This is a genomic window from Nocardioides sp. cx-173 (genome assembly GCF_021117365.1).
GTDB lineage: Bacteria > Actinomycetota > Actinomycetes > Propionibacteriales > Nocardioidaceae > Nocardioides.
Window position 1 is genome coordinate 567,185 of record NZ_CP088262.1, and the last position, 225,123, is coordinate 792,307.

At 72.3% G+C, this 225,123-nt stretch carries 210 protein-coding genes and 2 tRNA genes (2 of these 212 only partly in view); 117 read left to right on the forward strand and 95 right to left on the reverse strand.

The genetic code is table 11. The features are described 5' to 3' along the window. The 7 genes from rsmI to LQ940_RS02665 form a co-directional block, all read left to right on the forward strand. On the forward strand, nt 1–718 hold the 3' portion of the coding sequence (rsmI, locus tag LQ940_RS02630) for a 16S rRNA (cytidine(1402)-2'-O)-methyltransferase (RefSeq protein WP_231244795.1). The gene continues 146 nt to the left of window position 1, outside the view; only the last 718 of its 864 coding nucleotides appear in the window; its start codon lies off the left edge, out of view; it ends in the stop codon at nt 716–718. After that, nucleotides 715–1,554 (forward strand): alpha/beta fold hydrolase, encoded by an 840-nt coding sequence (locus LQ940_RS02635; protein WP_231244796.1) that lies wholly within the window; start codon nt 715–717, stop codon nt 1,552–1,554. The genes rsmI and LQ940_RS02635 overlap by 4 nt, the downstream gene beginning before the upstream one ends. Next, the gene (locus tag LQ940_RS02640) at nt 1,551–2,396 is read left to right on the forward strand and encodes a TatD family hydrolase (RefSeq protein ID WP_231244797.1); all 846 of its coding nucleotides are present in this window, start codon (nt 1,551–1,553) and stop codon (nt 2,394–2,396) included. Before LQ940_RS02635 ends, LQ940_RS02640 begins: the two co-directional genes overlap by 4 nt. A 209-nt stretch (nt 2,397–2,605) precedes the next feature. Further along, on the forward strand, nt 2,606–3,751 hold the full coding sequence (locus LQ940_RS02645; RefSeq protein ID WP_269217228.1) for a resuscitation-promoting factor: 1,146 nt from the start codon (nt 2,606–2,608) through the stop codon (nt 3,749–3,751). A 30-nt stretch (nt 3,752–3,781) separates the two neighbouring features. After that, nucleotides 3,782–4,645, forward strand: a complete 864-nt coding sequence (gene rsmA / locus LQ940_RS02655; protein WP_231244798.1) for a 16S rRNA (adenine(1518)-N(6)/adenine(1519)-N(6))-dimethyltransferase RsmA — start codon at nt 3,782–3,784, stop codon at nt 4,643–4,645. Further along, the gene (locus tag LQ940_RS02660) at nt 4,642–5,556 is read left to right on the forward strand and encodes a 4-(cytidine 5'-diphospho)-2-C-methyl-D-erythritol kinase (protein WP_231244799.1); all 915 of its coding nucleotides are present in this window, start codon (nt 4,642–4,644) and stop codon (nt 5,554–5,556) included. Before rsmA ends, LQ940_RS02660 begins: the two co-directional genes overlap by 4 nt. Continuing rightward, nucleotides 5,549–7,318 (forward strand): ABC-F family ATP-binding cassette domain-containing protein, encoded by a 1,770-nt coding sequence (locus LQ940_RS02665; RefSeq protein ID WP_231244800.1) that lies wholly within the window; start codon nt 5,549–5,551, stop codon nt 7,316–7,318. Before LQ940_RS02660 ends, LQ940_RS02665 begins: the two co-directional genes overlap by 8 nt. A gap of 15 nt (nt 7,319–7,333) precedes the next feature. On the opposite strand, the gene LQ940_RS02670 is transcribed toward LQ940_RS02665, so the two are convergent. Continuing rightward, entirely contained in the window at nt 7,334–7,819 is a 486-nt protein-coding gene (locus LQ940_RS02670) for a MarR family winged helix-turn-helix transcriptional regulator (protein WP_231244801.1), read from the reverse strand. Between the two features lie 64 nt (nt 7,820–7,883). Between LQ940_RS02670 and LQ940_RS02675 the strand changes: the two genes are divergently transcribed. Both LQ940_RS02675 and LQ940_RS02680 read left to right on the forward strand, forming a co-directional pair. Beyond that, nucleotides 7,884–8,654: a trans-aconitate 2-methyltransferase gene (locus LQ940_RS02675; RefSeq protein ID WP_231244802.1), complete on the forward strand. Its 771-nt coding sequence runs from the start codon at nt 7,884–7,886 to the stop codon at nt 8,652–8,654. Then, nucleotides 8,651–9,055 carry a VOC family protein gene (locus LQ940_RS02680; protein WP_231244803.1) on the forward strand — a complete coding sequence of 135 codons (405 nt, stop codon included), beginning with the start codon at nt 8,651–8,653 and terminating at the stop codon, nt 9,053–9,055. Before LQ940_RS02675 ends, LQ940_RS02680 begins: the two co-directional genes overlap by 4 nt. 95 nt (nt 9,056–9,150) lie before the next feature. On the opposite strand, the gene LQ940_RS02685 is transcribed toward LQ940_RS02680, so the two are convergent. Together LQ940_RS02685 and LQ940_RS02690 are read right to left on the reverse strand one after the other, a co-directional pair. Further along, complete coding sequence (locus LQ940_RS02685; protein WP_231244804.1) at nt 9,151–10,191, reverse strand: phosphotransferase family protein; 1,041 nt, start codon at nt 10,189–10,191, stop codon at nt 9,151–9,153. Continuing rightward, nucleotides 10,188–11,300: a TIGR03857 family LLM class F420-dependent oxidoreductase gene (locus tag LQ940_RS02690; protein ID WP_231244805.1), complete on the reverse strand. Its 1,113-nt coding sequence runs from the start codon at nt 11,298–11,300 to the stop codon at nt 10,188–10,190. The genes LQ940_RS02685 and LQ940_RS02690 overlap by 4 nt, the downstream gene beginning before the upstream one ends. A 76-nt stretch (nt 11,301–11,376) precedes the next feature. Here LQ940_RS02690 and LQ940_RS02695 point away from each other — a divergent pair, with 76 nt between their 5' ends. Continuing rightward, nucleotides 11,377–11,856, forward strand: coding sequence for a hotdog fold domain-containing protein (locus LQ940_RS02695; RefSeq protein WP_231244806.1), 480 nt, complete (start codon nt 11,377–11,379; stop codon nt 11,854–11,856). Nucleotides 11,857–11,858: 2 nt separating this feature from the next. Here the strand turns inward: LQ940_RS02695 and LQ940_RS02700 are convergent, their stop codons facing one another. From LQ940_RS02700 to LQ940_RS02715, 4 genes are all read right to left on the reverse strand, one after another. Continuing rightward, nucleotides 11,859–12,722 carry an amino acid ABC transporter permease gene (locus tag LQ940_RS02700; protein WP_231244807.1) on the reverse strand — a complete coding sequence of 288 codons (864 nt, stop codon included), beginning with the start codon at nt 12,720–12,722 and terminating at the stop codon, nt 11,859–11,861. Continuing rightward, the gene (locus tag LQ940_RS02705; RefSeq protein ID WP_231244808.1) at nt 12,719–13,408 is read right to left on the reverse strand and encodes an amino acid ABC transporter permease; all 690 of its coding nucleotides are present in this window, start codon (nt 13,406–13,408) and stop codon (nt 12,719–12,721) included. The genes LQ940_RS02700 and LQ940_RS02705 overlap by 4 nt, the downstream gene beginning before the upstream one ends. Nucleotides 13,409–13,473: 65 nt before the next feature. Then, nucleotides 13,474–14,373 (reverse strand): glutamate ABC transporter substrate-binding protein, encoded by a 900-nt coding sequence (locus LQ940_RS02710; RefSeq protein ID WP_231244809.1) that lies wholly within the window; start codon nt 14,371–14,373, stop codon nt 13,474–13,476. A gap of 12 nt (nt 14,374–14,385) precedes the next feature. Then, nucleotides 14,386–15,162 carry an amino acid ABC transporter ATP-binding protein gene (locus LQ940_RS02715; protein ID WP_231244810.1) on the reverse strand — a complete coding sequence of 259 codons (777 nt, stop codon included), beginning with the start codon at nt 15,160–15,162 and terminating at the stop codon, nt 14,386–14,388. 113 nt (nt 15,163–15,275) lie between these two features. Between LQ940_RS02715 and LQ940_RS02720 the strand changes: the two genes are divergently transcribed. From LQ940_RS02720 to LQ940_RS02730, 3 genes are read left to right on the forward strand one after another with little or no spacing between them, the layout of a single operon-like run. Next, entirely contained in the window at nt 15,276–16,127 is an 852-nt protein-coding gene (locus LQ940_RS02720; RefSeq protein WP_231244811.1) for a class I SAM-dependent methyltransferase, read from the forward strand. A 28-nt stretch (nt 16,128–16,155) separates the two neighbouring features. Then, nucleotides 16,156–17,628 (forward strand): tRNA (N6-isopentenyl adenosine(37)-C2)-methylthiotransferase MiaB, encoded by a 1,473-nt coding sequence (miaB, locus tag LQ940_RS02725; protein WP_231244812.1) that lies wholly within the window; start codon nt 16,156–16,158, stop codon nt 17,626–17,628. Further along, entirely contained in the window at nt 17,628–18,356 is a 729-nt protein-coding gene (locus LQ940_RS02730; RefSeq protein WP_231244813.1) for a peptidase E, read from the forward strand. Before miaB ends, LQ940_RS02730 begins: the two co-directional genes overlap by 1 nt. A gap of 132 nt (nt 18,357–18,488) precedes the next feature. On the opposite strand, the gene LQ940_RS02735 is transcribed toward LQ940_RS02730, so the two are convergent. Genes LQ940_RS02735 through LQ940_RS02755 form a run of 5 tightly spaced genes read right to left on the reverse strand, consistent with a single transcriptional unit; the run spans nt 18,489 to nt 19,896 of the window. Beyond that, complete coding sequence (locus LQ940_RS02735) at nt 18,489–18,773, reverse strand: hypothetical protein (RefSeq protein WP_231244814.1); 285 nt, start codon at nt 18,771–18,773, stop codon at nt 18,489–18,491. Beyond that, complete coding sequence (locus tag LQ940_RS02740) at nt 18,770–19,054, reverse strand: hypothetical protein (protein ID WP_231244815.1); 285 nt, start codon at nt 19,052–19,054, stop codon at nt 18,770–18,772. The genes LQ940_RS02735 and LQ940_RS02740 overlap by 4 nt, the downstream gene beginning before the upstream one ends. Next, nucleotides 19,047–19,538, reverse strand: a complete 492-nt coding sequence (locus LQ940_RS02745; protein WP_231244816.1) for an NUDIX hydrolase — start codon at nt 19,536–19,538, stop codon at nt 19,047–19,049. Before LQ940_RS02745 ends, LQ940_RS02740 begins: the two co-directional genes overlap by 8 nt. Further along, nucleotides 19,535–19,696 (reverse strand): hypothetical protein, encoded by a 162-nt coding sequence (locus tag LQ940_RS02750; protein ID WP_231244817.1) that lies wholly within the window; start codon nt 19,694–19,696, stop codon nt 19,535–19,537. The genes LQ940_RS02745 and LQ940_RS02750 overlap by 4 nt, the downstream gene beginning before the upstream one ends. Beyond that, on the reverse strand, nt 19,693–19,896 hold the full coding sequence (locus LQ940_RS02755; RefSeq protein ID WP_231244818.1) for an antitoxin: 204 nt from the start codon (nt 19,894–19,896) through the stop codon (nt 19,693–19,695). The genes LQ940_RS02750 and LQ940_RS02755 overlap by 4 nt, the downstream gene beginning before the upstream one ends. Before the next feature lie 47 nt (nt 19,897–19,943). On the opposite strand from LQ940_RS02755, the gene miaA reads away from it, so the two are divergent. From miaA to LQ940_RS02780, 5 genes are all read left to right on the forward strand, one after another. Then, entirely contained in the window at nt 19,944–20,861 is a 918-nt protein-coding gene (gene miaA, locus LQ940_RS02760; protein ID WP_231244819.1) for a tRNA (adenosine(37)-N6)-dimethylallyltransferase MiaA, read from the forward strand. Between the two features lie 98 nt (nt 20,862–20,959). Further along, a complete protein-coding gene (locus LQ940_RS02765) occupies nt 20,960–21,886 on the forward strand; it encodes a helix-turn-helix domain-containing protein (protein WP_231244820.1) in 927 nt (308 codons plus the stop codon). Beyond that, nucleotides 21,886–22,437, forward strand: a complete 552-nt coding sequence (locus LQ940_RS02770) for a dihydrofolate reductase family protein (protein ID WP_231244821.1) — start codon at nt 21,886–21,888, stop codon at nt 22,435–22,437. The genes LQ940_RS02765 and LQ940_RS02770 overlap by 1 nt, the downstream gene beginning before the upstream one ends. Then, complete coding sequence (gene dapF / locus LQ940_RS02775; RefSeq protein WP_231244822.1) at nt 22,434–23,225, forward strand: diaminopimelate epimerase; 792 nt, start codon at nt 22,434–22,436, stop codon at nt 23,223–23,225. The genes LQ940_RS02770 and dapF overlap by 4 nt, the downstream gene beginning before the upstream one ends. Nucleotides 23,226–23,248: 23 nt before the next feature. Then, nucleotides 23,249–24,025 (forward strand): SDR family oxidoreductase, encoded by a 777-nt coding sequence (locus LQ940_RS02780; RefSeq protein ID WP_231244823.1) that lies wholly within the window; start codon nt 23,249–23,251, stop codon nt 24,023–24,025. Here the strand turns inward: LQ940_RS02780 and LQ940_RS02785 are convergent. Both LQ940_RS02785 and LQ940_RS02790 read right to left on the reverse strand, forming a co-directional pair. Further along, the gene (locus tag LQ940_RS02785; RefSeq protein WP_231244824.1) at nt 24,006–24,635 is read right to left on the reverse strand and encodes a nucleoside/nucleotide kinase family protein; all 630 of its coding nucleotides are present in this window, start codon (nt 24,633–24,635) and stop codon (nt 24,006–24,008) included. The two genes, LQ940_RS02780 and LQ940_RS02785, sit on opposite strands and share 20 nt — an antisense overlap. A gap of 10 nt (nt 24,636–24,645) precedes the next feature. Beyond that, nucleotides 24,646–25,188: a TIGR03086 family metal-binding protein gene (locus LQ940_RS02790; RefSeq protein WP_231244825.1), complete on the reverse strand. Its 543-nt coding sequence runs from the start codon at nt 25,186–25,188 to the stop codon at nt 24,646–24,648. Between the two features lie 49 nt (nt 25,189–25,237). Between LQ940_RS02790 and LQ940_RS02795 the strand changes: the two genes are divergently transcribed. From LQ940_RS02795 to LQ940_RS02805, 3 genes are read left to right on the forward strand one after another with little or no spacing between them, the layout of a single operon-like run. Further along, nucleotides 25,238–26,080 (forward strand): helix-turn-helix domain-containing protein, encoded by an 843-nt coding sequence (locus LQ940_RS02795; protein ID WP_231244826.1) that lies wholly within the window; start codon nt 25,238–25,240, stop codon nt 26,078–26,080. Nucleotides 26,081–26,138: 58 nt separating this feature from the next. After that, nucleotides 26,139–27,620 (forward strand): GTPase HflX, encoded by a 1,482-nt coding sequence (hflX, locus tag LQ940_RS02800; RefSeq protein ID WP_374229554.1) that lies wholly within the window; start codon nt 26,139–26,141, stop codon nt 27,618–27,620. Between the two features lie 51 nt (nt 27,621–27,671). Continuing rightward, nucleotides 27,672–28,391: an SGNH/GDSL hydrolase family protein gene (locus LQ940_RS02805; RefSeq protein ID WP_231244827.1), complete on the forward strand. Its 720-nt coding sequence runs from the start codon at nt 27,672–27,674 to the stop codon at nt 28,389–28,391. Here the strand turns inward: LQ940_RS02805 and LQ940_RS02810 are convergent. Next, entirely contained in the window at nt 28,347–29,210 is an 864-nt protein-coding gene (locus LQ940_RS02810; protein WP_231244828.1) for a sugar phosphate isomerase/epimerase family protein, read from the reverse strand. The genes LQ940_RS02805 and LQ940_RS02810 overlap by 45 nt on opposite strands. A 288-nt stretch (nt 29,211–29,498) precedes the next feature. Here LQ940_RS02810 and LQ940_RS02815 point away from each other — a divergent pair, with 288 nt between their 5' ends. Continuing rightward, on the forward strand, nt 29,499–30,656 hold the full coding sequence (locus LQ940_RS02815; RefSeq protein WP_231244829.1) for an ROK family transcriptional regulator: 1,158 nt from the start codon (nt 29,499–29,501) through the stop codon (nt 30,654–30,656). A gap of 50 nt (nt 30,657–30,706) precedes the next feature. Then, on the forward strand, nt 30,707–32,677 hold the full coding sequence (locus tag LQ940_RS02820) for an ATP-dependent DNA helicase (RefSeq protein WP_231244830.1): 1,971 nt from the start codon (nt 30,707–30,709) through the stop codon (nt 32,675–32,677). A 68-nt stretch (nt 32,678–32,745) separates the two neighbouring features. Here the strand turns inward: LQ940_RS02820 and LQ940_RS02825 are convergent, their stop codons facing one another. Continuing rightward, nucleotides 32,746–34,299, reverse strand: a complete 1,554-nt coding sequence (locus tag LQ940_RS02825; protein ID WP_231244831.1) for an MXAN_6640 family putative metalloprotease — start codon at nt 34,297–34,299, stop codon at nt 32,746–32,748. Between the two features lie 10 nt (nt 34,300–34,309). After that, nucleotides 34,310–35,023 carry a transcriptional repressor LexA gene (gene lexA / locus LQ940_RS02830; RefSeq protein ID WP_231244832.1) on the reverse strand — a complete coding sequence of 238 codons (714 nt, stop codon included), beginning with the start codon at nt 35,021–35,023 and terminating at the stop codon, nt 34,310–34,312. 410 nt (nt 35,024–35,433) lie between these two features. On the opposite strand from lexA, the gene LQ940_RS02835 reads away from it, so the two are divergent. Further along, complete coding sequence (locus tag LQ940_RS02835) at nt 35,434–35,694, forward strand: LysM peptidoglycan-binding domain-containing protein (protein WP_231244833.1); 261 nt, start codon at nt 35,434–35,436, stop codon at nt 35,692–35,694. Between the two features lie 95 nt (nt 35,695–35,789). Here the strand turns inward: LQ940_RS02835 and LQ940_RS02840 are convergent, their stop codons facing one another. Then, on the reverse strand, nt 35,790–36,143 hold the full coding sequence (locus LQ940_RS02840; RefSeq protein ID WP_231244834.1) for a hypothetical protein: 354 nt from the start codon (nt 36,141–36,143) through the stop codon (nt 35,790–35,792). 114 nt (nt 36,144–36,257) lie between these two features. On the opposite strand from LQ940_RS02840, the gene LQ940_RS02845 reads away from it, so the two are divergent. From LQ940_RS02845 to LQ940_RS02885, 9 genes are all read left to right on the forward strand, one after another. Then, nucleotides 36,258–36,767: a mismatch-specific DNA-glycosylase gene (locus LQ940_RS02845; protein ID WP_231244835.1), complete on the forward strand. Its 510-nt coding sequence runs from the start codon at nt 36,258–36,260 to the stop codon at nt 36,765–36,767. Between the two features lie 288 nt (nt 36,768–37,055). Further along, nucleotides 37,056–37,562, forward strand: coding sequence for a transcriptional regulator NrdR (nrdR, locus tag LQ940_RS02850; protein WP_231244836.1), 507 nt, complete (start codon nt 37,056–37,058; stop codon nt 37,560–37,562). Between the two features lie 156 nt (nt 37,563–37,718). Continuing rightward, a complete protein-coding gene (locus LQ940_RS02855; RefSeq protein WP_231244837.1) occupies nt 37,719–40,631 on the forward strand; it encodes a vitamin B12-dependent ribonucleotide reductase in 2,913 nt (970 codons plus the stop codon). 251 nt (nt 40,632–40,882) lie between these two features. After that, a complete protein-coding gene (locus LQ940_RS02860; protein ID WP_231244838.1) occupies nt 40,883–41,170 on the forward strand; it encodes a transposase in 288 nt (95 codons plus the stop codon). Nucleotides 41,171–41,217: 47 nt separating this feature from the next. Beyond that, nucleotides 41,218–42,069: an IS3 family transposase gene (locus LQ940_RS02865; RefSeq protein WP_231244839.1), complete on the forward strand. Its 852-nt coding sequence runs from the start codon at nt 41,218–41,220 to the stop codon at nt 42,067–42,069. 290 nt (nt 42,070–42,359) lie between these two features. Continuing rightward, nucleotides 42,360–42,605, forward strand: a complete 246-nt coding sequence (locus tag LQ940_RS02870) for a DUF2188 domain-containing protein (RefSeq protein ID WP_231244840.1) — start codon at nt 42,360–42,362, stop codon at nt 42,603–42,605. A 12-nt stretch (nt 42,606–42,617) separates the two neighbouring features. Further along, complete coding sequence (locus tag LQ940_RS02875) at nt 42,618–46,226, forward strand: KAP family P-loop NTPase fold protein (protein WP_231244841.1); 3,609 nt, start codon at nt 42,618–42,620, stop codon at nt 46,224–46,226. A 423-nt stretch (nt 46,227–46,649) separates the two neighbouring features. After that, nucleotides 46,650–47,921, forward strand: a complete 1,272-nt coding sequence (locus LQ940_RS02880) for an ATP-binding protein (protein ID WP_231244842.1) — start codon at nt 46,650–46,652, stop codon at nt 47,919–47,921. 163 nt (nt 47,922–48,084) lie between these two features. Continuing rightward, entirely contained in the window at nt 48,085–50,991 is a 2,907-nt protein-coding gene (locus LQ940_RS02885) for a M36 family metallopeptidase (RefSeq protein ID WP_231244843.1), read from the forward strand. 71 nt (nt 50,992–51,062) lie between these two features. Here the strand turns inward: LQ940_RS02885 and LQ940_RS02890 are convergent, their stop codons facing one another. The 3 genes from LQ940_RS02890 to LQ940_RS02900 all read right to left on the reverse strand — a co-directional run bounded on the left by LQ940_RS02890 (nt 51,063) and on the right by LQ940_RS02900 (nt 54,048). Then, entirely contained in the window at nt 51,063–51,635 is a 573-nt protein-coding gene (locus tag LQ940_RS02890; protein ID WP_231244844.1) for an AAA family ATPase, read from the reverse strand. Further along, the gene (locus LQ940_RS02895; protein WP_231244845.1) at nt 51,632–52,108 is read right to left on the reverse strand and encodes a ParD-like family protein; all 477 of its coding nucleotides are present in this window, start codon (nt 52,106–52,108) and stop codon (nt 51,632–51,634) included. The genes LQ940_RS02890 and LQ940_RS02895 overlap by 4 nt, the downstream gene beginning before the upstream one ends. Before the next feature lie 83 nt (nt 52,109–52,191). After that, nucleotides 52,192–54,048, reverse strand: coding sequence for an FUSC family protein (locus LQ940_RS02900; protein WP_231244846.1), 1,857 nt, complete (start codon nt 54,046–54,048; stop codon nt 52,192–52,194). Between the two features lie 149 nt (nt 54,049–54,197). On the opposite strand from LQ940_RS02900, the gene LQ940_RS02905 reads away from it, so the two are divergent. Continuing rightward, the gene (locus tag LQ940_RS02905) at nt 54,198–56,294 is read left to right on the forward strand and encodes a phage holin family protein (RefSeq protein ID WP_231244847.1); all 2,097 of its coding nucleotides are present in this window, start codon (nt 54,198–54,200) and stop codon (nt 56,292–56,294) included. On the opposite strand, the gene LQ940_RS02910 is transcribed toward LQ940_RS02905, so the two are convergent. Next, entirely contained in the window at nt 56,268–57,050 is a 783-nt protein-coding gene (locus tag LQ940_RS02910; protein WP_231244848.1) for an MBL fold metallo-hydrolase, read from the reverse strand. The two genes, LQ940_RS02905 and LQ940_RS02910, sit on opposite strands and share 27 nt — an antisense overlap. Nucleotides 57,051–57,121: 71 nt before the next feature. Here LQ940_RS02910 and LQ940_RS02915 point away from each other — a divergent pair, with 71 nt between their 5' ends. Beyond that, nucleotides 57,122–58,240 carry an oxidoreductase gene (locus tag LQ940_RS02915; protein WP_231244849.1) on the forward strand — a complete coding sequence of 373 codons (1,119 nt, stop codon included), beginning with the start codon at nt 57,122–57,124 and terminating at the stop codon, nt 58,238–58,240. A 5-nt stretch (nt 58,241–58,245) separates the two neighbouring features. Here LQ940_RS02915 and LQ940_RS02920 read toward each other — a convergent pair whose 3' ends face one another. The 3 genes from LQ940_RS02920 to LQ940_RS02930 all read right to left on the reverse strand — a co-directional run bounded on the left by LQ940_RS02920 (nt 58,246) and on the right by LQ940_RS02930 (nt 65,292). After that, nucleotides 58,246–59,817 (reverse strand): MDR family MFS transporter, encoded by a 1,572-nt coding sequence (locus LQ940_RS02920; protein WP_231244850.1) that lies wholly within the window; start codon nt 59,815–59,817, stop codon nt 58,246–58,248. Nucleotides 59,818–59,824: 7 nt separating this feature from the next. Continuing rightward, entirely contained in the window at nt 59,825–64,681 is a 4,857-nt protein-coding gene (locus tag LQ940_RS02925; protein ID WP_231244851.1) for a DUF7507 domain-containing protein, read from the reverse strand. A gap of 131 nt (nt 64,682–64,812) precedes the next feature. Then, nucleotides 64,813–65,292 (reverse strand): universal stress protein, encoded by a 480-nt coding sequence (locus LQ940_RS02930; RefSeq protein WP_231244852.1) that lies wholly within the window; start codon nt 65,290–65,292, stop codon nt 64,813–64,815. Between the two features lie 101 nt (nt 65,293–65,393). Here LQ940_RS02930 and LQ940_RS02935 point away from each other — a divergent pair, with 101 nt between their 5' ends. Beyond that, on the forward strand, nt 65,394–66,086 hold the full coding sequence (locus tag LQ940_RS02935) for a SprT-like domain-containing protein (protein ID WP_231244853.1): 693 nt from the start codon (nt 65,394–65,396) through the stop codon (nt 66,084–66,086). A gap of 3 nt (nt 66,087–66,089) precedes the next feature. Here the strand turns inward: LQ940_RS02935 and LQ940_RS02940 are convergent, their stop codons facing one another. From LQ940_RS02940 to LQ940_RS02955, 4 genes are read right to left on the reverse strand one after another with little or no spacing between them, the layout of a single operon-like run. Further along, entirely contained in the window at nt 66,090–66,734 is a 645-nt protein-coding gene (locus tag LQ940_RS02940; protein WP_231244854.1) for a hypothetical protein, read from the reverse strand. Between the two features lie 37 nt (nt 66,735–66,771). Beyond that, entirely contained in the window at nt 66,772–67,290 is a 519-nt protein-coding gene (locus LQ940_RS02945; RefSeq protein WP_231244855.1) for an AsnC family protein, read from the reverse strand. Continuing rightward, entirely contained in the window at nt 67,277–67,528 is a 252-nt protein-coding gene (locus LQ940_RS02950; RefSeq protein WP_231244856.1) for a hypothetical protein, read from the reverse strand. Before LQ940_RS02950 ends, LQ940_RS02945 begins: the two co-directional genes overlap by 14 nt. Nucleotides 67,529–67,559: 31 nt before the next feature. Beyond that, nucleotides 67,560–68,135 carry a hypothetical protein gene (locus LQ940_RS02955; RefSeq protein ID WP_231244857.1) on the reverse strand — a complete coding sequence of 192 codons (576 nt, stop codon included), beginning with the start codon at nt 68,133–68,135 and terminating at the stop codon, nt 67,560–67,562. A gap of 94 nt (nt 68,136–68,229) precedes the next feature. Here LQ940_RS02955 and LQ940_RS02960 point away from each other — a divergent pair, with 94 nt between their 5' ends. The 3 genes from LQ940_RS02960 to LQ940_RS02970 are packed head-to-tail and all read left to right on the forward strand — an operon-like array spanning nt 68,230 to nt 72,052. After that, on the forward strand, nt 68,230–70,875 hold the full coding sequence (locus LQ940_RS02960) for a class F sortase (RefSeq protein ID WP_231244858.1): 2,646 nt from the start codon (nt 68,230–68,232) through the stop codon (nt 70,873–70,875). Between the two features lie 53 nt (nt 70,876–70,928). After that, nucleotides 70,929–71,720, forward strand: coding sequence for a hypothetical protein (locus LQ940_RS02965; protein ID WP_231244859.1), 792 nt, complete (start codon nt 70,929–70,931; stop codon nt 71,718–71,720). Beyond that, nucleotides 71,717–72,052 carry a TraR/DksA family transcriptional regulator gene (locus tag LQ940_RS02970; RefSeq protein ID WP_231244860.1) on the forward strand — a complete coding sequence of 112 codons (336 nt, stop codon included), beginning with the start codon at nt 71,717–71,719 and terminating at the stop codon, nt 72,050–72,052. Before LQ940_RS02965 ends, LQ940_RS02970 begins: the two co-directional genes overlap by 4 nt. Before the next feature lies 1 nt (nt 72,053). Here the strand turns inward: LQ940_RS02970 and LQ940_RS02975 are convergent, their stop codons facing one another. Continuing rightward, nucleotides 72,054–74,330, reverse strand: coding sequence for a catalase (locus LQ940_RS02975; protein WP_231244861.1), 2,277 nt, complete (start codon nt 74,328–74,330; stop codon nt 72,054–72,056). A 128-nt stretch (nt 74,331–74,458) separates the two neighbouring features. Here LQ940_RS02975 and LQ940_RS02980 point away from each other — a divergent pair, with 128 nt between their 5' ends. From LQ940_RS02980 to LQ940_RS02990, 3 genes are read left to right on the forward strand one after another with little or no spacing between them, the layout of a single operon-like run. After that, complete coding sequence (locus LQ940_RS02980) at nt 74,459–74,938, forward strand: DUF4383 domain-containing protein (protein ID WP_231244862.1); 480 nt, start codon at nt 74,459–74,461, stop codon at nt 74,936–74,938. Between the two features lie 50 nt (nt 74,939–74,988). Beyond that, a complete protein-coding gene (locus LQ940_RS02985; RefSeq protein WP_231244863.1) occupies nt 74,989–75,618 on the forward strand; it encodes a hypothetical protein in 630 nt (209 codons plus the stop codon). Nucleotides 75,619–75,622: 4 nt separating this feature from the next. Continuing rightward, complete coding sequence (locus LQ940_RS02990) at nt 75,623–76,306, forward strand: alpha/beta hydrolase (RefSeq protein WP_231244864.1); 684 nt, start codon at nt 75,623–75,625, stop codon at nt 76,304–76,306. Here the strand turns inward: LQ940_RS02990 and LQ940_RS02995 are convergent. Beyond that, nucleotides 76,296–76,916, reverse strand: coding sequence for a hypothetical protein (locus LQ940_RS02995; protein WP_231244865.1), 621 nt, complete (start codon nt 76,914–76,916; stop codon nt 76,296–76,298). The two genes, LQ940_RS02990 and LQ940_RS02995, sit on opposite strands and share 11 nt — an antisense overlap. Nucleotides 76,917–76,934: 18 nt before the next feature. Between LQ940_RS02995 and LQ940_RS03000 the strand changes: the two genes are divergently transcribed. Continuing rightward, the gene (locus tag LQ940_RS03000; protein WP_231244866.1) at nt 76,935–77,093 is read left to right on the forward strand and encodes a hypothetical protein; all 159 of its coding nucleotides are present in this window, start codon (nt 76,935–76,937) and stop codon (nt 77,091–77,093) included. Here the strand turns inward: LQ940_RS03000 and LQ940_RS03005 are convergent. From LQ940_RS03005 to glgA, 6 genes are all read right to left on the reverse strand, one after another. Then, entirely contained in the window at nt 77,084–77,434 is a 351-nt protein-coding gene (locus LQ940_RS03005) for a hypothetical protein (RefSeq protein ID WP_231365067.1), read from the reverse strand. The two genes, LQ940_RS03000 and LQ940_RS03005, sit on opposite strands and share 10 nt — an antisense overlap. Before the next feature lie 374 nt (nt 77,435–77,808). Continuing rightward, on the reverse strand, nt 77,809–78,336 hold the full coding sequence (locus LQ940_RS03010; RefSeq protein ID WP_231244868.1) for a DUF6318 family protein: 528 nt from the start codon (nt 78,334–78,336) through the stop codon (nt 77,809–77,811). Nucleotides 78,337–78,438: 102 nt separating this feature from the next. Continuing rightward, nucleotides 78,439–79,740, reverse strand: a complete 1,302-nt coding sequence (locus LQ940_RS03015) for an HNH endonuclease (RefSeq protein WP_231244869.1) — start codon at nt 79,738–79,740, stop codon at nt 78,439–78,441. Nucleotides 79,741–79,786: 46 nt separating this feature from the next. Continuing rightward, on the reverse strand, nt 79,787–80,833 hold the full coding sequence (locus LQ940_RS03020) for an IS30 family transposase (RefSeq protein WP_442939763.1): 1,047 nt from the start codon (nt 80,831–80,833) through the stop codon (nt 79,787–79,789). 172 nt (nt 80,834–81,005) lie between these two features. Then, nucleotides 81,006–81,425, reverse strand: a complete 420-nt coding sequence (locus LQ940_RS03025; RefSeq protein WP_231244484.1) for a hypothetical protein — start codon at nt 81,423–81,425, stop codon at nt 81,006–81,008. Nucleotides 81,426–81,491: 66 nt separating this feature from the next. Beyond that, entirely contained in the window at nt 81,492–82,679 is a 1,188-nt protein-coding gene (gene glgA / locus LQ940_RS03030; protein WP_231244483.1) for a glycogen synthase, read from the reverse strand. Nucleotides 82,680–82,724: 45 nt separating this feature from the next. On the opposite strand from glgA, the gene glgC reads away from it, so the two are divergent. Then, complete coding sequence (glgC, locus tag LQ940_RS03035) at nt 82,725–83,960, forward strand: glucose-1-phosphate adenylyltransferase (RefSeq protein WP_231244482.1); 1,236 nt, start codon at nt 82,725–82,727, stop codon at nt 83,958–83,960. Nucleotides 83,961–83,973: 13 nt separating this feature from the next. Here glgC and LQ940_RS03040 read toward each other — a convergent pair whose 3' ends face one another. Continuing rightward, complete coding sequence (locus LQ940_RS03040) at nt 83,974–84,576, reverse strand: mismatch-specific DNA-glycosylase (RefSeq protein WP_231244481.1); 603 nt, start codon at nt 84,574–84,576, stop codon at nt 83,974–83,976. 57 nt (nt 84,577–84,633) lie between these two features. Here LQ940_RS03040 and LQ940_RS03045 point away from each other — a divergent pair, with 57 nt between their 5' ends. Further along, nucleotides 84,634–85,152: a hypothetical protein gene (locus tag LQ940_RS03045; RefSeq protein ID WP_231244480.1), complete on the forward strand. Its 519-nt coding sequence runs from the start codon at nt 84,634–84,636 to the stop codon at nt 85,150–85,152. Here the strand turns inward: LQ940_RS03045 and LQ940_RS03050 are convergent. The 3 genes from LQ940_RS03050 to LQ940_RS03060 are packed head-to-tail and all read right to left on the reverse strand — an operon-like array spanning nt 85,149 to nt 88,982. Beyond that, on the reverse strand, nt 85,149–86,393 hold the full coding sequence (locus tag LQ940_RS03050; RefSeq protein ID WP_231244479.1) for a phosphodiester glycosidase family protein: 1,245 nt from the start codon (nt 86,391–86,393) through the stop codon (nt 85,149–85,151). The genes LQ940_RS03045 and LQ940_RS03050 overlap by 4 nt on opposite strands. Before the next feature lie 19 nt (nt 86,394–86,412). Then, nucleotides 86,413–88,005, reverse strand: a complete 1,593-nt coding sequence (locus tag LQ940_RS03055) for an alpha/beta hydrolase (protein WP_231244478.1) — start codon at nt 88,003–88,005, stop codon at nt 86,413–86,415. A 56-nt stretch (nt 88,006–88,061) separates the two neighbouring features. Next, the gene (locus LQ940_RS03060; protein WP_231244477.1) at nt 88,062–88,982 is read right to left on the reverse strand and encodes a matrixin family metalloprotease; all 921 of its coding nucleotides are present in this window, start codon (nt 88,980–88,982) and stop codon (nt 88,062–88,064) included. Nucleotides 88,983–89,020: 38 nt separating this feature from the next. Between LQ940_RS03060 and LQ940_RS03065 the strand changes: the two genes are divergently transcribed. After that, entirely contained in the window at nt 89,021–90,205 is a 1,185-nt protein-coding gene (locus LQ940_RS03065; RefSeq protein ID WP_231244476.1) for a site-specific DNA-methyltransferase, read from the forward strand. A gap of 3 nt (nt 90,206–90,208) precedes the next feature. Here LQ940_RS03065 and LQ940_RS03070 read toward each other — a convergent pair whose 3' ends face one another. Continuing rightward, nucleotides 90,209–91,123 carry a LysR family transcriptional regulator gene (locus LQ940_RS03070; protein ID WP_231244475.1) on the reverse strand — a complete coding sequence of 305 codons (915 nt, stop codon included), beginning with the start codon at nt 91,121–91,123 and terminating at the stop codon, nt 90,209–90,211. Nucleotides 91,124–91,205: 82 nt separating this feature from the next. Between LQ940_RS03070 and LQ940_RS03075 the strand changes: the two genes are divergently transcribed. Then, a complete protein-coding gene (locus LQ940_RS03075; protein ID WP_231244474.1) occupies nt 91,206–92,069 on the forward strand; it encodes an EamA family transporter in 864 nt (287 codons plus the stop codon). Here the strand turns inward: LQ940_RS03075 and LQ940_RS03080 are convergent. After that, on the reverse strand, nt 92,037–93,434 hold the full coding sequence (locus tag LQ940_RS03080) for a WS/DGAT/MGAT family O-acyltransferase (protein ID WP_231244473.1): 1,398 nt from the start codon (nt 93,432–93,434) through the stop codon (nt 92,037–92,039). The genes LQ940_RS03075 and LQ940_RS03080 overlap by 33 nt on opposite strands. 181 nt (nt 93,435–93,615) lie before the next feature. Between LQ940_RS03080 and LQ940_RS03085 the strand changes: the two genes are divergently transcribed. Genes LQ940_RS03085 through LQ940_RS03095 form a run of 3 tightly spaced genes read left to right on the forward strand, consistent with a single transcriptional unit; the run spans nt 93,616 to nt 96,137 of the window. Beyond that, nucleotides 93,616–93,936 carry a hypothetical protein gene (locus tag LQ940_RS03085; protein ID WP_231244472.1) on the forward strand — a complete coding sequence of 107 codons (321 nt, stop codon included), beginning with the start codon at nt 93,616–93,618 and terminating at the stop codon, nt 93,934–93,936. A gap of 12 nt (nt 93,937–93,948) precedes the next feature. Continuing rightward, a complete protein-coding gene (locus tag LQ940_RS03090; protein ID WP_231244471.1) occupies nt 93,949–95,058 on the forward strand; it encodes an FUSC family protein in 1,110 nt (369 codons plus the stop codon). Continuing rightward, a complete protein-coding gene (locus LQ940_RS03095) occupies nt 95,055–96,137 on the forward strand; it encodes a DNA polymerase IV (RefSeq protein WP_231244470.1) in 1,083 nt (360 codons plus the stop codon). Before LQ940_RS03090 ends, LQ940_RS03095 begins: the two co-directional genes overlap by 4 nt. Here LQ940_RS03095 and LQ940_RS03100 read toward each other — a convergent pair. Together LQ940_RS03100 and LQ940_RS03105 are read right to left on the reverse strand one after the other, a co-directional pair. Further along, nucleotides 96,134–97,612 carry a gamma-glutamyltransferase gene (locus LQ940_RS03100; RefSeq protein WP_231244469.1) on the reverse strand — a complete coding sequence of 493 codons (1,479 nt, stop codon included), beginning with the start codon at nt 97,610–97,612 and terminating at the stop codon, nt 96,134–96,136. The genes LQ940_RS03095 and LQ940_RS03100 overlap by 4 nt on opposite strands. Before the next feature lie 2 nt (nt 97,613–97,614). Continuing rightward, a complete protein-coding gene (locus LQ940_RS03105; protein WP_231244468.1) occupies nt 97,615–98,742 on the reverse strand; it encodes a glutamate--cysteine ligase in 1,128 nt (375 codons plus the stop codon). A gap of 41 nt (nt 98,743–98,783) precedes the next feature. On the opposite strand from LQ940_RS03105, the gene LQ940_RS03110 reads away from it, so the two are divergent. Then, complete coding sequence (locus tag LQ940_RS03110; RefSeq protein ID WP_231244467.1) at nt 98,784–100,127, forward strand: threonine/serine ThrE exporter family protein; 1,344 nt, start codon at nt 98,784–98,786, stop codon at nt 100,125–100,127. Here the strand turns inward: LQ940_RS03110 and LQ940_RS03115 are convergent. Genes LQ940_RS03115 through LQ940_RS03125 form a run of 3 tightly spaced genes read right to left on the reverse strand, consistent with a single transcriptional unit; the run spans nt 100,124 to nt 102,938 of the window. Continuing rightward, on the reverse strand, nt 100,124–100,672 hold the full coding sequence (locus tag LQ940_RS03115; RefSeq protein ID WP_231244466.1) for a DUF402 domain-containing protein: 549 nt from the start codon (nt 100,670–100,672) through the stop codon (nt 100,124–100,126). The genes LQ940_RS03110 and LQ940_RS03115 overlap by 4 nt on opposite strands. After that, complete coding sequence (locus LQ940_RS03120; protein WP_231244465.1) at nt 100,669–101,487, reverse strand: SDR family NAD(P)-dependent oxidoreductase; 819 nt, start codon at nt 101,485–101,487, stop codon at nt 100,669–100,671. The genes LQ940_RS03115 and LQ940_RS03120 overlap by 4 nt, the downstream gene beginning before the upstream one ends. Beyond that, complete coding sequence (locus LQ940_RS03125; protein ID WP_231244464.1) at nt 101,484–102,938, reverse strand: flavin-containing monooxygenase; 1,455 nt, start codon at nt 102,936–102,938, stop codon at nt 101,484–101,486. The genes LQ940_RS03120 and LQ940_RS03125 overlap by 4 nt, the downstream gene beginning before the upstream one ends. 48 nt (nt 102,939–102,986) lie before the next feature. On the opposite strand from LQ940_RS03125, the gene LQ940_RS03130 reads away from it, so the two are divergent. Next, nucleotides 102,987–103,586, forward strand: coding sequence for a TetR/AcrR family transcriptional regulator (locus LQ940_RS03130; protein ID WP_231244463.1), 600 nt, complete (start codon nt 102,987–102,989; stop codon nt 103,584–103,586). A 30-nt stretch (nt 103,587–103,616) separates the two neighbouring features. Here the strand turns inward: LQ940_RS03130 and rocD are convergent, their stop codons facing one another. From rocD to LQ940_RS03145, 3 genes are all read right to left on the reverse strand, one after another. Then, a complete protein-coding gene (rocD, locus tag LQ940_RS03135; RefSeq protein ID WP_231244462.1) occupies nt 103,617–104,843 on the reverse strand; it encodes an ornithine--oxo-acid transaminase in 1,227 nt (408 codons plus the stop codon). A gap of 63 nt (nt 104,844–104,906) precedes the next feature. After that, nucleotides 104,907–106,292, reverse strand: coding sequence for a sensor histidine kinase (locus LQ940_RS03140; protein WP_231244461.1), 1,386 nt, complete (start codon nt 106,290–106,292; stop codon nt 104,907–104,909). After that, nucleotides 106,289–107,008 (reverse strand): response regulator transcription factor, encoded by a 720-nt coding sequence (locus LQ940_RS03145; RefSeq protein WP_231244460.1) that lies wholly within the window; start codon nt 107,006–107,008, stop codon nt 106,289–106,291. Before LQ940_RS03145 ends, LQ940_RS03140 begins: the two co-directional genes overlap by 4 nt. A 166-nt stretch (nt 107,009–107,174) precedes the next feature. Between LQ940_RS03145 and LQ940_RS03150 the strand changes: the two genes are divergently transcribed. Further along, on the forward strand, nt 107,175–107,666 hold the full coding sequence (locus LQ940_RS03150; RefSeq protein WP_231244459.1) for a hypothetical protein: 492 nt from the start codon (nt 107,175–107,177) through the stop codon (nt 107,664–107,666). Nucleotides 107,667–107,706: 40 nt separating this feature from the next. Here the strand turns inward: LQ940_RS03150 and LQ940_RS03155 are convergent, their stop codons facing one another. Continuing rightward, nucleotides 107,707–109,236, reverse strand: coding sequence for an FAD-dependent oxidoreductase (locus LQ940_RS03155; RefSeq protein WP_231244458.1), 1,530 nt, complete (start codon nt 109,234–109,236; stop codon nt 107,707–107,709). A gap of 61 nt (nt 109,237–109,297) precedes the next feature. Here LQ940_RS03155 and hrpA point away from each other — a divergent pair, with 61 nt between their 5' ends. The 4 genes from hrpA (at nt 109,298) to LQ940_RS03175 (ending at nt 115,834) form a co-directional block, all read left to right on the forward strand. Further along, nucleotides 109,298–113,095 (forward strand): ATP-dependent RNA helicase HrpA, encoded by a 3,798-nt coding sequence (gene hrpA, locus LQ940_RS03160; protein WP_231244457.1) that lies wholly within the window; start codon nt 109,298–109,300, stop codon nt 113,093–113,095. 10 nt (nt 113,096–113,105) lie between these two features. Beyond that, a complete protein-coding gene (locus LQ940_RS03165; RefSeq protein ID WP_231244456.1) occupies nt 113,106–113,702 on the forward strand; it encodes a hypothetical protein in 597 nt (198 codons plus the stop codon). 201 nt (nt 113,703–113,903) lie between these two features. Next, complete coding sequence (locus tag LQ940_RS03170; protein WP_231244455.1) at nt 113,904–114,353, forward strand: type II toxin-antitoxin system PemK/MazF family toxin; 450 nt, start codon at nt 113,904–113,906, stop codon at nt 114,351–114,353. 89 nt (nt 114,354–114,442) lie between these two features. Next, on the forward strand, nt 114,443–115,834 hold the full coding sequence (locus tag LQ940_RS03175) for an ABC transporter substrate-binding protein (RefSeq protein ID WP_231244454.1): 1,392 nt from the start codon (nt 114,443–114,445) through the stop codon (nt 115,832–115,834). On the opposite strand, the gene LQ940_RS03180 is transcribed toward LQ940_RS03175, so the two are convergent. Together LQ940_RS03180 and LQ940_RS03185 are read right to left on the reverse strand one after the other, a co-directional pair. Next, complete coding sequence (locus LQ940_RS03180) at nt 115,835–117,169, reverse strand: ribonuclease D (protein ID WP_231244453.1); 1,335 nt, start codon at nt 117,167–117,169, stop codon at nt 115,835–115,837. It lies immediately after the preceding gene. After that, entirely contained in the window at nt 117,169–117,795 is a 627-nt protein-coding gene (locus LQ940_RS03185) for a DUF3000 domain-containing protein (protein ID WP_231244452.1), read from the reverse strand. Before LQ940_RS03185 ends, LQ940_RS03180 begins: the two co-directional genes overlap by 1 nt. A gap of 71 nt (nt 117,796–117,866) precedes the next feature. Here LQ940_RS03185 and hemE point away from each other — a divergent pair, with 71 nt between their 5' ends. Next, entirely contained in the window at nt 117,867–118,913 is a 1,047-nt protein-coding gene (gene hemE, locus LQ940_RS03190) for a uroporphyrinogen decarboxylase (protein ID WP_231244451.1), read from the forward strand. A gap of 3 nt (nt 118,914–118,916) precedes the next feature. Here the strand turns inward: hemE and LQ940_RS03195 are convergent, their stop codons facing one another. Both LQ940_RS03195 and LQ940_RS03200 read right to left on the reverse strand, forming a co-directional pair. Further along, nucleotides 118,917–119,690 (reverse strand): NYN domain-containing protein, encoded by a 774-nt coding sequence (locus LQ940_RS03195; protein ID WP_231244450.1) that lies wholly within the window; start codon nt 119,688–119,690, stop codon nt 118,917–118,919. Between the two features lie 42 nt (nt 119,691–119,732). Beyond that, the gene (locus LQ940_RS03200; RefSeq protein ID WP_231244449.1) at nt 119,733–120,689 is read right to left on the reverse strand and encodes a DUF4349 domain-containing protein; all 957 of its coding nucleotides are present in this window, start codon (nt 120,687–120,689) and stop codon (nt 119,733–119,735) included. 111 nt (nt 120,690–120,800) lie between these two features. On the opposite strand from LQ940_RS03200, the gene LQ940_RS03205 reads away from it, so the two are divergent. The 5 genes from LQ940_RS03205 to hemQ all read left to right on the forward strand — a co-directional run bounded on the left by LQ940_RS03205 (nt 120,801) and on the right by hemQ (nt 125,159). Continuing rightward, entirely contained in the window at nt 120,801–121,961 is a 1,161-nt protein-coding gene (locus LQ940_RS03205) for an LLM class flavin-dependent oxidoreductase (protein ID WP_231244448.1), read from the forward strand. Further along, nucleotides 121,958–122,479, forward strand: coding sequence for an NAD(P)H-dependent oxidoreductase (locus LQ940_RS03210; RefSeq protein ID WP_231244447.1), 522 nt, complete (start codon nt 121,958–121,960; stop codon nt 122,477–122,479). The genes LQ940_RS03205 and LQ940_RS03210 overlap by 4 nt, the downstream gene beginning before the upstream one ends. Beyond that, nucleotides 122,476–122,985, forward strand: a complete 510-nt coding sequence (locus LQ940_RS03215) for a flavin reductase family protein (RefSeq protein ID WP_231244446.1) — start codon at nt 122,476–122,478, stop codon at nt 122,983–122,985. Before LQ940_RS03210 ends, LQ940_RS03215 begins: the two co-directional genes overlap by 4 nt. Before the next feature lie 87 nt (nt 122,986–123,072). After that, nucleotides 123,073–124,452, forward strand: a complete 1,380-nt coding sequence (gene hemG, locus LQ940_RS03220; RefSeq protein ID WP_231244445.1) for a protoporphyrinogen oxidase — start codon at nt 123,073–123,075, stop codon at nt 124,450–124,452. Further along, nucleotides 124,449–125,159, forward strand: coding sequence for a hydrogen peroxide-dependent heme synthase (gene hemQ, locus LQ940_RS03225; protein WP_231244444.1), 711 nt, complete (start codon nt 124,449–124,451; stop codon nt 125,157–125,159). Before hemG ends, hemQ begins: the two co-directional genes overlap by 4 nt. A gap of 69 nt (nt 125,160–125,228) precedes the next feature. Here the strand turns inward: hemQ and msrB are convergent, their stop codons facing one another. Beyond that, nucleotides 125,229–125,639 (reverse strand): peptide-methionine (R)-S-oxide reductase MsrB, encoded by a 411-nt coding sequence (gene msrB, locus LQ940_RS03230; protein WP_231244443.1) that lies wholly within the window; start codon nt 125,637–125,639, stop codon nt 125,229–125,231. A gap of 79 nt (nt 125,640–125,718) precedes the next feature. On the opposite strand from msrB, the gene LQ940_RS03235 reads away from it, so the two are divergent. The 5 genes from LQ940_RS03235 to LQ940_RS03255 all read left to right on the forward strand — a co-directional run bounded on the left by LQ940_RS03235 (nt 125,719) and on the right by LQ940_RS03255 (nt 130,616). After that, nucleotides 125,719–126,789, forward strand: coding sequence for a ferredoxin reductase (locus LQ940_RS03235; protein ID WP_231244442.1), 1,071 nt, complete (start codon nt 125,719–125,721; stop codon nt 126,787–126,789). 92 nt (nt 126,790–126,881) lie between these two features. Further along, complete coding sequence (locus LQ940_RS03240) at nt 126,882–128,123, forward strand: fatty acid desaturase family protein (protein WP_231244441.1); 1,242 nt, start codon at nt 126,882–126,884, stop codon at nt 128,121–128,123. Beyond that, nucleotides 128,123–128,533: a hypothetical protein gene (locus LQ940_RS03245; RefSeq protein ID WP_231244440.1), complete on the forward strand. Its 411-nt coding sequence runs from the start codon at nt 128,123–128,125 to the stop codon at nt 128,531–128,533. Before LQ940_RS03240 ends, LQ940_RS03245 begins: the two co-directional genes overlap by 1 nt. 9 nt (nt 128,534–128,542) lie before the next feature. Continuing rightward, nucleotides 128,543–129,622, forward strand: a complete 1,080-nt coding sequence (locus LQ940_RS03250; protein WP_231244439.1) for a DNA polymerase domain-containing protein — start codon at nt 128,543–128,545, stop codon at nt 129,620–129,622. 10 nt (nt 129,623–129,632) lie between these two features. Beyond that, nucleotides 129,633–130,616 carry a sulfotransferase family protein gene (locus tag LQ940_RS03255; RefSeq protein WP_231244438.1) on the forward strand — a complete coding sequence of 328 codons (984 nt, stop codon included), beginning with the start codon at nt 129,633–129,635 and terminating at the stop codon, nt 130,614–130,616. On the opposite strand, the gene LQ940_RS03260 is transcribed toward LQ940_RS03255, so the two are convergent. From LQ940_RS03260 to LQ940_RS03285, 6 genes are read right to left on the reverse strand one after another with little or no spacing between them, the layout of a single operon-like run. Further along, nucleotides 130,613–133,261, reverse strand: coding sequence for a stealth conserved region 3 domain-containing protein (locus tag LQ940_RS03260; RefSeq protein ID WP_231244437.1), 2,649 nt, complete (start codon nt 133,259–133,261; stop codon nt 130,613–130,615). The two genes, LQ940_RS03255 and LQ940_RS03260, sit on opposite strands and share 4 nt — an antisense overlap. Continuing rightward, on the reverse strand, nt 133,258–133,926 hold the full coding sequence (locus LQ940_RS03265; protein WP_231244436.1) for a hypothetical protein: 669 nt from the start codon (nt 133,924–133,926) through the stop codon (nt 133,258–133,260). Before LQ940_RS03265 ends, LQ940_RS03260 begins: the two co-directional genes overlap by 4 nt. Continuing rightward, on the reverse strand, nt 133,923–136,607 hold the full coding sequence (locus LQ940_RS03270; RefSeq protein WP_231365068.1) for a stealth conserved region 3 domain-containing protein: 2,685 nt from the start codon (nt 136,605–136,607) through the stop codon (nt 133,923–133,925). Before LQ940_RS03270 ends, LQ940_RS03265 begins: the two co-directional genes overlap by 4 nt. After that, nucleotides 136,607–137,452 carry a hypothetical protein gene (locus tag LQ940_RS03275; protein WP_231244434.1) on the reverse strand — a complete coding sequence of 282 codons (846 nt, stop codon included), beginning with the start codon at nt 137,450–137,452 and terminating at the stop codon, nt 136,607–136,609. The genes LQ940_RS03270 and LQ940_RS03275 overlap by 1 nt, the downstream gene beginning before the upstream one ends. 28 nt (nt 137,453–137,480) lie before the next feature. Next, entirely contained in the window at nt 137,481–138,023 is a 543-nt protein-coding gene (locus LQ940_RS03280) for a hypothetical protein (RefSeq protein ID WP_231244433.1), read from the reverse strand. Continuing rightward, nucleotides 138,016–139,170, reverse strand: coding sequence for an ATP-dependent DNA ligase (locus LQ940_RS03285; protein ID WP_231244432.1), 1,155 nt, complete (start codon nt 139,168–139,170; stop codon nt 138,016–138,018). Before LQ940_RS03285 ends, LQ940_RS03280 begins: the two co-directional genes overlap by 8 nt. A 77-nt stretch (nt 139,171–139,247) precedes the next feature. On the opposite strand from LQ940_RS03285, the gene LQ940_RS03290 reads away from it, so the two are divergent. From LQ940_RS03290 to LQ940_RS03305, 4 genes are all read left to right on the forward strand, one after another. Continuing rightward, on the forward strand, nt 139,248–139,904 hold the full coding sequence (locus tag LQ940_RS03290) for a hypothetical protein (RefSeq protein WP_231244431.1): 657 nt from the start codon (nt 139,248–139,250) through the stop codon (nt 139,902–139,904). Continuing rightward, nucleotides 139,901–140,998, forward strand: a complete 1,098-nt coding sequence (locus LQ940_RS03295) for a hypothetical protein (RefSeq protein ID WP_231244430.1) — start codon at nt 139,901–139,903, stop codon at nt 140,996–140,998. Before LQ940_RS03290 ends, LQ940_RS03295 begins: the two co-directional genes overlap by 4 nt. Nucleotides 140,999–141,012: 14 nt before the next feature. Continuing rightward, a complete protein-coding gene (locus LQ940_RS03300; RefSeq protein ID WP_231244429.1) occupies nt 141,013–141,555 on the forward strand; it encodes a hypothetical protein in 543 nt (180 codons plus the stop codon). Between the two features lie 22 nt (nt 141,556–141,577). Further along, a tRNA-Gln gene (locus tag LQ940_RS03305) sits at nt 141,578–141,656 on the forward strand. Nucleotides 141,657–141,744: 88 nt separating this feature from the next. On the opposite strand, the gene LQ940_RS03310 is transcribed toward LQ940_RS03305, so the two are convergent. Continuing rightward, nucleotides 141,745–143,649: a fibronectin type III domain-containing protein gene (locus tag LQ940_RS03310; RefSeq protein ID WP_231244428.1), complete on the reverse strand. Its 1,905-nt coding sequence runs from the start codon at nt 143,647–143,649 to the stop codon at nt 141,745–141,747. 178 nt (nt 143,650–143,827) lie between these two features. On the opposite strand from LQ940_RS03310, the gene LQ940_RS03315 reads away from it, so the two are divergent. The 4 genes from LQ940_RS03315 (at nt 143,828) to LQ940_RS03330 (ending at nt 148,681) form a co-directional block, all read left to right on the forward strand. Further along, nucleotides 143,828–144,808, forward strand: coding sequence for a hypothetical protein (locus LQ940_RS03315; RefSeq protein WP_231244427.1), 981 nt, complete (start codon nt 143,828–143,830; stop codon nt 144,806–144,808). A gap of 96 nt (nt 144,809–144,904) precedes the next feature. Further along, the gene (locus LQ940_RS03320; protein WP_231244426.1) at nt 144,905–146,011 is read left to right on the forward strand and encodes a ScyD/ScyE family protein; all 1,107 of its coding nucleotides are present in this window, start codon (nt 144,905–144,907) and stop codon (nt 146,009–146,011) included. A 163-nt stretch (nt 146,012–146,174) separates the two neighbouring features. Beyond that, complete coding sequence (glmU, locus tag LQ940_RS03325; protein ID WP_231244425.1) at nt 146,175–147,641, forward strand: bifunctional UDP-N-acetylglucosamine diphosphorylase/glucosamine-1-phosphate N-acetyltransferase GlmU; 1,467 nt, start codon at nt 146,175–146,177, stop codon at nt 147,639–147,641. Nucleotides 147,642–147,700: 59 nt separating this feature from the next. Further along, nucleotides 147,701–148,681 carry a ribose-phosphate diphosphokinase gene (locus tag LQ940_RS03330; RefSeq protein WP_442939783.1) on the forward strand — a complete coding sequence of 327 codons (981 nt, stop codon included), beginning with the start codon at nt 147,701–147,703 and terminating at the stop codon, nt 148,679–148,681. Between the two features lie 16 nt (nt 148,682–148,697). Here LQ940_RS03330 and LQ940_RS03335 read toward each other — a convergent pair whose 3' ends face one another. From LQ940_RS03335 to LQ940_RS03345, 3 genes are read right to left on the reverse strand one after another with little or no spacing between them, the layout of a single operon-like run. Then, nucleotides 148,698–149,660, reverse strand: coding sequence for a hypothetical protein (locus LQ940_RS03335; protein WP_231244423.1), 963 nt, complete (start codon nt 149,658–149,660; stop codon nt 148,698–148,700). Then, a complete protein-coding gene (locus LQ940_RS03340; protein WP_231365093.1) occupies nt 149,657–151,336 on the reverse strand; it encodes a M1 family aminopeptidase in 1,680 nt (559 codons plus the stop codon). The genes LQ940_RS03335 and LQ940_RS03340 overlap by 4 nt, the downstream gene beginning before the upstream one ends. Beyond that, on the reverse strand, nt 151,270–152,088 hold the full coding sequence (locus LQ940_RS03345; protein ID WP_231244422.1) for a hypothetical protein: 819 nt from the start codon (nt 152,086–152,088) through the stop codon (nt 151,270–151,272). Before LQ940_RS03345 ends, LQ940_RS03340 begins: the two co-directional genes overlap by 67 nt. Nucleotides 152,089–152,281: 193 nt before the next feature. Here LQ940_RS03345 and LQ940_RS03350 point away from each other — a divergent pair, with 193 nt between their 5' ends. The 4 genes from LQ940_RS03350 (at nt 152,282) to LQ940_RS03365 (ending at nt 154,976) form a co-directional block, all read left to right on the forward strand. Beyond that, nucleotides 152,282–152,965, forward strand: a complete 684-nt coding sequence (locus LQ940_RS03350; RefSeq protein ID WP_231244421.1) for a 50S ribosomal protein L25/general stress protein Ctc — start codon at nt 152,282–152,284, stop codon at nt 152,963–152,965. Between the two features lie 83 nt (nt 152,966–153,048). Then, nucleotides 153,049–153,642 (forward strand): aminoacyl-tRNA hydrolase, encoded by a 594-nt coding sequence (gene pth, locus LQ940_RS03355; protein ID WP_231244420.1) that lies wholly within the window; start codon nt 153,049–153,051, stop codon nt 153,640–153,642. Nucleotides 153,643–153,702: 60 nt separating this feature from the next. Next, nucleotides 153,703–154,512 (forward strand): 3'(2'),5'-bisphosphate nucleotidase CysQ, encoded by an 810-nt coding sequence (locus tag LQ940_RS03360; protein WP_231244419.1) that lies wholly within the window; start codon nt 153,703–153,705, stop codon nt 154,510–154,512. Nucleotides 154,513–154,568: 56 nt separating this feature from the next. After that, nucleotides 154,569–154,976, forward strand: a complete 408-nt coding sequence (locus tag LQ940_RS03365) for a VOC family protein (protein ID WP_231244418.1) — start codon at nt 154,569–154,571, stop codon at nt 154,974–154,976. Nucleotides 154,977–154,988: 12 nt separating this feature from the next. On the opposite strand, the gene LQ940_RS03370 is transcribed toward LQ940_RS03365, so the two are convergent. The 3 genes from LQ940_RS03370 to LQ940_RS03380 form a co-directional block, all read right to left on the reverse strand. Further along, nucleotides 154,989–155,747 (reverse strand): AfsR/SARP family transcriptional regulator, encoded by a 759-nt coding sequence (locus LQ940_RS03370; protein ID WP_231244417.1) that lies wholly within the window; start codon nt 155,745–155,747, stop codon nt 154,989–154,991. 77 nt (nt 155,748–155,824) lie between these two features. Continuing rightward, nucleotides 155,825–156,529, reverse strand: a complete 705-nt coding sequence (locus LQ940_RS03375) for a LuxR C-terminal-related transcriptional regulator (RefSeq protein WP_231244416.1) — start codon at nt 156,527–156,529, stop codon at nt 155,825–155,827. After that, complete coding sequence (locus tag LQ940_RS03380) at nt 156,508–157,416, reverse strand: sensor histidine kinase (protein WP_231244415.1); 909 nt, start codon at nt 157,414–157,416, stop codon at nt 156,508–156,510. The genes LQ940_RS03375 and LQ940_RS03380 overlap by 22 nt, the downstream gene beginning before the upstream one ends. Nucleotides 157,417–157,765: 349 nt before the next feature. On the opposite strand from LQ940_RS03380, the gene LQ940_RS03385 reads away from it, so the two are divergent. Beyond that, complete coding sequence (locus tag LQ940_RS03385; protein WP_231244414.1) at nt 157,766–159,190, forward strand: exopolysaccharide biosynthesis polyprenyl glycosylphosphotransferase; 1,425 nt, start codon at nt 157,766–157,768, stop codon at nt 159,188–159,190. Here LQ940_RS03385 and LQ940_RS03390 read toward each other — a convergent pair. Further along, nucleotides 159,156–159,887 (reverse strand): LuxR C-terminal-related transcriptional regulator, encoded by a 732-nt coding sequence (locus tag LQ940_RS03390; RefSeq protein ID WP_231244413.1) that lies wholly within the window; start codon nt 159,885–159,887, stop codon nt 159,156–159,158. The two genes, LQ940_RS03385 and LQ940_RS03390, sit on opposite strands and share 35 nt — an antisense overlap. Further along, nucleotides 159,797–161,293, reverse strand: a complete 1,497-nt coding sequence (locus LQ940_RS03395; protein ID WP_231244412.1) for a sensor histidine kinase — start codon at nt 161,291–161,293, stop codon at nt 159,797–159,799. The genes LQ940_RS03390 and LQ940_RS03395 overlap by 91 nt, the downstream gene beginning before the upstream one ends. A gap of 337 nt (nt 161,294–161,630) precedes the next feature. Here LQ940_RS03395 and LQ940_RS03400 point away from each other — a divergent pair, with 337 nt between their 5' ends. After that, nucleotides 161,631–162,305, forward strand: coding sequence for a response regulator transcription factor (locus tag LQ940_RS03400; RefSeq protein WP_231244411.1), 675 nt, complete (start codon nt 161,631–161,633; stop codon nt 162,303–162,305). Nucleotides 162,306–162,314: 9 nt separating this feature from the next. Here LQ940_RS03400 and LQ940_RS03405 read toward each other — a convergent pair whose 3' ends face one another. After that, nucleotides 162,315–163,355 (reverse strand): LCP family protein, encoded by a 1,041-nt coding sequence (locus tag LQ940_RS03405; protein WP_231244410.1) that lies wholly within the window; start codon nt 163,353–163,355, stop codon nt 162,315–162,317. Nucleotides 163,356–163,626: 271 nt separating this feature from the next. Here LQ940_RS03405 and LQ940_RS03410 point away from each other — a divergent pair, with 271 nt between their 5' ends. Both LQ940_RS03410 and LQ940_RS03415 read left to right on the forward strand, forming a co-directional pair. Further along, entirely contained in the window at nt 163,627–166,926 is a 3,300-nt protein-coding gene (locus tag LQ940_RS03410) for a LamG-like jellyroll fold domain-containing protein (protein WP_231244409.1), read from the forward strand. Between the two features lie 10 nt (nt 166,927–166,936). Next, nucleotides 166,937–168,442 (forward strand): polysaccharide biosynthesis tyrosine autokinase, encoded by a 1,506-nt coding sequence (locus LQ940_RS03415; protein WP_231244408.1) that lies wholly within the window; start codon nt 166,937–166,939, stop codon nt 168,440–168,442. Nucleotides 168,443–168,450: 8 nt separating this feature from the next. Here LQ940_RS03415 and LQ940_RS03420 read toward each other — a convergent pair whose 3' ends face one another. From LQ940_RS03420 to LQ940_RS03450, 7 genes are all read right to left on the reverse strand, one after another. Beyond that, nucleotides 168,451–170,214, reverse strand: coding sequence for a right-handed parallel beta-helix repeat-containing protein (locus LQ940_RS03420; RefSeq protein ID WP_231244407.1), 1,764 nt, complete (start codon nt 170,212–170,214; stop codon nt 168,451–168,453). A gap of 75 nt (nt 170,215–170,289) precedes the next feature. Beyond that, the gene (locus tag LQ940_RS03425) at nt 170,290–171,795 is read right to left on the reverse strand and encodes a glucosamine inositolphosphorylceramide transferase family protein (RefSeq protein WP_231244406.1); all 1,506 of its coding nucleotides are present in this window, start codon (nt 171,793–171,795) and stop codon (nt 170,290–170,292) included. Continuing rightward, nucleotides 171,792–172,436, reverse strand: a complete 645-nt coding sequence (locus LQ940_RS03430; protein WP_231244405.1) for an arsenate reductase/protein-tyrosine-phosphatase family protein — start codon at nt 172,434–172,436, stop codon at nt 171,792–171,794. Before LQ940_RS03430 ends, LQ940_RS03425 begins: the two co-directional genes overlap by 4 nt. Further along, nucleotides 172,433–173,665: a hypothetical protein gene (locus LQ940_RS03435; protein WP_231244404.1), complete on the reverse strand. Its 1,233-nt coding sequence runs from the start codon at nt 173,663–173,665 to the stop codon at nt 172,433–172,435. The genes LQ940_RS03430 and LQ940_RS03435 overlap by 4 nt, the downstream gene beginning before the upstream one ends. 8 nt (nt 173,666–173,673) lie before the next feature. Continuing rightward, a complete protein-coding gene (locus LQ940_RS03440) occupies nt 173,674–174,954 on the reverse strand; it encodes a hypothetical protein (RefSeq protein ID WP_231244403.1) in 1,281 nt (426 codons plus the stop codon). Next, nucleotides 174,951–176,105: a DUF1972 domain-containing protein gene (locus LQ940_RS03445; RefSeq protein ID WP_231244402.1), complete on the reverse strand. Its 1,155-nt coding sequence runs from the start codon at nt 176,103–176,105 to the stop codon at nt 174,951–174,953. Before LQ940_RS03445 ends, LQ940_RS03440 begins: the two co-directional genes overlap by 4 nt. After that, nucleotides 176,106–176,903 carry a CDP-alcohol phosphatidyltransferase family protein gene (locus tag LQ940_RS03450; RefSeq protein ID WP_231244401.1) on the reverse strand — a complete coding sequence of 266 codons (798 nt, stop codon included), beginning with the start codon at nt 176,901–176,903 and terminating at the stop codon, nt 176,106–176,108. Between the two features lie 180 nt (nt 176,904–177,083). Between LQ940_RS03450 and LQ940_RS03455 the strand changes: the two genes are divergently transcribed. Beyond that, nucleotides 177,084–178,256, forward strand: a complete 1,173-nt coding sequence (locus LQ940_RS03455) for a glycosyltransferase family 4 protein (RefSeq protein ID WP_231244400.1) — start codon at nt 177,084–177,086, stop codon at nt 178,254–178,256. On the opposite strand, the gene LQ940_RS03460 is transcribed toward LQ940_RS03455, so the two are convergent. Beyond that, nucleotides 178,213–178,665: an adenylyltransferase/cytidyltransferase family protein gene (locus LQ940_RS03460; RefSeq protein WP_231244399.1), complete on the reverse strand. Its 453-nt coding sequence runs from the start codon at nt 178,663–178,665 to the stop codon at nt 178,213–178,215. The two genes, LQ940_RS03455 and LQ940_RS03460, sit on opposite strands and share 44 nt — an antisense overlap. A gap of 186 nt (nt 178,666–178,851) precedes the next feature. Here LQ940_RS03460 and LQ940_RS03465 point away from each other — a divergent pair, with 186 nt between their 5' ends. The 4 genes from LQ940_RS03465 to LQ940_RS03480 all read left to right on the forward strand — a co-directional run bounded on the left by LQ940_RS03465 (nt 178,852) and on the right by LQ940_RS03480 (nt 184,593). Then, nucleotides 178,852–179,601: a siderophore-interacting protein gene (locus LQ940_RS03465; RefSeq protein WP_231244398.1), complete on the forward strand. Its 750-nt coding sequence runs from the start codon at nt 178,852–178,854 to the stop codon at nt 179,599–179,601. Nucleotides 179,602–179,700: 99 nt separating this feature from the next. Continuing rightward, nucleotides 179,701–183,243, forward strand: coding sequence for a transcription-repair coupling factor (gene mfd / locus LQ940_RS03470; protein WP_231244397.1), 3,543 nt, complete (start codon nt 179,701–179,703; stop codon nt 183,241–183,243). 35 nt (nt 183,244–183,278) lie between these two features. Further along, complete coding sequence (locus tag LQ940_RS03475) at nt 183,279–183,974, forward strand: hypothetical protein (RefSeq protein ID WP_231244396.1); 696 nt, start codon at nt 183,279–183,281, stop codon at nt 183,972–183,974. Nucleotides 183,975–183,978: 4 nt separating this feature from the next. Beyond that, a complete protein-coding gene (locus LQ940_RS03480) occupies nt 183,979–184,593 on the forward strand; it encodes a MazG family protein (RefSeq protein ID WP_231244395.1) in 615 nt (204 codons plus the stop codon). Here the strand turns inward: LQ940_RS03480 and LQ940_RS03485 are convergent. Next, nucleotides 184,590–185,108, reverse strand: a complete 519-nt coding sequence (locus LQ940_RS03485; protein WP_231244394.1) for a MarR family winged helix-turn-helix transcriptional regulator — start codon at nt 185,106–185,108, stop codon at nt 184,590–184,592. The two genes, LQ940_RS03480 and LQ940_RS03485, sit on opposite strands and share 4 nt — an antisense overlap. Further along, entirely contained in the window at nt 185,105–185,986 is an 882-nt protein-coding gene (locus LQ940_RS03490; protein ID WP_231244393.1) for an alpha/beta hydrolase, read from the reverse strand. The genes LQ940_RS03485 and LQ940_RS03490 overlap by 4 nt, the downstream gene beginning before the upstream one ends. Before the next feature lie 157 nt (nt 185,987–186,143). Here LQ940_RS03490 and eno point away from each other — a divergent pair, with 157 nt between their 5' ends. The 12 genes from eno (at nt 186,144) to arr (ending at nt 196,788) form a co-directional block, all read left to right on the forward strand. After that, a complete protein-coding gene (gene eno, locus LQ940_RS03495) occupies nt 186,144–187,421 on the forward strand; it encodes a phosphopyruvate hydratase (RefSeq protein ID WP_231244392.1) in 1,278 nt (425 codons plus the stop codon). 9 nt (nt 187,422–187,430) lie between these two features. Further along, a complete protein-coding gene (locus LQ940_RS03500) occupies nt 187,431–188,021 on the forward strand; it encodes an FtsB family cell division protein (RefSeq protein WP_231244391.1) in 591 nt (196 codons plus the stop codon). Beyond that, nucleotides 188,018–188,512 (forward strand): DUF501 domain-containing protein, encoded by a 495-nt coding sequence (locus LQ940_RS03505; RefSeq protein WP_231244390.1) that lies wholly within the window; start codon nt 188,018–188,020, stop codon nt 188,510–188,512. The genes LQ940_RS03500 and LQ940_RS03505 overlap by 4 nt, the downstream gene beginning before the upstream one ends. Further along, a complete protein-coding gene (locus LQ940_RS03510; RefSeq protein ID WP_231244389.1) occupies nt 188,505–189,431 on the forward strand; it encodes a Ppx/GppA phosphatase family protein in 927 nt (308 codons plus the stop codon). The genes LQ940_RS03505 and LQ940_RS03510 overlap by 8 nt, the downstream gene beginning before the upstream one ends. After that, complete coding sequence (locus LQ940_RS03515; RefSeq protein ID WP_231244388.1) at nt 189,428–190,129, forward strand: uracil-DNA glycosylase; 702 nt, start codon at nt 189,428–189,430, stop codon at nt 190,127–190,129. Before LQ940_RS03510 ends, LQ940_RS03515 begins: the two co-directional genes overlap by 4 nt. Nucleotides 190,130–190,512: 383 nt before the next feature. Then, the gene (locus LQ940_RS03520) at nt 190,513–191,739 is read left to right on the forward strand and encodes an HNH endonuclease signature motif containing protein (RefSeq protein ID WP_231243186.1); all 1,227 of its coding nucleotides are present in this window, start codon (nt 190,513–190,515) and stop codon (nt 191,737–191,739) included. 52 nt (nt 191,740–191,791) lie between these two features. Continuing rightward, a complete protein-coding gene (locus LQ940_RS03525; RefSeq protein ID WP_231243187.1) occupies nt 191,792–192,823 on the forward strand; it encodes a GNAT family N-acetyltransferase in 1,032 nt (343 codons plus the stop codon). Nucleotides 192,824–192,891: 68 nt separating this feature from the next. Beyond that, nucleotides 192,892–192,965: transfer RNA gene (locus LQ940_RS03530), tRNA-Leu, on the forward strand. Between the two features lie 103 nt (nt 192,966–193,068). Beyond that, nucleotides 193,069–194,217 carry a zinc-dependent alcohol dehydrogenase gene (locus tag LQ940_RS03535; RefSeq protein ID WP_231243188.1) on the forward strand — a complete coding sequence of 383 codons (1,149 nt, stop codon included), beginning with the start codon at nt 193,069–193,071 and terminating at the stop codon, nt 194,215–194,217. A gap of 11 nt (nt 194,218–194,228) precedes the next feature. Further along, a complete protein-coding gene (locus LQ940_RS03540) occupies nt 194,229–194,804 on the forward strand; it encodes a hypothetical protein (RefSeq protein WP_231243189.1) in 576 nt (191 codons plus the stop codon). A gap of 72 nt (nt 194,805–194,876) precedes the next feature. Continuing rightward, the gene (locus tag LQ940_RS03545; RefSeq protein WP_231243190.1) at nt 194,877–196,244 is read left to right on the forward strand and encodes a GntP family permease; all 1,368 of its coding nucleotides are present in this window, start codon (nt 194,877–194,879) and stop codon (nt 196,242–196,244) included. 82 nt (nt 196,245–196,326) lie between these two features. Further along, the gene (gene arr, locus LQ940_RS03550) at nt 196,327–196,788 is read left to right on the forward strand and encodes an NAD(+)--rifampin ADP-ribosyltransferase (protein ID WP_231243191.1); all 462 of its coding nucleotides are present in this window, start codon (nt 196,327–196,329) and stop codon (nt 196,786–196,788) included. Here the strand turns inward: arr and LQ940_RS03555 are convergent. Beyond that, complete coding sequence (locus LQ940_RS03555; RefSeq protein WP_231243192.1) at nt 196,785–197,900, reverse strand: acyltransferase family protein; 1,116 nt, start codon at nt 197,898–197,900, stop codon at nt 196,785–196,787. The two genes, arr and LQ940_RS03555, sit on opposite strands and share 4 nt — an antisense overlap. 74 nt (nt 197,901–197,974) lie before the next feature. Between LQ940_RS03555 and LQ940_RS03560 the strand changes: the two genes are divergently transcribed. Further along, nucleotides 197,975–198,772, forward strand: a complete 798-nt coding sequence (locus LQ940_RS03560) for an aminoglycoside phosphotransferase family protein (RefSeq protein ID WP_231243193.1) — start codon at nt 197,975–197,977, stop codon at nt 198,770–198,772. Here the strand turns inward: LQ940_RS03560 and LQ940_RS03565 are convergent. The 4 genes from LQ940_RS03565 to LQ940_RS03580 all read right to left on the reverse strand — a co-directional run bounded on the left by LQ940_RS03565 (nt 198,752) and on the right by LQ940_RS03580 (nt 202,602). After that, the gene (locus LQ940_RS03565) at nt 198,752–199,462 is read right to left on the reverse strand and encodes an alpha/beta fold hydrolase (RefSeq protein WP_231243194.1); all 711 of its coding nucleotides are present in this window, start codon (nt 199,460–199,462) and stop codon (nt 198,752–198,754) included. The two genes, LQ940_RS03560 and LQ940_RS03565, sit on opposite strands and share 21 nt — an antisense overlap. Before the next feature lie 71 nt (nt 199,463–199,533). Further along, a complete protein-coding gene (locus LQ940_RS03570) occupies nt 199,534–200,094 on the reverse strand; it encodes a DUF1989 domain-containing protein (protein WP_231243195.1) in 561 nt (186 codons plus the stop codon). Nucleotides 200,095–200,231: 137 nt separating this feature from the next. After that, the gene (locus LQ940_RS21705) at nt 200,232–201,800 is read right to left on the reverse strand and encodes a hypothetical protein (protein ID WP_269214710.1); all 1,569 of its coding nucleotides are present in this window, start codon (nt 201,798–201,800) and stop codon (nt 200,232–200,234) included. A 97-nt stretch (nt 201,801–201,897) separates the two neighbouring features. Then, nucleotides 201,898–202,602, reverse strand: coding sequence for a hypothetical protein (locus LQ940_RS03580; protein WP_231243196.1), 705 nt, complete (start codon nt 202,600–202,602; stop codon nt 201,898–201,900). A 245-nt stretch (nt 202,603–202,847) separates the two neighbouring features. Between LQ940_RS03580 and LQ940_RS03585 the strand changes: the two genes are divergently transcribed. Next, a complete protein-coding gene (locus tag LQ940_RS03585; RefSeq protein ID WP_231243197.1) occupies nt 202,848–203,303 on the forward strand; it encodes a MarR family winged helix-turn-helix transcriptional regulator in 456 nt (151 codons plus the stop codon). Nucleotides 203,304–203,961: 658 nt separating this feature from the next. After that, nucleotides 203,962–206,748 (forward strand): NACHT domain-containing protein, encoded by a 2,787-nt coding sequence (locus LQ940_RS03590; RefSeq protein WP_231243198.1) that lies wholly within the window; start codon nt 203,962–203,964, stop codon nt 206,746–206,748. A 204-nt stretch (nt 206,749–206,952) separates the two neighbouring features. Here the strand turns inward: LQ940_RS03590 and LQ940_RS21860 are convergent, their stop codons facing one another. Together LQ940_RS21860 and LQ940_RS03595 are read right to left on the reverse strand one after the other, a co-directional pair. Further along, nucleotides 206,953–207,483 (reverse strand): DUF5956 family protein, encoded by a 531-nt coding sequence (locus LQ940_RS21860; protein ID WP_374229527.1) that lies wholly within the window; start codon nt 207,481–207,483, stop codon nt 206,953–206,955. 12 nt (nt 207,484–207,495) lie between these two features. Beyond that, nucleotides 207,496–208,452, reverse strand: a complete 957-nt coding sequence (locus tag LQ940_RS03595) for an alpha/beta fold hydrolase (protein ID WP_231243199.1) — start codon at nt 208,450–208,452, stop codon at nt 207,496–207,498. Between the two features lie 180 nt (nt 208,453–208,632). Here LQ940_RS03595 and paaK point away from each other — a divergent pair, with 180 nt between their 5' ends. Continuing rightward, nucleotides 208,633–209,955, forward strand: a complete 1,323-nt coding sequence (gene paaK, locus LQ940_RS03600; RefSeq protein WP_231243200.1) for a phenylacetate--CoA ligase PaaK — start codon at nt 208,633–208,635, stop codon at nt 209,953–209,955. A 78-nt stretch (nt 209,956–210,033) separates the two neighbouring features. Next, nucleotides 210,034–210,525 carry a DUF1203 domain-containing protein gene (locus LQ940_RS03605; protein ID WP_231243201.1) on the forward strand — a complete coding sequence of 164 codons (492 nt, stop codon included), beginning with the start codon at nt 210,034–210,036 and terminating at the stop codon, nt 210,523–210,525. Here LQ940_RS03605 and LQ940_RS03610 read toward each other — a convergent pair. Then, nucleotides 210,522–210,815, reverse strand: a complete 294-nt coding sequence (locus tag LQ940_RS03610; protein ID WP_231243202.1) for an EthD family reductase — start codon at nt 210,813–210,815, stop codon at nt 210,522–210,524. The two genes, LQ940_RS03605 and LQ940_RS03610, sit on opposite strands and share 4 nt — an antisense overlap. Then, nucleotides 210,815–212,851: a phenylacetic acid degradation bifunctional protein PaaZ gene (gene paaZ / locus LQ940_RS03615; protein WP_231243203.1), complete on the reverse strand. Its 2,037-nt coding sequence runs from the start codon at nt 212,849–212,851 to the stop codon at nt 210,815–210,817. The genes LQ940_RS03610 and paaZ overlap by 1 nt, the downstream gene beginning before the upstream one ends. An 86-nt stretch (nt 212,852–212,937) precedes the next feature. On the opposite strand from paaZ, the gene paaA reads away from it, so the two are divergent. From paaA to paaE, 5 genes are read left to right on the forward strand one after another with little or no spacing between them, the layout of a single operon-like run. Next, entirely contained in the window at nt 212,938–213,948 is a 1,011-nt protein-coding gene (gene paaA / locus LQ940_RS03620; RefSeq protein WP_231243204.1) for a 1,2-phenylacetyl-CoA epoxidase subunit PaaA, read from the forward strand. Beyond that, the gene (gene paaB, locus LQ940_RS03625; protein WP_231243205.1) at nt 213,945–214,238 is read left to right on the forward strand and encodes a 1,2-phenylacetyl-CoA epoxidase subunit PaaB; all 294 of its coding nucleotides are present in this window, start codon (nt 213,945–213,947) and stop codon (nt 214,236–214,238) included. The genes paaA and paaB overlap by 4 nt, the downstream gene beginning before the upstream one ends. Before the next feature lie 11 nt (nt 214,239–214,249). Further along, on the forward strand, nt 214,250–215,188 hold the full coding sequence (gene paaC, locus LQ940_RS03630) for a 1,2-phenylacetyl-CoA epoxidase subunit PaaC (protein WP_231243206.1): 939 nt from the start codon (nt 214,250–214,252) through the stop codon (nt 215,186–215,188). 5 nt (nt 215,189–215,193) lie between these two features. Continuing rightward, nucleotides 215,194–215,682: a 1,2-phenylacetyl-CoA epoxidase subunit PaaD gene (paaD, locus tag LQ940_RS03635; protein ID WP_231243426.1), complete on the forward strand. Its 489-nt coding sequence runs from the start codon at nt 215,194–215,196 to the stop codon at nt 215,680–215,682. Then, nucleotides 215,682–216,782, forward strand: a complete 1,101-nt coding sequence (paaE, locus tag LQ940_RS03640; RefSeq protein WP_231243207.1) for a 1,2-phenylacetyl-CoA epoxidase subunit PaaE — start codon at nt 215,682–215,684, stop codon at nt 216,780–216,782. Before paaD ends, paaE begins: the two co-directional genes overlap by 1 nt. A 20-nt stretch (nt 216,783–216,802) precedes the next feature. On the opposite strand, the gene LQ940_RS03645 is transcribed toward paaE, so the two are convergent. After that, nucleotides 216,803–217,417 (reverse strand): TetR/AcrR family transcriptional regulator, encoded by a 615-nt coding sequence (locus LQ940_RS03645; RefSeq protein ID WP_231243208.1) that lies wholly within the window; start codon nt 217,415–217,417, stop codon nt 216,803–216,805. Between the two features lie 387 nt (nt 217,418–217,804). Here LQ940_RS03645 and LQ940_RS03650 point away from each other — a divergent pair, with 387 nt between their 5' ends. From LQ940_RS03650 to LQ940_RS03660, 3 genes are all read left to right on the forward strand, one after another. Further along, nucleotides 217,805–219,031 carry an HNH endonuclease signature motif containing protein gene (locus tag LQ940_RS03650; RefSeq protein WP_231243209.1) on the forward strand — a complete coding sequence of 409 codons (1,227 nt, stop codon included), beginning with the start codon at nt 217,805–217,807 and terminating at the stop codon, nt 219,029–219,031. Between the two features lie 76 nt (nt 219,032–219,107). Then, a complete protein-coding gene (locus LQ940_RS03655) occupies nt 219,108–219,647 on the forward strand; it encodes a SigE family RNA polymerase sigma factor (RefSeq protein WP_231243210.1) in 540 nt (179 codons plus the stop codon). Then, complete coding sequence (locus tag LQ940_RS03660) at nt 219,644–220,537, forward strand: hypothetical protein (protein WP_231243211.1); 894 nt, start codon at nt 219,644–219,646, stop codon at nt 220,535–220,537. Before LQ940_RS03655 ends, LQ940_RS03660 begins: the two co-directional genes overlap by 4 nt. Here the strand turns inward: LQ940_RS03660 and LQ940_RS03665 are convergent. Then, a complete protein-coding gene (locus LQ940_RS03665; protein WP_231243212.1) occupies nt 220,518–221,297 on the reverse strand; it encodes a hypothetical protein in 780 nt (259 codons plus the stop codon). The genes LQ940_RS03660 and LQ940_RS03665 overlap by 20 nt on opposite strands. Nucleotides 221,298–221,375: 78 nt before the next feature. On the opposite strand from LQ940_RS03665, the gene LQ940_RS03670 reads away from it, so the two are divergent. After that, nucleotides 221,376–222,026 (forward strand): SAM-dependent methyltransferase, encoded by a 651-nt coding sequence (locus LQ940_RS03670; RefSeq protein ID WP_231243213.1) that lies wholly within the window; start codon nt 221,376–221,378, stop codon nt 222,024–222,026. Nucleotides 222,027–222,188: 162 nt separating this feature from the next. Next, nucleotides 222,189–223,067, forward strand: a complete 879-nt coding sequence (locus LQ940_RS03675; protein ID WP_231243214.1) for a Bax inhibitor-1/YccA family protein — start codon at nt 222,189–222,191, stop codon at nt 223,065–223,067. 105 nt (nt 223,068–223,172) lie between these two features. Here the strand turns inward: LQ940_RS03675 and LQ940_RS03680 are convergent, their stop codons facing one another. After that, nucleotides 223,173–224,156: an SGNH/GDSL hydrolase family protein gene (locus tag LQ940_RS03680; protein WP_231243215.1), complete on the reverse strand. Its 984-nt coding sequence runs from the start codon at nt 224,154–224,156 to the stop codon at nt 223,173–223,175. Nucleotides 224,157–224,253: 97 nt separating this feature from the next. Between LQ940_RS03680 and LQ940_RS03685 the strand changes: the two genes are divergently transcribed. After that, nucleotides 224,254–225,123 carry the 5' portion of a cystathionine beta-synthase gene (locus tag LQ940_RS03685; protein ID WP_231243216.1) on the forward strand. 534 nt of this gene lie beyond the right edge of the window, so 870 of the gene's 1,404 nt are visible here — the first part of the coding sequence; it begins with the start codon at nt 224,254–224,256; the stop codon falls past the right edge of the window.

Sequence of the window (225,123 nt, forward strand, 5' to 3'; positions counted from 1 at the left end):
CCTCAAGCGCCTGACCGGCGAGCTGGGGGTCAGCGTCACCGGGCGAGTCGTCTCCTACTTCGAGGGCAACGAGTCCGCGCGCACGCCGGTCCTGCTGGAGTCCCTGCTCGCCGGCGACCGGGTCCTGCTGGTCACCGACGCCGGCATGCCCAGCGTCTCGGACCCGGGCTACCGCCTGGTCGCGGCCGCGGTCGAGGCCGGGGTCCCCGTGACCGCGGTCCCGGGGCCGTCCGCGGTGCTGACCGCCCTGGCGGTGTCCGGCCTGCCGGTCGACCGGTTCTGCTTCGAGGGCTTCCTGCCGCGCAAGGCCGGCGAGCGCGCCCGCCGCCTCGCGGCACTCGCCGAGGAGGAGCGGACCATGGTGTTCTTCGAGGCGCCGCACCGCACCGAGGCCGCGCTGCGCGCCATGGCCGAGGCCTGGGGCGAGGACCGGCCCGCGGCCGTCTGCCGGGAGCTGACCAAGACCCACGAGGAGGTACGCCGGGGGCCGCTCGGCGGGCTCGTGGCCTGGGCCGCCGAGGGCGTGCGCGGCGAGGTGACGCTGGTGGTGCAGGGCGCCGACGGCGGCCCGACCGTCCCCGCCGACGAGGCCAGCCTGCGCGACGCCGTACGCGAGAGGGAGGATCGAGGGATGAGCCGCAAGGACGCGATCGTCGAGGTGGCCCGGCTGGCCGGGGTGCCCAAGCGCGAGGTCTACAACCTGGTGCACGGCGCATGAGCCGCCGCATCCGCACGCTGTCGCGCGAGGGCCTGACCTTCGACGTGCTCGACGACGGCCCCCTCGACGGCGACGTCGTGGTCCTGCTGCACGGCTTCCCCGAGCGCGCCACGTCGTGGCGGCACGTCGCGCCGCTGCTGCACGCGGCCGGGCTGCGCACGCTCGCGCTCGACCAGCGCGGCTACTCCGAGGGGGCCCGGCCGCGCGGGCGGCGCGCCTACCGGCTGAGCGAGCTGGTCGACGACGTGGCGGCACTCGTCGAGCGGGTCGGCGGCGCGGTGCACGTCGTCGGCCACGACTGGGGCGCCGCCGTCGCCTGGGGCCTGGCCGCGCGCCGCCCGGTGCTGGTGCGCACCCTGACCGCGGTCTCGGTGCCGCACCCCGCGGCGTTCCAGAAGGCCATGCTGACCTCGCCCCAGCCGCTGCGCTCCTGGTACACGCTGCTGTTCCAGGCGCCCTACCTGGTGGAGCTCTCCGCGCGCGTGCGCGGCGGCCCCTTCGATCGGGCCCTCGCGCGCGCCGGCATGACCCGCGAGGAGGTCCTGCGCTGTCGCCGCGAGGTCGTCGACACCGGCGCCCTGAGCGGCGGGCTGGCCTGGTACCGCGCCCTTCCCTTCGTCGACAGCGCCCTGGCCACCGCCCGCACCACGGTGCCGACGACGTTCGTGTGGAGCGACGGCGACAGCGCGATCGACCGGCGCGGCGCAGAGCTCACGGCGGCGTACGTCGATGCGCCGTACGCCTTCGTGGAGATGCCCGGCGTCACCCACTGGATCCCGACCCAGGCGCCGGAGCGGCTGGCGAGCACCGTGCTCGACCGGGTCTGGTCGGTATGAGCGCGCGCCGCGAGGGCGACCCGCCGCCCGCCCCCGAGCCGCTGCCGCACCCGGTGGTCGACAACCACTGTCACCTGGACATCGCCGGTGCGGACCTGGCGTCCGCGGCCGGCGCGATCCGGGCCGCGGCCGCCGTGGGAGTGCCGCGCATCGTGCAGATCGGCTGCGACCTGCCCGGCGCCCGGTGGGCCGTCGCGGCCGCCGCCGAGCACGACGCGCTGGTCGCCGGGGTCGCGCTGCACCCCAACGAGGCGCCGCGGCTGGCCGCTGCGGGCGCGCTCGAGGAGGCGCTAGACGAGATCGAGGTCCTGGCGCAGGCCCACGACAAGGTACGGGCGGTGGGCGAGACCGGGCTCGACCACTTCCGCACCGGCGAGGAGGGCCGCGCGGCGCAGGTGGCGTCGTTCCGCCGCCACATCGACCTGGCCAAGCGGCTCGACAAGACGCTGGTGATCCACGACCGCGACGCCCACGACGAGGTGCTCGCCGTCCTGGACGAGGAGGGCGCCCCCGAGCGCTGGGTGATGCACTGCTTCTCCGGCGACGCCGACTTCGCCCGTCGCTGTCTCGACCGGGGGGCCCACCTGTCCTTTGCGGGGACGGTCACCTTCAAGAACGCGCAGCCGCTGCGCGACGCGCTCGTCGTCGTGCCGGCCGACCGGCTGCTGGTCGAGACCGACGCGCCGTTCCTCACGCCCACGCCGTACCGGGGCCGGCCCAACGCCTCCTACCTGGTCCCGTTGACCATGCGGCTCATGGCGCAGGTGCGCGGCGACGACCTGGCCGAGCTGTGCGCCGCGGTCGACGCCAACACCGAGCGCGCCTTCGGCGGCAGCTGGTGAGGTAGAGAGGCCTCTCACCGGTGAGCGGCGGAGAGATGGGTCACCCGACCCGCCGTCACCGGCACGCGAGGGTTTGCATTTTCGGCGGTTGCACTGTTGTGGTGGAGAGCAGAAGGCCGGGATCGGGACACAGAATTGACCCAGCGCAGCACATCTTGCAGCACCGCGCTGGGGCCCGACGACCCGGGGATGACAACGTTCGGAGAATCGTGCTCAGCACCGCACCCAGCACCACCATCGGCAAGATCCTGCGCAGTCGACGGGTGCTCGTCGGCCTCGTCGTCGTGGCGGCCCTCGCGGTCGTCGGGGCGACGCTCGGCTACTCCGCGCTGGCCACCACCGTGCGAGTCTCGGTCGACGGCGAGACCCGTGAGGTGACCGCGTTCGGCGACTCGGTCGGCGAGGTCCTCGAGTCCGAGGGCATCGAGGTCGGCGACCGCGACGTCGTCGTCCCGAGCATCGACGAGACGGTGGAGGACGGCGACCTGGTCAGCGTCAAGTACGCACGGCCCCTGGAGGTCGAGATCGACGGCGTCGAGCAAACCCACTGGGTCACCTCGACCGACGTCGCCTCCGCGCTGGGTGAGATCGGCATGGGCTTCAAGCGTGACGCCGAGCTCTCCACCAGCCGCGGCGCCCCGATCGACCGCGACGGTCTGAAGCTCGAGGTCGTCACCGTCAAGAACCTGACGTTCGCGATCGCCGGGCGCAAGCCCGTCCAGCGCCAGGTCACCGCGCTCACCGTCAAGGAGGCGCTCGCCGAGGCCGGTGTGCCCGTGCACAAGACCGACGAGGCCAAGCCCGGGCTCGGGACGGTCGTCAAGGACGGCGACAAGATCGTGTTCACCGACGTCCGCGTCGTGCGCAAGAGCGTCAAGGGCGAGGCCATCGACTTCGCGACCGTCGAGCGTGAGGACGACTCGATGACCGAGGGCGAGACCTCGGTCGTCCGCGAGGGCCGCAGCGGCCTGCGCAACGCGACGTACCGCCTGGAGTACCGCAACGGCGACCTGACGGTGCGCAAGGTGCTCCAGCAGCGCGTGGTCCGCCAGCCGGTCGCCGAGATCGTCAAGGTCGGCACCGCGCCGGCCGTCGAGGCCTACGCCACCGGCAACACCGTCTGGGACTCCCTGGCTCAGTGCGAGTCCGGCGGAAACTGGGCCATCAACACCGGCAACGGCTACTACGGCGGCCTGCAGTTCAACCTCGGCACCTGGCAGGCCTACGGCGGCACCGGGCTCCCCAGCGACAACAGCCGCGAGACCCAGATCGCGGTCGCCACGCGGCTGCGCGACGCGACCGGCGGCTACGGCTCGTGGCCCGGCTGCGCCGCCAAGCTGGGCCTCCCCACCTGAGCCCGACACCCGGCCACTACCGTGGCGGTCATGTCTGACACCTCCGCCGGTCCGAGGCTTCTCGGGCCGGCGGAGGTGCGTCAGCTCGCGGACCGCCTCGACCTGCGCCCCACCAAGCAGCGCGGCCAGAACTTCGTGATCGACCCCAACACCGTGCGCCGCATCGTGCGCGAGTCGGGGGTGGGACCCGACGACGTGGTCGTCGAGGTCGGCCCCGGCCTGGGGTCGCTGACCCTGGCCCTGCTCGGCGTCGCCCGCCGCGTGGTCGCGATCGAGGTCGACGAGCTGCTCGCCGGCCTGCTGCCCGAGACGATCGCGACGTACGCGCCCGCCCAGGCCGACCGCTTCGAGGTCGTGCTCGCCGACGCCATGCGCATCACCGAGCTCCCCGGGCCGGCGCCCACCGCCCTGGTCGCCAACCTGCCCTACAACGTCTCGGTGCCGGTGCTGCTGCACCTCCTGCAGCTGCTGCCGTCGCTGGAGCGCGGACTGGTGATGGTGCAGTCGGAGGTCGCCGACCGGCTCGCCGCACCGCCGGGCTCGAAGGTGTACGGCGTCCCGTCGGTCAAGGCCGCCTGGTACGCCGATGTCCGCAGGGCCGGCGCCATCGGGCGCAACGTGTTCTGGCCGGCGCCCAACGTCGACTCGGGGCTGGTCGCCTGGACCCGCCGTGAGCCGCCCACGACCACGGCCACCCGCGAGCAGGTGTTCGCAGTGGTCGACGTGGCGTTCGCGCACCGCCGCAAGGTGCTGCGCGGCGCCCTGCGCCAGCTGGTCGGGTCGGCCGAGGACGCCGCCGCCGCGCTGGAGCGGGCCGGCGTGGACCCGATGGCGCGCGGTGAGTCCCTGTCGGTCGAGCAGTTCGCCCGGATCGCGGAGGTCCTGCCCCGATGAACGTCACCGTCCGCGCCGCGGCCAAGATCAACCTGCACCTCGGGGTGGGTGCCCCCCGCGGCGACGGCTTCCACCCGCTCACGAGCGTCTACCAGGCCATCGGTCTGTGCGACGACGTCACCGCCAGCGACGACGAGCCGGGCTGGGACCTGCGCCTGCAGGTGTCGGACTGGATCGACGCGGGCGCCGTACCGGTCGACAGCGGCAACATCGTCACTCGAGCGGCATGCCTGCTCGCGCGTCACCACGGCATCGCCTCCGACGGGCACCTGCTCATCGAGAAGGCGATCCCCGTCGCGGGCGGCCTGGCCGGCGGCTCGGCCGACGCCGCCGCGGCCCTGGTCGCGCTGGACCGCCTGTGGGACGCGCAGACCAGCGACGAGGACCTGCTCGCGATCGCCGCCGAGCTGGGCAGCGACGTCCCGTTCGCGCTGCTGGGCGGCACCGCCCTCGGCACCGGGCGCGGCGAGCTCGTCACCCCGCTCGCGGACGCCGGCACCTGGTGGTGGGTGCTCGTGCCCAGCCTGGAGGGGATGTCGACGCCCGAGGTCTACCGCCACTTCGACAAGCTCTTCCACGACGCCTCGCCCACGCCGCCTCCCGCCGACGAGCTCATCGCCGCGGTGGCCTCGGGCGAGCCGCACCGGCTGGCCCGGCTGCTGCGCAACGACCTCCAGGCGGCCGCGATCGACCTGCGCCCCGACCTCGGGGTGCTGCTCGACCAGGGCGAGGAGGAGGGCGCGCTGCGCGGCATCGTCAGCGGCTCGGGGCCGACCTGCGTGTTCCTATGCGAGTCCGCCGACCACGCGCGTGACCTCGCGGGGGCGCTGATGCGGCGCGGACACGGCATCGTGCTCGTGGCCAACGGGGCCGTCGCCGGAGCCCATATCGTCGGAGGAAACCATGGTTAACCTGCTCAACCTCGAGCGCGTCTCGAAGGCGTACGGCGTGCGCCCGCTGCTCACCGAGGTCTCCCTCGGCATCGCGGCCGGGCAGCGCATCGGCATCGTCGGGCGCAACGGTGACGGCAAGACCACGCTGCTCGAGGTGATGATGGGCCTTGAGGAGCCCGACTCCGGCCGGGTCTCGCGCCAGCGCGGGCTGCACGTCGGCTACCTGCACCAGGGTGACGAGCTCGTCGACACCCACACCGTGCGCGAGGCGGTCCTCGGCGGCCGCTCCGACCACGAGTGGGCCGCCGAGCAGCGCACCCGCGAGATCGTCGAGACGCTGCTCGCCGGCGTCTCGCTCGACCGCGCGGTGGTCGGGCTGTCCGGCGGCGAGCGGCGCCGCTGCTCGCTGGCCGCGCTGCTGCTGGGCGACCACGACCTGATCGTGCTCGACGAGCCCACCAACCACCTCGACGTCGAGGCCGTGGCCTGGCTGGCGGCGCACCTGGCCGCCCGCGAGTCGGCGATGGTCGTCGTCACCCACGACCGGTGGTTCCTCGACGAGGTCTGCCAGTGGACCTGGGAGGTGCACGACGGGGTCGTCGACGCCTACGAGGGCGGCTATGCCGCGTTCGTGCTGGCCAAGGCGGAGCGGCAGCGCCAGGCCTCCGCGTCCGAGGCGCGCCGCCAGAACCTCGTACGCAAGGAGCTGGCCTGGCTGCGCCGCGGCCCGCCGGCCCGGACCTCCAAGCCGCAGTTCCGCATCGACGCGGCCAACGCGCTGATCGAGGACGTGCCGCCACCGCGCGACCGGCTCGAGCTGCAGCGCTTCGCCTCGCAGCGGCTCGGCAAGGACGTCATCGACGTCGAGGACGTCGACCTGGTGCGCGGGGAGCGCCGGCTGCTCTCCCACGCCACCTGGCGCCTCGGCCCGGGGGACCGGGTCGGCATCGTGGGCGTCAACGGTGCCGGCAAGACCTCGGTGCTCAGCCTGGTCGCCGGCGAGCTGGAGCCGCAGTCGGGCCGGGTCAAGCGCGGCAAGACCGTCCTGCTGCGCCACCTCTCGCAGCAGCTCGACGACCTCGACCCCACCGGCCGCGTGCTCGAGACCGTGGAGAAGATCAGCCGGGTCGCCCGCACCCAGGACGGCGAGATCAGCGCCACCTCGATGCTGGAGCGCTTCGGCTTCACCGGCGACAAGCTGACCACCCGCATCGGCGACCTGTCCGGTGGCGAGCGTCGTCGCTTCCAGCTGCTGCGGCTGCTGCTCGACGAGCCCAACGTCCTGCTCCTCGACGAGCCCACCAACGACCTGGACATCGACACCCTCAACGTCCTGGAGGACTACCTCGACGGCTGGCCGGGCACCCTGATCGTGGTCTCCCACGACCGCTACTTCCTTGAGCGCGTCACCGACTCCGTCTGGGCGCTGCTCGGCGACGGCAAGATCTCGATGCTGCCGCGCGGGGTCGAGGAGTACCTCGAGCGTCGTACCGCCTCGCTCGCCGCGGCTGCCGCCCCGACCCCGTCGACGGGATCGGGCGAGCCGAAGCGCAAGGTCGGCGGCGCCGAGGAGCGCACCGCCCGCAAGACCCTGGCCCGGCTGGAGAAGCAGCTGGCCCGGGTGAACGCCCGCGAGGCCGAGCTCAACGCCCTCATGCTCGAGCACGCCCAGGACCACGCCCGCCTCGCCGAGCTCGGCGCCGAGCTCCACGCACTCCGGGCCCAGAAGGACGACTTCGAGCTCGAGTGGCTCGAGGCCGCCGAGATCCTCGAGCACTGAGCGCCGACGGGTCGATCAGGAGTACGGCGCGAGGAGGGTGCGCAGGAGGGCGGCGAGCCGCTGCTGCTGGGTGGGAGCCAGGTCGGCGAGGAGCGCGCGCTCGGCCTCCAGCAGCGCCTCGAAGGCCGCGTCGACGGCGGTCTTGCCCTCGGCGGTGAGACGCACGATCACCCCGCGGCGGTCCTCGGGATCGGGGTAGCGCTCGACGAAGCCGCGCGCGGCCAGCCGGTCGACCCGGTTGGTCATGGTCCCGCTGGTCACCAGGGTCTCGCGCAGGAGCCGCCCCGGCGACAGCTCGTACGGCGTGCCGGCGCGGCGCAGGGCCGCGAGCACGTCGAACTCCCACGACTCGATCCCGTGGGCGGTGAAGGCGGCCCGGCGGGCGAGGTCCAGATGGCGGGCGAGCCTGCTGATCCGGCTGAAGACGGCGACGGGCTCCAGATCGAGGTCGCCGCGCTCGCGCGCCCACGCCTCGACCAGGTCGTCCACCTCGTCCCGCATGGGAGCAGCGTAGCGGAGCATCGAGAATCTTGACATCAAGATAGATGCGGCGCACGATGGGGCCATGCCGCACACCTGGGACCCCGAGCACTACCTCGCCTACGCCGACGAGCGCGGCCGGCCGTTCGTGGACCTGCTCGCCCGGGTCGGCGCGGACCGCCCGGGCCGGGTGGTCGACCTCGGCTGCGGCCCGGGCAACCTCACCGCGCTGCTGGCCCAGCGCTGGCCGGAGGCCGACGTGGCGGGCGTCGACTCCAGCGAGGAGATGGTGCGCGCCGCCCGCGAGGCGCAGCCGGACCGGCGGTTCGAGGTCGCCGACCTCCGCACCTGGCGGCCGCCGGAGGGCGGGGTCGACGTCCTGCTCAGCAACGCCACCCTCCAGTGGGTGCCGGGCCACCTCGAGCTCCTGCCGACCCTGGCCGACGCGGTCCGCCCCGGCGGCTGGCTGGCCTTCCAGGTGCCTGGCAACTTCGGCGAGCCCAGCCACACCCTGCGCGCCGCGCTCGCCGCCGAGCCGCCGTACGCCGCCCACGTCCAGGGCATCGCCGAGCCCGCCAGCCACGACCCGGACGTCTACCTCGAGGCCCTGGCCGGGCTGGGGTGGGAGGTGGACGCCTGGGAGACGACGTACCTGCACGTGCTCGCCGGCGAGGACCCGGTATTCGCCTGGGTCTCGGGCACCGGCGCCCGCCCGACGCTGCAGGCGCTGCCCGACGACCTGCGGCCGGAGTTCGAGGCGGAGTTCAAGCGCCGCCTGCGTGAGGCCTATCCGGACCGGGACGGTCGCGTCGTCCTGCCGTTCCGCCGGATCTTCGTCGTGGCGAGGCGGCCATGAGGCTGCACCACGTCCAAGTCGCCTGCCCGCGCGGCGGGGAGGACGTCGCCCGCGCCTTCTACGCCGGCGCCCTCGGCCTGCACGAGGTCGACAAGCCCGAGGACCTGCGCGCTCGGGGCGGTGCGTGGTTCCGCGCGTACGACGAGGACGGTGGCGTCACCGCCGAGATCCACGTCGGTGTCGAGGACCCGTTCCTCCCCGCACGCAAGGCCCACCCCGCCCTCCTCCTCGGCAGCGCCGCGGAGCTCGACGCCGTACGCCGCCGACTCGAGAACGCCGGCTACGAGGTCGACCTCAGCCAGCGCGACACCTTCCCCGGCCACGATCGGGTCCATACCTTCGACGGTCATGGCAACCGGGTGGAGCTGCTGGTTGCTGCGCCCGCGAGATTCACCGGGTAGCCGGTGAAACTCGTGCTCCTGTCACGCAGTTGCATGACACAAGTACGAGTTTCACCGCCTCAGCGGTGAAACTCGCGCTTTCGCACACCGCCCGATCACACCAGCGCCAACGTGCCGAGGTCGCGGATGGCCGCGCAGGAGCGGGCCACCATGGTGGCGAACATCCGGTCGCCACGCGGGCTGCGGGTGCCGTAGGCGCATCCGAACGTCGCCACCAGCGGACCCTGCACCATCGCGAAGCGGTAGTCGTCCCAGCACTGCTCGAGGCTGTGCCCGCCGACGCCGTACGACGTGAGGGCGCGGTGGTAGGCCGCCACCAGGCCGCGCTCGTGGAGGCGCCGGACCTTCGGCGACAGCGAGGTTCCCACGACATAGGCGAGGTCGCGGGCGGGCAGGCCGAGCGAGAGGGTCTGCCAGTCCAGGGCGACCGAGCCGCGGGCGCCGTCGGGGTGGAACATCAGGTTGTCGAGGCGGTAGTCGCCGTGCACCAACGCGAAGCGCTCGCTGCGGGCGTAGCTCCACGGCCCGACGACCTCGGCGACCGCGCGCAGCGTGGCGACGTCCTCGGCCGAGAGCAGGTCGCCGAGCCCGTCGACGAACAGCTCGGTGGTCGACGGGGCGAGCTCGGCCAGCAGGTCGATCTGGTCCGCCGGTGTCAGCGCGAGATGGTCGAAGTCCTCGAGCGTGGGATCGCACCAGCGCGGCCCGTGCAGGCCGGCGAGGTTGACCACCGCGTCGTGCGCCTGCTCGACGGTGCAGCCGGCCACCTGGTCGCCCTGCCGCATCGGCGCCAGGTCCTCCAGCACCAGCACGAAGTCCCCGGAGTCGGGGGTCACCGCCGCGTAGTGGCACGCCGGCACGCGCACGGCCACGGTCGGCGCGATGTCGGCGTAGAAGACCAGCTCGCCGCGGTAGGCGCCCGCCAGCAGGTCGCGCGAGGCCGGGTCCGAGGCCGGCAGCTTGACCAGCACGGACGCCGGGACGCCGCCGTCGCCGGTGAGCGTGAGCCGGAAGCAGGTGCCGATCTGACCGGTCCCGACCGCGGAGGCGACCGCGTCGTCGACCCGGCCGCCGAGCGCCTCGGAGAGCCAGTCGGGGGTCAGTGCCGCGGCCTCGGTGACGACGCCGGCGCTCATCGCGCCCACCCGGGGTTGGTCGGCAGCGCGTCGAAGCGACCGACCGGCCGCAGCCCCCGGTACGCCGACACGACCGGGGCCAGCTCCGTGGGCGTCGCGCCGTGCAGGACGACGCTGTCGGCCCCCGCGTCGAGCTGGTCGAGCACCCGCCGCGCGCACGCGTCCGCGGACCCGGTCGCCGAGGCCGCCAGCCACTCGGCGGGCAGCACCTCGTCGCGCAGGTAGGTCAGCTGCTCGGTGGTCCCGACCGCGTCGAACGCGCCGGCGTAGCCCTGCACGAGGCGGTCCTCCCGGAAGCGCCGCAGGTCCGCGGGGTCCCAGCCGTTGGCGCGCACCAGCACCTCGCCGTACCCCTGCAGGTACGTCGCCAGCCGTCCCACCAGCTTGCGCAGCCGCTGCTCCTCGGGGATCGACTCCTCGACGACGGCCAGCACCGCCCAGATCCGTACGGCGGCCGGGTCGCGGCCGGCGGCGGCGGCCGACTCGCGGACCAGGCGCACCGAGCGGGCCAGCGTCTCGTCGCCGAGGAACGTGTGCAGCACGACCCCGTCGGCCACGCGGCCGGCGAGCGCGAGCGACTTCGGCCCGATCGCCATCATCAGCACCGGGATGTGCTCGTCGAAGCCGCTGTCCTGGCTGAGGTAGGGGTAGCTCCCGGCCGGGCCCTCGTGGCCGAACGCCTCGCCGTGCCAGAGCCGGCGGTAGATCCCGACGGCGTCGGCCAGCTGGGCGCCGGTGACGCGGGGGAGCCCCATGACGTCGAAGAGCAGGTCGAAGCCGCGGCCCAGCCCGAGGGCGTAGCGCCCGCCGCTCATCCGGTGCAGCGTCGTGGCCATGGTGGCGGTGACCAGCGGGTGCCGGCTGTTGTGGTTGGTGGCGGCGGTGGCGACGCCGATCGTGGTCGACGCGGCGACCGCCGCTCCGGCGAGCACGGCGGCGTCCTTGACGTTGAACCGCTCGGAGAGGAACACCGACCCGATCCCCAGCCGCTCGGCCTCGCGGACCTCGCCGACCAGGTCGGCCGGACTGGCGCTGTGCCCGGCCAGCCCGTAGCAGGCGAGCTCCGGCAGCTCCTGGGCCGAAGCGACACCCGGTGTGGTGTGCGTCACGTTCGCGGACGCTAGCAGGACTTGACACGTGTCAGGTGAGACCAAGCGAAGTTACCCACTGGTAACGTCTGGTCCCATGAGTCAGGTCCTCACCCTCTGGAACCGCGCGAACGCCCTTCCCGTCCTCGGCGCCGGCGTCGGCCGTCGCGTGTTCTCCCTCGCCTTCGCCCAGAAGGCGCCGTACTTCGCCTCGATCCGCCCGTGCTTCACCGATCTGCGGCCCAACCGGGCCGAGCTGGTGATCCCCAGGCGCCGACGCGTCCACAACCACCTCGGGACGGTGCACGCGATCGCCCTGTGCAACGGCCTCGAGGCGGCGATGGGCGCGCTCGCCGAGGTGACGATCCCGGCCGACAAGCGGTGGATCCCCAAGGGGATGGAGGTCGCCTACACGGCCAAGGCCACCAGCGACATCACGTGCATCGCCGAGACCGACCCCGAGCAGTGGACCTCCGACGACCCGGACCTGCCGGTGCGCGTCCGCGGCCTGCGCGACGACGGCACCGTGGTCATCGAGGGCGTCATCAAGCTGTGGGTGACGCCGAGGACGCGCTGACGTCAGATGGTCCCGCCGGTGTTCTCGCCACCCTGCATGTTGCCGATCCGGGTGACGTCCAGGGGGCTCTTCCTCCCGACCAGCTTGTGCTGCAGCCACGTCGCCAAGGCGGTGAGCAGCAGGTTGATGATGATGTAGATGCTGGCGATGACGATCATCGTGGGCACCCGGTTGTCGAACTCCAGGAAGATCTGCTTGTAGATCCGGGTGAGGCCCGGCGCCAGGACGTACTGCCCCAGCGCGGTGTCCTTCAGGGCCACGATGCACTGGCTGATGATCGCGGGCAGCATGATCTTGACCGCCTGCGGCATGAGCACGATGTTCATGACCTGCGTCTTGCGCATGCCGATGGCGTACCCCGCCTCGCGCTGGCCCTTCGGCACGGCGTTGACCCCGGCGCGCAGCACCTCGGCGAGCACCGCGCCGTTGTAGAGGGTCAGCGCGATGACCACGGCCCAGAACGACGAGCCGTTGTTGTTGATGCCCAGCGCGAACCAGGTGAAGACCATGAGCAGCAGGACGGGTACGGCGCGGAAGAACTCGACCACCAGCCATGCCGGCCACCGGACCAGTCGGTGGTCCGAGAGCTTCGCGACGCCGAGCAGGAAGCCGAGCACGCAGGCGCCGATGACCGCCGCCCCCGCCATCTTGAGGGTGTTGAGCAGACCGTCGACGATGATCACGCGGACGTAGTCGGGGGTGACGAAGACCTCCCACTTGTCGCCCTCGAACACCCCGGCGTCGTAGAAGCGCTTGATCACGAAGGCCAGCACCCCGAGGACGGCGAGAAGTCCCAGCACGCCGTAGAGCCGGTGCCGGCGAACGGTGCGTGGCCCGGGTGCGTCGAAGAGCACGGAGTCGCTCACAGGGCCACCCTCCATCGGCGCTCGAGTCTGTAGGAGATGAAGGAGAAGACCTCGACGATCACGATGTAGCCGATCGCGAAGCAGACGAAGATCCCGAACTTCTGGGTGGCGCCGAAGTCGTTGAGCAGACTACGCATGTCGTAGGTCGCCTCGGCGACGCCGAAGACCGCGGCCACCGAGGTGTTCTTGATGAGGGCGATCTGCACGCTCGCCAGCGGCGGCAGTGAAGCGCGGAAGGCGAGCGGCAGGACGACCTGGCGCATGACGCCGCCGAAGGGCAGCCCGATCGCGCGGGCGGCCTCGGCTTGGCCGAGGGGCACCGCGTTGATCCCCGAGCGGAGCGCCTCGCAGACGAACGCCGAGGTGTAGAGGCTCAACGAGGCCACGGCGGCGCCGAACAGCGTCGTGAAGTCGTAGCCGCCGATGCTGACGTCGAGCCACTTGAAGTTGATGCCGAGCGGGGGTGCGGCGAAGGAGAAGAACCCGAACACGATCACCAGGGGGGTGTTGCGCACCACGGTGACGTAGACCGACGCGGCGGTGCGGAGCACGGCGATCGGGCCGACCCGCATGGCGACGAGCAGCGTGCCCAGCACCAGGGAGAGGAAACCCGAGACGAGGAAGAGCGCGAAGGTGTAGCCGAAGGCCTTGAGATAGGCGTCGAAGTTGTCGAGGACGGCCTGCACGGCTCTCCTTCCCAGGTGGTGCGTCCGGGGCGGCGCGTCGCGCCGCCCCGGACGTCAGTGGTCGATCAGGCCGCGGGGCACTCGTCGAGCGCCGGCGGGTCGGGGGTCTCGACGCCCGAGGGGCCGAGCGTGTCCTCGAACGCCTTCGCCCACGAGCCGTCCTCGAAGCTCTCCTCGAGGACGCCGTTGATCCACTCGCACATCTCGGGGTGCTCCAGGCTGTAGCCGACGCCGATGCGCTCCTCGGAGAACTCGTCACCGACGACCTTCAGCTGGCCCTCGTTCTGGGCGGCGAAGCCCGCCAGGATCGAGCCGTCGGTCGACATCGCGGCCACCGTGCCGTCGAGCACCTTCTGCACGCACTCGGAGTAGCTGTCGAAGCCCACACCCTTGGCGCCCTTCTCGTTGATGCGGTCGATCGAGGTCGAGCCCGTCACCGAGCAGACCTCCTGGCCCTTGAGGTCGTCGATGCTCTCGACGTCGCTGTCGGCCGGCACCAGCAGCTGCTGGCCGGTGGTGAAGTACGGGCCGGTCTGGCCGACGACCTGGCGTCGCTCGTCGGTGATCGAGTACGACGCGAGCACCAGGTCGACCTTGCCCTCGGTGAGGAACGGCTCGCGGTTGTCGGAGACCGTCTCCTCCCACGTGGTGGCGTCGGTGTCCTCCGGGTCGATGCCCAGGTCGGCCACCAGCAGCTTGGCGATCTCCACGTCGAAGCCCGAGGGGACGTCGGCGGTCGCGCCCTTGAAGCCCAGGCCCGGCTGGTCGTACTTGACGCCGACGGTGATCTTGCCCGCCTCGGCCAGCTCCTTCATGTAGGTGCCGTCCTCGAAGTCGTCGGCGGCGTTCTCCTTCACCTCGACGTCGTTCCCGCCCTCGTCGTCGCTGCCCGCGTCGCCGCAGGCGGCCAGGCTGAGCGTCAGCCCGAGCACCGCGATCGCGGCCTTGATCCTCGTGTGTCGCATACGCAATCTCCTTCAGTGCTTGAGGATCTTGCCGAGGAAGTCCTTGGCCCGATCGCTCTGGGGGTTGGTGAAGAACTGCTCGGGGGTGTTCTCCTCGACGATCTGGCCGTCGGCCATGAAGAGCACCCGGTCGGCCGCCGTCCGGGCGAAGCCCATCTCGTGGGTGACCACGACCATCGTCATGCCGCGTTCGGCGAGGTCGACCATGACGTCGAGGACCTCTCGGATCATCTCGGGGTCGAGCGCCGAGGTCGGCTCGTCGAAGAGCATGACCTTGGGCTCCATGGCCAGCGCACGGGCGATCGCGACGCGCTGCTGCTGCCCGCCGGAGAGCTGGGCGGGGTACTTGCCGGCCTGCTGGGCGATGCCGACCCGGTCCAGGAGCTCCTTCGCCCGGGCCTCGGCCTCGGCCTTGGGCATCTTGCGGACCTTGATCGGTCCCAGCGTGACGTTCTCGAGGATCGTCTTGTGGGCGAAGAGGTTGAAGCTCTGGAACACCATGCCGACCTCGGCGCGCAGGTTGGCCAGCGCCTTGCCCTCCTGCGGGAGCGGCTGCCCGTCGAGGGTGATCGAGCCCTTGTCGATGGTCTCGAGCCGGTTGATGGCGCGGCACAGCGTCGACTTGCCGGACCCCGACGGCCCGATGACGACGACCACCTCGCCGCGGTGGACGGTGAGGTTGATGTCCTGCAGCACGTGCAGGTCGCCGAACCATTTGTCGACCTTGTCGAGCACGACGAGCGGCTCGCCCGTCTGCGGGGTCCGCTCCTCGTTCTCCAGCGTCGTCATGCCCGGGACCCTAGCGGCCCGTAGTCGCATCGAGCCATCTTGAGACTGTGGTGATGCACACCCGTGACCCTGGCGGGCCCGCACGGCGTCCGCTCTGGGTAGCCTGCAGGCCCATGCCGTTGACCACTCCCCGTCTCGCCGCCGCCGCGCTGCGCCGCCTGCGCGGCGCGCGCCCCGCCGAGCCGGCTCCCGGGCCTGGACGGCCGGAGCGGCCGGCCGGCCCGCCGTCCGCCGCGCCCGCCGGCTCGCTGCGCCTGGACGGCGGCTTCACCGACCGCTTCCCGGGCTTCCTCGACACCAGCCAGACCTCGTCGTACCCGTGGCGGCTCAACCTGCGCCACGAGGCGATCTTCACGATGAACCGGCAGCTCTTCGACGGGGCCCGGGTGCTCGACATCGCCAGCCACGACGGCCGCTGGTCGATGGCCGCGCTGGACGCCGGCGCCGCCCACGTCACCGGCATCGAGGCCCGCCCCGAGCTCGTGGCGCACGCGGGGGAGAACCTCGCCCGCTACGGCGTCACGGCCGACCGCTTCTCCTTCGAGGCCGGGGACGTCTTCGACTTCCTGGCGCGGGAGGGCCATGAGTACGACGTGGTCCTGTGCCTGGGCTTCCTCTACCACACGCTGCGCCACACCGAGCTGCTCGGACGGGCCCGCGACACCGGCGCCCGGCACCTGGTGATCGACACCGAGGTGCACCGCCACCCCGAGACGATCGTGCGCCTCGCGACCGAGCCCGTCGAGCGCGAGGGCAACGCCGTACCCGACGGCTATGCGCCCGGCGACACCGTCATCACCGGCCGCCCCACCCTGTCCGCGCTCGAGCTCCTCGGGCGCTCGACCGGCTTCGAGCTCACCCGCCTGGCCGACTGGGACGGGCTGCTGCGTGACAACCCCGACGCCACCCAGATCAGCGACTACCGCATCGGCCGCCGGCTGACCGCCACCTTCGAGCGTCGCTGACCCGGAGGCCACGTACGCTGGGTCGGTCATGAGCAGCGCGCGCACGTACGAGGTCCGCACCTACGGGTGCCAGATGAACGTCCACGACTCCGAGCGGCTGACCGGCCTGCTCGAGACGGCGGGCTACGTCGCCGCGCCGGCGGACCGCCAGGCAGACGTGGTCGTGTTCAACACCTGCGCCGTGCGCGAGAACGCCGACAACAAGCTCTACGGCAACCTGTCGCACCTGGCGCCGATCAAGGCCGCCAACCCGAACCTGCAGATCGCGGTCGGCGGCTGCCTGGCGCAGAAGGACCGCGAGACGATCACGGCCAGGGCGCCGTACGTCGACGTCGTGTTCGGCACCCACAACATCGGCTCGCTGCCGGTGCTGCTGGAGCGGGCGCGGGTGCAGCAGGAGGCACAGGTCGAGATCCTGGAGTCCCTCGACGTCTTCCCCTCGACGCTGCCGACCAAGCGCGAGTCGGCGTACGCCGCCTGGGTGTCGGTGTCGGTGGGCTGCAACAACACCTGCACGTTCTGCATCGTGCCGGCGCTGCGCGGCAAGGAGAAGGACCGCCGTCCCGGCGAGATCCTCGCCGAGATCGAGGCACTGGTCGCCGAGGGCGTCTCGGAGGTCACGCTGCTGGGGCAGAACGTCAACGCCTACGGGGTGGAGTTTGGCGACCGGCAGGCGTTCTCCAAGCTGCTGCGGGCGTGCGGGTCGGTCGAGGGGCTGGAGCGGGTGCGGTTCACCTCGCCGCACCCCGCGGAGTTCACCGACGACGTCATCGAGGCGATGGCCGAGACCCCCAACGTGATGCCGTCGCTGCACATGCCACTGCAGTCCGGCTCCGACAAGGTCCTCAAGGACATGCGCCGCTCCTACCGCTCCTCGAAGTACCTCGGGATCATCGAGCGGGTCCGCGCCGCCCTGCCCGACGCCGCGATCACCACCGACATCATCGTGGGCTTCCCCGGCGAGACCGAGGCGGACTTCCAGGCCACGCTGGACGTCGTGCGGCAGTCGCGGTTCTCGGGCGCCTTCACCTTCCAGTACTCCAAGCGCCCCGGCACCCCCGCGGCCACGCTGCCGGACCAGGTCCCGCCCGAGGTGGTCAAGGACCGCTACGGGCGCCTGGCCGACCTCGTCAACGAGGTCGCCTGGGAGGAGAACAAGCGCCTCGTCGGCCGCCGCGTCGAGCTGATGGTCGCCGAGGGCGAGGGCCGCAAGGACGCCGCCACGCTGCGCCTGTCCGGCCGGGCCCCCGACAACCGGCTGGTCCACTTCGCCGCCGACTCGCTGGTCGAGAGGCCGCGGCCCGGCGACATGGTCACCGTCGACGTCACGTACGCCGCCCCGCACCACCTGGTCGCGGACGCGCCGGCGACCGTGCGCCGTACCCGCTCGGGGGACGCGTGGGAGGCCCGCCAGGCCCAGCCCTCAGGGGCCGGGGTCTCGCTCGGGATGCCCAGCCTCGGCGTGCCCGCGCCGCTCGCCGACGCCCCGGCCTGCCGCTGATGCCCGCCGACGCCCCCACGATCCTGGCGACCTCCGGCGGCATCGTCGCCGGCGAGCGCACCCGCTGGGAGATCGGTCCCCTCACCCGGCACGCGATCGAGCTGGCCGGCGTGACCGGCCGCGCGCCGCGGGTCTGCTACCTCGGCACCGCCGGCGGCGACTCGACCGAGGGCATCCGCAACTTCTACGACCTGGCGCAGCTGGCCGGGCTGCACGGCTCGCACGTGCAGCTGTTCACGATGCCCAACGTGCCGGACCTGCGCGAGCACCTGCTGTCGCAGGACGTCATCTGGGTGTTCGGTGGCAGCGTCGCCGGCCTGCTGGCGATGTGGGAGCTGCACGGGGTCGGTGAGGTCATGCGTGAGGCCTGGGAGGTCGGAGTCGTCCTCACCGGCGTCTCGGCCGGGTCGATCTGCTGGCACGTCGGCGGCACGACCGACTCCTTCGGCCCGGACCTGCGACCGATCACCAACGGCCTGGCCCTGCTGCCGTACTCCAACGGCGTCCACTACGACTCCGAGGAGCAGCGCCGCCCGCTCTTCCAGTCCCTGGTCGCGGGCGGCACCCTCCCGCCCGGCTACGCCACCGACGACGGCGCCGGCCTGCTCTACCGCGGCACCGAGCTCGTCGAGGCGCTCGCGGAGAACGACCGGGCCGGCGCGTACTTCGTCGACCGCACCGCCGCCGGCGAGGCCGTGGAGACCGAGCTCGACGTACGCCGACTCTGACCTGACCCCCCGGTGGTTGAGGTGCGAGGAGCGCTAGCGACGAGCCTCGAAACCCGGTGAGCCGGGAAGCGGCCTTGGGTACGCGGGGGTGGTTTCGAGGCTCGCTTCGCTCGCACCTCAACCACCGTGTGCTCAGTCGGAGCGGGGGTCCTTGCTGGAGTAGCCGGCCTTGGGCTCGAGGCCCTCGGGCTGGGGCTCCACGTTGCCGGTGGACTGCTCGGGCGGGGTGTCGTCGCCGGGGGCGGGGCGGCCCTCGCTGGTGTCGCGGACGCCGGTGGCGGCGTGCTGTCCCGGGCCGGCGTGGCCCTCGCGCTCGCTGCTGACGCCCAGGTCGCCCGAGGGGTCCTGGTCGGACTCGGTGACGTCGTAGTCGTCGTCGGGGACGTCGGGGCGCCCCTCGTGGCCTGCGGTGCTCATACGGGGTTCTCCCGGTCGGCCTCGTCGGCACCGCCGGTGTTGTCCTCGTCGGACATCTGCTGCGTGGCCTTGGTCGAGGTGTCCTCGTCCTCCTGCACCTCGTCGGGCTCGCCCTGCGTGGCCGGGTTGTCCTGCGGGTCGAGGTCGGCGGGCACCGGGTCGCCGTCCGCGGACTCGCCGTCCACGCCGTCACCGTGGTCGATCGCGTCCACCCCGCCCGGGTTGGGCTCGCCCGGCTCGATCTCCGGGTCGGGCTTGGGGCCGAGGTCTGCGTCAGGCATGGTGACTCCTTGAGAATCCGAAGGTGCTGTACGGGGTCGTGGTACCCGACCTCAGGGCTTGCAACACGGACAGCTCGTGCGGCACGACCGGGTCGGGCAGCGCATCCAGGCGGCACCAGCGCAGCTCGGCGCACTTCTCGGGCTCCACGATGCGCGGCTCGCCGGTCCACGAGCGCGCGGTGAAGAAGAAGTCCACGCGCTCGTCGATCGGGTCGGCGTGCCGGGTGCGCTGCATCGTGGTCACGAACTCCAGCGCCAGGTCGGCCACCGCGATCTCCTCGGCGGCCTCGCGGTGCGCCGCGTCGTACGCCGTCTCGCCGCGCTCGACGTGGCCGGCCGCGGCCGCGGCCCAGTGGTCGTCCATGTAGCCGGTGTTCTGGCGCAGCTGCAGCAGCACCTCGGGGCCGAAGATGCCGTCGCGCAGCAGGAAGACGTACGCCGCCGGGACGACCACGAAGCGGCCGTGAGTGGGGTCCGGGCTCACTGCGACGGCTGGTCCTCGCTCGTGCCGGCGTTCTCCTCCTGGAGCGGCCCGGTGTGGCCCGCGTCGTCCTCGTCGGGGAGGTCGCTGTCGTGGGCTCCGGGGAGCGCCGCGCCGGGCTCGAGGTCGGGGGTGCTGTCGTCGGCGGATGCCTCGCTCACCGCGGGCCGTCGTTCTTGCCGTCGAGCCGGTCCAGGCCGTCCTTCGCCTTGGCCTGGGCCTTGGCGATCTTGTCGGCGTGCTTGCCGCCGGTGCGCTGGTCGGCGGCCGCGGCCGCCTTGTCGATGCCGTCGGAGATCTTGTCCCCGTGCTTGTCGACGGCGTCGGCCAGCTTCTTCTTCGCGTCGTCCAGGAAGCTCATGGTGGTCCTCCGAGTGGGGGATGGTGGTCACTTGCCACACTAGCCACATGCCCCTTCCGCCCATCGTCGCGCTCGTGGGCGCGACGGCCTCGGGCAAGACGGGGCTCTCGCTGGACCTCGCGGAGGCGCTGGGCGGCGAGGTGGTCAACACCGACGCGATGCAGGTCTACCGCGGCATGGACATCGGCACCGCGAAGGTCCCGCCGGCCGAGCGCCGCGGCATCCCGCACCATCTGCTCGACCTGCTCTCGGTCCGTGAGCCGCTGAGCGTCGCGCACTTCCAGGAGCAGGCCCGCGAGACCAGCGCGCAACTGCGTGCGGCCGGCACCGTCCCGGTCCTCGTGGGCGGCAGCGCGCTCTACACACGGGCGGTGCTGGACCGCTTCGACTTCCCGGCCACCGACGAGGTCGTCCGCGCGCGCTGGGAGGCCGAGCTCGCGTCGGTGGGGCCGGCGGCGCTGCACGCCCGGCTGGCGCTCGTCGACCCCGTGGCGGCCGCCAAGATGAGCCCCGGCAACGGGCGCCGCGTGGTCCGCGCCCTCGAGGTCATCGAGCTCACCGGTCGTCCCTACGCCGCCTCGCTCCCGGCGCTGGAGTACGCCGACCCCGCCACGGTCCAGGTCGGGCTGAGCATCGACCGGCCGACCCTGGACCTGCGCATCCAGCAGCGCGTCGACGAGATGTTCGACCGGGGCCTGGTCGCGGAGGTCGAGCGGCTCCTCGACGAGGGGCTGGCCGAGGGCCCCACGGCCTCGCGCGCGATCGGCTACCGCGAGGTCATGGCCCACCTGGCCGGTGAGCTCACCCTGGCCGAGGCGCGCGAGCGGACCTTCATCGCGACCCGGCGCTTCTCGCGGCGCCAGGACTCGTGGTTCACCAAGGACCCGCGCATCGTGTGGGTGCCCTTCGACGCCCCCGACCGGGTGGAGCAGGCGCTGGCGGCGGTTCAGCGCACGACGTCGTAGACCGCGTGCACTGCGGTGGCGGACGCCCGTACGTGGCGCACTCATCGCAGCAAGAACGGTCGGGCACTCGGGTGCCGGGCCGGTCCACACTGGACGGCATGGAGGCACGGGACCGGCTGCGCGAGCTGCTCGACGCCGTGCTCGACGAGGAGCACCGCACGCTCGACGACATGGCCGGCAGCGCGTACTCCTCGCCGTACCACTTCAGCCGTCAGCTCAGCCGCGGTGCCGGGGAGCCGCCGGTCGCGATGCGCAGGCGCGTGCTGCTCGAGCGCGCGGCCTGGCGGCTGCGGCACGGCACGTCGGTCACGGACGCGGCGTTCGAGGCGGGCTACGAGTCCGTCGAAGGCTTCAGCCGCGCGTTCCGCCGCGCGTTCGGCTGCGCGCCCAGCGAGCTGTCCGGACAGGCGGCCGGGCAGACGGCCGCACGGGGCCACTGGCTCCCGGCCCCCAACGGCATCCACTTCCACCCGCCCACCTCGCTGTGGGTCCACACCCAGGAGCAGTCGATGAACCCGATGGCCGAGCTGATGCTCGAGCACGACCTCGCCGACACCCGCGCGCTGCTGGAGCGCGCCAAGGGGCTCAGTGAGGAGGACTACCGTCACGACCGCCTGCCCGGCCACACGGTTCTCAGCTGGGACGGTGAGGAGGCGTCGCTGGCCGCGGTGCTGGAGCACCAGGTGCGCAGCAAGGAGGTGTGGCTGGCGGCCATCGAGGGCGCGGACATGCCACACAGCGAGGGCGACGACGCAGCCTCCCTGCTCGCCCGCCACGACCGGGTGGCCCCGCGCTGGCTGGCCGCCGTGCGCGACATCGACCGGCGTGGCGCCTGGGGCGACACGCTCATCGACGCGCTGTGCGACCCGCCGGAGAGCTTCGTGCTGAGCAGCGTGGTCGCCCACGTGCTGACCTACGGCGCGCACCGCCGCCAGCTCGCGCGCCAGCTGCTGCGCGCCGCCGGCCACGACGTCGACCAGGGTGACCCGATCGAGTGGCTCAGGGGCCGGGCGGGGGTGGCGTGATGGTGCGCACGACCTACTACACCGCCACGACCCTCGACGGCTTCATCGCCGACGAGCGCGACTCCCTCGACTGGCTCCTGGTGCAGGACAACGACGAGTCCGGCCCCCTCAACTACCAGGACTTCATCGCCGACATCGGCGCGATCGCGATGGGCGCCACGACGTACGAGTGGGGCGTGGCCCACTGCGCCAGGACCGGCGAGAAGTGGCCCTACGACATGCCCTCGTGGGTGTTCACCCACCGTGACCTGGACCCGATCGGCGAGGGCATCACGTTCACCTCCGCCCCGGTCCCCGAGGTCCACGCTGAGATGACCGCTGCGGCAGGCGGCAAGGGACTCTGGGTCGTCGGCGGGGGAGACCTGGCCGGCCAGTTCGCGGATGCGGGTCTGCTCGACGAGATCGTCACCTACATCGCGCCGGTCACGCTCGGCGCGGGGCGGCCGGTCTTCCCGCGCCGCTACGAGCTCAAGCTCGTCGAGCTGGCCCAGAACCAGGCGTTCGCGTGCGCCCGCTACGAGGTGGTGGGACCGCCTAGGCTGTGGGCGTGAGCTACCCCTTCCTCAAGGGCCACGGCACCGAGAACGACTTCGTCCTGCTGCCCGACCACGACGGCAGCGTGCACGGCGACCTGGACCCCGCCCGGGTCCGGGCGCTGTGCGACCGCCGCGCCGGCATCGGCGGCGACGGCGTGCTGCGCGTCGTACGCCGTGACGGCCTCTGGTTCATGGACTACCGCAACTCCGACGGGTCCCTCTCGGAGATGTGCGGCAACGGCATCCGGGTCTTCGGCCGCTACCTCGTCGACGAGGGCCTGGTCGACCCCGCGGAGCCGCTGGAGGTCGACACCCGCGACGGGGTCAAGGTCCTGACCTTCGACGGCGACCTGGTCACCGTGGACATGGGCACGCCGAAGGTGCTCGGCGAGACGGAGGTGTCCGTGCCGGGCCGCACCTGGACCGCCACCCACGTCGACGTCGGCAACCCGCACGCGGTCGCGTTCGTCGACGACCTCGCCGAGGCCGGGCCGCTGCTCGAGGCGCCCACCCACGACGAGGCGGTCTACCCCGACGGCGTCAACGTCGAGTTCGTCGTACGCCGGGGCGCGGCCCACGTCGCGATGCGGGTGCACGAGCGCGGGTCGGGCGAGACCCGCTCGTGTGGCACCGGCGCCTGCGCGGTGATGGTCGCCGCCGCCGAGGTCGACGCGGCGTCGCGCGACACGGCGTACCGGGTCGACGTGCCGGGCGGCACGCTGTCGATCGCCTGGACCGCCGACGACCGGATCCTGATGACCGGCCCCGCGGTGCTCGTGGCCCGGGGGACCACCGACCTCTGAGGGTCGCTACTACAGTCCGGTCCATGGAACTCACCGGATCTTCTGCCATCGTCACCGGCGGCGCCTCGGGCATCGGCGCGGCCGCCGCACGCGCGCTCGCCGCGAAGGGGGCCACCGTGGTGGTCGCCGACCTCCAGGCCGACAAGGGCGAGGCCCTGGCCGAGGAGATCAAGGGCGTCTTCGCCCAGGTCGACGTCACCCAGACCGACCAGATCACCGCCGCGGTCGAGGCCGCCGCCGACATCGCGCCGCTTCGCGCGGTCGTCAACTCCGCCGGGATCGGCTGGGCGCAGCGCACCATCGGTCGCGACGGCCAGCTGGAGTCCGCGCACTCGCTGGAGGCGTTCACCAAGGTCGTGCAGATCAACCTGATCGGCACCTTCGACATGGTGCGCCAGGCCGCCACCGTGATGAGCCGCAACGAGCCCGACGAGGACGGCTGCCGCGGCGCCATCGTCAACCTCGCGAGCGTGGCGGCGTTCGACGGCCAGATCGGCCAGGCGTCGTACTCCGCCTCCAAGGGCGGCGTCGTCGGCATGACCCTCCCGGTCGCCCGCGACCTGTCCGCCTCCGGCATCCGCCTCAACACCGTCGCGCCGGGCCTCATCGACACCCCCATCTACGGCGAGGGCCCGGACGCGGACGCGTTCAAGGAAAACCTCGGCCGCAACGTGCTGTTCCCCAAGCGCCTCGGCACCCCCGACGAGCTGGCCAGCATGGTGATCGAGTGCCTGACCAACGCCTACATGAACGGCGAGGTCGTCCGCGTCGACGGCGGCATCAGGATGCCTCCCAAGTAGCGAGATCCGTCAGGTCCAGCACCAGGTCGGCGCGCTCGGCGACCGCCTCGATGAGCACGCCGTTGGGCCCATCGACCCGCTCCACCCAGGCGCGGGCCTCGGCCGGCGTCTTGCCGAAGCGCATATGGCGCGCGAGCAGCCGCTCGAGCCGCAGGTCCTCATCGGTCACGACGTGCCAGACGGTGTCGAGCTGCGCGCGCACGCGCGGCCACGGCTGCTGGGGCAGCAGCAGGTAGTTGCCCTCGGTCACGACCAGCTCGGCCTCGCCCCGGACCGGCAGCGCCCCCGCCACCGGTTGCTCCAGGTCACGCTCGAACATCGGCGCCAGGACCAGGTCCTCGCGGTCGCGCACGCGGCGCAGCAGGGCCGCGTAGCCCAGGACGTCGAAGGTCTCCGCCGCTCCCTTGGCCTGGCGCAGGCCGCGCCGCTCGAGCTCGACGTCGGCGAGGTGGAAGCCGTCCATCGGTACGACGGTCGCGCCGTGGCGGGCGGCCAGCAGCGCGGCCAGCGTGGACTTCCCGGCGCCCGGGGCTCCGGTCAGGCCCAGCATCCGACCGGCCGCGGGCAGCAGCCCGGGCAGCTCGTGAGCATCGGGGGAGAGGCGCAGCACGCCCCCAGTCTTACGCCGCGCGGCCCATCCGCGCGAGCAGCCGGACCTGGCGGGGGGCGTCGTCGGGGACGTCGAGCGCCGGCTGGCAGATGCCCTCGCCGTAGAGCTGGTCGCCGAAGCCGTCCAGGGCGGTCTCGATCCGGTCCATCTCGGCGTCGTCCCACTGGACGTCGCGGCCGAGCGCCCGCGCGATGTCCCAGTGGTGGACCAGCAGGTCGAAACCGTAGAAGCGCGCGAGGGTGTCGGCGACGGTGGTGCGGCCGAAGTAGCCGTCGTACTCGCGGGTGACGAAGGCGTCGTCGGCGACCGCGCGGCGTACGGCGTCGGTGTGGGCGGCCCACACCTCCTCGGGCGTGCCGCTCGGACGGGGGCCGAGGTCGGCGTCGCGCTCGGCCAGGAAGCTGCGCTGGGTGTCGACGACGTGGTCGACGACGTCCGCGGCGCTCCAGCCCTCGCAGGGGCTGGGGGCCGACCAGTCTGCGTCGGCGGCGGAGGCGAGCAGGGCGGAGAGGCGGTCGGCGTCGGCGAGGTAGGAGTCGGTGAGCTCGGTCATGGCTCCACTGTGTCACCCGGCTGTCGGTCGGGTCTGGTAGGAATCCGACATGCTCGAGGGACCGGGACGGCCGCGCCAGGTCGATCCCGTCGAGCGCGCGCACCTGCGCGATGCCCAGGGCTTCAGCCCACCGGTGCACCGGTTCGCGCCGTCCTCCGCGCTCGCCGACGTCGTCCGCCGCTACTGGCTGCCGGTCTGGTCGCTGCCACCCGGGCGGACCACGGTGCAGCGGGTCCTGCAGTACCCCGTCTGCCTCCTGGTGGTCGCCCACGACTACGCCAGGATCGTCGGGCCGGCGTCCGGGCTCTCGACCAAGGAGCTCTCGGGCTCGGGCTGGGCGGCCGGCGCGATGCTGATGCCCGCGACCGGCTCGCTGCTCCTGGGCGGGCCCGTGACCATCACCGACTCCCAGGTCGACCTGTCCACGCTCTCGACCCTGGACGGCCCCGCGCTCACCGCCACTGTCCGCGCCGCGATGGCACCCGCACCCGACGACCCCGAGCGGCAGCGGGCCGCCGTGCTCGCCATCGAGGGCGCCCTGGCCGCGCTGGTGCCGCTCGACGAGGAGAGCCAGCTGATCAACGCCGTCGTCGAGTACGTCGAAGGCGACCCGCGGGTGCAGCGCGTCGGCCAGATCTGCGAGAAGTTCGCGCTGACCGAGCGCACCCTGCAGCGCCTGGTCGCGCGACGCATCGGGCTGAGCCCGAAGTGGCTGATCCAGCGGCGCCGGCTGCACGAGGCCGCGGAGCTGCTCACCGCCGAGGGAGACGTCGACCTGGCCCGCGTCGCCGCCGAGCTCGGCTACACCGACCAGGCCCACTTCGGCCGCGACTGGCGCCGGGTCACCGGCGTCACCCCGCGCGCCTACGCCGCCCAGCGGCGACCGTCGTAGGGGCCAGGGCCGAAACCGGTTAGCGCACTCACCGCCGCCGACCTAGGCTGGAGGCCGTATGAGTAACGCAGACCCGGTGGACACCGACGACGACTTCTCCCTCGACGACGAGCTCGAGGCGACCGAGGCGTGGGCCGACGAGCCCGATCCCGAGGACGAGCCGACCGCGGGCGCGATGGAGCTGGCCGAGCGCCACCAGCTGCGCCGCGTGGCCGGCCTCCGCACCGAGCTCGAGGACATCACCGAGGTCGAGTACCGCCAGCTCCGCCTGGAGCGCGTGGTCCTCGTCGGGGTGTGGACCGAGGGCACGGTGCAGGACGCCGAGAACTCCATGGCCGAGCTCGCCCTCCTCGCCGAGACCGCAGGCTCGGAGGTGCTGGAGGCGATCTACCAGCGCCGCCAGGCGCCCGACCCGGCGACGTACGTCGGTCGCGGCAAGGTGGAGGGCATCGCCGAGATCGTGCAGGCGACCGGCGCCGACACCGTGATCTGCGACGGCGAGCTCGCGCCCAGCCAGCTGCGCAACCTGGAGGACCGGGTCAAGGTCAAGGTCGTCGACCGGACCGCGCTGATCCTCGACATCTTCGCCCAGCACGCCCGCTCGGCCGAGGGCCAGGCGCAGGTGGAGCTGGCGCAGCTCAACTACATGAAGCAGCGCCTGCGCGGCTGGGGTGGCAACCTCTCCCGCCAGGCCGGTGGCCGGGTCGGCGCCGACGGCGGCGGCATCGGCGGCCGCGGCCCCGGTGAGACCAAGATCGAGACCGACCGGCGCCGCATCAACGACAAGATCGCCAAGCTGCGCCGCGAGCTCAAGGCCATGAAGGGCACCCGCGACACCAAGCGCCAGGACCGCCAGCGCCACCAGATCCCCTCGGTCGCGATCGCCGGCTACACCAACGCCGGCAAGTCCTCCCTGCTCAACCGGCTCACCGGCGCCGGGGTGCTGGTCGAGGACTCGCTGTTCGCGACGCTCGACCCGACCACCCGGCGCACGACGACCACCGACGGGCGCGTCTACACGATGAGCGACACCGTCGGGTTCGTCCGTCACCTGCCTCACCAGCTGGTCGAGGCGTTCCGCTCGACGCTGGAGGAGGTCGCCGACTCCGACCTGATCCTGCACGTGGTCGACGGCTCGCACCCCGACCCCGAGGGCCAGATCAGCGCGGTGCGCGAGGTCTTCGCCGAGATCGGCGCCGACAAGGTGCCCGAGCTGATCGTCATCAACAAGGCCGACGCCGCCGACCCGCTGGTCCTGGCCCGCCTGCGCCAGCGCGTGCCACACTCGGTCGTCGTCAGCGCCAAGACCGGCGAGGGCATCGCCGACGCGCTCGCGCTCGTCGAGGACGAGCTGCCGCGGCCCGACGTGGAGTTCCGCGCGCTGCTGCCCTACGAGCGCGGCGACCTGCTCAACCGCATCCACCAGCAGGGCGAGATCACCTCGCTGGAGCACACCGGCGACGGCACGCTGGTCAGCGGACGCGCCAACGAGGACCTCGCCGGCGAGCTCGCGTCCTACGCCGCCGACCCGGTTCGGTGACGTTTCGGTAAACCTCCGCCACGCCGGGGCGGCGTGGCGGAGAATCGAGCGGTGGTCATCCGGGGGATCGCGGTGCGTACGCCGCTGTTCGCGACGCTCGTCGTCGTGCTGCTGGCGACCCTGGCCGTCACCTTCCAGCTGACCGTCGGCGCCCAGGGCGCCGGGGCCGAGCGGTGCGAGCGGTTCGCGCAGGCCGCCAGCGCGCGCGCCGAGCGCGACACCTCCGGCGAGGGCCCTCGGGTCGTCGTGATCGGCGACTCCTACTCCGTCGGGCTACGGCTCGACCACCCCGACCGGTCCTGGCCCTCGCGGCTGCCCGGCCCCGTCCACGTCGCCGGCTTCTCCGGCTCGGGCTTCAGCGCCCGCGCCAGCGCCTGTGGGCGGGTCTCGTTCGCCGACCGTGCCCCCCACGCGCTGAAGCGCGGCGCCGACCTGGTGGTCGTCCAGGGCGGCCTCAACGACCACGACCGCACGGCCGCCGAGATCGGGGCCGGCTTCCGCGCGCTCGTCCGGGCCGTCGGCGACCGGTCGCTGCTGGTCGTCGGGCCGCCACCGGCCCCGGTGCGCGGCTCGGAGGTGGGGCGGGTGGATGCGGTGCTCGCCGCCCTCGCGGCGCGCCACGGTGCGACGTACCTGTCGATGGTGGAGGCCGACCTGCCCTATCTCGACGACGGCCTCCACCTGACCTCCGAGGGTCACCGGGAGTTCGGCGACCTCGTCAACGAGTCAGTACTCCAGGTGATCGAGGTACAGGTGCCCGACGGCAGCTGAGGTGAGCGGCGTGACGTCGGGGGTGTCGTTCTCGACGATGTACTCCTCGACCGTGTGGGTGCGGAAGATCCGCGCGAAGTCGACCACGCCGGTGCCGAGGTCGGCCATGTCGCCCGTGGCGGCGTCGCGGTCCTTGACGTGGAACTGTCGGACCTCCTGCGGCGCGCGCCGGATCACGTCGATCGTGAACCGGTCGGGGTCGGCGACGCCGAGGTTCACGCCGCCGGTGTAGACCCAGTAGAGGTCGACCTCGAGGTGGACGTAGCGCGGGTCCAGCCGCTCCGTGAGCACCTCCCACGGGGTCAGCCCGCCGCCGAGGTCGGTCGTGAACTCGTGGGCGTGGTTGTGGTAGCCGTAGCGCAGTCCCCACCGCCTGGCCTGGCGGGCCTCGGCGTTCATCTGGTCGGCCCACGTCTCCCAGTCGGCGCGCGAGGCGGAGGCGAGGTAGGGCACGACGACGTAGCGCTGGCCCAGCGTCGCGGCGTTCTCGAGCTTGGTCCGCAGTGCGGCCGGGGTCGCGCTGATGCCGTCGTGGCTCGACGTGGCGCGGATGCCGAGCCCCTGGAGGAAGTCGCGGAGCTGGGCCGCCGTGCGGCCGTAGTAGCCGGCCAGCTCGACCTTCTCGTAGCCGTACTGCGCGAGCCGCTGGAGCACCACGTCGAAGCCCGGCTGTCCGCCGAGCGCGGCGCGCAGCGTGTAGAGCTGGATGCTGATCTTGTCGTGCGGCACCGATCGGCGCCGTCCGTGCCCGTGCCCGCGTCCCTGTGCGGCCACCGCCGGCGCGGCGCCGAGCCCGGCCGCGACCCCGAGGCCCGCCACGCCTGCGGCGGCTCCCCTCAGAACATGGCGCCGGGGCGCGCCCTTCTGCGCCAAGGAGCGCTGTAGTGCCTGCTCACCGTCATACCCGAAGCACATGACGAATCTCCCTCTCTCGAGTCCCGACCCGTTCGGGACCGAAGCACGTGTCGACCCCCGCTCGCGGAGCGTGGCGTCGCACGCGGCGCGGAGCCCACCGCGCCACTGTGTCAGACGTCACGGCTTTCGTCGATGATCTAGCAGAAGTTGCTTTCCGGCTGCCCCGAACCGCGGGCGTGGAACACTGCGCCGGTGCGGACCAGCGACGTCTTCGAGCTCCTGCGCGACGGCCGCCCCCGCACCCGGGCCGAGCTCGCCGACGCCTCCGGGCTGGCCCGCTCGACCGTCGCCGCACGGATCGAGATCCTGATGCGCATGGGCCTGGTAGCGCCGTACGGCGACGGCGTCAGCACGGGCGGGCGGCCCCCCGCGCTGCTGGCGCTCAACCCCCGGGCCTGGGTCGTCGCCGGGGTGGACATCGGCGCCACCCACGCCACCGCCGCGATCGCCGACCTGTCCGGCAGGATCCTGGCCGAGCGTCGCGCCGACCTGGACGTGGCCAGCGGGCCGGAGCACGTGCTGGGCTGGGTCGAGCAGGTGGTCGCGGAGATGCTCGTCGAGCAGCAGCGCACGCTTGCCGAGCTGGCGGCCATCGGGATCGGGCTGCCCGGCCCGGTCGAGCACGACACCGGCCGGGCGATCAACCCGCCGATCATGCCCGGCTGGCACCGCTACGACGTCCCGGCGCGGGTGCAGCGCGCGTTCGCCGTACCGGTCCTGATCGACAACGACGTCAACATCATGGCCCTGGGCGAGCAGCACGCCCACCTGCCCGACGTCGACGACCTGGTCTTCATCAAGATCAGCACCGGGATCGGCGCCGGCCTGATCTCCGGCGGCGTGCTCCAGCGCGGCGCCCAGGGTACGGCGGGCGACCTCGGACACGTCCGGATCGACCGCGCCGAGCAGGTCACCTGCCGCTGCGGCAACCACGGCTGCCTGGAGGCCGTCGCGGCCGTGCCGGCCATCGCCCGGGCGCTGCGGGAGGCCGGGGCCGAGGTCGGCGCGGGGCAGGACGTCGTGGCGCTCGTGCAGGGCGGCGACCCGCTCGCCGTCCAGGTCGTGCGGCAGGCCGGTCGTGACATCGGCGAGGTCGTGGCCGTGCTCGTCAACGTCATCAACCCCGCGGTGATCGTCGTCGGCGGCTCGCTGGCCGACGCGGGCGAGAGCCTGCTCGCCGGCATCCGTGAGGTCGTCTACCAGCGCTCGCTGCCCCTGGCCACCGAGCACCTGCGCATCGTCACCGCGCAGGCCGGCGAGCGCGCCGGCGTGCTCGGCGCCGCGGCGCTGGCCATCGCGCACGCGCTCTCGCCCGACCACATCGAGGCGCGGAGCCTGGCGCTGCCGTGAGCCTGGGGACGGCCGGACCGGCTGTCGCCGGGCGCGGTTAGGGTTCTCGGGTGTCCGAGCAGCCTGCCGCCCTTCTCGCGACGGCGGTGAGCGCGCTCGGCGGCTCCGAGCGGCCCGGCCAGGTGGCGATGGCCGAGGCGGTCGCCACGGCGATGACCACCAAGCAGCACCTGCTCGTGCAGGCCGGCACCGGCACCGGCAAGTCGCTGGCCTACCTGGTGCCGAGCCTGCTCCACGACGAGCGGGTCGTCGTCGCCACCGCGACCCTGGCCCTGCAGCACCAGCTGGTCGAGCGCGACCTGCCGCGGCTGGTGGAGGCGGTCAAGGACGTGCCCGGCGTCGACACCTCCTACGCCGTGCTCAAGGGCCGCTCCAACTACGCCTGCCTGCACCGCATCCGCGAGGGGGTCCCCGACGACCAGGGGGCACTGGTCGAGCTCCCGGCCGGCTCCCAGGGCCAGAAGGTCCTCGAGCTGCGCGCCTGGGCCGAGGAGGAGGCCAAGGACGGCGGCAGCGGCGAGCGCGACTCCGCCCCGCGTCACACCGACCGCGAGTGGCGCCAGGTCAGCGTCAGCCACCGCGACTGCCTGGGCGCCGCGAAGTGCCCGTTCGGCCAGGAGTGCTTCGCCGAGCTGGCCCGCGAGAAGGCGCACCGCTCGCACCTGGTCATCACCAACCACTCGCTGCTCGCGATCGACGCGATCGAGGGGGTGCCGATGATCCCCGACTACGACGTGGTCGTGATCGACGAGGCCCACGAGCTCACCGCCCGGGTGACCCAGGCGGCCACCGACGAGCTGACGGCCGCCGACGTGGAGCGGGCCGCGCGGCGCTCGCAGCGCCACGTCGAGGGCCCCCAGGCCGACGACCTCGCCGACGCGGCCGGTGCCCTGCGCGACGCGACGGCCGAGGCGCGCCCCGGTCGGTTCGAGCGGGTGCCCGAGGAGCTGGCCGACGCGCTGGTGCTGGTGCGCGACGCGGCGCGCGCCTGCCTGTCGGCGTACCCCAAGAGCGACGGTGACGGCGACGCCGACGCCGGTCGCACCCAGGCGCGCGGGTCGGTGCAGGACGTCTTCGCCACCGCCGAGCGCATGGCCGCCGGCTCCGACGCCGACGTCCTCTGGCTCGCCGAGGGCACCGAGCGCATCCCGCCGCGGCTCTGCGTCGCGCCGCTGCAGGTGTGGGGGCAGATGCGCGACAAGCTGCTCACCGACAAGACCGTGGTGATGACGTCGGCCACGCTCATGCTCGGCGGCGACTTCTCCGCGCTGGCCTCGAGCGTCGGCCTCAAGCCCTCGGAGCGGATCCTGGACGGCGCCGCCGTCGGTGGCGGCAAGGGCGCGCTGCCGTGGGTCGGCATCGACGTCGGCTCGCCGTTCGACTACGGCCAGCAGGCGATCCTCTACGTCGCCCGGCACCTGCCCCCGCCGGGGCGCGACGGTCTGGTCAAGGCGCAGCTCGACGAGATCTGCGAGCTCGTCGACGCCGCCGACGGCCGCACCCTCGGGCTGTTCTCCAGCCGGCGGGCGGCCGAGGCCGCCGCCGAGCACGTCCGCGAGCGGCTGCCGCACCTGACCACGCTCGCCCAGGGCGATGCCCAGCTGCCCGAGCTCGCCAAGCAGTTCGTCGGCGACCCGCACACCTGCCTCTTCGGCACCCTCAGCCTCTGGCAGGGGCTGGACGTGCCCGGCGAGACCTGCCAGCTCGTGCTGATCGACCGGATCCCGTTCCCCCGGCCCGACGACCCGCTGATGAGCGCGCGCCAGAAGGCCGCCGACGCGGCCGGCGGCAACGGGTTCATGCAGGTCGCCGCCACGCACGCCGCGCTGCTGCTGGCCCAGGGCGCCGGCCGCCTGATCCGCACCACCGAGGACCGCGGCGTCGTCGCCGTCCTCGACCCGCGCTTGGCGACGGCCCGCTACGGCGGCTTCCTCAAGGCCAGCCTGCCGCCGATGTGGACCACCACCGACCCGGCGCTGGTCCGCAAGGCGCTCACCCGGCTGGCGAGCAGCACGACCTAGACCCGCGCGACGCCGTCCCAGCCCCCGCGATGGTGAACGCCGGGTCGTTACCCGGCGTTCACCGCCGGCTACTTGACGGCGCGGAAGGTGACGCGCTGCTGCAGCCGGTCGTCCTTGGCGACGCCCTGGCAGGAGAAGTACGTCCGCTTCCAGCAGGCGAAGCGGCCGCTGGCGTTGGCGAGCGTCACCTCGGCCCAGGAGACCTTGCCCCGGGCGAAGGCGACCGCCTTCCTGCCGTCGCCCTGCTTGTTCAGCTTGACGGTGGTGACCCGCTGGGTGCCGTTCTTGAGGTAGAGGGTGATGACCGCCTGGGAGCCGCGGTAGGTCGGGGCCATGTCGAGGGAGACCCGCAGCTTCCACTTCGGGCCCTTGAGGGCCCGACCCGGGGTGACCCGGTAGGTGGCGGAGCTGAGGTGGCTCAGCCGCACCTGGCGGGTGACCTGACGCTTCGCGAGCTGGACCTTGCCGGCGAGCGGGGCCTTGCGGTAGGCCGCGCCCTCCGAGTAGGTCTTGACCGGGCGGCGGTTGGCGGCGGAGAAGGCGGTGAAGATCTTCTCGGGCGTCGTCTTGCGGGCGCGCAGCACGCTGGAGACCGCCTGCCAGGAGTACTGGTCCTTGCGGGCGGCCCCGCTGCCGTCGGCGCGACGGAAGATGTCACGCACGATCGTGGGCAGGCCGCCCTGGCTGGCCGGGAAGCGCTCGCCGAGGTAGCGGAAGAAGATCCACACGCCGTAGTGGTAGCCGGTGGCAGGGTCGAACTGGTCCATCGACTTGCGCGGCTGGCGCAGAGGGCTCGCGGCGAGGTACTGGCGGTTGTCGTCGACGCCGTCGTAGAGCTCGTCCTCGACCCACGCGGCGGTGGCCTCGAGCAGCCAGCCGTCCTCGGCGAAGTCGTAGGCGTACTGGACGGCGTGGAAGTACTCGTGCGCCACGGTCACCTGGAGGTTCTCGAGCGGGGTGTTGGTCGGGAACTCCGAGGCCTGGTAGTCGTTGTCGACCACGCAGAAGGCGTAGCGGTCCCAGGGGGCCTTGAACGGCCGCTTCTCGTCGGTGGTGCAGTAGCCGTAGAGGCGGCGGTCGCCGATGTTGGCGATGTAGATGTCGGGCAGGCTGTTGCCGCCCTTGCCCGCGTCGGGCTTCGGGGCCTTGTAGCCGGCGGCGACGTAGCGCTTGTGCACCGCGGTGGCGGTGGCGAGCGTGGTCTGGGCGTACGTCGCGGTCGTGGCCTCGGGACCGCTCTGGACCCAGTGCACGCAGACCACGTCGGAGCACTGAGTGGACACCGGGTTGGTGCCGTAGCTGTCCTCGTCCTTGCCGCCCGTGGGACGCGCGAGCACGCGCTGCGCGGCCGCGCGGTCGCCCGCGTCGAGCTCGTCGAGACGCAGGGCGAGGTCGCGCAGCGCCAGCGTGGCGTCGCCGCGCCGCGAGCCGTCCAGGACCTGCTGGGCGCGGGTGAGCGCGCGCTCGGCGGCGCTCGGCTGGGCGGCAGCGGCCTTGCCGCGCCCGGTGGTGTCGGGCCGCGCCGTGGCGCTGGGCGCGGTCAGCAGCGTGGCGAGCAGCCCGACAAGGGCGACCAGGGCGAGGAGGGGCAGGGGTGCTCGGCGAGCGTGAAGGGGGGGCACCCTGGGGACCCTACATGCGGCGCAGGACCGCGGTGACCTTGCCGAGGATGGTCGCGTGGGTGCCGTCGATCGGCTCGAACGCCTCATTGTGCGGCAGCAGCCAGACCTGGCCGTCCTTGCGCTGGAAGGTCTTGACGGTGGCCTCCCCGTCGATCAGCGCGGCCACGATCTCGCCGTTCTGGGCCGTCTGCTCGCGCTTGATCACCACGTAGTCGCCGTGGCAGATCGCGGCGTCGATCATCGACTCCCCGGACACCTCGAGCAGGAACAGCTCGCCCTCGCCGACCAGCTGGCGCGGCAGCGGGAACACGTCGGTGAAGGTCTCCTCGGCCAGGATCGGGCCGCCGGCCGCGATCCGGCCCAGCAGCGGCACGTTGGTCGGCGCCGGGGCGACGTCACCGATCCCGGTCTCGTCGTAGGAGGACTCCTCGGCGCTGCTCATCGAGCGCCGGGCCGCCATCACCTCGGGCAGGAAGACCTCGAGCGCGCGCGGCCGGTTGGGGTCGCGCTTGAGGAAGCCCTTCTCCTCCAGCGTCTTGAGCTGGTGGGCGACGCTCGAGCTGCTGGTCAGGCCGACCGCCTGGCCGATCTCGCGCATGCTCGGCGGGTAGCCGCGCCGCTCGATGCTGTCCTTGATCGTCGCCAGCACCCGCAGCTGTCGCGGGGTGAGCCCCGTGGCGTCCGGGGGTCCGTCGGGCAGCTCGGAGACAGTCTTCTTGGCCATGGGTCGAGGGTCCCACCAAACCCGGCGTTGTTCAAACACCTGTTCGAACGGCGTGTCGCGCCCAGACGTTCGAACAAATGTTCGCCTGGGGTCTTGATTTCGTTCGAACAGGTGCTCTACTGTCGATCACATGTTCGATCGAACGTGTGATCGGACATGTGATCGGACATGTGATCGACACCGTCTCGCCAGTCACTGTCGGTGCTCGCCGTTAGACATGAGCTCCACGCAAGACCCGAGGCTGACCGCCACTTCCCCAGGAGGTCCTAATGAGCACGATGACCCTGTCTTCCGCCCCGTCTGTTGCCCCGTCTGTCACACCGTCTCCGGCACTGGCTCGTGCTCCGCGCAGCCTGCCCCGACGAGACAGCGAGTGCAGCACCCTGCGACTGACCCGACGCGGCCGGCTGGTGGTCCTCCTGCTCGCCCTGGCGGTCGTCCTGACCGTCGGGTTCGCACTGGCGTCCGGCTCGGTCGCCACCGAGCGCCCCGGCACCCCGGAGCCCACCCGAGTGGTGATGGTCGGTGCCGGCGAGACCCTGTGGGACATCGCCTCCGACCTCGCCGACGACGGCGACACCCGGACGATGATGGACGAGATCACGCGCCTCAACGCCCTCGACTCGAGCATGGTCTCGATCGGCCAGGAGCTGGTCGTTCCTGCCGGCTAGCACCACACAGACGTCGTCAGCCGCCTCGACCCCGGCTGACGAACCGGGGAAGACAGAGGGCGGGACCACCCGGTGGTCCCGCCCTCTGCGGCGTTCTATCGCGCGGCGCGCCGCCCGCCGGGACTCGCCGGCGGGCCGGACTCGACCGGAGTGCTCGGCGCCTGGGGCGGCGGGGGCTGGGTGATGCCCAGCGCCCGAAGCAGGCGGGCCGCGAGGATCAGCCCGAGGAAGAGGCAGGCCACGGCGCCCAGGGACGCCAGTCCCAGGAAGGTCCAGGCCTGCCCGTCGCCGCCGCGTGCCTGACCCCCGAAGTCGATGGCGGCGTAGACCAGGTAGCCCCAGGCCAGCACGCTGATCGTCACGGCGAGGGCGTAGCCGAGCAGCGCGGGGCGCAGTCCGCGCTTGGGCTTGCTGCCCCGGCGCGACCCGGCGCGCTTTCCCTGGCTCACGCGGGCCATTGTGACTGATGCCCGGCCGGCGTCCTACCCGCCCCGTCCTCTGCTCGTCCTGTGCTCGTCGTCTGCCCGACGTCTGTCTCGAGGCCGCAGTGGGCACCGGGCGGCATGGAGGTCCTTCCCGACATCGTCGGCCCCGACCCGGTGGTCGTCTTCTGCGGCCTGGCCGGCGCCGCCAGCACCAAGACCCGCGACCACTACTACGCCTCGCCCGGCAACAGCTTCTGGGAGTCGCTGCACCTCAGCGGCATGGCCCCGCGCCGGCTGCGCCCCGAGGAGGACCACACGGTCGTCGAGCTGGGCTTGGGCCTCACCGACCTGGTCGGCCACTGGGACCCGCGCTGGGTGGAGATCGAGGAGCTCGTGGACAAGGTCGAGCGCTGGGCGCCGGAGTGGCTGGCCTTCACCTCCAAGGGGGTCGCGCACGAGGCCGCCCGGGCGCTCGGCCGCGCCAGGCCAGGGCTCGGCGTGGCCGACTGGTACGTCGGGGAGGCCCAGGTCTTCGTGCTGCCGGGCACCAGTGGCGCCAACCAGCGAAGGGACTACGACGGACGGCCCACCCGGATCGCCTGGTGGCGAGACCTCGCGGCCCTCGCGGAGCTGCCGACACGCGCGTGAGCCCACCATGCTCGGGACTTTTCGGGGCGGGGCACCGCTCTGACCTGCAGGAACATCCCCGGGGCGAGTTGGCTCCCCCCAATTGCGCGGACCCACTTGCGTGCCCCGGCGCCCGGGGCGTACGCTTCCACAACATCTAGTAGTTACAACGATGTAGTTATCCACATCTAGTGCACAGGCCGAGGGGTCTCCGCACACAGCCAGACCGGGATGACTCACAGGCCGGCGCTTGTTATCCACAAGGAGCCACCTGTTTTCCACAGACCACAGCCGCGAGAGGAGGGCCCGATGCACTGCCCGTACTGCCGCAACACCGACACCCGGGTCCTGGACTCGCGGGTCTCCGACGACGGCTCCTCGATCCGCCGTCGGCGCACCTGCTCCGCCGAGGGCGGGGGCTGTGGCAAGCGCTTCACGACGGTGGAGCAGATGCAGCTCACCGTGCTCAAGCGCTCCGGCGCCACCGAGCCGTTCACCCGCGACAAGGCGATCTCCGGCGTCCGCAAGGCGTGCAAGGGTCGTCCCGTCACCGAGGACGCGCTGGCTCGCCTGGGTCAGGCCGTCGAGGACGCCCTGCGTCTGTCCGGTGCCGCCGAGATCCCGGCCCACGAGGTCGGGCTCGCCATCCTGCAGCCCCTGCGCGAGCTCGACGAGGTGGCCTACCTCCGCTTTGCGAGCGTCTACCGCGCCTTCGAGTCGGCCGACGACTTCGAGGACGAGATCGCGAGCCTGCGGGCCGAGCGAGCCGTCCCGGACTCCCCGGCCGAGCTCGCCCACTCAGCCCCCAGCGGCTGACCTAGATCCGCCCGGCAGGTCGTGGGGAAGCGGCCTGCCGGGCGCACCAATTCGAGCGCCCCAACTCGAGGAGTCGAGCCCGTCGAGGCTGTCGGCGCTCCCCGCAACAATCGAAGCAGCCCTCCACTCAGCAGCCCAGGAAGCACGAGGAGAACCATGACCGAGACCGTCAGCGGCACGAGCAGGGGTGCGGGCGACGCCGTCACCGGCAAGCGCCTCACCCTGGAGCGTGTCTTCAGCACCGAGGGCGTCCACCCCTACGACGAGCTCACCTGGGAGCGCCGCGACGTCGTCCAGACCAACTGGAAGACCGGCGCCACGGTCTTCGAGCAGCGCGGGGTGGAGTACCCCGACTTCTGGTCGGTCAACGCCAGCACCATCGTCACCACCAAGTACTTCCGCGGCGCGGTGGGCTCCGAGGCGCGTGAGTGGAGTCTCAAGCAGCTCGTCGACCGGATCGTGAAGACCTACACCAAGGCCGGCCTCGAGCACGGCTACTTCGCCACCGACGCCGACGCGGAGATCTTCGAGCACGAGCTGACCTGGCTGCTCGTGCACCAGTACTTCTCCTTCAACTCCCCGGTCTGGTTCAACGTCGGCACGGCGTCCCCGCAGCAGGTCTCGGCCTGCTTCATCCTCTCGGTCGACGACTCGATGGACTCGATCCTCAACTGGTACAAGGAGGAGGGCTTCATCTTCAAGGGCGGCTCCGGTGCCGGCCTGAACCTCTCGCGCATCCGCTCCTCCAAGGAGCTGCTCTCCTCCGGCGGCACGGCCTCCGGCCCGGTCTCCTTCATGCGCGGTGCCGACGCCTCCGCGGGGACCATCAAGTCCGGTGGCGCCACGCGCCGCGCGGCCAAGATGGTCGTCCTCGACGTCGACCACCCCGACATCGTGGAGTTCGTCGAGACCAAGGCGCGCGAGGAGGACAAGATCCGCGCCCTGCGCGACGCCGGGTTCGACATGGACCTGGGCGGCGCCGACATCACCTCCGTCCAGTACCAGAACGCCAACAACTCGGTGCGCGTCAGCGACGAGTTCATGCGCGCCGTCGAGGACGGCACCGACTTCGCGCTGCGCGGCCGCAAGAACGGCGAGGTCATCGAGATGATCGACGCCCGCGAGCTGTTCACCAAGATCTCCAAGGCCGCGTGGGAGTGCGCCGACCCCGGCCTTCAGTACGACGACACGATCAACGACTGGCACACCAACCCCGAGACCGGGCGCATCACCGCGTCCAACCCGTGCTCGGAGTACATGTCGCTCGACAACTCCTCGTGCAACCTGGCCTCGCTGAACCTGCTGAAGTTCCTCAAGGACGACGACACCTTCGACGCGCCGCTGTTCGCGAAGGCCGTCGAGTTCATCATCACCGCGATGGACATCTCGATCTGCTTCGCCGACTTCCCGACCGAGGCGATCGGCGACACCACCCGCGACTACCGCCAGCTCGGCATCGGCTACGCCAACCTCGGCGCGCTGCTCATGGCCATGGGCCTGGGCTACGACTCCGATGGTGGCCGCGCCATGGCCGCGACCATCACCTCGCTGATGACCGGCACCTCCTACAAGCGCTCCGCCGAGCTGGCCGCAATCGTCGGTCCCTACGCCGGCTACGCCCGCAACGCCGAGGCCCACAAGCGGGTCATGCGCAAGCACCAGGCCGCCAACGACACGATCCGCACCCTCGGCATCGCCGACAGCCAGGTCCACAAGGCGGCCACGCAGGCCTGGGCCCAGGTCCAGGAGCTGGGCGCGGTCAACGGCTTCCGCAACGCGCAGGCCTCCGTGCTCGCGCCCACCGGCACCATCGGCTTCATGATGGACTGCGACACCACCGGCATCGAGCCGGACTTCTCGCTGGTCAAGTTCAAGAAGCTGGTCGGCGGCGGCTCCATGCAGATCGTCAACCAGACGATCCCGCGGGCCCTGCGCAAGATGGGCTACGTCGGCGAGCAGGTCGAGGCGATCGTCGCCTACATCGCCGAGCACGGCCACGTCATCGACGCCCCCGGCCTCAAGCAGGAGCACTACGAGGTCTTCGACACCGCCATGGGCGCCCGCGCGCTCAAGCCGATGGGCCACGTGCGGATGATGGCGGCCTGCCAGCCGTTCCTCTCCGGTGCCATCTCCAAGACCGTCAACCTCCCCGAGACCGCCACGGTCGAGGAGATCGAGGACATCTACCTGCAGTCGTGGAAGCTCGGCCTCAAGGCCACGGCCGTCTACCGCGACAACTGCAAGGTGGGCCAGCCGCTCTCCGGCGGCAAGGGCGACAACAAGGGCCAGTCCGCCAACGCGAAGGCCGACCAGCCGGTCGCCGAGGCGGAGACCAAGGTCGTCGAGAAGATCGTCTACGCCCCAGTCCGCAAGCGCCTGCCCAAGTCGCGCCTGTCGCGCACCACGTCGTTCACCGTGGGCGGCGCCGAGGGCTACCTCACCTCCGGCGCCCACGACGACGGGCAACTGGGCGAGGTCTTCCTCAAGCTCGGCAAGCAGGGCTCCACGCTCGCCGGCGTCATGGACGCCTTCTCGATCGCGGTGTCCATCGGCCTCCAGTACGGCGTGCCGCTGGAGACCTACGTCGCGAAGTTCACCAACCTGCGCTTCGAGCCGGCCGGCCTCACCGACGACCCGGACATCCGCATGGCCCAGTCCCTCATGGACTACGTCTGGCGCCGCCTCGCCCTGGACTACCTGTCGTTCGAGGAGCGCTCGGCGATGGGCATCTACTCCGCCGAGGAGCGCCAGCGCCACCTCGAGACCGGCTCCTACGAGCCCGTCGAGGAGACCGGCTCCGCCTCGGAGCTGATCGAGGAGGGCGCCTCCGCGATCGAGACCATCGAGGCCGAGGTCGTCGAGACCAAGAACTCCATGGGCGCCGAGCAGCGCGAGGTCCCCGCGACCATCCACACCGGCCAGGAGGCCCACACCTCCGCCGAGCTGCTCGAGAAGCTCACCGGCACCGCGATCGACTCCCCGCTGTGCATGACCTGCGGCACCAAGATGCGTCCCGCCGGCTCCTGCTACGTCTGCGAGGGCTGCGGCTCCACCAGCGGCTGCAGCTGATTGTCATGTTGTGTCGGACGACAGTGAAATGTCCCGGCATATGACAGATGTTCGGACAGCGGTTCGGACGGACGTTCGGACATGACGTGTTCGGGTTGAGTGGCCAGCAACGGCTAGTCCAATGAGGAAGGCCCCGCAAGAACTCCTTGCGGGGCCTTCCTCATTGACGTTGAACTTGTCAGCAGGAGCCTGACCCGGTAGCCCGGACACCTGATCTGTAGCGATGATCGCTGCAGGAAGGAGTCTGAGAGATGCCTGGACCGCACCCGCCCGAGTTCCGTCGCAGGGCGATCGATCTGGCTCGTCAGCCAGGAGTGTCGGTCGCTCAGGTCGCGAAGGACCTGGGGATCAGCGAGTTCGGTCTACGCCGTTGGATGAGCCAGGACGACGTCGACACCGGCCGCAAGGAAGGTCTGTCGACCAGCGAGCGCGAAGAGCTGGTCCGGCTGCGCCGGGAGAACCGTCGTCAGCAGATGGAGATCGAGATTCTTAAACGCGCTTCGGCCTACTTCGCACAGGAGAACGTGCTCCCAAAATAGGGTTCCGGCTGGTCCAGGAGCTCGCCGCGGACGGCTTCGACGTCGCGGTGGCCTGCCGGGTCTTGAAGGTCTCACCCTCTGGCTATTACGAGTGGCGCGACCGGCCACCCTCAGCCCGTGACCTCGAGGATGCCTATCTAGCGAACACGATCATCGACATCCACGCCATGTCACGGCGCTCCTACGGTGCCCCACGGGTGCACGCCGAGCTGCGTCTGGGGATGGGGGTCCGGGTTGGGCGGAAACGTGTCGCGCGGCTGCTGCGGATGACCGGGCGGCGTGGGATCAGCCATCGTCACAAGCGGCGGAACCGGCCGGCTGAGGCGGTCCATCAGGACCTCGTGCAACGCAAGTTCGTTGCCGCTGGTCCGGACCTGTTGTGGTGCACCGACATCACCGAGCACCCCACCCGGGGCGGGAAGGTCTACTGCGCCGCGGTCCTCGACGTGGTCACCCGACAGGTCGTGGGCTGGTCGATCGCGGACCACATGCGCTCCGAACTGGTCGTCGACGCCCTGCAGATGGCGACTTGGCGCCGCCGCCCGCAGGCCGGCACGGTCGTCCATTCCGACCGTGGCAGCCAGGACACGTCCTGGGTCTTCGGACACCGGCTCCGCGACGCCGGCCTGCTCGGATCCATGGGCCGAGTCGCCTCGTCGGTGGACAACTCGATGATCGAGTCGTTCTGGTCGACCATGCAACGCGAGCTCCCCGACACCCGGACCTGGGACACCCCAGAGCAACTCGGCTCGGCGATCTTCGAGTGGATCGAAGCTTGGTACAACCCCCGCCGCCGGCACACCGCGATCGGAATGCTCAGCCCTATCGACTACGAGCACCACTGGCAGCACCACCAAGCCCCTGCCGCTCTTCACACCGCCGCCAACGGCGCGGCATGATCACCACACCACCCGTGTCCGGATAACCGGGTCAGGCTCCCGCGCTGTTTACCGGGCACTCCTCTCACCGCCCACCCGTCACGCCGGGGAGGCGCGCGGTCTGGGTCGACGAGCATGCCGTCTGCGCGCGCTGCAGGCAAGGCGGTGCGCTGGGGGAGGGCACATCCTTGGGGTCCTGCAAGCGTTTCCTGACGAGTACGACAGCGCCTCCGGCCTGCCGATTACTCAAACGACTGTCGGTGCTCCCACGTATCTTCACAACAACACAAACCCGCCACCAGGAGGCCACCATGAGTAACGACAACCGACGCCACGTCGTCCCCGGCAAGGACGGAGGCTGGGACGTCAAGAGGCCAGGTGCCTCCCGTGCCAGCGCCCACGCCGACACGCAGAAGGAAGCAACCACCCGAGCGAAGGAAATCGTCCACAACGCCGGTGGCGGCGAAGTCCGCATCCACGGTCGCGACGGCAAGATCCGCGACTCCGACACGGTGAAGCCGGGCAACGACCCGAACCCGCCCCGCGACAAGAAGTAGAACGACCAGCCCATGACCACCACTGCGACCCAGCCTGCCGAGCAGGAACCTGAGACCCATCACGGTCAGCCCTATCGGCGGCTGATTGTCGCAGCAGACCTCGTTACCGATCAGGCTGTCACAGACGCTGACAGCGACGAGTTTCACCACTCGGCCATAGCCAAGGCCGTCGGGGATCTAACCCTCAGCACCGCTGCCCCGGTCAACATCGCGCTGTTCGGTCCGTGGGGTTCCGGCAAGTCCACGTTCTACAACCTGATGGAACGTCGCGTCCATCAGCAAGACCAGCACGTGCAGGTTGTCCGCTACGACGCATGGAAGTACGGCGGGCAAACACTCAAGCGGAACTTCCTTCAAGACATCGCTCGCCAACTGGACCTCAAACACGGCGACTTCGACCGAGACCTCACGCTCAACCAGGAACAAGCCCGCATCCGCCTCGGGCGCTGGGCCCGCTACAACTGGACCTCCATCGTCGGCGCAGGAACCGTTGGGCTGATCGCCGCCGCCGTCTGGACCGGGGTGCACTCCTTCGTCGACCAGAAATGGGTTCACCCCGAGCGGACCTTTTGGCATACCGTGCCGGACCACATCACCGAGTTCGGGCTCGTCCTGGCCGCAGTCCTGACCACCCTCCTGCTCGGCCCGAAAGCGCTTGAAAGCGCCGTCGTGAAGACCACGCGCCCGGCCATTGAGCGCGACGACCAGTTCGCACAAATGTTCCGCAAACTCATCGACCGGATCAAGAAACAGAAAGGTGCTCATCGTGTCGTCTTCTTCATCGACGAACTAGACCGATGCGAACCCGACGACGTTGTGGCAACGCTCGTCGACCTCAAGACGTTCCTCGACGAGCCGGACTGTGTGTTCGTCGTAGCCGCTGATCGTGACGTTCTTGAACACGCGCTAGGCAAAGTCCCGCAAGCGAAACCCATCCGCGACGACGACCCCTACTACTCGACGCCCGGCGCGTTCATCGACAAAATCTTTCAGCACCAGATCGCGCTTCCTCCCCTACGCAGCCACGCGCTCTCATCGTTCGCACACCAACTCGTCAGCGACCGGCATCACGGTCTCTGGTACGACCTCCAAGATGCAGACCCGACCGGGCGGCTTTTCAACGACGTGGTCTACATCCTCGTCCCCGCCCACATCAGCAGCCCCCGGCGCGTCAAAGTCCTACTCAACAACTTCGCCACCAGCGCCCGTATCGCGCAGTCACGGCACATCGACTGGATTAGCCGCGCGCGCGAACTCGCGTTCCTCACCGTCCTCGAAACCGAGTTCCCCACAGTCGCAGCGACCTTGATCCACTTCCCCGACCTGTTGTCTTACATCCGCAACGACAAGGACCCCGCCGACCCCACACTGCCGCCCGAACGTAAGGCCCAGATCGACCGGCTCAACCCCGCCACCGACACTGACTCCTCGGTCGCCGGGAAGATCGTCAGGGACGACAACGACCCCACCAACGACGTTCGCGAGAAACTCGCCCAACGTGAACTTGCCCGCCAACTGGACGACTACCTCGGCAAGTTGGCGGTAGTCGCCGACCTGCACGACCCTCGCCCGGACCTCTTCTACCTGCGCGTCATCGGCTACGACGAAGGGCTGACCGACCCTGCGCTCGGGGAGATGATCGACCTCGCAGCCGAACGCCAACCGGACGCCGTGCTTGCAGCGTTTAAGGATGAGTCTCCCGAGATCAAGGCACTCGCCGCACGGCTCCTCATCCAAGACGTCGCTCACCAACGCGGCATTGGTCAAGCCAACGTCCTAGAGTCCGCCTGCCGCCTAGTAGAGCAACTTCCACACCCCCTCGTCGCCGACGCAGCGCACCTCGCCCCCGAAGTCCTCAGCCACGTCGGCAACTCCGCATGGCGACCCAACACGATTCCCGGAGCGCTCTTTCTCGCCGCCGCCCAGAATCATGCAGCCGACCAAGTCTCCGCTCTCGTGGCGCTGCTGGACCCCTCGCATTCAGGCGACGACAAATTGCTTCAAGCCTGCATCCCTGCCCTCGCTTGGGCCGACGGCGACGTTGCCAAATCGCTCCACGCCAAGATCGCCGAGTTCCTCCCCGCCACCAGCGATCCTCTCGCCACTGCCCTTTCGAACCTTCCCGGAACGCAAGCCAACCGCGCCTACGGTGCCTTCGAGAGCGCCATCGAGCAGCAATACGACAACGCCCCACCCTCGACCGCCCTCGCACTCTTCGACACGGTTACAGATGCGATCCTTCGCAACGACAAGCCAGGGGACATGCTGTGGTCATCGCTCTTCCTCGCACTCAACAGGTCCATCACAGTCATCACAGCCCGAATCCACGAGCGCCGCGACGACCTTCTATCGGTGCTAGACGAGCAACACCGCGCATGTCTCGCGTTGTGGCAGATCGAACTAGGCGAGCGCGCCAACTGGGAAGACTGGATGCCATATCTGACAAGTGACCCCGCCCTAGAAGCAGACAAGTACATCTCCACGTTCGCCCGAGACGCGGCCAAAGTCATCGCCCAGCTGATTCCCACTTCTAATGACGACTTGACCGTCGTGAGCGGTCCCGTCATGAATCTCCTCCACGCCGACCACAAACCCACCGTCTTCACCGTCATAGCCGAGCAGATCCCGGCCATCACATGGGGCGACCCCACTGACCTAGACGGACAGCGCTGGAGCAACCTCCACGACATGGTTCAGCGAACTGCAGGCAGCCCCGAGGACGACGAAAAGATCGTCAACTCAATTTCTGCCTCGCTGCTCGCATCAGTCACCACAACAGTGCCCGCCATGATCGGAGCGCCAGGCGATTCGCTCGTCAACGACTGGCATGCCCGGATCGGCGAATTGCCAGCGTCGCAGTGCAAGAGTCTCGACGCCGAACTCGCCAAACTCACCTCGACCGCCCTCGGCCCCGCCGTGGTCCTGCTCCGCCTCCGCATCGCGGCTCGAAACCGCTGCGACGCAGGTCCACTTCCCGTGAAGGCCATCCTTGCGGTCGCGGGCGAACCCATGGCAAGCGTCATGGCAGGCGAATGGCTTAGAGCACGACCACGAGTCGAGCACGTTGTAGAAGTCCACAGGACCATTCCCATGGGGACTGGTCCACTGTCCCGCTACGCCTCCTCTCTCGCCGCCAATCGCCGCACCACCATGTGGATCGCCTTCGAAGCCGACCACGCATCCAAAGAGCACCTCCGAGCCGTCGGCAGCGCCGGGGTTCTCGGTGAAGCCATCGACCACATGGCCCCCAAGATCCTCAACCCCGCCCAACGCAAAGAACGCGACGCAGCAACAGACCGGCTACTCCTCGCCACCTTCGCCGAAGAACCCACCAAGACCGAGCAGGACAGGGGGGAGACCATCGGGCACAAGGCAGCGTCGCGACTGGCGCTCGCTTTGCTCGACACAGGAGTCAACGACAATGTCATCCTCGCCGCACGCATCATCATCCACTCCGGCGGCTTCGCGCACGGAACGAAAACCAAACTCCGCTCCGCGTTCACCAAATTCGGTAACGGCAAGCAGAGCCGAAACTTCACCAAGACCCAAGCATCCCGACTTCGCACCATGGAACTACTCGCACCGACCAAGAAGGGCCGGTGGGCATGGCTGACCGACTGATCGACATAACAACAACTCGGCGAGGGGCGTCGACGGTCGGGATTACTAGGTCGTTTCAGGCTAGGACCACGAACTCCGGACCGACTTTTCGGGAGTAGGCCGACCTGACCCGAACTGTCGTCCTACCTGACATCCGACTGTCGTCCTACAGTCGCAGGCTGAAGCCCTGTAGGTGATGATCCGTCATCGGCCCGGTCCCCGCGATGGGGACCGGGCCGATGTGCACCGCGGGGAGAGGCTGGGCCAGCGGCCAGGACGGCGCGTGCGACGGGACGAGCGGGCAACAGTGAGGGGCGCTTGCGGACCGGGGACCTGGTTGCCATGCGGCGATACTGATGCGGATGGTAGCAAGAGCTGCGAAACAGTAGCGTAGAAGTCTGCGGAACGGTAGCGTGGCGAAGTATGGCCCGGACGGTACGCATCATGGACGCTTATCAGCGACGCGTCATTGACGACGACCTCGACGAACTTCTGCCCGAGCTTGCCGCGATCTCGCTCGAAGGCCCCAAGGGAGTCGGCAAGACTGAGACCGCACGTGCGCGCGCCGTCACGGTCCACCTGCTCGATGACCCCCGGGCATTGCAGGTGATGCAAGCCGATCCGTCCCGCTTGCTTGACGGGCCCCACCCGGTGCTGATCGACGAATGGCAACGGCTGCCCAGTTCGTGGGACCTGGTGCGCCGGGCTGTAGACGCCGACTCGAGCCCAGGAAGGTTCATCCTGACCAGCTCAGCGTCTCCAGCGACCCCGGCGACCCACTCCGGGGCCGCCCGCATCGTGCAGCTCAGGATGCGGCCCTTGGCGTTGTCCGAGCGTGGGTTTCCCACGTCGGTGAGCCTGGCCGCGCTGTTGGGGGGCACTCGACCCGCTATCGAGGGGGCGACCACCACCTCCCTCGAGGACTACGTCGTGGAGATTCTCAGCGGCGGGTTTCCGGCTCTGCGCGGGCTGGGTGAGCGAGCGCTACGGCTCCAGCTGGACAGTTACCTAGCCCGCGTGGTCGACCACGATTTCCCTGACCTGGGCAGGCCGGTCCGCCGCCCGGACGCGTTGCGTCGGTGGATGGCGGCCTACGCGGCAGCTTCCTCGTCGACAGCCTCGTACGACACCATCCGTGACGCAGCCACTGGCGGAGAGGGAGACAAACCGGCGAAGACGACGACGGGACCGTACCGCGACACCTTGGAGAGGCTGTGGCTGGTTGACCCAGTGCCGGCATGGACCCCCTCGCGAAATCATCTCAAGCGTCTGGGGTCCGCCCCCAAGCATCAGCTCGCCGACCCGGCCCTAGCCGCTCGGTTGCTCGACGTCGCGGCTGAGGACCTCTTGGAGGGGCGCGACGTGGGCCCGTCAATGCCGAGGGATGGGAACCTGCTCGGCGCGCTGTTCGAGTCCCTGGTGGCACAGTCCCTGCGTGTCTACGCACAGGCAGCCGAGGCGAACGTCGGCCACCTGAGAACGCAGGGCGGAATCCACGAGGTGGACTTCGTGGTGACCGGGCGCGGTCGAAAGTGTGTGGCCGTCGAGGTGAAGCTCTCCGCAGTCGTGGACGACGATGACGTGCGGCACTTGCACTGGCTCAAAGGTCGGCTCGGAGAAGAGCTTGTGGACAGCGTCATCGTGACCACCGGGCGTGACGCCTACCGTCGCGCCGACGGCGTCGCGGTGGTGCCTGCTGCCCTTCTCGGCCCCTAATACTCCTGGCGCTCAGAGGCGGGTCCAGTGGGCTCTTCCCACGGCGTCCGGCGAGGAGTAGAACGAGGTGCCCCCACGTTTCTCGGACACGGCGGCCACGGTCGCCGGAAGGGACCCACCGATGCACCTCAGTTCTCGGGTTAGAGGAGTCGGCGCTGCCCTCGTGACGCTCTCCCTGGCAGCGACTCTCGCACCGTCCAGCTCGTCGGCCTCCTCGGCCGGCCCACCCTCAGTCGATCCACCCGGCGCGGGCGCCGGGTTCCAAGGCGAGGGCTCCGCGTCGCGCGACAAGGACGTCCGCGACGGCCGGGCCGCGCCGACCGCGAAGCAGCGCTCCGCCGTCGAGGACCTCGACGCCACGGCCCGGTGGAACAAGCTCGGCACGCCGGCCGTGCTGATGGCCACCGACGCCCCCCTCGCCACCGGGCTGCCCGCCGACCCGAAGGCCGCCGCGCTCGACTTCCTCGTCGGCTCCCGCGACGTCCTGGGTCTCACGGCCCGGGGTGCGGAGTCGGTCGAGGTGCTCGCCAGCCGCCCGCTGGGCAAGGACGCGAACGTGGTGGTCGTGCGCCAGCAGTTCGGCGACCTGGCCGCCGGCGTCGACGGCATCGCCTCCGTGGGCGTGCGCAACGGCAAGGTGCTCTACGTCAGCTCGTCGCTGGCGCGCGACGCGGCGGCGCCGGCGCCGGCCACCCTGACGGCGGCCGACGCCGAGCGGCTCGCCGCCCGCGACGCCGGGATCGCCAAGCCCGTCGTGCTCGAGACGACCGAGGTCGCCGTGCCCCTGCCGGGCGCCGCGGCCCGCGCCGCCTTCCAGGTGGTGCTCCGCTCCGAGGACGACCAGGCCGTCGGCTTCGCCAGCTACGTCGATGCCCGCTCCGGCGAGGTGCTGGTCCGCGAGGACCTCGTCGACCACGACGCCGACAACCCCGAGTGGGAGGTGTTCCCGAGCAACCCGCCGGTGGACTACTCCTCCCGCGACACCCGGGTGACGTGGTGCTGGACGCCGGTGGCCGGCTGCGAGGAGGCGGTGGGCACGAGCGCCTCGCCGCCCTGGGACGTCGACCCGACGACCAACCTGCCGACGTTCACGACGCTGGGCAACAACGCCATCGCGGTCGAGAACCGCAACAGCAACGACTCGCGCACCGTCGGCACCGAGACGGCGACCTCCTCGCCGACCCGGGAGTACGTCTACCCGTGGACCAACCAGTGGTACGAGGAGGGCTGCGACCCCGCGACGTTCGGCTCCCCCGAGAATGTCGACCTCGACGCCGCCCGCGCGAACCTCTTCGCCATGCACAACCGCATGCACGACTGGTCCTACCACCTCGGATTCGTCGAGAGCACCTGGAACATGCAGAAGGACAACCGCGGCAGGGGTGGTCTCGGCAACGACTACGAGCAGGGCAACGCCCAGGCCGGCGCGATCTCGGGCGGTCCGCCCACCTTCGCCGCGCGCGACAACGCCAACCAGTTCACCCCGCCCGACGGCCAGGCGCCCATCACCAACATGTACATGTGGCAGCCGATCGCCGGCTCCTTCTACGCCCCGTGCGTCGACGGCGACTACGACATGAGCGTCATCGGTCACGAGTACGGCCACGCGATCAGCAACCGGATGGTCGCCGGCCCCAACGGCGGCCTCAGCTCGCCGCAGGGGATGAGCGAGAGCTGGAGCGACCAGATGGCCATGGAGTACCTCCACGAGCACGGCTACGCCGCGCCGGGTCTCCAGGCCTTCACGATCGGCCAGTACACGACCGGCGACGCCGTGGCCGGCATCCGCAACTACAACATGAGCCGCAGCCCGCTCAACTACAGCGACATCGGCTACGACGTCACCGGGCCGCAGGTGCACGCCGACGGCGAGATCTGGACCGCGACCAACTTCGACATCCGGCAGGCCTTCATCGGCCGGTACGGCGCCGGGGACGCGGCCCTCAACAAGTCGTGCGCCAACGGGCAGACGCCGGTCAACGGGTGCCCGGGCAACCGGCGCTGGATGCAGCTGGTGTTCGACTCGTTCCTGCTGCTGGCCAACAGCCAGCTCAGCCAGGTCGACGCCCGCAACGCGCTGCTCGCCGCGGACCTGCTCCGCTTCAACGGCGCCAACCAGGACATCATCTGGAACGCCTTCGCGCGCCGGGGCCTCGGCGAGGGTGCCACCAGCGCCGGGTACGCCGCCGCGGACCCGACGCCGAGCTTCCGGTCGGCGTACGCAAGCGAGTCGGCGGTCACCTTCGCGCCGCGCGACGAGGGGGGTCGGCTGGTGCGCGGCGCCCAGCTCTACGTGGGCCGCTACCAGGCACGGGCCGTGCCGGTGGCCGACACCGACCCGACCACGGAGCTGCCCAACCGGGTGGAGCTGGTGCCCGGCAACTACGAGTTCGTGGCCCGCGCCCCGGGCCACGGCCACGCCCGCATCCCGCTGACGGCGCTGTCCGCCGGCCGGGCGAAGACCCTCGCACCGCGGATGGACACCAACCTGGCGTCCGCCGCCAACGGCGCGGCGGTCGAGGGCACGGGCACCGACCTGGCCAACCTCGTCGACGACGAGGAGGGCACCCAGTGGGCGGCCCTCGGCGCCCCGGTCGCGGAGCAGCACGTCGTCGTCGACCTGGCCGGCACCAAGCGCCAGGACGTACGGCGGGTGCAGGTCAGCGCCCACCTGCGGCCGGCACGCACCAACCCCGACGGGACCCCGGCCGAGCCGAGCCAGAGCCGCTACTCGGCACTGCGGCAGTTCGAGGTGTGGTCGTGCTCCATCGCCCGCGGGGTCGACTGCGACGAGCAGGACGAGTTCACCCGGGTGTTCGTCAGCCCCAAGGACGCGTTCCCGGGCACGGCACCCCGGCCGCGGGCGCCGGACCTGATCATCCGGTCGTTCGACATCCGGCGCACCAAGGCGACCCACCTGTGGCTCCAGGTCGTCACCAACCAGTGCACCGGCGGGCCCGACTACGCCGGTGAGCAGGACCAGGACCCGCGCGCCGTGACCGACTGCTCGGCGGGCAGCGACCAGGACCTCAACGTCCGGGCGACGGAGTTCCAGGCCTTCGGCCGCTGAGCGACACCGCCGGGGCCCCGACACGTTCGCGTGCCGGGGCCTCGACGCGTCGGTGCCCCGTGCCCGGCCAGTCAGGTCCAGGCGCCGGTGAGCGCCGCAGGCGTCCACGCCGGCCACGAGCCGGCGCCGTGGGCGAGGCCGCCGCTGAAGCGGGCCACGCGTATCGGTCGGCGCGCGCTGTTGTCGTAGAAGTCAGCGGTGTCGCAGAGGTGGACCGCGTCGACGACGTTGCCCCACAGGCGCTGGTAGCGGCTGCGGATCTTCGCTTCGGGCACCGTGTGTCCGCCTTGGCGCGCGCGCTTCTCCACGCGCGCGACGGCGAGGTCCTCGGTAAGCATCAGCACGTGCAGATGGACCCGGTAGCCGACAGCGAGTGCCTCGCGGACGAGGTCGAGCTTCGAGGGGTGGGAGAAGACGGTCTCGGCGATGAACGGCTCTCGCATCGCTATGAACGCAGTGCGGAGGACCTCGGCGAGCCGGGCGGCGACCAGGGACTTCTCGACTTCGTCACCGGGCCAGTAGCGCTTGGCGATCTCGTCGGCATTGACGAAGGCCTGGTGCGGCAACGTGGGGATCAGGATCTGGTCGACGAAGGTCGACTTCCCGGCACCGTTGGGACCGACGACAAGATCCAGGCGCGTCACCGACCGGCCTTGGCCGGCTGCTCAGCATCGAGGGCCTGGGCGAGGTCCGACAGCGCTTCACGAAGCTGGTCGCGCGCACGCTGCCCGACCTGCGCGCTTGCGGGCAGGTCGGCCAGGTCGGCGAGGACGCGGTGCGGGTCGGGTGAGACGGCCGCGAAGTCCGGCACGGGCACAGCGGAGAAGTCGGAGCCGGCGACGGCGTCGTCGATGCGCACGGCGATCGCGGCATCGAACTGGCGCGCCTCGTCGAGGGTCAGGTCCCGTTGCGCGATCGTGCCCTCGAGGGCCAGGCGGACCCGGTTGACTGGCGACTCCACCTGGGCAGAGAGCGCAGCGCCCAGGCGTGCCCAGTGCTCGAGCTGCTGGCGAGCAGAGCGGGACTGCCGCGACCCTTCGGCCGCCGCGGTCTTGAAGAGGGCCTCATCGAAGCGGGTGACCCGTTCGGCCTTGCCTGCGATGACACACCTCCACATGTAGCAGTCGTCTACGCATCGTAGCAAAGTGCAACAGCCGCTCGGAAGGCCTCGCAGCGGCCGAGCGGCCGCCCGCGCCACCGTCAGGCCGACGACGGCAGCGTGCGCAGCAGGTAGCGCTCGGCGGCGCCGGTCTGCTCGACGAGGTCCCACAGCGTGGAGGAGGCGCCGTTCGTGGCCGGGAGCCGTGCAGCCCCGTCTGTCGGCCCGTCTGCTGCCCCGTCAGCTGACTGGAGCATCGTGGCGGTCCTCGACAGCGAGGGGTGGTCCAGGGAGTCGGTGTCGACCAGCGTGGTGAGGTCACGCAGCCCGGAGCGGAGCCGGTCGAGCTCGGCGAGCTGTCGCTCGTCGAGGTGGTCGCGGTCGGGGACCAGCTCGTCCTGCTTCTGCGCGGCGTCGCGTTGCAGCGCGACGAAGGCGGGGGCCGACGACGTCGACCCGTTCGCGGCGGCGCGCAGCACGTCCTCGGTCGCCTCGGTCGCCGACACGACCCGCTCGCGCAGCGGTGCCGGCCGGAACGCCGGTACGACGGTGAAGCCGAGGGCCACCCCGACCGCCACGGCGCAGGCGGTCAGGGCGACGTACTGGACGAGCAGGTCCCCCGCGTCGAGGTCGCGGGTGGCGGCATTGATGCCCACGCTGACGACCACCATGAAGGCGTTGCCGAGCGCGGGCCGGGTGGTGATGTACCAGAGGCCGAGGGCGAGCGACACGGCGGCGATCGCCATGAGGTACCTCTCCGGCACGACGAGCAGGATCACGGCGACGGCAGCCGACCCGACCACCAGGCCGATGATCTTGGCCCGCGCCTTGCCGAGGGTGTCGCGCCAGCTCGCCTGGAGGATCATGAAGGTGGTCATCAGCACGCTGGCGACCAGGGGGTCTCCCGGACCGAGGCTCGCAGTGAGTACCAGTATGACCAGCAGCCCGAAGGCGGTGCGGAGCGCGTGCCGCACCTGGATGGAGCGCAGTCGAGCGGACGGGTGCAGGACCGCGTCGCGGAGCGCGTGCCGGCTCCCACGGTCGAGCGCGACGGCGGACGTGTCGCGCTCGCGGACCGCCTGGGCCACGGTGTCGAGCGCCGCCGCGGCCCGGTCCAGCGGCTCGCCGGTGGTGGGGCTCGTCGAGACGCCGCGCGTGATTCCGGGGTCGGCATCGGCGCCGGGGGCGTGCTTGTCGCGCAGCTGCTTGGCGAGGTCCGCTGCCCGGCTGCGGAGGGCTGCGGCCTCCTCGGGGCGAGCAGACGCGGTGACCTCGCCGGCGCACAGGGCCAGGCGGTACTGCGAGGCCCCCTCGAGTGCGGTGGCCAACCAGCGCTGGCGGCCGTCGCTGAGCCAGGTGTCGAAGGCGGTGGTGGTGGCGGCGGCCGCATCGTCGGCGACGAGGACGTCGGCGACCTGGTCGCGGGTGGGCTTGGACGGGTCGGAGATCCCGAGGAGCAGCCGCAGCGCGAGCGCCACCACGACGCCGGCCACGGCGGCGGCGATCACCTGACGGTGGTCCGCCGCCCCGTGGGTGGCGTAGGCGTAGGCGTACAGCGTGGTCATCCCGAGCCCCAGGCCGGCATGGTCGAAGCGCGAGCCCAGCCGGGGGAGCAGGGCGGCCACGAAGCAGATCACCACGACGAGCGCGATCGCGGCCGGTCGCCAGACATCGCTCAGCAGCCGCGGGACGACGGCCCCGAGCAGCAGCAGCGGCACCATCAGTGCAGCCGTGCGCAGGTCGGCGCGCAGGGGGCCGCCCATGAAGGCGATCAGGGAGAACAGGGCCACCAGGCCGCCGATGATGGCGGCGGGGCCGGCATCGAAGGTGTCGGCGAGCAGGATCGCCGGTACGAGCACGATCACCATCAGGAGGATCACCACGGGGCTGCCGCCGGGCCGCTTGGGCCGGGTCGGCTCGTGCGCCGTGGAGGTGGCGACCTCGTCGGCTCTGCTCACGTCCACTCCTCCCGAGATGGAGGCATCCACCAGCAGGCTAGCCCCCGCGGGCCAGGGCGGCCGCTCGTGCGGGGCATTCTCCTGGGGCCCGCGACGCGACATGATGGGACGACCCAGGAGGCGGACGCCGTCCGGGTTGGAGGGGCCCCATGGCGAGCGACGCACCGGTCTCGAGACGGGCGCGCCGACGCGGTCGGGGATGGTTCATCCTCGCGGACCTCGGGCGGTTCCTCGCCACCTGGCTGGTCTCCACCAGCATCCTGTGGGTGGCCGCCAGGCTGCTTCCTGACCTCGAGGCCTCCTCGTGGGGGAGCCTGGCCGGGGTGTCGGCGGTCAGCGGCGTCGTCGGCTTCCTGGTGCGCCCGCTCCTGGTGGAGGTCAGCGTCCGACTCGGTTGGCTGACCGTGCTCCCCCTGGCTTTCGGCACCCAGGGCGTGGTCATGCACATCGCGATGCTCATCGTCCCGGGGATCACCGCGACCTGGACGGCGGCCTTCGTGACGAGCTGGCTCTGCGCCGCCGGCGGGACGGTCGCGGCCTACCTCCTCACCGCCGGCACGGACGAGTCCCTCACCACCGCGCTCGCCCGTCGCGGCCGGTCCGTTCGTCCCCCCGACCCGGAGGTCGATGGCCTGCTCGTCGTGCAGCTCGACGGGGTGCCGTTCCCGGTGCTCCGCTGGGCCGTGCAGGCCGGCGGGGTGCCGACGATCCGCCGGTGGGTGACCTCCGGGGCCTACCACCTGCGCGAATGGACCCCGCAGCTTCCCTGCACCACCCCGGCCAGCCAGCTCGGTGTGCTGCACGGCACCGTGGCCGGCGTTCCGGGCTTCCGGTGGTACGACCGCGAGCTCGGCCGGGTCCTGGTCGCCAACCACCCCGCGGACGCGCGCATCATCGAGGAGCGGGCGAGCAACGGCCGGGGGCTGCTCTGCGAGGACGGGGTGTCGATCTCGAACCTCTTCTCCGGAGATGCCGAGAATGCGCCCCTGACGATGAGCCGGGCGAGCGCCCGTCTGGGCTCGCCCCAGACGAGGAGGGCGCTGGTCTGGTTCTTGCTCACCCCCACGGGCTTCGCCCGCAGCCTCACCCGCACGGTCGGCGAGGTGGCGAAGGAGCGCTGGCAGGCGCACGCCCAGGTGCGGTACGAGCTGGTGCCACGCGTGCGCAGGAGCTGGACCTTCGCGCTGCTCCGGGCCGTGACCAACGGCCTGCTGCGCGATCTCAACACCGCCCTGATCGCCGAGGAGATGCAGCGCGGGCGCAAGGTGATCTACGTCGACTACGTCGACTACGACGAGGTTGCCCACCACGCCGGGCTGTTCCGGCACGAGTCCCTGGCCGCCCTCGAGGGCCTGGACCGGGTGCTTGCCCAGCTCGAGCTGCTCGCCGAGCACGCTGCCCGGCGCTATCGCCTGGTCGTCGTCTCCGATCACGGCCAGTCCCAGGGGCAGCCGTTCGCCGACCGCTACGGCCAGGAGCTCTCCGCCCTCTGCGCCGAGCTGATGGACGAGCGCGTCCACGACTACGAGGAGGCCGACGAGGGATGGGGCAGGGCCCACGCGCTGGTCCAGGACATCGGAGAGGAGGGGGTCGCGGGCCGGCTCACGGCTCCGGCCCGTCGTCGGGTCGACCGGGAGTGGGAGGGCGACGGCAGTGGCGACCGGGGCGGCGGTGGCATCCAGGCTCCCGGCCGCGCCGTCGTCCTCGGCTCGGGGAACCTGGGGCTCTTCTACCTGCCGGGTGAGACCCGTCAGAGCCTGGACGCGCTGACGGCCCGCTGGCCGCGCCTGCTGCCCGGGCTCTGCGAGCACCCGGGCTTGGGGTTCGTCGCCGGGATCGACGAGCACGGGGTCCCCTGGGCCTACGGGGACGGTGGCCGGGTCGACCTGGTCTCGGGTGCGGTCACCGGCACCGACCCCCTGGTCCGGTACGGCGAGCACGCCAGGCGGCAGCTGCTGCGTGCGGTGCTGGACCCGATGGCGCCCGACCTCTACCTCAACAGCTCCCTGGACGAGCAGACCCTCGACATCGCGGCCTTCGAGGAGCTCGTCGGGGCGCACGGCGGCCTGGGCGGATGGCAGGACAGTGCGGTCCTCCTGGCGCCGCAGGACCTCGCCGCCTCCGTGCCGGAGCGGGTCGAGGGCGCCGACCAGCTCCACCAGGTGCTGCTGGGGTTCCTCCGGCAGTCCGGCCAGCGTCTCGAGTCGCAGGCGCCCGAGTCAGAGGTCCCGGTCACCCTCACGTGACCACGTCTCCCCGTGCCCGAGCCTGATCACCGTGCAGTCCGGTGCCACGGTCGAGACCTCCGCCTCGAAGGCGGCGAGGGGGCGCTCGAACCAGTCGCCGAACGTGGTCATCAGGGGTGGGTGCAAGGTGCCCCAGTGCACCGGCAGGGCGAAGCGCGCCCCGGTCGCGGCGCACGCCTGCGCCGCCTGTGCCGGTCCCATGTGGTGGGCCGACAGTCGGGGGCCCCACCCGCCGATCGGGACAATCACCACGTCCAGCCGCTCGGTCCCGGCCAGCGCCGGAAGGTCGGCCATCCGGTCGTACCAGGCGGTGTCTCCTGCCACCCACAGCGTGGTCGCGCCCGAGCGCACCAGGTGACCGTGGGCCTCGTTGGGACGGTGCGGCAGCGGTCGGTCGTGGTGGACGGCGGGCACCAAGCGCACCTGCAGGGCGCCCACGTCGGTCCACTCCTCCGCCCCTTGTCCGAGCAGGCCCTGCCGGCGCACCCAGGCCGCGTTGCGGCTGCCGGTGAGGACAGGCACCCCCGGGACCATCCGCAGGGACCGGAGCTCGGCATGGTCGAGGTGCAGGTGGGAGAGGAGCACCGCGTCGGGATCTGCCCACTGCTCACGGCTCGGCCTGGGCCCCCTGCGGCGCAACACGTTGCTGTGCGTTCGCAGGAGGGGGTCGGTCAGCAGCCGGGTCCCTGCGAGGTCGCTCACCACCGTCGAGTGACCCAGCCACGTGAGTCTCAGCCGCTCGTGAGACGAGCGCACTCATCGAGCGTAGCCCTGACGGCGCAGCCTGCCTCTGGACAGGTGGGGTCGTGACGGAGCAGGGTGCTGGCATGGCTCGACTCGGCGCGCTCGTACTGTCCACCGTCCTGATCGGCTCCGCGCTGGCGGGACCGTCGTACGCCGGGGGAGGGGGCGCCCCCGGCCACCACGGCCCGCCGGGTGCGGGCCATGGCGACGCAGTGTCGTGGGCCGAGCGGGTCGTCGACGCCGACCAGAGCTTCCGGGGCCTGGACGCGGTCGACCGGCGGGTGGCGTGGGTGGCCGGCGGCAGCGCCACCGAGGGAGCCCCCGGACGGGTGTTCCGCACCGTCGACGGCGGGCGCAGCTGGGACGACGTGAGCCCGCCCGGCACCGAGGGGCTGCTGCTTCGCGACGTGGAGGCGCGCAACGCGAAGGAGGCCGTGGTCCTGGCCATCGGCGCCGGGGACGCGTCGCGGATCTACCGCACCACCGACGGTGGACGGAGCTGGGCCGCGGCCTTCGTCAACGACGACCCGGCCGCGTTCTACGACTGCATGGCCTTCTATCCCGGCGGCAGGCGGGGGCTGGCCCTGAGCGACCCGGTCGACGGGAGGTTCCGGATCCTCGCCACGCGCGACTCCGGTCGCTCCTGGACGGTGCTGCCGGACGACGGGATGCCGCAGGCCCCCACGGAGTTCGGGTTCGCCGCCAGCGGTGACTGTCTGGTGACCGCCGGGCGCACGGCGTACTTCGGCTCCGGGGGAGGAGCCTCGCGGGTCTTCCGCTCCGACGACTTCGGCCGGACCTGGACGGCTGCCGACTCCACGATCCCGGCCGGTGAGTCCGCTGGCGTGTTCGCGCTGACGTTCCGTACGCCGCACGAGGGGGTCGCCGTCGGCGGTGACTTCGCCGCGCCGGCCGACGGTGTCGACGCCGTGGCGGTCTCGCGTCATGGCCGGGCCTGGCGCAACACCGGGGACCTGCGCCACTTGGGCGAGGACGCCGCCTTCCTGCCGGGGCGCGGTCAGCGACTGATCGTCACGGGGGAGTCGGGTGAGGTGAGAGGGACCAGCATCAGCCACGACGGCGGTCGCAGCTGGACGCAGGTGAGCGAGTCCGGCTACCACGCTGTGGACTGCACGCACGACGGCTCCTGCTGGGCCGCCGGCGGTGGTGGGCGCGTGGCGCGCCTCGTCTCGGGGCGCTGACGGCGCTACGTGTCGCCCGCGCCGGAGGTCGGGGCGGCGCCTGATCGGTCGGGCCGGCCGTGCAGATGCCGGGGGAGGGCCAGCGCCGGGATGATGATCAGCGCGGTGAGAGCGAACGCGACCCAGAAGGCGACCTGGTAGGAGTCGGCCAGGAGCGGGCCCACGACCGGCAGCTCGCTCTTGGGGATGGAGTGCAGCTCGGTGGCCCCGCCGCCGCTGCCGGTGCTCCCGCTCTCGACGCCCCCCGAGGCGAGCTTGCGGGTGAGCTCGTGGGTCAGGACCGTGATCAGGACGGCGCTGCCGAGGGACGCACCGACCTGCTGGATGGCCGACAGCGTGGGCGCTCCCCGGGACGCCTGGTCCTTGCTGAGGGTGCTGTAGGCCGAGGAGATGGTCGGCATCATGACCGCGCCGAGTCCGATGCCGCGGACGAAGAGGGCGACGCAGAGCCACACGTAGGAGGTATCCACGCCGACCTGGGTGAAGGGGAACGTGCCGATCAGGGCCAGCACGACGCCGACCGGGACGACGTAGCCCGCGCCGATGCGGTCGGTGAGCTTGCCGGTGAGGAGCACGGCGACGATGGCGCCGAGGCCCTGCGGTGCCAGCAGCAGGCCCGCGTCGAGCGCGCCCTGGTCCCGGACGGTCTGGTAGTACAGCGGCAGCAGCAGCATGCCGCCGAACATGCCGATGGCGACGAGGAAGACCGCCGCGGTGCTGTTGGCGAAGACGCGGTTGCTCAGCAGGCGGACGTCGATGATGGAGGCGGGGCCGCGCACCAGGCTGTAGGCGACGTACAGGGCCAGCCCGACGGCGCCGCCGATCAGCCAGCCGAGGACGCCCCACTCCCCGAAGCCGCCGCGGGAGCTGGCCTCGGAGAGCCCGTAGAGAAGGGCGGCGAGGCTGCCCGAGAGCATGACCACCCCGATGACGTCGAGCCGGACCGCCGGGCCCGCTGGCGCCCCGGTGGGCAGCTTCCACACGGCCAGCGCGATGGCGAGGATGCCGACGGGGACGTTGACCACGAAGATCCAGTGCCAGGTGGTGTACTCCACCAGCAGGCCGCCGAGCACGGGACCGAACACCGGTCCGAGGAGCATCGGGACGCCGAGGATGGCCATGGCGCTGCCCATCCGGTCGGGCCCCGCCGCCCGGGCGATCATCGTCTGCCCGGCCGGCAGCAGCATGCCGCCGCCGAGGCCCTGCAGGATGCGGAACCCGATCAGGCTCTCCATGTTCCAGGCGGTCGCGCACAGGGCGGAGCCGAGCATGAACAAGGCGACCGCCAGGATCCAGATCCGCTTGGACCCGAAGCGGTCCATGGCCCACCCGGTGACGGGGATGACCATGGCGACGGACAGCAGGTAGCCGGTCACGACCCACTGGGTCTTGGCCAGCGAGGCGTCGAGGTCGGAGCTGAGGGTGTCGAGCGCGACGTTCACGATCGTGCTGTCGAGCACGGACATGAGCATGCCCGCCACGATGACCAGCCCGGTGACGACCACCGTGCGGTCGAGCTTCGCGGACGGCTCCGTGCCGGGGGCAGGGGCCTGGTCAGTCGAGGGGGTGCCAGCCATCCCGGGGCTAGTCCCTCAGCCGGGCGCCGAGCGGCTTGGCGACCACGACCAGGTACTTCGTGTAGTGGAAGTGCCCGTTGGAGTACACGACGCGTCGGGTGCAGCTGACGATCACCAGTCGGTGCGCCCCGGTGGTCCGGAACAGCCGGCTCGGCAGCCGCTGGGTCCGGTCGTACCTCTCGGTGCCGGTCACCTGGTAGCGGTAGGACTTGCCGCCGCGGGTGACGGTGACGACCTGGCCGGGCCTGGCGCGGCGCAGCCCCCAGAGTGCGCCCGGTCGGTCGTGCCGGTCGGATACGTGACCCGCGACCACCGAGGTGCCGATCCGGTCGCCGACGTCGGCGGACCTGCGCAGCCAGCTGGTGAGGTCGACGTCGCCGGGCAGGTTCATGTGCCCTCGCCGGACGTTCGTGGGGAGCACGGCCGCGTCGAGCCCGATGGCGCCGGCGCGGATCCTGGTCCGGGTGCCGCGCTCGGAGCCGGAGCCGGGCAGGGTGCCGGCGAAGCCGCCGTTGATCACCGGAGGCGGGTAGGACGGCTTCGCGACGGTCGTCGTCTCCGCGGCCAGGCCGCACCTGCTCCACCCGCCCCGGTTGGCCTGCGTCGGCCGGGTCCGGATCCGCCACGTGTAGACGCCGGGCTCGGAGACCCGCACCGCCGGCGTGCGCGTCCAGCCGGCCCGGGCGCGCCACGCGACGGTGCGCGCCAGGTTGGCCGATCCGCAGCCGACCGCCGCGAACGACCGGAAGGGGCCGTAGAGACGAGCGGTCGCGGGAACCCTCGTGCCACGGGCGAGGCCGGTGATGCGGACCCGGTCGTAGAAGGGCTGTCCGGGCTCGACCCGCTTCTCCGACGTTCGCGTCCGGATGACCGGTCGTCCCGGCGCGGGGGGCACCAGGCTGTTCACGGTGGCGGAGTCGGAGTTGTTGTCGAGGTTGCGGTCGATCGGGAAGGCGCCGCTGCGATCGGACGAGGCCGTGTTCGTGAGCGGACCCGAGCGGGTGACCCGCGCGGTGATCCGCAGCAGCGCGATAGCGCTGCTGGTGGCGGTCTCGGTCGGCTCGAGCCGGCCGACGTCCCAGACGCCGGTGGCGGGATCGTAGGTGCCGACGAGGGGCTCGCTGCTGACGTACGTGAGGCCCGGTGGCAGGACGTCGTCGACGGTGACGTCCTCTGCCGTGTCGGGCCCGAGGTTGCGCAGCCCGACCGTGAAGGTGACGGTGTCGCCGAGAGCCGGGGTGGGGTCGTCGACGGTCTTCGTGACGGCGATGTCCGCGGCCGGGATGAACAGCTCCTCGATGTCGACGTTGTCGTCCGGGTTCGGGTCGTCGACGCGGGACTGCTGGATCGCGACCAGGTTGCGGTAGTGCCCCGAGGCGTCGTCGCCGACCAGCACCGAGACCGTCAGCGTCGCCGTCTCACCGGCTTCCAGCCGAGGGATGGTCCAGACGCGTGTCGTCTCGTCGAACGTCCCGCGGTCGGCGGTGTGCCCGGTGATGTTCGCCTGGATGAGCGCGGGGTCGTGGGCGATCGTGTCGTCCGTGGCGTTCGGCCCGTTGTTGGTGACGGTGATCGTGTAGACGACCGTGTCCCGCGGCTGGGCGACCTCCCGGTCGGCGGTCTTGGTGATCGCGAGGTCGGCGAGCTCGACGAAGGTGGCCGTGGCCGAGGCCGAGTTGTTGGTCGGATCGACGTCGCGCTGGTCCAGGTTGGACAGGCTGGCCGTGTTGCTGCGCTCCCCCACGGTCGTGCCGGTCACGGTGATGGTGAGGGTGACGGTGGCACCGACCGGGATGGAGCCGACGGTCCAGGTTCCGGTGGCGGCGTCGAAGGTGCCGTCGCCGCTGGCGGACACGAAGGTCAGACCCTCCTGGAGGAGGTCGGTGAAGACCGAGTTCGTGACCGTGGTCGCGGGCTGGCCGGGGACCGGATTGTTGGTCGCGGTGACGGTGAACACCGCGTCCTGCCCGAGCGGGATCTCAGAGGCAGATCCACCGCCGGCCGCGGCGACGGACTTGGTGACGGCGACGTCGACCGCCGGGGCCAGCGTCGTGACGGTGGCCGTGGACTCGTTGTCCTCGGGGGTCGGGTCGTCGAGAAGCGGCGCGTCGACCGTGACCAGGTTGACCTTGGTACCGACCGTGTCGAGCCGGGCGGTGACCGTCAGGTCCGCGGAGTCACCAGGCCCGAGCAGGCCGACGTCCCATCGGGCTCCGGCGACGTCGACGGTGCCTTGGGAGGGGACGCTCTCGAGGACCGTCACGCCCTCGGGGCCCGCGTCGGTGACGTAGACGCCGCGCACCGGGTCGGGGCCGCGGTTCAGGACGGTCACCGAGTACGTGACCGTGTCCCCGACCACTGCCTCCTCCGGGGAGGCTCCCTTGACGATGACCAGGTCGGCAATGGGGGTGCGTACGTCCACCGTCGCCGCCGCGGAGTTGTTGGCGCTGTTGATGTCGGCGGGAGACACAGTGGCGAGGCTGACCGCGTTGGTGAACGTCCCCGTAGCGCTGGTGCCGAGGACGAAGTCGTAGGTCGCGGTTGCGCCCACGGCGAGGGAGCCGACGGTCCAGATGCCGGTGTCCGGGTCGTAGCTGCCGTCGCCACCGGAGTCGGTGCCCAGGTAGGTCAGCCCCGGGGGCAGCTCGTCGGTCAGGGTGATCCCGGTGCCGGGGCGCGGGCCCAGGTTCGTCACCGTCACGCGGAACGTGACCGGCTCCCCGGCCGCGACCTCGTCGGAGCCGATGACCTGCTTGGTGACGGCCAGGTCGAGGGAGCGCGGGTTCAGGGTCACGGTGGCGCTGTTGTTGGACGCATTGGTGTCCAGCTGGTCGAGCCGAGTCAGGCTCGCCGTGTTCGAGACCACCGCGTTGGTGTCGACCCGGGCGGTGATGGTGAGGGTCACCGTGTTGCCGACCGCCAGCGCGGGGATGGACCAGGCGCCCGTCCCCGCGGTGTACGTGGACGGCTGAGGGCCTGAGGTGGCGGCCGTCTGGAACGTGAGCCGTCCGGCGGGGAGCAGGTCGGTGACCAGGAGGTTGGTCGCCGCCGCCGGGCCGTTGTTGGTCGCGGTGACGGTGAAGGTGACGGTGTCGCCCACGCTCGGGGTGGGGTCGCTGACGGTCTTGGCGACGGCGATGTCGGTGTTGACCCCGATGGATGCCTGGGCCTCCGGTGACCGGACCTCCTGGCCGACCGGGGTGTCCCCGGTCGCGACGGCGGTGTTGACGATGCGCCCCGCAGCGTCGGCCTGAGCGGTGTCGACGGTGTAGGTGCCGACGCAGGTGGTCGACGCGCCGGGCTCCAGCTCGTTCGCCTCGCACAGGAGCGTCGCCGAGGAGATGCGGTCGTCGGTGACGGCGATGTTCGTGACCCTGGAGCCGCCGGTGTTCGTCACGGTGTAGAGGTACTCCACCTCCTGGCCGGCGACATACGGCGGATCGGTCTGCACGCTCTTGGTGAGCTCGAGGCGTGAGACGAGGGGGACGGTGACCGTGGCCTCGGGGGAGTTGACTGTGTCGCCACCCGGGTTCACGGCGCTCGCCGTGGCGGTGTTGACGACCTCGCCGGCCGCGACGTCGGCTGCGGTGACCGTGTAGGTGCCGCGGCACACCGTGGTCGACCCCGGCGCCGGCGCCGGGGTGAGGGTGGTGGCGTCGCAGGTGATCGCGCCGGTGATCTTGTCGTCGATGATCGACAGGGTGGAGAGGTCCTCCGTCCCCGCGTTGGTGACGGTGTACTGGTAGGGGATGACCGTGCCGGCGGTGATGACGGCGGGCAGGGTGCCGGCGCTGCGGTCGACCTGCTTCTCCAGCTGCAGCTCCGCAAGCGGGTTGACCGAGCGGACGACGGCGTTGCGGATGAGGTGGACGTCGGTCTGACCGCCGGTGGAGCCCGCCAGGCCGAACTTGTAGGTGCTGGGCAGGCCGGCTGGGGCCGGCACGTCGAGCTCGGTGATCCAGGGGTCACCCGCGGCGCTGGGGTTGTAGCGCACCTGGACGATGACGCGGGGGTCCGGTGCGGGGGTGACCGTGATGTTCACCTGCCGCCAGGACCCGGCGAGCGTGCGGGCTCGCAACGTCCCGGTGCCGCCGTTGAGCGTGGTGCCGGGGTCGTTCGGGTCGGCAGCGTCCGCGGGCGTGGTGGAGGCGAGGTAGCAGTAGCCGATCAGGCCATCGCCGGGGCCGCGCAGCGTGATCACGTTCGGGGCCACCGCGCCTTCGGCGGTCGACGGCGAGCGCTCGCCCTCGGGGCAGCCCGCCCCGCGGCTCTCCCCGTCGTCGTAGAAGTTGCCGTACGCGTCCAGCCCCACCCCGAGCACCCCGCCCTCGATGCCAGGCTCGGGTGGATCGCCCTGGACGATGCGTTGGTCGTAGCCCAGGCTCCCGCCCGCCCCACCGGTCCGGGTCAGGTTGGTGGCGCCGTCGACGAGGAAGAACCCGATGCCGTCGGCCCCGGTGCCGCCGTACTGGAACTGGTCGAAGGTGATGGTCACCCCGGCCGTCGCCGGGATCGGCCGGTTGTACAGCACGCTTCCGGCTGACTGGGTGCTCGTGTCGGTGAGCTGCAGGTAGCCGGGGGTGGCGCCGAGCGCGGGGACGGGGCCGCTGCGCTGGCCCGCGCACGTCGGGATGTTGGCGGCCCCGGCCGGCGGGGCGGTGCGGGCACCGGTGAGACACGCCTCACCCTGGGCCGACCACGCCGGGTCCGGCACGGTCGAGCCGGTGAACGTCTCGTCCACGATGGTGGTGCCGCCGGTCGGCGGGTCGGCGTACGCCGGCGCGAGGGCCACGTCCGGGACGACCGTGAGGGCCGCGGCCGCCATCGCGCTTACGGCCAGGACGGCCATCTGTCGGATGCCCACGAGAGCGTCCCTTCTCCGAGCCGGACATGTTCATCCAGCCTCGGAGCGGGGGGCGCGGTCGCCCAGGGTCAAGTGGCACCCCCTGCCCGGGTCGGATGCCTCTACGGCGAACCCGGGGAGGGTGAGGGGACTCAGTCCCGGGGCAGGGAGCGCTCGGTGTCGGCGGACGTCCCGTTGCGGACGATGACGACGGGGCAGGCGGCGTGTCGGGAGACCTGGTCGCTCACGGAGCCGAGGGCGAGACCTTGGAAGCCGCCCAGCCCGCGGGCGCCGACGACGACCAGGTCGGCCTCGGCCGCGCAGTCGAGCAGGGCGTTGGCGGCGGGGCCGCGCCTGGCGACGTACTCGACCTCGACGTCGGCGTAGTCGGCGACGACCTCGGCGCAGTCGTGCTCGAGGTCCTGCAAGACCGCGGCCTCGAAGTCGTCGATCGGGGGGATGTGGCCGAACGTCTGGGTCTCGGGGCGCGGCGCCGTCCGCATGGACCAGCCGCGCACCACCTGCACGGTGCCGCCCACCGCGCGGGCGTGCTCCAGCGCCCAATGGAGGGCCGGCTCGGCCGCCTTCGAGCCGTCGTTGCCGACGATGATCAGGGGCTTCTCGGTGGTCATGGCCCCAGTCTCTCACCGCGGCCGCACCCGGGGCCGTGGGGTTGCTCATGGATGTCGGCGGCGCTTCCTAGGATGGTCGACGACGACACAGGAGGTACGGCGTGCAGCTCGCGGAGGCGGCCCGGCTGGGTCGCTCGCTGCTCGATGAGCACGGGCTCCATGACTGGGAGCTGGTCTTCGACCGTGCCAAGCGGCGGGCCGGGATCTGCCGCGAGGCCGAGCGCCGCATCGGGCTGTCCGCGCCGCTGACGCAGGTCCACAGCGAGGAGGACGTGCGCGACACGATCCTGCACGAGATCGCGCACGCCCTGGTCGGTGCGCGCCACGGCCACGACCGGGTCTGGAAGGCCACCGCGCGGCGCATCGGCTGCAGCGGCGAGCGGCTGATCTCTGCCGACACCCCGGGTGTGGACGGGGCCTGGGTCGGCGTGTGCGCGGCCGGTCACCGGGTGACCCGGCACCGCCGCCCCCAGCGCCCGATGGCCTGCGCCACCTGCTCGCGGGCCTTCGACCCGGCCCACCTCTTCACCTGGACCCACCACGGTCGCAGCGTGGCCATGACGCCGGCCTACGACGCCCAGCTGCGCCGCGTCCTCGCCCGACCGGCCGCCCCCCAGGCGGGTCCGCCGGCCGACGTGGGTGAGCGGCTGCGGGTGGTCGCGCAGGGTCGCTACGAGGGCGTCGTGGGCACGCTGGTCAAGCGCGGGCGCACCCGCTACCACCTGGCGATCCGCGGTGGCGTGCTGACGGTGCCGTTCCCGCTCGCCGAGCGGGTGGACGCGGGTCGCGACTAGGCGTCAGTAGGAGTCGGCGATCGTGATCTCGTCGTAGGCCGTGGGCATGGCGTCCTCGCCGTAGCACTTGAGCGGCACGACCTGCCCGACCTCCGCGGACTCCGAGTGGCACTTGACGGTGGCGAGGAGCTCGTTGTTCCGCAGCAGCTTGACCACCACGCTCGCCTTGTCGATCGACTCGCGCTGGTTCTCGAACTTCAGGCCCACGGCCGTGGCCCTCCCGGACTCGTCCGACTCGACGGACCAGCCCTCGCGGTACTCGAACCCGTAGACGTCGAAGGCCTTGCCCTCCTCGATCGTCAGCGGGTTGTCGACACCGCCGGGCGCGTCGTCGTTGGCGGTGATCTCGGCGACGGTGTTGTCGACCTCGTTGACGGCCAGCCCCACCAGCGCCGCGCAGCCGCCGAGCATCAGCAGCCCGACGAGGCCGAGGATCAGCAGCACGTTGCGCGTCGTGTTGCTCTTCTGCGGCGGGTTGAAGGCGCCGTACGGCGCCGACGGGTATTGCCCGAAGGGCTGCTGCGGCTGGCCGTACGGCGACCCGGGGGCTGGCGACGCGGAGGCGTGCTCGTGCGGCACCCAGTTGTGACCGTCCCAGCGCCACTTTCCGTCGGGGCTGATCTGCTCTCCGGGCTCGCCTTCGCTCATGGGCGGGATCCTCCCATGGGTCGGCGGCGGGCAAACCTCAGGACTCGGCCGGCAGGCCGGTGTCGCGCACCAGGTAGATCCACGGGAAGGCCCGTGCGCCCACGACCCAGCCGTCGTTCTCGTAGCGCTTCAGCGACCCCGTCCAGACGACGCGCTTGTGCTCCCACTGGGTCGGCGTCCGCACGACGAGGTGGCGCAGCATCCCGACCTGCACCGTGTGCCAGCCCAGCCGGCCGGCGATCTCGAGCTCGCCCATCTCGTCGAAGGCGGTGACGGGCCCGAGCCAGCGCTGCTCGTCGGGTAGCGCGTCGGTGTCGGGTCGCTCGCCGAAGCGCTGCTGCACGGCCTGCCGGCTCAGGCCGAGCCGCTCCCCGATCGCGGCCCAGCTGTGGCCGCCCGCCCGCGCGGCGGCGACGGACTGCTGCAACAGCTGGCGTACGGCTGTCTCGGCCTCCGCGGTCCGGGCCACCAGGGCCAGCTCGTCGCCCCGGGGGGTGGCGTCGAGGATCGCCGCCCCGATGGCGTCGGCCAGCGCCGCCCGCTCAGCGCTCGTCACGGCTCGGCAGCCAGCCGTCGGAGCCCAGCTCCTCCTCGGTGCCCCTGCGGAACGTCGCCGACCCGAGCAGGTAGGCGCCGAAGATCATCAGCGCGACGCAGGCGCCCTGGAACAGGCCCTTGTCGAACCCGTCGCGGCCCTGGGACAGCAGCCACGCCAGCAGCCCGAGCAGCACCAGGACCAGGCCGCCCTTCAGGGAGGTGGACCGTCGAGGACGAAGTGGGGGTCGCGAGGCCATGCGTCAAGATTAGCTTGACACGGCACGCTTGTCAATCAGATGTTGACGGGTCCCGATAGTCGGCGGCGAGGCCCTCGGCGAGCGCGTCGAACCGGTCGCGGGGCAGACCGAGCTCCCGGCGCACCTCGGCGCGCGCCTCGACGCACAGCTCCTCAACGCCGTCCAGGTCGTCGTCCGGGTCGAGGTTCGTCACCGGCAGGGTCAGCCACCGATGGGCCTGACGGAGGTCGCCGTTCTCGCGCAGCAGCTCGCCGACGTAGTGACAGGTCGAGGTGGAGACGAGATCGGCCCGGAAGTCCAGAAGGAGCTGCTTCAGCAGAGCAGACGCCCACGCCGGGTCGGCGGTGGTCAGGGCCAGATTCAGCTGGATGGCCCGGGTCGCCAGCAGCCCCTCGGACGGCTCGTCCTGAATGCCCGCGAGCAGTGCCCGGGCGCGGTCGTGCTCGCCGCGCATCAGCCAGTGCTCCGCGGCGGTCTTGAGGAAGAGGACGCGGCCGTGCTGCCCAGGCTCCATCGCGCGGCCCGCCGCCTCGTGTGCCTCTGCCTTGTCGACACGTGAGCCGTACTCGATCTCGTCGTAGCGGCGCTCGACCTCGGTGGGGTCCATGGGCATGACGCTAGCGACCCGTCGTTCGCGCGGTCATCCACAGGCCTAGAGATCGTGCTTTTCAGGCGACGTTCGGGTGGCCACGGTGGTCGGCATGTCTCGGATACCTCGCCCCGCCCTGTCCCTGCTCACCGTCCTCGCCCTGCTCGTCGCCGGGCTGGCGCTAGTCCTGGCCCCACCGGGAGGTACGCCGCCGGCGCAGGCGGCGACCCGGGTGGACAAGGAGACCTGCCGCCGCATCGACCCCAACCTGGTCAACGGAGCGTGCCTGCGCTACCGCGACGGAGAGCACCGCGGGCTGACCTGGATCGGCACCTACCGGGCGCCGAGCGGACGGGTGTTCTTCTGCATCGACTTCCTCTACGACTCCCGCCTGCCCCGCCGCGCGCAGGTCGTCTCCACCGGGCGCCTGGTCAACCAGCTCGGCGACCGGGTCGGCGATCGTGAGGTGGCCGCGCTCAACCACGTGATCTCGACCTGGGCCGGCCACGGCTCGACCGGCAGCGACGAGCGCGACGCCGCGATCGCGCTGATCATCCGTGAGGTGATGGGCGATGGCCGGCGCCGTGGGGGGACGGTCGTGTATCCCCAGGGGCTCGATGTCGGCGAGGCGGTGCGTCCGCCGGTCGGCGGGCTGGACGGGCGGATCATGGTGCTGGCCCAGCAGATGTGGCGCGCCGCCTCGGCCTACTACGGGCCGTACCGCCTGGAGCTGCCGAGCCGCCGCCGCGGCCCGGTGCACCTCGGCCGCTCGCGGACCTACCGGGTGCAGGTGCGCGCCGCGTCGGGCCGGCTGGTGCCGGGGGTGCGGGTGCGCTTCGAGTGCCGGGGCCCGATCCGCTGCCCGCGCCCCCTGGTCTCGCGCGGCGAGGGAGTGGCCGTCCGGATCACGCCCCGCCAGGTCGGCCGCTACCGCGTCCGCGCCTACGCCGCCGGGCCCTCGTCGGACGGCCTGCTCTACCGCACGCGCCACTGGCACGCCCACGGCGGCGCCCACGCCCGCGACGCCGGCAAGCAGCGCGGGTGGATCGCCCAGGAGAGCCGCACGACGGCGGCGGTGCAGGCCAGCGCCCGCATCCGCAAGGCGCGACCGCAGGTGGTCACCCAGACCTCCGACGCCGAGGTGACCCCCGGCGCGCAGATCCACGACGTCGTCACGGTCACCGGCCTGCCCGACCGGTACGCCGCCCAGGTCGCCGCCACGCTCTACGGCCCCTTCGACGCCCAGCCCGGCCCAGACGACTGCACGCCCGACCGGGTCGCCGGGCGGGTGACCTTCCCGGTCGCCGGTGACGGCACTTACGAGACGCCCCCGCTGAGCGTCGACCGGGTCGGCTACTACACCTGGGTGGAGGCCTTCCCAGGCGACGAGGAGACGGTGCCGGTCACGACCCGGTGCGGGCTGGTCGAGGAGACGACGCTGGTCGTCGCGTTCACGCCCACGATCAGCACCACCGCGTCACGACAGCGCGCCCACGTCGGCGACGCCATCCACGACACCATGCTCCTCGGGGGGATCGAGGACAGCCCGGTGACGATCGAGTGGACGCTGCACGGGCCGCGCCCGGCGGCCGCCGACGGGACCTGCGTGGGGATCTCGTGGGCCGGATCCCCGGTCGCCGCCCACGGCACGGTGGCGGCCGCCGGCGACGGTCGCTACCGCACGCCGTCGACGACGCTGCGCCGCGCCGGCTGCTACACCTACAGCCAGTACCTGCCGCCGACCCCGCTGACCACCGAGGCGAGCAGCCCGCCCGGGCTGGCCACGGAGACCGCGCTGGCCGTGCGCCGTACCCCCCGGGTGAGCACGGTCGCCTCCGACCAGCGCGCCCACGTGGGCGTCCGGCCGCGCGACACGGTCCGCGTCAGCGGCCTCGCGAAGAGCGACAAGGTGACCGTCCACTGGACGCTGCACGGACCGCTGGCCCCTCGAGGTGACGGCTCGTGCCGTGCCCTGCGCTGGGCTGCGGCACCGGTCGCCGATCGCGGCGTGCTCGTGGCCCGCGGCAGCGGCACCTACGAGACCAGAGGCACGGTGCTCGCCGTCCCGGGCTGCTACACCTACAGCGAGCGCCTGCGCGCGACGGCCACGACGGAGCCCGTCGCCACCGAGCCGGGGCTCCCGCTCGAGACGGCACTGGTCACCCGACCGCCGCTGCCCTGGATCCCCGAGGTCCCGTCCGGCGGGGCGCGGCCGGACCCCGAGGCGTCGTATCCCACCACCCCGACCCGGCCGCGCTACCTCTACCGGCCCTACGTCGCGCCGCCCTTGCCCGGCCACGCGCGGCGCCGCTCCGCCGGCGAGCTGCGCATCGACCGGATCGGGGTGCGCGCACCGGTCGACGCGGTCGGTCTCGACCACGGCACGATGGCGATCCCCAACAGCCGACACCGCCTCGGCTGGCTCAGCGCGACGGCCGCCTCCGGCGACGTACTCGGCTCGAGCGTGGTCTCGGGCCACGTCTCGGACCGTCACGACCGGCCGGGGGCGCTGTGGCGGCTGCGGCTGGCCCAGGTCGGCGACGTCGTCCGCTGGACCGAGCCCGGCGGCGAGGTGCGCCGCTTCGTGGTGCGCAGCGTCCGCCGCTACGACCGGCGCCGGGGTGTCCCCGGGCAGGTGTTCCGCGTCGACGGCCCGCACCTGCTGCACCTGGTGACCTGCGCCAACCGGCGCGATCTGGGGGGCGGAGCGTTCCACTACGCCGACAACCTGGTCGTCACCGCGCAGGGGGTGTCCTGACTCACGCTCATCGCATGTGGGATCTGTGGCCCCCGCTGGCACCCTGGGTAGGGATGACTGACGACGACTCCCAGACCCAGGACAGCGAGACCAAGATCGACTGGGTCAAGACGGTGGCGAGTGCGCTGGCGGCGGTCACGGCGGCTGTCCTGCTCTCGACCCTCGGCGCTGCCGGCACCCTGATCGGCGCCGCGCTCGGCAGCGTGCTCGTGACCGTCGCGACCCAGCTCTACGCGCAGGGGCTGGCCCGCAGCAAGCGCACCATGGCCAAGGCCCAGGAGGCCGCTCTGCGCAAGGTGGGCGTGGCCCAGGCCGAGGTGCGGCGGGCCGGTCGCCAGGACGACACCGGTGCGGCCCAGGCACATCTGGGGGCGGCCGACGAGCGGCTCGGACAGGCTCGAGCGGAGCTGGGCGCCGCCCAGCCGGATGACGGCGGGCCGGCGACGAGCCTGGGCGCGCGACTGCGGCTGCTGCCGTGGAAGAGGATCGGCCTCAGTGCCGCCGCAGCGTTCCTGGTGGCGCTGGCCGTGATCGCCTCGTTCGAGGCCGTGACCGGGCGCAGCGTCTCGTCCTACACCGGCGGCAGCGACAAGGACTCGAACTCGACGTTCAACGGCGGCGGGAAGTCCGACGACGAGGGGGACCGGAAGGACGAGCCCGACCAGCAGCCGACCGCCCCGAGCAGCGAGCCCACGCCCAGTGACGACGCGCCGACGTCCGAGGCGCCGTCGGAGGAGCCCACCGAGGAGCCGTCGGCGGAGCCCAGCGACGAGGCGCCGTCGGAGGAGCCCACCGAGGAGCCGACGCAGCTGCCCTCGGCGCCGGCACCCACCCCGACACCGTGACCGGGTCGCCGCGCGACCTGCTCCTCGCGGACCGGGCCCGGACCGAGGCGCGGCTGGCCACGCTGCGCGGTGACTTCCGCAGCGTGGTGGACGCCTCACGAGACACCAACGCCGACGACGAGCACGACCCCGAGGGCGCGACCATCGCGTTCGAGCGCTCCCAGATGGGGGCGCTGGTGCGGCAGGCGAGCCAACACCTCGACGAGGTGGACGCCGCCCTCGAGCGGCTGCGTGTCGGCAGCTACGGGGCGTGCGAGGCGTGCGGACGTGCGATCGCCGCCGGGCGGTTGGAGGTCCGCCCGACGGCGCGCACGTGCGTGTCCTGCGCCTAGCTCACTCGACCGCGGCGGGGAATCGCTCCCAGACGCGGTGGGCGCCCATCAGCGCCTGCACCTCGGTGAAGACCGCCTCGGCGGACTCACCCGAGACGACACCGGGCGCGCCCGCGTCGACGCCGGCCGCGGTGAGTGCGTGGGCACCCGCACCCCATGCCCCGATCGCCTTGGCGTGCCGGAAGCACTCCTGGACCATGAGCACCACCCTCGGGTCGACCACCGGCTGGTCGGGCGTGCCGGCCTTGTCGTCGCGCGCGCCCAGCGCGTCGGGTGCGGGCACCGGGGCGCCCGCGACCAGCAGCACGTCGTACTCCACCGAGCGGCCGGTCGCGAAGGTCCGCTGCACGGGCATCCCGTCGACCATGCCGCCGTGCGGCGCGATCAGCAGCGGCACCATGCCGGCGGCGTCGATCGTGCGGCGCAGCGCCGCGACGCCGTCCAGGTCGCCGTCGGGGTCGATGACGATGCCGACCATGCGACCGTCGGCCGGCCACTCGCCGCCGACCTGCGACAGGGCCGGGCTCGGCTCCGGGTCCTCGAGGGCGATGGTCGCCTTGGGCGCGGGCAGGCCGAGGCTGGTGGCGACCTCCTGGCACAGCACCGGGTCGATGTTGGCCAGCGCCTGGAGCTGGCGCTCCTTGATCGACTGCTCGTAGCACTTGCCGAGCTCGAAGGCGTAGGCCCGGATGATGTGCTCCTTCTCGACCGGCGACATGCTCAGCCAGAACTGGCGCGGCTGGCTGTAGTGGTCGTCGAAGGAGGCCGGGTTCTCGCGGACCTTGGTGCCCTCCGCCACCCGCACCGGCAGGTCGACGAAGGCGTCGTCGTCGGCGCCGGCGAAGAACGGGCAGCCGCCGTCGAGCGAGTTGGGCTTGTACGGCGCGACGCCGCCGTGCACGGCGTGCTGGTGGAAGCCGTCGCGGTGCATGTCGTTGACGGGGGCGTGCGGGCGGTTGATCGGGATCTGCGAGAAGTTCGGCCCGCCGAGCCGGGTGAGCTGGGTGTCGACGTAGGAGAAGAGCCGCGTCTGCAGCAGCGGGTCGTCGGTGACGTCGATGCCCGGCGGCAGGTGCCCGACGTGGAAGGCGACCTGCTCGGTCTCGGCGAAGAAGTTGGTCGGGTTGGCATTGAGGGTCAGCCGGCCGATCGGCTGCACCTCGGCCTGCTCCTCGGGCACGATCTTGGTGGGGTCGAGCAGGTCGATGCCGTTGAACATCTGCTCCTCGTTGTCCTCGAACACCTGGATCCCCAGCTCCCACTGCGGGAACGCGCCGGACTCGATGGCGTCGTAGAGGTCGCGGCGGTGGAAGTCGGGGTCGAGGCCGCCGATCAGCTGCGCCTCCTCCCAGGTGAGGGAGTGGACGCCGAGCACGGGCTTCCAGTGGAACTTCACCAGCGAGGTCTTGCCGTCCTCGTTGACGCAGCGGAAGGTGTGGACGCCGAAGCCCTCCATCATCCGGTACGAGCGCGGGATGCCGCGGTCGGACATGTTCCACATCGTGTGGTTCTGCGCCTCGGTGTGCAGCGAGACGAAGTCCCAGAACGTGTCGTGCGCGCTCTGCGCCTGCGGGATCTCGCGGTCCGGGTGCGGCTTGCCGGCGTGGATGACGTCGGGGAACTTGATCCCGTCCTGGATGAAGAACACCGGGATGTTGTTGCCGACCAGGTCGAAGGTGCCCTCGTCGGTGTAGAACTTCGTCGCGAACCCACGGGTGTCGCGCACGGTGTCGGCCGAGCCGCGTGAGCCGAGCACGGTGGAGAACCGCACGAAGACCGGCGTCTCCTTGCCCTTGGCGAGGAAGCCCGCCTTGGTCACCGATGCCGCGGAGCCGTAGCCCTCGAAGACGCCGTGGGCGCCCGCGCCACGGGCGTGCACGACGCGCTCGGGGATGCGCTCGTGGTCGAAGTGGGTGATCTTCTCGCGCAGGTGGTGGTCCTGCAGCAGCGTCGGGCCGCGCGATCCGGCCTTGAGCGAGTGGTCGCTGTCGCGCACGCGGGCGCCCTGGGACGTCGTCAGGTAGGCGCCCTGCTGGGCCGCGTCGGTGGGCTCGGCGTCGACGTGGGCGCCGGTGGCCGTGCGGGTGTCGGGCGTGCCCTGGTCCGGCTTGGGCGGCAGCGGCTCCACCGGGGTGGTCGGCTCCTCGAGCGAGGGCGGCGCGCTGCCCGGCGTGCCGGGGATCGTCGGCTCCAAGAGCTCGGCGGCCTTGTCGACGGTGGACTTGACAGCCTTGGAGGCCTTCTGGGCGGCCTTCTTGGCGGGCTTGCTGGGTGTCATGCGACTCCTCGATCCGGGTACGGACGTTCCGGTACCCGGATTCGCTTTCTGAATCACCCCTTCGGGCGGAACTGGTCCAGGAGGCGTTGGGCACCGGAGGCCTCGTCGACCTGCGAAGGAGCTGTTCCATGTCTGTCCGTGACCACCACGCCGGCACCGCACACGCCGGGCGCGACAAGCTCGCCAAGACCCTCGCGCTCGCCACCGGAGCGGTGTTCCTCCTGGTTGGCGTCGCCGGCTTCATCCCCGGCATCACCACCGACTACGACACGATGAAGTTCGCCGGACACGAGAGCCGTGCCGAGCTGCTCGGCATCTTCCAGGTGTCGATCCTGCACAACATCGTGCACCTGCTCTTCGGTGTCGCCGGCCTCGCGCTCGCGCGCAAGGCCACCACCGCGATCGCCTATCTGGTCGGCGGCGGGATCATCTACTTCGTGCTGTGGATCTACGGTCTGGTCATCGACCACGACCACGACGCCAACTTCGTCCCGCTCAACGACGCGGACAACTGGCTGCACCTCATCCTGGCGGTCGGCATGGTCGGCATGGGCCTCGCGGCGCAGCGCGCGCTGCGCGGCGACATCGGCAGCCAGACCCCGATGTGAGTCGACTGGCCCGGCTGGGACGAGGCGCGGCCTCGGCGGGTGGGGCGGCGTTGTCCGCCGCCACCCGCGCCCTGGCTGCCGTACGCCCCGCGCCCAAGCCGCTGCATCCGAAGGGGCAGGTATTCCATGCGTGCCTGTACCGGCACGGCGTGGAGCCGCCGCTGGGGGTGGAGTTCCTGGACACGGTCTCGACCGACGAGGTGCTGGTGCGCCAGTCGCGTGCCATCGGGCTGCCCACGGCGCTGCCCGACATCCACGGGCTGGCGGTCAGGCTCACCAACCCCGACGGGAGCCACGGCGACCTGCTCTTCGCGACGACCGGCCTGGGCCGGCTGACCCGGCACGTGCTGACCTTCAGCAAGAAGCAGTACGGGCGGCCCGTCACGACGTTGCTGCCCTACCGGACCGCGGCCGGCCCCGTCCTGCTCGCGGCGCGCGCCAGCGGCGACGCCTCCGTGGAGATCCTCTGCGCCGTCGGCGAGGGGGAGTGGCGCCACCTCGCCGACCTGCGGCTCACCCAGACGCCCGCCGACGACCAGGCGATCTCGTTCGACCCGGTGCGCCACCGGCTGCCGGGCCTCGAGCAGTACGACTGGGTGCGCCGGCTGCGCGCCCCGGCGTACGAGGAGGCACGCGAGAGTCGTCGCGAGGACGCAGTTGTGCCGACCCGAGATAGTTGACGACGTGGAGGCCCAGCCGCGACTCATCCCCGTCCGCCAGCCCGAGCACGCCACCGGCATCGCGCTGGTCCTGCACGGTGGGGCCTCGCGCGGCCAGCGGATGATGGTCAGCCCCACCCAGCTGTCGGTGGTGCGGATGGCGCCCACCGCCAAGCGGGTCGCCCGCGAGGGACGCGGCAAGCTCGCGGTCTACCGGCTGCTCAACTCCTACCGTGGCTGGGACACCCAGCACACCCCCGTGCGCGACGTGGAGTGGGCGCTCGACGAGCTGCGAGGACGGCACGGCGTGCTGCCGGTCGGCCTCGTCGGCCACTCGCTCGGCGGCCGGGCCGCCCTGCTCGCCGGGGACCGGCCGGGCGTCGAGTCCGTCGTCGCCCTGAACCCGTGGGTCTACCCCGACGACACGGTGGACCTGTCCGGGCGCCGGGTGCTCTTCGTGCACGGCTTGGCCGACCGGGTCGCGCTGCCGCAGCGTGCCGAGGCGGTGGCCCGCCGCGTCGCGCAGACCACGGACGTCGGCTTCATCAGCATCCCGGGCGGCAAGCACGCGATGCTGCGCCACGGGCGGTCCTTCGACGGCTACGGCGCGGAGTTCACCGCGGTGTCGCTGCTCGGCCACATCCCGCGCGGCTCGGTCTCCAGCGCGGTCATGCGGGTCCTCGACGGCGACGCGTGGGTCACGGCGTAGGCAGGACGACCGGGATCTCCTGACCCAGCCGAGCACCCAGCTCGAGGTCGAGTCCGTCGCCGGACCAGAAGGTGCCGGGGTCGTAGTAGTTGGTGGGCCGCCGCTCGTCGAGCAGGCCCATGGCCTGGTACGTCGCCGCGACGACCTCCGCGCAGTAGGTCAGCTCGGCCGGCGCCTTGCTCCGCACCCGCCCGCGCGCCCACCGGCCCACCAGCTTGGCGGTCGAGGGGAACGGCGTGCCGTCCAGCCGCGCGACCGTGCGCAGCACCGCCGCCTCCATGCCGGCATCCACCTCCGGGTCCAGCTGGCGCAGCCAGGCCCGCTGGTCGTAGCGCCCACACCACTGCGTCACCGCGTCGCGCAGGTCGTGCAGCTGCACGCCCCGGTGGTGCTCGCCGGTCCACACGTCGAGCAGTCCCTTGCCGAGCTCGGCATGCCACATCAGCGGCGGCAGGTCGTCGATCACGACCGCCATGCCGACGTGGTTGACCGGCGCGTTGGTCAGGACCCGGATAGCGTGGTCGGCGGCGGAGCGGCCTCGGAACAGCCAGAGGTCGCCGGTGCGGGTGATCTCGGCCGCGGCGTCGAGCGTCAGCCTGGTGGTGTCCAACGTGAGGGAGTCCTGTCGGTGAAGCTGTGGAAGATCCTGGGGATCGCGGGACTGACCGGGGTGGCCGCCACCGGGGCGATCATCGCCCGCGAGCAGCGTAAGCGCGCACAGGTCACCCCGGACGACGTTCGCCGCAAGCTGCACGAGCGCCTCGCCGAGCTCGACGATCAGCGGTAGCCCACCAGCGTCGGCGTCGCCTCGACCACCTCGAGCGGCACCGGCGCGCCGGGGATGGTCACGGTGCCCGGCACCGGCTGCCACGCTCCGCCGTTGACGCGCCAGTCGGCGGCGTAGGTGGTGTCCACGGCCGGGCCGACCTGCCCCTCGGCAAGGTATCGATGGGTGATCTCCAGTCGCGGGTACGGCGACCCGCCACTGCGCGTGCTCAGCTCCTCGCCGTCCCCGAAGCGCCACCCGAACCCGCTCGGGCGGATCCGCAGCTCCACCTGCTGCCCCAGCAGGGTGATCGTGCGCGTGAACGGCTCGGTCTCGGTGTAGAAGTTCGTCTTGAAGTTCACCAGGGTGCGGCCGTTCGGCGGTTGCACGACGAGGTCGGACGGTGGGAGGGCGAGCTGGCGGAACGCTGCGGCGACGATGCCGGGTGTGAGTATGGGCTCGTCTGCATTGACTAGGCAGTAGTCCTGCGGATTTGCGCCGATGACACCGGCGATCCCAGCGCACGCTGCGGTCCCGACTGGCGTCTGTGGGGAAGCTGTCGCGGGGTTGGCTCCCGGAACGCCGGCTTCACTGTCACAGACAAGGACTACGACGGTTCGAACCTGGTTGTCGACCACCACAACCTGCTCGACATGTCGGCACCCTGCATCGGCAGGAACCTCGACACCGAACAGGAAGCCGCACGCCGCCATAGTTGCGAGAACAACACGGAGTGTCATCGGATGAGACCGATGAAGGTGATCGCTGGAGTGTCCATGTCTGACGTCAAGCGGAAGCGAAAGATCGCCTTCTCTTCTCCGTATTCGTCAGCCTCAGCTCCACTCGATGGCACCATGCTGCCGCCCCCCATGGTGATCGCTGCCGTGACCTCACCCGGCTTGAGTTCTTTGGCGCGATCGACCGTCCATCCCGTGGTGTTGTATTCGCCGCCCGCCTCATAAACGTCTTCGATGAGATCGACATACGGCTCGCATGTAGAGCACCCCGGCGATGCCAGTTTCCTCAGGGCGCTCGTGTCGCCGGACGACAGGGCGAGGTTGCGCTCCGCCACCCAGTTTCGGACTGCCTGCACGGCTGTAATCGGGGCATCGGACTCGCTGCTGGAAGGACTCGGCGTTAACGCCGACTCAGTCGGGCTCGCGCTCGGGGTTGGCTCGACGCGGGGTTCGGGGGCGTCGTCGGAGCAGGCTGCGGCGACCAGGGTGGTTGCGACGAGGAGCGCCGCCAGTCGTACGCGGTCCACGACAGGTCCTTCCCGAGATGGTGCGGTTCGAAAGTTACCGCTCGGGGGACGGGACCGGAAGCGCTGCGGCGCAGGCTGTGGACAACTCGGGCCAGGCCGTGGTCAGACGACCAGCTCGTAGACGACGGCCTTCCTGACCGGGTGGATGTCGGGGCGGCCGGGTGGGTCGGGTGCGCGGGAGCGATGTCGGTGGCCGGTGGGGGTGGTGGTCTCGACGGTGTGGGTGCCGTCGGGCGCGATGCGTGGCGTCGCGGTCCAGCCGGGGGCCTGCTTGGCGTGGTTGCAGCGTTCGCAGAGGCCTTGGAGGTTGGTCGCGGTGGTGCGGCCGCCGTCCTCCCAGGACCGGATGTGGTCGGTGTGGCGGATCGGGGCGCCGCACCAGGGGGTGCGGCAGAGGCCTTGGTCGCGGGTGTTGACGAAGTCGGCGAGGCCGGAGGGGGCGAGGCGGGCGCGGGAGTCCATGGCGATGAGCTGGCCGGTGCCGGGGTTGGTGTAGAGGCGCCGGATCCAGAGCCGGGTGGCGCGCATCGCGTCGGTGACGAACGCCCGAGCCCACGGGGCCGGCACCGGCCCGTAGCCCTCCAGATGGGCGGCGTCGTCGGCGGTGTCGAAGAGGGCGTGGTCGGTCATGACGAGCTTGACCTCGACCTTGACCGGCTCGTCGGCCGGGGCGCCGGTGACGCGCTCGACGAGGGTGTCGGCCATGACTTGGCCCTTCGACCGCTGATCACCCTTCGCGCGGGCCGCGGCCGCGGCGGCGAGGAGGGTGGCATAGATGCTCACGCCCTGTTTGACCGGGAGCAGGGCGCTGACCCAGCACATCGTGTCGGGCGCGGGACGGATCGTGACCTGACGCTCGGCCTCGGCGCGCCGGGCACGCTCGGCGACCGAGGCGGGGTCGAGCTCGCAGGCCAGCTTCTTCGCCGCGCGGGTCAGGCGCAGGTCGCTCATGGTCGCGGCCGCACCGGTGCCGCACAGGCGGCGGTCGACCTCGGCCCGGTCCTCGAGGGACAGGCACGCGGTCTCGCGGGCCAGGATCGTGGCGCGCCACTCGGTGAGCCGCCCGGCGCGCATGAGCGCCAGGGTGTGGGGCATCTCGTGCTCCAGGACCTTCGCGAGGCCCAGGAGGCGGGCGGCTTTGGTGGGTGACTCGTGGCGGGCCAGGCCGAGCTGCTCGGCGATGCCCTCGCCGAGGCGGGAGGTGGGTACGCCGGCCGCTGCCTGGCTCTGGCGTTGGGAGGTGTCGAAGTCGACCGCGGTGGTGGTCTGCGCGGCGGTGGCGGTGCACTTGAGGTCCTCCAACGCGCCGATGAGGTCGATGCGCTGGGCGTCCGAGACCTCGCGGGGGCAGTCCGCGAGGGCGGTGGTCGCCTCGCGGATCTGCTGGATAAGTGTCTCGAACATATGAGCGATTGTAGACCCGGCCGCCGACAGTGGCCCGCGGGCGAGTTCAATCGGTTCTTGCAACGAGCCTCTTGTTGAGGGCTTGTCCGGGAGTCTGCCAGTCGAGGGTCTTGCGGGGCCTGGTGTTCAGTTGAAGGGCGACGTTGTCGCACTCGGCCATCGTGAGGTGGCGGAGGTCGGAGCCCTTGGGCCAGTACTGGCGCAGCAGGCCGTTGGTGTTCTCGTTGGTCCCGCGCTGCCACGGCGACTGTGGGTCGCAGAAGTAGATCGGGATGCCCGACTCGATGGTGAACCGTGCGTGTTGTGCCATCTCGCTGCCGCGGTCCCAGGTGATTGACTTGCGCAGTTCCAGCGGCAGGGTTGCGATCATCTCGTTCAACGTCCACCGGGCCTGGTCGGCACGGTGCTGGCCAGGCAGCGGTGCGAGGAGCACGAACCGGGAAGAGCGTTCTACCAGCGTGAGGACCGCGCCCTTGCCCGTGCCGCCCATCAGCAGGTCGCCCTCCCAGTGCCCAGGCACCGCCCGGTCCTCGACCTCAGCCGGGCGTGCTGAGATCCGGATGTCGTCGGTGATCCCGAGTGTGACCCGTTTCGCGCCACCGGTCTGGGCCTTGCGGCGCTGCCGCTGGGTGCGTAGGTGCGCGGTCAACTCGCGCTTGAGCTCGCCCTTGGTCTGGACGAACAGCGACTGGTAGATCGTCTCGTGCGACACCCGCATCCTCAGATCGCGTGGACACAACACCGGCAGCATCGCCGCGATCTGCTCCGGCGACCAGTTCGCCCGCAACAGCTCCCACACCTTCTCCCGCAACGGCGCGTGATCCAGGCGCCGCGTCTTCGGCCGGCGGGCCTTACGGGCAGCCTCACGCTGGGACCACTTCGCGCTGTACCTCACCCGATACCCCCGCCCACCGGCACGAGCCGTACGAGCACGCGGCGACCGGGTCCCAAACGACCCAGCCCGGCGAAGCTCCCTCGAGATCGTCGACGGATGCTTGCCCACTAACGCAGCAATCGTGGCCTGCGGCAACCCCGCCATGTACGCCCGCTCAATCACCAACCGCTGATCCGCGGTCAACCTCACTCCCGGCACGCGCCGCAACCTCTCACTCACGATCGAGTTGCAACAACCGGTTGAGTTCGCGCGTGGTTGTGTGTGGTCTGTGGATGAGCGGGGCCACGGGTGCTGCTGTGGACGGTGGGTGGTTTCGAGGCTCGCTTCGCTCGCACCTCAACCACCGGGGGTGGGATCTGGCGGGGCGGGCTCAGCCGGCCATGCGCAGAGCGTCCAGGGGGAGCGGTGCCAGCATGACGGAGTTGGCCACGTGCACGACCTCGACGGTCCCACCGGCCTCGCGTGCGGCCGCGTAGAGCATCGCGGCCCACGCGCGGTCGGACTCGTTGATCCCGTCGCGGCCCGGCCGGGTGCGGAGGAACGCGACTCGGCCGCCGGGCACGGCCTCCGTGACCAGCATGCGCAGGACGTCGACGAGGCCGGCTCGGGACGGGCCCTCGTCGGGGAAGGGGCTGCACTCGGTGATCTCGGTGATGACCGGGGTCGTCGAGCCGTCGGGCTCGAGCACGATCAGCCAGAGGCTGTAGCCGCTGAACCCCAGCGGTCCCATGAGGTCACGCCACATGCGCTCGAGGTCGGCCTGGGTGCGGATCACGGCGGAGTAGGTCATGTCTCGACTGTGCGCCCGTCCGGCCGTACGCGCGAACGTCCATCCACAGGCGTGGGGCCGGCCGCCTCAGAGCAGCGAGCGGTAGATGCCGACGGTGCGCTCCGCGATGGCCGACCAGCCGAACGACTCGACGGCGCGGCGACGGCCGGCGACGCCCATAGCCGCGGCCCGCGCGGGGTCGCCGACGACCTCGCGGAGAGCGGCGGCGAAGTCGGCGACGTAGGCGTCGGGGTCGAGCGGGGTGCCGGTGCCGTCGGTGGCCTGCGCGATCGGGACCAGGCGACCGGTCTCGCCGTCGACGACGACCTCGGGGATGCCGCCGGTCGCGGTCGCGACGACGGCGGTCTCGCAGGCCATGGCCTCCAGGTTGACGATGCCCAGGGGCTCGTAGATCGACGGGCACGCGAACACCGTGGCGTTGGTCAGCAGCCGGGTGACGTCGTGGCGCGGGAGCATCTCGCTGATCCAGACGACGCCGGTACGCCGGGCGGCGAGGTCGGCCACGAGCACCTCGACCTCGGCCTGGATCTCCGGGGTGTCGGGGGCCCCCGCGCAGAGCACGATCTGCACGTCGTCCGGCAGCTCGGCCACGGCGCGCAGGAAGAGCGGCAGCCCCTTCTGGCGGGTGATCCGGCCGACGAAGAGCACCGAGCGGCGGTCGGGGTCGACGCCGAGCTCGCGCACGCGGTCGGGGTCGACGACCGGTGCCCAGTCCTCGGTGTCGATGCCGTTGTGCACGACGTGCACCCGCGCCGGGTCGATCGCGGGATAGGCGGAGAGCACGTCGTCGCGCATCGCCGACGACACCGCGATGACCGCGGCCGCGGCCTCGTAGGCGGTGCGCTCCACCCAGGAGGACACGGCGTAGCCACCGCCGAGCTGCTCGGCCTTCCACGGCCGCAGCGGCTCGAGCGAGTGGGCCGACACCACGTGCGGGACGCCGTACAGCAGCGAGGCGAGGTGGCCGGCCATGTTGGCGTACCACGTGTGCGAGTGCACCAGGTCGGTGCCGGCGCAGGCGTCGGCGATCGCGAGGTCGACGCCGAGCGTGCGCAGCGCCGGGTTGGCAGAAGCCAGCTCGGCCAGGTCGGGGTACGACGACGTGCCGGCCTCGGCGCGCGGCGCGCCGAACGCCTGCACGCGGGCGTCGATGTCCGGGCGGGCGCGCAGCGCGCGGACCAGCTCGGTGACGTGCACGCCGGCGCCGCCGTAGACCTCCGGTGGGTACTCCTTGCTCAGCACGTCGACCCTCACCTGGGGCAGGCTACTCGGTGGCGGGTTCGGGACTACGGTGAGCGCATGAGTGCGCGCAAGAGGGTCCTGGCCATCGTGCTGGCCGGCGGCGAGGGCAAGCGCCTGATGCCGCTGACCGCCGACCGCGCCAAGCCCGCCGTCCCGTTCGCGGGCATCTACCGGCTGATCGACTTCGCGCTGTCCAACGTGGTCAACAGCGGCTACCTCAGGGTGGTCGTGCTGACCCAGTACAAGTCGCACAGCCTCGACCGGCACGTCACCCAGACCTGGCGGATGTCGACGATGCTCGGCAACTACGTGACGCCGGTGCCGGCGCAGCAGCGGGTGGGCAAGCACTGGTACCTCGGCAGCGCCGACGCCATCTTCCAGTCCCTCAACCTGCTCCGCGACGAGAAGCCGGACATCGTGGTCGTCGTCGGCGCCGACCACGTCTACCGCATGGACTTCGCGCAGATGGTGCAGCAGCACTGCGACAGCGACGCCGCCTGCACGGTCGCCGCGATCCGGCAGCCGATCGAGCTGGCCGACCAGTTCGGCGTGATCGACGTCCACCCCGACGACCCGTCGCGGATCCGGGAGTTCCTGGAGAAGCCCACCGACCCGATCGGGCTGCCGGACAACCCCGGCGAGGTGCTGGCGTCGATGGGCAACTACGTCTTCGACGCCGATGCCCTGATCGAGGCCGTCACCCGCGACGCCACCACCCAGGGCTCCAAGCACGACATGGGCGGCGACATCGTGCCCTACTTCGTACGACGCGAGCAGGCCGGCGTCTACGACTACCGGGACAACGTGGTGCCCGGCGCCACCGACCGCGACCGCGGCTACTGGCGCGACGTCGGGACGCTCGGCTCCTACTACGCCGCGCAGATGGACGTCGTCTCGCCGCTGCCGGTCTTCAACCTCTACAACTTCGCGTGGCCGATCTTCACCTCCTACGGCCCGCACCCTCCGGCCAAGGTCGTGCAGGGCGCCGACGGCACCGAGGCCACCGTCGACGAGGCGCTGCTCTCGCCCGGTGTCGTCGTCAGCGGCGCGCGGGTCAACCGCTCGGTCCTGTCACCGGGCGTGCGCGTCGAGGCCGGCGCGGTGGTCGACGGCTCGGTGCTGATGAACGGCGTCCACATCGGCGCCGGCGCCGTGGTGCGGCACGCGATCCTCGACAAGAACGTGATCATCCCCGACGGCGCGCAGGTGGGCGTCGACCTCGAGGCCGACCGCGCCCGCGGCTTCGTGGTCGAGGACGGCCTGACCGTCCTGGGCAAGGACCAGAGGTTCTGAGGGGCCCGACCGGTCAGGTCAGGATGCCGGCCGCACGCGCCGGCTTGGCGTACGCCTCGGCGAGGGTCGCGACGGTCTGGTGCGCGTTGAGGCCGCTCGGGTTGGGCACCACCCACAGCTCGGCGCCCGCCAGGTCCTCGGGCTGCCGCCCGAGCACAGCCTTCGGCAGCCCCCACCCGGTGCGGTAGGCGGTGATGCCCGCGACGGCCACCACCGCCGGCGTCGTACGCCGGACGAGTGCGGCGAGCTGCGCCTTGCCCGCGCGCAGCTCGTCGGCGGTCAGGTCCGAGGCGCGGGCGGTGGCGCGGGCCACGATGTTGGTGATCCCGATGCCGCGAGAGCGCAGGTAGTCGCGATCGGCGTCGGTCATGCCCGCCGACGGGCTGATCGGGCGCTCGAGGATGCCGGCCTGGAGCAGGGCCGGGTAGAAGCGGTTGGCGGGATGGGCGAAGTGGCTGCTCGTCGCCGCCGTCCAGAGGCCGGGGTTGATGCCGACGAACAGCAGCCGCAGCTCCTGGCCCGGGCCGGGGAGGAGGTCGGGCACGAGCGCGTCGCGGAAGGACTCCAGCTCGGCTCGGGTGAAGCTGCGCCGCTCGGGAGGAGGTGGCGTGGTCACGACGCCAGCGTGCCAGGGCCTCGGGAACCGCGCCGTGACGGGTAGCGTCCAACCACCATGAGACGGACCCTCGGAGCCCTCCTGATCCTGCCCGTGCTGCTGGGTGCCCTCGCCGGCTGCGGCGACGACGCCGAGCGGGCCGGCGACGACCCGGTCCCGTCGACGTCGACCTCGGACGGGGACCCCTCGACGAACCCCGCGGTCGATCCGGTCGTGGTCGCGCTGCTGAGCGAGACCAACACGGGTGGCGCCACCTCGGACGTGCTCGCGCCGGTCGACGGCGCCGCCCTGGAGGGTTTTCTGGCGCAGCTCGACTCGGGCTCGCTCGCCGACAAGGTGCGCAGCGAGGTCGAGCTCTATGAGCTGCCACAGGGCCACAGCCTGGGCGCCGCGGTGGTGACGGTCGGGTGCGACGTCCCGTCCGGCGTCGAGGTGACGCGGTCCGGCGACGGCTGGGCGGTCTCGCCGCACAAGGTGGCGAGCCCGCTGCCGGAGTGCTTCGCCCCGGTGACCACGGTGGTGGTCGTGGACGTGCCCGGTGAGGTGCCGCCCGGGCCGGCCCCCTCGGGGTTCTAGGGGCGGCGCGGCCGGGTGTAGGTGACCTCGATCGCGTTGGCGACCTGGCGCTGCGCGCCGTCGGAGGGGCTGTTGCGCACGCCCACCGCGCCGCGGCGGCCGGGCGCGACCATGGTCGTCGACCCGCCGCCGTCGAGGTTGAGCGCCTCGTCGGCGCCGAGCTCGATCATCAGCTCGGCCAGCTCCACCATCGTGTGGCCGCGGCTGAAGTCCTGGCGGCCGTCGATCACCAGCAGCAGCACCTGGCCGGTGTCGCGGTCGATCCCGACCGCCGTGCGCGGGTGCAGCTCGCGGTCGTCGACCACCTCCATGACGCCGTCGCGCACCAGGAACCTGTTGCCGGTGATGGCCATCTGCGGCCCCTCGGCGATGCCGCCGCGCACGGTGACCCACGAGCCAGGGCGCAGGGCGGCCAGGCGCGTGGCGCCGGCGCCGCGACCGATGAGCAGCTGACCGCGCACGGGGGTGCCGACCGGGAGCCGGGTCCCCACCTCGACGACCCGGCGCTTCACGACCCGCACCATCCGCACGCCGGTGCGGACGCCGTCGGTGACGCGGTAGCCCGAGGTGCGCCCCCACTTGCTGGTGTAGAGGCCGATGCCGTCGGGCTGCACCGACGGCGAGTTGACGTTGGTGATGACCAGCCCGGGGCGGTGCGCCACGACCAGGGCCGGCGTGAGGGGGCCGATGTCGGGCCGGCCCTTGGCGTCGAGGAAGAACGCGGAGTTCCAGCCGCTGCGGGGCCCGTGCAGCAGCCCGCGCAGGCGGCTCCGGCCGATGCCGAGGGGAGCGCCGGTGTCACCGATGTCGAAGAAGTCGCCGTTGACCCCGGCGATCGCGTCGTGGCGGGCGAGGATGTCGCTGACCTCGTCGGTACGGCGGACGGCCCCGGGCGACCCGTAGCCGAGGTTGACCCCCCGGACCTTCGGGTCGACGGTCAGCAGGTGGGCGCGGACCGGGCCGCGCGCGTCGAGCTGGTCCCAGCGGCTGTAGGTGATGCCCGGCGCGACGCGCCAGGAGACGGGCGGGGCGAGCTCGCGGGTGGCCCGGCGCAGGGACGGGCCGGGCAGCGGCGCGGCGATCTCGCCGCGGACCCCGTCGGAGGTCTGGGGGACGCGAGAGACCTCGGAGACGCCGGGTCGCCGCGGGTCGTCGGGTCCGCCGCCGACCGAGGGTGACGGCGCCGCGAGGAGGGTGCAGCCGAGAAGCAGGGCTGCGACCTGGGGAAGTCGTGTGCGCACCTCGTCCAGGGTAGGCGCCTCAACGCCCCACGACGGGCAGGGAGACGACCGTGTCGTCGATGATCACGACGCCCGGCGTGCGCGACCCCATGGTCACGAACGTGTCGCTGACCGCGGTGGCCAGCAGGTACAGCGTCTGCCCCGCGGGCACGTTCACCGCCACCGATGGCAGCGTCACCCGCCGCGCGACCCCGGTGACGGGGGAGACCTCGCGCAGCGGCAGCACGTTGTTCTGCACCAGGCGAGCGGTCGCCGGCGAGGTGCCGACGGCCAGGCCGTAGAACGCGCGGTTCTCGAGCCCGAGCGCGGTGACCTTGCCGGTGAGGTACGGCGACCCGGCGATCCGTACGGGGCCCTTCACGACCGGCACCGCCACCGGCGCGCCCGCCGGTCCCACGGTGGTGGCGACCGTGCCGACGGCGTACCGCCGCGTTGGCGCGACCGAGCGCACGGTCGTGCAGGTGCTGGACGGGGTGGCGAGGTGGATGCGGCCCCAGCCGCGCAGGCCGGTCTTGCGCCCCTTGAGCCTGGCGTCGAAGAAGCGGATCGAGAGCGCCCGGAAGTCGCCGCCGGCGAGCCTCCTGCTGCACGGGTCGGAGGTAACGTCGATCCCGGCGGGCAGCAGGTTCGGCAGCACGTGGCCGCCGTTGTAGCCGACGAAGATGCTCTGCTTGCGGGCGCGCTTGGTGAGGCCGCGCTGCCAGTTGGCCAGGCCCTGCTGCAGCGGGAAGAGGGTGTCGGTGGTGCCCTGGCCGAGGAGCACCGGGATGTCGAGACGACGACCGTGGTCGGCGTGCCACTTGGGTCCGTTGCGCTCGAAGAACGACACCAGGTCCTGCCCGCCGGGCAGCGAGCCGTCGGGCCACTGGCCGGTCGCGGCGCCCTCGACCAGCGCCTGGTAGACGCGCTCGGGCAGCGCCTGCGAGGGCAGTGCCGCGGCGCTCAGGCCCAGCGCCCACTCGGTGCGCGTCACGCCCTCGGGGGCGAGGCTCTGGGAGAGGTCGTGCCAGGTGATCTCGGGCGCGAGGGCGTCGAAGACCGGCTTGCCCCGCAGCCGCAGGGACTCGAAGGCGCCGAGCAGCTGGTAGCCGCCGCCGTAGCTGCCGCCGATCGCGCCGAGGCGCGGGTCGCCCCTGCCGTCCTGGCGCACCCAGCGCAGCCGGCTGACCAGCCGCACCAGCGCCCGCACGTCCTTGCCCTCGTAGGCGGGGCTCTCGACGTGCGCCTTGCCGCCGGACTCGCCCCAGCCGCGCTGGTCGAACGAGATCACGCCGTACCCGGCCCGGGTGAACGCGGCGAGCGCCGCCGGGTCCTTGGTGCGCGACCCGCCCCAGCCGTGGCTGTGCATGAGCATCGGGACCCGCCGCTTCGCGGTGGCGCGCGCCGGCTTGAAGACCGAGTAGCAGATCTTGACCGGCGCGCCGCCCTTCGTCTCCGGGGCGCTCCTCAGGCAGCCGTGGGTCACCGTGACCTTGCCCGCCGCGGTCGGCGGTGCCGCCGGCGCCGGGGCGGCGGAGGTGGCGGGCGCGGCGCTCAGGCCGGCGGCCAGGCCGGCGGTCAGGCCGGCGGTCAGCAGGGCGGTGGCGAGCGGCAGGGCGAGGCGGGAGGTCATGCCGTGCTCAACTGCCGACCCCGGCCGGGGTCACGCTCGGGCCCGGCCGAGCGCCGTCAGCCGCAGGGCGCGTCGCCGAGGATGGCCAGGCCGCTGAGGTCGCCGGGGCCCAGGCTGGTCACCTGGGCGGTGGGGTACATCAGCTCGTTCGGGTCGTCGACGTGGTCGAGACCGACCAGGTGGCCGAGCTCGTGCACGATGATCGCGCGCTGCTGGGCCTCCGGGTCGCGCGTGGCCTCGATCTCCTCGAAGGCGTCCCGGTCCAGGACGACCCGGCCGGTGACGTACCGGGTGAACATCCCGTCGTCGCGGCCCATCGGCCCGGCCAGCCCGGCGACGTCGCCGGCCAGTCCCTCGACCTCGTCGGCGTCCGCCCACCCGATGAGCACCGGACCTGGCCGCCCCGACGGGTCCACGCGGCCCTCGAAGTCGCGGTCGTCGGTGGTGCCGCCGTCCTCGAACCGCAGCCCGGTGGCCTCGCTGATGGTCTCGACCGCGTCGTCGAGCAGGTCCTCCCAGTCGTCCGGCGCCCCGTCGGGGTTGACGACGTACTCGACCGGGCGGCAGGGGCTCCACGCGACCGGCTGGTCGGTCCCTGGACGCGTCGACAGGAACTCGTAGCTGCCGCTCCCGTCGCCGGCGACCCGGTCGTTGAGCCGGTCCTCGATGCCCAGCCAGCTGCGGACCTGGGCGGCCCCGGGGCTGAGGTTGAGACCCACCAGCCCGACGATCACGGCGACGGTGAAGCCGATGGTGAAGTAGGTCCGGCGACGATCCGGGGTGGCTCCGGGCGGCCGCTCGGCCCGCTCCCGGCCTCGGCGGCGCCGTCGCGGGGGGCGCGGCAGGCCGCCCCGGATCGGCGTGACGTCCGCCCCGTCAGGGCCCGCGTCGGTCGTCTCCATGGCCCGGATCTCGCGCAGCAGGTCGCGCTGCCACTGCCGATCGGCGCGCCGCCGTGACCATCCGGACCCTCCCATGCCCGAAATGATGTCCGACCACCGGTTACCGTGCGCCCGTGACCGTCGAACCCCCGCCGTGGAACACGTTCGTCGCGGGCGACAACCTCGACGTGCTCCCCGGGCTCCCGCCCGGCAGCGTCGACCTGGTCTACATCGACCCGCCCTACAACACCGGCAACGACTTCGCCTACGCCGACGACATCCGCGGCGTCGGCGGCGCGAGCCGGCATGAGGCCTGGGTGGCGATGATGCGGCCTCGCCTCGTGGCCGCGCGCGAGGTGCTCGCGGACACCGGCGCGATCTTCGTCAGCATCGACGACAACGAGGCGGCGTACCTGCGCCTGCTCATGGACGAGGTGTACGGCGAGCAGAACCTGCTCGCGCAGATCGTGGTCAACCTCAACCCCAAGGGCCGCCAGCTGGGCAAGGGGTTCGCGACCAACCACGAGTACCTGCTCGTCTACGCGCGCGACGCCCGCCGCTGCGTGCTCGACGCCAGCACCAGCGACACCGTCGACGAGCGCGACTTCCCGCTGGCCGGGCCCGACGGGCGGCGCTTCCGGCACCTGCCGTTGCGCAACACGAACAAGAAGTTCAACCCCGCGACCGCGCGCACCCTGCACTTCCCGGTCTGGGGCGACCCGGTCGGCGGCGCGGTCCGCACGGCGCCGTTCGAGGGCGCGGTCGAGGTGCTGCCGGTGTTCGGCGACGGCACCCCGGCGGTCTGGCGGTGGAGCCGGCCGCGCATCGACGAGCGCCCCGACGACCTCGTGTGCCGCGTCATCAAGGGGGTGCGCGGCGCGCGGGTCGACGTGTTCCAGAAGGACTGGCTGCACCGCGACGTCCCGGGCGGGCGCCGCAAGAAGCTGCGCACCATCTGGATGGCCGAGGAGGTCGGCTCCACCGACACCGCGGTCGCCGAGCTCAAGGCGGTGCTCGGCCACGTCTTCGAGTCGCCCAAGCCGACCGGGTTGATCCTGCGGATCCTGCAGACGATGCCCGCGGACGCGCGGGTGCTCGACTTCTTCGCCGGCAGCGGTACGACGGGGCACGCGGTGGCGCTCGCCAACGCCGCCGACGGCGGCACCCGCACCTGCCTCTCGGTGAACTCGACCGAGCCCACCCGGGTCGGCTCCAACGCCCAGCTCGCGGGCTACGCCACCGTCGCCGACGTCACCCGCGCCCGGCTGCGCGCCGTGGCCGAGCGGGTCGGCGGCGGGTTCGCCGACCTGACGCCGTAAGGGCTAGCTCGTGCAGAGGACGGTGCCCTCGCAGGTTGCACCGGAGCGCAGCCGGTCCAGCACCAGCCGCAGCGGCGCCCAGCGCTCGCGGCCTCGCCGGGTGACGGCGTAGGCCCGGAGCGTGACGCCGGGGTCGGTCAGGGGGAGCACCCGGACGCCCTGCCGGCACTGCCACTCCAGCGGGAGCAGACCGACGCCGAGGCCGGCGACGATCAGGTCCTCGACGAGCTCCAGGCTGTCGATCTCGTGGGCGATGCGCGGGGTGAAGCCGGCCATGGACGCGAGGGTGCGCACGGCGTGCTCGTCGGCGGTGTTGCGCGAGTTGACGATCCACGGCCGCTCGGCGAACGCGGCGAACACCGCGGCCGAGTCGCCGTGCGGCGTGGGCTCGTCGGCGGACACGCCGAGGCCCCAGGCGACGTCCCACAGGTGGAGGGCGTCGAGGTCGTTGCGCAGCGCCGCCGGCGCCAGGCTGTAGTCGTAGGTCAGCGCCAGGTCGATGTCGTCGCTGGCGAGCAGCTCGAAGGCCTCCAGCGGCTCGTACTCGCTGACCAGCACCCGCACCCCCGGGTGCGACGTGGCGAGGTCGCCGATGATCGGCAGCAGCGAGCGGCGTACGGCGGTCGCGAAGCCGGCGATCCGCAGGGTCCCGGCCGGCTCCGCGTCCGGGTCCAGGTCGCGCCGGGCGGCGTCGACGGCGGCGAGGATGGAGACCGCGTGGTCGGCGAGGCGGCGCCCCGCGGGCGTGAGCCGGACCCGCCGCCCGTCGGGCTCGACGAGCGGGGTCTGCACCTCGCGGGCCAGGGCCGCGATCTGCTGGGAGACCGTCGAGGTGGTGTGGCCGAGCTCGTCGGCGACCTCGCGCATCGAGCCCAGCCGGGAGAGCTCGACGAGCAGCCGGAGCCGACGGACGTCCATGCGCCGATTGTCCACAGATCGTGAACGGTATGTCCAGTTAAATCACGTGGACGCGAACGGTGGGGGAGCGAACACTGGACCCATGAGCTCGCGCACCGGTGCCTCGATGGCCGTCGTCTCGATGCTGTGCGTCCAGCTGGGCCTGGCCGTGTCGGTCGGCCTCATCGACGACCTGGGCCCCGAGGGCGCCGCCTGGCTGCGCCTGGCGTGGGCCGGGGTGATCATGCTCGCGGTGGTGCGCCCCCGGCGCTCGGACTTCCCGGCCGGCTCGCTGCCGGCCTGCGTGCTGCTCGGCGTCGTCACCGCGGGCGTGACGATGCTGTTCATGGCGGCGGTGGACCGGCTGCCGCTGGGCACGGCCAGCGCGCTGGAGTTCCTCGGCCCCCTGGGCGTCGCGGTCGCACGCGGGCACGGCGGCCGGCGGATCTGGCCGGCCCTCGCGGCGGTCGGCGTCCTGCTGCTCACCCAGCCGTGGAGCGGCGAGGCCGACCTCGTGGGGGTCGCGTTCGCGCTGGGTGCGGCGGTCTGCTGGGCGGCGTACATCCTGCTGACGCAGCGCGTCGGCGACGCGGTCACCGGCCTCAAGGGGCTGGCGATCTCGATGCCCGTCGCGGCCCTGGTCGCGACCGCCGTCGCCGGGCCCTCGACGTTCGGCCGGCTCACCCCCGAGCTGCTGCTGGTGGGCGTCGGGCTGGCGGTGCTGCTGCCGGTGGTGCCGTTCGCGCTGGAGCTGCTGGCGCTGCGGCGGCTGACCACCTCGGCGTTCGGCACCCTGATGAGCCTGGAGCCGGCGTTCGCCCTGCTCATCGGCTTCCTCGCGCTCAGCCAGGCGCCAGGGTGGCTGGCCGTCGCGGGGGTCGGCTTCGTGGTCGCCGCCGGCATCGGGGCCGAGCGGACCGGCGCCCGGTCGCCCTCAGACGCCGGCGGCCTGCTCCAGGTGACCTAGCTCGTCGTCGAGGTGGGTGAGCAGCCGCTGCAGGTGCGGGACCGTGCGGCGGCAGCCGGTGAGCCCGAACGCCATGTTGCCGTCGTAGGACGTGCAGGTGATGTTGAGCGCCATGCCGTTGATCGGGATCGACAGCGGGTAGGTGCCGACCAGCTGCGCGCCGTTCCAGTAGTGGGTGGAGCGCGGGCCGGGGACGTTGCTGATGATGAGGTTGTAGGGCGGACGCACGATGCCCTGCATGCGCAGCATCGGCGCGAGGATCGCCGGGGCCTGGCCGAGCGCGCTCATCGCCAGGATCTGCATCGGCGTCATCGACGAGAGCGCCTCCTTGCCGTCCTTCATGGAGCGGTGGATGGTCGCCAGCCGCCGGGCCGGGTCGGGCAGGTCGGTGGCCAGCTGCACCATCACCGCACCGACCGCGTTGCCGCCCTCGGCCGAGGCGATCTGCGACTGCTTGGCGTTGAGGCCGACCGGGACCATCGAGACCAGCGTCTGGTCCGGCAGCGCGTCGAGCTCGAGCAGGTAGGCGCGCATGGCGCCGCTGCACATCGCCAGCACCACGTCGTTGACCGTGGTCCCGGTGGCCTTGCCGATGCCGCGGAGCCGCTCGATCGGCCAGTCCTGCGCGGCGAAGCGCCTCGAGCCGGTGATCTGCTGGTTGATGATCGTGCGCGGCGCGTAGAGCGAGAGCGCGGAGGTCTCGTTGCGCAGGCCCTTGCTGAGCGTCTTCACCAGCGCGCCCGGCATGCCGGCGGCCTCGGCGGTGATCCCGAGCGCCGTACGCAGCGCCTGGACGGGCAGCTCGGAGAGCTCGGCGGCCTCGCGCTCGCGACTGGGGCGAGAGGTCGGCGGCGCGGCCCAGGGCGCGGGCATCCCGCGCTTGTCGGGGTCGGTCGACAGGACGCTGGCGAGGAGCCGCATCGCGGAGACGCCGTCGATGAGCGCGTGGTGGGTCTTGGTGTACATCGCGACCCGGCCGTCGCGCAGCCCCTCGATGACGTGGGCTTCCCACAGGGGACGCTCGCGCGCCAGTCGAGTGCCGTGGAGCCGGCCGCACAGCTCGAGCAGCTCGCGGATCCGTCCGGGCTTGGGCAGGGCGCTGTGGCGCACGTGGTGCTCGATGTCGAACTGCTCGTCGGGCTGCCAGACCCACTGCCCGCCCGTGCGCACCGACCGGTGGGGTCGCTTGAGGAACAGCGGCGCCACCTCGTCGATGTCGCTCATCTGCTCGTACATCTCGCGGACGTAGCCCCGACCGGCTCCCTCCGGCTTCTGGAACAGCTGGAGTCCGCCGACGTGCATCGGCATGCTCCGGTTCTCGGCGAAGAGGAAGCCGGTGGCGGTGGGATCGATCGGAGTGACCACGGTGCGCCTTTCGTAGGGACGCATCCTCGCCCGCGGTGACCACCGCCACAAGCACCGAGGCTCCCCGGCGGGCGGTTCTCGGGCCAGGTGTCGCCCACAGGGGGGTGTCGCGTCGGCCGTCGTCCCCAGGGAGGACGGCGCTGGCCTCGGCCTGTCCCTCGCCGCTCCTAGCGTCGCCGCCATGAAGATCCTTCTCTCCGTCCTGACCACGATCCTGCTGACCCTCGGCGTCGCCGGCCTGGCGCGCGCCGACCACGGCTCGCCCGTCGACCGCGTCCCCGAGCCGCCCGTCATCGTCGAGGTGGAGGGTGACGCCGCCAACGGCTTCGGCATCCACTACTCCGACGGCTCCGAGCTCTCCCCGCCCACCGACTCGGAGGCCTTCGCCGAGTGCGGCGAGTACGACCGCCGCGTGGCACGCGTCCGCTGTCGCACCGAGGTCCGGGTCTGGTACCGCGATCTCGGGGACCTCAAGCGAGCGCTGGAGCACGCGCGGTCGTGACACGATCGGGGCATGGAGGCCGGACGACTGGACCGGATGCGGGCGTGGGGGCGCACGTCGCTCGGGGCCCGCCTCCTGCGGCTGAGGGCCAAGCGGTGGCAGATCGCCCAGTGCGCACTCGCGGCCGGGGCCGCGTGGTTCCTGGCCGCCGACGTGCTGGGCCACGACACGCCGTTCTTCGCGCCGATCGCCGCGGTGGTCAGCCTCGGCACGTCCTACGGCCAGCGGCTGCGGCGCGTCGTCGAGGTCACCCTCGGGGTGGCGATCGGCGTCTTCATCGCCGACCTGCTGGTCATCCAGATCGGCTCGGGGGCGTGGCAGCTGGTGCTGATCGTGGGCCTGGCCATGACGACGGCGTTCCTCCTCGACGGCGGGCAGCTGTTCGTCACCCAGGCGGCCGTGCAGTCGATCGTCGTCAGCACCCTGCTGCCGGATCCGAGCGCGGCGCTGACCCGCTGGACGGACGCGCTGGTCGGCGGCGCGGTCGCCCTGGTGGCGGCCACGGTCGTCCCGGCCGCGCCGCTGCGGCGGCCCCGCGAGCAGGCGGCGCTGGTCATGGACAAGATCGCCGAGCTGCTGCGCGCGGCCAGCGAGGTGATGGTGACCGGGGAGGCCGAGCGCGGCCTGGCGCTGCTCGCCGACGCCCGCGCCACCGACCACCTGATCCGCGAGCTCCAGTCGGCCGCCGACGAGGGGATGTCCGTCGTGGCCTCCTCGCCGTTCCGCGTGCGCCACCGCGACAACCTCAGGCGGGTGAGCGACCTGGTCGACCCCCTCGACCGGACCCTGCGCTCCACCCGGGTGCTGGTACGGCAGACGGCGATCACCGCCTACCGGCACGGGGCGGTCCCCGGCTCCTACGCGCGGCTGGCGCTCGAGCTGGCCGACGCCGCCGACGCGGTGGCCGCCGAGCTCGCCGCCGACCGGATGGCGCTCGCGGCCCGGCCGCAGGTGCTCGCCGTCGGTGAGCGCACCGGCCAGGTCGAGCGCTCCGAGGTGTTGGCCGCCGAGGTGATCCTCGCCCAGCTCCGCTCGATCGTCGTCGACCTGCTGCTCCTGACGGGCATGGACGAGACCGAGTCCACCGACGCCCTGCCCCCGCCCCCCACGACGACGCCATGACGACGTCGGGCGGTCCGCCGCAGGCCCGCTGGGTGCTGCACGTCGACCTGGACCAGTTCATCGCCGCGGTGGAGGTGCTGCGGCGACCCGAGCTGGCGGGCCTGCCGCTGATCGTCGGGGGTCGCGGCGACCCGACCGAGCGGGCGGTGGTGTCCACGGCCTCCTACGAGGCGCGCGAGTACGGCGTGGGGTCCGGCATGCCGCTGCGGCTGGCGGCGCGCAAGTGCCCCGAGGCGGTGATCCTGCCGGTCGACGCGCCGGCGTACGAGGCGGCCTCGGCGGTAGTGATGGCGACGCTGCGCGCGCAGGAGTGGGACGGCGCGCCGGTCGACGTGGAGGTGCTCGGCTGGGACGAGGCGTTCCTGGCCGCGCGGGAGCCGCGCGAGGATCCGGTCGCCTTCGCCGAGCAGCTCCGCGCCGCGGTGCTCGCGGCGACGCGGCTGCACTGCTCGGTCGGCATCGGCAACAACAAGCTGCAGGCCAAGATCGCCACCGACTTCGGCAAGCCGCGCGGGGTCTACCGCATCACCGACGAGACCTGGTTCGAGGAGATGGGCGACCGGCCGACCCGGGCGCTGTGGGGGATCGGGGCCAAGACCGCCAAGCGGCTGGCGGCGCTGGGGATCGACACGGTGCGCCAGCTGGCCGAGTCCGACGTCCGCGTCCTGGCCGCCGAGATCGGGCCGACGATGGGGCCGTGGTTCCACCGGCTCGGCCGCGGCGTCGACACCAGCCAGGTGGACCCGGAGCCCTACGTGCCGCGGGCGCACGGTCGTGAGGAGACCTTCCAGGCGGACCTGGAGGACTGGGCCGAGGTCGAGGAGGCGGCCCGGCGGCTGGCGCGCCGTGCGGTGGCCGACATCGACGCCGAGGGCCGCCCCGCGGCCCGGGTCGGGATCAAGGTGCGGTTCAAGCCGTTCCTCACCGTCACCCGCAGCCTGACCCTGCCGGAGCCGAGCAACGACCCGGAGGTCCTCGGCGCGGCCGCGGTCGAGCTGCTCGGCCGGGTCGACCGGGACCGTCCGGTGCGGCTGCTCGGGGTCCGCCTGGAGATGACCGAGCCGGCAGGCGGCTACTAGCCGGGCCCCGCCACCAGCCGGACCGCGCCCTCGCGGCGGGGGTCGGCGGCCGCGTCGAGCCGACCATCGGGGCCGACGAGGGCGGCGCCGACGCCGCCGAAGTACATGGTGGGCTCGCCCTCCTGCTTGAGCTGCTCATGGGGGCGGCCGGCGCGGTGCAGGTGCAGCCGGGGGTGGTCGATGGCGTCGCGCAGCGACAGCCCGCCGCTCACGAACAGCGCCAGCACCTGGGTGACGGCGGTGGTGATCCGGTCCGCGCCCGGCGAGCCGATCGCCAGCACCGACCCGTCGTCGTGCCGGCCGACCGTCGGCGCCATGTTGGACAGCAACCGGGTGCCGGGGGCCGAGCCGTGGAGGCCGCGCGGGTTGAGCTCCTGCTCCCCGAGGCAGTTGTTGAGCCAGATCCCCGTGCCCTCCGCGAGGAGCCCGGAGCCGTAGCCCGACGACACGGTCACCGAGCAGGCCAGCCCGTCGCTGTCGGCGGCGGACACGTGCGCCGTCGACCCGGACTCCAGGACGGCGAGGTGGTCGCGGTCGACAAGCGCCAGGAACGCCGCCGCGGCGGCCGCGACGTCGTCGGTGTGGTCCAGGACGTCGAGGCGGTGCCCGAGCACCGCGCGCTGGACTCGGACGAGGTGGTCGAGGTCGTCGGGCGTCCACGGACCGTGGGGGCGGTCCTCGAGCAGCCGCAGCATGGCGGCCACACAGACCCCGCCGACCGAGGGCGGCGGCGTCGTGGCCAGGGTCCAGCGCCCGATGCGGGTGGCCAGCGATGGCCGTACGACGGGCGCGTACGCCGCCAGGTCGTCGGCGTGCAGGAGGCCGCCGCGGGCGAGCACGTCGCCCGCGATCCGGCGGGCGAGGTCCCCGGTGTGGAGGGCCGCCGGCCCCTCGTCGGCCAGCTGATGCAGGGTCGTGACCAGGTCCGGGAGCACGACGGGTCCGCGGGTCAGCTCTCCGTCGCGGTCGTGCAGCGCGGCCCGGCTGCCCTCGTCCCAGCCGTAGATGTCGAGGTGGACGTGGTCGAGGTAGTAGCGCGACGCCCGGCTGAGCCGGAAGCCGCCGCGCGCGACCTCGATCGCCGGAGCGACCAGGTCGCGCCAGGGCAGCCTGCCGTCGCGGGCGTGCACCTCGCCGAACGCCGCGACCGAGCCGTGCACCGCGACCGAGCCCGGCCCGATCGTGGTCGTGACCCCGTCGCCGTACTCGGTGACGACGTCCCAGGTGCCGCCGCCCGGCGGGCGGCTGCCGCGGCCGGGCATGTCCATCCAGCCGTCGACGGTGTACGGCGTCGCGTCCGGTGGCTGCACGGTGACGAAGCCGCCGGAGCTGAGGGAGACCAGGCCGACCTCGTTGACCATCGTCACCAACGTGGCGGCCAGCGCCGCGTCCACGGCGTTGCCGCCGGCCAGGGCGACCCGCTCGCCCGCGGCGGCCGCCGCCTCGTTGGGCGCCGCCAGGGCGACCTGGGCCACCCTCAGAGCCCGTCGCGGAGCTCGCGGACGACCGAGTCGACGACCGCCACGAGGTCGCCCCCGGTGCGCTCGGCGACCGCCCGCTGCCGCTGGTAGGACGCGCCGCGGCGCACGATGTCGAGCACCGAGCGCAGCTCGGCCTCGCAGCCGAGCCGGTCGGCGACCGGGGTCAGCCGCTCCACGAGGCCGACGAGGTCGTCGGTGACCAGGCGCTCCCGGGACTCGGCGTCCAGGATGATGATCGCGTCCAGGCCGTAGCGGGCCGAGCGCCACTTGTTCTCCTGCACGTGCCACGGCGGCATGGTCGCCAGCGTCTCTCCCGCCGCCAGCCGCGTGTCGAGGTCGACCACCAGGCAGTGCACGAGAGCCGTCAGCGCGGCCAGCTCGTCGAAGGTGGAGACGCCGTCGCACACCCGGGTCTCGATCGTGCCCAGGTGCGGGGCGGGCCGCACGTCCCACCGCACCTCGGAGAGCACCTCGATCACCCCGGTGGTGAGCTGGTCGTCCACGAACCGCTCGTACTCGGCCCAGGTGTCGAACTGGAACGGCAGCCCCGCTGTGGGCAGCTGCTGGAACATCAGGGCCCGGTTGGAGGCGTAGCCGGTGTCGACCCCGGCCCAGATCGGGGAGGACGCCGAGAGGGCCTGGAGGTGCGGGTAGTAGTTCAGCAGCGCGGAGAGCACCGGCAGCACCCGGTCGCGCTCGGGCATCCCGACGTGGACGTGGACGCCCCAGATGAGCATCTGGCGTCCCCACCACTGGGTGCGGTTGATCAGCTCGGCGTAGCGGTGGCCCGGCGTCAGCTCCTGCGCGGTCCACGACGCGAAGGGGTGCGTGCCCGCGCCGTACAGGTCGAGCCCGAGCTCGTCGGCGGCCGGCACCACGGCGGCGAGCGTCTCGTGCAGCTCGGCCATGGCCTCGGGCACCGTGCGGCAGACGCCGGTCACGAGCTCGACGGTGTTGCGCAGCAGCTCCTGGTGCAGGCGGCTCGGATCCGGCATCCGGTGCCGGGCGCGGGCGAAGAGATGAGAGGCGTCGTTGCGCAGGTCGCGGGTCTTCCGATCGACCAGTGCCAGCTCCCACTCGACCCCCAGCGTGGGCTCGGCGGAGGCGTGGAAGTCGATGCGCACCCGCCAAGCGAAGCACACTCGGTGCCTGCCAGCATGGCGGGATGGCCGAGGGACGCGCGTTGAACCTGACGATGGACTTCTGTCTCCGGGTGGGGGAGCTGCTGCTCTCGTCGGGGGCCGGCGCCGCCGACGTCACCTCGACCATGCAGACGCTGGCGTGGCACTTCGGCCTGCGGCACCCCGAGATCGACGTCACGTTCACGTCCCTGTCGATGAGCTACCAGGTCTCCCCCGAGGAGTCTCCGCTCATGCAGGTGCGCCACGTCAAGCAGCGCGACATCGACTACGAGGACCTCACGCTCGTCGACCACCTGGTCCGCGACGTGATCGCCGACCACGTGGACCTGGCCGAGGCGCGCGCGACGCTGGCCCGGATCGTGTCGTCGGGGCACGGCACCCCCCGGTGGGCGATCAGCCTGGGCTGGGGAGCCATGTGCTCGGGGGTCGGCATCCTGCTGCGCGGCGACGTCACGGTGGTGGCCATCGCCTTCGTGGCGGCGGTCTGCATCGATCGGCTGCAGCTGTGGATGGCCCGCCGCCGGCTGCCGTTCTTCTACCAGCAGGTCGCGGGCGGAGCCGTCGCCACGCTGCTCGCGGCGGCCGCCGCCGGGGTGGGCCTGGTGGAGAACCCGTCCCTGGTCATCACCGCCAACATCATCATGCTGCTCGCGGGGATCGGGTTCATGGGCGCCCTCCAGGACGCACTCTCGGGCTTCTACATCACCGCCGGCGCGCGGCTCACCGAGGCGCTGCTGGCCACGGCCGGCATCATCGCCGGCGTCAGCGGTGGCCTCACCGTGGCCGACGTGGCCGGCGTGGAGCTGCGCCGCGTCGGGATGGCCGCCTCCACCTGGGAGACGCTCACCCCGGTCGCGCTCGGCGCCGCCCTGTGTGCGGCCGCGTTCGCGTTCTCGTCGTACGCGCCCCGTCGGATCATCCTGCCGATCGCGCTCATCGCCGGGCTCGCCATCTCGATCTCGCAGTCGATCTCGATCCAGGGCTTCGGCCGCGCCTGGCCGACCGCCCTCGCGGCGTTCTTCGTCGGGGTGGTCAGCTACACCGTCTCCGGTCGCCTGCGGGTCCCGCCGCTGGTGGTGGTCGTCTCCGCGGTCGTGCCGATGCTGCCCGGACTGTCGATCTACCGCGGTCTGGCGCTGATGGCCGAGGGCGGGACCGCCACCTCGCAGGGGCTCCTGGCGATGATCTCGGCCGCCTCCATCGCCACCGCGCTCTCGGCCGGCGTGATCCTGGGCGAGTACGTGGCGCAGCCCCTGAGGCGCGAGGCGAGCCGGCTGGAGAGCCGTCTGGCCGGACCCCGGCTGGTCGGTCCGCTGCGCTACCCCGGTAGGCGCCGTCGCCGTCGGAGCCGGACGTTCGCGTCCTAGACGGAGAGCCGTTCGACGAGGCTCAGCCACGCGAGCGCGCTCCCGTCGAAGGGCGCCCGCCTCCCCTCGACCGCCGCGAGGATCCGCTCGGAGGTGGACAGGGCGAGCGCGACCAGCTCGTCGGGGTAGCCGAGCTCGACGCGGTGCTGGGCGAACTCGTCCTCGTCGTCGAGCCAGACCCGCCCGTCGTTCTCGCGGATCACGTCGAGGTCGAGGTCGACCGCCCGCAGGGTGCGGCCGTCCCAGCGCGGTGGCGTGGTCATGTCGACGTAGGTGTGGAGGGGACCCTCCGTGGCGTGGAAGGTGGCGAGCCAACCCCGACTCGCCTGAGCTCCCTCGGCCGGCACCAGGAGCGCCTGGTCGACCGGGGCGACGTAGTCGGCGCCCGGCCGCGACATCGTGCCCCCGGCCGGCAGGCCGAGCCAGTCGCCGGCCTCGTCGGTGCCGAGGAGCACCGCGTCGAACTCCCAGTGGGGACGCTCGCCCCACTTGGTCATCACGACCCGGACGGGGTCGCCTGGCCGCGGTGGCACGGGCGCGGTCACAGCACCCTGCGCGAGGCGCGGGCCGCCACGTCCTGGTAGCGCGACCCGACCAGCTTGGCCGCCTGGTGCACCGCGTGCGCGTCCAGCCCGACCAGCACCCGGGCCTTGTTCTTCAGCACGCCCTTGACGATGACGCGGGCGGCCTTCTCCGGGGTCATCTTGGCCAGCTTCTCGTCGAAGAACCGGGCGAGCTCCGCGGCGTCGTTGCCCTCGGCGGCGCGCGCGTTGCGAGCGATCGCGGTTTTGATGCCGCCGGGGTGGACGGCGGTCACGCCCACGGGGTGGCCGGCCACCAGCATCTCCTCGCGCAGCGCCTCGGTGAGCCCGCGGACGGCGTACTTCGTGGCGTTGTAGGCGCTCTGCCCCGGCATCGAGACCAGCCCGAAGAGGGAGGAGAGGTTGACGACGTGGCCGTCGCCGGAGGCGATCAGGTGGGGAAGGAACTCCTTGGTGCCGTGGACGACCCCCCAGAAGTTCACCCCGACGATCCACTCCATGTCGTCGTAGGACAGGTCCGCGAGGTCCCCGGAGAGCGCGACGCCGGCGTTGTTCACCACCACGTTGACCCGCCCGAAGTGCTCGGCCACGGCCTTCGCGTACGCCGCGAACGCCGCCCGGTCGGCGACGTCGAGACGGTCGCTGCGGACCTCGGCGCCCCTCGCCTTCACCAGGTCGACGGTCTCGGCCAGGCCGGCCTCGTCGACGTCCGAGAGCGCGAGCAGCGAGCCGCGCCCGGCCGTCTCGACCGCGAGTGCGCGACCGATGCCGGAGCCGGCGCCGGTGATGACGACGACCTTGCCGTCGAGGGTCCTCATACGTATGCCTCCTGGTCGAAGGACGCCAACCGGCGCCGGAAGTCTGCGGTGGTGCGGGGCCAGAGGACGGTGTTGCGGCCATGGTCGTCGAGGTACCAGCTGTCGCAGCCGCCCGTCGTCCACACCGTGTGGCGCATCCGGCGCTGCAGGGAGCGGTTCCAGCGGTCGGTGGCCTCCTGGGTGGGCTCGACGGCGTCGAGGCCGCGGCGGCGGACGGTGCGCAGCGCGTCGCGCAGGTAGGCGACCTGGGACTCGATGATGAAGATCATGCTGGTGTGCCCTTGGCCGGTGTTGGGTCCGACCAGCATGAACAGGTTGGGGAAGCCCGGCACGGTCGTGCCCTTGTAGGCCGCCATGCCGGTGCGGCGCCAGGTGTCGGCGAGCGTGCGCCCGGACCGGCCGGTGATGTGCTCGGCGATCGGCAGGTCGGTCGTGTGGAAGCCGGTGGCGACGACGAGCACGTCGATCTCGCGCTCGGTGCCGTCCTCGGTGACGACCGCATCGCCGGTGACCTTGGCGATGCGCTCGGTGACCACCTCGGTGTTGTCGGCGGCGAGGGCGGGGTAATAGGTGTTGGAGCGCAGCACCCGCTTGCAGCCGAAGGCGAAGCGCGGCGTGACCTTGTCGCGCAGGGCCGGGTCGGAGATGCCCTTCTCGATGTTCTTCAGGGCCAGCGCTCGGGCGGGCGCCGCGATCTTGGGCTGGAGGGTGAACGCCGGCACGTACGCCTCGTGCGACCAGTAGAGGGCGGTGCGGTACAGGCGGCGCAGACCCGGCACCCGCCGCAGCGCGAGGCGCTCGAGGCCGGAGTAGGCCCGGTCGTTGCGGGGGATCACCCACGGCGCCGTTCGCTGGTAGACGTCCAGGCGGGCGGCGACCTTCTGCAGCTCGGGGATGATCTGGATCGCGGAGGCGCCGGTGCCGACGACCGCGATGCGCTTGCCGGCCAGGTCGACGTCGTGGTCCCAGCGCGCGGAGTGGAAGACCTGGCCCTGGAAGGTGTCCAGCCCCTCGAGGTCGGGCACCTTGGGCTCCTCGAGGGCGCCGGCCGCGACGACGAGGAACCGCGCGGTCCACACGCCGGCCGGGGTGTGGACGCTCCACCGCTGCGCGGATTCGTCCCAGACGGCGTCGGTGACCGGGGTGTCGAAGACGAACCGGTCGAGCGTGCCGGACTCGGCGGCGACCCGCTGGGTGTAGGCCTGGATGTCGGGCTGGGGGGAGTAGGAGCTGGGCCAGTCGTGCTCGGCGAAGGAGTAGGAGTAGAGCTGGCTCGGGACGTCGCAGGCGGCGCCGGGGTAGGTGTTGTCGCGCCAGGTGCCGCCGACCTCGCCGGCCTTCTCCAGGACCACGAAGTCGGTCTCGCCGTCCTCCTGCAGCTTGATCGCGGCGCACAGCCCGGCGAAGCCTGAGCCGATGATCACGTGGTCGACCGCGTGGGGGGAGCTCATGGCGCGACGGTATTGCCGTTATTGAACGAGTGTCAATACACTCGTGACGTGACGTCACCCGCACGCACCCGGCTCGCTCCCGACGAGCGCCGCTCCCAGCTGCTGGACCTGGGGGTCCGGCTGCTCGCGACGCGCTCGCTCGACGAGCTCTCCATCGACGTGCTGGCCGAGGAGGCCGGCATCTCGCGCGGCCTGCTCTACCACTACTTCGGCAACAAGCACGCCTTCCACGAGGCCGTCGTACGCCGCGCGGCCGACGACCTGATCGCCCAGACCGCGCCGCCCGTGGAGGGCGAGCCGCTGGAGCGGCTGCGGGTGTCGGTGACGGCCTACGTCGACTACGTCACGGCCAACTACGAGGGCTACCTGTCCCTGGTCAAGGGGGCCGCGGGCGGGAACGACGCGCTGCGCGAGATCTACGAGGAGGCCCGCTCCGCACTCACGGACCGGATCTTCCGCGAGGACGCCCGGGGCCAGATCGTCGCGGACACGCCCACGACCCGGCTGCTGGTGCGCGGCTGGTCGGCGATGGCCGAGGAGCTCGTGCTCAGCTGGCGCGCCGAGCCGGCGGGCGTGAGCCGCGAGGAGCTGCTCGCGATCCTCGCGGCCTCCCTGCCGGCGCTCGTCGAGGTCATCGCGCCCGGGTGAGGTCGTAGCCGGTCGGCCCGCGGCCGCGGTCTAGCGCGCGACCACCTCGGCGAGCTGGTCCAGGCCCCAGGAGAGGTCGGCGGCGGAGACGACGAGCGGGGGCGCGAGGCGGATGGTGGAGCCGTGGGTGTCCTTGGCGAGGACGCCGCGGGCCATGAGCGCCTCGCAGACCTCGCGTCCGGTGCCCACAGCGGGGTCGATGTCGACGCCGGCCCACAGGCCACGGACCCGGACGGCGAGGACGCCGTGGCCGATCATCGACTCGAGGCGCTCGCGCAGCAGCAGCGACAGCTCGTCGGCGCGCCGCTGGAACTCGCCGGTGGCGAGCATGTCGACGACCGCGTGGCCGACCGCGCAGGCCAGCGGGTTGCCGCCGAACGTGGAGCCGTGCTGGCCGGGCTTGAGCACGCCGAGCACGTCGCGGTCGGCGACGACCGCCGAGACCGGCACGATGCCGCCGCCCAGGGCCTTGCCGAGGATGTAGATGTCCGGGACGACGTCCTCGTGGTCGCAGGCGAAGGTGCGCCCGGTGCGGCCGAGACCGGCCTGGATCTCGTCGGCCGCGAACAGGACGTTCTCGCGCGTGCAGGCCTCGCGGACGCCGCGCAGGTAGCCCTCGGGCGGGATCACGACGCCGCTCTCGCCCTGGATCGGCTCGATCAGCACGGCGACGGTCGTGTCGTCGATGGCGGCCTCGAGGGCGGCCAGGTCCCCGTAGGGCACCGTCACGAAGCCCGGGGCGAAGGGGCCGAAGCCGTCGCGGGCGTCGGGGTCGTCGGAGAACCCGACGATGGTGGTGGTGCGGCCGTGGAAGTTGCCGGAGGCGACCAGGATCGTGGCGCGGTCGGCGGGCACGCCCTTCACCTCGTAGCCCCACTTGCGAGCGACCTTGATCGCGGTCTCGACGGCCTCGGCGCCGGTGTTCATCGGCAGCACCAGGTCCTTGCCGCACAGGTCGCCCAGGGCGGTGCAGAAGTCGGCGAACTGGTCGTGCACGAACGCTCGGCTGGTGAGGGTGAGCTTGTCGAGCTGGGCGTGCGCCGCGGCGACGAGCGCGGGGTGGCTGTGGCCGAAGTTGAGCGCGGAGTAGCCGGCCAGGAGGTCGAGGAAGCGGCCGCCGTCGACGTCGGTCATCCACGCGCCCTCGGCGTGGGCGACGACCACCGGGAGCGGGTGGTAGTTGTGGGCGGTGCGCTCCTCGGCGCGAGCGAACTCGATGCCGTTGGTGGCGGGCAGGTCGGTCAGCGATGAGGTCATCCGGAGCGCTTCTTCCTCGGGTGGTCGGGCGTCAGATTGTCTGACAATCCGTTGTCCCGAAGACTAGCGCAGATCCACCCGGATCCGGGTGTCGCCCGGCGTCGTGTCCAGCCGTACGTCGCCGCCGTGGGCCGTGACGATCGCCCGGACCAGGGCGAGACCGAGACCGACGCCTCCCTGCCGGTGGCGGGCGGCGTCACCGCGCGCGAACCGCTCGAACGCATGCTCGGCCAGCTCGGGGGGGAAGCCGGGTCCGTCGTCGGCGACCTCGAAGCCGCGGTCGGTCAGCGAGACCGTGACCTCGGTGCCGGGCGGGGTGTGCTTGCGTGCGTTGGTGAGCAGGTTGGTCACCACCTGGTGCAGCGCCTGCTCGTCCCCGAGCACCTCGACCGACTCCTCGGGCAGGTGCAGCGCCCACCGGTGCTCGGGCGCCAGCACCCGCGCGTCCTCGACGGCCTCCAGGAGCAGCCGGGTCAGGTCCACGGGCTCCCGGGCCAGCGGTCGCCCGGCGTCCAGGCGCGCCAGCAGCAGGAGGTCCTCGACCAGTCGGGTCATCCGGGTGGACTCCTCCTCGACCTTCGCGAGCGCGGTCGCCGCGGCCTCGGCGTCCCCCGGTCGGCGTCGGGCGAGCTCGGCGTAGCCCACGATCGTGGCCAGCGGGGTGCGCAGCTCGTGGGAGGCGTCGGCCACGAACTGCCGCACCTGCTGCTCGCTGCGGTGCCGCGCGTCCAGCGAGGACTCCACGTGCGAGAGGAGGGTGTTGAGAGCGGCGCCTACCTGGCCGACCTCGGTCCGCTCGTCTGTCAGGTGCGCCGGCACCCGCTCGGTCACCCCGACCTCGCCCGAGGCCAGCGGCAGGGTGGCCACGGCGCGCGCCGTCTCGGCCACCTCGGTGAGCGGGCGCAGTTGGCGGCGTACGACGCTCGAGGCCAGCGCGCCGGTGCTCACGACGCCCAGCAGCGTGAGCAGCAGCTCCCAGCGCACCACCGACGCGACCGCGGCGTCCACCGACTCGGTGGGCAGCCCGGAGACCAGGCCGCCTTCGACGGTGACCCGGTACCGGCCGTGCTCGGGCACGTCGACGGTGTGCACCTCGCCGTCGTCGGGGACGTCGGCGAGCAGGTCGAGCGCCTCGTCGTCGAGCTGGGCGCTGTCGCCGGGCTGGTCGGCCAGGACGATCCCCACGCCCTCGTCCGGCAGCGCCACGAGGGTGGCGGGCTCCTGGTTGCCGAAGGGGCCCCGCGGCTCGTGGCCGTGCGGACCCGGCCCGCGCAGCCCGGGGCCGTCCTCGGCGCGGCGTGCCGAGGAGAGCACCTTGTCGTCGAGCTGGCCGTTGAGGTAGCTGCGCATGACCAGTGCGGTCGCGCCACTGATGAGCAGCGCGGCGACCGCCACGAGCGCGACGGTCGTCACGACCAGTCGCGAGGCCAGCGACCGAGGCAGCCTCATGCGGCCGGCTTGAGGACGTACCCGGCGCCGCGCATCGTGTGGATCATGGGCTCGCGGCCGGCGTCGATCTTCTTGCGCAGGTAGGAGATGTAGAGCTCGACGACGTTGGCCTGGCCACCGAAGTCGTAGTTCCAGACCCGGTCCAGGATCTGCGCCTTGCTGAGCACCCGGCGGGGGTTGCGCATCAGGTAGCGCAGCAACTCGAACTCGGTCGCCGTCAGGCTGATCTCCTCGCCCGCGCGGCGTACCTCGTGGCTGTCCTCGTCCAGCTCCAGGTCGCCCACCACCAGGACGGGGGACTCCTTGGCCTGCTGGGCGCCGGCGCGCCGCATCAGCGCGCGCAGGCGCGCGACGACCTCCTCCAGGGAGAACGGCTTGGTGACGTAGTCGTCGCCGCCTGCGGTGAGCCCGGCGATCCGGTCCTCCACAGCGTCGCGCGCGGTGAGGAAGAGGACCGGGACGTCGGCGTCGGCGCTGCGCAGCCGGCGCAGCACCTCGAGGCCGTCGAAGTCGGGCAGCATGATGTCGAGCACCACCGCGTCGGGGCGGAACTCCTTGGCCGTGCTCACCGCCTTCGTCCCGGTGTGGGCGGTCTCGACCTGCCAGCCCTCGTAGCGCAGCGCCATCGAGATCAGCTCGGCGAGGTTCACCTCGTCGTCGACGACGAGGACACGCAGCGGTGAGCCGTCGGCGCGTACGAGGTCGTGTTGTGCCATGGCTCCACTGTGCCTCGCCACCCTGTGACTCTCCTGTGAGCGCGATGAGGCGCAGCCAGGAGCCGGCTCACGACGTCCTCATCCTGCGAGCACAGCGTCTGCACAGGCTCGCCGCCGACACTCAGTGGTGCACGAAACGAGAGAACCACAGAAGGAGGTTTCACCCGTGAACGAGCACGAGACCCAGCCCGTTCAGCCGGCCGCGAACCAGCCAACCCCGGACCAGCCGGCCCCGGACCAGCCGGCCGCAAACCAGCCGGCTGCCCCCACCGGGCCCCAGCCCCCGCAGAAGACCAGCTGGCGCAAGCGCAGCCTCGGCGCGCCGATCGTGGCCGGCGTCGCGGCGCTCTGCCTGCTCCTCGGGGGCCTCGGCGGTGCGGCCGTGAGCGCCTGGGCCGACGACGACGAGCCGGACGGCTTCGGTCCGGGCGGACGGTTCCAGGAGCACGGCCACCGGGGCGGCCCCCACGGTGGGCCCGGGATGATGATGCCGCCCGGCCACTACGGCGACGACGAGTACGAGGGCGGCCAGGGCGGACTGCCGTTCGGCGAGCAGCCCGACTCCGAGCTGCCCGACTCCGAGCAGCCTGACTCCGAGCTGCCCGAGGCGCCCGAGTCCGGGACGCCCGCCCCCGAATCCGGAGACGGCGAGGCCTGAGCCGCTCCGCCCCGGGCGCAACCCGCAGGGCTGAGTCGCCTCACGGCCTGAGCAGGTCCCGCACGGCCAGCGACGCGAAGACCATCGCCGAGCCGAGCGGGGCGCCCGGGCCGGGGTAGACGGGGCCGAACACCGAGGCGGCGCAGTTGCCCGCCGCGTAGAGGCCAGGCATCGCGGAGCCGTCGTGGCGCAGCACGCGCCCGGCGGCGTCGGTGACCAGGCCACCCTTGGTGCCGAGGTCGGAGAGCACGAAGCGGGCGGCGTAGTACGGCGGCCGGTCGCAGGGCGTCAACGCGGAGTTGGACCCCTCGCCGCCGGCGAAGAACGTGTCGTACTCGTCGTCCCCGCGGCCGAAGTCCTCGTCGACGCCCTTCTCGCAGAAGCCGTTGAACCGCGCGACGGTGGCGACCAGGGCGTCGGCGGGCACGCCGATGGTGGCCGCGAGGGCCTCGAGGGTGTCGGCCTGTGCCCACGTGCCGGCGGCCAGGTGCTCGACCGGGTCGCCCTCGGGCATGGCGATCGCCGGCAGCCGGCCGCCCTCGCGGGAGTCGAAGACCAGCCAGGACGGCACCCGCGCGGCCTGCCCGTCGACGGCCGCGGCCATCGCTCGGCCCAGTCGGTCGTAGGGCTGCGCCTCGTTGGCGTAGCGCCGTCCGGAGGCGTCGACCAGGAGCCCGCTGCGCAGGCCGAGCGTGAACGACCCGCGGCCGTCGGGGTGCTCCAGTCCGGGGCAGAACCAGCCGAGAGCACTGAAGTCGGCGGCCGCCCCGAGCGCGATCGCCGCTTGGATCGGCTCGCCGGTGTTGGTGCCCTGCGGCGCCATCGTCCATGTCGCGTCGCCGGGGACGCCGCGCTCCTGGCGCAGCGCGGCGTTGCCCTCGTAGCCGCCGGCCGCGAGGAGCACGCCACGCGTGGCGCCGAAGGTGACCGGCCCCTCGGGGGTCATCGCCGCGACGCCCGCGACCCGGCCCTCGTCGTCGGTGAGCAGACCGGTGACCGGCAGGTTCGTGCGGATCTCCCCGCCCTCCCGGACGAGAACCGCCGCCAGCCGGGCGATGAGCGACTGCCCGCCGGTCAGGGTGCTCCGGCCCGGCTCGCCGGCGCGGTCGCGCTCTACCGGCGGGCGCACGAGCTCGGCCACCTGGGCCGGCAGGTCGCCGCGACGGACGCTCGTGGGCTGGATGGAGCGCCCGGAGGCGACCCGGCCGGGCGCCTCGTAGTACTCCGGGAACGGCAGCCACTCGAAGTCGACGCCCAGGTCGTCCTCCAGTGCGGCGACCAGCTCGGGCGCGTGCGCGAGGAACGCCTCGACCAGCTCGTCGTCGGGCTGGTGCAGGATCGCGTCCAGGTAGCTGCGCGCCGACTCGGTGGAGTCCGCGATACCCGCGCGCTGCTGCACCCGGCTGCCAGGCAGCCAGCAGGCGCCGCCGGAGTAGGCCGACGTCCCGCCGATCTGGCTGGTCTTCTCGACCACGACCACCGACAGCCCGGCCTTCGCCGCCAGGGCCGCGCCGGTGAGCGCGCCACCGCCCGAGCCGACCACGACCACGTCGTACTGGTGCTCTGTCACGGCGCGATCCTCGCAAGTAGAACGTGTTCTAGCAAGGCCGTCCGGCACAATGGGCCGGGCCATGACCGAGACCCAGCAGCTCCAGATCGTCTACCCCGCGGAGCTGCCCGTCAGCCAGCGCCGCGAGGACATCGCCGCCGCGATCCGCGACCACCAGGTCGTGATCGTCGCGGGCGAGACCGGGTCGGGCAAGACCACCCAGCTGCCGAAGATCTGCCTCGAGCTCGGGCGCGGCCAGGGTGGTCCGGACGGCAAGCTGATCGGCCACACCCAGCCGCGGCGCATCGCCGCCCGCTCGGTGGCCGAGCGCATCGCCGAGGAGCTCGGCACCGAGCTGGGGGACCTGGTCGGCTACCAGGTGCGGTTCACCGACCGGACCTCGCGCAGCGGCCGGGTCAAGCTCATGACCGACGGCATCCTGCTGGCCGAGCTCCAGCGCGACCGCGAGCTGCGCCGCTACGACACGATCATCATCGACGAGGCGCACGAGCGCACCCTCAACATCGACTTCCTGCTCGGCTACCTCAAGCGGCTGCTGCCGCGTCGTCCCGACCTCAAGCTGATCATCACCAGCGCGACGATCGACGTGGAGCGCTTCGCCAAGCACTTCGACGCCCCGGTCGTGGAGGTCTCCGGCCGGACCTACCCGGTCGAGATCCGCTATCGCCCCCTGGTCGAGCGCCCCGAGGAGGACGAGGAAGGGGAGACCGTCGTCCGCGACCAGACCGAGGCGATCGTCGACGCCGTGCGCGAGCTGTGCGCGGAGGGCCCCGGCGACATCCTGGTGTTCCTGCCGGGCGAGCGCGAGATCCGCGACACCGCCGACGCGCTCGGGGACGCCCGGCTCGAGCGGCTCGGCACCGTGGAGATCGTGCCGCTGTACTCGCGGCTCTCGGCCGCCGAGCAGCACCGCGTCTTCTCCTCCCACTCCGGGCGCCGGGTCGTGCTGGCCACCAACGTGGCCGAGACCTCGCTGACCGTCCCCGGGATCCGGTACGTCGTCGACTCGGGCGTCGCGCGCATCTCGCGCTACTCGGTGCGCACCAAGGTGCAGCGGCTGCCGGTCGAGGCCATCAGCCAGGCCTCGGCCAACCAGCGCTCCGGGCGCTGTGGCCGGGTCGCGGCCGGCATCGCAATCCGGCTGTACTCGCAAGAGGACTTCGAGTCGCGCCCGGAGTTCACCGAGCCCGAGATCCTGCGCACCAACCTGGCCTCGGTCATCTTGCAGATGGCCTCGCTCGGGCTCGGCGACGTGGGTCGCTTCCCCTTCGTCGAGCCGCCCGACAAGCGCAACGTGCACGCCGGCGTGCAGCTCCTGGAGGAGCTCGGCGCGCTGGCGGGCGGCAAGCTCACCAAGCTCGGCCGGCGCCTCGCGCGGCTGCCCATCGACCCGCGACTGGCCAGGATGATCATCGAGGCCGAGCGGCTCGGCTGCGTGCGCGACGTGGTGGTGATCGCCGCCGCGCTGTCGCTGCAGGACCCGCGCGAGCGGCCCGCGGAGCTGCAGCAGCAGGCCGACCAGAGGCACGCGCGCTTCCGCGACGAGAGCTCGGACTTCCTCACCTTCCTCAACCTGTGGCGCTACCTCAAGGAGCAGCAGGGAGAGCTCGGGAGCAGCGCCTTCCGGCGGCTGTGCAAGCGCGAGTTCCTCAACTACCTGCGGGTGCGCGAGTGGCAGGACTTCGAGTCCCAGCTGCGCCGCGTGGCCAAGGAGATGGGCATCGAGGTCGGCAAGCCGTCCGAGGACGGCATGGACTCCGACGCCATCCACCAGGCGCTGCTCTCCGGGCTGCTCAGCCACATCGGCATGCTCGAGGAGCGTGAGAAGGAGAAGCCCCAGCGGGGCGGGCGGCGCCCCATGCGCGAGTACGTCGGCGCCCGCGGCGCGCGGTTCGCGATCTTCCCGGGCAGCGCGCTGGCGCGCAAGAGCCCGCCGTACCTCATGGCCGGCGAGCTGGTCGAGACCTCGCGGCTGTGGGCGCGGCAGAACGCCGCGATCCAGCCGGAGTGGGCCGAGCGCCTCGGCGGCGACCTGCTCAAGCGCACCTACTCCGAGCCGTACTGGTCCAAGAAGCGCGCCCAGGTGATGGCCCACGAGAAGGTGACCCTCTACGGCGTCCCGCTGGTCGCCGACCGGCTCGTGGGCTTCGGCACGGTGGACCCCGAGTACAGCCGCGAGCTGTTCATCCGTCACGCGCTCGTCTACGGCGAGTGGTCGACGCACCAGAAGTTCTTCGCCCACAACCGGGCGCTGCTGGAGGAGGTCGAGGAGCTCGAGCATCGCCTGCGCCGCCGCGACATCGTCGTCGACGAGCACACCCTCTTCGACTTCTACGACGCCCGCGTCGGCAAGGAGGTCGTCAGCGGCGCGCACTTCGACCAGTGGTGGAAGCTCAAGCGTCGCGAGGACCCCGACTTCCTCACCTTCGACCCGGCGATGCTGCGCCACGGCACGGCCGACGAGGTGCGCGAGGAGGACTACCCGCAGCAGTGGTCGAGCGAGGGGCTGACCTTCCCCATCAGCTACCACTTCGAGCCGGGCAGCGCCGAGGACGGGCTCACCATCGACGTGCCGGTGGCGACCCTCAACCGGGTCGCGGCCGACGACTTCTCGTGGAACGTCCCCGGCCTGCGCGGGGAGCTGGTCACCAGCCTGATCCGCAGCCTGCCCAAGCGGCTGCGGGTGAGCTTCGTGCCGGCGCCCAACACGGCGCGGGAGTTCCTGGCCGCGGTGCCGGCCGGCGAGGAGCCGCTGCTCGACGCGCTGGAGCGCTACCTGCGCTCGACGACCGGCGTCGTGGTGCCCCGCGACGCCTGGGACTGGACCAAGGTGCCCGAGCACCTGCGCCCGACCTATCGGGTCGTCGGCGAGGACGGTCGTGAGCAGGCCCGCGGCAAGGACCTCGAGGCGCTCAAGGCGCCGCTGCGGCCGCAGTTCGCGAAGGCGATGGCCGAGGTGGCCAGCGACAGCGGGCTGGCGCGCACCGGTGAGACCGCCTGGGTGTTCGGCACCCTCGAGGAGTCGTTCCGCCAGGTCCGAGCCGGCCACGAGGTGCAGGGCTACCCCGGCCTGGTCGACGAGGGTGACACCGTCGGGCTCGCCGTCTTCGGCTCCGAGGACGAGCGCGACGCGCGGCACCGCCTCGGCGTCACCCGGCTGCTCGCGCTGGCGCTGCCGCGCGCCGACCGCCCGGTGCTCGACGGCCTCTCCAACGCCGACAAGCTCGGCCTGGCCGGATCGCCGTACCCCTCGGTGGCCGAGCTGCTCGAGGACTGCCGCCTCGCGGTGCTGCAGGCCGTGGTCGACGCGCGTCCGGTGGTGCGTGACGAGGCGGCGTACGCCGCCCTGGTCGCGGCCGCGCGCCCCGAGCAGGAGGCCGCGCTGCCCGGCGTGGTCGCCGACGTGCTGCGGGTGCTGGACGCCTGGCGGGCCACCGAGAAGCAGCTCAGCGGGCGTGCCGACATGACCATGCTGCCGGCGCTCGCGGACATGAAGGGCCAGCTCGAGCGGCTCGTGACGCGCGGCTTCGTGCGCGAGGCCGGCACGACCCAGCTGCGCGCCTACCCGCGCTACCTCGCGGCGCTCCAGGCCCGTCGCGACCGGCTGGGGGCCGGTGGTGGCGCGGTGACCCAGGACCGGCAGCTGATGGACCGGGTGACCGACCTTCAGGAGGCCTACCTGCACCAGGTGGCGGCCCTGCCGGAGGGCCGGCCGCCGGGCGAGCGGCTGCGTCGGGTGCGCTGGATGCTGGAGGAGTACCGGGTCTCGCTGTGGGCCCAGCACCTCGGCACGGCGTACCCGGTCAGCGACCAGCGGATCCGCAAGGCCCTGGGCTCCGCGGGCGCGAGCGCGACGTAGCCTGGAGGGCATGACGAGCCGGCCGCACCACCGCCCTGCGCGGCGCAGCGGCTCCTACTTCGACGAGATCATCGGCGGGGCCGACCCCGCGCTCGTGACGGAGGCGGGGGACCGCGCCGCGGAGCTGCTGGTGCGCGGGGCCCGGGAGAGCCAGGACGACGCCGTCGCCGAGCGGCTCCTGCACCTGGCCGACACCGAGGGCATCGAGTCCATCGCCGAGGTCTGGTCGGGCTCGCCGGCCGACTCGCTCGCCGGCTGCCTGTGGCGGCTGTTCCTCCTCCGCTCGTGGGTCTACGCCGACTCGGCCGCCGTCGCGCGCGAGTTCGAGGCCGGTCGCGCCCAGGCGCAGGTCGCGCGCGTGGTGGCCGGAGTCGCCGACCCGCCCGGCATCGAGGAGCTGCGGACCATGGTCGACCAGGTCCTGCGCGGCATCGCCGGCGGCGACTTCGCCGACGTGCTGTTCCGCGCCTCGGCGTTCGCGCGGGTGGTCGCCACCGGCCGCGCCGTCCTGTCCCACGCCTCCCCGGCCGAGGTGCAGCGGATGCTGGTCCTCGCCGAGCAGCTGGAGGCCGCCGGCCACACCGAGCTGGCGCGCGGCCTGGCCTGAGCCGTTAAACTAGGTCCTGAGTGCGCCGGGCCGCGGCAGCCCCGGGTCCCAAAATAAGCCGCTACGAGCGGCCATGCGCCGTGAGGCGCTCCCGGTTCGGCGCACTCACCCACCTCGTCCGGCCAGAGGTGCGGGGGTCTCGAGGCTCGCTTCGCTCGCACCTCGACCACCGAGGGCCGGGTGCGCGCCTAGGCTCGCCCCATGAGAACCGCTCGCACGATCCTGAGGCGCCTGCTGGGCGCCGGCCAGACCGCCACGCCGAGCGGCGACGAGATCGGGTACGCGCCGCAGGCCGACGGGCTGCCGGACCCGGGGGAGGTGGTCTGGGCGTGGGTGCCCTACGAGGAGGACGCGAGCCAGGGCAAGGACCGGCCGGTGCTGCTCATCGGGCGGCGCGGGGACGACCTGCTGGGGCTGATGCTCACGAGCAAGGACCACGACCGCGACGCCGAGGACGAGGCCCGTCACGGCCGGTACTGGCGCGACGTCGGGACCGGGGCGTGGGACCGGCAGGGCCGGCCGAGCGAGGTCCGGCTGGACCGGCTGCTGGTGCTGGACCCGGCCGCCGTACGACGTGAGGGCGCGGCGCTGGCACGCCCGGTGTTCGACGAGGTCCTCGCGGAGGCCGGACGACGGCACTCCCTCGCCTGATCGGTGACGGCCCGCCGGTAAGGTGGCCCGGGCGTGACCCCCGGGCCTCCTCCAGGAAGGCCGGCAGTGGCGCGCGGACAGGGATCCAGATGAGGCTCGGACAGCGCGGCGTACGACGCCCTCGACTGGGAGCCGGCATGCTCGCGATCCTCCTGGCACTCGGCGTGGCGGCGGCCGGCTGCGACGGCTCCGAGCCGAGGTCCGACCCGAAGCCGCCGGTGTCCAGCAAGCCACCGAAGGTCACCAAGCTGACCTTCGGGGTGTGGGGGCCCCAGGAGGAGGTCGCGGCCTACCAGGACCTCGTCGAGACCTACAACGCCGACAGCGACGGCACCGACATCGAGCTGCTGACCTGGCCCAGCCACGAGGCCTTCAACCGTGACCTCCGCTCCGAGGACCCCGAGAAGGTGCCGGACGTCTACCTGGCCTCGCGCGGCGACCTCGCCCTGCTGCGGGCCGGCGGCCTCAACCAGCCGTTGCTCGAGCTCCTCGACGAGCGGGGCGTCGACTACAGCGACGACTACGCGCGCGACGCGCTCCTGGCGTTCTCCGCCGACAACGAGCTGCAGTGCATGCCCTACGGGGCCTCGCCGATGGTCATGTACTACAACACCGACCTGATCGACTTCGAGCGCATGCGCCAGCAGGAGCTGCCCGCCCCCGCGGACGACAGCCATGAGGGGTGGACGTTCGAGGAGTTCACGGCCGCGGCCAACTTCGCCACCCGCCCGCGCCGCGGCAGCCGCGGGGTCTACGTCGACCCGACGCTGCGCGGGCTGGCGCCGTTCATCTACTCCGGCGGCGGCAAGCTCTTCGACGACGACGACGACCCCACGTCCCTCGCCCTCGCCGACGACGACTCCCGCGAGGCGCTCAGCATCACCCTCGAGCTGCTGCGCGACGCGTCCGTGACGCTCACCGACGAGCAGCTGGCCCGGGCCACGCCGCTGGAGTGGTTCAAGCGCGGCAAGCTCGGGATGATCCCCGGCTTCCGGGCGCTGACCCCCGAGCTGCGCCGGGTCTCCGGGCTGAGCTTCGACGTGATGCCGATGCCGCGGATCGACGACGAGGCGACGGTCGGCGAGCTCACCGGCCTGTGCCTGTCCTCGGACGCGGCCAACACGGCCAAGGCCGCCGACTTCCTGGTCTACGTCGTCTCGCGCGACGCGACGGCCCGGGTCGCGGCCGAGGGCTACCTGGCGCCCGCCAACCTGCCGGTCGCCGTGTCCGACGACTTCCTGCAGCCCGGCCGGATGCCCGAGCACGCCGCGGTGTTCACCGAAAGCGTGGACCGGATGGTCGTGCCGCCGCTCCTGGACGACTGGCCCCAGCTGGAGCGGGCGGTGTCGTCCACCCTGAGGCTGCTGCTGACCACGACGCTGCCCGACCTCGACGCGTTGACGACCCAGATCGACGAGGAGTCGCGGGCCGTGCTGGACCCCGAGCAGGCCTCGGAGAGCCCGAGTCCCACGGACGAGTAGCTACTCGTCCGGCTGGATCTCGTCCGGCTCGCCCTCGTCGGGCGCCGGCAGCGCGTCGGGCTGGTGCGCGGCCTCCTCGTCGGCCTGCAGGATCGCCGTCACGATGACCGGGGCGGCGAGCGCGATCTGCCAGCCGCGGGCGCCGTAGCCGGAGAGCTGGGTGACGACCGCGTCGACGAGCTCGTCACCGCGACGGGTGGCCGGGGGCGACCAGAGGATGCGCCGCAGGAAGTCGGGGGTGAGGACGTTCTCGACCGGGAGGTTGCGCTCCTCGGCGAGCGCCGTCATGGCCTCGCGTGCGAGCTGCAGCCGGCGGGCGGCGACCGGGTCCTTCTCGGCCCAGGCCCGCGGCAGCGGAGGCCCGTCTCCGCGCGGCGCGCGTGTGGGCAGGGCGTCCTCGTCGAGCTCGGCGACCTCGCGCAGCGCCTCCGCGAACCGGCCGGCGTAGCGTTCGGCGCCGCGGCCGTGGAAGCCCTTGGTGGCGAGCAGCGCGTCCCGGTCCAGCGGCATCGCCTGCGCGGCGGCCACGATCGCGGAGTCGGGGACGATCCGGCTGGGGGTCACGTCGCGCTGCTGGGCGAGGGAGTCGCGCAGCTCCCACAGGGCGCGTACGGCGCCGAGGGCGCGGCGCCCGCGCACCCGGTGCAGTCCGGACGTGCGGCGCCAGGCGTCGACGCGCGGGACGGGCACGAAGGTGCGCAGGTACTCGAACTCCTGGCGCGCCCACTCGTCCTTGCCGGTCTCGACGAGCTCGGCGGCGAGCAGGTCGCGCAGCTCGACGAGCACCTCGACGTCCAGGGCGGCGTACTCGAGCCACGCCCGGGGCAGCGGGCGGGTCGACCAGTCGACGGCGGAGTGCTCCTTCTTCATCCGCCGACCCAGCAGCGTCTCCACGAGCGTGGCCAGGCCGACTCGTGGGTAGCCCAGGAGCCGCCCCGCCAGCTCGGTGTCGAACAGGGCGCTGGGGTAGAGCCCGACCTCGTTGAGGCACGGCAGGTCCTGGGTGGCGGCGTGCAGGATCCACTCGGTGCCCTCGAGGGCCTCCTGCAGCGGAGCCAGCGACTCGAACGCGATGGGGTCGATGAGCGAGGTGCCGGCGCCCTCGCGGCGCAGCTGGATCAGGTAGGCACGGTTGGAGTAGCGGTAGCCCGACGCCCGCTCGGCGTCGATCGCGACCGGGCCGGTGCCGGCGGCCAGCGCCTCGCACACCGCACGCAGCGCCTCGTCGGTCTCGACGACGTCGGTGAGCCCGTCGCGCAGGACCAGCAGCTCCGCGAGCGGCGGTGCCTCCTCGAGGGGCTCGCCGGCGTCGGCGGGTGGGGGATCGGAGGTCATCAGCGGCCGGTGCCCCGCTGCCCGCGGCGCCCGGGCATGACCGTCACGCCCTCGGGGACGGGCGGCAGCCCCACCGCGGTGCAGAGCAGCTCGCCCCAGGCCTCGACGTGCGGGCCGACGTCGAGCCCCGCGCCCGGCCGGGCGAGCGGGGTCCACGAGGCGCGGATCTCGAGCTGAGCGGCACCCTCCTCGTCCGACATGCCGCCGAAGCTCTCGGTGGCGACGCGCGTGACGGTGCCGGAGACGGCCGTGTAGGCCGCGCCGTGGGACGACAGCGCCTCGGTGAGCCAGGTCCAGCCGACGTCGGCCAGGAGCGGGTCGGTGATCATGTCCAGCTCGATCTCCGCGCGGGCGTAGGCCACGCAGCGGAAGGTGCCCTCCCAGGCGTCGTTGCCGGCGGGGTCGTGGAGCAGGATGATCCGCCCGGTGCCCACGTCGGTCCCCTCGACGGTCACGTCGGCGGACAGCGCGGCGGCGTACGGCGCGATGCGCTGGGGGGCCGGCATCTCCTCGCAGAAGATCTCCGGGCGCAGCGTGGCCGCGCGCATCGTCGCAACCGCCTCCTGGAACTCCGGAGGGCTCGCGTCGGCTCCGGAGCCCGACCGAGTCTCCTGACGGACCACCATGAGCCCACAGTAGGGCGGGGCCGTCGAACCCTTGTGCGAACACGCCGGGTGTCACCTGGGAGGCTTGGTGCATGGTCCCGCCTCCCCGTCACCCAGGGCTCGCCGACAGCGCCTTCCTCAAGGCCGCCCGCGGCGAGCCGGTGCCGCACACGCCGGTGTGGTTCATGCGCCAGGCCGGGCGCTCGCTGCCGGAGTACCTCAAGCTGCGCGAGGGCGTCGGCATGCTCGAGTCGTGCATGCGCCCGGAGCTGACCGTCGAGATCACCCTGCAGCCCGTCCGCCGCTACGGCGTCGACGCCGCGATCTTCTTCTCCGACATCGTCCTGCCGCTCAAGGCGGTCGGCGTCGACCTGGACATCAAGCCCGGCGTCGGGCCCGTCGTGGCCCACCCCGTCCGCACGCTCGAGGACGTGGCGGCGATCCCGGACCTCACCCCCGAGCACGTCCCGTTCATCACCGAGTCGGTCCGGGCGCTGGCCTCCGAGCTGGGGGCCACCCCGCTGATCGGGTTCGCGGGCGCGCCGTTCACCGTGGCGTCGTACCTCGTCGAGGGCGGGCCGTCCAAGGAGCACGCCAAGACCAAGGCGATGATGTTCGGCGCGCCGGAGGTCTGGGACGCGCTCATGCGCAAGATCTCGCAGATCTCCGCCGCCTACCTCGAGGTCCAGGTCGCGGCCGGCGCCTCCGCCATCCAGCTGTTCGACTCGTGGGCCGGCGCGCTCACCCCGGTCGACTACGAGGCGCAGGTGATGCCGCACTCCGCACGGGTCCTGGCCCGCGCCGGCGAGCTCGGCGTGCCGCGCATCCACTTCGGTGTCAACACCGCCAGCCTGCTCGGGCTCATGGGCGAGGCCGGCGCCGACGTCGTCGGCGTCGACTGGCGTACGCCGCTCGGCTCCGCGATCCCCGCTGTCGGCGACCGCGCCGTCCAGGGCAACCTCGATCCCACGCTGGTGTTCGCGCCCACGGACCTGATGACCGCTCGGGCCGCCGACGTGATCGAGGCGGGCCGCGCCGCCCGCGGGCACATCTTCAACCTCGGGCACGGCGTCATCCCCTCCACCGACCCCGACCAGCTCAAGAGGCTGACGGACTTCGTCCAGTCCTACCCCCTCTAGTCGCTAGCCCTTCTTCGCCGCACGCTTGCGGGCGGTGGCCTTCTTCGCGGGCGCCTTCGTGGGCGCCTTGAGTCGGACGCGGGCCTGGCCCGTGGCGGAGAGGTCGACCTCGAGGTAGTCCTGGGCGCTGAGCAGGGCGCCGAGCCGCGGCGAGCCGTAGTCGCGGGCGTCGAAGGAGGGGTTGTTCGCGCTGATGTAGCTGCCGACGGCGCCGAGCGAGGCCCAGCCGTCGTCGTGCGAGGTGCTGTCGATCGCGGCCACCAGGATCCGGCGCAGGTCCGGCCGGCGCGCCGGCGACTCGACGTCCGCCTCCTCGGCCTGCTGCTCCTCCTTGGTGTCGGCGTCGAGCAGCTCGAGGTAGATGAACCGGTCGCACGCGGCGACCAGGGAGGCGGGCGTCTTGCGGGCGCCCAGGCCGTAGACGGTCAGGCCGGACTCCCGCAGCCGCGTGGCCAGGCGGGTGAAGTCGCTGTCGCTCGACACGATCGCGAAGCCGTCCAGGTGGCCGGCGTAGAGCAGGTCCATCGCGTCGATGATCATCGCGGAGTCGGTGGAGTTCTTGCCTGAGGTGTTGGCGAACTGCTGCACCGGCTGGATGGCGTGCTGGGGGAGCGTGTTCTTCCAGCCCACGAGGTTCTGCGTCGTCCAGTCGCCGTAGGCGCGCTTGACCGTGGGCAGTCCGTAGCGGGCCACCTCCCGCAGCACCGCCCCCGCGTGCTTCGGGGACGTGTTGTCGGCGTCGATCAGGACGGCAAGGCGGCTGGTCTCGGAGGGCACCCGTCCATGATGCCCGGCCCGGGGGCTCCGGCCCGTCAGGGGTCAGGCCTCGACCACCGGGGAGGTACGCCGGCGCGCCAGCCGCCGGACCAGGAGCCGCGCGGGCCAGGCGAGCAGCGCCAGCACCAGCAGGAACGGCAGCGCCGCGCCCAGCGCCGTCGCCAGGGCCACCGTGACGTTCTTGAAGCCGGTCCAGCCGCTGTCGAGACCGGCCACGAAGCCCTCGCGGTCCTCCTTCTCCTCCGCCTTGTCCGCTGGCGCCTTGGTCCGCTCGATCGAGAGCGTGATCGTGGCCTGGGCGGTCTGGTCGGCGAGGTAGGCCTGCTGGCGCTCCAGCGAGGCCAGGTCGGCCTGGCGGGTGGACAGCTGCCGCTCGACGGCCACGATGTCGCGGATGCTCTCAGCCTGGTCCAGCAGCACCTCGATCCGCTGGATGCTGCGCCGCTGCACCCGCACCCGGATGTCGACGTCGAGCACCTTCGTCGTGACGTCCTGGACGTTGCTGCTCGAGGTGACCAGGTCGGCGGCGTCCTCCAGGCCCGCCATCGCCTCGTCGAAGCGTGCGGAGGGCACCCGGAGGACCAGCCGCGCCCGCGTGGCCGCTCCGGCCTCCCCGGTGGCGGTGTCCTTCTGCACGACCTCGCCGGCGACGGTGTCCACCACCTGCTGCACGTCGAAGAGCGCCTGCTCGACGTCCTCCGAGCGCAGCTGCACGTTGCCCTGCGAGATCAGCTTGCGCTCGTCGGCGACGTCGGCCACGTCGGCCGGGCCGGTTGCGACGTTGCGGCCGGTGGAGTCGTCGAGCGCGGACAGGCCGTCGGGCCGGTCGGCGTCGGCGCCCCTTGCGGGAGCCTCGGCCTCGGACGAGGCGGCGTCGCCGCCGCCCGAGTCGCGCGACTCGCCCGACCCGGACGAGCAGGCGGCGACCGTGGTGACGAGCAGGACCGCGAGTGCGGCCGTGGTGAGGCGACGGCGAAGGCCGGTGGCGGCGTGGGTCATGTCGCTTCGACGGCGCGGCGACCGGGTCGGTTCCCGGCGCTCCGACTTGCGTCCCCGACAAAAGTCCAGCAATCTGATACACATAAGCGTGAAACGCCGAAGGAGGCCCGCATGAGCAAGCTGAGGTTCCACTGGTTCCTGCCCACCAACGGCGGTGACGGCCGTCAGGTCGTGGGCGGCGGCCACGGCGTGGAAGCCAGCGCGTCGGGTCGTCCCGCGTCGGTGCCCTACCTCGGCCAGATCGCGCGCAGCGCCGAGCAGCTCGGCTTCGAGGCGGCCCTCACGCCGACCGGCGCGTGGTGCGAGGACGCCTGGGTCTCGACCGCGATGCTCAGCTCGGTCTCGGAGCGGCTGAAGTTCCTGGTCGCGTTCCGCCCGGGCCTCACCGCGCCGTTCCTGGCCGCGCAGATGGCCGGGTCGTTCCAGAACCTCTCCGGCGGGCGGCTGCTGCTCAACGTCGTCACCGGCGGCGAGAGCCATGAGCAGCGGATGTTCGGCGACTTCCTGGACAAGGAGGGCCGCTACGAGCGCTGCGACGAGTTCCTCACCATCGTGCGCCGGCTGTGGGCCGGCGAGACCGTCACCTACGAGGGCCGGCATCTCTCCGTGGAGGACGCCACCCTGACCCAGATCCCCGACCCGCTGCCCGAGATCTACTTCGGCGGCTCGTCGCCCGCGGCCGGAGACGTCGCGGCGAAGCACGCCGACGTCTACCTCACCTGGGGCGAGCCGCCCGAGGCCGTCGCCGAGAAGGTCGCGTGGATCCGCAAGCTGGCCGCCGAGGAGGGGCGTGAGCTCCGCTTCGGCATCCGCCTGCACACGATCGCCCGCGACACCTCCGAGGCCGCCTGGGCCGAGGCGGACCGACTGCTCGCCGGCATCGACGAGGAGCAGATCGCCAAGGTCCAGGCCGGGCTCAAGCGGAGCGAGTCGGAGGGCCAGCGCCGGATGCTCGAGCTCAACCAGGGCTCCAAGGACGGCCTCGAGATCTACCCCAACCTGTGGGCCGGCGTCGGCCTGGTCCGCGGGGGTGCCGGCACCGCGATGGTCGGCAGCCACACCGAGGTCGCCGACCTGATCGAGAAGTACGCCGAGGTCGGGATCAGCGAGTTCGTGCTGTCGGGCTACCCGCACCTGGAGGAGTCCTACGCCTTCGGCGAGGGCGTGCTGCCGGAGCTGGCGCGGCGCGGCCGGTGGGAGCACCCCGCCCCGGTCGCCGCTGCCGCGTCCGTGCCGTTCGGTGCCTCCGCCGGCGCGAGGGCGGCTTCGTGAGCGGCCGCGTCGCGGTCGTCGTCGGCAACCCCAGGCCCGCGTCGCGCACGCTGGACGCCGCCACCTACCTGGCCACCGAGCTGAGCGGCCAGGCGCCCGACCTCGTCGTCGACCTGGCGCCCCTCGGCGCCGGGCTGCTGGACTGGGGCGACGGGGACGTCAACGACCTGGTGAGCAGGGTCAGCCAGAGCGACCTCGTGGTGGTCGCCAGCCCCACCTACAAGGCCACCTACACCGGCCTGCTCAAGCTGTTCCTCGACCGCTTCGCCCCCCAGCGCGGCACCGGCCTGCGCGGGATCGCCGTACCGCTGATGCTGGGGGCGGGGCGCGGTCACGCCCTGGCCCCGGAGCTCACGCTGCGCCCGGTGCTCGCCGAGATCGGCGCGCCGGTGTCCCTGCGCGGGCTGTACGTGCTCGACAGCGCCTACGACGACCCGACGGCGTACGCCGAGTGGCTGGCCACCGCGCGTCCGGTGGCCCGGGCCCTCCTCGAGTCCGCTGCGGGAGCCCGCGCATGAGCGTGAGCCCGCTCTCGACCAACCAGGACCTCGACCCGCAGCGGCTGCGCGAGGCGTTCGGGATCTTCCCCAGCGGCGTCGTGGCCGTGGCCGCGGAGGTCGACGGCCGGCGCATCGGCCTGGCGGCGAGCTCGTTCACCTCGGTGAGCCTGGACCCGCCCCTGGTGTCGTTCTCCATCGCCAACACCTCGAAGACCTGGCCGGACCTGCGCCGCGCCGAGCACGTCGGGGTGACGATCCTGGCCGCCCACCACGGCGACGTCTGCCGCCAGCTCGCGGGACCCGTCGACCAGCGCTTCGACGGCATCGACGTCACCGCCACCGAGGACGGCGCGCTCACCCTCGACGAGGGCCTGGCCCGCTTCGACTGCACCATCCACCGCGAGGTGGAGGCCGGCGACCACACGATCGTGCTGCTGGAGCTGCACGCCGTGGAGCACGCCGACACCTCGCTCCCGCTGCTGTTCCACCGCAGCGGCTTCGGACAGATGGCCAAGCCGGCCTGAGTCCTCCCGATCACCTCGTGCCGTCGCGACCGTGCACCCGGTCGCGGCGGCACGAGGGTCTGCGCAGTGGTCTGAGACGATGAGGGGGTGGGCAGCCGGGTCGTCGTCGTCGGGGCCGGTGTCGCCGGCCTCACCGCCGCCCACGACCTGACCGGCGCCGGGCACGACGTGCTGGTGCTCGAGGCCGCCCCGCGCACCGGCGGCAAGATCCTGCGCCACGAGGTCGCCGGAGTCATGGTCGACGTCGGCGCCGAGGCGATGCTCAACCGCCGCCCCGAGGGGGTCGGCCTCGCCCGCGCCCTCGGGCTGGAGGTCGTCCACCCGGCGCTCGCGTCGTCCCGGATCTGGACCCGCGGGGCGCTGCGCCCGCTGCCGCGCTCGCTGATGGGCGTCCCGCTCGACCTGGAGCAGCTCGCCGCGTCCGGCGTGCTGTCGGAGGCGGGGCTGGCGCGGGTGCGCCAGGAGCCGTCGCTGCCGCCCGAGCGGATCGAGGGCGACCTCTCGGTCGGCGACCTGGTGGCCCACCGCTTCGGCGACGAGGTGACCGACCGCCTGGTGGAGCCGCTGCTCGGCGGCGTCTACGCCGGTCACGCGCGGCTGCTCTCGGCGCGCGCGTCGGTCCCGCAGCTCGTCGCCTTCGCGGAGCGCGGGTCGCTGCTGGAGCAGGCCGCGGCCATCCCCACGACGTACGACCTGCCGGTCTTCGCGGGCCTGCCCGGCGGGATGGGCGGGCTCACCGAGGCGCTCAGCGCGCGGCTCGACGTGCGCACCGGCTCGACCGTCCGGTCGCTGGAGCGCGACCGACGCGGCTTCGTGCTGGGCGTCGGTCCGACCACGGCGACCGAGCGCGTGCGCGCCGACGCGGTCGTGCTTGCCACGCCCGCGGCCCCGACCGCGCGGCTGCTCGCCGGCGTGGCGCCGGTGGCCGCCGCCGAGCTCGGCGACGTGGAGTACGCCTCGATGGCGGTCGTGACCCTGGCGTTCCGGGCGGCGGACGTCGCGGCGCTGGAGGAGAGCGGCTCGTCCGGCTTCCTGGTGCCGCCGATCGACGGTCGGCGGATCAAGGCGGCGACGTTCTCCTTCGCCAAGTGGGACTGGGTGCGCTCCGCGGGCGCCGCCGCCGGGGTCGTGCACCTGCGCACCTCGCTGGGTCGCCACGGCGAGGTGGCCGCCCTGCAGGCCTCCGACGAGGAGCTCGTGGCCGTCTCGCTCGCCGACCTGGCCGACGCCACTGGCCTGGACGCGAGGCCGGTCGACACCCACGTCCAGCGGTGGGGCGGCGGGCTGCCGCAGTACGCCGTGGGGCACCTCGACCGGGTGGCCCGCATCCGTGCCGACGTCGCCGGGGTGCCCGGCCTGGCGGTGTGCGGTGCGGCGTACGACGGCGTGGGGATCGCGGCCGTCGTGGCCTCCGCGCACCGGGCCGCTGCCGAGGCCGTGCGCGGCGACGGCACAATGGACTCATGAGCGAGACGCAGTCCAAGGCCGCCCGGGTCCGCGAGATCAACGACTCCATCCGCTACACGATGTGGTCGGTGTTCAAGCTCGAGACCGTCCTCGGCGACGACGCCGACCGTGCCGCCATCGGGGCCGAGGCGGAGAAGCTCTTCGCCGAGCTCGCCGAGGCCGACGTCATCGTGCGCGGCGTCTACGACGTCAGCGGCCTGCGCGCCGACGCGGACCTGATGCTGTGGGTCCACGCGACCACCAGCGAGGAGCTGCAGCTGGCCTACCACCGCTTCCGCCGCACCGAGCTGGGGCGCCGCCTCGCGCCGGTCTGGTCGCAGATGGCGCTGCACCGCCCCGCGGAGTTCAACAAGAGCCACGTGCCGGCGTTCCTCAACGACGAGGAGCCCAAGCGGCACATCTGCGTCTACCCGTTCGTGCGCTCCTACGAGTGGTACCTGCTCGACGACGACGAGCGCCGCCGGATGCTCGCCGAGCACGGCAAGATGGCCCGCGACTACGCCGACGTCCGCGCCAACACCGTGGCCAGCTTCGCGCTCGGCGACTACGAGTGGATGCTGGCCTTCGAGGCCGACGAGCTCTACCGGATCGTGGACCTGATGCGCCACCTGCGCGGCTCCGACGCCCGCCGCCACGTGCGCGAGGAGGTGCCGTTCTACACCGGCTCCCTGACCCCCGTCGCCGAGCTCGTGGAGCGCCTCCCCTGACCTCCCGACCGCTGACCCGTCAGAAACTTTGTGACGGGTCAGCGGGGAGTTGCGTCAGTTGGTGACGGGTCAGTCGGTCTTGGGGTCGACCGGCTCGAGGGTCAGCGAGATCGAGTTGATGCAGTAGCGGTCGCCGGTGGGCGTGCCGTAGCCGTCGGGGAACACGTGTCCCAGGTGCGAGCCGCAGTTGGCGCAGCGGACCTCGACCCGCCTCATGCCGGCGGAGTCGTCCTCGAGGTACTCGATCGTGTCGCTGATCGGCTGGTAGAAGCTCGGCCAGCCGCAGCCGGAGTGGAACTTGGTGTCGGACTCGAAGAGCTTGGCCTGGCACGCCTTGCAGCGGTAGATGCCGGTGGTCTCGGTGTCGGTGTACTCCCCGGTGAACGCGCGCTCCGTGGCCGCCTTGCGCAGGACGGCGTACTCCTCGGGCGAGAGCTCCTCGCGCCACTGCTCGTCGGTCTTCTCCACCTGATAGCTCATGGGCTCCACCGTAAGGGGCGACCCAAGTCACCCCGACGACCGGTTGACGTGCTCAGTCAACACCTGTTCACTGAATGGGGTGACCACGATCCCCTGGGAGCGCGTGCGGAAGGCCGGGTCGAAGCTGACCACGCCGCTGCACCCCGACGACTACCTCTCCCTGCTCAACCCGCTGTGGAGCTCCCGCGAGCTCCGGGGGCGGGTCGAGGAGGTCATCCCGGAGACCGACGACGCCGCCACGCTCGTGATCCGCCCCGGCTGGGGCTGGCACTACGAGCACCGTCCCGGGCAGTACGTCGGCATCGGCGTGCAGGTCGAGGGCCGGTTCCAGTGGCGCTCGTACTCGGTGAGCTCCCCGCCCAGGCGGCGGGGGCGCACGATCTCGATCACGGTGCGGGCGATGCCCGAGGGCAAGCTGTCCTCGCACCTGGTCTCCGGGCTGGCGCCGGGCACCATCGTGCGGCTGGCCAAGCCCGAGGGCGACTTCGTGATGCCGGACCCGCCGCCGGACAAGGCGCTCTTCCTGGTCGGCGGCAGCGGCATCACGCCGGTGATGGCGATGCTGCGCACGCTCGACCGGCGCGACACGATGCCCGACGTCGTCCTGCACTACTCCTCGACGACCGCGGAGCGGATGATCTTCCGCGACGAGCTGACCGCCCTGGCCGACAAGCACCCGTCGTTCACCTTCCACCAGCTGCACACCGACGTCGACGGGATCCTGGACCTCGCCGAGCTGGACCGGGTGTGCGACGACTGGCATCACCGCGAGACCTGGGCCTGCGGCCCGGGCCCCATGCTCGACGCCACCACCGAGCACTGGGAGTCCGCGGGCCTCGAGGACCGCCTGCACGTGGAGCGCTTCTCCCTCGAGCTCGGCGGCGAGGGCGGCGAGGGCGGGACGATCAGCTTCCGCAACTCCGGCAAGTCCGTCGACGCCGACGGCGCCACGACCATCCTCGAGGCCGGCGAGGAGGCCGGGGTCGGGATGCCCTACGGCTGCCGCATGGGCATCTGCCACACCTGCACGGTCACCCTCGTCTCCGGCACCATCCGCGACCTGCGCAGCGGAGACGAGTTCGGCCAGCCCAACGAGCCCGTCCAGACCTGCGTCACCGCCGCCGTGGGTGACTGCACGCTCGACATCTGAGTTTCGAGGCTCGCTTCGCTCGCACCTCAACCACCGTATGGGCTCGCTTCGCTCGCACCTCAACCACCGAGCACCACGAAAGGAGACCTGACATGGCCATCGCCGACGTCAAGGAGTACACCCACCTCACCGAGGACGAGGTCGAGCAGCTGGGACGCGAGCTCGACGCGATCCGCGCCGACATCGAGGAGTCGCGCAGCGCCGATGACGCGGCGTACATCAACCGCCTGATCAAGCTCCAGCGCGGGCTCGCCGCCGCCGGCCGGGTGACGCTGATGGCGGGCACCCAGTCGCGCCGTACGCGTGTGCCGGCGGCCGTGCTGGGCGGCAGCATGCTGGGCCTGGCCAAGATCCTGGAGAACATGGAGATCGGCCACAACATCATGCACGGCCAGTGGGACTGGATGAACGACCCGGAGATCCACTCCAGCAACTGGGAGTGGGACACCGCCCAGCCGGCCGAGCAGTGGAAGCACTCGCACAACTACGTGCACCACCAGTTCACCAACGTGCTGGGCCATGACAACGACATCGGCTACGGCATCATGCGGATGGCGCGCGAGCAGAAGTGGCACCCCTACTACCTCGGGCAGCCGGTCTACAACGCGCTGCTGGCCTCGCTCTTCCAGTGGGGCGTCGCGCTCCACGACCTGGACCTGGAGCGGATCCGCAAGGGCGAGAAGGACCCGAAGGAGATGAAGCGGCAGCTGCGCCAGATCGCGCGCAAGGGCCGCAACCAGATCCTCAAGGACTACATCGTCTACCCCGCACTGTCGGGTCGGCAGTGGAAGACCACGCTGGTGGCTAACGCCAGCGCCAACCTGGCGCGCAACCTGTGGTCCTACATGATCATCTTCTGCGGGCACTTCCCCGACGGGGCGCTGCACTTCACCGAGGAGGAGCTCGAGGACGAGACCCGCGCGGAGTGGTACCTGCGCCAGATGCTCGGCTCGGCCAACTTCGAGGGCGGCCGCACGCTGCACGTGCTCAGCGGCAGCCTCGGCTACCAGATCGAGCACCACCTGTTCCCCGACCTGCCCAGCAACCGCTACCCCGAGATCGCGGTCAAGGTGCGGGCGCTGTGCGACAAGTACGACATCCCGTACACGACCGGCCCGCTGCACCGCCAGTACGGCCAGGCGCTGCGCACGATCATGAAGCTGTCGCTGCCCAACCACATGACCAGCTCCGACGACCCGGCCCCGCCGGAGCGCCGCGACACCGCCGAGGAGCCGCCGCGCGACCGCAAGCGGCGCTCGGACTCCGAGCGCCAGCCGCGGCGTCGCGAGCTCGGCTCCTACGCGCGCAGCCCCCGCGAGCGGGAGCACGACTGATGGACGCCGCGCCGACCACGTTCGCCGAGCTGCCGCTCGACCCGCGGCTGGGCGTGCCGGTGCCGTTCGCGTGCTCGAGCCCGCAGGACCTCGACAAGCGCCGGGTCACGCAGTGCGCGCTGAGCCGCGTCTGCGGGGTGTGCGGGGCCGGCTTGGGGCGGCCGATCGCGTTCCTCGGCACCGCGCGCGAGGAGGCCCGCAACGCCTTCCACTTCCCGCCGACCCACGAGGCGTGCGCCACGGCCCTGCTGGCGGCGTACGACGGTGTGGGCGAGGGCGTGCTGGGCCAGGACGAGGCCGTCGAGGCCTGGGTGCTGGTCACGACCGCGGCCTTCGAGTTCGTGCGGCCCGGGCGCGAGGACCTGGACCGGCGCCCGACGTTCCAGCCCACGGTGGTGCTGTCGCGTTAGGTTGACGGCATGCCGAAGCCGCCAGCCGCCGAGGTCGACGCCGGGGGACGCGCCGTGCGCGTGTCCAGCCCGGACCGAGTGATCTACGAGGCGACCGAGACCACGCCCGAGGTCACCAAGCTGATGGTCGCGGAGTACTTCGCGAGCGTCGACGACGGACTGATGCGCGCCCTGCGCGACCGGCCGACCGCGTTGGAGCGCTGGCCGGCCGGCGTCCGCCCTGGGATCAAGCTGGCCACCGGGCGGCCCGGTCAGAAGGCCGATGCGTTCTACCAGAAGCGCGTGCCCAAGGGCGCGCCCGACTACCTCGAGAGCGTCGAGATCACCTTCCCATCCGGGCGCCCGGCCGAGGAGATCGTGCCGACCGAGATCGCGGTGCCGGTGTGGTGCGCCCACATGGGCACGCTCACCTTCCACCCGTGGCCGGTGCGCCGCAGCGACGTCGACCGCCCCGACGAGCTGCGCATCGACCTGGACCCCCAGCCCGGCACGACGTTCGGTGACGCCGTGCGGGTGGCCGGCGTGGCGCGTGAGCTGCTGGAGGAGCTGGGCCTGCGGGGCTACGTGAAGACGTCGGGCAACCGCGGCATCCACGTCTACGTGCGGATCCGCCCGGAGTGGGAGTTCGCCGACGTGCGGCACGCCGCGATCGGGTTCGGTCGGGCGCTGGAGCGCCGCGACGACCAGGTGACCACGGCGTGGTGGAAGGAGGAGCGCGGCGAGCGGATCTTCGTCGACTTCAACCAGAACACCCGCGACCGCACGATCGCGTCGGCGTACTCCCTGCGCCCGATCCCGGGCGCCCCGGTGTCGACGCCGCTCACCTGGGAGGAGCTGCCGGACGTCACCGACCCGAGCGTCTTCAACCTCTTCACCGTGCCCGACCGGCTGGCCGACGGCGACCCGTGGGCCACGATCGACGACGAGGCGTTCTCGCTGGAGCCGCTGCTGCGGCTGTGGGAGGAGCTGCCTGGCGGCGAGCTGAACTACCCGCCCGACCACCCGAAGATGCCCGGCGAGCCGCCGCGCGTGCAGCCGAGCAAGAAGGTGGCCGAGCACTGGGACGAGGACGGCAACCGGCTCGGCTAGGGTCGTCCGCGTGACCGAGACCCGCCGCCGCGTGCTGCTCGTGACCGGGTCCGGGCGCAGCGGGACCAGCACCGTTGCGGGCGCGCTCGCCCGGCTCGGGCTGTACATCCCGCCGCCGCTGGTCGAGGCCGACGAGACCAACCCGCGGGGGTTCTACGAGTCGCAGTGGGTCGTCGACTTCCACAAGGAGCTGCTCAGCCGCGCCCCGGTGCGCACCATCGACGCCCGGCCGGAGGCCGCCGCGCTGGCGGCGCGCGCCGCGGCTGACCCGCAGGCGCGGGAGCGTCTGGTGAACTGGCTCGCCGAGCAGGACGGCCATGCCCAGGTGCTGGTCAAGGACCCGCGGGCCTTCTGGCTGCACGACGTCTGGCGGGCGGCCGTGCCGAAGACCGGCCGGGAGCTGGCGTTCCTCACGATGCTGCGGCACCCGGTGGAGGTCGCCGGCTCGCGGGACTCGGCGTACCTCGCCGACGAGACGCCGGGCTTCCGGCGGCAGCGCGCGACGGCCAACGTGGCGGCGTGGGTCAACGGCGCGTTCGAGACCGAGGTCGCCACCCGCGGTGAGCGGGCGTTCGTCCGCCACCTCGACCTCCTTGCCGACTGGCGCGGAGCGCTGGGCCGGGCGGCCGAGCAGCTCGAGCTGACCCTGGACCCCGCGGGCGACGCCGCCGTCGACGACTTCATCGACACCCGGCTGCACCGCGCCCGCATCGACTGGGACGAGCTCGACGTGCCCGACGAGCTGCGCGACCTCGCCGAGCGGGCCTGGGAGCTGATGAACGCGCTGGTCGACAGCCCCCAGGACGCCGCCGTCGCCGAGGAGCTCGCCGGGCTGCGCGAGCGCTACGCGCGCCTGCACGACCACGCGGTCGCCATCGCGATCGACCACACCAAGGCCCGCGAGGCGCACGTACGGCGCACGGTGCGGGCCAACGTCGAGCGCGAGCTCGGCGCTCGCACCGAGCCCCGTCGCGGGCTCTTCCGTCGCTCCTAGAGCGGCCGCTCCCACGGCGCGGGCACCGGAACGTAGGCCTCGAGGGTCTCGGCCACCATCTGGTCGACGACCTCACGCGGCCGCGCGAAGTCGTGGTGGTCGCCGAGGCAGAAGGAGTCCTGCTCGCGGTCGAGCAGCCGGGTCAGCCGCCGCTTCACGTCGGGCACGGTGAGGTTGACGAAGGTGTAGTCGATCTCGCCGACGTAGGCGGTGCCGGTGATCAGCCCGTAGTGCTGGGCCAGCGAGCTCAGCAGCGACACGTCGGTCTCGGAGCGGAACGGCGAGCGGGCGGTGGCGCCCACCGCGTCGGCGAACCGCTCGGTGATCTCCTCCAGCACCGACACGCGGTGCGCGTACGGCGCGTGCAGCAGCGTGCGGGTGGTGGTGACGCCGAACGCCTCCTGCAGGAGCCGGCGGTTGTTGGCGGCGGCGTGCAGGTAGGGCAGGTCGTCCTGGCCGGGCAGGCCGAGGACGCCGCTGGAGGGGAACACCGCGCACGCGCCGGCGGGGGAGAACCACCGCTCGGGCCGGGTCGGCCGGCCCAGCACCATGTCGTCGTTGAGGTAGAGGAAGTGCTCGGCCAGCCCGTCGATGCGGTGCAGTGCGGTCTCGATGGCGTGGGAGCTGAACGTCGGCAGCGCCTCGGGCGGCAGCAGCTCGCGGTGGTCGACGACGCGGACCATCGGGTGCTCGGTGTCGAGCCAGGCGGGCACCTGGCCGGCCGTGACCAGGTGGATCCGGCGTACCCACGGCGCGAAGAGATGCACGCTGCGCATCGACGCACGCAGCTCGCCGCGCTCGAGGTAGCGCGCCTGCCCGCTGGCCGCGGGGCTCTGCACGGCCTCGTCGGTGCTCTCGGCGAGCCGGCGTCGCCGGCCGGCGTCCCACTCGGGGTCGCTGCCGTCGACCCAGGTGTAGACGACGTCGACCGGGAAGCGGCACTCCTCGGGGGTCGGCCCCACCATCGCCTCGAAGGTCGGCACGTCGACGTCCTGCACCCGGGTGCGGGAGGTGGCGCCGCCGCGGGGCACGTGCGTGGCGAAGCGCGCCGGGCCGGGCGTGTGCATCTCCCCGTCGGCGTCCTCCTCCCAGAACTCCACGCGCAGCCCGCAGCCGGCCAGCAGCGACGGCCGACCGTCCGTGGTCGGCCACGGCTCGACCATCAGCACGCTGGTGCGCCCGCGCCGCAGGGCGGGCACGATCTCGCCGGGGGTGCCGCGCCGCTCCGGCCAGCCCCGCAGCTCGGGATCCACCAGCGAGAGGTACGGCGCGAGGTCGCCGGCGGCCAGCGCGTCCAGGAACGCCCGGCGGGCGCTCATCGGCACCACCAGGACCGTCTCGTCGGCGTGCGGGGGGATCACGAACCAGTCGTCGCAGGCGGCCGCGGCCGCCGCGCTGGCGGCCCGCAGCGCCTCGGCCCGGGCCTGGGCGGGGGTGACCCCGGGGGCCGGCGCCGGAGGCGCCGCCACGGCCGCCGCATGGCGCGCGCGCAGCCGCGCCGTGCCCCGGCGGGACGGGTCGTGGTGCTCGACGGTGGTCTCGTAGACCTCGCGCCACCGGGCGGTGATGACCTCGACGTCCCAGGTGGCGGCCTTCGCCAGCGCCGCCTCGCCGAGCCGGTCGCGCAGGTCGCGGTCGGTGGCCAGGCGCAGGAGCCCCGCGGCGAGCGCCGGCTCGGAGCCCTGCGCGACGAGCAGCCCGTCGACGCCGTCGTCGATGATCGCGCGCGGGCCGGAGGGGCAGTCGAACGAGACGACGGGCACGCCCGCGGCCATGGCCTCCTGGAGCACCAGGGGGAAGCCCTCCGAGCGCGACGTCAGCGCCGAGATCGAGGCCTTGGCCCACTCGCTCGCCATGTCGGTCGTCGGCCCGGGCAGCTCGACGCGGTCCCAGAGCCGGTGCTTGCGGACCGTGCTCATGATCTCGAAGCGCGCGGTGCCCTCGCCCAGGATGCGCAGCCGCCAGTCGGGGATCCGGTCGGCGATCGTGGCGAACGCGGAGACCAGCCGCGGGTACTGCTTCTCGCCCATCAGCCGCCCGGCCGCGACGATCAGCGGGGTCTCGCGAGTCGAGCGGGGCCGGTAGCCGGGGGGCACCGCGTTGGGCATCACCACCACCCGCGGCGCGTTGTCGCCGAGCTGCTCGCGCAGCCACACGGCCATGGGCTCGGTCAGCATCGCCACGACGTCGGCGCGCGGGCCGAAGGTCAGCAGCGGCTCGAGGCCGGCGACGCGCTGCGAGGAGGAGCGGTGCTCCTGGTGCACCAGCGCGGTGCGCGAGGGGACCAGCTGGGTGGCCAGCGCGAGCAGGGCCGGGGTGACCGTGACGAGCACGTCGGCGGTCACGGTGGGCAGCGCCGCCTCCAGCGCGACCTCGGCGAGCGCGTCGAGCGTCGGGTCCCACTCGGCGCGGTTGAGCAGCGGCGGCGCCCCGCGCAGCGGCGACTCGTCCTGGTCGCCGGTGAGGTCCACCAGGTCGTGGACGGGGATGCCGGGCGCGAGCGGGAAGTGCGAGGTCTCGGTCTCGCGGTAGACGCTGTAGACCTCCACGTCGTGGAAGCGCGCCATCGCGCTGGCCTGGGTCGCGATCGCGCTGGCGGTGCCGCCCATGTCGTGGATGCTCGGCACCAGGTAGGCGATCCTCATCGCTCCTCCTCGGCGATGCTGAGCCCGCCCTCGGGCAGCCAGCGGAGCCGTCCGGTGCGGGTCGCGGGCAGCGCGACGGCGAAGTTGGGGCGCTTCAGGTCACGCTCGCGGCGTACGACGGGCAGCATCCGGCCGCCGGTGCGGACCGCGAGCCGGCCCGGCGGCAGGTCGGGGCGGACCAGGCCGTGGGGCCCCACCGCCGTCGAGCCCACCACCCGCTCGTCGTGCACGGACACGAGCTCGGCCCCGGCGTCGACGGGCAGGCGCAGCAGCGCGCCCTCCTCGTCGCTGGTCACGGCCGTCACCGGCACGACCGGCTCGGTCGCGGCCCGGAGCACCCGCAGCCGCCCCTGCTCGGACTCGACGCGCAGCTGCCACCGGCCGTCGCGGGTCGGGGGCACCTTCGTGGGGCCCGGCAGCGGCCCGCCGCCCCACTCGACCGGCGACCCGTCGAGCGCGAACGTGAGCGCCACCTCGGGCTCCGCCGAGCCGGCGAGCAGGCCGGCCAGGTCGACGCGTGCCGTCGCCAGGCCGGCGTCGTGCTCGGTCGGCAGGGCTCGCTCGCCCGCGGGCAGCCCGCGCACGGTGAGCGTCGCCCCGGGTCGCGCGGGCACGGCGAGCCAGAGCCGCTCGCCGTCGAGGATCCGGGCGTAGACCGCCCTCATCCGCCGCGCTCCCACGGCGCGGCCACCGGGAAGTAGGCGGGGTACCACTCCTGCAGCAGCTGCGCGAGGCGCGACTGGGGCAGCGCATGGTCGTGGTGGTCGCCGAGGCAGATGAAGTCCTGGTCGCGGTCCAGGACCTGGTCGAGCTGGCGCTCGACGTCGGCGTTGGCGAGGTTGACGAAGGACAGGTCGGCCGCGCCGACGTACGACGAGCCGGTCAGCAGGCCGTAGTGCTGGGCCAGGGAGCTGAGCATCGACACGTCGGTCTCGGAGCGGAACGGCGAGCGGCTGGTCGCCGCGACCTGCTCGGGGAAGCGCTCGGTGATCTCCTCGAGCACCGAGACGCGGTGGGGGTACGGCGCATGCGCGAGGTTGTGGGTGGTCACTGCGCCGAAGGCGTCGAAGAGCAGCCGGCGGTTGTTCCACGCCGCCTTCAGGAAGGGCGGCGCGTCGGGGAGGTCGCTGAGCCCGATCGTGGTCGGCGAGAAGAACGTGGCGAACAGCCCGGCGGGGCTGAAGAACGCCTCGGGGTGGACCGGGCGGGCCAGGAAGAAGTCGTCGTTGAAGTAGAGGAAGTGCTCGCTCAGGCCCTCGATGCGGTGCAGCGAGGTCTCGATCGCGTGCGAGTTGAAGGTCGGCAGGGCGTCCGCGGGCAGGATGTCGCGGTGGTCGACGAGGTTGATCGCGGGGTGCGCGGTGTCGAGCCAGTCCGGGACCTGCCCGGCGGTGACCAGGTGGATGCGGCGCACCCAGGGCGCGAAGAGGTGGATGCTGCGCAGGGAGTAGCGCAGCTCGTCGCGGTCGACGAAGCGGGCGCGACCGCTGGACTCGCGGGTCTGGGCGGTGCCTGTGGTCTCGGAAAGGCGGCGCTCGCGGGCGGCGTCCCACGCCGGGTCGTTGCCGTCGACCCAGGTGTAGACGACGTCGACGTCGAACGCGCACTGCTCGACGCTGGGCGCGGCCATCAGCGGCAGCGTGCGGACCGCCACCCCGTCGACCTCGTGCTCGACGGCGGCGACGTCGTGCGGGATCCGGTCGGCGTAGCGGTTGCGCCGGGGCGCCAGCAGGTCGCCGGAGGGCGAGGACTCCCAGAACTCCACGTCGACCGAGCAGCCGTGCGCCAGCACGGTGGGGCTGCCGTCGTGGGTGGGCCAGGGCTCGATCGCGACCACCGAGGTCATCCCGCGGCGCAGCTCGGTCGCGAGCTGCGCAAGGGATCCGCGCCGTTCCGGCCAGCCGCTCAGGCCCGGGTCACGCAGGCAGAGGTACGCCGGCGCGTCGGCCGCGGCGAGGCGCTCGAGGAAGTCGCGCCGGGCGGCCATCGGCAGCACGACGGCAGTGGGCGCCGTGTGGTCGCCGGGCACGACCAGCCACTGCTCGGTGCTCTGCCGGGCGGTCTCGACGGCCAGGGACAGCGCGGCGTGGCGGGCCTGCGCCGGGGTGACGTCGCGGACCTCGGCGACGGGCGCTCCGGTGGTGCGGCGCCGCGCCGGCCTGGCCAGCGCCCGCGCGGTCAGGCGGCCGCGGCCGGCGCGGCGGGCGCGAGCGTCGGCGAACAGGCCGTGCCAGCGCTCGGCGATCGACGTGGCGGCGTACTGGTGCGAGGTGCGAACGCCGCCCTCGCCCAGGCGGGCGCGGAGCTCGGAGTCCTGGGCCAGGCGCAGCAGCGCCGCGGACATCCCGGAGATGCTCTCGGGGCCGACCAGCAGGCCGTTGCGGTCGTGGTCGATGAGTTCGCGGGGCCCCGAGGCGGAGTCGAAGCTGACCACCGGGACGCCCGCGGCCATGGCCTCCAGCGCGGACAGCGGGAAGCCCTCCGTGCGAGAGGAGATGGCGCAGATCGAGGCCTTCGCCCACTCGCCCGCCATGTCGGTGTGGTCGCCGGGCAGCTCGACGCGGTCGAAGAGCCCCCACTTGTGGACCTGGCGCACGATCTCGCCGCGCTGCGAGCCCTTGCCCCAGATGCGCAGGCGCCAGTCGGGGATCTGGTCGGCGATCTCGCCGAAGGCCTGCACCAGCTTGGCGTACTGCCGGTCCGGGGCCAGCCGGCCGGCCGCCATGATCGTGGGCTGGTCGAGCCGGGATCGGGGTGCGAAGCCGGGGGGCAGCGGGTGGGGGACCACCGCGATCTCGGGGGCGAGCTCGCCGAGGCTGCCCCGCAGCCACTCGGCGGAGGTCTCGGAGAGCACCGCGACCACGTCGGCCATCGGCGCGTACTTCAGCAGCGCCTCGTTGCCGGAGCGCATCTCGACGAGCGCCCGGTGCTCCTGGTGGACCACGACCGTCTGGTCGGGCAGCAGCTCGACCGCCGCCGCCAGGAGCGAGCGGCTGACGGTCACGACGACGTCCACGTCGAGGACGGGCAGCGCCGCCTCGAGGGCGACGTCGTCCAGGGCGGTCAGCCACGGGGTCATCGCCGACGTGCGCTGGAAGAGCCGCAGGCCTTGGGGCTCGGGTGCCAGTCCCGGCTCGACGGTGGCCGGTGCCTTCGGGTCCCGCAGGTCGACCAGGTAGCGGGGGCGCAGGTCCGGCCCGAGGTCGAAGTGGGGGCGCTCGAGCCTGCGGTGCAGGGCGATCACCTGGACGTCGTGGTCGCGCGCCAGCGTGCGCGCCAGTGTCGTCACGACCCGCGCCGGCCCGTTGTGCCGGTCGATGTCCTCGACCAGGAACGCGATCCGCATCATGCGGCCCCTCCCGTGCGCTGGTCGAGCCACACACCCAGCAGGCCGTCGGGCGTCACGCGCACGCGCGCGGCCTCGTGGTCGCCGTCGAACAGCGCCGGCAGGATGACGCCGATGCCCGGCCGGCTCAGGTCGTGGCGCCGGCGCCGGACCGGCAGCCCACCCACCAGCACGCGGGTCTCCGCCGGGGCGCCCGGCGGCAGGTCGGTCAGGGACAGGTCGGCCAGCGACAGGGTGGCCTCGAGCAGGCCGTCGGGGGTCGGCGACATCGGCCGCTCCAGGACCGAGCCCGTGTCGCCGACGAGCGTGAGCACCGGCTCGGGCACGGGGTCAGTGGTCAGCACGAAGCTGTCGCCGGCGAGGCCCACCCGTCGCAGCAGCACGGTCTCCGGGAGCTCGACGCGGGTCAGGCGCAGCGTGCCGTCGTCGAGGCGGCCGAGGTCCCAGCGGTACCGGCCGTCCTCGGACGCCGGTGTGCGCACCAGCGAGTCGTGCGGCAGCGGGGCGGTCCACACCGCCCGCGCCCGGCCCCCGCTGCCGGGGACCAGCACGGCGTCGTACGACGCCCCGGCGAGGCCGGCGAGGTCGACCCGGACCGACCGGTAGGCGGGGTCGTCGTCGTCGACCTCGCTGGGCAGCGAGACGACGTCGCCGGAGTCGGTCTCGCGCAGGGCCAGCGAGCCGGGCGCGGCGTCGACCGCCAGCCAGAGGTGGCGCCCGTCCAGCACGCCGGCGTACGCCGCCACCGGACGGCCGCGGGGCGGGCGCGGCGGTGGCGGGGCTGCGTCGTCTGCGCCGTCGGGGGCGGCGGTGGCGTCGACCGGTCGACGGAGCGGGAACCTCACCGGGCGATGCTATCCACGGGGCGCGCGCTCAGATGCCGGTGACACCCTCGCCGGTGCCGCCGGCCTGCTCGTCGAATGTCTCGCGCTCCAGCAGGTGCAGCACGGGGACGCCGATCTTGCGGCGGGCGCGGCTGGTCCAGTCGAGGTGGAAGAACTCGGCCACCACATGCGGACGGGTCAGGATGATCGCCTCGCGCCCGTCCACCTCGGCGACCTTCGCGGCCAGCGCGTCGATGGGCGGGTCGCTGACCACGGTGGCGCTGCCGACGATGGCTCCGGCCGCCTTCAGGGCAGCCACGGTGCTGTGCAGCTCGCGCGCGGAGCGGTCCTCGCAGTCCTTGCGCACGGCGTCCAGGTCCACGTCGCTCATCGCCATGGCGGGGGAGGCCAGCATCTCGCCGGCCGAGAGCGAGCCCATCGACGCCTCGATGCGGGCCGCGGCGTCCTCGAGCGGCAGCAGCACGTGGTAGGTCACCGGGTCGTCCAGCCCCTCGTGGAGCGAGCGCACCTGGGCGGCGTCGGCCGCGGTCAGCTCCTGCTCGACGAGCAGCACGACGTCGTAGTCAGCCATCTGTATCTCCCATGGAGTCGTCGGGTCCCGAGCCGGTCGGGACCCCACGGAGCACAGTAGCGAGGTCGTAGCGCACCGGTTGCTCCAACTGCTCGTAGCCGCACGACTCCGGGTCGCGGTCGGGCCGCCACCGTTTGAAGTGGGCGGTGTGCCGGAAGCGGCGGCCCTCCATCGCGTCGTACTTCACCTCCAGCACGCGCTCTGGCCGCAACGGCGTGAAGCTCAGGTCCTTGCCCGCGCTCCAGCGGCTCTGGGTGCCGGGCACGCGGTCGGGGTTGGCGATCGCCTGCGCCGACTCCGGGCCGGCCCAGGCCGACCACGGGTGCTCGGAGATGTCGCACACCAGCGGCTGCAGCTCCTGCAACAGCTCGGCGCGGCGGGCCTCGGTGAACGACGCGCTGACGCCAACGTGCTGCAGGTGGCCGTCGGCCCACAGGCCGAGCAGCAGGCTGCCGAGCAGCGGTCGCTCGGGGGTGCTCGTCTTGTGCTCGCGGTAGCCGCAGACGACGACGTCGGCGGTGCGCTCGTGCTTGACCTTCATCATGGTCCGCCCGTTCGGCGAGTACGGCGCGTCGAGCGGCTTGGCGATCACGCCGTCCAGCCCGGCACCCTCGAACTGGGTGAACCACTCCTCGGCCACGGCCGGGTCGGTCGTGGTGCGGGTGAGGTAGCAGGGCCCGGCCAGGTCGCCGAACGACTCCTCCAGCGCCGCGCGCCGCTCCCGTAGCGGCCGGTCGACGTAGGACGTGTCGCCGAGGGCGAGCAGGTCGAAGACGACGAGCCCGGCGGGCGTGGTCTCGCTCAGCAGCCGGACCCGGGAGGCGGCCGGGTGGATGCGCTCCTGCAGCACCTCGAACTCCAGGCGGTCGCCGTCGGGGGAGATGCTCGCGACGAACAGTTCCCCGTCGACCACGCACCGCTGCGGCAGCTGCGCCCTGACCGCCTCGACGACCTCGGGGAAGTAGCGGGTCAGCGGCTTGGTGTTGCGGCTGGTCAGCTCGACCTCGTCGCCGTCCTTGAACACCAGGCAGCGAAAGCCGTCCCATTTGGGCTCGAACACCAGCTCGCCGTACTTGGCCGGGTCGGGCACGCCCTTCACGGCCTTGGCGAGCATCGGCTGGACGGGCGGCATCACGGGCAGGTCCACGCGCCGAGGCTAGCCCGTCACGGTCCGGTTTGGACCTCGAGAGGTGGGGGATGGTATGGGCGATGAAGGGAGCCGCCATGTCAGACGGCAATGGCCGCAACGACCCGAACCAGCCGGGCTACCAGGCGCCGTACGACCCGAGCGACACCCGCGACGTGGGGTCGGGCAAGGACTTCGGTGCTGACCTCTACGACCTCTACACCGCGGGCCGGGTCGCCTTCCCGGAGAAGGCCGCCCTGTTCAGCGGGTGGGCCAGCTCCGCCCACGACTTCGCCCAACGGACCCAGTTTCTCGCCGACAGCGTCGGGCGTGAGCGCTCGGTCCTGGTCGTCGAGTCGATCCGCGAGCAGCTCCACTTCGCGCTGCGGGACACGTCGATCACCATGCGCGACATCGGGGCCGCGCTGGTGCAGGTCGCGACCGACTTCGCGCAGACGGACGAGGCGGCCAGTGCCGAGTTCAACCGGCTTGCCGCCGCCGACCCCCTGCTCTCGGCGCCCACCCCACAGGTGCCGGTGCCGCCGGGCAGCGACGCGCCCTACTCGACCCCGTACGCCGCGCCGTCGCTCGAGGCTCCTGAGCCGGAGACCCCATGGCCGTTCGGTTGGCTGGAGGGCCAGGTCGACGATGCCGTTGACGGTGTCAGGAGCGGCGTCATCGATCCGCTCCAGGATGGTCTCGGTGAGGTCGTCGACGCGATGGAGGGCTCGATGGACCAGGAGAAGACGTCATGAGCGACGGGTACTCGCGTGGCGCATTCGAGGCCGCGCTCAACGACGTCGGCGACCTGCTCGGTGACCTGTGGGCCGTCGACGAGACCCTTAAGCTGGGCGATCGCGACGCGATGGACGACAGGGGCGGCGCGTCCCCAAGTGGCTACCGGACCATGGTCGACGTGGGGCGTCACCACCGGTTCCAGTTCGGGATCTTCACCGAGCTGGGGGACGCTTCCTCGGAGGGCCAGGGGGATGTCGGGCCCATCCATTTCGGAGCTGCACAGAAGCTCGCCGACGAGATCGCCGAGACCGGGCGCGGGTGGGGCAGAGCCGCAGCGGAGTCCTTCCGGACCATCACCGAGGACATGATCCGCCCGGTTCCCTCGTCGTTCGGGGACGCCGTGCAGAGCATGCGCAGCGAGATCACCGAGCCGTTGTCGATCCTGGTGCGCGACGACTTCGCCAGCCTCTCCAGCCTCGGCGACTGGGACGGTGAGGCGGCGACCGAGTTCGCGGACTACTACCGCCAGGTCGAGGCGAGCGTCGGCACCCAGGTCTACGCCGCAGAGAGTGTCTGCATGGGGCTCGCCGGCAGCAAGGCGATCGTGCACCTGGGCCAGCACAGCCTCATGAACCTGGTGCTCAGCGCGAAGGCTGCGCTCGACGAGCAGCTGGAGCAACGACAGGCCTCGCACAGTACGAGCGGCACCAGCACCAAGGAGGTGCTGCTGATCGGGGCGACCGTCGCCGGCGTGATCGCCGCCATTCCCACCGGAGGCACCTCGCTGACCCTCGCCGCCGGGGCCGCGGCCGCCGCGGGCGCGACGAGCTCCCTGCTGCAGTTCGCGGCAGAGAATGTCGAGGAGGGTGACACCGAGGAGTTCACGGTCACCTCCGCCCAGGAGAGCGTGGAGCAGCTGTTCGGACACCTCGAGACGATCCGGTCCCGCGTGCGGGCCAACTGGACCGCGCTCGACGAGAGGATCGAGTCGACCCGGACGCTGTTGGCACAGGCCGAGACCGAGCACCTGCTCTACCCGCGCCGGCCCAGGCTGATGGCCGACGGTCACGTGTCGCCCGGTGGCTGGCACCACGAGAGCGCGCCGAGGTAGTGCGGATGCGGCGAATGATGATCGCTCTCGTGCTGGCGGGAGCCGCCACCACAGCGGCCTGTGACGACCAGCCCACCGAGCCACGCGAGGAGGCTGCCGCTGGGTGGGAGGTGCCGCAGGACGGGTTCTGTGACGAGATCGTCGCCGAGGCCGGGATCACCGCGAAGGTCGAGGAGACCCTGAGCGGCGACGACGAGGACCTGACCGCGGTCTGCGTGATCCGCACCGAGGACTCTCGTGTCGACCTGGGCGTGCGGGTCACCGAGAAGGCGAGCGACCAGTACGAGCAGACCTTCGGCGAGCGTGAGGACGGTTTCATCGGGTTTGCGGAGCCCGTGGTCAGCGCACCCGAGGGGTGGTGGTCCCGCGGCACGCGGTACGAGGCGGTGGAGTACGACTCCGTCCGGCTCGCCGACCTGCTGCTCGACGAGAACCTCGTCGTCCGACTCCAGCTCGTGCAGACGCCGACACCCGGTGACGCGACCCAACGGCAGGCGCAGGCACGCGACACGGCGGATGCCCTGGACGCCGCGGTCGGCGCAGCACTCGAGGGGTAGGGGCTCTAACCTAGGTCGCCTATCCCCGGTTGGTCTGCCGGCAGGGCCCGCCTGACTTTGAATCAGGACTAGCGACGTAGGTTCGACTCCTACCCGGGGAGCTCGTCGACGCGGCGTCCTCGACGAAAATGCGACGGAGGCTCCGCATCCCCCCCATGAAGACGCGGAGCCACCGTCGCGGCGCAGCCCCTAGCGCTTGACCTTGGCGGTGGGGTTGCTGGTCTTCGTGGTGGGCCGGTAGCCGGGCTTGGTCCCGGTGACGACCACGCGGATCTGCTTGCCGGCCTGAGCGGCCTTGAGCTTCAGCGTGCTGGCGGTGGCGCCCTTGATCACCTTGCCGTTGACGGTCCAGCGGTAGCTGAACGCGGTGCCGGGGGTCCAGGCGCCGGTCTTGGCGCTGAGCTTCTTGCCCACCTTCGCCGCTCCGGTGACGCTCGGCATCCGGGAGACGAGGGTGCCCTTGACGATCTTGCCGCCGAGGGAGCCGTACACGGTGACCGGCGCGAAGCCGGCCTTGGTGCCGGTGACCTGGACGTAGATCCGGCGCCCGAGGTGCGCCTTGGTCAGCGTCAGCGAGGAGGACCTGGACACGACCTGGTCGCGGTCGTTGGTCCACACGTAGCTGAGCGTGGTGCCCGAGGTCCACGATCCGGTGTTGGCGACGGTGAGCTTCGAGCCGACCTCGGACTCGCCACGCACGGCGATCCGTGACGGGGCCGCGACGGGGGCCTTCACGGTGACCGTCGTCGTGGCGGCAGCGGAGACGAACGCGCCGTTGCGGGCGGCCAGGCTCACCGTGTAGGTGTGGCCGACCTCGAGGTCCTGGAGCTCGTAGTCGCTGCCGTAGGCGACGTCGACGACCGGCGCTCCGCCGGCCCGGTCCTGCACGGTGATCGGGTAGGTGAGCGACTCGGGGTCCACCCCGCCCACGTCCGCGGGCGGGGCCCAGGTGACGGTCACGGAGCCGGGGAACTCCTCGTCGGCCGTGGCGGTGAGGCTCGTGGGCGCGCCCGGCGTTTCGATGGCGTGGATCCGGTTGACGGTGCTGCCGTCCTCGAGCTGGTCCTGTCCCGCGACGTAGATGCGGCCGCTGGGCGCGACCTCGACGACGCCGATCGAGGCGCCGCCGGGCAGGGTGCTGCCGGGGGCCGGGTTCTCCTCCGTGTAGGACTCGAGGGCGTCGACGTCGTGGGCGGAGACCCAGTGGCCGGAGAGGTAGACGGTCTCACCGTCGGGCGACACATCGACGGACGAGAGCTGACCGGCGCCGAGCGGGACGTAGCGGTCGACGCCGGCGCCGATGATGTTCAGCCCAAAGTCCGTGCCGTCCTCGCCCGTGTGAGCGGTGACGGCGTAGGTGAGGCCGCGCGCCTCGTCCACGTCCAGGCCGGTGATGAAGCCGCGGTGGTCGTCGTCCGGACCGAGCACGATGCGCTCGCTGACCCCGGCTGCCGTGATCGTGCGCAGGGTGGGGACGCCGCCGGACTCGTCGTAGTCGGTGGCCCCGAGGATCAGCGCCTCGGTGCCTCCGGCGCCGGGCAGGACCTCGAGGTGGTTGGCCTGCAGGTTGCCGGGGACCTCGGTCGACAGCACGCCGCCCGACACGGCCGTCCCGCTCATCCCGGTGTAGGCGACGTAGGCGCCGGCGGCGCCCGCTGCCAGTGCGTAGGGCTGACCCTCGACGGTGACGGTGTCGGTGACCTGCATAGTGGCGGCGTTCACGGTCCACAGGGTGTTGGCGGACCAGTCCCCGGCCGGCCGGCTGCCGAGCACGTACAGGGTCCCGCCGTCGGGAGTGGCGCTGATCGCGCCCGCCTGCGTGTCGGCGCCGAGGCGGACGGAGGCGCCCGACCCGATGGCCTCCACGCGGGCCTCGCGCTCCTCGTAGGACCCGTCGGTGTCGATGTCGCCCAGGGCGTAGACGTCCGACGCGGTCGTCGCCAGGTCGCCGGGCTGGAAGCCGATCGTGCGCGGGAGCCCGGTGGGCTCCGCGGCGTGGGACGTGCCCGCGCAGGCAAGGCCCGCGGTGAGGACGGCGGCCGAGGCGAGCCCCGCGGCGAGGCGGCGCGGCGGGTGCGCACGATGAGCGAGCATGGAGGGTCCTTCCAGAGATGAAGTGCTTGTGACACGGATCTTGCGGGCCGAAGCCGCGAGATGGGTGTCCGAAACCGGCCATGGCAGCGATCGGCCTGGCCGGTTCCTGTCATGGCAGACGACGGCCACCCGAGGGTCGCAACCGACGGCTTTGCTGGCGGCATGTCACGATCACCCCATGTCTCTCGACCGGCTCGGCGGTTCCCCCGACAGTCAGGCGTTCGAGCTGCTGGGGATCGGCTTCCGGTCACGGGCGCGCACCGTCGCGGAGCTGGCGGCACTCGCCGTGCGTGAGGAGACCGCCGTCCGCCAGGACCTCGAACGGCTCCAGTCCGACGGCTACGTCGCGGTCCAGGGCGACCACGTGCGCTACACCGCGCCCGAGGAGGTCGTCGCCGACGTCGTACGCCGGCGGTCGAGCGACCTCAGCGCCGAGGTGCTGCGCCGGCTGGCGGACCTGGCCGAGGTCGTGGGCCAGCTGCCGGCCCTCGCGCGCGAGTGGGACACCGGCGAGGCCGGCCAGCAGCTCGCCGACGTCGACGTCTTCCACGGCCCCGAGGCCGTGGTCGAGCTCTGGCACGTCAAGCAGGCGAAGGAGCCCTCGCTGCGCACCGACGTGGTGCTGCCCGACGCCGCTCCGCTCTACGTCGCAGACCCGGCCATGCAGCGCGTGTGGCACGAGGCGACCCAGGGCGAGGGCCGCCACGCCCGCGTGATCGCCTCGCTCGCCGACGGGACCCATCCCGCCGCCCAGGAGCGCATCGCCCAGGAGATGGAGGCGGGGGTCCAGATCCGGCTCATGGCGGAGCCGCCCGGCTGGTTCTGGATCACCGACGAGACGACCGTCGCGCTGCCCCTGGTGTGGGGGGAGCGGTGGCCGACCTCGGTGATGTCGGTGCGCAACCGGGCCGTCGCCGGCATGGCGAGCTGGATGTTCGAGCGGATGTGGGAGCGGGCGGTTCCCGTCCACAGCGGCGCCGCGACCTGGGACCCGCTGCTGACCCTCATGAACGGCGGCGCGACCCTCGAGGCGGCGGCGCGGGCCCTCGGCATCTCCGAGCGCACCGGGCGGCGCCGGCTCTCCGAGGCCATGAGCCACTTCGGCGTCGGGTCGATGCTGGAGCTCGGCGTCGCCTGGGGAGCCGTGCGTCCCCGCTGAGGTCACGTCCCTCATTTGAGGGATGACGGGTGCGCCCCTTCCGGTATTGCGTGTCGCGGGGGGAGGCAGGAGCAGGCCCGATCATCGGAGACACGCATGAGGAAGCTCGTCAGGAACACCACCATCGCGACCACGGCGGTGCTGGTCGCCACCCTCGCTCCGGCAGCCGCCGGAGGAGGTCATCACCACCACCATCACCAGTCCCGCCTGAGCACCGTCGTCGACGGGCTGGACGGCCCGCGCGGGGTCGACGCACTCGGCCGCGGCAAGACGTTGGTCACCGAGACGGACGGCAGCTTCAGCCTGGTCGTCGAACGCCGCCACCGCGACCCCAGGGTGACCGAGCTTGGCAGCGTCCCGGGCGGGTTCCCCCCTGCCATCGCGGCCGGCAGACGTGGCCGCATCTACCTCCTGACCGGAGCCAGCGGCGAGCCCGGCAGCCCGCAGGCTCCGGGCGCCGCCACCCTCTACGAGTGGCGGCACGGGTACGACGCTCCCAAGCCGGTCTTCGACGTCGCCGCCTACCAGGTAGGTGACCCCGATCCCGACGACCTGGAGAACCTGCCCGCCGACAGCAACCCGTTCGGGCTCGCCGCGCTCAGGGACGGCAGCGTCCTGATCGCCGACGCGGCCGGCAACGACCTGCTCCGCTGGTGGCCCGACGGCACGGTCAAGACCGTGGCCCGGCTCAAGCCGCGCGTGGTCGACGTACCCGACGGCGTGCCCCTGCCCGAGGAGCAGGTGCCGAGCGAGGGGGTGGCGACCTCGGTCACGGTGGGCCCCGACGGCTACTGGTACGTCGGTGAGCTGCGAGGGTTCCCGGCCACACCCGGCACCTCCCAGATCTGGCGGATCAAGCCCGGCTCGGTCGACGCCGTATGCGACCCGGAGGACCCGCGGCACGGACGCTGCACCCGCTATGCGGACGGTCTGACGTCGATCGTCGACCTCGGTGCCGACCACCGCTCGGTCTACGCGGTCTCGCTGTCCAAGCTCAGCTGGCTCGCCGTGGAGTCCGAGGAGCCGGTGCCCGGAGCCGAGATCGGCGCGCTGTACCGCCTCATCCGAGGCCACCACCAGGTACGGGTCAAGGAGCTCGCGTCGGACCGGCTGACTCTCCCCGCCGGGGTCGACGTGGACCGGCGCGGGATCTACGTGACCGGACCGGTCTTCGGGCCAGGGGCGCTGTCCAAGATCCGCTGACGCGCGCAGCTCGCGTCCGGTCCCCCCTCCCGGACGCGGGCCGGTGTGTCCGCAGACCCGCTCCTCTCGGCGGCACGCCGCGACCACCACTGCCAGGACCGCGAGGGCTCCGCGAGCGCCTCGCCAACTACAGTGAGCCGGACGCCGACCCGGAGGATCAGTCTTGTCCAGCACCGTGACCGTGATCGTCCTTGCTGCCGGTGGCGGCACCCGGATGAAGTCCAAGACCATGAAGGTCCTGCACCCGGTGGCCGGGCGCAGCATGATCGCGCACGTCCTGAACGCCGTGCGCGCGGTCGAGCCGCACCAGGTGGTGGCCGTCGTGGGCCACCAGCGCGAGGCCGTCGGACAGCACATCCAGGACTTCATGCCCGACGCGGTCCTCGCCGTGCAGGAGGAGCAGCGCGGCACCGGCCACGCCGTCCGGGTCGCGGTCGAGGCGCTCGAGGACCTCGGCGACGGCACCGTGATCGTCGCGACCGGTGACACCCCGCTGCTGCAGGGCGAGAGCCTGCGCGCCTTCGCGGCCGAGCACGAGGCGGCACAGCGCGCCGTCAGCGTGCTCACCGCGGTCGTGGCCGATCCGTTCGGCTACGGCCGGATCGTGCGCGACGCCGACGGTGACGTCGAGGCGATCGTGGAGGAGAAGGACGCCAAGCCCGCGGAGCGTGAGATCGCGGAGATCAACTCGGGCATCCTCGCCTTCGACGCGTCGTTCCTCGTCGAGGCGCTGCCGCGGATCGGCAACGACAACGCCAAGGGCGAGTACTACCTCACCGACCTGGTCCAGCTGGCGCGCGATGCCGGTCTCACCGTCGGCGCGCACGCGATCGACGACCCGTGGCAGACCGAGGGCGCCAACGACCGCGAGGAGCTGGCCATCCTCGGCCGCGAGCTCAACCGGCGGATCGTGGGGCGGTGGATGCGCGAGGGCGTGACCGTGATGGACCCCGAGACCACCTGGATCGACGCCGACGTGGAGCTCGCCCAGGACGTCACGATCCTCCCGGGCACCCAGCTGCTCGGGGCCACCGTCGTGGCCGCCGACGCCGTGATCGGCCCCGACTGCACGCTCAAGGACTGCGAGATCGGGGTCGGGGCGCGCGTGGTGCGCACCCACGCCGAGCTGGCCGTGGTGGGGCAGGAGGCGACCGTCGGCCCGTTCTCCTACCTCAGGCCCGGCACCAAGCTCGGAGCCCGCGGCAAGATCGGCGGCTTCGTGGAGACCAAGAACGCCGACATCGGCGAGGGGGCCAAGGTCCCGCACCTGTCCTACGTCGGCGACGCCGAGATCGGGGAGGGCGCCAACATCGGGGCCGGCACGATCTTCGCCAACTACGACGGGGTCGCCAAGCACCGCACCACGATCGGCCGGCACGCCAAGACGGCCTCCAACAACACCTTCGTGGCGCCGGTCGAGGTCGGCGACGGCGCGGCCACCGGCGCCGGGACCGTCGTACGGCGTGACGTGCCGCCGGGCGCCCTGGCCGTCAGTGCCGGGCCGCAGCGCAACCTGCCCGGCTGGGCGCAGGCCAAGCGCCCCGGCACCGCTCAGGCGCGGGCCGCCGAGGCCGCATCGGGCGACGCGACGGAGGTCACGCCTCCAGAAGAGGACCCCGAGTTGGGCTGAGCACGGGGGACGCGCCAGAATTGGTGTGACACCCCTCCGCGAGCCAGGAGCACGAGATCGTGACCGGAATGAAGCGGGCCACCGAGAAGAACCTCATGATCTTCAGTGGCCGGGCGCATCCCGTGCTCGCCGAAGAGGTCGCCACCATCCTCGAGACCGACCTGGTCCCGCAGTCGGCGTACGAGTTCGCCAACTCCGAGATCTACGTGCGCTTCGAGGAGTCCGTCCGCGGCTGCGACGCCTTCGTGATCCAGAGCCACACCGCTCCGATCAACGAGTGGATCATGGAGCACCTGATCATGGTCGACGCCCTGAAGCGGGCGAGCGCCCAGCGGATCACCGTGGTCATGCCGTTCTACGGCTACGCCCGCCAGGACAAGAAGCACCGCGGCCGCGAGCCGATCTCCGCGCGGCTCATGGCCGACCTGTTCAAGACCGCCGGCGCCGACCGGCTGATCACCGTGGACCTGCACGCCGACCAGATCCAGGGCTTCTTCGACGGCCCGGTCGACCACCTCATGGCGCTGCCGATCCTGGCCGACTACGTGCTCGAGAAGTACGGCACCCACCAGATGGCCGTGGTCTCGCCGGACGCCGGGCGGATCAAGGTCGCCGAGCGCTGGTCGGCCCGGCTGGGCGGCGCGCCCCTGGCCTTCATCCACAAGACCCGCCGCACCGACCGCCCCAACGAGACCGTCGCCAACCGCGTCGTCGGCGACGTGGCGGGCCGCATGTGCGTGCTCGTGGACGACATGATCGACACCGGCGGCACCATCGTGAAGGCCGCCGAGGCGCTGATGAACGAGGGTGCCAAGGGCGTCGTCATCGCCGCCACGCACGCGATCCTGTCCGATCCGGCGGTCGACCGCCTCAAGAACTCCCCGGCCACCGAGGTGGTCGTCACCAACACGCTGCCGCTCACCGACGACCGCGAGTTCGACAAGCTCACCTGCCTGTCGATCGCACCGCTCGTCGCGCGTGCGATCCGCGAGGTGTTCGAGGACGGCTCCGTCACGTCGATGTTCGACGGGCACGCCTGATCGTCGGCGCGGTGCGTCAGCTCGTGGCGGCGTAGAGCCGGATCACGGCGAGCAGCGGCCGGTGGTCGCTGCGGAAGCCGTTGAGGCTGCGGTGGCGCGCGAACTGCGCGACGCCCCGCCCGTCGGGCCGCCGCACGGAGCGGTCGGCCAGCCACACGTAGTCGATCCAGCGGGTGCGCAGCGTGGCCTCGACGCCGTCGAGGCCGAGGGCCTCGTAGGACGACTGGTTGCGACGGTCGACCGTCTGGCCGATGCCCCCGCGCGGGTGGTACTCGGTGTCGTCGGCGTAGTCCCAGTTGTAGTCGCCGGTGCTCATGACCACGTCGCCCGGAGCCTCGTCCAGCATCCGCGTCAGCACCCGGTAGTGGCGACGGGCCATCACGGCGTTGAGGTTCTTCTCCCAGCCGTGGCCGGTCTCGACGGTGTGGTTGACATGGGTGTTGAGCACCGTCACGAGCATCCCGCTCGCGCGGTGGCGCAGCGAGACCTGCAGCACCCACTTGACGGGGAACGGCGCGTCCGATGCACCGGGCGGACTGGCGTCGTGGACCCGGACGTAGTCGGCGTCGACCAGGCTGAAGACGCGGCGGCGCCAGCTGACGGCGAGCGCCTCGGGGCCGTCCGCGCCGGCGCGGTGCCAGGTCTCCCAGCCGCGGGCGCGATAGCGGGGGTAGAGCCGCGCCCACGCCTCGGAACTGGCCTCCTGCCACCCGATCAGGTCGATCTCCGGATGGGACGTGGCGCGGTCCCAGTCGGCCCGTGCGCCAGGCTCGCCCAGCACCAGCCAGGCGTTGAGCGACGCGACGCCGATGGTGTCGAGGACCTGCCCCTCCAGGCGGGGGGCGACCCGCGCCACGGGCTCGGGCGCGGCCTCCTGCCTGCGTGGGGGAGCGGCGTCGTCGGGTCGCCCCCAGACCACGGCGCCGACGACCAGGGCCGCGACGACCACGGCGAGGGCGAGCGCGCGCAGGCGGGTCACGCTCGCGCCGTCGGGTCACCCGCGGTGAGGTCGTCGAGCCGGTCCTCCCAGCCGCGCCGGAGCACGGTGGGGAGGTCGCCGGCGAGGGCCGTCTCCAGCTCGGCCACCTGCTGGGTGGTCAGCGCGAGGGCGGGGAAGGCGCGGTGCACCACCTGCGAGAAGGCCTGGCCCCGACGCTCCGCGATGCCCGGGCTGACAGCCCAGTAGGCGGTGACGTACGGCGTGAGGAGGTCGGCCTGCTCGGGTGACCACAGGCCGTGCATGAGCGCCTCGTAGCGCCGGTTGGAGACCCGGTCGTCCTCGGTGGCCGCGGCCCAGGCCTCGTCCTTGGCGGCGACGGTGGGCCGGGCGGCCAGTGCCCGGGCGGCGCCGAGCTCGCCGTCGATGCTGCGGTCGCGGCGCCGCTCGTCCTCGATCTCGTCGGCGCCGATCGCGCCGGTCTCCGCCAGGCGCGCGACCACGCTCCAGCGCGTCGCCGGGTCCAGGTCCACGCCCCGCTCCGTGCGCCCGTCGGCGAGCCAGCCGCGCAGCAGCGCGTGGTCGCGGCTGGTGCGGGCCAGCCCGCGCGTGAGCTCGATGAGCAGCTGCTGGTCGGTGACGGTGGCCAGCCCCTCGGTGCAGGCCTCGGCGACCAGGTCGATCGTCTCCGCGGCATCGGCGGCGGCGACGCGCAGGGGCACGACCGAGTCGAGGGTGCGGCCGAGCACGGTGGCGACCGCGGTGACGTGCCGCTCCCGTGGCAGGTGGCGGCGCACCAGCGCCAGGTAGTCGGCCGGGTCCAGGCGCCGCGTGTGCACGAGGTCGAACGAGGCGGCCCAGACGATCGCGCGGACCAGGTCGTCGTCGAGGTCCGAGAGGCGCTCGGTCAGCGCCGACCAGGAGACCGGGTCGGGCACGATCCGGGCGTAGGTCTCGCCGTGGCTGTTGGGCACGACCACCCGGCCGGCCCAGTCGTCGAGGCGCACCGGTCGGTCCGCCACGTCGACGAGCCGGCTCTCCTGCTCGACCAGGCCGGCGTCGTACGACGTCAGCCGGAGGCGGTGCGGGCGCAGGCCGTCCCGGATGACGACGGGGACGTCGCCGTCGCGCTCCACCCGGATCGTGTCGAAGCCGGTCGTGCGCAGCCAGACCTGCGCCCACGAGGCGACGTCGCGGTCGGAGGCGGCGTCGAGCGCGGCCATGAAGTCGGCCAGGGTGCCGTTGCCGAGTCGGTGCCGGCTCAGGTAGGCGTTGACCCCGGCCAGGAACGCCTCGTCGCCCAGCCAGGTGACGAGCTGGCGGATGACGGAGTTGCCCTTGGAGTAGCTGATCGAGTCGAAGTTGGTGGAGGCCGCGTCCACGTCGGACACGTCCTCGGCCTCCGGCGCCACCGGGTGCGTCGAGCGGCGCTCGTCGGCGATGTAGGCGTTGGGCTTGCGGGAGAGCTCGTGGGCCAGCAGCGAGCCCGCGTAGCCCGCGCCGTCGGCGGCGACGCGGTAGCCCATGTAGTCGGCGAACGACTCCTGCAGCCAGGTGTCCTCCCACCAGCGCATCGTCACGAGGTTCCCGAACCACATGTGCGCCATCTCGTGCGCGATCGTCGAGGCCCGCCGCAGCCGCAGCAGGTCGCTCACCCGGCCGCGGGGGAGGAACTCGTCGCGGTAGGTGACGCACCCGGGGGACTCCAGGGCCCCCAGTTCTGGCCCGGCACGAACGCCTGGTCGTAGCTGTCGTAGGGCATCGGCTCGTCGAACAGCGCGCCGTAGTGGTCGAAGCACGCCTGCGTCGTGGTGCGGAGCTCGTCGAAGTCGCGATCCAGCTCGGCGGCCAACGACCGCCGGGCGTGCCAGCCGAACGGCAGCCCGGCGTGCTCCCACGTGCGGGAGTGCCACGGACCGGCGCAGACGACGAACATCGGGATCGCGAACACCTCGGTCCGGGCGAACCGCCAGTGCTCGCCGTCCCGCTCCGCGACGCGGCCGTTGGCCAGGACCGTCCAGGCGGGGTCGGCCGTGGCCGACAGCGCCACTGTCGCCTTCAGGTCGTTCTGGTCGAAGCAGGCGAACACCCGCTGGGCGATGTCCATGCCGCAGTAGGCCGACACGTAGGTCTCGCCGTCGGCCGGGTCGGTGAAGAGGTACATCCCGTCGCCGTCGGTGACGTAGGGGACCCGCGCCTCGACGGTCACGACGTTGTCTTCGGCCAGGCCGGACAGCGCGATCCGGCGGCCGTCGTACGACGGGGCGGTGGCGACGCCGTTGACGATCACCGTGAGGTTGGTGGCGTCCGTCAGCTCGAGGAAGGTCTCGGGCGCGCTCGCGGCGAAGCGCACCGTCGTGCGGCAGCCGAAGGTGCCGGCGGCCGGGTCGGTGAGGTCCAGGTCGATCTCGTAGGAGACGCCGGAGAGAGCCGCGGCCCGGGCGCGGGCCTCGTCGAGGGTGAGGGACACTCCGCGAGCGTACGCACGACCGCGTCGCGATTCGCGTCCCGCCTCGGCTCTTGTCTAGAATCGGCAAGTTGCCTCGGCGAGGGAGCCTCCCAGCTCCGTGATCGACAGGGCCGGCCGTCAAAGCCGCGCTGTCGCGCGGCTTTCGTGCTTCCCGCCCCGGCCCACACGCCACCGACGTACCGAGGAGATCACCATGTCCGCAGAGAAGATCAAGGCCGAGTCCCGCACCGAGTTCGGCAAGGGCGCGGCCCGCCGCATCCGTCGCGAGCACAAGGTGCCCGCCGTGGTCTACGGCCACGGCAACGACCCCATCCACATCACCCTGCCGGGCCACGACACGATGATGGCGCTCAAGCACGGCGGCGCCAACGCGCTGCTCGAGCTCGACATCGAGGGCACTACGCAGCTGGCCCTGACCCGCGAGGTCCAGGTCGACCCGATCAAGCGCACGCTCGAGCACATCGACTTCGTCGCGGTCCGCACCGGCGAGAAGGTCACCGTCGACGTGCCCGTGCACCTGGTCGGCGAGGCCGTCCGCGAGACGCTGGTCGTCACCGAGAACACCACCGTCCAGCTCGAGGCCGAGGCCACGCACATCCCCGAGTTCATCGAGGTCGACATCGAGGGCGCCGTCGCCGGCACCCAGATCCTCGCCTCCGACCTCAAGCTCCCGTCGGGCTCGACCCTCCTGGTCGACGCCGACACCCTGATGGTCAACGTCACCGAGCAGGTCTCCGCCGAGGCCCTCGAGGCCGAGCTGGAGGAGGCCGAGGCCGAGGCCGGCATCGAGCGCGAGGAGTCCGACGAGGACGCCGCCGCCTCCGCCGAGAAGGCCGAGGGCGACGCTCCCGCCGAGGGCGAGACCGACAGCGAGTGATCCGTCGGCTCAGGTGGCTCCTGGGCCGACTCATCGCACCGGTCTCCAGCGCCGCTGAGACACATCCCGAGGAGGGCCCAGCCGTGACCACAGCCGATCTCTGGCTCGTGGTCGGGCTGGGCAACCCCGGGGAGAAGTACGCCGGGCACCGGCACAACGTCGGCTACCTCGTCCTCGACGAGCTGGCTCGGCGGCTGGGCTCGTCCTTCCGTGCCCACAAGACCGGCCGCTCCGACGTGGTCGAGGGTCGCCTCGGGCCCCCGGGCACCGAGGGCCCCCGAGTCGTGCTGGCCCGGCCACGCTCGTACATGAACGAGGTCGGCGGCCCGGTCAAGGCGCTGGCCACCTTCTACAAGGTGCCCCCCGAGCGGATCGTGGCCATCCACGACGAGCTCGACCTCGACTTCGGCACCCTGCGGACCAAGCTCGGCGGCGGCGACAACGGCCACAACGGGCTGAAGTCCCTGCGCTCCTCCCTCGGGACCGGCGACTTCTACCGGGTGCGCGCCGGCATCGGCCGTCCGCCCGGTCGCCAGGACGTCGCCGACTTCGTGCTGTCCGACTACAGCAAGGTCGAGCGCAAGGAGCTGCCCTTCCAGGTCGACACCGCCGCCGACGCGGTGGAGTCGCTGATCCTCGAGGGCCTGGAGAAGGCCCAGCAGCGCTACAACAGCTGACCGGCTCGGGACCCCGGCCTCTCCCTGCCTCCCAGCCGGACCGATCGTTAGGGTGGCGCGGTGACCTTCGAACCGACGACACCCCCCGACGCCGCAGCGACCGACGACCACGTGCTGGCCACCTGGCTGGCGCAGGAGGCGGGCCGCAAGCTGCTCGACGTACGCACGCAGGGGCTCGAGGGCAAGGAGCTCAAGGACGCCGGCGACGCCGCGGCGCACGAGCTGCTCATGGAGCTGCTCGCCGAGCACCGGCCCGACGACGCGGTGCTCTCGGAGGAGGGCGCCGACGACAAGGCCCGCCTGCAGGCGGATGCCGTCTGGATCATCGACCCCCTCGACGGGACCCGGGAGTTCTCCGAGCCGCCGCGCGACGACTGGGCCGTGCACGTCGCGCTCTGGGAGCGGACCCCCGACGGGGAGCACGACGGCGAGCTCACCGCGGGCGCGGTCGCCCAGCCGGCGCTGGGCGAGACCTTCAACACCGGGCAGCCTCCCGTCGTCGCGCCGTCGACCTCGGAGCGGCCGCGGATCGCGGTGTCCCGCAGCCGGCCGCCGGCGTTCGTGGAGCGGCTCGCCGAGGAGATCGGCGCCGAGCTGGTCCCGATGGGCTCGGCGGGGGTCAAGGTGATGTCCGTGGTCCGCGACGTCACCGACGCCTACGTCCACGCCGGCGGCCAGTACGAGTGGGACTCGGCGGCTCCCGTGGCCGTCGCGCAGGCCGCCGGCCTCTTCACCAGCCGCATCGACGGCTCCCCGCTCCTCTACAACCAGGACGACGTCTACCTGCCCGACCTGATCGTCTGCCGCCCCGAGCTCGCCGACCAGATCCTCGAGTTCATCGAGCGCCACGGCGTCACCTCCGCCGGCTGACCCGTCGGTCGGGGTTTCCGGTTGCGGGGGAGCGCGGCGCCCTCGAGGGTGGGGAGATGACCTCGCTGATCTCGCACACGACGGTGGACTGCGCGAACGCCTACGAGCTCTCCCAGTGGTGGAAGCAGGTGCTGGGGTACGTCGACGTGCCCGGCGACCCGAACCTCCCGGGCCATGAGGAGTGCATGATCCTCGACCCGGACACCGGGCACGCGGTGCTGTTCATCGAGGTGCCGGAGGTCAAGGCCGGCAAGAACCGGCTGCACTTCGACCTGCGCCCGCGCACCGGGACCCGGGACGAGGAGCTGGCACGACTGCTCGCGGCCGGCGCGACCGAGGTGGCCGACCTGCGTGGCACGTACGGGCCGGGCACGGGGTGGGTCGTGCTGGCCGATCCCGAGGGCAACGAGTTCTGCATCCTGCGCTCGAGGGCGGAGGCCGAGACCACGTCGGCCGAGGTCTGAACGTCGGGCACGTCAGGTGGCGTCGGCGCGAAGCAGGCGCAGGTGGAGCTCCTGGGTCAGCGTCGACGGGTCGGCGCCCATCTCGTCTGCCAGGCCGGCGCGGAGCGCCTCGTAGACCCGTAGGGCGCTGCCGACCTCGCCGAGCCGTGCGTAGGCCGTCATCCGGGCACGGCAGGCCGTCTCGTACATCGGGTCGATGCGCGCCGCGGTCTCGGCGAACGCGAGGGCCCGGTGCAGCTCGCCGATGGCGAGGGCCGAGTCGGCCGCCTGGCCGGACATGGTCTTGCGCGTCTCTCGGAGGTTGTCGCGCTCGGACCTGGCCCACGCACTCTCGTCGTCGTAGGCACGGAAGTCGCCTCGGTAGTGGCGATCGGCCGCCAGCGCGAGGTCGACGGCGCGCGAGTGCAGCCCGTCGCGAGCCAGCGAGTGCACCCGCTTCGCCTCGGCCAGGAACACCGCGACGTCGACCCAGGCCCCGACCAGCCGGATCGCGTCCCCCTGCCGCACCAGGCAGGCCATGCCGGTCGCGCGCCGGATCTGGCTCTTGGCCGTGCGCAGGCTGGCGAGAGCGCGGTCCCGGCCGGCGTGCGGCCACAGCCGATCGGTCAGGCTGGTCCGCCGTACCCCCTGGTTGCCGCTGAGCGCCACGATCCGGAGCAGGTCCATGGTCTTGCCCGTGGACCACTCGGCGCGCTCGACGAGGCTGCCATCCGGCCTGCGTACGACGAGGTCGCCCAGCAGGCCGATCTTGAGATCAGCGCGCGATGCCATCTGCGGCTCCCAAGAAGGCTCATGCTCGTTCGCTCTTTCCCTGGAGCATAGCCGCGCACCCTGATGAGGCCGCCTGTTCAGCCCTCCCGGGAGTAGTGCGTGTCCGCGTCCGGTGTGCGCGTCCGCAGTGCCATCCCCACCGCCGCGAGCTGGGAGGAGACACCGAGCTTCGCGAGGATGGACTTGACCTGCGTGCGCACGGTGGCCTCGGAGACCACGAAGTCCTGCGCGATCTGGCGCACCTGACGGCCCTCCATCATCTGCGCCAGGATCTCGCGCTCGCGCGCGGTCAGGCTGGCCAGCCGGGCCCGGCTCTCTGCCTGCTGCTGCTGCTGCGTGCGGAACTCGTCGACGAGCCGGGCGCGCTCCTCGCGGGGCAGCACCGTGCGCCCCTCGCGGATCCGCCTGATGGTGGCGAGGATCGAGTTCAGGGGGGTGGACTTGGGCAGCACGGTGAGAGCTCCGTGGAGCAGGCACTCCCCCCAGCCGCCGGGGTTGAGGCTGCCCGTCACCACGACGACGGCGACGCCCGCCTCGCTGCAGGGCCGGATGAGCGGTACGCCGTGCAGCCCGTGCCCCAGGTGCAGGTCGAGCAGGAGGATCCGTGGCCGTGAGCGCAGGATCTCGGCGAGCAGCCGCTCGTGGGAGGGCCGTGCGTGCTCCGACGGCGCCGGACGGTGGACGTCGTAGCCCTGCAGGGTGAGTGCCACGTCGAGCGCCTCGGCGAAGAGGGTGTGGTCCTCGACGATGGTGATGCGGGTCAGGCGCCGGCTGGCAGGCACGGTGCCGGTCCTGACGTCGCGGGGATCCGCAGCACGAACTCCGCGCCACCCAACGGGGAGCTGGGCTCCAACCAGAGGTCGCCGCGGGCCTCCTGGGCCAGCCGACGGGCGACATGGAGGCCGATGCCCTCTCCCGAGGAGTCGACCGCGCGGGTGCCGCGGTCGAAGACCACCGCCGAGAGCGCCTCGGGGACCCCGGGGCCCTCGTCCTGGACCCGCAGCTCCACCCACGGGCCGCGTACGGCGGTCTCGACCACGACGGCTCGTCCGGGGGCGTGCTGGACGGCGTTGTCGAGCAGGATGTGCAGGATCTCGGTGAGGTCGTCGGCTCGTGCGTAGGCGAGCGAGCCGGTGCACCGCCACCGCACGTCGCACCCTCGCAGCGCGATGGTCTGCACCATCGGCCCGACGATGTCGTCCAGGCACACGGCGGTCTCGGCGGAGGCGTCGGCCGTCGACAGGAGCCGCTCGACCCGCGCCAGCTCCGCGCTGTGCAGCCGCTCCAGTCGCCGCCGGGCGGGGCGGGACAGCCGCGCGCGCCGATCGACGAGCAGCTGGTGTGACAGCCGTAGCCCCGCCAGCGTCGCCCGCAGCTCGTGGAGCCGCTCCTGCGACCGCGCCAGCGCCGCCTCCGCGGCGCTCGCCCGGGCGAGCAGGCGCCGGCGCTCGGCGAGCTCGTCCGGGGCCGACCGCGGGGCGGGTTCGCCGGCGGGGAGGGCAGCGGGGAGGGCGGCGCACAGGACCAGGGGGAGCACGGCGAGGGTCGGCACGCCCAGGCCCCACCCGGTACCTCGCGGGGCTCGCGGCACGCGGAGCAGCGGCGCACGCCGCAGGTCGCGGGCGAGGAGCCCGCACTGCCACTGCATGAGGTTCGCGATGCATTCCATCGTGACCCCCTATCTCGTCAAGGAACCCGGATCCCAGCACATGGAGGCACAGATCCGACAATAAAACGCAAAACAGGCGTTGTGAACCACGATTTCCCCCGCCGGGGAGGGGTATCTCCGCGGAACTGGTCGCGACAAGGTCCTTGCTCCGCAGAATCGGGGGGCCCGCCCTACCCCCCTGCCCCCCGTGCCGCCAGGGACGCCTGCCCCGTTCCTCCGCCCTCCCCACAAGTGGGGAAAGTCCTCGCAGGGGCGCCGCCGGGCCGGCTCGCTCGCCAGGATGGCGCGGTCTGGAGGGAAGGTCGATCGAGGTGAGCGCTCGCACGAGGGGCATATGGGGTGGTAGGCCGTGACCGAGGCGACGGTCAGGGTCACGGGGGCGCACGAGCGCGACGCGCCGCGACTGGTGCCGGCGCGGCCGGGGACCGTGCCCTGGTCCGGGCCGCGCTCCCTGCCCCTGTGGGACCTGCTGTCGGCCGCGCTCGCGGCGCTGGTGCTGTCGCGGACGCTGGTCCCGGCGCCGACTCCGGTGCTGGCCGTCGCGATCCCGCTGTGCTGGTGCGTGGCCCTGCAGGCGGCGCGCGCGACCGCGACGGCACCGGTCGGGACGCTGGGCCACGCGGCGCGTCGGCTCGTCCACGCCGGCGCCCTGGTGGCGCTCGCGGGATCTGCCCTGTCGGTGGTCCTGGGTCCCCGCTACACCCCCGGGCACGCGTTCCTCACCGCCGCGGCGTGCACGGGGGCCTCGCTCCTGGCGCGTGCGATGGTCTGGTGGGCCGCAGGCACGCGCGGCGTCCGTGGCCGCCCGCGCGTGCTCGTCATCGGTGACGACGCGCGCCGGCACGCCGTGGCGGCGCTCGAGCGACGCACCGGCCCGGAGCTGTCCGTGGTGTCCGTGCGCGTGGACTCCGTCGCCGACGCAGCGGAGACGCCGGGGGTGACGTCCGTCCCCGCGGACGGCATCGCGTCGTACGCCGCCCGCATCGGAGCCTGCGCGGTGGTGGTGATGCCCGAGGCGGGACTCGAACCAGCTGGCCTGCGCCGGCTGCAGTGGTCCCTGGAGGCGGCGCGCCTGCCGCTGTACGTCGGCCCCGGGCTGGTCGGGGTCACCGCGTCCCGGCTGGAGGCGACCGACGTGGACGGTCTGCCGCTGGTGCGGGTGCACGGGGTCCAGCGGGCCGGCGGCAGGGCCGTCCTCGTCGATGTGACCGGCCGCTGCGTCGCCGCCGTGGCACTGCTGGTGCTGCTGCCCCTGCTGGCCGTACTGTGCGTCGCCATCCGGCGGGAGTCGCCGGGGCCCGCGATCTTCCGGCAGCAGCGCGTCGGGCAGGACGGGCGGACCTTCACCATCTACAAGCTCCGGACGATGGGACTCGCCCCGCCCTCGCCCGATGAGCTGGCGAACGACGCTGACGGGGTGCTCTTCAAGATGCGCAGCGACCCGCGCGTGACGACGCGCGGGCGGTGGCTGCGCCGGTACTCACTCGACGAGCTGCCGCAGCTCCTCAACGTGCTCCTCGGACACATGCGACTGGTCGGACCGCGCCCGGCGCTGCCCGACGAGGTCGCCGTCTACACCGACGATATGCGCCGGCGACTGGCGGTTCGCCCGGGGATCACCGGTCTGTGGCAGGTCTCCGGCAGGTCGGACCTCACCTGGGAGGAGACGGTCCGGTTGGACCTGCACTACGTCGACAACTGGTCCCCGGCGCTGGACCTGCGCATCCTGTGCCGGACGGTCAAGGCCGTCCTGGGGCACCGGGGGGCGTACTGAGAGCCGCCCGGAGCGCGGGGTGCCAGCCGGCGTGGTGTGCCATGCCGACCGCCGCCAGCTGCGAGGAGACCGCGAGCTTGGACAGGATCGACTTGACCTGGGTGCGCACGGTGGCGACCGACACGACGCTGTCGCGCGCGATGTCACGGACCGGCATGCCGGCCATCAGCTTCGCCAGGACCTCGCTCTCGCGGGGGGTGAGGCTCTCCAGCCGCTGCCGCTCGTCCTGCACGCCCTTGCGGTGCTCGTGCCAGCCCCGGATGAGCTCGTCGCGCTCGCGTGCGTCCACCACGGGCAGCCCGTCGTGGATGCGACGCACGACGCCGAGGATCTCGTTGAGCGGCTGGGTCTTCGACATCGTCTTGCGGGCGCCGTGACGCATGCACTCGCCCCACCGGTACCGGTCGGGCGACGCTGTCACGACCACCACGTTGGCACCCGACAGCGCGAGCGGATGGATGAGTCGCACCCCGTCGCCGAAGGGACCCAGGTCGAGGTCGAGGAGCACGACCCGCGGTCCCATGCGGAGCGCGGTCGTCAGCAGCTGACCGGTCCCGGTGGGGGAGGTGGGCAGGGGCAGGCGCCGTGCGGCGTACCCCTCCAGGTTCAGGGCGAGCTCGAGTGACTCGGCGAAGAGGAGGTGGTCCTCGAGGATGAGGACACGTGAGTTGGGTCGAGCGGCTCGGACGGTGGGCACGGATGAGTCTCCTTGGCTGCGGGGATGCTGATGACGAAGGTGTTGCCGCTCGCCCCGGTCTCGAGGCGTAGCGAGCTGCCGGTGGAGGCCATGAGGCGATGGGCGAGGTGGAGCCCGATGCCCTGGCCGCGTGAGTCGGGGCCGCGACTGCCCCACTCGTAGAGGCGGGAGCGGACCTCCGCCGGGATGCCGGGACCGTCGTCGCGGACGATGACCTCGACGGTGTCGCCGTTCCGCGTCACCTCGACGGCGGACTGTGCGCCCGGCGCGTGCCTGGCGGCGTTGTCCAGCAGGATGCTGATGACCTCGGCCACGGCGTCGGGGTCACCGATGCCACGGTGGCCCGTGGGCGACCACTCCACGTGCCGCCCCTGGGCCTCCTGGGCGGTCACGAGGGGCCAGATGACCTCGTCGAGGTCGACGTACGACGGCCCGTCGTCGTGGGGGTCCTGCTGGGGGGCCGGCTCGGACGCGGCGCCGCCTCGCGCGGCCAGCAGGCGGGACAGGCGGCTGGCCTCCGACGCCAGCATCCGCTCGAGCTGGCGCCGCTTGCCGACGGGGACCTTGTCCTGCTGGTGGATCAGGCTCGAGGCCATCACGATGCCGGCCAGCGAGTTGGTGATCTCGTGCAAGCGGGCGCGGACGTCGCGCTGCTGGGCCTCCATCGTGCTCACCTGGTCGGACATGGCGATCAACGAGTGGTGCTGCTCCTGCACCGCGTGGCGCAGCCCGGCGGCGGCTCCGCACCCGATCAGCACGGCGCCGACCACGCCGGTGACGACGGCGATCGTGTCGCTCAGGGCGGTGTGGACGTCCTGCAGGCTGGCGACGCGGTTGGCCACCAGGGCGATCGTTCCGAGGCCGAGCCGGGTGGTGGACCAGTGCGGAACCCCCCCGAGCCGGTAGGCGGCATGGGCGATGCCGGCCCCGACCACGACCAGGGTGATCTGCGCGGCCACCCCCGCCGGCGCACTGGTGGGGAGATCGCCGCCCCACCGGGTCGCGGCCAGGCTGACTCCGGCGAAGAGCAGCCCGAGGATCAGGCCGGCGCCCATCGGGTCGACCGCGTGGCCCACCCGGTCCGAGAGCCGCAGGCAGCAGAGGATGACCAGGGCGGCCGGGACGTCGATCACGACGATCCAGCCGGCCCGGTCGAAGAACATGTCGCCCCCGGCGGCCCGCAGCCCGGCTTGGGCGACCCCCTGCACGGCGTACAGGGTGACCGCGAGCGTCATCCAACCCACGACGTTCGACTCCGTGAGCCGGTACTGGACGCAGAGCAGGGCCGCGGCGCCGAGCACGGCCAGGAAGACCAGGACCTGGCTGACCGTGGCCACCGCGTTGGTCGACCGGAGCTCCGGTGCGAGGACGAGGATGCAGAGGAGCGGGGTCAGGACCGTCGCCACGACGATGACGGTGCTCCGCGGGGTCCAGACGAGGGCCGGGTACGGAGGTAGGGCGGGGAGCGACCATCCACCTCGTCTCCCCGTATTCCCCATACCCGAAATGTAGGAAGCCGGTGCGCGACCGACACGCGCTCCTGGGGCGTATACCCGAATTTGGGGAGAGTCCGACGACTGAGGCGCACGCTGCGGCTCCGATGCGGGTGCGGCATCCCCAAAATGGGTCGCAAACCTCGTGGATGGTCGCGTCCGCGCAGCGCGACGCCAGAGGATGAAAGCCGGCGAAGTCAGAATCGGGGAGGACCGTCATGCGTCCGAACGCCTCCTGGGGACGATTTCCGTGAGCGGACTGGACCACGCGATCGCGGTCGTCTCCGACCGGTCGCTGCTGGCGGACGCCGTCTCGGCGGCGCTGGTCGGCAGCGACGTCACGGTCGTGCGGGTGCCGTGGCCGGGCGAGGGACACGACCACCGTGCGGGGTGGTCGAAGCAGACTCCGCGCCCGCCCCTGGGCCTGATGCTGTGCGACCTGTCGCCGCCGGCCGTCCACACGGCCCGGTGGTTGGTGGGCGCCTACCCGACTCGATGGCTGCTGCTGACCGACAGCCCTCGCGGTCCGTTGTGGGGTGCCATGATCGAGGTGGGCGTCATCGGCATCCTGAAGAGCGCGACCAGCCTCTCCGAGCTGCTGGCCGAGATCGGCGGATCCTGTGGTGTCGCAGACACCGGCCGGCTGCCCCCGGACAGTGACGACCTCGTGGCCCAGTGGCACCGCCTGGAGCCCCAGCGCAGCGAGATCCACGCGCGCCTCAGCTCGCTCACGCCGCGAGAGCTCGAGGTGCTCCGGCTCCTGCACCTGGGGCGCTCGGTGCGCGAGATCGCCCAGCTGCATGGAGTCGCGCACTCGACGGTGCGCAGTCAGGTCAGGTCGATCCTGCACAAGCTGGGGGTCTCGCGGCAGGTGGCGGCCGCGGCCGTCCTCGACGAGTGGGGTGGGCTTCCGGAGTGGTGGTGACCGGCTCCGTCAGCGGACGGTCTCGCCCAGCCGCGCCTGCGGGTTCGCACGCAGCCACGGTGCGAGGCGGTCGGCGCGGACGGCCTCCCAGAGTCGGCGACCCGCCACGAGGTCGAGGTGGACGACGCTCTGCGGCCCCTCCCAGCCGAGCCCGGCGACCGGCACGGTCAGGAACGACACCGCGGACTCGTCCAGGTCGCGCAGCGACCAGGCCAGCCTGGCCATGTCCTTCGTCGACCATCCTGAGTCGATGCTCAGATGACGGGTCATCACGCCGAGCAGCTCGTAGACGCCCCAGGGACCGGAGTCCTGGAGCCGTCCGAGGGTGTCCACCATGAGCGTCCGCAGGAAGTTCTGCTGACGGCTGGCTCGATCCAGGTCCCCGCCGGGCAGGCCGAAGCGCTGGCCGACGTAGTCGAGCGCCGCCTGACCGGTGAGACGGTGCTCGCCGGCGGTCCAGGTCACGTCGCGGGCCGAGTCGTGCACGGTCTCGGGCACGGTCACCGTCACGCCGCCCAGCTCGTCGGTGAGCGCGCGGATGCCGTCCCAGTCGATGACCGCGAGATGGTCGATGCGGACGCCGGTGAGCTCCTCGACGGTGGCGACCGCCAGCGACGGTCCGCCGTAGGAGTAGGCGGCGTTGATCTTGGTGTGGCCGTGGCCGGGCACCTCGACCCACGAGTCGCGCGGCAGGGAGACGACCGTGGCCCCCTCGCGGTCCCCGTCGATGTGCACCAGCAGCATCGCGTCCGAGCGCTGGGCTCCCGGCACCCAGGCGGCGGCGCGCGCCAGGTCACCGGTCGTGGGCTCGTCGGAGCGGCGGTCGGTGCCGAGCAGCAGGATGTTGATCGCCTTGGCGGCCGGGCCGGTGGTCGGCTTCGACGGTCGGTCCTCCAGGCCGGCGAAGACGCCGTCGATCCGCTCGATGGGCGCGACGAGTCGTCGCCCGAGGTAGTAGGCGCTCGCCGTGGAGACCACGGCGACGAGGCCCAGCACCGTGAGCAGGGCGAGCGCCGTGCGGCGTCGGCGGCGTGAACGAGTGGTGCGCATGAGACCTGCCTCCGAGGGACGAGTGCGATCCCTCGGACGATTGGTCACGGCGTGGGCGCGGTCCGGTGCGGTGCATGCCTTTTCCCCAATCTTGATGGTGTTTGCGGCAGTGCCCGATCGAGCCGAGGGGGTCTCCCTACGGTCGGGACCGCGCCGGCACCTGCCGGGGCGGCAGCGTGGTCGAGGGGTGGAGGGGATGGCGGTGGCACGTCGAGGCTGGTGGGGGAAGGCGACCCGCGTCGCCGCGTGCGGAGATAGGAGCGGCGCCCGCTTGCGGCGCCACACGCTGTCGGCCGTCGTCGTGGCTCTGGTGACGGCGGGACTGGTGAGCACCGGGCCCGCGCCGGGATGGTCGGACTCCTCACCTCAGGATCCTTCGGACCCCGCGACGCCGACGACGGTGTCGGCGGACGCGCTGCCCACGGTGCAGATCAACGGCGTGGTGTGGGCGCAGGCCATGGTCGGGAACCGGGTCTACGCCGGCGGCAGCTTCAGCAACGCGCGCCCGGCCGGCTCGCCGTCGGGGTCGGGCACGGTGCCGCGGGCCAACCTGCTCGCCTACGACATCGTGACCGGGGCGCTGACCACCAGCTTCGCGCCCAGCTTCAACGCCCAGGTCCGGGCGATCGCCGTCTCGCCCGACCAGACCCGGATCTACGTGGGCGGCGACTTCACGACCGTCAACGGCGTCTCGCGGCGCCGGATCGCCGCGTTCAACGCGTCGACGGGCGCGCTGATCGACACGTTCAACCCGCCCGTGAACTACCACGTCAACGCGCTGGCCGCGACCAACACCACGGTCTACGCGGGAGGTGAGTTCCAGGACGTGGGCACGCAGGTGCGCCAGGGCCTGGCCGCCTTCAACGCGGCGAACGGCGCCCTGCTGAAATGGGCGCCGGCGGCCACGGGCGGCGACGTCTGGGCGATGACGATCAACCCGAGCGGGACCAGGCTGGCCGTCGGCGGGTCGTTCACGGCCCTCAACGGCTCCGCCAACCCCGGCTACGGGCTCGGCATGGTGGACGCCACGACCGGCGCCAGCCTGCCCTTCGCCGCCAACAGCATCGTGCGCAACGGCACGGCCGACGGTGCCATCACGACGCTCACCTCCGACGACGAGTACGTCTACGGAGGCGGCTACACCTTCGGCCGCAGCGGCGGGAGCTGGGAGGGCACCTTCAGCGCCGCGTGGGAGGGCGGGACCGTGCGCTGGGCCAACGACTGCCACGGCGACACCTACTCGCTGCATGCCCAGGGCGACGTGGTCTACGCCGCCAGCCACACCCACTACTGCGAGAACATCGACGGCATCCGGCAGGGTGACGGTGGCGTCGGCGACTACCCCTACTTCCGCGGCATGGCCTTCGGCAAGCAGCCCACCGGCACCGTCACGTGGGAGCCGGACCAGGGTCGCTACTACAGCTTCCTCGGCCAGCCGCGCTCCTCGGTGCTCACGTGGTACCCCAACCTCAACGCGGGCACCTACACGGGGCAGATCCAGGGCCCCTGGAGCGTGACCGGGAACGCCGACTACGTGGCCATGGGCGGGGAGTTCACGCGGGTCAACGGGCAGAGCCAACAGGGTCTGGTGCGCTTCGCGAGGACCGCCCTCGCGCCCAACGACCAGGGCCCGAGCCTGTTCAACGCCACGTACCCGCTCAACGTGAGCTCGACGGAGGGCGGCAAGGTCCGGATCAACTGGACGAGCAACGAGGACATCGACAACGACTACCTGACCTACCGGGTCTACCGCGACGTCCAGAGCGGCGCCGGGCTGATCCACACCCGCCAGGTGCGGGCGAGATGGTGGAACCACCTCGGGATGGGCGTCAGCGACACCGGCCTGGTTCCCGGCAGCAGCCACCGCTACCGCGTCGCGGTGACGGACCCCTTCGGCAACATCGCGAACTCGCCGTGGACCGACGTGGTGGTGGCCGGCTCCGGCACGGACAGCCCGTACGTCGAGGCCGTGCAGGCCAGCGAGCCCACGCACTGGTGGCGACTCGACGAGCAGAGCGGCACCTTCCGGGGGGATGCGGCCGGGTTCCGGCCGCTGACGACCACCGCCACCGGGGTCACGCCCGGGGTGCCGGGCGCGCTCACCAACGACCCGGCCAACGCCGCGGCCCGCTTCAACGGCGCGACGTCGACGCGCGCGTACACGACCACGATCGACAGCCCGCCGGACGTCTTCACCCTCGAGGCCTGGTTCCGTACGACGTCGACGACCGGCGGCAAGATCGTCGGCCGCGGCAACCGCAACGACCGCAACTCCTCGAAGGCGGACCGGCACCTCTACCTCAACAACGCAGGCCAGGTCCTGTTCGGGGTCAAGCCCGACCAGAGTCGTCAGGTGGTCACCAGTCCGGGGAGCTACCGCGACGGCGCCTGGCACCAGGCGGTCGCCAGCCTCTCGCCGGGCGGCATGCGGCTCTACGTCGACGGGGCGCTGGTCGCGCAGCGCGCCGACGTGACCACCGCCGAGCACCTCGCCCGCGGCTACTGGCGCGTGGGTGGGGACGCGCTCAACAACTGGCCCTCCGCACCCTCGTCGGCCTTTCTCGATGGCGACATCGACGAGGTGGCGATCTACAAGCGGGCGCTCAGCGACGCCGAGGTCGTGGGCCACTACGCCGCCGGCACCGGTGCCCCCACGCCGAACGTCCCGCCGGTAGCCGACTTCACCGCGTCGCCCGCCGGCCTCACGGCCGACCTGGCCGCGACCGCCAGCGATCCGGACGGGAGCGTGGTGTCCTACGCCTGGTCCTTCGGTGACGGAGAGACGGCACCCGCCTCGCCCTCGTCCACGACGTCGCACACCTACGCGGCCGCCGGCACGTACGACGTGACGCTCACGGTGACCGACGACGACGGCGCCCACACCGACCTCACCAAGCAGGTGCAGGTGAGCGAGCCCCCTGCGGGACCGCAGCCCTTCGCCCTGGACGCGTTCTCGCGCCAGCTCGCCGACGGCTGGGGCAGCGCCGACCTCGGCGGGCCCTGGACCCGGGCGGGAGCGGCGAGCAACTTCTCGGTCGCGGACGGACTCGGGCGGATCCGGATGTCCAGCCCCGGCACCGGACCCGCGATGGCGCTCAACGCGCCCACGTCCGCGGACACCGACCTGCGGGTGCGCGTGGGTGCCGACAAGGCGGCGACCGGCGGCGGCACCTACCTGACGATCCAGCCACGGCTGCTGGCCAACGGGAGCCGCTACTACGCCGATGTGCGGCTGGTGGCCGGCGGCTCGGTGTCCCTGATCCTGGGGCGCACCGTGTCGGGCACCGACACGACGCTGCTCACCAGGACGGTGCCGGGACTCACCGTGGGAGCCGGCGACCTCGTCCAGGTGCGGGCCCAGGCGTTCGGGACCTCACCGACGACCTTGCGCGTGAAGCTGTGGCCGAGCGGGACCGAGGAGCCGGAGGCGTGGACGTCGTCGCTCACCGACGACACGGCGGGCCTGCAGGTGGCCGGTGGGCTCGGTCTGCGCACCTACCTCTCGGGGTCGGCCACCAACGCTCCGGTGCTCGGCCTCTTCGACGACCTCAGCGTCTCGCCGACGCAGTAGGGACACGACGATGACCTTCGCCGAGTACTTCACGATCCTGCAGCGTCGCTGGCGGGTGTGGGTGGCGGGCCTGGTCCTGGGACTGCTGGCCGGGGCCGCGGCCATCGCGACCGCCGAGACCCTCTACACGGCCACCGCGACGTCCTTCGTCACCGTGGCCGAGCAGGTCGACGACACCGGACAGGGGGAGATCTTCCAAGGCTCGCAGTTCGCGGTCCAGCGTGTGAAGTCCTACGCGCCGCTGGTCAAGAGCCCCGACGTCCTGGGGCCGGTGATCAGCGAGCTCGGCCTGGACGTGACCGAGCGTGAGCTGGCCACCCTGGTCTCGGTCTCGAGCGCCCCGGAGACCGTCCTGCTCGACGTGTCGGTCGAGGATCCCGACCCGGCCCGCGCGGCCCGAACGGCGGACGCCGTCTCGGAGCAGCTGGGCACGGTCATCGAGGGTCTCGAGACCACGCGCGAGGGGGGACCGTCGAACGTGCGGGTCTCGCTGGCCCGCCCCGCCGAGGTCCCCGTGAAGCCGTCGTCACCGCGGGTGCTGGTGGATCTGCTCCTGGGTGCGGTGGCCGGGCTCGCGCTGGGCCTCATGGGCGCCGTCCTGCGACACCACCTCGACACGCGGGTGAAGACACAGGACGGGGTGCGCGCCTTGACGGACATGTCGCCCCTCGGGGCGACCCTCTACGAGCGCTCGGCCGCGAAGCGTCCACTGGTGGCGCTGGACTGGCGATCATCGTCGGCGGAGAGGTACCGGACCATCCGGACGGCCCTCAAGTTCGCCACCGTCGACCGGGAGCTGCGGCACTTCGCCGTCACCTCCTCCGCCGCCGGCGAGGGGAAGACCACCGTCGCCTGCAACCTGGCCATCAGCTGGGCCCAGAGCGGCGCCTCCGTGTGCCTGGTGGAGGCGGACCTGCGGCGTCCCGGCGTGTCGAGGTTCCTGGGGATCGACGGCAGCCTGGGCCTCTCGGACGTGGTCGTGGGGGAGAGCCGCCTCGACGACGTGCTGGTGCCGTGGAACCAGGCGCTGCTGACCGTGCTGCCCGCCGGCTCCCTGCCTCCGGACCCGGCGGCCCTGCTGGGATCCTCGGCGATGGCCACCCTCGTGGAGACCCTGCACGGACGGTTCGACGTGGTCATCTACGACTCGCCGCCGTTGCTCTCGGTCACCGACGGCGTGGTCCTCGGTCACCAGATGGACGGCGTCGTCCTGGTCATGCGGGCGTTCTCGACGCGGCCCGAGCACGTGCGGTCCAGCATCGAGCGCCTGCGCAACGCGCGGGTCGACCTGCTCGGCACGGTGCTCACCCGGGAGCGGTCCCGGCGCGGCGGCGAGCACGACTACCGCTCGGAGCTGACGCGGGACCGCGGCGAGCTGTCGCCGCTGCCGCCCGACCTCGCGACCGACCGGGCACGGGCGGCCGCGTCGCCGCCCGCCCAGCACCCCGCGCCCAAGACGAACGGGGTGTCGCTGACCCGGGTGCGGATCGACGCCGGTGGGGGCTGCGATCGCTAGGCGTGCGCCTAGCCGAGCCACGCCCCGAGATGGCGCTCGCCGGAGCGCCGGCCGAGGACCCGCGCGAGCCGCGGCGGCAGGAGGACGGCGGTCGTACGCGCGCGGGAGGCGACCCGCTTGGTCGCGCGCAGGGACCCGGTCACGGCAGGAGCCCCGACCAGCTCCAGGGAGCGCCGCTCCTGGCCGGTGGCCGAGCGGAAGCCCCGCAACGACGTGTAGACCGCGGGGTCGCGAGACGCCCGCGACCAGACGACGACCCACGAGGGGGACCTGCGGTCGCGACGGTGGTAGACGTTGCCCGAGGCTCGGACCCGCAGCTCCTCCGCGGTGAACCGACCGGAGTAGTCCTCCACGCAGAGCAGGCAGTTGCCGGACCTGGAGGCCGACAGGATGTTGTTGTGGACCTGGACCGGTCCGTTGATCCACGGCATGGTGCGGTCGGGCCGCGGCTGCCGGGGGTCACGACCCTCGGTCTCGTCGTCCGCCGGGTCGCGGTCGTCCTGGACGATGTTGATCGGCCGGCCGTTGCCCACGACGGTGTTGTTCCACAGCCGCACGTCGCTGGTGTCGTTGACCTTGATCCCGTCGTCGGCGTTGCCCTCGATCACGGTGTCGGCCACGACCGCCTTGGCGGAGATCTCCAGCGCCAGGCCGTGGTGGAGGTTGTCGCGCATCGAGGAGTCGGTCACGCGGATGTCGTAGGAGGACTCGTCGAGCCACAGGCCGTTCCCGGCGTTGCGGCTGAGGACGCTGTTGCGGACCCGGATCCCGCGGGTGCGGTCGACCTTGATGCCGCCGGCGACGGGCGAGTAGTTGAACCGCTCGGTGTTGTTGCCGCGCACGCGCAGCCCGTTGATGCGCAGCCCGTCGGCGTACGTCGCACCGGCTCCGAGCATGCCGTTGCCCGCCAGCACCAGCCGGATGAGTTTGGCGTTGCTGGCCGAGACGTGCAGCCCGGTCGTCGCGTTGTCCTCGATCCGCAGGTCCCTCAGCGTCACGCCCGGCGCCTCGACCGTCACCGCACCCATGTGCGGCACCGAGGGAGCGAAGCGGCGCACGCCGATGCCGCGCACCGACGTGCGGCGGCCGCGGATCGACATCGCCTTGGCGAGGTCGCTCGCGCGCACCGACCGCCCGCGTGGGTCGGTCCCGACGTGGAGGCGGTCACGGGCGTCGTCGACGAAGAAGGTGCCCGGCCGCAGGCGGGCGAGCGAGGCCACCTGCCGCAGCTCCCTCGACCCCACCCAGACCTGGTCGGGGTGGGCGGCCATGGGGTGGGCCCGGTTGAGGAACGACCAGGACTCCGCCTCGTTGTCGGGCGCGCCCCAGTGGTAGGTCGGGCTGCTGTCGAACTCCGTCCGCCAACCGTCATGGACGTAGCCGCCGCCCTCCTGGCGCCAGCCCCTGACGAGGCGGGAGCCCTCGAGCCACACGCGGCTGCCGCGCGCGTTGCGCAGGGAGAGCCGCTTGCCCGCCGGGATCACGATCCCCTCGTGGTAGACGCCGCCGTGCACCACGATCCGGTCGCCCGACCGGGCGCGACTCACGGCCGCCCGGATCGAGCGCAGGGGCGCGGCCGACGAGCCGCGGGCGGAGTCGTGCCCGGTGGTGGCCACGTGCAGGGTCGCCGGGCGGGCGGCCGGCGACGGGGCAGCCGCGTCGCGCGCGCCGGGCACGGCGGCCGTCGTGGTCGCAGGCAGCAGGCTCGCCAGGAGGGTCAGCGAGAGCACCAGCAGCAGCTGGCGCGCCGAGGTGGACATGCTCCGAGACATCACGATTCAGGCTCCGGGCGGCCCCGGCTCTGCCCGGGGCGCCTCTATCCAAGGTGACACTCCCGGCTGCGGCGGTCAACCGGGCCAGCGCAGACGGGGGGACCTGGAGGAGCCGTCGATGACCTCGAGGCGGCCGGCCCGGTTGAGCGTGTGCAGCCGGCTGCCGCGCCAGTCCTCGCCCGCCGTGAGGCGGCCGATGGTGCGCTGCTCGAACGCGTCGGCGTCCAGCCGCACCACCTCGGCGAGGGTGAGGGCGGAGCCGTAGCCCCCCGTGCCGTCCTGGGCCGGGCGCACTAGTCGCCCGTCCCGCTCCAGGACCCGGCCGGCGGGGCGCGCGCTGGCGATGTCCAGGACGACCGGGTTCGCGCGGTGCGGCGTCCAGGGGCCGCGCAGGTCGTCGGCGTACCAGAGGTGGAGGGCGTCGGAGCACGAGCCGCCGCCGCGGACCGTGGCCGAGAGCCACCACCGGCCGCCGTGGCGGAAGGGGGTGACGTCGTTGGCGTCCACGTCGCGCAGCAGCACCGTGTCGAGCACCCAGGAGCGGGGGAAGTCGGTGGCCCGGTACAGCTCGACGGTGCCGGCCGCCGAGGTCTCGGGGATCATCCACACCTCCCCGTCCTGCTCCAGCACACACGGGTAGGACAGGTGGACCTCGTGCTCGAGGACGCACACCGGGGTGCCCATCGGTCCCTGGTCGTCGAACTCGACCACGGAGATGACGCCCTTGCCGACGCGGTGGTCGTAGTCCTCGACGAAGAGGTAGGTGCGGCCGGCGACCTTGAGGGGGAAGGGGTCGGCGTAGAAGTGGTGGCCGTCGTCGGGCAGGTCCTGCCACCCCGAGGCCGGGTGCTGCAGGGTGTCGACCACGCCCGGCCCGTCGACGAAGCGCCAGCCGACCCGCCAGTGCGGGGTCCGGTAGAAAATGCGGGCGGCCCGGCGCAGGGGCACCCTCGCCACGGCCCGCGCCGCCTGGTGCGTGAGGGATCGACCGCCGGTGGGACGGCGGTCCACGGCCGGCTCCTCCAGAAGCCGCGGTGGCCGCCCCGCGACGGCGGCGACGAGGAGGCTGACGCAGCCGGCCAGCACGTCGTCGAGGGCGGCCGCGGTCACGCCGGGCCACTCGCTGCCGGGACGCGCGCTGGCGACGGCGGTGCCGGAGGCGTCGACGACCTCGACCACCGGGAACCGCCCGGCGACCAACGCGGCCGCGGCGGCACCCTCACCCCGGCGACCGTCGAAGGTCAGCGACCAGCCCTCGTCCTGGCCCGCGTGGCCCGCGTGGCCCGCCGGCCCGGCGGTCAGGTCGAGGACGAGCACCCGTCCGCTCTCGGGCCGCCCCGTGCTCAGGTGGGCCAGGCGCTCTCGCCCCGCGCGGGCCGCCCCGGCGCTCGGTAGCCGGTGCAGCCTCCTCTCGATCGCGAGCAGCCGCTCGAGGTCGCGCTCGGGGACCGGCTCGTGGTCGCACCAGGCGACCCCCACCCCCAGGTGCCCCATGCGGCACAGCGCGGCGGCCAGGTCGAGGTGCCAGCCGCGAGGCCCGACGGCCGGCAGCCGGAGCTCGACGTACGTGGCGGTGCTCATCGCAGGTGAGCGAGCACGCCATGGGCGAGGGTCGCCGCGAGCCGGTCGGCCGTGGGCATGGTGAGGCGGAGGACGATGCCGTGGGGGGCGCGTGCTCCCTCGTGGGCGTCCGGCACGTCGTGGGTGTGCACCTGGAGTCGGCGCCATGGCAGCGTCCTGGTGGGCAGCCGCTGGACGCGCGGCAGGTCGATGAAGCCGCGGCTGTGGTGCAGCTGGGTGGTCAGGGTGCGCAGGTTCCCCTCCATGGTGCGCTCCTCGACGCGGAAGGAGACCGCCTCGGCCAGCTCGGCGGCCTCCCGCAGGGTGAAGGTGCGGCCGATGGAGCCGGGCCGGGCGCGCTTGACGATCTCCGAGCGCAGGGCCCGGTCGGCGGTCAGGATCAGGTCGGCCCGGTCGATCTGCTCGTCGGTGAGCGCGCGGGACCGGTGCTGCTCGAGCGTGAGCCACGGCAGGCCGCGCGATTTGGTCAACCGCGCGATCTCGGGGCACGCGCCGTCGCCCTCTGCGGCGCTCACGCCGGCGCTGCGCACGTCGACGTCGCCGCCGAACCCGCGGGCGAGGAAGGAGCGCTCCAGGCAGAGGGCCATGAGGGGGGAGCGGCAGACGTTGGCCGCGCACACGGTGAGGACGGTGAAGCTCATGGCTCCTCCTGGGGGGATCGGGGCGGCAGCGCCAGGGCGACGAGGAGGAAGGTGATGCCCGAGGGCGTGGCGTCGAGGACCCCGCTCTCCAGGAAGCTGCGTCCCAGCAGCAGGAGCAGCAGGGCCGCCGAGAGCGAGCGCATCGGCGGCCGCGTCGCGGCGACCCGGGCGCCGGTCGCCAGGACGAGCAGGAGCAGCAGCGCGGTGCCGGCCACCCCGGCCTGCACGTACGCCGAGACCCAGGTGCTGTCGAGGATCTGGTCGGAGCGGTACATCGCGGAGACCGGGATCTGCTTCACGGCTAGACCCACTCCCAGGACCTTCTCCGGCCAGGTGTCGGCGAAGTTGAAGGCGGCGTGCCAGGCGACGGTCCGCGAGTTCAGGGTCAGGAGGCTGGCCGAGTCACCGCGCGTGGCGTAGGCGTTGACCACCGGCGTGAGGAACACGATGCCGAGCACCGACGGGATCGCCAGCAGCCCGGCGCACATCATCGGCACGGGGATCCGCGGGGCCATCAGGACCAGCACCAGCGCCGCGAGCACGAGGGCGACCAGACCGGTGCGCGTCCCGGTCAGCCAGATCACGCCGACGCACGGCGCGATCGCCGCCACGTCCCTCCAGGTCGCGTAGCGGTGGACGCAGCGCCACAGGATGCACAGGAGCGGCACGCTGACCAGCAGCGAGATCTCGTTGGCGTTGAGCGGGGGCAGCCCCCCGTAGAGCCGCCCGGAGGAGGCGAGCGACCCCAAGCCGGTCACCGACGCGAACCCGGCGAGCAGGAGCATGGCGCAGGTGAGGGCGCTGAGCAGCTCCCCGGCTGGGAAGGCATGGACCAGGCAGACCGCGGTCGCCGCGAGGATGAGCAGCCGTGAGGCCAGCACCAGCGTGGGCATCGCGGAGTCGTACAGGGCGGCGCCCACCGTCGTGACGGACAGGTAGGCCGCGAGCAGCGGCAGGGGGCCGACGCGGAGCCGGGCCCAGGGGATGCCCCTCGCGGGTGCGGTGGCGGCCGCGGCGAGCGCGACCAGGCTGAGGACCGCCTTGGCCATGACCACGGCGTCGACCCCGCCGGAGAAGTAGCTGCCCTTGCGCCAGGCCACCGAGGAGACGAGCAGCAGCAGGCAGACGACGAGGGCCCTGGCGGGTGGGCGGCTCAGAGGCGAGACGACGCCGAGGTCCGCACGCGTGGGGGCCACCCGCGTCGAGGCAGCGGGGTGCGATGCGGGCACCGCCGTCCTCATGACGTCACCGCCGGCTGCGTGGAGGGCTCGGGGCGCTCCGCACACCGGGGGACGAGCAGGCACTGCCGGCACACGACGCCGGCCGCCACCGAGCCGGCGGACAGCAGCCAGGGAGCCACCGAGACCGGGAGCCCCAGCCAGAGCAGCGCCGCGGCGGTGGCGCCGAGCCCGGCCAGCGAGTCCAGCACCCGCAGCCCGAGCACCTTGGCCTGGTCGCCACGTACGGCGGCCAGGGTGCCGTAGGGGAGCACCACGGCGCAGGACGCGGCGTAGACGGCCCACCCGAGCACGGCGAGCGTGGCCAGGTCGAAGCGCCCGGCGGTGAGCACGGTCCCCAGGTGCGGCGCTCCCGCGGTGGCGGCGACCGCCACCACGGCGCAGAGGCCGAGCAGGAGCGTCGCGCCGCGATCCGCCCGGCGCAGCAGGGCGGACATCGGCTCCTCCCGGCCGACGGCGTACGACGAGAAGAGGTAGGCGCCGACGCCCTGCACCAGGAGCATCGCCGGCGCGGCGAAGAGCCGGGCGGCCTCCAGCTCGCCCACCGCCACCTGGCCTACGGTGACCAGCACGACCCAGCGCACGAGGTTCAGCGTCGTCGGACGCACGAACTGCTGCACCGCGCGCCAGGAGCCGAACGACAGCACGGCGTGCAGCGCCCTGGCCCGCCCCGCGCCGCGGTGTCGCAGAGGCCACCGGCGCTCGCGGCGCGGCAACGCGCGCAGGCACCCGGCGCACGCCACCACCTGTCCCACCAGCAGCGCGGACAGGAAGCTGCCGAGCGAGAGGCCGCCGCCGCTGAGCAGACTCAGCAGCAGCATGCTCGCGACGAAGGCGCCGCAGTCGACCGCGACCAGGTGCCAGAACCGTTGGCACGCCATCAGCACGCGGCGCAGGAGGTCGGCCGTCATGAAGGCGGCCGTGGCGGCCGCGAAGAGCACCGCGGTGCCTGCGGGGAGGTCGCCCAGCGTCCAGGACAGCACCAGGGCGGCGCCGGAGGCGCCGGCGACGACGGCGACGGCGAGCCGGGCGAGGGCGGACCGGATGGCGGGGTCGTGGCGGTCCAGCACCGTCAGGGAGTCGCCGACCAGGCCGCTGGACACGGCGGTCGCGATCACCGCCGAGCCCAGGAGCATGGCGAAGACGCCCAGCCCTTCGGCGCCGAGCGCCCGGGCCGCCAGGAGCTGGAGGGCGAAGCTGCCGAGCGCCAGGACGGCCTGCGCGGCGACGGCCCCCACCGCGGCGGGCAGCCGGGGGCGCGGGGGCGCGGGGGCTCTCACACCGCGCCCGCCGAGGCGCGCCGACGACCATCGGCGCTGTGTCGGATCGAGTGACCGCTCTCCAGCTTCTTGCACAGCTGCTCGTAGCCCGCGGCCACCTCCAGCCAGTCGTAGCGGTGGGCGGCCCGCGCGCGGTGGAGGGCGCCTCGCTCCCTGGCCAGCTCCGGCCGCAGCTCGGCGGCGTGCAGGAGCGCCGGAAGGTCCGCCGGCCCAGCGAAGTAGCCGCCGTGCTCACCGAGCACCTCACGGTTGAACGAGACGTCGTAGGCGAGCACGTGCGTCCCCGCGCCCATCGCCCGTAGGAGCGAGGGGTTCGTCCCACCCACGCTGTGGCCGTGCAGGTAGGTCAGGCAGTGCGCATAGAGCTGGTCGAGCAGCTCCTGGTCCCACACCCCGCCGACGATGCGGACCCGGGGATCCGGCCCGGCGGTCCGGCGGATCCGTTCGGTGTACGCGTCGGCGTACGGCGCCGAGCCGACGATGACGAGGGGCAGGCGCGCGCTCGAGCGGCGGTAGCCGTCGACGATCTCCTGGACGTGGTTCTCCGGCTCGAAGCGCGCGACGACCAGGTGGTAGCCGCCCGAGGTCACCTCGAGCTCCTCGATCCGGTCGTTTCCGGCCGCGACCTGGATCGGGGCGCCGTAGGAGAGCAGCTCCGTCTCCGCCCCGAACTCGTCGGTGTAGTAGTCGGCGATCCCCTGGGCGTCGGCGATCAGGGCGTCGGCCCAGCGCACGCAGTAGGACTCCGCCCAGCGGTAGTAGCGGCGTCCCGCTGCGCCCCACTTCGCCCGTCGCCACTCCAGGCCGTCCACGTGCACGGCCACGGGCGTGCCGGACAGCCGCAGCAGCGGGAGGAACGGCGCGTTGGCGGCGTTGAAGACGATCGCCACGTCGTGGCGGGGGTGGGTGAGCAGGTGAAGCGCCGAGAGGGCCGTGTGGCTGAGCGTCTCGACGGCCTTGCCCTTCCAGCTCCGGAGGTGGACGAGTCGCATCCCCAGGTAGTGGTCGGAGGCGGCGTCCTCCGTGTCGCGGCAGTAGACCGTCACCTCGTGGCCGCGGGCCACCAGCCGCCGGCCGATCTCCTCGACTGCGGTCTCGAAGCCCCCGTAGTGGGCGGGCACCCCGCGGGTCCCCAGCATCGCGATGCGCATCTACGCCCCCAGGACGTCGAGCAGGCGGAGCTCACGCCACCACTTGGCGCAGGCGAGCAGGAGGAAGGCGGCGTTGGCCGCCAGGAGGGCCGCGTAGCCGCCGAGGAAGACCTGGGGCCAGGCCAGGAGCACGAAGACCCAGCAGAAGGTCCCGTAGTCGTTGGGCAGCACCAGCCACGTCCGCAACGGATGCTCCCGGCGAGGCTCGGCCGCGGCAGCCAGGGGGGCTCGGCGTCGTAGGTAGGGCACCAGGATGATCCCGAAGTACGTCGTCATGTCCACGACCAGGAACACCATCGGGAGCACCAGTGCGGCCTCGGACTCCACCGGCGGGAACCGGAACAGCGAGACCAGCACGGCCAGGTGGAACGCGCAGGTCTTGACGCAGTCGAGGGTGTGATCGAGCCACTCGCCGGAGACCGAGCCGCCGCCGCGCAGCCGGGCCAGCTGGCCGTCGACGGAGTCCATGACGTAGCCGAGGGCGAGCAGCGCGGAGACGGAGAGGCCGAGCTCGAGCGAGGGCTCGTTGACGACGAGCAGCGCCAGCGCCGTGCCGGTGAGCAGCGCTCCGAAGACCGTGGCGGCGTTGGGTGAGAGCCCGACGACGTGGGCCGCGGCGGCGACCCGTCGGGCCACGGGCCGGTTGACCAGGCGCGAGTACGCCGGCGTCCCGCGCGACGGCTTCTGGGCCCTGCTCAGGGCCTCCCGGTGGACGCGGTACCACGCGAGCAGGGTGGCGTGCTCGGGGACGGGCTCGGGCGTGGGCGGCGTAGGGGTGAACGTCGGCGACACGGCCATCGGACGGCCTCCTGGAGTAGGCGGATCCGGGCGGCCTCGTCACGTGTCGGGCCGGGTCCGGGCCACGAACGTAAGGACGGCCCCGAGACCGAACGGCGCGCTCGGGGGAGACGTAGCCAATTTTGGGCATAGGCAGCGCGCAATCGCCGGCGCGGGACCGGGTCTTCCTTCACTGCACGGATGACCCAACGAACCGTGGTGATGGCCAACCCGTCTGCCGATGTCTACGGCGCGGACCTGCAGCTGCTGGAGAGCGTGACGGCCTACCGGGGGCGTGGCTGGCGGGTCGTCGTCGTGACGCCCTCGACCGGGCCGCTGCTGCCCCGGCTGGCCGCGCTCGGCGCCGAGGTCGAGCTGCTGCCGTTCCCGGTGCTGTGCCGGGCGGCGCTGTGCCCGGGCGGCGTCGCCGCGCTGGTCCGCGGCAGTCATGACGCCGTGACGCGGATGCGGCGGCTGCTGCAGCGCCTGCAGCCCGACGTCCTGTACGTCAACACGCTCACGCTGCCCTGGTGGCAGCTGGCCGGCAGGATGGCGGGGGTGCCGGTCCTGTGCCACGTGCACGAGGCCGAGGCCCGCGACCCGGCGTGGATGCGCGCCACGCTCGCGGCCCCGCTCGCGCTTGCCGACATGGTCGTCGCCAACAGCCGGACGACGATGGACCTCACCGTGCGCACGGCGCCGTACCTGCGGCGCCGGCTCCGGCTCGTGCCCAACGGCGTGCGCGGACCGGCCGGGCACCCCGTGCCCCACCCGCGAGACGGGCGGTTCCGGATGCTGGTCGTCGGCCGGCTCTCACCCCGCAAGGCACCCGAGGTGGCGATCGAGGCGACGGCCCTTCTGCGCGCGGCCGCACTGCCCGTGGAGCTCGAGCTCTGCGGCACGGCGGGACCGGGGCACGAGGCCTACGTGGAGGAGCTGCGGCAACGTGCCGAGAGCCCCGACCTCTTAGGGGCGGTGAGCTTCACGGGCTACCAGGCGCCGATCTGGCCGGCGCTGGAGCGGGCGGACGCCCTCGTGGCGACGTCCCTGGGGGAGTCCTTCGGCAACGCGGTGGTGGAGGGTCAGCTGGCGGGGCGGCCCGTGGTCGCCTCGGCCGTGCCGGGGCACCTGGAGACCGTGACGGACGGGGTGACGGGACTGCTGGTGCCGGCCCAGGACCCGGAGGCGCTCGCGGGCGCGGTCGCGCGGATCCTGGACGACCCGGAGCTCGGCCGGCGCCTGGCGGCGCAGGCGCTGCACGAGGCGGAGGAGCGGTTCGGGGTCCGGCGGTACGGCGAGGAGATCGCCTCGGCCGTCGACGACCTGGTCGTCAGATCCGGAGCTCGCGGGCGTCGGCCTGCGCTGCAACGCTAGCCGCGTCGAGCTGACGCAGCGCCAGCCGCAGCCCGGTGCTGGAGGTCTGGTGGGTGTAGGGGAAGTAGACGACCTCCACGCCCACCGAGCCCATGCGCAGCTCGAGCTGCTCGCCCTTCGGCGTGCCTCGCCAGTCGTCGCCCTTGAAGATGCGGTGGAAGCGCACCGCGTCCCACGCCACGAGCTTGTCCGGCACGTCCTCGACGTACACGGCGTCCACGACGTCGATGGCGCCGACGATGGCGACCCGCTCGTCGAGCGGGACGATCGGCCGCACGCCTTTCATCCGCAGGCAGAGCTCGTCGGAGACGATCCCTGCGACGAGCCGGTCGCACGTGCTGCGCGCCCGCCGGAGCAGGTTCAGATGGCCCACGTGGAACAGGTCGTACGCCCCGGGGGCGTATCCCACGACGCTTCTCATCGGTGTCTCCCTCGGTCGAGTGTCGAGCGGCTCGAACGTAGGAGCGGGAGAGCGGGGGGCGCTGGCTTGGGACGACGACTTACCCAAGACGGGTGACGCCCGCAGGGAGAGACGGACCGCCGGGTCCGGCGACAGGGAGTTAGGCTGACCTAACAACCGACCCCAGGAGCGCCCGTGCCCGGCACCACCCAGCTGACCGTCACGTCCACCGAGCAGGTCAGCCCCGCGCTGGTGCGCGTGCGGTTCCGCAGCGACGACCTCTCGGCCTTCGCGGCCAGCGCCGACACCGACCGCTACGTCAAGCTCGTCCTGCCCGTCGACGGCACCGACGTCGTGCGCACCTACACCGCGCTGGAGCCCGACGTCGACGCCGGCACGCTCGCGATCGAGTTCGTCGTGCACGGCGACACCGGCGTGGCCGGTCCCTGGGCCGCCTCCGCCCGCCCCGGCGACACCCTTCAGGTCCGCGGCCCCGGCGGCGCCTACGCCCCCTCTCCCGACGCCGACTGGCACCTGCTCGCCGGTGACGACGCCGCGATCCCGGCGATCCGGCAGGCCCTGGGCGCGCTTCCCGAGGGCGCCGTGGCCGACGTGCTGATCGAGGTGGAGGACGCCGCGCACCAGGTCGACCTGCCCCAGGCCGACGGCGTCACCGTCACCTGGGTGCACCGCCGCGGCGCGACCGAGGGCGACCCGCTCGTGGCCGCCGTCCGCGCCCTGCCCTGGCGCGAGGGCCGCGTGCACGCCTTCGTGCACGGCGAGGCGCAGGCCGTCATGCACGGCATCCGCCCCTACCTGCTCAAGGAGCGCGGCGTGCCGCGCGAGGACGCGTCGGTCTCGGGCTACTGGCGCCGGGGCCGCACCGAGGAGGGCTTCCGCGACTGGAAGGCCGAGCTCGCCGCCGCGGAGGCCGCTGCACGATGACCGGCGCCGCCACGAGGTCGTCGTAGACTGGGAGACGTCCACCCCCTGTCATCCGTGACCGGGGGCTGTCGTGTTGTCAGCCCTTCCCAGGAGCCCCCCGTGTCACTCGCCGGCCTCGCCGACGCCGTCCTGTCCGACCCGACCCTCGCCGACGTCCTCGCGGACGCCGAGGGCGGGCGGGTCCGCGCCCTCGACCTCACCGGCCCCGAGGCCATGCGCCCGTTCGTGGTGGCCGGGCTGGTCCGCGCCGGCCGCACGGTGCTCGCGGTCACCGCGACCTCCCGCGAGGCCGAGGACCTGGTCACCGCGCTCGGCGACCTGATCGACCCGGCCGGCGTCGGCTACTACCCCAGCTGGGAGACCCTGCCCCACGAGCGGCTCAGCCCCCGCAGCGACACCGTCGGTCGCCGCCTGGCGATCCTGCGCCGGCTGCGGCACCCCGGCAGCGACCCGAGCAACGGCCCGCTGCAGGTCGTCGTCGCGCCGGTCCGCTCCCTGCTGCAGCCGCAGGTCAAGGGGCTGGCCGACCTCGAGCCGGTCGAGCTGGCCGCCGGCGACACTCAGCCGCTCGACGACCTCGTACGCCGCCTGGCGGACGCCGCCTACTCCCGGGTCGACCTGGTGGAGCGCCGCGGCGAGTTCGCGGTGCGCGGCGGCATCGTCGACGTCTTCCCGCCCACCGAGGAGCACCCGCTGCGCGTGGAGCTGTGGGGCGACGAGGTCGAGGAGATCCGCTCGTTCTCCGTGGCCGACCAGCGCACCCTCGACAAGGTCGAGCGGCTCTGGGCGCCCCCGTGCCGCGAGCTGCTGCTCACCGACGAGGTACGCCGCCGCGCGGCCGAGCTCGGCCAGGCGCACCCGCAGCTGCTGGAGCTGACCGACAAGATCGCCGCCGGCATCGCCGTCGAGGGCATGGAGTCGCTGGCCCCCGTGCTCGTCGACGAGATGGAGCTGCTCGTCGACCTGATGCCGCCCCAGACCCACGTGCTCGTCCTCGACCCCGAGCGCGCCCGCAGCCGCGCCCACGACCTGGTCGCGACGAGCGAGGAGTTCCTCGGCGCGAGCTGGGCGGCCGCCGCCGGCGGCGGCACCGCCCCGATCGACCTCGGCGCGGCGTCGTACCACTCCCTCGCCGACGTCCGCCTGCACAGCCTGGAGCAGGGCAAGCCGTGGTGGACCGTGAGCCCCTTCGGCCTGGACGGCGCCCCGTCCGCCGACGGCAGCGCGGCCGACGCCGGGGTCCCGACCCGCGCCCTGCCGGCCGGCCCGGTCGACGCCTACCGCGGCGACCTCGACAAGGCGATCGCGGACCTCGACGGCTGGCTCCAGGACGGCTACCGCGCGGTGGTCGTCCACCCCGGCCACGGCCCGGCGCAGCGCATGGTGGAGGTCCTGGGCGAGCGCGAGATCGCGGCCCGCCTGGAGGAGGACCCCGACCGCATCGAGCACGGCGTCGTCACCGTCACCTGCGGCGCGCTGCAGCACGGCTTCGTCGACGACACCAACCGCCTGGTGCTGCTCACCGGCGAGGACCTCAGCGGCCAGCGCTCCAGCACGCGCGACATGCGCAAGATGCCCGCGCGGCGCAAGAAGCAGATCGACCCCCTCGAGCTCAAGGCCGGCGACTACGTCGTCCACGAGGCCCACGGCGTCGGGCGGTTCGTGGAGATGAAGCAGCGCGTCGTGGGCGGCGCCACCCGCGAGTACCTCGTCCTGGAGTACGGCGCCAGCAAGCGCGGCGGGCCTCCCGACCTGCTCTACGTCCCGGCCGACGCGCTCGACCAGGTGACCCGATACGTCGGCGGCGAGCAGCCCAGCCTGGACCGGCTCGGCGGCGCCGACTGGGCCAAGCGCAAGGGCCGCGCCCGCAAGGCGGTCCGCGAGATCGCGGCCGAGCTGATCAAGCTCTACGCCGCCCGGCAGGCCACCAAGGGCTTCGCCTTCGGGCCTGACACGCCCTGGCAGCGCGAGCTCGAGGACGCCTTCCCGTTCACCGAGACCGTCGACCAGCTGACGACGGTCGAGGAGGTGAAGTCCGACATGCGCCAGACCGTGCCGATGGACCGGCTGGTCTGCGGCGACGTCGGCTACGGCAAGACCGAGATCGCGGTGCGCGCGGCGTTCAAGGCGGTCCAGGACGGCAAGCAGGTCGCCGTGCTCGTGCCGACCACGCTGCTGGTGACCCAGCACCTGAGCACGTTCAGCGAGCGCATGAGCGGCTTCCCCGTGGTGGTCAAGGGGCTCAGCCGCTTCCAGACCCCCGCCGAGGCCAAGGAGGTCATGGCCGGACTGGCCGACGGCAGCGTCGACATCGTCGTGGGCACCCACCGGCTGCTCAACCCCGACATCCGGATGAAAGACCTGGGGCTCATCATCGTCGACGAGGAGCAGCGCTTCGGCGTCGAGCACAAGGAGCAGATGAAGCGCCTGCGCACCTCGGTCGACGTCCTGAGCATGAGCGCCACCCCGATCCCGCGCACGCTCGAGATGGCGATCACCGGCATCCGCGAGATGTCCACGATCACCACCCCGCCCGAGGAACGGCACCCGGTCCTCACCTACGTCGGCGCCTACGAGGACCGCCAGGTCATCGCCGCCGTACGCCGCGAGCTGCTGCGCGAGGGCCAGGTGTTCTACATCCACAACCGGGTCAACTCGATCGACAAGGCGGCGGCCAAGATCCGCGAGCTCGTGCCGGAGGCGCGGGTGGCGGTGGCGCACGGGCAGATGGGCGAGCACCAGCTCGAGCAGGTGATGCTGGACTTCTGGGAGAAGAGCTTCGACGTGCTCGTCTGCACGACGATCGTCGAGTCCGGGCTGGACGTGTCCAACGCCAACACGATGATCATCGAGCGCGCCGACACGCTGGGCCTCAGCCAGCTCCACCAGCTGCGCGGCCGGGTCGGCCGCAGCCGCGAGCGCGCCTACGCCTACTTCCTCTACCCGGCCGAGAAGCCGCTCACCGAGACCGCCCACGAGCGCCTCGCGACCCTGGCCCAGCACTCCGACCTCGGCGGCGGCATGGCGATCGCCATGAAGGACCTCGAGATCCGCGGCGCCGGCAACCTGCTCGGCGGCGAGCAGTCCGGCCACATCGCCGACGTCGGCTTCGACCTCTACGTGCGGCTGGTCGGCGAGGCCGTCAACGAGTTCAAGGGCGAGACGGAGCCCGAGCTCAACGAGGTGCGCATCGAGCTGCCCGTGGACGCCCACCTGCCGCACGACTACGTGCCGAGCGAGCGGCTGCGGCTGGAGATGTACAAGCGCCTTGCCGAGGTGCGCGCCGACGAGGACGTGGACCTGATCCGCGAGGAGATGCTGGACCGCTACGGCAACCCGCCGCAGGAGGTCGAGGCGCTGCTGCTGGTCGCTCGCTTCCGCGCCCGCGCCCGCGCCGCCGGCATCGGGGAGGTCACCATCGCCGGGAAGAACGTCCGCTTCGCGCCGGTCAGCCTGCCGGAGTCGCGGGTGCTCCGGCTGCAGCGCCTGTACCCGAAGTCCATCGTCAAGACCTCCGTCGACACCATCCTGGTGCCGCGCCCCGGCACCCCCGGGCGGACCGGCACGCCGCTCACCGGCATCGCCCTGCTTGAATGGGCCCGCGGCGTCATCGACAGCGTGATCGACCCGCCCCAGCAATGAGCCCCAGCACCAGCACGGCCATGAGGAGATTTCGCGTGACCAGCACCAGCCGAGTCCGACTGGCCACCGTGGCCGCCGCGCTGACCGTGGGCCTCACCGGCTGCGGCGTCGCCGGCACCTCCTTCCACCCCGGCGTGGCCGCCGACATCGACGGCGACACGGTCACGACCGCCCACGTCGACGAGCTGGTCTACGACTACTGCGAGGCGGTGCGCGACCAGCTGCGCCAGGACGGCAGCGCCGTCCCGCTCGGCTACCTGCGCTCCGGCGTCGTCGGCCAGCTCACGCTCGCCGCCGCGGCCGAGCAGCTGGCCGAGGAGCAGGGGGTCGAGCCGACCCAGGAGTACGCCAGCGCCCTGGCCCAGCTGCGGACCCAGACCGCCGGGCTCAGCGAGGCCCAGCGCGAGGCGGTCCTCGAGATCAACGGCTCGGGGGTCTACGTGCAGGCCGTCGAGCTCGCGGTCGGCCGCAAGCTGCTCGCCGAGGAGGGCCAGCGCTCGCCCGACGACCAGACCGCGGGGCAGCGTGGGGTCGACGAGCTCAACACGTGGCTCGAGGAGCACGACGTCGAGATCAACCCCGAGTACGGCATCGAGATCGTCGACGGGCAGCCGGTCGACGCCGACACCCAGCTGGCCGTCGGTGTCGGCGACACCGCCCGCACCGCGGCGCTCGAGGAGCCCGACCAGCAGTACGCCAAGAGCCTTCCGGCCTCGCAGCGCTGCGACTGAGCCCATGACCGGGCCCATGACCGGGCGCGACGAGGGACAGCCGCTCGTCGAGTTCCTGCACGTCATGCGCCGGCTGCGGGCCGAGTGCCCGTGGAAGGCCGCCCAGACCCACCGCTCGCTCGCGCGCTACCTGCTCGAGGAGACGCACGAGACGCTCGAGGCGCTGGACACCGGCGACGCCGAGCACCTGCGCGAGGAGCTCGGCGACCTGCTGCTGCAGGTCTACTTCCACGCCGTCATCGCCGAGGAGTCCGGCCACTTCGACCTCGACGACGTCGCGCGCGAGATCACCGAGAAGATGGTGCGCCGCAACCCGCACGTCTTCGGCGACGGTGAGCCGTCCGCCGACGCGGCGGCGGTCACCGAGGCCTGGGAGGCCATCAAGGCCACCGAGAAGGACCGCTCCTCGGTCACCGACGGGCTGCCGCCCACCCTGCCCGCTCTGCTCTACGCCGACAAGGTCATCGACCGCCTCGCCCGCGAGGGCACGGCCGTGGACACCACCGGCGACGACCTCGGCGACCGGCTGCTCGCCCTCGTCGCCGAGGCCCGCGCGGAGGGCCGCGACCCCGAGCAGGCCCTGCGCGACGCCGTACGCCGCCGCGTCGAGCAGCCCTAGTCCCCGTCGGCGGCCGCCGCGGCGCCGGTGATCGCGCGGTCCAGCCTCGCCAGCATGCTCCGTACCGCCGCGACGTCGTCCGCGGTGCCGAGCCGGTCGTGCACGGCCCGCACGCTCGCGCGGACCCGCGGGAGACACTCGCCGACCTTCGCCCGGCCCGACTCCGTCAGCTCGAGGTCCCAGGACCGTCCGTCCCGGGCGTTCCGCCGGCGCAGGAGGTGGCCGGCCCGCTCCATGGCCGACAGGTAGCCGGACAGCGTGGTGGACCGGATGCCGAGGGCGCGGCCGAGGTCACCCGGCGTGTGCGCCCCGGCCGCGAGCTGGCTGTAGACGGCGTACTGGGCGGCGGAGATCCCGCACGGCGCCAGCGTGGAGTCCAGGAGGGCGCCCAGGTGCTGGTCGATGACGAAGAGGTCGAGGGCGGCGTTGCCGCCGGGCTGGTCCACGACGAAGCGGGGCTCGGCCCCAGGGGGGTTGCGGCCTCCCGGGGTCGGGTCCGGCGACGGCGTCGTCACGACCGGCTCCCAGGCCGGGTGGTCGCGATGAAGTCGGCCACCACCCGGCCCGTGGTCGTCTGGGCTCCCTCGAGGGTGAGGACCAGGTCCCACCCGTGCCCGTCGCGCAGGGCGAGGAACCGGGCGCCCGCGCGGGCGGCGAGCTCGCGGGCGGCGCGGAACTCCGAGGATGCGCCGTCGCGGCGGGCGCGGGCGACCAGGCCCGGGGTCGTGAGCCGGGGGGCGAGCCCGAGCAGGTGGACGCCGTCCCAGGCGCTGGGTCCCGAGAGGTCCACCCACGCGTCGACCGCGGCCCCCTGGGCCGTGGCGCGCACCGCGAGCGAGCCGCCCATGGAGGCGCCGAGCACGACGACCGTCCGCGCGCCGGCCTCGCGCCGCAGCCAGCGGGCGGCGAGGTCGACCTGGTCCGCGACCGCGGCCGCGCGGTCGTCGTCGCACGCGCTCGCCCCCGAGCCGCAGGGGTCGATGCTGAGGCTGGCGATGCCGCGGGCGGTGAGCGTGGCGGCGTACGGCAGCCAGCCGCACAGGCCGGGGGAGCCGGCCTGCGGCAGCATCACCACGGCGGCACCGCTCGATCGCGGCGGCAGGACGGCGGCGGCCCTGAGGTCCATGCCGGGCCCGCGCAGCGTCGCCGGCCGGATCGTGGCGGCCGCGGGGGTGTCGCTCAGGCACTGCTCGGCGACGTCCTCCTGGTCGTCCCAGGCCTCGGCCGTGGTCTCGGTGGGCGGGGCCCCTCTGTCGGTCGGACTGCCGGCCCCCTCGTCCTGGGACTCCTCGCCGGCGCACCCGGCCAGCCCCAGGGCGGCGACGAGGACCGCGACGAGGCAGGCGCGGCGCAGCCGCGGGCGGGTTCGAGGACGCTCTGGTGGGTGCGGCATGGGCCTCGGCGGGGTGGGAGCGGGGTGCCTCGAAATTACTACGAGATCGCAGTATCCGCCACGGTGCTCGACCGCCGGACCCGCCTCCCGGCAACCTCGGCCCGACCGGACTAGGCTGGCCCGGCAGACCGGCCCCCAGCTCAGGAGTGCATTCCCAGTGGCAGCAATCGAAGCAGTCGGCGCACGAGAGATCCTCGACTCGCGCGGCAATCCCACGGTCGAGGTCGAGGTACTCCTCGACGACGGCTCCTTCGCCCGGGCGATGGTGCCCAGTGGCGCCTCGACCGGCGCCTTCGAGGCGGTGGAGCTGCGCGACGGCGGCGACCGCTACGGCGGCAAGGGCGTCCAGCAGGCCGTCGCCGCCGTGGTCGACAAGATCGGCCCGGCCGTCGAGGGCCTGGACGCCGACGACCAGCGGGTGCTCGACCAGACCATGCTCGAGCTCGACGGCACGCCCAACAAGGCCACGCTCGGCGCCAACGCCATCCTCGGCGTCTCGCTCGCCGCCGCTCGCGCCGCGGCCGACTCCGCCGAGCTGCCGCTCTACCGCTACGTCGGTGGCCCCAACGCCCACCTGCTGCCGGTGCCGATGATGAACATCCTCAACGGCGGCTCGCACGCCGACTCCAACGTGGACGTGCAGGAGTTCATGATCGCGCCCATCGGCGCCCCGACCTTCCGCGAGGCCCTGCGCCAGGGCGCGGAGGTCTACCACGCGCTCAAGTCGGTGCTGAAGAAGAAGGGCCTCTCGACCGGCCTCGGCGACGAGGGCGGCTTCGCCCCCAACCTCGACAGCAACCGCGCCGCGCTCGACCTGATCGCCGAGGCCGTTTCGGCCGCCGGTCTCACCCTCGGGCGCGACATCGCGCTGGCCATGGACGTCGCCGCCTCCGAGTTCTTCAAGGACGGCTCCTACGCCTTCGAGGGCGGCTCCAAGAGCGCCGACGAGATGACGGCCTACTACGCCGAGCTGGTGTCGTCGTACCCGATCGTCTCCATCGAGGACCCCCTCGACGAGGACGACTGGGACGGCTGGAAGGCCATCACCGACGAGCTCGGCGGCCGCACCCAGATCGTCGGCGACGACCTGTTCGTCACCAACGTCGAGCGCCTGCAGCGCGGCATCAGCGGCGGCCAGGCCAACGCGCTGCTGGTGAAGGTCAACCAGATCGGCTCGCTCACCGAGACCCTCGACTCCGTCGAGCTGGCCCACCGCAGCGGCTACCGCTGCATGATGAGCCACCGCTCCGGCGAGACCGAGGACACGACGATCGCCGACCTCGCGGTCGCCACCAACTGCGGGCAGATCAAGACCGGCGCCCCGGCGCGGTCGGACCGCGTCGCCAAGTACAACCAGCTACTGCGCATCGAGGACGACCTCGGTGACGCCGCCCGCTACGCCGGCGCGTCCGCCTTCCCGCGCTTCCAGGCCTGACCCGGCCCCATGGCCGACAACCGCCGTACGCCGCCCCGCGGGTCCCGCCCGCGGGGCCGCACCGGCCCCGGGCGCGTCCCGGGGCGGGGCGCGGCCACCCGGGGTGGCGCGTCCACCCCGGGTCGCGGGGTCGCCCCGCCGCCCCAGCGGCGGCCGCGCTTCACCGCGCGTGCCGCGGTGCTGGTGCTCGTGGTCGCGGTGCTCGCGGTGTCCTACGCCTCCTCCATGGGCGCCTACCTCGACCAGCGCGCGGAGATCAACGCGCTCAAGGAGCGCAACGAGAAGACCTCCGCCAGCATCGACGAGCTGGAGCGTGAGACGCGGCGCTGGAAGGACCCGGCGTACGTCCAGGCCCAGGCGCGCGAGCGGCTGAAGTTCGTGATGCGGGGCGAGCGGTCCTACGTCGTCCTCGACGAGGACGGCGAGGCGCTCGAGAGCGAGTCCGAGCTCAGCGACCCCGCCGACCTCGACCGGGAGCCGCCCGAGGCCTGGTGGGGCCGGGCCTGGGAGTCCGTCGAGCTCGCCGGCCACCCGCCGAAGCCCGCGCCGCCGCCGGCCGCCCAGATCGACGGCTCCGACGAGCCCGACGGCGACCAGTGATCGACCCCGCCGACGAGGCGACGGTCGAGGCGCAGCTCGGCCGGTCCCCTCGGTCCATCCACGCGGTGGGCCACCGCTGCCCCTGCGGCAACCCCGACGTCGTCACCACCGAGCCGCGCCTGCCCAACGGCACGCCGTTCCCCACGACCTTCTACCTCACCTGCCCCCGCGCGGCCTCGATGATCGGCACGCTGGAGGGCTCGGGGCTGATGAAGGAGATGCAGGCCCGGCTGGGCGAGGATCCCGAGCTCGCTGCGGCCTACCGCGCCGCCCACGAGTCCTACCTCGCCTACCGCGCGACCCTCGGCGAGGTGCCCGAGATCGAGGGCATCTCCGCCGGCGGCATGCCCGACCGCGTCAAGTGCCTGCACGTCCTCGCCGCCCACGCGCTCGCCGCCGGACCCGGCGTCAACCCGCTCGGCGACGAGGTGCTCGCCCTGCTGGGCGAGTGGTGGGCCGCCGGCCCGTGCGTGAGTCGGCCCGTTGGTTGAGGAAGGCGCGCAGCGCCTGTCTCGAAACCCGGTCGCGGCCGTCGACTGCGGCACCAACACGATCAAGCTGCTGGTCGGGGACCTGCCCGACGTCGCCGTGCGCGAGATGCGCATGGTGCGCCTGGGCGAGGGCGTCGACCGCACCGGGCGCCTGGGCGAGGAGGCGCTGGCGCGGGCGTTCGCCGCGATCGAGGAGTACGCCGCGATCCTCGCCGAGCACGACGTCTCCCGGCTGCGCTTCTGCGCCACCTCGGCGACCCGTGACGCGGTCAACGCACAGGAGTTCTCGGACGGCGTCTACGCGCGGCTCGGCGTGCGCCCCGAGGTGCTCTCGGGGGAGGAGGAGGCGGCGCTGGCGTTCGCCGGCGCCGTGCGCAACCTCGCCGCAAGCCCGGACGCTCCGGTGCTGGTCGTCGACATCGGCGGCGGCTCGACCGAGCTGATCCTCGGCGACACCGCGCCGTCCGCAGCGGCGTCGATGGACATCGGCTCGGTGCGCCTGCACGAGCGGCATCTGCGCTCGGACCCGCCGACCGCCGACGAGGTGGCGGCGTGCGTCGCCGACATCGACGCGGCGCTGGACGCCTGCCCGGTCTCGCCCGCGGACGCGGCGACGGTCGTCGGCATCGCCGGCACCGTGACCACGGTCGCCGCCGGGGTGCTCGACCTGCCGGCGTACGAGCGCACCGCGATCGACCAGCAGGTGCTGGCGGTCGAGGCGGTGCACGCGACGGTGTCGCGGCTGGTGGCGATGCCAGTCTCCGAGCGGCTCGCGCTGCCCTATATGCACCCCGGACGTGCCGACGTGATCGACGCCGGTGCCTTGATCCTGTCGCGCGTCCTGCGGCGCACGTCGGTCCCGACCCTGGTGGTCTCCGAGTCCGACATCCTCGACGGGATCGCTTGGTCGCTCGTATGACCGGTGCGCCCGACGCCCTCGCCGCCCTGGAGGCGGAGATCGTGGAGTGCCGCCGGTGCCCGCGTCTGGTGGAGTGGCGCGAGCGGGTCGCGCGCGAGAAGCGGGCGGCGTTCGCCGACGAGACCTACTGGGGACGCCCGATCCCGGGCTTCGGGGTCGCCGACCCGGCCGTGCTCATCGTCGGGCTCGCGCCCGCCGCCCACGGCGCCAACCGCACCGGCCGGATCTTCACCGGCGACCGCTCCGGCGACTGGCTGTTCGCGAGCCTGTACCGCGTCGGCCTGGCCAACCAGCCCACCAGCACCCGCGCCGACGACGGCCTCCAGCTCACCGCGACCCGGATCGTCGCCGCCGTCCGCTGCGCCCCGCCCCAGAACAAGCCCACGCCCCAGGAGCGCGACAACTGCGCCCCCTGGCTCGACATCGAGCTCAAGCTCATCGCCCCGTCCCTGCGTGCGGTCGTGGCCCTCGGCTCGATCGGCTGGGCCGCCTCGCTGCGCGCCTTCCGCGCCGCCGGCTGGGACGTGCCCCGCCCCCAGCCCCGCTTCGGCCACGACGCCTCCGCCACCATCGGCACACCCTACGGCGACCTCGAGCTCCTCGGCTGCTACCACCCCAGCCAGCAGAACACCTTCACCGGCAAGCTCACCGAGCCCATGATCGACGCTGTCCTCACCCGCGCCGCCAGCTACGCCTGACCCTGAGGGGGCAGGTCTCGAGGCTCAGGCGCCAGGGCGCCTTCACACCTCGACCACCGAGGCCATTCGGTGGTCGAGGTGCGAGCGAAGCGAGCTTCGAGACCTCGTGAGCCGGGAAGCGGCCTCGGGGTGCGGCGGTGAGGTCGCCAGTCACGTCACCGGGTCTCGAGGCTCAGGCGTTGCACGCCTTCGCACCTCGACCACCGAAGGGGCGCGCGGGCGCCTTCGAACCTCGACCACCGAGGGCTTTCGGTGGTCGAGGTGCGAGCGAAGCGAGCCTCGAGACCACCTCACGAAGATGGTCGAAGAAGTCCTCAGATCCCTTGTGGATAAAGGGGATTCTCGACCCACCCACTGTCGGTGGCGCCTGGTTGAGTAGTCCTATGAGCAGCCCCGCCGCCCCCACCGCGAGCCACCCCGTGGCCGCCGGAGTGGCGCGGCTGCGTGAGCAGGTCGCCGACCTCAACCAGACCCCGGTGTGGTCGATGACCCCCACCGAGACCGCGCAGGCGTTGGCCGATGCGACCCGGCTGCGCGCCCAGGCCGACGAGCTCACGCTGCGCCTGGCCGCCCACGCCGACACCACCCAGGTCGGCGTCGAGACCGGGGCGACCTCGACCGCGGTCTACTGGGCCCACACCACCCACCAGACCCAACGCGCCACCGCCGCAGCGATGAAGCTCGCCCACGCGTTGGAGCGCCACGACACCATCGCCGCCGCGCTCGCAGAAGGCGTGATCCTCACCGACCAGGCCCAGGTCATCGTCGAGGCCGTTGATGCCCTGCCCGAGGACGTGCAGCCCGAGGTCCGCTCCGAGGCCCGTGCGCACCTGCTGGCCCAGGCCGCGCACCACGACGCGAGAGCGTTGCGGGTCCTGGGCAGACGGATCCTCGACGTCGTCGCCCCCGAGGTTGGCGAGGCCCACGAGGCCAAGGCCCTCGAAGCCGAAGAACGGCGTGCCGAGCAGAAGGCCCGGCTCACGATGCACGACGACGGCCACGGCACCACCTACGCCCGGTTCCAGATCCCCACCCACGTCGCGGACCGGTTCCGCAAACAGCTCGGCGCGATCGCCAACCCCCAGGCCGGAGGGGAAGGCAGCACCCCGCACGGCATGGGGTTGGCCTTCATCGCCTATATCGAGCGCTACCCCACCGACCGGCTCCCCGCCTCCGGCGGCCTGGACGCCACCGTCGTGGTCACCATGACCCTCGAGACCCTCCTGGGTGGGCTGAAGGCGGCCCAGCTCGACACCGGCACCCAGATCAGCCCCGCCCTGGCCCGCACGCTCGCCTGCCAGGCCGGAGTCATCCCCGCCGTCCTCGGCACCCGGTCGCAGGTCCTCGACCTGGGCCGCAAGGCCCGGTTCCACACCAAGGCCCAACGCATCGCGCTCGCCGTCCAGCACGGCGGCTGCTACACCGCGGGCTGCGAACGCCCCTCCGCGTGGTGCCAGGCCCATCACCTCGACCCCTGGTCCGGAGGCGGCGACACCTCCGTCGAACGCGGCGCCCTGCTCTGCAACCGTCACCACACCCTGGCCCACCACCCCGACTACTCGATGACCCAGCTCCCCGGCGGCAAGGTCGCCTTCACCAAGCGCGAGTGAGGCGCCGGTCCCTATGCGATGGGATGGCCCCACCCGTGGAACGATCCGCCCCATGACGCACACGCCTGGCCTCAGCGAAGCAGAAGCCCTGGCGGCTCTCGCTGCCCACCCGGCGATCACCTGGCGCCCCTTCGGTCGTGAGGACCTCCCCGCCATCGCCGACCTCTACGCCGAGTGCGAGGCGTACGACCGCAACCCCGAACGGCAGTCTCTCGGGGGCCTGCAGGAGTTCTGGGACTCGCCACGATCACGCGCGGACGAGGACACGCTCGTCGGGTACGACGTCGACGGTCGAGTGGTTGCCACGGCGTGGGCCGGCTGCAACCGCGCCGTCACCGAGCGACGAGGCGTCTACCTCGGTGGAGCCGTCCGCCCGGACCGCCGTGGCGAGGGCATCGGACGGTCCGTGCTGCGGTGGGAGGTCGCGCATGCGCTCGCCTGGGATCAAGCCACTCGTGAAGAGGGGTACGGGCCGCTCACCCTGCGCCTGTACGCCCCGTCCGACCAAGCCGATGTGCGGGATCTGGCCGAAAGGCAAGGCCTGGCGGTCGAGCGCTACTTCTTCGAGATGTCGCGCCAGATCAGTGAGCTGCCTCCGGTGCCCGACCTCGACGACGTGGCCGTCATCGACTGGGACCCAGCACGCAGTCGAGAGACCCACCACGTGGTCGACCTCGCGTTCCACGACCACTGGGGCCACGTGGATCGGACCGATGAGATGTGGGACGAGGTCACGGCTTCCGAGGCCTTCCGTGCCGAGTGGTCCCTGGTGGCGATCGAGCGCGCGACGGGGGCCGTCGTCGGCGCTGCCCTCAACTGCGCGTACGAGCAGGACTGGCAGGCCACGGGTGTCACCGAGGGGTACACCGACGAGTTGGCGGTGGCGCGGAGCCATCGCGGCCGAGGCATCGCCAGTGCGCTCCTGGTGGAGTCCATGCGTCGCTTCGCCATCTCGGACATGCAGGCCGCAGCTCTCAGCGTCGACGCCGCCAACCCCTCCGAGGCGCTTCGACTGTACGAAAGCCTCGGCTACGAGCAGATATCCAGCACCTGCGCCCACGGCCTCGCGAGCCCGTCGAGTTGAGGGTGTGGCGCCGTCCCCTCACCAGCGCTGCTCACGGGTGGCGGTCGCTGGGATACTCGACCCGCCTCGCCCCCGTATCCCAACCGGCAGAGGAAGCCGCCTTAAAAGCGGTTCAGTCTGGGTTCGAACCCCAGCGGGGGCACCGTCGCACCGCTGACCCGTCACAAACTTTGTGACGGGTCAGCGGTGCATCAGGTCGCGGGGGGTACTGGACGGGTCCACGCCGTCCCCAGGAGAGGTCCCGCATGAGAGCGATGGTCTACCGCGGTCCGTACCGGATCCGCGTCGAGGAGAAGCCACGACCGCGGATCGAGCACCCCAACGACGCGATCGTGAAGGTGGAGCTCGCGGCCATCTGCGGCTCCGACCTGCACCTGTACCACGGGATGATGCCGGACACCCGGGTCGGCCACACGTTCGGCCATGAGTTCATCGGCCGTGTCGACGAGGTCGGCTCGTCGGTGCAGCACCTGCAGGTGGGCGACCGGGTCATGGTGCCGTTCAACGTCTTCTGCGGCTCGTGCTTCTTCTGCGCGCGCGGGCTCTACTCCAACTGCCACAACGTCAACCCCAACGCCACCGCGGTCGGCGGCATCTACGGCTACTCCCACACCACGGGCGGGTACGACGGCGGGCAGGCCGAGTACGTCCGGGTCCCGTTCGCTGACGTCGGTCCCAGCAAGATCCCGGACTGGCTCGACGACGAGGACGCCGTGCTGCTCACCGACGCGCTGGCGACCGGCTACTTCGGCGCGCAGCTCGGCGACATCCACGAGGGCGACGTCGTCGTGGTCTTCGGAGCCGGTCCGGTCGGACTGTTCGCCGCCAAGTCGTCCTGGCTGATGGGCGCCGGGCGGGTCATCGTGATCGACCACCTCGAGCACCGTCTGGCCAAGGCCCGCGAGTTCGCGCACGCGGAGACCTACAACTTCACCGAGTACGACGACATCGTGGTGCTGCTGAAGAAGATCACCGACCACCTCGGCGCCGACGTGGCGATCGACGCGGTCGGCGCCGAGGCCGACGGCAACCTGCTGCAGCACGTGACGTCGGCCAAGCTCAAGCTGCAGGGCGGCTCGCCCATCGCGCTCAACTGGGCGATCGACGGCGTGCGCAAGGGCGGGACCGTGTCGGTGATGGGTGCCTACGGCCCGATCTTCAGCGCCGTGAAGTTCGGCGACGCGCTCAACAAGGGGCTCACCCTGCGCATGAACCAGGCGCCCGCGAAGCGCCAGTGGCCGCGCCTGCTCGAGCACATCCGCAACGGCTACCTCAAGCCGAGCGAGATCGTGACGCACCGGATCCCGCTCGAGCACATCGCCGAGGGCTACCACATCATGTCCGCCAAGCTCGACGGCTGCATCAAGCCGCTCATCGTCCCGACCGCGTCCTGAGGAGCCCCGAGATGCCGCTCACCGACCCGTACGCCGGCCGCAAGCCGGCCCTGCCCGAGTCCGTCGACTCGCTGCGTCAGCGCATCCCCGGCTGGGGAGCCGACCTCGACCCGGCCGACCGCCCGTCGTACCCGCGCGAGCGGCTCGACCTGCGACCCGAGGGCGCGGTGTGGGACCTGCCGGAGCCGCAGCCCCATGATGGCTACCGCGAGCGGTCGATCGAGCACGCCGACCTGACCCCGGTCTTCGGTACGGCGCAGCCCCTGCACGGGGTCTCCGGCGCGATCCGGCGCCTGGCCTACGAGCGCTACAGCGAAGGCCGCGCCGCTCACTGGCTGCTGCTCATCGCCGGCGACCGGGTCGACGTCCTCGGCAGCACGCTGTGCTCCTTCGCGACCCGGCACCCCGACAACCTCCTCACCGAGACCGGCATCAAGGCCGAGCTCACCCACGGCGGCCTCAAGTCGCGGCTCGGACGCAAGCGCGCCGACCTGGTGCACCAGCCGCTGGACCCCGTCATCGTGGTGGGGCCGTGGGTGGTGGGCGCGCTCGCGGGATGGAGTGTGGTCCGCCGGCTGCGCCGCTGAGGCGCGGCTCGTCGCCCTTCGCCGGCGAGTCCCCTAACGTGGGCGGCCACGCCTCACAGAACGGACTCGGCCATGGAGATCGTGCACTCGAGCATCGCCATCCTCGCGGCGATCGTGCTCATCATCGCGCTCAAGATCGACCCGGTGATCTCGCTGCTGGTGGCGTGCATCTACCTCGGGCTCGCCACCGGTCAGGGCGGCGAGGGCACGGTCGCCCAGATCACCGGCGGGTTCGGCGAGATCATGGCCGAGGTCGGCCTGCTCATCGGCTTCGGCGTGCTGATCGGGGCGCTGCTGCACTCGATGGGCACCTTCCGCGATCTGGTCGAGATCCTGGCGCGCCGCGTGGGCAAACGACTGCCGTACGCCATGGCGGCCACGCTCTCGGTCATCTTCCCCTCGATCTACGTCGACGTGCAGGTGGTCCTGGCCGCGCCGATGGCCAAGGAGTCGGCCCCCGCGGTGGACCGCCGCATCGGCCTGCCCTGGCTGGCGGGGGCGATGGCCGTCGGCATCTTCTCCGGCTACGTCTTCGTCGTCCCGGGCCTCGCCGCGGTCGCCATCGCCGGGCTGATGGACGTGCCGCTCGGCACCTACCTGATCTACGGCGTGCCGATCGGGCTGGCGACCGCCCTGATCACGACCGTCCTGTTCCGGCTGCTGCTCGCCCGTGGCTACTGGAACGACGAGACCGACTACGACCGGGACGTGGTGCTCGTGGACGGCCGGCCGCACGTTGAGGTCGAGGACGTCCCCCCGGACGAGGCCGCGTCGCGGCTGCCGCTCCTGGTGCGGCTGCTGCCCATCCTGGTGCCGCTCGTGCTGATCGCGACGGCCGCGACCCTCGACGTGATCGGGGATGCGCCCGCCGTCGTGAGCTTCCTCGGCGACGCCAACATCGCCCTGTTCATCGGGCTCCTCATCGCGTTCGTCATGGTCCGGATGACGCTGGACCCCGACGGCGTCGGCAAGGTCCTCGGCGCCGGCTTCCACACCACCGGCGAGATCCTGCTGGTCACCGGCGTCGGCGGGTCGCTGGGCGCCGTCATCGCCGAGAGCGGCATGGACAAGAAGCTCGAGGACCTGTTCTCGGCCGACGCCAACGCGCCGGTGCTGCTCAGCATCCTGCTCGCCTGGTTCATCGCCGCGGTGCTGCACTTCGCGATCGGCTCGGTCTCGGTCGGCGCCATCACCGCGGCCGGCATCATCTCGCCGGTGGTGGGCTCGCTCGGCGTGGACCCGGTCGTCATCGCGCTCGCCATCGCCTCCGGCGCGATGTTCGCCCTGCACGTCAACAGCAACTTCTTCTGGATGTTCAGCACGCTGCTGGACCTCTCGACCAAGGGCAGCCTGAAGACGCTGACGGTCGCCACCTCGATCGGCGCGGTGGTCTCCCTGCCCCTCGTCCTGCTCGCCAGCCTGGTCGCCGCCGCCACCTGACCCCCCTCGGTGGTTGAGGTGCGAGCGAAGCGAGCCTCGAAACCACCAGCGAGTCTCGCCCACCCAGGCCAGGATGTGACCCATGAGCAACGAGCGCAGCGATCCCGGTCCGGTCACCTACGAGCGCTACGACCATGTCGAGGGACCGTTCTTCCACGGCACGAAGGCGGCGCTGGCGGTCGGCGACGAGCTGGTGCCCGGCTACGGGTCGAACTTCCAGGAGGGCCGGATCCTTAAGCACATCTACTTCACCACCGTCCTGGAGACCGCGGTGTGGGGAGCCGAGCTCGCCACCGCCCTGGCCGGCCTCGAGGAGCGCGGCCACATCTACGTCGTCGAGCCGACCGGCCCGTTCGAGGACGACCCGAACGTCACCGACAAGAAGTTCCCCGGCAACCCCACGCGCTCCTACCGCACCCATGACCCGCTCCGGGTCGTCGGCGAGATCGACGACTGGCAGGGTCACCCGCCCGAGGTCCTGCAGGGGATGCTCGACGGCCTCGCCACCCTGCGCGCCGAGGGGCGCGACGTCATCTTCGACTAGCTCTCCGCAGGCACCCGCTCGCGACGACGGGCGGCGAGGCGTACGCCGTACCGGCGCAGCGGGTCCTCGAAGAGCACGTGCGCGAGGTGTGCGGCGACGAACGCCAGCGCGATCCCGACCGCGGTGGAGAGCAGCGAGCCGGGGAAGCCCCAGTCGCCGGGCAGCACGCCCTCGGCGGCGTTGAGCCCGAAGTTGTGCAGCAGGTAGAGCGCGTAGGAGAGCCCGGCGATGTAGACCATCGGCGCCGAGCCTAGCCACGCCACCCGCGGCGAGGTCGTGGTGACCAGCCCGGCGAGGGTGAGCGCGACGAGCAGGCCGAAGACCGGGTAGAGCCGGCCCTGGGGGAGCACCTCGCCCGTGCCGAACTGCAGTGCCACGACGAGGACGCACAGCCCCAGCAGCACCGGCGGGCGACCGGCCACCGAGAGTCGCTCGTACGACGCCCGGTGGTGCAGCAGCGTCGCGGCGAGCGCGCCCAGCGCGATCGGCGTGTAGCTCTCCAGCGACACGCCCCACCCGCCGCCGAGGTAGCCGGCGACGGAGCAGGCCAGCGCGACGGCGGCCAGTGCGAGCGCCTGCGGGCGGGCGCGGGCCCTGAGCAGGACGAAGCCCAGCACCGGCCACACGAGGTAGAACTTCTCCTCGATCCCGATCGACCAGGCCATGTCGAACGGCACCAGCACGCCGTCGTTGAAGAAGACCGAGTGCTCGGGGAAGAACAGCACGAAGTAGGGGATGTTCTCGACGAACGCGTCGCGCCGCTCGGGCTGCATGCCGAGGCCGAGGATGAGGACGCAGTAGAGCGCGAGGACGGCGAAGAACATCGGGTAGATGCGGAAGAGCCGGCGTACGTAGAACCCGCCCAGGTCGACCCGCCCACCCTCGCCCCGCTCCTCGCTGCGGGCCCGCTCGCGCAGCAGCAGGGTGTTGATGAGGAAGCCGCTGAGCACGAAGAACAGCGTGACCCCCGACGGCCCGTGCAGTCGCGGCCACACGTGCTCGTAGGCGGGGTGCGCGGTGAAGACCAGCAGGATCGACAGCGCCCGCACCCCGTCGAGGGCGGGGAAGCGGCGCAGGGCGCGGTAGTCCGCGTGCGCGATCGAGCCCCCCATGGCCTTCACCCCCTCGTCGGCCGAGGGGACCGTACCCGCGCGCGTACGGCGCGAAACGATGCGACGCTGCTCCCGTGGCGAACCACGACGTGACGATCGAGGGCCAGGTGGTGCGCAAGCGCTACCGGCGGACGAGCCGCGACGAGCCCGCGCGGGAGTGGGCTGCCCTCGTGCTGCTCCACGAGCACACCCCCGGCCTGGCGCCGCGGCCCCTCGCCCTCGAGACCGACCCTCCGGCCGTGGTGATGTCACGAGTGGACGGCGCACCCCTCGACGCCGTGCTCACCCCGCGCCTGCTCGCGGCGATGGTCGACGCCTACCGCACGCTCTTCGCCGTGCCCGTGCCGCCGGACACCCCGCGGCGCTTCTGGCACCCCGAGGCCTTCCTGGGCAACAACGTCGCGTGGCTGGAGGAGGAGCACGCGCGTCCGGGCCTCCCCGACCTCGTACGCCGAGCGCTCGCCGCCGCCCGTACCTGGCACGCCGACCCACCGCCCGGGCTGGACCGGATCGAGGACCCGGTCCTCGCCCAGGGCGACGGCAAGGTCGACAACATGCTCTGGGACGGCTCCTGCGTGCGCCTGGTCGACTTCGAGGGCTCCGGGGTCGGCGACCTCGCCTTCGAGGTGGCCGACCTGGCCGAGCACATCTCCGCGCGCCTGCTGGGCCTGCGCGACCCCGAGTCAGTGGTCGCCGCCTTCGACCTCAGCCCAGCCCAGCGCGAGCGGGCGGCGGCGTACCGGATCGTCCTCGCCACCTTCTGGCTGCTCGGGCTCCTCCCCGGCAACCGTGGCCACGGCCTCAACGCGGAGGGCAGCGACCGTCGCCAGGCCGCGCACCTGCTCGACCTGCTAGGCCGGGAAGGCGCCTGAGGTGCCGGCCTCCCTGACGTAGCCGGAGAGGATCCCGGCCAGCTCCTCGGGCCGGCTCAGGTGCGGGCAGTGCCCGCTGTCGATCGTGTCCGGCGCGGTGATCCCCAGCCGCTGCGCCGCCACCTGCCGCTGCACGGGCGGCGGCAGGAACCGGTCCCGCGTCGTCACGACGTACCTCGCCGGGATGCTCGGCAGCGCCGCCCCCGGCCAAGGCGCCTCCCCGAGCGCCTCGCTGGTCGCCCGCTCCCGCGCCATCGCCTCGTGCGCCAGGTCCTCCGGGACGTCGTGGTAGAACGCGACCATCGGATCCGCGCTGCCGGTGAGCCCACCGTCCGCCTTGGCGGCCGCAGCCACCGCGTCGGACCACCCGACGTTCCCGAACCACTCGCCCGCGCTCTCACCGGCCGCCGGCACCATCCCGGCCACGTAGACCTGCAGCACCGCCCCCACCCTATCCGCCACGAGCGGTACGACGAACCCTCCGGCCGACTGCCCGACCACCACCACGTCCTCGGCGGCGCCCACCGCGTCCACCACCGTCGCGACGCAGTCCGCCCAGGTCGCGTCCTCGCGGTCGGTCGGAAGGTCGGGCGCGGTGGCCTGATGACCCCGCTCGCGCAGGGCACTCACCACGAGCCGCCAGGCCGCGCCGTCGTCGCCGGACCCGTGCACCAGTGCGAACGTCGTCATGGTGCTCCGACCTCGCCCGGCGCCCGGACTCATCGTCGGCGAGGTTCACGTGCGCGCGACAGGGCTCCCCGCTAAGAGATCTCGACGTGCAGCTCGCCGGGGCGCCAACCCGGGATGTCGGTGTCGGGGCAGGCCGAGACGGCGACCACGGTCGGCATCAGGGCCAGCAGGGTGAGTGAGTCACCGGGTCGGTTGGCCGAGGCCGAGAGAGCGTCGTAGTACTCATCCGTGGCCGTGGACAGGATCCCGAAGCTCGCCATCCCCGTGAGGTGGCCACGGGTGAGGCCGAGGGCGGCGGAGGTGAGGTCGCGGCAGCCCGGACGTCGATCGGGGTACACCTCGCGGTAGCAGCCCGGCATGACGACGTCGAGGACCTGCTCGCCCCGGATCTCCTCGACTCGCAGGATCGCCGAGCCCTCGCCGTCGTAGAGGCTCATCCCGGCAGCAACGTGGAAGAGCATCACCGGCCGGCGGTGGGTGGCCCAGCCGTTGATGTTGCGGGTCAGGGCGGGGTCGAAGCCGACAAAGGTCAGGTCACCGCCCTGGTCGCCCGCTGGCATCGTGACGGTGAGGCGTTGGCCCGCCTCGAGCGGGAAGGCCTGGGCTGTGGCGTGGGGGATGGTGACGGTCATCAGCGGCTCCTGGTGAGGGAACCGCCTGCGGTGGCCACTTCGTGTGGCCCCGCCGGTCCGGGAGTCCGGGCACGACGACGGACGATCGCGCGACCCGATCATAGACCGATGGCGACCCGCAGCCTGGAGGCGCAGTCTCAGCCGGTGACCTTGCGTCCTTGGCTGGTCTTGGTGACGGTGAGGTAGCTCGGCTTGCTCGCCGTGACGCGCACGCGGATCACCGAGCGGCGGTCGGCCTTGCGAAGCAGGTACGTCGCCTTGGTGGCGCCTCGGATCACGCGGCCGTCGCGCAGCCAGTGGTAGCGGAAGCGGATCGCGCCGGGACGCCAGCCGGTGGCGCGGGCGGTCAGGCGCTGGCCGACCTTCGCCTTGCCGACGGCCGTGATCCGGCCGACCTTCAGCGCGCGCTTGGCGACGGTGCCGGCGGAGGTCGTGACGAACGTGGTGGGCCAGCCGGGGCGGGTCACCGTGACCCGGACCTGCAGCCGCTTGTTCACGTCGACGGCGCGCACCTTGTACTGCTTCGTGGTCGCGCCGGGCACGGGCGCGGAGCCGCGGAGCCACTGGTAGCCCAGCGTCGCCTTCGGGTCGGCGGTGACGCGCGCCGGCGCGGACAGGACGCGTCCGACGGTCGCCCTGCCGGACGGGGTCGCGGCAGGGGGCAGGGCCTGGGCCGGTCGGCTCCCGCTGACCTGGGCGACGGCGCGCTGGAAGGTGTCGCTGCCGTCGATGTAACCCTCGTCGTCGGTCAGGTAGATCTTCAGGCGGGCCTCGACGAGCGCGCCGGAGTGGGCGGCCGCGACCGGGAACGTCGAGGACGCGGCGTTGTACGTCGTGGCGCGCGGCTGCGGCACCCCGTCGACGAACCAGCTGATCTCGCTGTAGGTGTCGGCGGGCTTGCCGAAGGCGGCCGTGAGCGTGCTGCCGGGGGCGGCGGTGCCGGTGATCGTCAGCGGCGTCGTCGGCTGCACGTGAGCGGTGCCGACCTTTGAGATCGGGGTGCTCAGCTGCGCCGGCTTGTACCCGGGCAGGCTGGCGGTCACCACGGCGTGGACCCAGGCGCCGGACTGGGCGGCCGTCGGCACGAAGGTCGAGGCGGTGGCGCCGGGGATCGCGGCGGTGGGGGAACCGTCGCGCTGGCTCATCCACTGGTAGCTGAACGTGGCGTTCGTGGGCCGCCAACCCTCCTGGCCGACGACGGTGAGGGGCTCGCCCACCTGGTAGGACCCGAGGACGAACGGGTCGACCGGCGCCATGCCGAGCCCCTGCTTCGGCAGCGTGACCGTGAAGGTCCGCGACGGCGTCGCCGCGGTCGACGTCCACGTCTGCGCCGTCTCCCACGAGGTCGCGTTCGGCCAGCACCGGTCCGCGTGGCGCACCTCGGGCTGCCAGTAGAACTCCGCCGAGGAGGACTCGCCGTAGTAGGAGTCGGAGAAGCAGACGCGGTACTGGCCGCCGACCTGCGCCGGGTAGGAGAAGCGCCCGTAGCGGTCGGTGAGCTTCGGCCCGAACTGGAGCGTCGTCCACTCGCCGCCCTCCAGCGTGTACAGCTCCCAGTACACGTTCTCGAGCGGCTTCCCGTCCGCGTCGACCGCGATGCCGGCGATCGTGCCGGTCGCGGCGTGCGCCGGGATCGCGGTCATCGGGACCAGCAGCAGCGCGAACGCGGCGACCAGCAGGGAGCGAAGGAGGGGGAGGGCGCGCATGGCGCGGAATCTACCCCGACGCCAAACAGCCCGCTCATAGTCGCCCGAATGGGGAGACCCGGCCGCGACACAACCAGCCCAGCGCGCGAAAGCGGTGCTAGGTCGCCAGCAGGAGGGCTCCGAGGGCCACGAGCACGTACGCAGCGACGGCTGCCCTGACGATGCTCACCTGGGTCGTCGTGCTGAGCCGTGAGCGCGCGAGGAACCACGCGAGGGCGGGGAGGACCAGGACGGCATGCAACGTGACGCCGTGGAAGTCCTTGAGGAAGCCCAGATTCGCGTAGATCGAGTCGGTGTCCGCGCCCCGGGCTCGATCGATCGAGCCGCGGGCGATCATGGCCGCGCCGGAGAGCAGCCCGGCGATCAGGAGCGCGAAGCCGGCGCGCAGGGCGAGCGCCATGCTGGGCGGGCCCGTCGTACGACCGCGGAGCGCCGGGACTGCGAAGGCGCCGAGCGTGACGATCAGGACCGCCCCGCCGACGGCCAGCAGCATCGCGATCGCGGTGTTGGCCGCAGTGGTGGTGTTCAGGTGCGAGGGCTCATTGCGCCACGCCTGCACGGTGATGCCGACGACCTCGAGGACGCAGTCCGCGGCGAACACGGTCAGCAGCACCGACCGGAGGCGGGGGCCGACCCGGACGTACGACGTCACCCAGACCAGCGAGGCGAGGGTGATGCCGAACGAGAGGCCGAAGGTGAACGGCTTGCGCCACGACAAGGGCCCCGACCACGGGCGGTCGTCGAGGGCGAAGACGCCGAGGTGGAACAGCCCGGACGCCACGAGCAGGCTCGCGACGATCAAGCACCCGCGCCCTACCCGGTCGGTCACGACGAGTCTCGGCGGGCGACTGCGACGCCGCTGACTGCGGCGAGCAGGATGAGCAAGCCAGGGGGTAAGGCGACCGAGAAGTCGAAGCCCCCGGCCCACAGCAGGGCGATGCCCGCGCACCCGAGGAGGAGGCCGGTCACGAGGGTTGTGCGGGAGCTCAGCCAACCGTTCATAGTGTGAACGATTCCACCTAAGAGCGGTTGTGGCAAACTTCTGGCGTGAACCGACCCTCGGGCGCGGCCCTGCTCCTGTCCCAGATCGGGAGCCACGTCTCCGCCGAGTTCGCCCGGCGGCTCGCCCCCCTGGACCTCCGCCCGGCACACGTGGGCATCCTCCGCGTCCTTGCCTTCCGTCCCGGGTTGAACCAGCAGGAGCTCGCGTCGGCGATCGGCGCCGTCCCCAGCAGGGTGGTCCGGCTGCTCGACGAGCTCAGCGAGCGCGGCCTCGTGGAGCGACGCCGCAGCGCCACCGACAGACGCAACCACGAGCTGCACCTCTCGCCCGCCGCCAGCGACCGCCTAGCGGAGGTCCGCAAGGTCGTCAGCGAGCACGACCAAGCGCTGGTCACGGGGTTGTCCGCCGAGGAGCTGGAGACCCTGCTGACCCTGCTCGGCAAGCTCGCCGAGAGCCAGGGGATCTCACCCGCAGGCCACCCGGGTTACCGGGGGCAGTAGCGCCTGGCGTTGGCTATTGCGGCTACTAGACGATTCCCCTAGGACCAGTGTCCGGCCAGACTTGGTCCAGGTGGTTAGCGGGGCGCGCTCTCCTTGCGGCTGCCCATCCGGACTTCGAGTGTTGCTGCCTTTTCGGGCTGCGTCCCCGTCGATCACCATGTTGAGGTGTGGCTCAAGAGGGGACGTCAGCTCGCAGTAGCAATGCCCGCCTCGCGTCCACATCAGCCGCGACGCGAAGGCGGGAACACAGTTGCAGGTTTAGAGGACGCGCGCGAAGAGGCCCTGACGAGAAGATGTTCCACCCAGCGCATCGGGCTGCCGGACTCCGCGGTGCTGATGGCGACGCCGAGGGTCTCGCGTGCGGGAAGGAAAGTTCAAACTCATCTCCGAAGCGGACACAAGGCCTACCAAGCCTGACGCCCGATGCAGCGACGGCGCGGGCTCCATCATGAGAGAGTCAAATATGCTGAAAACACGGGGCTACCTGAACCTGTTAGGTCATGACGAAGAGCGAGTGAGAAGCGCGGGGTGCCACGAGGTCGCCGCATTCCTGGAAGCTGCCACCCGTCTCGCGACATGCATCCTGGCGGTACGCGGATCAGCCAGTCCCGCGCCGGCTCTTCCACGACTGGGGGGTTACGGTTCGTACCTCGGTATCATGACCGAACTGGCTTCCCGGGAAGATGAATCAGCACAGTTGCTGGCGCGGACTTTAAGTGACATCGCTTCAGCTCTGACGGGACAGGCGCCGGGCATGACGGTGCAATCCACCCGCAATTACATCCTGCACGGGGGGGCGGCTCCTGCGGGTGACGAATACTTGAACCGATGGCGCAATTGGGCCGAGCAAGCGAGTGACGCAATTTTGAAGTACGCCGAAGATTGCGGGGGGATCACTATCCGCGACGGCGTCGTCATGCTCGGGGACGTCACTCTGGCTCCGCTTGTCGTGTATCGCGACTCAAGGGTGTGCTGGTATCAGTCTGTTGGGAAAGGCGGCCGTGTCGAGTTCATCTCCGCGATCTCTGCTGAGCAGGCCGACTTTTTCGATGACGATGCCACAATCTCCAGCGTGGCTCCCTACTTGGAGTCCCAAAAGGCGCCAGCACAGGACGAATTGGACGGCCTTCATCGCGCCTTCATTCGGGACACGATTGGATTTGCGAGCCCAGGCACGGGACCTGTGGGCCACACGTTGGAGGGTCACACACTTCGAATTCGCTGGATTCTCAAGTCGAGTGCGGGTGATATTGACCGGACCGACGACTTTAAAGTGATGCCTGATAATCAGTGGGTCTGGAACAATGGGAATACGTGGGTGGGGTACTCCATATTTCTCACCCAGATCAGCAACTGGGGCGTCGTAATCGAACGATTGAAGTCTCGCACACTCACGCTTCTGGAAAACGAGGCAGAAGCTACCGCCGGGTTTACCGCGGGCGCACCAGCCTTGATAATCCCTTCTGAGATCGCAACAACATTCCAGGCTAGCGACGAGGCGGGCATCAAAGTAGAGGGGCCTGGGCAGACGGGACTCAGTGCATTTGTTGATGATGCTGCAGTGAGTGTGGCGGGCCTGCCGCAGATCTTCTTTCTAAGTGGCGAAGCTGGAATCGGTAAAACGCACGCACTCTTGAATTGCACCATGGACCGTCATGACGAACTGGAAAGCGCCATGCCCAACTCCGGGCGCCAATTGCCGTTGTACCTATATGTCAGTTGTAGCGGTACCGGCCTGAGGTCCATTAAGGATCTCATAAACGCGGCAGTGGTCGACACTCAAAACCTGAACTATGACTCGGTCCTAGCGCTCTGTCGAAATGGTCTGCTTGTGATTGTGGTCGACGGTTTCGACGAACTCGTGGGAGGCGCTGGGTACAGCGACGCACACGAGATCCTCAGACCAACCCTAGAAAAGTTGGGGGATCGAGGAGCCATGATGGTCGCCGCTAGATCTTCCTACCTAGCGAATCAGTACCAATCGAGTCTGGAGCGTGCACAGGTTCGAGTTGGTAAATCGGCCATTCATACTCTTCTTGAAATCAATCGGTGGAGTCGAGCAGACGTTCAGCGGCTCTTTGAAGCGAATCCGCACTGGTCCGGCCTCCGTGAGAGGTTGAGCGAGAACGACCTCGAACTTCTGGGCGTCCCCTTCTTCAGTAAGGTTTTCCATTCGTACGCCGCTGAGACGGGGGCGCTTGCGACGGGGAGGGTAGACCTCCGCCAAATACTGATCGATGGGTACTTGCAGCGGGAACGGTCAAAGTTGGCGTCTACCCCTGGTCAGGGAAGCGAGACTCTTTCGGTTGCTCAACTCCAATCGGTTTATCGGGAGATAGCCGGAGAGATGTTTGAGGCAAACGTCCAGACGTTGGATCGCGAAACTTTCGTGCTTGCGTGCTCGGCGGGACTCGAGATGGACCTCACGGAACGTCGATATCAGCCCATGAGCGACCGACTCTCGGTGTTGTGCGGAATATCGTCGGAGGCATCATCAGAAAGCTCTATTCAATTCGCGTTCGAGCATGACCTATTCTTCGAAACATTTCTCGCCCAGTACTTGGTTTCCACGTACATGCTAGCCGAAGCCAAGCTCGGCCATTTTCTCGATCATCTCTCCCAGACGATGCTGGGGGATACGACGGTCGAGACCCTCGTCGATCTTGAATTGCAGGCGGTGCTTAGTGTCTTGGGCTACTCCGGAAATCTATCCACGAATGAAGACGAACTGTTGGTGCAGAACCTGTCGTCTCTAGCAGAACGAGCGGTCGCGCAGGCGACCACGGAGGATCTTCCGGCACTTCAGGACCTCTCATTGCGGGGACTCACACTCAATGACGACCTCGTCGGCGACGTATGGCTTTCGAACTGCTCCATCGGCCGGTTGGAGACAACGTCAGTTGCGCACGTCGCACTAAATAACTGTCATGTGTCGCAACTGGTCATTCGCTCCAGCAATGCTGACCTTCAGCGCCTTCGGGTAGACGTGCGTACGCGAATCGATGAGGTGTACGACGGGAGGCCTGATGGAAACTCGCGACTAGTCACGTCCCAAGTGGATGTCTGGGAGATGCTTGCTGGTCTGGGCCTCGATGGGGCGGATGAGCGGTTGGATGCCATTCGCAAGGATCGTTCGCGAACTCCGCTGGAAGACTTTGCCGAGTCCACTCTCACCCGATTTGCTTCTCTGGCGCGCCCTGTCTACGTAGTGGAGGCGAGTCGTCGGGTGCCCGGTGATGGTGCGAGCAAGTGGATGCGAGATCCAAGCAACCCATGCTGGGCCGACTTCACGGATGCTTTGGTCGGCTGCGGGCTCGCAACAGAACGGGGGCTGAACGCCTCCGGGCCAGCCAAACTTTGGGTTTCATTCACAGTGCAGCCCGAAAAGGTCTTGGATCGAGGGTCATCAGATGCTGTCATAGATTTTTGGAACCGGATGGGGTGAAATCGCGCGCATTTCTTCGACCGGCTTGACCTGATGTTCGTCGAGCCACGCTCGACCTTGCGGCTGATGGGTTCAGCGCCGGGGGAATGGGTGCCGACTCTGCGTGCAATCGCCGCGGTAGGGCAGGCGCTAGGCAGGACTCCATGCACGCCTTTCTGGGCAAGGCCTATCCACTCGGCATCTCAGCGACCAACTCGCACGACCTCATGGGCCTCGCCGACGACGAGGGCGGTGCCTGGGCGACCGACGCCAGCACGGCGACTTTCCGCGCAGCCCTTCCCGAGCCAGGATCTCGCTGAGCATCCGAAACTCTTCGGCGGGCGTCTGATCTGCGTCGGCAAGACGTTGGTAGATCTCTTGCCACCACTCGTTGAGCGACGCCTTGAGGTCTCGGTCTGGGGGAAGTCGAACGAACCAGCGCCGGCCGCGCGGCCTCGCAGGCGCACCTGCTTCGGCCAAGAGGTCGTCGAGGTCGTCGTCCACGTCTGACTGCTCCTGCGGCGTACGGGGTCGCTCCCAGCTGCGCTGCCCTGCCGCACCCTCCATCGTCACCCGGGTCAACGGCGGTACGCCGGCGGGTGCGCTGGCCGCTCGGTCGTGACGGAGGCACCAGAGTGTGAGGACGCCGGGGCCGTGCTCGGCCACCTCGTGCCAGGTCTCGCCGTCCGTGGTGGTCTCCGGCGGGTGGGCGAGGAGGGGGATGACGTCCCAGGAGTCGTCAGCGTCAGTGGGCATCGGTGGTGACCCTCAGACGGCTTCCTGCAGCTCCTCGCCCCAGCGCTCGACGAGGTCGAGGTACTCCTCGGGGCTCTCCATCATCAGCGCGTGGCGGCGGTCGTCGAGGACGTGGCCGACCCAGTCGGGGCGGGAGCGGAGGACCTGGCGGAGGACCTTGGCGGGGACCAGGGCGTCGGCGGTGCCGCCGATGATGAGGGTCGGTGCCTCGACGGCGGCGATGGCGCGCAGGACGCGGCGGGGGCTTGCCCAGAGGGCTGCGATCGAGCGCAGGGCGGTGCGCAGGGCACGGCGGCGACCGGCGACGACCTGGTCGTCGGTGTCGGCGAACTCCTGGGCCATGAGGCCGATCAGCTCGGGGCGTACGCCGTCGGGGTCGGTGAAGATCAGGCGCAGCAGGTGGCGGTTGCGGCGCTCGTCGAAAGAGGCTCCGGCGCCGATGAGGCCGAGGGCGGCCGCGGTGGTGGTGGACGCCATCAGCGGAGCCATGCCGCCGATGGTGGCGCGCGCGGGCAGCAGCAGGCGCAGCGGGTGGGAGGGCGGCAACGCGGGGGAGACCAGCACCAGCCGGGCCACGCGCTCGGGCTGCTGAGCGGCGAGGAGTACGCCGATGAGGCCGCCCATCGAGTTGCCGTGCAGGTCGAAGCGGGTCCAGCCGAGGGCATCGGCGACCTCGAGCACGAAGGCGACGTAGGAGTCCACGGTGAGGGCGTCGTCGGGGCCGGCCGTGGTCTGGCCGAAGCCCGGCAAGTCGACGGCGACGACGGGCCCGGTCGCGCTGAGGCCGGGCATCACCTCGACCCAGGTCACGGCGGAGGCGCCGAGGCCGTGGATCAGCAGCTGGGGCATACCGTCCTCGGCGCCCTTGCGGGCCGGGGCGCGCAGGACGCGCACCTGCCGGTCGCCCACGTCGAGCGTCTCATCGATGACGCCGGGCCAGGCCGAGCCGAGGATCCCCATGGATTGCATACTTCGAGTATGCCCGTGGTTGGGGGTGACGTGGCACACCCCTAGAGGTGTCGACGGGGTGGTGGCGCTTGTCGCTGGGGTGGTTTCGAGGCTCCTCGCTGGCGCTCGTCGCACCTCAACCACCGAGGAGGGCTCCTCGCTGGCGCTCGTCGCACCTCAACCACCGAGGAGGGGTCGACGGTGGGGCTTGCGGGTGCTGCACTGGCGGGCATGGGCATGGGCGAGCTGGAGGCGATCGAGACTGCGTCGGTCGACGAGCTGCGGGCGCTGCAGCTGGAGCGGCTGCGCGCCACGGTGCAGCACGCCTACGCGCACGTGCCGCACTACCGGGCGGCGTGGGACGCGGCGGGGGTGCACCCGGACGACGTACGGGAGCTGGGCGACCTGGCGAGGCTGCCGTTCACGACCAAGGCGGACCTGCGCGACAACTACCCCTACGGGATGTTCGCGGTGCCGCGCGAGCAGGTGTCGCGCATCCACGCCTCCTCCGGGACGACGGGGAAGCCGACGGTGGTCGGCTACACCGCCGAGGACCTCGACATCTGGGCCACCGTGATGGCGCGCAGCATCCGCGCGGCCGGCGGGCGGCCGGGCGACCTGCTGCACAACGCCTACGGCTACGGGCTGTTCACCGGCGGGCTCGGCGCCCACTACGGCGCGGAGAGGCTGGGCTGCACCGTCGTGCCGGTCTCCGGCGGCATGACCGAGCGGCAGGTGACGCTGATCCTCGACTTCCAGCCGCGGATCATCATGGTGACGCCGTCGTACATGCTCGCGATCGTCGACGAGATGCGCCGCCAGGGCGTCGACCCGCGCTCGACGTCGCTGGAGATCGGGATCTTCGGCGCGGAGCCGTGGACCAACGAGATGCGCCTGGAGGTGGAGCAGACGCTCGGCATCGACGCCGTCGACGTCTACGGGCTCTCGGAGGTGATGGGGCCGGGCGTCGCGCAGGAGTGCGTGGAGACCAAGGACGGCCTGCATGTCTGGGAGGACCACTTCTACCCCGAGGTCGTCGACCCCGTCACCGGCGAGGTGTTGCCGGACGGGGAGAGGGGGGAGCTGGTGTTCACCTCGCTCACCAAGCAGGCGATGCCGGTGTTCCGCTACCGCACCCGCGACCTGACCCGCCTGCTTCCCGGTACGGCGCGCACCATGCGGCGCATGGAGAAGGTCACCGGCCGCACCGACGACATGATCATCCTGCGCGGGGTGAACCTCTTCCCGACCCAGATCGAGGAGCTGCTCCTCGGCACGCCGGAGCTCTCGCCGCACTTCCAGTGCGTGCTCTCGCGCGGCGGCACCCTCGATGAGATGACGGTGCTCGTCGAGCACCGCGAGGGGGTGGCGACCGCCTCCGCGGAGGAGGCCGGCCGCCACCTGCAGCACCTGGTCAAGAGCACGATCGGCGTCAGCGTCGGCATCGAGGTGCGCGAGCCGGGCGGGATCGAGCGGTCGGTGGGCAAGATGCGGCGCATCGTCGACCAGCGCCCGAAGCGCTGACGCTGACCTGATTCCGGGCCGTGCGTCAGGTCCGATACCCGCCAGCACGGCGCGGCCTTCGGCAGGCAGTCTGACGGCATGAACACCGACTCCTCCGCCGTGCGGTCGCCCGTTCCCTTCACGCTGCGGCTGATCGATCCCGACCTGCTCGCCTCCTGGCGCGCCGAGGGGCGTCCGAGCGAGGACGTCGCCGCGCTGGTGGCCTCGGGCGGGGAGCGGGTCCGTTGCTGTCTTCGGGACGCGGCGGCAGGCGAGCGACTGCTGCTCGTCTCCTACAGCCCGCCGTTGCCGGCGCCCAGCCCCTACGCCGAGACCGGTGCGGTCTTCGTCCACGCCGAGGAGTGCGAGGGCCCCGAGCGGCTCGACCGGTTCCCGCTGTCCTGGGAGGGCCGACCGCAGGTGCTGCGCGCCTACGACGAGCGCGGATGCATCCACCCGGCGACCCGGGTGCACGAGCATGGTCCGACGCACGACGCCGTCGCGACCCTGCTCGCCGAGCCCGGCGTGGTCGAGGTGCACTCGCGCAACCTCGCCTACGGCTGCTTCATGGTCGCGGCCAAGCCGCGCTAGATCTCCTCGACCTCGCCGGTGAACGCCGCGCGCCGGGCGACGTCGTACGTCTCCGCGTCGGCGGCCGCCGCGCCCATCTCGGCGGAGGACAGGCCGGCCAACATCGACTCGCGGTCGGCGAACCACAGCTCCGCCTGGAGGTACGGCGCACCGTCGCCGTGCGGGGTGCTCAGGGTGAGGCGCTCGACGCCCGGGACCGCCTGCGCGAGCGGGACGTGCCGCTCGCGGTAGGCGGCGAGGAAGGCGTCGGCGTCCGCCGGGTCGAAGTACTGCACGGTCAGTCGGTGCATCAGCGGTCCCACTCCTTCGCGACGAGCGTGAGCACGTCGTAGGTGGCGACCGGGTCGCCGTCGGCGTTGGTGACCACAGCGTCCCACCGCACCTCGCCGTAGTCGGCGCCCGACCGCGGGGTGATCTGCTTGACGGTGAGCGTCACCGCGATCGCGTCGCCGGCCTTGACCGGGGTCAGGAAGCGCAGGTGGTCGACGCCGAAGTTGGCCAGCACCGGGCCCGGGTCGGGGTCGACGAAGAGCCCGGCCGCGAGCGAGACGACCAGGTAGCCGTGGGCGACGATGCCTCCGAAGAGCGGGTTCTGCTTGGCGGCTTCCTCGTCGGTGTGGGCGTAGAACGTGTCGCCGGTGAACTCCGCGAAGTGCTCGATGTCCTCGAGGGTGACCGTGCGCGCCTCGGAGGTGATGGTGTCGCCGATCGCCAGCGTGGCCAGGCTCTTGCGGAACGGGTGCACCCCGTCCTCGACGCGCGCCGAGCCGGTCGTCCAGCGGCCGGTGATCGCGGTCATCATGTCGGGGGAGGCCTGGATCGCGGTGCGCTGCAGGTGGTGCAGGACGCCGCGTACGCCGCCCAGCTCCTCGCCGCCGCCGGCCCGGCCGGGGCCGCCGTGCACGAGCACCGGCAGTGGGGAGCCGTGGCCGGTGGACTCCGGCGCGTCGTCGCGGTCGAGCACCAGGATCCGGCCGTGCCACGGCGCGACGCCGAGCACGACGTGCCGGGCGACGTCGGGGTCGTGGGTGACGAGCGAGCCGACCAGCGAGCCCTTGCCACGGGCGGCCAGCTCGACGGCCTCGTCGAGGGAGTCGTAGGCGAGCACGGTGCTGACCGGCCCGAACGGCTCGACGTCGTGGACCTCCACGGCGCCCTTCGGCGCGCGCAGCAGGACCGGCGACATGAAGGCGCCGCGCTCGGCGTCGCCGTCGACGACCTCGACGTGGTCGGGGTCGCCGAAGACCACCTCGGCCGAGGCGCGCAGCTGCTGCACGGCCTTGCGCACCTCGTCGCGCTGCTCCAGCGAGGCCAGCGCGCCCATGCGGACGTCCTCGTGGGCGGGGTTGCCGACGCTCACCTTGGCCAGGCGGGCGGAGATCGCCTCGATGACGACCTCGGCCATCGCGGCCGGCACGATCGCGCGGCGGATCGCGGTGCACTTCTGGCCGGCCTTGACCGTCATCTCGGTGACGACACCCTTGACGAACAGGTCGAGCTCGGGGTCGTCCGCGGTCACGTCGGGGCCGAGGATCGAGCAGTTGAGCGAGTCGGCCTCGACGCCGAGCCGTACCCCGCCGTGCAGCACGTTGGTGTGGTTGCGCAGCATCCCGGCGGTGTGCGCCGAGCCGGTGAACGCCACCGAGTCCTGCACGGTCAGCTCGTCCAGCAGCCCCGACGCGCTGCCGCACAGCAGCTGCAGGGTGCCGTCGGGCAGGATGCCCGACTCCACGATCCGGCGTACGGCGAGCTCGGTGAGATAGGCGGTCTGGCTGGCCGGCTTGACGATGGTCGGCAGGCCGGCGAGGAACGCCGGCGCGAGCTTCTCGAGCATGCCCCACACGGGAAAGTTGAAGGCGTTGATCTGGACCGCGACGCCGGGGCGCGAGGTGTAGACGTGCTGGCCGACGAAGGCGCCGGTCCTGCCCAGGCGCTCCAGGCCGCCGTCGAGGACGACGGTGTCGTTGGGCAGCTCGCGGGTGCCCTTGCTGGCGTAGCTGAAGAGCGTGCCGATGCCGCCGTCGATGTCGACCATCGAGTCGCGCCGGGTCGCGCCGGTGCGAAAGGACAGGTCGTAGAGCTCGTCCTTGTCGACGCCCAGGTGCTTGGCCAGCTGCTTGAGCAGCGCCGCGCGCTCGTGGAAGGTCAGCGCGCGCAGGGCCGGGCCGCCGACGGTGCGGGCGTACGTCGTCATCTCGCCGAGGTCGAGCCCGGTCGCGGAGATCCGCGCGACCTCCTCGCCGGTGGCCGCGTCGAGCAGCGGGGCGCCCTCGTCGCTCGCGGTGTGCCAGCGGCCGGCGGCGTAGCTCTCCAGAAGTCTCGACACGGGCGGTCTCCTACTCGTTGCGCGGGGTCGGATCGTGTGTCACAGTATTACAGACCGATCGGTCAGTAAATAGACGAGGAGTGCCGATGACGCTGACGGAGAGCGAGCTCCAGCAGGGGTTCGAGGCGACCATCGCCCACCACGACCGCATCGAGCCGCGCGACTGGATGCCCGAGGGCTACCGAAAGACGCTGGTGCGCCAGGTGGCCCAGCACGCCCACTCCGAGATCATCGGGATGCAGCCCGAGGGGGCCTGGATCACGCGCGCCCCGTCGCTGCGGCGCAAGGCGATCCTGCTGGCCAAGGTGCAGGACGAGGCCGGCCACGGGCTCTACCTCTACTCCGCCTGCGAGACCCTCGGCGTCTCGCGCGGGGAGCTGACCGAGATGCTCATCGAGGGGAAGCAGAAGTACTCCTCGATCTTCAACTACCCCACGCTCACCTACGCCGACGTCGGCACCATCGGCTGGCTCGTCGACGGCGCCGCGATCTGCAACCAGGTCCCGCTGTGCCGTACGTCGTTCGGCCCCTACGGCCGCGCCATGATCCGCATCTGCAAGGAGGAGTCCTTCCACCAGCGGCAGGGCTACGAGCTGTTGATGACGATGATGCGCGGCACCGACGAGCAGCGCGCGATGGTGCAGGAGTCGGTCGACCGTTTCTGGTGGCCGGCGCTGATGATGTTCGGCCCGCCCGACGACGAGTCGCCCAACTCCGCGCAGTCGATGGCGTGGGGGATCAAGCGCAACACCAACGACGAGCTGCGCCAGCGCTTCGTCGACATGAGCGTGCCGCAGGCCGAGGCCCTCGGCGTCACCTTCCCCGACCCCGACCTGCGTTGGAACGAGGAGCGCGGCCACCACGACTTCGGCACCCCCGACTGGGACGAGTTCCTGCAGGTCGTCAAGGGCGACGGGCCCTGCAACCGCCAGCGCATCGCCCACCGGCGGCGGGCTCACGAGGACGGGGCGTGGGTCAGGGAGGCGGCGAGCGCGCACGCACGCGCGACGCAGGAGCGCGAGCGTGACCGCGCGAAGGTCGAGCGAGCCCCGGCGCCGAGCTCGCGAGGCGCCGACGGGCGGGTCGAGACCCGATGAGCGAGGTCCAGGCCGAGTGGCCTCTCTACGAGGTGTTCGTGCGCGGCAAGCGCGGCCTCAACCACGTCCACGTCGGCTCGCTGCACGCGGCCGACGACGAGATGGCCGTACGCCACGCGCGCGACGTCTACACGCGCCGCAACGAGGGCGTGAGCATCTGGGTGGTGCGCGCCGAGGCGATCACCGCGTCCAGCCCCGACGAGAAGGACCCGTTCTTCGCGCCCAGCGGCGACAAGGTCTACCGGCACCCGACCTTCTACGACATCCCGGCCGACGTGCCGCACATGTGAAGGCCACTGACATGTCCCACGGAGCACCCGACCCCAACGACGCGCACGGCTCGGTCTTCGACGGCCTGCTCGGCTCCGACGACTCGCAGTGGGCCTTCGGCACTGCCTTCGAGGACCCGCTCGCCGGCGTGGACGTGACGATGCCCGAGGGTGTCGCGCCGGCCGCGCTGGCGACGTACTGCCTGATGCTGGCCGACGACGCGCTCGTGCTCTCCCACCGCGTCTCGGAGTGGTGCAGCAACGCCCCGGACCTCGAGGAGGACATCGCGCTGGCCAACATCGCGCTCGACCTGCTCGGCCAGGCGCGGCTGCTGCTCGCCCGCGCCGCGGCGGCCGACGCCTCGGTGGTGCCGTCGCTGCCGGAGGGCTCGCCGGTGCCGCCCGAGGACGCGCTCGCGTTCTTCCGGGAGGCCGGCGACTTCCGCAACGTGCGCATGGCCGAGGTCGACCACGGCGACTTCGCCCACGTGGTCTGCCGGATCCTGCTCTTCTCGACGGTCCGGCTCGCGCTGCTGGAGCGGCTGCGGGGCAGCCGCGACCGAGTGCTCGCCGCCGTCGCGGCCAAGGGCGTCAAGGAGCTGGCCTACCACCGCGACTACGCCGGGCGCTGGTTCCTGACGCTCGCGCAGGGCACCGAGGAGTCCCGGCGCCGCCTGGTCGCCGCGCTCGACGACCTCTGGCCGCTCTATCCCGAGCTCCTCGCCACCCACGACGTCGAGGACCAGGTCGCCGGGGCCGGCGTGGGGGTCCGGCCCGCCGAGGTCGCCGACGAGGTCGAGGTCGTGCTCGAGCAGGTGCTCGCCATGAGCGGCGTCGAGCGCCCCGAGCGCCGTGCGCTCGCCGGCGTGCGCGGCCGCACCGGCCGCGACGGCCTGCACACCGAGGCCCTGAGCCGGATGCTCGCCGAGATGCAGGTGGTCGCCCGCGCCCACCCGATGGGCCAGTGGTGAGCCTGATGACCGCGGCGTACGACGTCGCGCGCACGGTCACCGACCCCGAGATGCCGATGCTCACGCTCGAGGACCTCGGCGTGCTGCGCGACGTCTCCGAGGACGGCGGCGCCGTGGTCGTGGCGATCACGCCGACGTACTCCGGCTGCCCGGCGATGGCCACCATGCGCGACGACCTGGTGCACCGCCTGCGCGACGCCGGGTACGACGACGTGCGGGTGCGCGTCGAGCTCGACCCGGCCTGGTCGAGCGACTGGATCACCGAGCGCGGCCGCGCGGCGCTGGCCGAGCACGGCATCTCGCCGCCGGGGCCGGCCGAGCACCGCGACGGGCCGGTCGTGCTCAACCTGCTGCCCACCCGGCGCGCGATCCACTGCCCGCGCTGCGGCGCGACCGAGGTGGAGCTGACCTCGGAGTTCGGGGCGACGGCGTGCAAGGCGCTCTACCGCTGCACGGCGTGCCTCGAGCCGTTCGAGCACGTGAAGGAGATCTGATGACGATCGCCCCCGAGGCACCCGCCCGCGTCGGCGGCCGCGTCCAGCCGGTCTTCCACACCCTGACCGTCTCCGCCGTCGAGCGGCTCACCGACGACGCCGCGGCCATCACCTTCGCCGTGCCCGAGCACCTGCGCGACGCCTTCGCCTTCGAGGCCGGGCAGTCGCTCACGCTGCGCCGCACGATCGACGGCCAGGAGCACCGGCGTACGTACTCGATCTGCGCGCCCGTCGGCGCTCCGCCGCGGGTCGGCGTACGCGAGATCCCGGACGGGCTGTTCTCCTCGTGGCTGGTGCGCGAGGTGCGCCCCGGCGACGAGGTCGAGGTGCAGACGCCGACCGGCAGCTTCCGCGCCGACCCGGCCGCCGGGGGGCGGCACCTCTGCATCGCCGCGGGCTCGGGCATCACCCCGATGCTGTCGATCGCGAGCACCGTCCTGGCCGGGCACCCCGAGGCCGAGGTGACGCTGCTCTACGGCAACCGCACGAGCGGGTCGGTGATGTTTGCCGAGGACCTCGGCGACCTGAAGAACCGCCACGGCCGGCGCTTCCGGCTCTCGCACGTGCTGAGCCGCGAGCCCCGAGACGCCGAGCTGTTCTCCGGCCGGCTCGACGCCGACCGGCTGCGCCGCCTGCTGTCGGTGCTGGTGCCCGCGCGGGCGATGGACCACGTCTGGCTGTGCGGCCCGTTCGCGATGATCCAGGACGCGCGGTCGGTGCTGGCCGAGCTCGGCGTGCCCGAGGACCGCGTGCACTTCGAGCTCTTCTACGTCGACGAGCCGCCGCCGGAGCTGGTGCGCGAGGTCGCGGTCGCCGACGGCGAGACCAGCGACGTGACCGTCGTACTCGACGGGCTCTCGGCCACGGCGCCGATGCCGCGCGGGCAGACCCTCCTCGACGGCGCGCAGGCGACGCGCTCGGACCTGCCGTTCGCCTGCAAGGGCGGCGTGTGCGGCACCTGCCGGGCGCTGGTGCGCGAGGGCGAGGTCGACATGCGCCGCAACTACGCGCTGGAGAGGGCGGAGGTCGACGCCGGGTTCGTGCTGACCTGTCAGACCTACCCCGTCAGCGACGTCGTCACCGTCGACTTCGACGCGTGAGCGCGCGGCGCGAGGGCTGATCAGGCGCGGTGCGCGGCCAGCCCGTCGAAGGCGATGGTGGTGATGGCGTGCGAGAGGACGTCGGTGTCGACCGCGCCACCGGGGCGGTACCACTCGACCAGCGAGTTGACCATGCCGAAGAGCAGCCGGCTCACCAGGTCGGGCGCCACGTCCGCGCGCAGCGCCCCCTCCTCGACGGCCGCCGCGACCAGCTCGGCCAGGCGCGCGTCGATCCAGCGCCGCCGGGCGAGTGCCTCCTGCTCCACCTCGCCGTTGCCCCGCACCCGCAGCAGCAGCGTGACCGCGTCCTGATGGGCGACCAGCACCCGCACGCTCTCGCGCACCACCTCGCGCAGCCGCTCGTACGCCGTGCCCGTGGACTCGTCCACCGCCGTCTCGACCAGCGTCGTCAGCTCGTCCAGCGCCTCGTGCAGTGCCTGCTCCAGCAGGTGCGACTTGCTCGGGACGTGGTGGTAGATCGCGGACTTGCTCAGGCCCAGCTCCGCGGCCAGATCGCCCATGCTGGTGCCGTCGTACCCCTGCCGGTTGAACAGCTCGATCGCCCGCCGCAGCACCGTCGCCTGGTCGTACCCCGGCCGCCCCCGCCGGGCCGCGGGCTCGGCTGCCTCAGACATGCCGCCAGCCTCTCATGCCCCTCGTTCCGGTGGTCGAGGTGCGAGGAGCGCCAGCGCTTGTCCTGAGGTGCGAGCGCAGCGAGCCTCGAAGGGACGAGCCTCGAGACCCGGTGAGCCGAGAAGCAGCGTCGGGGTACGGCGGTCAGGTCGCCAGTCACGTCACCAGGTCTCGAGGCTCAGGCGTTGCACGCCTTCGCACCTCGACCACTGAAGGGGCGCGCGGGCGCCTTCGAACCTCGACCACCGAGGGCTTTCGGTGGTCGAGGTGCGAGCGAAGCGAGCCTCGAGACCACCTCACGAAGATGGTCGAAGAAGTCCTCAGATCCCTTGTGGATAAAGGGGATTCTCGACCCACCCACTGTCGGTGGCACCTGCTTGAGTAGACCTATGAGCAGCCCCGCCGCCCCCACCGCGAGCCACCCCGTGGCCGCCGGAGTGGCACGACTGCGCACCCAAGTCGCCGACCTCAACCAGACCCCGGTGTGGTCGATGACCCCCACCGAGACCGCCCAGGCGCTGGCCGACGCGACCCGGCTGCGCGCCCAGGCCGACGAGCTCACGCTGCGCCTGGCCGCCCACGCCGACACCACCCAGGTCGGGACCGAGACCGGGGCGACCTCGACCGCGGTCTACTGGGCCAACACCACCCACCAGACCCAACGCACGACCGCGGCAGCGATGAAGCTCGCCAAAGCGTTGGAGCGCCACGACAGCGTCGCCGCCGCACTCGCGAGCGGTGAGATCCTCACCGACCAGGCCCAGGTCATCGTCGAAGCAGTCGACGCCCTGCCCGAGGACCTGCCACCCGAGGTCCGCGCGGAGGCCCGCGCGCACCTGCTGGGCCAGGCCGCGCACCACGACGCGAGAGCGTTGCGGGTCCTGGGCAGACGGATCCTCGACGTCCTCGCGCCCGAGGTTGGCGAGGCCCACGAGGCCAAGCAGCTAGAGGCCGAGGAGCGCCGTGCTGAGCAGAGGGCTCGGCTCACGATGCACGACGACGGCCATGGCACCACCTACGGCCGCTTCCAGATCCCCACCCACGTCGCGGACCGGTTCCGCAAACAGCTCGGCGCGATCGCCAACCCCCAGGCCGGCGGTGAGGGCAGTACGCCGCACGGGATGGGGCTCGCCCTGATCGAGTACGTGCAGCGCTACCCGGTCGACCGGCTCCCGGACTCCGGCGGCCTGGACGCCACCGTCGTGGTGACCATGACCCTGGAGACGCTGATGGGCGGGTTGAAGGCGGCCCAGCTCGACACCGGCACCCGGATCAGCCCCGCCCTGGCCCGCACACTGGCCTGCCAGGCCGGGATCATCCCCGCCGTCCTGGGCACCCGGTCGCAGGTCCTCGACCTGGGCCGCAAGGCCCGGTTCCACACCAAGGCCCAACGCATCGCGCTCGCGGTCCAGCACGGCGGCTGCTACGCCCAGGGCTGCGAACGCCCCTCAGCCTGGTGCCAGGCCCACCACCTCACCCCCTGGTCCGAAGACGGTCACACCACCGTCGACGACGCCGTCTTGCTCTGCCGACGCCACCACACCCTGGCCCACCACCCCGACTACGCCATGACCCAGCTCCCCGGCGGGAAGGTCGCCTTCACCAGGCGCGAGTGAGACTCAGAACTCCCAGGCGTCGCCTCGGCCACCGAAGGTTTCGCCACACATCTCCGGTCACGAACGTTGAAGATGTGTGGAGACGGTCGCGGACCGGCCCGAGGCCGGAGGGGAGCAGCGCATGGCGGTGCCCGCCTTCGACGACTGGGTCGCGGCGCGCGGTCCCGCGCTGTTGCGACTGGCCTACACGCTGACCGGCAATGCGGCGGACGCCGAGGACGTCGTCCAGGACGCCCTGGCGCGTGCCCTGCCTCGCTGGGAGCGGATCGGGCGCGTCGAGGACGTGGACGCCTACGTGCGTCGGATGGTCGTCAACGCCCACACCTCCTGGTGGCGACGATGGCGCCGGCGCGAGTCGCCGGTCGAGGAGGCCGTCTCGACGAGGACACCGGCGGTCGAGGTGGCGCGCCTCGAGCCGGACGAGCGCAGCCGGCTCTGGCGCGCCTGCCGGGCCCTGCCCGAGGCGCAGCGCACCGCGGTGGTGCTGCGCTACTACGAGCAGCTCGAGTACGCCGAGATCGCGGCGCTCACCGGGGTGCGTGAGGTGTCGGTGCGATCACGCGTCTCGCGCGGGCTGGCCGCGCTGCGGACCGAGCTGGGGGAGGAGGAGGCATGAGCGACTTCGAGGAGCGGGTGACTCACGGGCTGGTGGCCAACGCCGAGGACGCGCCGGGGGCCGACGGCCTCGCCGACCGCGCGCGGGCACGGGCTGGGCGGCGCCGACGCCGCACCCTCGTGGCCGCAGCGGTCGTCGCGGTCCTCGTGGTCGCGCTCCCGGTCGCCGTCGTCGCCTCGCGCGACGACGCGCCGACTCGGGTCGATGACGGGGGCGTCACGGCGGCCGACGTCGGCGACCCGGGGGCCGGGTGGCACACGGTGCTGGTCGAGAGGGATCCGGTGGGGCAGGACGAGGACGGCGCCCGGATCCTGGTCGACCTCCCGGACGAGTGGACGCGGCTCGACACCTCGGGGTGCGAGTTCGCGTGGCTCCGGTTCGGCCCGGCCGAGCGTGACCCGTGCGATGACGGGGCCGGCGCCATGGTCGTCGGCTCCGCTACGTTCGACTCCGGCGTCGGCCCCGGCCTGCGTCCGGTCTCCCACTCCGCCACCAACAAAGACTGGCGGGGCCACGTGTTCACCGGCCAGTACGCCGTCATCGCCGAGGGCCAAGACGAAGAGATCCTCCGGCGAGTGCTGGGCTCGGCCCGCCTGGTCGACGACCCCGCGCCCGACCTCTCGGGGACCTGGCGCACGGCCCACGCGGCCCGCCCGGGAGGCCGCGTCGGAGGGCTGCAGTACGTCGTGCCGCCGGGGGCCGGCGTCCAGGTCCGCTATCCGGAGCCCCCGGGGAGGGAGGACCGGGGCGTGGCCTCCGCCCGCCAGCTCCGGGACGGTCGCTGGCTGGCGACGATGACGTACGCCAGCAACCACCGGGCTCGCATCCTGGCGCCCACCCGGGCGCTGGCGGAGCTGGTCGCCGGGTCGGCTACCGAGTTCGTCTCGTGAGCACGCCGGCGGCGGCGAGCAGCACGACCGCGGACACGGCGGCCGCGACGACGACCGCCGTGGTGTCGTCGCTCAGCCCGGTGACGGTGATGCCGAGGAGGGCCCAGAGGCCCGCGGCGGCGTAGGCGAGGTTGCCGCGGTTGGCGACGAGGACGACCAGGAGGGTCGCGACGGCGATGCCGACCACGACGACCTGCCACGCGACGTCGCCGACCTCGACGACGTCGGCGTCGACCAGGGCCGTGGAGACGTTGAGGAAGAAGGCCGCGGTGACCCAGCCGGCGTACAGGCCGATGGCCGCGCGGGTGAGCAGGGCCAGCCAGGACGGGCCGATCGAGTGGCGGGCGGCGGTCAGCACCCCGTCGACCGCGGCGACGAGCATGAGGGCCAGCGCGGCGGCGGTGGCGATGCTGCTGTCCAGGCCGGCCAGCACGATCCACAGGGCGCCGCCGAGGTAGAGCACGATCTGGTCGATCTGCAGCCGTCGCGGCACGCCGTCCGGGCCGGCCACCAGGACGGCGATCGCCTGGACGATCGCGAGCGTGTAGATGACGCCCCAGATCGAGAACGCCCAGCCCGCGGGCGTGATCAGCAGCTCGGGACCGGAGCCCGCGCCGGGCGAGGAGCCGGGGCCGTTGACCGTGACCACCGGAGCGACCACCTCGAGCACGGCGGCGGCGAGCACCACCCACGCGAGCCCGCGGCCGCCTCGGCTCACCGAGTCGGTCGTGCGAGTGCGGCCGGTCGTCGAGGTCTCCATCCCTCACCGGTACCCGCCAGGCAACCCGCCAACCGGGCGCTTGCCTTCAGGTCGACCTGAAGCGGCAGAGTGTCTGGCATGAGCCACGAACACGACCACGGCGACCTCGCCGACATGTACACGCAGGAGACCTGGGACGCCCGGTACGCCGAGTCCGACCGCGTCTGGAGCGGCAACCCCAACCCCCGCCTGGTCGAGCAGGTCGAGGGCCTGACGCCCGGGCGCGCGCTCGACGTCGGGTGCGGGGAGGGCGCGGACGTGGTCTGGCTGGCCCAGCAGGGCTGGGAGGCCACCGGTGTGGACGTGTCGGAGGTAGCGCTGCTCAAGGCGGCGGCGCACGCCGAGGAGGCCGGGGTCGAGGACAAGGTGGCGTGGGAGCGCGTGGACCTGATGGCCGGCGACGAGCTGCCCGGCGACATGGACCTGGTCTCGGTGCACTTCATGCACCCGCCGGCCGACCGCTTCGCCGAGATCACCCAGCGCATGGGCGCCGCCGTACGTCCGGGCGGTCGCCTGCTCGTCGTCGGACACCACCCCGCCGACCACGAGACCGGGGTGCGCAACCCGCACGGCCGCCCCGACCTGCTGTTCCGGCCCGACCGGGTGCTGGCCGCGCTGCCGGCGGAGGAGTGGGAGGTGGTCGTCGCCGACGAGCCGACCCGCGAGCAGACGATCGACGGCACCCCGGTCACGGTCACCGACACCGTGGTCCTCGCCCGCCGCCGCTGACGGTGCGGCGCTGAGCCTGTGGACTCACAGGGATCTCTCAGGTTGATCGGGAACGTGCCGGCTCCCAGGGGCGTTGTAGCCGGTACCGACCCCATAGAGTGGGGGTATAGACAGGGTCCAGCCGTCACAGAGACGGTGACCAGGCCTCCAAGGAGGAGACCAATGCAGAGCAACAACCCGGTGTTCACCCGCTCCGAGGAGTTCCAGCGCGGCGGCGCGAACACCTACGGCAACCAGACCTACGCCGGTAACGGCTCCTCGTACCAGGGGTACGGGACCGACCCCTCGACCTGGGGCACCGGCGAGCCGGGCCAGCCCGGAACGCCGACGCGCGCCCCCGAGTCGTCGGGTCCGATGACGATCGACTCGGTCGTGCAGAAGACCGGGATCTCCCTCGGTGTCGTGATCGTGGCCGCCCTGGCGACCTGGATCCTCACCCCGGAGATCACCACCCGCACCACCAACGAGGACCTCGGCAGCCTGATCGCCGCGATGACGATCGGCAGCCTGGGCGCCTTCGCCCTGTCGATGGTCAACTCGTTCAAGCGGGTCATCAGCCCGGCCCTCGTGCTGGCGTTCTGCGTGCTCGAGGGCGTCGCCCTGGGCGCGCTGAGCAAGTTCTTCGACGCGCAGTTCGGTGACGGTGTCGTCTCCGGCGCGGTCATCGGCACGTTCGCCGCGTTCGCCGGCACGCTGACGGCCTACAAGGTGCTCAACATCAAGGTCGGCGACAAGTTCCGCAAGTTCGTCGTCGCCGCGGTGTTCGGCATGATCGGCCTGAGCCTGATGGAGCTCGTCCTGAGCATGTTCGGCGCCGAGATCGGCCTGTTCGGGGTCAGCGGCCTCGGCATGGTGACCGCGGTCGCCGGCCTGGTGCTCGGTGTCTTCATGCTGATCATGGACTTCGACTTCGTCGAGCAGGGCGTGGCCAACCGCCTGCCCGAGCGCGAGTCGTGGCGCGCCGCGTTCGCCATGACGGTGAGCCTGGTCTGGATCTACACGAACCTGCTGCGCATCCTGGCCTTCTTCAGCCAGGACTGAGCGGGCGGTCGACACGCTCGACCGACCAACGAACGACATCGCGAAGGCCCCGGGGATCTCCCCGGGGCCTTCGCCGTGCTCCGACTGCGTGGCCTGGCGAGCGGCTCAGGCCTGGACCGGCTCGTCGACCGGCGTGCCGCCGGTCTCCTCGGGAGAGTCCTGGGGGCCCTCGGCCTCGGCCTGGGGCCGGCGCCGGCGGTGCCGCAGCTCCACCCACAGCCCGCGTACGCCGGTCCGGTTGCCGCCGACCTCGGTGCCGTCGAGCTCGGTGCCGGGGGTCTGGACGGCCTGGACCGCGGCCGCGGCCACGGGCAGCAGGCCCTCCCCGCGGTAGGGCTCGGGCTGCGCCTCGTCCTCGGGCGCCAGGCCGAGCGCGGCCATGACCGACGGCAGCAGGACGGTCGCCAGGGCGTGGTAGCCCTTCGCGGACGGGTGGAACTGGTCCGGCCCGAACAGCAGGGCCGGCGCCGCGGCGAACTCCGCGCCCAGGACGGCGGCGAGGGAGACCGTGCGCCCGCCCTCGTTGATGACCGCGATCGTCTGGGCGGCCGCGAGCCGCCGCGACCAGGCCCGGGCCACCTGCTTGAGCGGTGGCGCGATCGGCTTGACGGTGCCGAGGTCGGGGCAGGTGCCGACGATGACCTCGACGCCCGCGTCGACCAGGCGGCGTACCCCCTCGGAGAGGTGACGCACCGACTCGCTCGGCAGCATCTTGTGGGTGACGTCGTTGGCGCCGACGAGGATGATCGCGACGTCCGGCTCGATCGGCAGCGCGCGGTCGATCTGCCCGCCCAGCTCCGAGGACTTCGCGCCCACGACGCAGAACGCGCGCAGGTAGACCCGGCGCTCCGCGTGCTCGGCGAGACCGTTGGCCAGCACCGCCCCGGGCGTCTCGGTGACCAGGTCGACGCCGTAGCCCGCCGCGCTGGAGTCGCCGAGGAGCGCGACCTTCAGTGCGGGGCCGGGGCGCCCCCGGCCGTACCACCCGGTGGCGTCGGGCGGGGCGCCGCTCGTGCGGCCGATCGCCTTGCGCGCGAGCTTGGCCTCCGCGGTCAGGAGGGCGTACAGACCGCCGCCCAGTACGGACACGCCGCCACCGCCGTATGCCGCGGCGGCGGCCAGCTTTCTGGCAGCACCGGCTCTCCCCACGTAGGTCAGTCTACGGACGGCGCTCTATGTTGAACGTGTGCAGTACGTGAACTCTCTCCTCGACCTGATCGGCAACACCCCGCTGTTGCGCCTCTCGCGCACGCTCGACCTCCCGGACGGCGGTGGTGCCGAGCGCGGACCGCTGGTCCTGGCGAAGATCGAGTACCTCAACCCCGGGGGGTCGGTGAAGGACCGCATCGCGACCCGGATGATCGAGGCCGCGGAGGCCTCGGGCGAGCTGCAGCCGGGCGGCACGATCGTGGAGCCGACCTCCGGCAACACCGGCGTCGGCCTGGCGATGGTCGCGCAGAAGAAGGGCTACAAGTGCATCTTCGTCTGCCCCGACAAGGTCAGCGAGGACAAGCGCAACGTGCTCAAGGCCTACGGGGCCGAGGTCGTCGTCTGCCCCACGGCCGTCGCGCCCGAGCACCCCGACTCCTACTACAACGTCTCCGACCGGCTCTCCTCGCAGCCGGGCGCCTGGAAGCCCAACCAGTACGCCAACATCCACAACCCGCGCTCGCACTACGAGACCACCGGCCCGGAGATCTGGGCGCAGACCGAGGGCCGGATCACCCACTTCGTCACCGGCATGGGCACCGGCGGCACGATCACCGGCGTCGGGCGCTACCTCAAGGAGCAGAACCCCGAGATCAAGGTGATCGGCGCCGACCCGGCCGGCTCGGTCTACTCCGGCGGCACCGGCCGGCCCTACCTGGTCGAGGGCGTCGGCGAGGACTTCTGGCCCGAGACCTACGACCGCACCGTCGCGGACCGGGTCATCGAGGTCTCCGACGCCGACTCGTTCGCGTTCACCCGGCGGCTGGCCCGTGAGGAGGCCCTGCTGGTCGGCGGCTCGTCCGGCATGGCGGCGTACGCCGCGCGGCAGGTGGCGCACGAGCTGGCC

Coding starts and splice junctions, on each gene's coding strand:
- LQ940_RS02635 (WP_231244796.1), top strand. CDS start 715: ATGAGCCGCCGCATCCGCACGCTGTCGCGCGAGGGCCTGACCTTCGAC.
- LQ940_RS02640 (WP_231244797.1), top strand. CDS start 1,551: ATGAGCGCGCGCCGCGAGGGCGACCCGCCGCCCGCCCCCGAGCCGCTG.
- rsmA (WP_231244798.1), top strand. CDS start 3,782: ATGTCTGACACCTCCGCCGGTCCGAGGCTTCTCGGGCCGGCGGAGGTG.
- LQ940_RS02660 (WP_231244799.1), top strand. CDS start 4,642: ATGAACGTCACCGTCCGCGCCGCGGCCAAGATCAACCTGCACCTCGGG.
- LQ940_RS02665 (WP_231244800.1), top strand. CDS start 5,549: ATGGTTAACCTGCTCAACCTCGAGCGCGTCTCGAAGGCGTACGGCGTG.
- LQ940_RS02670 (WP_231244801.1), bottom strand. CDS start 7,819: ATGCGGGACGAGGTGGACGACCTGGTCGAGGCGTGGGCGCGCGAGCGC.
- LQ940_RS02675 (WP_231244802.1), top strand. CDS start 7,884: ATGCCGCACACCTGGGACCCCGAGCACTACCTCGCCTACGCCGACGAG.
- LQ940_RS02680 (WP_231244803.1), top strand. CDS start 8,651: ATGAGGCTGCACCACGTCCAAGTCGCCTGCCCGCGCGGCGGGGAGGAC.
- LQ940_RS02685 (WP_231244804.1), bottom strand. CDS start 10,191: ATGAGCGCCGGCGTCGTCACCGAGGCCGCGGCACTGACCCCCGACTGG.
- LQ940_RS02695 (WP_231244806.1), top strand. CDS start 11,377: ATGAGTCAGGTCCTCACCCTCTGGAACCGCGCGAACGCCCTTCCCGTC.
- LQ940_RS02710 (WP_231244809.1), bottom strand. CDS start 14,373: ATGCGACACACGAGGATCAAGGCCGCGATCGCGGTGCTCGGGCTGACG.
- LQ940_RS02715 (WP_231244810.1), bottom strand. CDS start 15,162: ATGACGACGCTGGAGAACGAGGAGCGGACCCCGCAGACGGGCGAGCCG.
- LQ940_RS02720 (WP_231244811.1), top strand. CDS start 15,276: ATGCCGTTGACCACTCCCCGTCTCGCCGCCGCCGCGCTGCGCCGCCTG.
- miaB (WP_231244812.1), top strand. CDS start 16,156: ATGAGCAGCGCGCGCACGTACGAGGTCCGCACCTACGGGTGCCAGATG.
- LQ940_RS02730 (WP_231244813.1), top strand. CDS start 17,628: ATGCCCGCCGACGCCCCCACGATCCTGGCGACCTCCGGCGGCATCGTC.
- LQ940_RS02735 (WP_231244814.1), bottom strand. CDS start 18,773: ATGAGCACCGCAGGCCACGAGGGGCGCCCCGACGTCCCCGACGACGAC.
- LQ940_RS02740 (WP_231244815.1), bottom strand. CDS start 19,054: ATGCCTGACGCAGACCTCGGCCCCAAGCCCGACCCGGAGATCGAGCCG.
- LQ940_RS02755 (WP_231244818.1), bottom strand. CDS start 19,896: ATGAGCTTCCTGGACGACGCGAAGAAGAAGCTGGCCGACGCCGTCGAC.
- miaA (WP_231244819.1), top strand. CDS start 19,944: ATGCCCCTTCCGCCCATCGTCGCGCTCGTGGGCGCGACGGCCTCGGGC.
- LQ940_RS02765 (WP_231244820.1), top strand. CDS start 20,960: ATGGAGGCACGGGACCGGCTGCGCGAGCTGCTCGACGCCGTGCTCGAC.
- LQ940_RS02770 (WP_231244821.1), top strand. CDS start 21,886: ATGGTGCGCACGACCTACTACACCGCCACGACCCTCGACGGCTTCATC.
- LQ940_RS02780 (WP_231244823.1), top strand. CDS start 23,249: ATGGAACTCACCGGATCTTCTGCCATCGTCACCGGCGGCGCCTCGGGC.
- LQ940_RS02790 (WP_231244825.1), bottom strand. CDS start 25,188: ATGACCGAGCTCACCGACTCCTACCTCGCCGACGCCGACCGCCTCTCC.
- LQ940_RS02795 (WP_231244826.1), top strand. CDS start 25,238: ATGCTCGAGGGACCGGGACGGCCGCGCCAGGTCGATCCCGTCGAGCGC.
- hflX (WP_374229554.1), top strand. CDS start 26,139: ATGAGTAACGCAGACCCGGTGGACACCGACGACGACTTCTCCCTCGAC.
- lexA (WP_231244832.1), bottom strand. CDS start 35,023: ATGGCCAAGAAGACTGTCTCCGAGCTGCCCGACGGACCCCCGGACGCC.
- LQ940_RS02845 (WP_231244835.1), top strand. CDS start 36,258: ATGGAGGTCCTTCCCGACATCGTCGGCCCCGACCCGGTGGTCGTCTTC.
- nrdR (WP_231244836.1), top strand. CDS start 37,056: ATGCACTGCCCGTACTGCCGCAACACCGACACCCGGGTCCTGGACTCG.
- LQ940_RS02855 (WP_231244837.1), top strand. CDS start 37,719: ATGACCGAGACCGTCAGCGGCACGAGCAGGGGTGCGGGCGACGCCGTC.
- LQ940_RS02860 (WP_231244838.1), top strand. CDS start 40,883: ATGCCTGGACCGCACCCGCCCGAGTTCCGTCGCAGGGCGATCGATCTG.
- LQ940_RS02870 (WP_231244840.1), top strand. CDS start 42,360: ATGAGTAACGACAACCGACGCCACGTCGTCCCCGGCAAGGACGGAGGC.
- LQ940_RS02875 (WP_231244841.1), top strand. CDS start 42,618: ATGACCACCACTGCGACCCAGCCTGCCGAGCAGGAACCTGAGACCCAT.
- LQ940_RS02880 (WP_231244842.1), top strand. CDS start 46,650: ATGGACGCTTATCAGCGACGCGTCATTGACGACGACCTCGACGAACTT.
- LQ940_RS02895 (WP_231244845.1), bottom strand. CDS start 52,108: ATGTGGAGGTGTGTCATCGCAGGCAAGGCCGAACGGGTCACCCGCTTC.
- LQ940_RS02905 (WP_231244847.1), top strand. CDS start 54,198: ATGGCGAGCGACGCACCGGTCTCGAGACGGGCGCGCCGACGCGGTCGG.
- LQ940_RS02915 (WP_231244849.1), top strand. CDS start 57,122: ATGGCTCGACTCGGCGCGCTCGTACTGTCCACCGTCCTGATCGGCTCC.
- LQ940_RS02920 (WP_231244850.1), bottom strand. CDS start 59,817: ATGGCTGGCACCCCCTCGACTGACCAGGCCCCTGCCCCCGGCACGGAG.
- LQ940_RS02930 (WP_231244852.1), bottom strand. CDS start 65,292: ATGACCACCGAGAAGCCCCTGATCATCGTCGGCAACGACGGCTCGAAG.
- LQ940_RS02940 (WP_231244854.1), bottom strand. CDS start 66,734: ATGAGCGAAGGCGAGCCCGGAGAGCAGATCAGCCCCGACGGAAAGTGG.
- LQ940_RS02950 (WP_231244856.1), bottom strand. CDS start 67,528: ATGGCCTCGCGACCCCCACTTCGTCCTCGACGGTCCACCTCCCTGAAG.
- LQ940_RS02955 (WP_231244857.1), bottom strand. CDS start 68,135: ATGGACCCCACCGAGGTCGAGCGCCGCTACGACGAGATCGAGTACGGC.
- LQ940_RS02960 (WP_231244858.1), top strand. CDS start 68,230: ATGTCTCGGATACCTCGCCCCGCCCTGTCCCTGCTCACCGTCCTCGCC.
- LQ940_RS02965 (WP_231244859.1), top strand. CDS start 70,929: ATGACTGACGACGACTCCCAGACCCAGGACAGCGAGACCAAGATCGAC.
- LQ940_RS02975 (WP_231244861.1), bottom strand. CDS start 74,330: ATGACACCCAGCAAGCCCGCCAAGAAGGCCGCCCAGAAGGCCTCCAAG.
- LQ940_RS02980 (WP_231244862.1), top strand. CDS start 74,459: ATGTCTGTCCGTGACCACCACGCCGGCACCGCACACGCCGGGCGCGAC.
- LQ940_RS03015 (WP_231244869.1), bottom strand. CDS start 79,740: ATGTTCGAGACACTTATCCAGCAGATCCGCGAGGCGACCACCGCCCTC.
- LQ940_RS03025 (WP_231244484.1), bottom strand. CDS start 81,425: ATGACCTACTCCGCCGTGATCCGCACCCAGGCCGACCTCGAGCGCATG.
- glgC (WP_231244482.1), top strand. CDS start 82,725: ATGAGTGCGCGCAAGAGGGTCCTGGCCATCGTGCTGGCCGGCGGCGAG.
- LQ940_RS03045 (WP_231244480.1), top strand. CDS start 84,634: ATGAGACGGACCCTCGGAGCCCTCCTGATCCTGCCCGTGCTGCTGGGT.
- LQ940_RS03055 (WP_231244478.1), bottom strand. CDS start 88,005: ATGACCTCCCGCCTCGCCCTGCCGCTCGCCACCGCCCTGCTGACCGCC.
- LQ940_RS03060 (WP_231244477.1), bottom strand. CDS start 88,982: ATGGGAGGGTCCGGATGGTCACGGCGGCGCGCCGATCGGCAGTGGCAG.
- LQ940_RS03070 (WP_231244475.1), bottom strand. CDS start 91,123: ATGGACGTCCGTCGGCTCCGGCTGCTCGTCGAGCTCTCCCGGCTGGGC.
- LQ940_RS03075 (WP_231244474.1), top strand. CDS start 91,206: ATGAGCTCGCGCACCGGTGCCTCGATGGCCGTCGTCTCGATGCTGTGC.
- LQ940_RS03085 (WP_231244472.1), top strand. CDS start 93,616: ATGAAGATCCTTCTCTCCGTCCTGACCACGATCCTGCTGACCCTCGGC.
- LQ940_RS03090 (WP_231244471.1), top strand. CDS start 93,949: ATGGAGGCCGGACGACTGGACCGGATGCGGGCGTGGGGGCGCACGTCG.
- LQ940_RS03095 (WP_231244470.1), top strand. CDS start 95,055: ATGACGACGTCGGGCGGTCCGCCGCAGGCCCGCTGGGTGCTGCACGTC.
- LQ940_RS03110 (WP_231244467.1), top strand. CDS start 98,784: ATGGCCGAGGGACGCGCGTTGAACCTGACGATGGACTTCTGTCTCCGG.
- LQ940_RS03120 (WP_231244465.1), bottom strand. CDS start 101,487: ATGAGGACCCTCGACGGCAAGGTCGTCGTCATCACCGGCGCCGGCTCC.
- LQ940_RS03125 (WP_231244464.1), bottom strand. CDS start 102,938: ATGAGCTCCCCCCACGCGGTCGACCACGTGATCATCGGCTCAGGCTTC.
- rocD (WP_231244462.1), bottom strand. CDS start 104,843: ATGACCTCATCGCTGACCGACCTGCCCGCCACCAACGGCATCGAGTTC.
- LQ940_RS03140 (WP_231244461.1), bottom strand. CDS start 106,292: ATGAGGCTGCCTCGGTCGCTGGCCTCGCGACTGGTCGTGACGACCGTC.
- LQ940_RS03145 (WP_231244460.1), bottom strand. CDS start 107,008: ATGGCACAACACGACCTCGTACGCGCCGACGGCTCACCGCTGCGTGTC.
- hrpA (WP_231244457.1), top strand. CDS start 109,298: ATGACCGAGACCCAGCAGCTCCAGATCGTCTACCCCGCGGAGCTGCCC.
- LQ940_RS03165 (WP_231244456.1), top strand. CDS start 113,106: ATGACGAGCCGGCCGCACCACCGCCCTGCGCGGCGCAGCGGCTCCTAC.
- LQ940_RS03170 (WP_231244455.1), top strand. CDS start 113,904: ATGAGAACCGCTCGCACGATCCTGAGGCGCCTGCTGGGCGCCGGCCAG.
- LQ940_RS03175 (WP_231244454.1), top strand. CDS start 114,443: ATGAGGCTCGGACAGCGCGGCGTACGACGCCCTCGACTGGGAGCCGGC.
- LQ940_RS03180 (WP_231244453.1), bottom strand. CDS start 117,169: ATGACCTCCGATCCCCCACCCGCCGACGCCGGCGAGCCCCTCGAGGAG.
- LQ940_RS03185 (WP_231244452.1), bottom strand. CDS start 117,795: ATGGTGGTCCGTCAGGAGACTCGGTCGGGCTCCGGAGCCGACGCGAGC.
- hemE (WP_231244451.1), top strand. CDS start 117,867: ATGGTCCCGCCTCCCCGTCACCCAGGGCTCGCCGACAGCGCCTTCCTC.
- LQ940_RS03200 (WP_231244449.1), bottom strand. CDS start 120,689: ATGACCCACGCCGCCACCGGCCTTCGCCGTCGCCTCACCACGGCCGCA.
- LQ940_RS03205 (WP_231244448.1), top strand. CDS start 120,801: ATGAGCAAGCTGAGGTTCCACTGGTTCCTGCCCACCAACGGCGGTGAC.
- LQ940_RS03215 (WP_231244446.1), top strand. CDS start 122,476: ATGAGCGTGAGCCCGCTCTCGACCAACCAGGACCTCGACCCGCAGCGG.
- hemQ (WP_231244444.1), top strand. CDS start 124,449: ATGAGCGAGACGCAGTCCAAGGCCGCCCGGGTCCGCGAGATCAACGAC.
- msrB (WP_231244443.1), bottom strand. CDS start 125,639: ATGAGCTATCAGGTGGAGAAGACCGACGAGCAGTGGCGCGAGGAGCTC.
- LQ940_RS03240 (WP_231244441.1), top strand. CDS start 126,882: ATGGCCATCGCCGACGTCAAGGAGTACACCCACCTCACCGAGGACGAG.
- LQ940_RS03245 (WP_231244440.1), top strand. CDS start 128,123: ATGGACGCCGCGCCGACCACGTTCGCCGAGCTGCCGCTCGACCCGCGG.
- LQ940_RS03250 (WP_231244439.1), top strand. CDS start 128,543: ATGCCGAAGCCGCCAGCCGCCGAGGTCGACGCCGGGGGACGCGCCGTG.
- LQ940_RS03260 (WP_231244437.1), bottom strand. CDS start 133,261: ATGAGGATCGCCTACCTGGTGCCGAGCATCCACGACATGGGCGGCACC.
- LQ940_RS03265 (WP_231244436.1), bottom strand. CDS start 133,926: ATGAGGGCGGTCTACGCCCGGATCCTCGACGGCGAGCGGCTCTGGCTC.
- LQ940_RS03270 (WP_231365068.1), bottom strand. CDS start 136,607: ATGCGGATCGCGTTCCTGGTCGAGGACATCGACCGGCACAACGGGCCG.
- LQ940_RS03280 (WP_231244433.1), bottom strand. CDS start 138,023: ATGGCTGACTACGACGTCGTGCTGCTCGTCGAGCAGGAGCTGACCGCG.
- LQ940_RS03290 (WP_231244431.1), top strand. CDS start 139,248: ATGTCAGACGGCAATGGCCGCAACGACCCGAACCAGCCGGGCTACCAG.
- LQ940_RS03295 (WP_231244430.1), top strand. CDS start 139,901: ATGAGCGACGGGTACTCGCGTGGCGCATTCGAGGCCGCGCTCAACGAC.
- LQ940_RS03300 (WP_231244429.1), top strand. CDS start 141,013: ATGATGATCGCTCTCGTGCTGGCGGGAGCCGCCACCACAGCGGCCTGT.
- LQ940_RS03310 (WP_231244428.1), bottom strand. CDS start 143,649: ATGCTCGCTCATCGTGCGCACCCGCCGCGCCGCCTCGCCGCGGGGCTC.
- LQ940_RS03315 (WP_231244427.1), top strand. CDS start 143,828: ATGTCTCTCGACCGGCTCGGCGGTTCCCCCGACAGTCAGGCGTTCGAG.
- LQ940_RS03320 (WP_231244426.1), top strand. CDS start 144,905: ATGAGGAAGCTCGTCAGGAACACCACCATCGCGACCACGGCGGTGCTG.
- LQ940_RS03350 (WP_231244421.1), top strand. CDS start 152,282: ATGTCCGCAGAGAAGATCAAGGCCGAGTCCCGCACCGAGTTCGGCAAG.
- LQ940_RS03365 (WP_231244418.1), top strand. CDS start 154,569: ATGACCTCGCTGATCTCGCACACGACGGTGGACTGCGCGAACGCCTAC.
- LQ940_RS03370 (WP_231244417.1), bottom strand. CDS start 155,747: ATGGCATCGCGCGCTGATCTCAAGATCGGCCTGCTGGGCGACCTCGTC.
- LQ940_RS03380 (WP_231244415.1), bottom strand. CDS start 157,416: ATGGAATGCATCGCGAACCTCATGCAGTGGCAGTGCGGGCTCCTCGCC.
- LQ940_RS03405 (WP_231244410.1), bottom strand. CDS start 163,355: ATGCGCACCACTCGTTCACGCCGCCGACGCCGCACGGCGCTCGCCCTG.
- LQ940_RS03415 (WP_231244408.1), top strand. CDS start 166,937: ATGACCTTCGCCGAGTACTTCACGATCCTGCAGCGTCGCTGGCGGGTG.
- LQ940_RS03420 (WP_231244407.1), bottom strand. CDS start 170,214: ATGTCTCGGAGCATGTCCACCTCGGCGCGCCAGCTGCTGCTGGTGCTC.
- LQ940_RS03425 (WP_231244406.1), bottom strand. CDS start 171,795: ATGAGCACCGCCACGTACGTCGAGCTCCGGCTGCCGGCCGTCGGGCCT.
- LQ940_RS03430 (WP_231244405.1), bottom strand. CDS start 172,436: ATGAGCTTCACCGTCCTCACCGTGTGCGCGGCCAACGTCTGCCGCTCC.
- LQ940_RS03445 (WP_231244402.1), bottom strand. CDS start 176,105: ATGCGCATCGCGATGCTGGGGACCCGCGGGGTGCCCGCCCACTACGGG.
- LQ940_RS03450 (WP_231244401.1), bottom strand. CDS start 176,903: ATGGCCGTGTCGCCGACGTTCACCCCTACGCCGCCCACGCCCGAGCCC.
- LQ940_RS03455 (WP_231244400.1), top strand. CDS start 177,084: ATGACCCAACGAACCGTGGTGATGGCCAACCCGTCTGCCGATGTCTAC.
- LQ940_RS03480 (WP_231244395.1), top strand. CDS start 183,979: ATGACCGGGCCCATGACCGGGCGCGACGAGGGACAGCCGCTCGTCGAG.
- LQ940_RS03490 (WP_231244393.1), bottom strand. CDS start 185,986: ATGCCGCACCCACCAGAGCGTCCTCGAACCCGCCCGCGGCTGCGCCGC.
- LQ940_RS03500 (WP_231244391.1), top strand. CDS start 187,431: ATGGCCGACAACCGCCGTACGCCGCCCCGCGGGTCCCGCCCGCGGGGC.
- LQ940_RS03515 (WP_231244388.1), top strand. CDS start 189,428: ATGACCGGTGCGCCCGACGCCCTCGCCGCCCTGGAGGCGGAGATCGTG.
- LQ940_RS03520 (WP_231243186.1), top strand. CDS start 190,513: ATGAGCAGCCCCGCCGCCCCCACCGCGAGCCACCCCGTGGCCGCCGGA.
- LQ940_RS03525 (WP_231243187.1), top strand. CDS start 191,792: ATGACGCACACGCCTGGCCTCAGCGAAGCAGAAGCCCTGGCGGCTCTC.
- LQ940_RS03535 (WP_231243188.1), top strand. CDS start 193,069: ATGAGAGCGATGGTCTACCGCGGTCCGTACCGGATCCGCGTCGAGGAG.
- LQ940_RS03540 (WP_231243189.1), top strand. CDS start 194,229: ATGCCGCTCACCGACCCGTACGCCGGCCGCAAGCCGGCCCTGCCCGAG.
- LQ940_RS03545 (WP_231243190.1), top strand. CDS start 194,877: ATGGAGATCGTGCACTCGAGCATCGCCATCCTCGCGGCGATCGTGCTC.
- arr (WP_231243191.1), top strand. CDS start 196,327: ATGAGCAACGAGCGCAGCGATCCCGGTCCGGTCACCTACGAGCGCTAC.
- LQ940_RS03555 (WP_231243192.1), bottom strand. CDS start 197,900: ATGGGGGGCTCGATCGCGCACGCGGACTACCGCGCCCTGCGCCGCTTC.
- LQ940_RS03565 (WP_231243194.1), bottom strand. CDS start 199,462: ATGACGACGTTCGCACTGGTGCACGGGTCCGGCGACGACGGCGCGGCC.
- LQ940_RS03570 (WP_231243195.1), bottom strand. CDS start 200,094: ATGACCGTCACCATCCCCCACGCCACAGCCCAGGCCTTCCCGCTCGAG.
- LQ940_RS21705 (WP_269214710.1), bottom strand. CDS start 201,800: ATGCGCGCCCTCCCCCTCCTTCGCTCCCTGCTGGTCGCCGCGTTCGCG.
- LQ940_RS03590 (WP_231243198.1), top strand. CDS start 203,962: ATGACCGAACTGGCTTCCCGGGAAGATGAATCAGCACAGTTGCTGGCG.
- LQ940_RS21860 (WP_374229527.1), bottom strand. CDS start 207,483: ATGCCCACTGACGCTGACGACTCCTGGGACGTCATCCCCCTCCTCGCC.
- LQ940_RS03595 (WP_231243199.1), bottom strand. CDS start 208,452: ATGCAATCCATGGGGATCCTCGGCTCGGCCTGGCCCGGCGTCATCGAT.
- LQ940_RS03605 (WP_231243201.1), top strand. CDS start 210,034: ATGAACACCGACTCCTCCGCCGTGCGGTCGCCCGTTCCCTTCACGCTG.
- LQ940_RS03610 (WP_231243202.1), bottom strand. CDS start 210,815: ATGCACCGACTGACCGTGCAGTACTTCGACCCGGCGGACGCCGACGCC.
- paaA (WP_231243204.1), top strand. CDS start 212,938: ATGACGCTGACGGAGAGCGAGCTCCAGCAGGGGTTCGAGGCGACCATC.
- paaB (WP_231243205.1), top strand. CDS start 213,945: ATGAGCGAGGTCCAGGCCGAGTGGCCTCTCTACGAGGTGTTCGTGCGC.
- paaC (WP_231243206.1), top strand. CDS start 214,250: ATGTCCCACGGAGCACCCGACCCCAACGACGCGCACGGCTCGGTCTTC.
- paaD (WP_231243426.1), top strand. CDS start 215,194: ATGACCGCGGCGTACGACGTCGCGCGCACGGTCACCGACCCCGAGATG.
- paaE (WP_231243207.1), top strand. CDS start 215,682: ATGACGATCGCCCCCGAGGCACCCGCCCGCGTCGGCGGCCGCGTCCAG.
- LQ940_RS03645 (WP_231243208.1), bottom strand. CDS start 217,417: ATGTCTGAGGCAGCCGAGCCCGCGGCCCGGCGGGGGCGGCCGGGGTAC.
- LQ940_RS03650 (WP_231243209.1), top strand. CDS start 217,805: ATGAGCAGCCCCGCCGCCCCCACCGCGAGCCACCCCGTGGCCGCCGGA.
- LQ940_RS03660 (WP_231243211.1), top strand. CDS start 219,644: ATGAGCGACTTCGAGGAGCGGGTGACTCACGGGCTGGTGGCCAACGCC.
- LQ940_RS03665 (WP_231243212.1), bottom strand. CDS start 221,297: ATGGAGACCTCGACGACCGGCCGCACTCGCACGACCGACTCGGTGAGC.
- LQ940_RS03670 (WP_231243213.1), top strand. CDS start 221,376: ATGAGCCACGAACACGACCACGGCGACCTCGCCGACATGTACACGCAG.
- LQ940_RS03675 (WP_231243214.1), top strand. CDS start 222,189: ATGCAGAGCAACAACCCGGTGTTCACCCGCTCCGAGGAGTTCCAGCGC.